Below are 230,686 nucleotides of genomic sequence, written 5' to 3' on the forward strand. Positions count from 1 at the left end.
ACTCGCCGCGAAAGGTTCGCCACTCGCTCATGTGATACGCGACGACGACGAGAATCGCGGCGAGCGTCGCGAGAGGAATCAGCGCGGCGTAACGTCCGAAAAAGAGCGTGATCAGCAGCAGCGTCAGCGCATGCGTGATTCCAGCAATCGGAGTGCGACCGCCGTTCTTGATGTTCGTCGCGGTACGTGCAATGGCACCCGTCGCCGGAATGCCGCCGACCAGCGACGAGGCGATGTTGGCAACGCCCTGCGCAACGAGCTCCATGTTGGATCGATGACGGCCGCCGATCATCCCGTCCGCAACGACCGCCGAGAGCAGCGACTCGATCGCGGCGAGCATTGCGATCGTAAATGCGGGTGCTACGAGCGCAGTGAGCTGCACGAACGAGAGGTGCGGGATCTGGGGGTGTGGAATCGCTGCGTTCAATGCGCCGAAACGCGAGCCGATCGTTTCCACCGGGAGATGCATCGCGCGGACCGCGACCGTTGTGACGACGAGCGCGACGAACGGTCCAGGGATTCTGTGCGAAATTCTCGGCCAGGCGAGAATGATCGCCAGCGATGCGCCGGCAACTACGACGGCCCACGGCGTCGCCACGCTCGCGTGCTCGGCGAATGCAGCCCATTTGGCGAGAAATTCCGCCGGCACCGCACCCATGCGTAGCCCGAATAGATCCTTGATCTGACTCGAGAAGATGATCACGGCGATTCCGCTCGTGAATCCAGTGATCACCGGGTGCGGAATGAACTTGATGGCGCTGCCCAGCTTCGCGAGCCCCATCACGATGAGTAGGACGCCTGCCATCATGGTTGCGACGATGAGGCCGTCGATCCCGTACTTCTGGACGACCCCATACACGATCACGACGAACGCGCCGGTCGGCCCGCCGATTTGCACGCGAGAGCCGCCGAGCGCCGAGATGAGGAGCCCGGCAACAATCGCGGTCCAGAGGCCGCGATCGGGTGTCACTCCGCTTGCGATGGCGAACGCGATCGCCAACGGCAACGCGACGACACCAACGATCAACCCAGCAACAATGTCCCGACCGAACTGCGCGCGATCGTAGGATCGAATCGTCGTCGCGAGTTTCGGGACGAGCATTGCTCGTTAGTCCGCGACCACCGAACTAACCATCGGTGCGGCGAGCACGCGCTCCGCGGCAACGAGAATGGCGTCGACGTCGAGCCTGGATTCGACCAGCGACTGAAGTGCGCACCCTTTGATGAGGCTCACGACGATCGACGTGAGGCTTGCAACGCTAACGTCGGCGAATCGATCTGGATGCGCCTGCAGGGCCGCCTCGACGAAGGGGCGAAATGCTTCCCGATAGCGATCGAGATCGCGCTGCATCCGCGTGCGCACTCCGCGAATGGATGGCCCCTGCGTCCAGAATTCGAGGAACACCCTGTTGCGCCGCGGGTTGCTGAGTACTCGCGCAATTTCCTGCCGAACGAGCGCAACGAGGCGATCGAGCGGGTCGTCAATCGCCAGGATCTCGGGACTCGTATGCAGCGACACGGTCGACTCGAGCACCCAATCGAGCAACGCGAGCACGAGACGTTCCTTCGTCCCGAAGTGAAAGATGACCAACCCGGTGCTCATCTCGCCGATGCGGGCGACGTCGCGGATGGTCGTCGCCTGCAGTCCGTTGCGACTCGCCAACTCGTAGGCAGCACGCACGATCTGCTCTCGACGAAGCGCCTCGGCGATCTTGGTCCCAGGCATGCAGCCTCCGTATTGACCGTTCGTTCAATGGAAACTATGTCACATTGACCGTCCGTTCAATGGCGGTACCGGAGGCGGTGCGACCGTCACCTCGGCTGATGAATCTCGCCGGCGGCTGACGCGACGATGGCCGCATCGACACGATAGAGACGGATGTCGCCGACATGCCTCATTTCGCGCGCACCGGCGCGGATGAGCCGCCCCGCCCGTTCGTCGTCGCCCAATTCCGCGATGAATTCGTATTCCTGCCGAATTCGCGACCAATCGAGCGGATCAAACTCTCGCGTGCCCCATTTCTCATCGGGGTTGTACACGATCGGCGCTTCGAAGTGCGCGAGATACGGCGCCGTCGCTTTCGACGCAAAGAGACCCGGCGCAATCTGATTCAGCTCGATCCCGCGCCAATGGATGAAGTGCCGATACGGATCAGCGCGGCCGTGCCGCTCTCGATCTGATACGAGCGGCAGGACGTGCGCACTCGTTGGAAGGGCAGCGAGAACCCGACGGTAGTTCTCGAGGTCGACGTCGATCTCTCGAAGATTTGCGCGAACCACCGACGCGTGGAGAACCACGCCGACAAACGGTATGAGTAGCGCCAACCGCGGCAGTCGGATCGCGCGGCTGGGACGTGCGCAGAAGGCGAGTAAAACACCGGGTAGGATGAACCGGATATCGGCGTCGTATGCCCCGAGGAACGTGACTGGAAAAATCACGTAGGCGGCGAGAAGGGCGAGTGCCGACAACAGCCACGCGTCTGAGCGCACTGTTGGCCGCGACGTGACTGCCAGAGCGACCGCGGATGCGACGAGTGCGCCGAGTAGGACCGCGCACTGCGCGGCGGAAAAGATGAAGAACGGCGCGAAGAGATGGGCGACTTTCTCCGATGGCGTGCGGAACTCGAGCTTTCCGGTGACACCCGCAAAGTGCGGCCCGCTGATCTTCATCGCTGTCCAGAGTAGCGCAACGCCTGCAAGCACCACGGCGAGAAGTCGAAGGTTCTGCCAGAGTTCCGGCGATGGTGCCGCTGGACCGAGGCGTCGATTCCGAAGCGCGATCGTCGCCATCACGGCGATGTGCATGAAGAGCACGACAAGAATGATCGCAATCGCCGCCAGGTGGACGAGGTACAAGAGAAGCGCAAAGGCGACGAGCGCCGCGCGACTCCACAGCCGCCGACTGCCTCTGGTTTTCCACCACAGCGCGAGCCAGAGGAACGCGAGGCCGACGCCAATGGTGTAGCTGAGAAAGCCGACGACGATGTACCAGTTGCAGGCCAGGAGCAGCCCGACCAACGACCACCCTCGCTGCGCCGGCGCCGTGGTGCGAAGGAGCGCGTAGAGCCCAATCGACGGCATCAGGATGGCCGCGACGGTGAAGATCCGCAGCGTGGCCTCGGGGGACACCATCGCGACCAGTCCCGCGCCCACGAGATCGAGCGCGATGTATCCGGTGGGCCGCCACGAGAAGTGGACGCCCGGCGGCGCCATGCCCGACCAGCTTCGTGCGATGAACACGTAGCGCGCCAGGTGATTGGTGGCATCGACGTACGGGAAGTACTTCGCCGATAGAACAACGGCGACGTTGACGCATGCCGCGATGACGAGCAGCCCCTCTTCGACGCGCAGGCGCCGGCGGGCGAGGTCCCAGACTTTCCTCATGGCGAATGACACCGATGGCAGGTGGCGAGGGTTCGGTCCAGCACCCGAGCACTGACGAGGTCGCCAGGCTATCGCCCGTAGGAGTCGGCGTCAATACGACAATTCAATTATTAGAATATTAGAGATCTATTCTAATATAAATTGTCATATAATTTTACTCTTGACCGGCGCCACTGACCTTTGGCACCCAACCGGGCGGGCGAGCACGCCGACGAAATACCGCCTGCCTCTCGAAACGGATTCTTGGCCGGTGCTCCGGACATCGCTCCGCATCGGTGGCTGACCGACTAGTCGCGCGAGCGAGGCTCCTGACGAGACGCCTGTCGGGCCGTCCACCACTCATCGACGACGCGCTCGAGGTGGCCGTGCGATTCGACCGTCTCCGAGGGTGGGCCGATGTGCTGCCGGCCGTCCACGGTGGAGAACACCCACCGTTGCTCGGTCATCGCTCCTCGCCCAGGGCTCAGGGGAAACGCGAGCCGCTGGCAGCGGATGGGCGTACCGTCCTTCGTGGTAATAACGACGAACGGTTCGTCGCGTGGCTGCGTGGCATCGCTCATTGGGCACCTCGCGTCGAGCGTGGACGCGCGCTCGATATGCTAAATTCGGTCCAGGGACGCGGTTCAGGAAACTTTGCGAATCCTCTGGAGGCGCGAGGCGTAGTATCTGTCAGATCAGCTTGACTCTCATCACGTTGCCGCGGCGGAGTAGCGCGGCTTTCTGGTTGTGATTCTCCCGAGTTTTACCGCGGTGTGGCGCGGCGCTATCTGGGTTCTGGGACTCGCGGCAGTCGTTCCTACTTCTGCCGGAGACGTTCGTGCGCACCCGCATCCGGCCGCGTCATACGCCGACGCCATTGATCGCGCACATAGCCTGATCGCCGCCGACGATAGCGTAGTCGCCCCGGGCGGAGCGAGCATCCTGCTGTCGCACGGACAGCGCACGGCGCGTGTCGTCATCCTCATTCACGGCTTCACCGATTCGCCGCGGCAGTTCGCCGACCTCGCCGATTCGCTGTACGCGAGGGGCGACAACGTGCTCGTACCGCGTCTTCCACATCACGCGCTCCGCGGAAGAAATGTGAGCGAGCTGGCGCGACTCACCGCGTCCGAGCTGGTTCGCACGGCCGACAACGCCGTAGACATTGCGGCGGGTCTTGGCGATTCCGTGATCGTCGCAGGGCTCAGCGTTGGCGGAACCCTCGCCGCGTGGGCGGGCGAACACCGTGCAGAAGTCGAACGCGCCGTTGTCATTGCCCCGCCTTTCGAAGCGACGCACATCCCGTCGATGCTCGAAAAGTCGGTGGTCAACATCGGCGCGCACGTGCCGAACGTCACCCGGCGCGCCGCGGCCGACACTGCGCGCCCGGACCGCGACCCCGGCTTTGCGACGCATGGCCTCGCTCAGGTCCTTCGACTCGGAATGGCGGTTCGGCGCGACGCCGAGCATCCCGCCGTGGGCGACGCGGAGATGCTGTTCCTCGTCAACGCACACGACCACACCGTGAAGACGGCCCCGGTGCTGGACGTCGCCCGCGCCTGGAACAAGCGCGGCGCCCCCGTGGCGGTGTATGAAATTCCCGACTCGCTCGCCCTGCCCCACAACATCGTCGACCCGATGTTCGCCGGGGCCAATGTCACGCCGGTTCTCCCAGTGTTGATCGCGCTGGTTCACGGCGAGCACCCTCCGGCCTGGATCGCCGCTCGCCGCTAGCCGAGTTGCCGTAATCGGTTGGCTGGGCTATCATTAGGGGCTGTCCGGGCGACGCGAATTCATTGCGCTCGACCCACAAAAAACTTCCCCTCCCCCTGCTCCGGCAACCAGCGGGGGGCGGTCACGACCAAAGGGAGGATTGCCAACGCATGACGCGCCAATATGAGGCGGTCTACGTTTTCGACTCCACGCTCGAAGACGCCGCCATCACCGACAAGCTGGGCCGCTTTCACGGCCTCCTCGGAACTCCTGGGGATCTCCAGATCAATCACTGGGGACGTCGCCAGCTCGCGTACCCAATCGGACGCCGCGAATCTGGCTACTACGTCGTCGCTCGTTTCGGAGCTGACGCTGCCGCGCTGCCTGAATACGAGCGCGCCATCAAGCTGGATGACGGCATCGTCCGTCACCTCATCACCCTGTTCGAGCACGAAGTCGGCGCCCCGCCGATGACGGAAGAAGAGCTCGCCATCGCGGCTCGCCGCCGTGAGGCCGACGAAGACGAGGACGAAGAATGACAATGCGCCGCCCCCAGAAAACCTGCCCCTTCTGCGAGACCCGCGTTCGTTTCATCGACTACAAGGATGATCGCACGCTCGGCCGCTTCATCACGGACCACGGCAAGATTCTGCCGAGCCGTTTGAGCGGCGTCTGCGCACGCCACCAGCGCCAGCTGTCCACGGCGATCAAGCGCGCGCGCTATCTCGCAATCATTCCGTACATCCGCGGGATGCAGGCGTAGCGCATGGCCGAACGCGTGTCCCCGGTGTCGACTCCAGTCGCACCAGCGCCGAGTGAACGTGGATGGGGCAAGCTGCTCATCGCGTTGCTGGCGTTTCTTCTCCTTCCCCAGATTCCGCAGTTCCAGGCGCTATTCCCGATCGAGCAGACGACTGATCTGCTCATTCCGGCAATGGCGGCCTGCGCGCTCGTGGGTTGGTGGGCGGGTGGACGCGCGTTTCTCGCCATTGCGTGGGTCGCGATTGCGACGCTGCTCGTCGTGCAGGCAAACACGCCGCCGAGTGCGTTCAACAATTTGGCTCGCGGTTGGAGCCTGTTGCTCGCTGGTTCGTTCGGACTCGTCTGCTTGTTCAGCGCCACCAAACCGCTATTCGCTCGTGCCCTCGCTACACTCGGCATCACGCTGGTGTTGGCGACGGTCATGAGCCTGGTCGGGCCGGTGTCGATCACACAGGCGTCGAAGACGGTGGCCGATGAGTTTGCGCGGCGGAACGCGGAATCGATGTCGATGTTCAACACGGCGATTCAGACCCATCCGAAAGAATGGGCCGATCTCGTGACGAAGGTTCCGGCGCTCGCCGATGTGCCGTCGCAGACGGAGAAGCAGTTGTCGGCAACGGCGGAGCTTGGCGCAATCATCTTTCCATCGATGCTCGCGCTGCAGTCACTCGCCGCGCTCGCTCTCGCGTGGGCCACGTACCACCGGCTCTCGCGCGCGCGTCTCGGTCCGCCGCTGCGTCAGCTACGCGACTTCCGCTTCAACGATCAGCTCGTGTGGGGACTCATCGTAGGCCTCACGATCGTGCTGTTGCCAACGCTCAAAACGCTGCACGGCGTCGGCAAAAATCTTCTCGTCTTTTTTGGTGCGCTCTACGCCGTTCGCGGATTCGGAGTGCTCACCTGGTTCATGGCACCAGGGAGTCTCGGCGTCACGCTCACGGTCAGCTTCGTTCTGCTCTTTGCCCCGGTACTTGGCGCCTTCGCCGCGCTCGCGCTCATGATGCTAGGCGTGGCGGCTCTCGCGTTGGGCTTGGGTGATACGTGGGCAGATTGGCGAAGCCGAGCGCGCTCCACTTCGTAGGTCTCTAATTCGATCGGAGTTCAATCCCATGGAAATCATTCTCCGCCAAGCGGTCGAGAACCTCGGCAAGCCGGGAGACGTGGTGAAGGTAAAGGCTGGCTATGCCCGCAATTATCTTCTCCCGCACGGTTTCGCCTACGAGGCGACGCCGGGCAACCTGAAGCGTATTCAGCAGGAACGCGACCGTCTCGATGCCGCCGAAAACGAGCGTCGTGGCGCGGCGCAGGGCATCGCTGAAAAGCTCGAGCAGGTCTCGCTCACCTTCTCCGCCCGCGTTGGCGAAGAGGGCAAGCTGTTCGGCTCCGTCACGGCCGCCGACATCGCGCAGCAGCTCGAAGCGCAGGGCTTCCACCTCGAGAAGCGCCAGATCGACTTGCACGAGCCGATCAAGGCGCTCGGCGTCTACCGTGTTCCGATCCGCTTGCACGCGGACGTGAAGCCGGAAGTGCGCGTCTGGGTGATCAAGCAGTAATTCTCCTCGTGGACCGGTAGTTCGGTGCACGTGTAAAAGAACGCGAGAACGGCACACCGGATTCTTGACGGTGTGCCGTTCCGTTTCCCTCGATTGGTACCTTGCGGTGCTCGGCCGCTGGCACCTGTTCCCCCGTCGTTCCCAGCGGTTATGCTACAGGTACACATGCCATCGACTACTACGCAGTCCACGAAATCCCTCGCCCACGCCCAACGCGCCGCTCAGGTCGCGCTGGACATGCGCGCCAACGACGTTGTTTTGCTCGACCTCCGCGGTGTGACGGATATGACGGATTTCTTCCTCGTCGCCAGCGGCACGTCTGACACACACGCTCGCGCTATCGGTGAACACATCATGGCCGAGTTGAAGAAAGAAGGATTCCCGGCGAATCACGTCGAAGGACTCGAGCAGGGCCGTTGGGTGCTTCTCGACTTCGTCGATTTCGTCGTGCACATCTTCCATCCGACGCTGCGGAATTTCTACCAGCTCGAGCGTCTGTGGGCCGACGCCGAACAGGTTCCGCTCGACGGCCTTTCCGGCGCAGGTGCATGACGGCCTGGCGGCGCGGGAGCGCGCGATTCGTCGCAAGCCTCGCGCTGATCCTCGCCGCAGGCGTGCCCGCGGCCGCCCAGAACTACTTCGGTCAGAACCAGGTTCAGTACGACCGGTTCAAGTGGGAGATCACCGAGACCGAACACTTCCTCATCTATTCGTATCCTGAGGAGCGCACCGCAACCGTCGTTGCGGCACGCATGGCCGAGCGGGCATACGCTCGGCTGTCGCGGATTCTGGATCACCAATTCCGCGAAAAGAAACCGATCATGCTGTTCGCGTCGCGAACGGACTTCGGCCAGAACAATGTGACCGGCGATCTCGGCGAAGGCACCGCGGGCGTCACGGAAGCGCAGCGGCATCGCATGCTGCTCAACTTCACCGGTGACTATCGCAGCTTTGAGCACGTGCTCACGCACGAGATGGTGCACGCATTTCAGTACGACATCTTCGCGCGCGGCAAAGCCGGCAACGGCCTGGGAACGCTCGCGCAGTACATGCCGCCACTCTGGTTCGCCGAAGGCATGGCTGAGTATCTGTCGCTCGGCCCTGTGTCTACGACGACTACGACGTGGATGCGCGACGCCGCGCTGTTCGGAAAGATTCCGACGATCGAGCAACTGACCAAGGAGCCGGACAAGTACTTCCCGTATCGCTACGGCCACTCGCTGTGGACGTTCGTCGGACAGAAGTGGGGCGACGAAGCGATCGGTCAGGTCATGAACTCGGTGCCGAGCGTTGGCGTCGAGCGCGCGTTCAAACGCGAGCTCGGCGTGTCGTTTCAAGATCTCGGCGACGAGTGGCGCGAGGATCTGCAGACGCGACTACTGCCGGCGATCGGTGGAATGGACCGGCCGCGCAAGTTTGCACAACCACTGCTGACTGAAGAAAAGAGTGGCGGTGAGATCTTTCTCGCACCAGCGCTGTCGAGCGACGGAAAGACCGTCGCGTTTCTATCGAATGGCAGTCTGCTGCGCGGGCAGGTGTTCATTGATCTCTGGCTCGGCGACGCGGAAACCGGAAAGCGGACCGGCCGGCTCGTCCGTAGCACCTTCGATTCCGACTTCGAAGAGCTGAGACTTCTGTACTCGCAGAGCGCGTTCTCGCCTGACGGTCAGACGCTGGCGGTTACGGGGCAACGGCGCGGCAAGGACGTGTTGTATCTGTTCGATGTTCGCGCGCACAAGCAGATCAAGCGCTTTGACCTCGCGCTTGAGACGGTGAGCGGACCGAGTTGGTCGCCCAATGGCGAACAGATCGTGTTCAGCGGAATGAACGGAGGCATCACAGATCTCTACATTGTGAAGGCCGACGGCACCGGGCTTCGCAAGCTGACGAGCGACGGTTTCGGCGACTTCCAGCCGAATTGGTCGCCCGACGGCAAGACGATCGCATTCGCTACCGACCGCGACGGTGCGAGCTTTCCGTTGCTCAAATTCAACCCGTGGCGCATTGCCCTGGTTGATGTAGCGACGGGCGCGACGACAGTTCTGCCGAATCAGGCGGGACTCAATCTCAATCCGCAGTGGGCGCCAGACGGACAGACGCTGGCGTATGTGAGCGATCGCACCGGAACACCGAACATCTTCCTGTACGATCTCGCGACGCGGGAGCACTATCAGCTCACGAACGTCACCGGCGCGGTATCGGCACTGACGGAATTCAGTCCGTCGATCACGTGGGCGAGACAGGCAGATCGCCTCGCGTTCACCTACTACGAAGACGGCAAGTACACGATTTGGTCGCTGAACAATCCGCGTGCGCTGCGACGTTCGCCATACCGTGAGCCGGTGCCGCAGACCGTCGCCGTGGTCGCACCAGTCGCGAGCGACAGTACCGGGCGATCGGTATCGGTGGCGGCGATCCTCGACTCGTTCAACCTTGGCCTGCCGGATACCATGCGCTTTCGCACGTATCCGTATCACGTGCGCTTGCAGGCCGACTACGCAACGCGGCCGAGTGTCGGCTACACGCCAGACGCGCTCGGACGGAGCGTTTTTGGCGGCACGACGCTCGTACTCAGCGACATGCTCGGCAACAACCACGTCGCGATTTCCGGCGAGGTGAATGGCCGGTTGAGCGAGGCGAGAGCCTTCGTGGGCTACACGAATCTGTCGCGTCGTTGGCAATTCTCCACGGGCTTCTCGCAGGGACCCTACTACTTCCTGTCGGCGGACTCGCTGTCGAACACCGCGGAGCCGGGCGTCGCGCTGGAGAATCAGCAGATCACGACATACGTGGCACGGCAGGTCTTCGGCGTGACGGCGTACCCATTCACTCGCTTCACGCGCATGGAGCTCGGCGCGGGCTTCAACAACATCGACCGTAGCCGATGGTTCGTAACCCGGAAAGTGTTCGGGGGCAGTTCGGCGGGCGGGTATGACGTCGACAGCACGCACCGCGACCGGTCGCTCAACTATTTCGACGGTCAGCTGGCGTTGGTGTCGGACAACACGCTGTTCGGAAACACCGGGCCGATCATGGGCCGGCGGTTCCGATTCCAGGTCAGTCCCGTGCTCGGGTCGTACAACTGGATCCAATATCTCGCCGACTACCGGCGGTACGATCCGATTCTGTTCAACTATCTGACCGTCGCTTCGCGCGTCTACACCGATCTGTCGATCGGCACGGACGAAACAGAGTTCCAGAAGTACATCGCTCGCCCGGACTACGTCCGCGGGTATGATCGGAACAACAACTTCTATTTGAGCTGCCCGGTTGTCGGAGCCAATCCGTCGAACTGCAGCGCGGTCCAGCTCTTAGGGAGCCGGGTGGCCGTCGCCAACGTCGAGCTGCGTTTTCCTCTGGTGCGCCGAGTAGAACTCGGCTTCCTTCCTTTCGACCTTCCCCCGCTCGATGGGTTGTTCTTCTACGACATGGGGCTGGCCTGGTCGCAGGGGCAGTCGGTATACGGTTCGCGGCCGTCGACCTTCGACGTATCGAAGCAACGATATCCGCTTCGGAGCTATGGGGCCGGGCTGCGGCTGAACCTCTTCAACTACGCCATTCTGCGGTGGGACTACGCGGTACCCGTTGACCAAGTCGGGCACAAGGGGGTCTGGACCTGGTCACTCTGGCCGTCGTTCTGACGCGAGTTTTTCGCAGCGCGAAATTCTCCGTTTCACCGCTCCGCTCCGCACGTTATTTTCCCGTCGTGCGCCCGCCGTCCGTTAGCCTTCCATGACGTCACCCAACATGCTTCGCGGATTCGATTGGGAGGGCGCGGGAAAAGAGACCGGTGAACGACTCGGAGCGTATCACGCGCTCGTCGTCATCGGTGCCGATCCGGTGTCCACAGGACGAGTTGCCATTGGCATTGCGCGCGCTCAGGCCGCGCACCGCCGCGTGGCCGTAGGCGATCTATTCGCCGAGTCGTGGCCGATCCAGGAGCTCGTCCAGACGGACGATCCGCATGGTCTGGTCGACAGCTTCCTGTACGGCGTATCGCTCAGCCGAATCGCCTACGAGGTTCCGGGCGCCGGCCAACTTTTTGTGATGCCGAGTGGCACCGAGCCGCCGGACTACGAGGAGATCCTTCCGAACCCGCGGTGGTATCGCCTCGCGGCGGGATTCCGTGAGGTAGGAGCCCTGCTCGTTCTCGCGGCGCCGGCCAGCGCACCGCACATCGAGGATCTCGTCGCCGCGACCGACGGCGCGCTGCTCGTTGGAGAGATTGTACCTGCGGCGCTGTCCGCGGCGCGCGTGGTTGGCACCGTCCGCGAGCCCCGTCCGAAAACGCCGGCGCCTGCCCCGCTCGCACCACCGCCATCGGTGACTGTGCCGGCAGCGGAAGGGTGGAGTCGGAAGCGCATTGCCGCGGTGTCTGGGCTCGTGCTCACCGCCGTGCTCGCGGCCATGGCGTTCTGGTTGGCGTATCGCCCGCTCGCGGATTCACGTCGCGGCTCGATCGTTGGGCGACACGACACCACGCGCGGTGCGTCGCCGCTGCTCGCGGGTGCGATCGATTCGACGCGGCGCGATTCGACCGGCGACACGACGGCGATCGTTGCGGCGCCCGCTGTGCCGCCGATCACGAATCCTCACGACTCGGCGACCGCATCGGCGTTCGCGGTGGAATTGATGGCTGCGAATACGCAGGCGGGCGCTATCTTGAAGCTGGAAAAAGATGGTAAGAGTCTGCCGGCGGCGACGTTTGCTCCGGCCATGATTCAGGGAGCGCGGTGGTTCAAGGTTGTCAGCGGCGCGTACGTCAACCGCAACGATGCGGATTCGCTGCTCGCTGATCTGAGACGTCGGCGTTTGCTGCTCGGCGGTGAAAGCGTCGTCCGATTGCCGTTCGCCTTTCTGATCGATTCGGGACTGTCTGCGTCAGCTGCAACCGGCATGGTGGCCGGCTACGCGGCTCACGGCCAACCTGCCTACGCGCTACGCCAACAAAACGGAACCGCCTGGCTGCTCATGGGCGCGTTCGAAACGGCCGAGCAAGCTTCGTTGTACATCGAATCACTTCGCGCATCGAGCATTCCGCCGGTGCTCGTGTACCGTAAAGGGAGAGCGTTCTAGTGCGGCTTACCAAGCTAGAGCTTCAGGGCTTCAAGTCGTTCGCTGATTCCACCGAGATGGTGTTCAATCCCGGTGTTACCGCCATCGTTGGGCCGAATGGCTGCGGAAAGTCCAACGTGTCCGACGCCGTGCGCTGGGTGCTGGGCGAACAGCGCGCGCGCCTGTTGCGCGGCGCGAAGATGGAAGAGGTCATCTTTCAGGGATCGTCGGCGCGACGCGCGGTGAACGTTGCCGAAGTCTCGTTGCACTTCTCGAATGAAGACGGCTCGCTGCCGGTGTCGTTCCAGGAAGTCGTGATCACACGCCGTTTGTCGCGGTCGGGTGAGAGCGAGTACTTCCTCAATCGCACGCCGTGCCGTTTGCGCGACATTTCCGATCTGCTTCGCGGCACCGGGCTTGGCGCGGACACCGGTGTCGTCATCGAAAGCAAGATGATCGACGCGCTGCTGTCCGATCGCCCCGACGACCGTCGCGAGCTGTTCGAAGAAGCGGCAGGAGTTGGTCTGTATCGCGATCGTCGCCGCACGACGGAGCGACGTCTCGAAGAAACGACCGTCGACTTGCAGCGTCTCGACGATCTGATCACCGAAGTGCAGAGCCAGGTGCGGTCGCTGTCGCGCCAGCGCAAGCGCGCCGAGCGCTATTCGGAGCTCACGGCACGTCGCTTCACGCTCGAGATCGCGCTCGCGAAGCGCGAGATGGAAGCGTGGCACGATGAGTTGCAGCGCTTGGGCGATCGCGTGCGCGAGCTTCGCGAGAACGGCCCGAACGCCGAAGAAGCGGTGCGCGCGGCCGAACAGGCGCGCGATGCTGCTCACGGCACTCGTGCCGCCACTGAAGCTCAGCGCACAGAGTTGCTGCGGCTCGTGTCGACACAGCGCGAACAGGTACAGGCGATCCGCAGCGAGATGGCGGTCGCCGAGGAACGTCAGCGGAACGCGCTCGCACGTCGCCAACGCGCTGAACTCGAAGCCAACGAAGGCGAAGCATACGGTAGTCGCGTGACCACGGATCGCGAGCAGGCCGCGCTGGAGCGCGCTCAGTTCGACGAGCAGCTCGTGGCCGCTCGCGCCAAGCTTGCGCAGCGACAGCAGGAAGAAGACGCAACGCGCCAGAGCGTGGCCGCGGCGCGATCGGCCGTCGAAGATGCGGAGCGTCAGCTTCGTGAACTACAGGACCGGGCGCGCCGTGTAGAGATCGACCGTGAACGCGCACGCCGCGAGAGCGACGAGCTGTCGCAGCGCGTCGAGCAGTTGACGCTCGAGCTGGGCCAGCTCGGAGACGCGCTGAGTTCGATCGAGCGTGAGTTGGAGAGCGCAGGCATTGCCGTCGAAGAAGCGCGAATGCGCGCGGCGGCCGCCGCCGAGGCATTGGACGCGGCTCGAGCGGTCGATCGCGAAACACGCGAGCGCGAAGCTGCCGCGCGCGCTGAGCTGTTCCGTGCCGATGAAGTGCATACGTCGCTGCAAGGAAAGGTCAACGCGCTCGACGCTCTCGAACGCGAACGAGTCGGACTGGCTCCGGCCGCCGCTCGTTTGCTCCGTGAACGCGAACAGTTCGGCGAAGGCGGCGTGCTCGGACCGCTGAGCGATTTCATCAGCGCCGATCAAGCGTCCGCATTACTCGTCGAGCGATTCCTCGGCGCCACGGTGCACGCAGTGCTCGTTCGCGATCGGTCAGTGGCGGAAGCTGTTCGATCGTGGCACGCCACGGCGAACCCCGGCCCGCTCCTGCTCCTTCCGCTCGACGCACTTCGCGAGGACAGCAACGGAACAGACGAAGGCGCCGAAGGGCTGTCGCATCGAGTCGATGCCGCTGGCCCTGGACGTCGTTGGGTACGCGCGCTGCTTGGACACGCGCAGCCGGTGGACGACGGTGCGGCCTTCATCGACGCACGCGGTGCGGTGTGGCTTCCGGGAAGCATCTCTGGACCTGGTCCGCTGCGCAGACGTGCCGAGCTCTTTGCGCTTCGCGCCGAGTTGACCGCAACCGAACAGGCTCGCGCCGAAGCAATGGCGGCGGCCGACGCACTTCGTACGGCGGTTCAGGAATCCGAACGCCGTGTGCTGGAAGCATCGGCAACGTTGGAGGCGGCGCAGGTCGACGCGCGTCGTGCAACGGAGCAGCAGGGCGAGCTCACGCGCCGGCGTCAGCGCGCTGAACGCGAAGTGCAGGAAGCCGATGCACTCGCCGAGCGCCTGTCCGAGCGTCGCAACGGACTCACGGAGCAAGTCACCAAGCTCGACGAAGACGGCAAGACTATCGGCGAGTCACTCGCGCTGCGGGCGGAAGCCGCAACGCGCGCACGCGAAGAGATGACGATCGCCGAACGCGCGCAGGAGGAAGCGCGCGAGGCCCGGACGAGCGCGCAGGTCGACGAGGCCCAGACCCAGGCGCGGGTTCAGGTCGCGAACGATCGCGAGAAGCGACTCGAGCAGGAGTTGCACACGGCTGCGGCACGACTGCAGTCGCTCCGCTCCGAACTGTCCGACCTGTCGGAAGCCGATTCAGCGCTGGCCGAGCAAATGGCATCGTGGCAGCTCGATCTCGAGACGCGCGAAGCAACGTTGGCCGACGGCGAAGGTCGATTGGAAGTCGCTGAAGTTGCGGTGCACGAAGCCGACGAAAATCTCACGAACGCGGATCACGCGCTCGACGACATGCGTCGTCAGTCGCAGAGCCACAGCGATGAGTTGCACCACGCCGAACTTCGCCACACGGAACTCGGCGGTCGTCGCACGGCTATTCGCGAGCGACTCGAAGCCGAGTGGCGCCGACCGCTCGACGACATGCTCGCCGAAGCACAGCCGGTGGAGCTCGAAGACGAGGCGCTTCGTACCGAAGGCGAATCCATCCGCCAGGAAATCGAGCGTCTCGGACCGGTGAACGTTCTGGCAATCGAAGAGCATGAGGAAACTGTCAAGCGGCAGGACTTCCTCACGGGGCAGCGTGCGGATCTCGCCGAGGCCAAGCAGTCGCTTCAGCAGGCTATCCGCGAGATCGACGGTACGGCTCGCGAGCTGTTCCTGGCGACCTTCGTCCAGGTGCGCGAGAACTTCCGTCAGATCTTCATGTCGCTCTTTGGTGGTGGCGAGTGCGACCTGCGACTCGAAAATCCCGATGCGCCGCTCGACTGCGACATCGAAATCCACGCGTCGCCGCGTGGCAAGCGCACGCAGCGCATTCACCTGCTCTCGAGCGGAGAGCGGGCGTTGGTCGCGCTGTCGTTGCTCTTCGGAATCTTCCTGACCAAGCCGAGCCCGTTCTGTCTGCTCGACGAAGTCGACGCGCCGCTCGACGACGCGAACGTCGGTCGCTTCGTGCGCATGTTGACGCAATTCAAATCGCGCACGCAGTTCATCGTCATCACGCACAACCCGCGTACGACGACCGAAGCCGCCGATGCAGTGTACGGCGTCACCATGCAGGAACCAGGCGTGTCGTCGCTGGTCAGCGTCCGCATGCGCGGTGCGCCGTCCGTCGACGAGGCGCTGGCTGGACTGGGCGTCGACACGGCGGTCCCTAGCACGGTATGAGTCGGCGGCGCCGCATTGCGGCGTGCATGGCACTCTTCGCCCTGGGCCTCACGGCTCGGGGCGTTGTGGCACAGTCGATCACCCTCCGCGTATCGAGCTTGAGGGCGGATAGCATGCCTCCCGGCCCACTCATGACGGTGACGGGTGTTCAGACCCGCCCTGACCTCGGGCCCTACAACGTCTCAGTCGAGATGTCGACCGAGCCGGCCTTCCAGCGACCCTTCTACATCGGCTCGGCGGACGGCGACAACGGATCGTTCACGACTGATTCTCTCCTGCCCGAACACATCACGATCTATTTTCGCGCACGACTGTTCGATCGGGTTGGAAATGCCGTGGCCGAGGTTCGTCAGCAGCACCCAGTTCTCGGCTGGGTCACGCTTCTCGATCCGCCGCAGCAAAACCTCGTCGTGCTACCAACCAAGAAGCCGCGGTTCATCTGGACGAGCCCTCCAACGACCCTGACCGCCGGTCTGTGGGAGTACGAGCTCAGCGTCATCAACAAGGCGACCGGCGCGCGCGATTTCACCTCTCCACTCATCAGCGACACGTCATACGTCTTTCCCGACTCGCTCGAGTCGAACGCCTCTTACCGCTGGCAGGTGCGTGCACATGCGCGCGGCGGCAGAGGGACGGGCGAGGTCACTGTGATGAGTGCCGGGACGATCGTCATTGGCGGCGACCCGACGTTCACGCTTCTCTATCAGAATTTTCCAAACCCGTTCCGCCGCGGCCAGACAACCTGCTTCTGGTTCGATCTCGCGCGACCTGCCACCGTGAAGCTGACGATCTTCGATCTCAGACTTCGCGAGGTGCGTAACATTATTCCTGGACCAATCGGCGACGGCACTCTACCCATCGGCGCGTATGGCCGCGATCCGACGGCCACGACCGGCTGCGATCCGCGCGTGGTGTGGGATGGCAGAGATGACAACGGGAGATTCGTTCCGCCGGGCGTCTACATCGCCGAATTTCGAGCGAACGGAGCGAGCAGCACCAAGAAGATTCTCTTCCGAGGTCCGTGATGCGCTTCACCACCCTCGGCACGGGAACCATCTCGCTGTCGCCGGGGCGGAGCTGCGCCGGCTACTTTCTCGAGGCGCCTGACCTTCGACTCCTGATCGACTGCGGGAGCGGCGTGACTCGCCGCCTCGCCGAGTTGGGGCTCGAGTGGCAGACGATCACCCACGTCGCGCTCACCCACTTTCACATCGATCATCACGGCGACCTGCCGACGCTGATTTTCGCCTGGAAGTACGGTTTTCTGCCGTCGCGTACTGCGCCAGTCGAGATCATCGGCCCGATCGGGACCGCCGCACTGCTCGAGCGCCTTGCCGCCGCCTACGGCGCCTGGGTCACGGCACCGGGATTTCCCTTCACCGTTCGCGAAATCACGCCAAGCGACGTCGTGGAGCTGCCAGGAGGGGTCCGGCTGCGCTGCCATCCGGTACCGCATACCCCCGAGAGCGTGGCATATTCCATGGAGCGCGGCGCCCATCGGATTGTCTACACGGGCGACACGGGACCTTCGGCCGATTTGGCCGCGTGGGCCCGCGGGTGCGACCTGCTCGTGTGTGAATGTTCGTTGCCGCAGTCGATGGGCATTCCCGAACATCTCACGCCCGAACAGTGCGGCGAGCTCGCGGCGGCGGCCGCGCCGAAACAACTGGCGCTCACGCACTTCTATCCGCCGGTCGAGTACGTGGATGTTCGCGCCATTGTCGGCGCACAGTACGCAGGGCCCGTGACGTTGGCAGTCGACGGGTGGCACTTCGACATCGAGGATTTGTAATGCTGGTTGTCATGGAGAATCACGCGACGAAAGAGCAGATTGATCGCGTCGTGAAGACCATAGAAGAGATGGGCTATTCTGCGCGTCCAATGCCGGGCGAGACGCGGACCACCGTGGGCCTCGTGGGCAACGACGGACGCGTGGACGGCTCGCGCGTCGAGGCGTTGCCTGGCGTTGCCGAAGTGATTCACGTGAGCAAGCCGTACAAGCAGGTGTCGCGCGAATGGCGAAACGAGAACACCATCGTCACGATCGCGCCTGGCGTTTCGTTCGGTGGGCCTGGAATCGTGATCATCGCAGGCCCTTGCTCCGTGGAGTCGGAAGAGCAGATCGTAGCGGCTGCACGCGCTGTTCGTGATGGCGGTGCGACAGCGTTGCGTGGCGGCGCGTTCAAGCCGCGTAGCTCGCCCTATTCCTTCCAGGGACTCGGCAAGCGCGGCCTCGAATTGCTCGCACTCGCGCGACGCGAGACAGGTCTCCCAATCGTGACGGAAGCGCTCGATGAAGAGGGCGCACATCTCGTGGCCGAGTACGCCGACTGCATTCAGATTGGCGCGCGTAACATGCAGAACTATTCCCTGCTTCGCGCGGTGGGACGCATCAAGAAGCCGGTGCTGCTCAAGCGAGGCATGGCGGCGACGATCACCGACCTGCTGATGAGCGCCGAGTACATCCTGGCCGAGGGAAATACGCAGGTCATTCTGTGCGAGCGCGGCATTCGCAGCTTCGATACGACGGCCCGCAATCTCTTCGACCTCACGGCCGTTCCGATCGTCCAGCGGCTTTCGCATCTACCAATGATCGCCGATCCGAGCCATGGAACCGGCCTTCGCGACAAGGTCATTCCGATGGCGCGCGCCGCAGTAGCGGCGGGTGCGGACGGCGTGCTCGTCGAGGTGCATCCTACGCCAGACCGTGCGCTATCCGACGGCGGCCAATCGCTTTACCCGGACCAGTTCGCCCGGTTGGTCACCGAACTTCGGGCGATCTCCGGCGCAATCGGCCGCGAGCTGGTTCCGACGCCCGGAACGGTCGTTGCAGCCAGCGTGTAGCACCTGATATGAGACTCTCGATTCTGGCCGCGGCCGCCGTTCTCGCCGCCGCGAATGTCGCTGTAGCGCAGACCGGCGCTCAGCCCGTTGATGCGACGATCGATCGCGCGGTTGCCGCGTGGGCGAAGATCCGAACCGTGCGCGGCACGTTCGAGCAAACGGTCACGAATTCGATCACGGGGACGAGCGCGATGTCGCGCGGCGACTACGTCCAGGAGCGCCCAAATCGCCTGGCGATTCGGTTCTCACCGCCGGCGTCGGGGGAGATCGTCGCCGACGGCCAGGTCGTCTGGGTCTATCTGCCGGCGAGCACGCCCGGTCAGGTCTTCAAACGCCGCGCAACGGATCGCAGCGCCGTTCCGATCGACCTCACCGGCCAGTTTCTCGATTCGCCCAAAACGAAGTACGACATCACGGCTGCCGCCTCGAAGACCGTGGACCGACATCCGACGCACGGGCTCGTCCTCACGCCAAAGCCGGGGTCGGATGCGCCCTTCACCAAGGCAACGGTGTGGGTCGACGACGATGATTCTCTGATTCGTGAATTTGAAATGATAGAGCCGAGCGGCGTGACACGTCACATCCACTTGCTCACGCTACAGGCCGACTCGCCGATCGATCAGTCGGCGTTCACGTTCACGATCCCGAAGGGGATCAAGGTCGTCGACCAGACGAAGCCCTGACGTTCAGCGAGCTTTCGCTTTCGCCGCACCGCGCGACAACAATTCGCCCTGGGTAGTTGCTCCCGCAACGATCTGTCGCGTGGCGTCGACCATGGGATCATCGCGTAACCGGCGCGCCCATTCGCCGCGCTCACCGAACGAATACCGCGCGATCTCGTAGCCAATCAGTCGATCGAGCAGTCCGCTGGCGGCCTCGTAGGTCGCACTGTCGACCTTGATGCCGCGCGCCTGCATGCGCGCCTTGACCTCGCGCCGCATGTCCGCCGTCACGACGAAGTCGGGCGACGACACTGCGTGCGAGCCCTTGAGCGACAGCGCGTAGTCCGTCAGGGCGTCACGAAACTTCGGCACCTGCGTGCCGAGCATATGCTGAAACGCCGTGTCGCTCGCTGGTTGTGGCGCAACTGGCAGGATGACATCGGGAGTAATCCCACCGCCACCGAGCACCGTTCGTCCAGCGTCAGTCTTGTACGTGGGACGGGAAATCGTGGAATCGGGGGGTGCGTTGGTGCCCGCGGTGTCGCGCAACCGATTGATGCTTCTCCCGCTCGGAGTGAACCAGAGCGCAGTCGTCAACTTGACGGCGCCGCCGTTCGTTAGCGGAAACACGTTCTGCGCGCTTCCCTTTCCGTACGTGGTTGTGCCAAGCAACAGCGCGCGATCGTGATCCTGCAGCGCACCGGCGACAATCTCTGACGCACTCGCCGAGTTGCTGTCGACGAGCACAGCGAGCGGAAGTTTTGGCCAAAGCTGCGCCCGATCGTCGGAAAATGCGCGACTCATCGCCGGCGATCGGCCTTTCATGCTGACGACGCTCTGGCCCGGCTCGAGAAAGAGGTCGGCGACGCCAACACCCTGGTCCAGTAAGCCGCCCGGATCGCCACGCAAGTCGAAGATGAGCGACGTCATTCCCGCGGCGCGAAGTGAATCGATCGCGGCCTTGAGGTCGGCGGCTGATTCCTGACTGAAGATGGTGAGTGCGACGTAACCCACGCCGTTCGGAAAGAGCATTGCGTGCTGCACCGACCGAACGTGAATCTCACGACGCTCGAGTACGAAGTCGATCGGTGTCGTCATTCCCGGCCGCTCGACCGTCACCTTGACCTTCGATCCAGGAATGCCGCGTAGCGCCTTCTGCGCTTCGTCGAGCGCCACGCCACGCATCGGCTTTCCGTCAACCATGAGAATGCGATCGCCTGCCTGCACTCCCGCTTCGAGCGCCGGACCGCCGGGCATGGGCGCGACGATCGTGATCCATCCGTCGCGCACATCCACCTGTGCGCCGACGCCTGCGTAGCGGCCAGACGTGCGCTCCGAAAGTCGGGCCAGCAGCTCCGGCGATAGATACGAACTGTGCGGATCGTGGAGCTCGCCGACCAGTCCATCGATCGTGCGAGTCACGAGTGCGGAGTCGGCGAGTGTGTCGACATACAACCGCGAAATGCGGTCGTACACCTGACCGAACATCTGCGCGTTATTCGATCGCGGACTTCGCGTGCCAACGAGGCCACGTGTCACCAGCCATCCGCCCGAAACGAGCGCACAGCTCAACACCACCGCGGCGAACAGGGCACGTGAACGCATATGGCTATGCAAGGAAAATCTCGGGCCAACGAGCGTGCAGTGCCGCTAGCACGCGACCAAACACAGCCTGCTGATCCCCCGACGCGTCGACGAGCACGATGGGACCACACTCGGGATGTTCGTCCTGCCACTGATGCGCGGAAAAAGCCTCGAAGGCGCGCGAGACGCGCTCATGAAACGCCAACTCCGCGCGCTCCATGCGGTCGTGTCCGCCTCGCGCCATGGCGCGCTTCAAACCTTCGTCGGGCGGTAGCGCGAGCAGCAGCGTGATGTCGGGCACGAGCCCATCGGTCGCCATGGCATTTGCGGCGCGCAGTTCCTTCTCCGGAAGCCCGCGTCCAGCACCTTGGTACGCGTACGTCGACAGGAAGAACCGATCGACCAGCACCATGGTGCCGGAGTCGAGAGCCGGGCGAATCTCGCGCTCCACCAACTGCGCGCGAGACGCCATGAACAAGAACGCCTCAGCGCGCGGCACGATGTCAGACGTTGGATCGAGAAGCACGCGGCGAATCTCATCGCCCACGGGCGTTCCGCCTGGCTCGCGCACCATCATTGCGCGAACACCACCGCGGTGGTGCGCAGCCAACCAATCGGCGACGAGGCGGAGCTGCGTGCTCTTGCCCGCACCCTCCGCTCCCTCGAACACGATCAAGCGGCCGCGCGACATGACGGCTAGCCGAGCGTGATGATCGGACTCGCTGCGCCCTTCTCGATGCCTTCGAGAATCCAGTCGTTCGCGCGGCCCATGACTTTGTCGAAGTTTTCCTGGGCAACGAGCAGACGCTGATAGGTCGATCGACCCTGAATCTGCCCGAGCAGGCCGTCGAGCTGCTTCTCCATGTCCTCGGTGGGACGCTCGCCGCGCTGCATCATCTTCTGCGCGTCCATGCGGAGCTGTTCCATCTTCTGGAGAAGAGCGACAGTGTCTTTGTCTTCGTTGAGCGAATCGCTCGCGCGCTTGACGGCTTGGTACTCGCTGCTCTGCCCAATCAAACGTCCCAATTCCTTCGCCTTGTCCTCGATCATCCAGCCGTCTCCTGTCGTCGGGCGAGCACGAATCGCTCGCGTCCCGTGAGATCCAACTCCACTCGAATGGCGTGAAAGCGGCGCTCGCGACTCACGAGTTCCGCAGCCAGCGAGGCGCGACGCACATCGACCTCGATAGCGAACAGCCCGCCGGGAAGGAGGACGTCCGCGGCTTCGCGCACGAGCCTGGCCGTCGCTCTCAGGCCATCGGTTCCACTGTACAAGGCCACTGCCGGCTCCCAATCGCGCACGCTCGGCGGAAGCGTCGGCGCCTCGCCCAACGCAATGTATGGCGGATTCGATACGACCACACGCGCTCGCACGTCGGCAAGCGGGCCGAGCAGTGAACCGTGCAAGAAATCCACGGGCGAATGCAGATGTGCGCGACAGAGCTCGGCGTTGCGTGTAGCAACGGCCAGCGCGTCGCGCGAGATGTCGGTGCCGTATACGTGGCTGAATCGGCCTTCGGCGCTCAGCGCGAGCGCAATAGCGCCAGAGCCTGTGCCGACGTCGATCGCGACACCACCAGCGACGGCGGCGGTCTCTTCAAGCACGAGCTCGACGAGTTGCTCCGTCTCGGGACGAGGGATGAGCACACGCTCATCGACGTCGAGGGTGAGGAGACGAAAGCACGCGCGGCCAACGGCATAACCAAGCGGCGCGCCGCGCAGGCGTAGCTCTGCCGCCTTGCGCGCACGTGTGACGATGGCCGGATCGATTTCGACGCCGCCGTTCATGAGCGGCCAGAAGCGCGGCGCATCGTGCAGCGCCGCAACGATCTCTCGCGCCTCGAGGAACGGTTCGGCGATGCCGTGAGCGTTGAAGCGTCGCGCGAGTTCCTCGAGCAGCTGATTCACCGTCACGACGGCGTCCAGCCGGTCGGTGGTCACGCGTCGTCTCCGAGCTGATCTTCGACGTTGGCGAGCTTGAGCGCTTCGATCAACGGTCCGATGTTGCCGTCCATGAAGCCCTGCAAATCGTGCGTCGTCCAACCGATGCGATGGTCGGTGACGCGGCTCTGCGGATAATTGTACGTGCGAATCTTTCCGGACCGATCGCCGGTGCCAACCTGCGTTTTCCGCATGCGCGATCGCGCGGCTTCTTGCTCGGAGACCTTGAGGTCGAGCAGTCGGGCACGCAGCACTTCCATCGCCTTGAGCTTGTTCTGCAGCTGGGACTTTTGGTCCTGCTGGCTCACGACAAGTCCCGACGGCATGTGCGTGATACGCACCGCGGAGTCGGTGGTGTTGACGCTCTGGCCACCTGGTCCCGACGAGCGGAAGACGTCGATGCGGATGTCCTTGTCTTCGATCTTGACGTCGACTTCTTCGGCTTCGGGCAGCACGGCAACCGTGGCGGCGGACGTATGGATCCGACCCTGTGCCTCGGTGGCGGGCACGCGTTGGACGCGGTGGACGCCCGACTCCCAGCGCATGGACCCGTAGGGTGCATCACCAGTAAGCTTGAATACAACTTCTTTAATGCCGCCGAGTGTCGCGTCGGAGAGCGACATGATCTCGATGCGCCAGCCGTGGCGTTCGCAGAACCGCGTGTACATGCGGTGCAGGTCGGCCGCGAAGAGCGCCGCTTCGTCGCCGCCGGTGCCGGCGCGGATTTCGACGATGGCAGCGCGGTCGTCGAGCGGATCGCGCGGAAGGAGAGCGGGCGTGATCTTGGCTTCCAACTCCGCGATGGACGACTGGAGTCGTGATTGTTCATCACGGGCTTCGGCGGCCATTTCGGGGTCGTCAACGGAAACGAGCTCGCGCACCTGCACGAGCTCGTCTTCGTATTTCTGCAGTTGGGCCGCCATTTCGACCACCGGCATCAGCCGGCGGTGCTCTCGGCCGAGCTCCGCGAATTCTCTGGGATCGCGGAGCCCGCCCGGGTTGGCAAGCGCTCGCTCGACTTCATCAGCGCGAGCGAGCGCGGCCGCTAACCGGTCGCGGAGCGCCAGAGGCGCCTCAGCCGGCTGTCTGTTTCGGAGCCTGCTTCGCGAACTTCTGGCGGAAGCGCTCCACACGACCAGCGGTATCGAGCAGACGCTGCTTACCCGTGAAGAACGGGTGACACTCCGAGCACACGTCGGTGTGAATCTCGGCGCGCGTCGAACGGGTCAGGAACTTGTTGCCGCAGCCGCAGGTTACCGAAGCGGTGGCGTATTCGGGATGGATATCTGCTTTCACGTGAGCCTCACTTGTCGTGGGAACTGGGCGGCGAGGGGCGATTCGCCTCGGCGTGATCAGTCCCGTTTTTTGAGCCAGCTTGGAAATATAGCCACCTTCCCATCTAAGAGACAAGCGCACAATGGTTTGCGGTTTGACAGGGAGCCCTTCTGCGAGTAACTTCGCGGCGACTTAGTCGCGGCTGGGCTCGTGCCTCCGGCATGCGTCCACTGCCGCTCGTTGTTTCGCCTTTCGCCCCTCGACCGTGACCGCCATCGCCACCACAGCCGACTTTCTGGCAACGGTGCCGCTCTTCAGCGGCCTCGACCGAATCGAGCTCCAGCGCTTCGGCGAACTGACTCGCGAAAAGTTCTACCCCCGCGGCAGCGTCATCCTGTTCGAGAACGACCCCGGTGACTCGCTGTTCGTCGTACGCCAGGGCCGAGTGAAGGTCGTTCTCATCGGTGAGGACGGCCGCGAAGTGATTCTCGGTGTGCTCGGCGTCAGCGAGCACTTCGGAGAGCTTGCCCTGATCGATGATCGACCGCGGTCGGCGCACGTCATCGCGATGGACGATTCGCACCTGCTCGTTCTGCGCCGCGAGGACTTCCGTCGTCGTGTCGAATCGTCGCCGGCGGTTGCGTGGTCGCTCCTCACCGAGCTGTCGCGCCGCCTGCGCCGCGCCGATGAAAAGATCGGCGGCCTGGTACTGCTCGACGTTCCGGGACGTATCGCGCGGTTGTTGTTGGACCTGGCGGAAGAAGCCGATTCGAACACCATCGACAAGCCGCTCACGCATCAGACGATCGCGCAAATGATCGGAGCGAGCCGAGAGACGGTGTCACGTGCGATGAAGGATTTTCAGGATGCGAACTGGGTGATGATCGAGCGGCGGCGCATCACACTTGCCGATCGCAACGCCCTCGAACAGCGCGCGCAAGCGCGTCTGTAGCAATTCCTGATCTCCCATGTGACAAGTGTCACGGGCACCCCGTGACACCTTTCCTTGCCCTGCGTGGTCCCCTTTCCCATCCTTCGCAGCAGGTGGCAGAGGCGCCTGAGTCATGACAATGCGATTGCGATTTTGGGGGACGCGGGGATCGATTCCGTCTCCGGGCTCGGCCACGGTCAAATACGGTGGAAACACGCCGTGCGTCGAGGTGCGGACAGATACCAACTGGCTGGTCATTCTCGACGCTGGCACCGGCATTCGTGAGCTCGGGCGCTCGCTCGTGGCCACAGCCAACGGCGGTGGCATCGCGGCCGACATTTTTCTGACGCACGCGCACTGGGATCACATCCAGGGCATTCCGTTCTTCGCCCCAATCTTTCAGCCGGGCAACCGGTTCACGATTTGGGGCCAAAAGACCCTCGAGACGAGCATCGATCGCGTGATTCGCGATCAGATGTCTCCCGTCGTGTTCCCCGTCACGTTCGAGCAGCTCGACGCGACCGTCGACTTCTGCGAAATCGCCGAGGAGCGTCGAGATGGGAACGGCTATCACGTGACCGCATTCGCGGTCCGGCACCCGGGCGGGGCGCTGGGGTACCGCTTCACAGGGCGTAGCGAAAGCGACGGGTCATTCGTCTACATCTCGGACAACGAATTGAACCCGAGTGCTCCGTACGGCAGTCGGGCCGACTGGAAGGAACGCCTCGTCGACTTCGTGCGCGGTGCAACGGTGCTGGTGCACGACGCGATGTATACGGCCGATGAATACGAGAAGCATCGCGGGTGGGGACATTCCACCTACGAAGATGCGGTCGAGTTGGCGTTGGACGCCGGCGTGAAACAGCTCGTGTTGTTTCACCATCGGCCGGAGCGGTCGGACGATGATGTAGATCGTTGGGTAGCGGCCTGCCAGGCCATCGTCGCGCAGCGCGGCGGAACGCTGACCATCACGGCTGCCGCCGAAGGGATGACGCTGGACATTTAGCGTTTCGAAAAGGCTCTCAGAGAGGAAGACCCATGTTGCGTCAGCTGTCGCGTGCCACCGGAATGCTCGCCATCGCGGCGACATTCGCCCTGCCCGCCGTTGCACTGGCGCAGACCGACAACCGTCCGGTCGTCGTCGTGTTCCGCTTCGACAACAGCTCGATCGGCACCGGACGCGCCGACTTCGACGGGATGGCCACCGGCGTTCAGGATCTGCTCATTACGGATCTAGCATCGAACGCCAAGATCCGACTGGTCGATCGCGCGCATCTCAACGAGATCCTGACCGAGCAGAACCTCACGAAGACCGGCGCGGTGGACGCCACGACGGCCGTGCGACTCGGCAAAATTCTCGGCGCGCAGTACGCCGTGACCGGCGGCTTCATGTCCGACGGCAAGGGCTCCGCCATTCTCACCGCGCGAACGATCGACATCGAGACGACGCAGATCGTCAATCCGCAGAAAGTCACCGGAAAGACGGACGACGTGCTCGGATTGATCACGCAGGTAACGTCGCTCGTGTCTGCGAACATGAACCTCGCGCCCAAGCCTGGCGCAGGCGCTCGCGGCGAGGCCAGCCCGTCGCCGGCCAAGACGCCCGCGCAGAACGGACAGCCTGCGGCCACCGTAAAGAGCGCGACCGCCAACGCAGAGCTCTACTCCAAGCCCTTGGCAAAGCCGGATGCGCTGAAGAAGACGAAGCTCGACGCTCCGACGATGAAGATCTACTCCAATGCACTCGACGAGTTGGACAAGAACAATCCGGCGAAGGCGCGCGAGCTTTTTCTGCAAGTCGCGGCGAAGTACCCGACGTTCGAACCCGCTCAACGCAATCTCGAGAAGCTGCAGACCAAGGCTGGCAACTAGCTCCGCGTGCGTACGCTAGTCGGACACGCCGGGGCCAATACGCCTCGGCGTTTCTTTTGCTCGGGTAGTCTGGGACGTCGCTGATTCAGCGCCGCACAGTCCTTTCAACGAGTCGAGTGAAGCCTCTACTGATCACTGCCGCAGGCCGAACGATCTCCTCTGCCCCGCTCGGGCGGCGCGAGGACGACGTGGAGGTGCGACGTGTTCCGTCGCTCCCAACGCCTGGGTCGCTCGACGCGTCGCGGCCAACGGTGATCATGCTCGATCGCGCGCTCATCGCGAGCGCGGGCGGAGACGTCGGATGGCTGCGCGAACTGGCGCAGATTGCGCCGCTGATCGCCGTTGGCGACGCGGGTGAGTCGGACCCGTCCGAGATCTTTCCGCTGGATCTCGTCACGGGGTTCCTGCCGGCCGATGCATCACCCGGTACCGTCGTCGCTACTCTGCGCGGCGGGTTCCGTCACGCGGCAGCGTTGGTCGCTGAGCGGCGTGCCGTCGCCGAGGAAGACGAGCGCCACCGGGAGTTGACCGAATTGACGAGCGTTGGCGTCGCGCTGTCGACACAACGCGATCTGTTGTCGCTGCTCGAACTGATTCTGAGTCAGGCGCGACGCATGACGTTGAGTGATGCGGGCTCGCTGTATCTCACCGAGCGACCGGACGCTGGTGCGACTGCAACGACGCTTCGGTTCAAGTTGGCGCAGAACTTCACGCTGCCGAACCTGCCGCTGACCGAAGGCACGGTCCCGATCGATCACACGAGTCTTGCGGGATACGCAGCGGCAACGGGCGAACCGCTCGTCATTGCCGATGTGTATCTGCTGCCTGACGACGTATCGTACCGTCAGAATCGAAGCTTCGACGACAAGTTCGGCTATCGCACCAAGTCGATGCTCGTCATCCCGATGAAGACCCATCGCGACGAGATCATCGGGGTGTTGCAGTTGATCAATCGCAAACACACCTCCGACGCTGCGCTCTCGTCGCCAGAGATCGTCGATCGCGAAGTCATCTCGTACGACCAGCGATCGGTCGAGATGGTGAGCGCGCTGGCGTCACAGGCCGCGGTGGCCATCGAGAACAGCCTGTTGTACGGCGACATCGAGCGCCTGTTCGAAGGATTCGTGACGGCCGCCGTCACGGCCATCGAGTCGCGCGATCCGGCAACGTCCGGCCATTCGGGTCGCGTCGCAACGTTGAGCGTTGGACTCGCCGAGACAGTCGATCGTGTGACCGACGGACCGTATCGCGACATACGCTTCTCCCGCGAACAGCTCAGAGAGCTTCGCTACGCCGGCCTCCTGCACGATTTCGGCAAGGTCGGGGTTCGCGAGCAGGTGCTCGTCAAACAGAAGAAGCTCTATGAGCCCGATCTCGAGCTCATTCGCCATCGTTTCGAATACTTGTTGCAGGCGGCGGACCTCAGCTTCGAACGCGAGCGAGTCGCACTACTCCTTGGCGGCGGCCGCGGCGCGCATGACGCAGGCATTGAGCGTCTCCGCGCGGCGCAACTTGCGTCGCGCGACGAGTTGCAGCGTTACCTCGACGCAATCGTAAAGGCGAACGAGCCAACGGTGCTGCCCGAGGGCAGTTTCGACGAACTGCACAAGATCAATCAGCGAACCTACCTCGACTTCGAAGGCGTCGAACGTCCGTTACTCGCTGAGCACGAGTTGCAATACCTGATGATCCGGAAGGGCAACCTCGACGAAATCGAACGACTCGAGATCGAGTCGCACGTGACGCACACGTATCGTTTTCTCGAGCAAATTCCGTGGACGCGCGAGTTGCGAGGGATTCCGGAGATCGCGTACGGGCACCATGAAAAGCTGAACGGCCGCGGCTATCCGCGGGCGGTCACGGGAGAGTCCATCCCGGTGCAGACGCGCATCATGACGATCGCCGACATCTATGACGCGCTCACGGCGACGGACCGTCCATATAAGCCGGCGCTGCCCAAGGAGCGCGCGCTCGACATCCTACAGATGGAGGCGGCCGAGGGAATGCTCGATGAGCATTTACTCAATAGCTTCATTGGCGGGCGAGTCTTTGACCGGCTGCTGACGGACCCGGACGGCCGCGCGGCCCCGTAGTCCGGCACGAAAGCCGAACAATATCCGGCGGAACGGCTGTACGGCGCGCCCTAGTCGCGGTATTCTTTGTCGCGATGCACTACTCCCCCCTCGGCGATCGCGCCGTCACAATCACGCTCGGCGATGTCATCGATGAACCGACACACCGGTTGGTACGCGCGGTGTCGACGGCGCTCGAGCAGGATTCGCCGGCCGGTGTAACCGACCGCGTGGCGGCCTTTGCGAGCGTCACGGTGCACTACGATCCGACGGCCGTCGAGGCGGGCGACGACCCGAATGCATCGCCCTATGCGCGACTCGTTGCAGCGCTGACGCATCGGTTGTCGAACGTCCGCCCGGATGCGCTGCCCGCACCGCGCACAGTGGACATTCCCGTGTGTTATGGCAGCGATCTTGGCCCGGATCTCGGCGACGTCGCATCGCGCCACGGGATGACGTCCGACGACGTCGTGCGAATCCATTCTGGCGCGGAGTACCTCGTCTACATGGTCGGCTTCATGCCGGGATTCGCATACCTCGGGGGATTGCCGAGTGAGATCGCGACTCCGCGGCGTTCATCGCCGCGGACGGCAGTCCCCGCTGGCTCAGTAGGGATCGGCGGCCAACAGACGGGCGTCTATCCGCTCGAGTCGCCGGGTGGTTGGAATCTCATCGGCAAAACGCCGCTCCGGATTTTTGATCTGTCGCGCGAAACGCCAACGTTGCTGGCGACGGGCGATCGCGTGCGCTTCTCTCCAATCTCGCGCGACGAGTTTCGTCGTTGGCCGGCGTCGCAATGACCCTTCGCATAGTGACCGCGGGCCTTCAGACGACCGTCCAGGATCTCGGACGGATCGGGCATCAGCACGAGGGCATACCGGCCGGTGGCGCGATGGATCGCCAGGCACTTCGCGTCGCGAATCTCCTGGTTGGCAACGCAGAGTGCGCGGCCGGCCTTGAGATTTCTCTCATCGGTCCCGGTATTGCGTTCGAACGCGACGCGCTGATCGCGCTCGGTGGCGGCGATCTCGAAGCAACCGTCGACCATACACCCGTCGCGGTGTGGCATCCGATCTGGGTATCGCGCGGCTCAACGTTGCGCTTTGGACGCGTGAAGTCCGGTTGTCGTGCGTACCTCGCCGTCGCAGGCGGACTCGACGTACCGTGCGTGTTTGGAAGCCGAAGCACGTATCTGCGCGGCGGGTTTGGCGGCTTGTCGGGACGTGCGTTGAAGACCGGCGATGTATTGACGGTCGCCGCCGCATCGAACTTGGGCGAACACATCGCGACATCGCTTCGCACGGACAAGCGCGGACCGCTGGTCGCACGGTGGAGCATCGGGAGCACGCTTCGACCGCCGTATAGCGATGACGCCCAGGTGCGGCTGATCGCCGGTGCTCATCTCGATGTCCTCACTCCTGGGGCGCGCGACACCCTGCTTGGCGGAACGTTTCGCGTATCAGCAAGCTCTGATCGGATGGGCTATCGGCTCGAGGGTAAGGCGCTCGAGCTGCGCGAACCGGTTGAACTCCTTTCTGAAGGCGTTGGCTTTGGCACCGTGCAACTCCCGCCGGGTGGCGCGCCAATCGTGCTCATGTCCGACGCGCAGACGACTGGTGGTTATCCACGTCTTGGCAACGTTGCCAGCGTCGATCTGCCGTTGATCGCGCAACTCAAGCCCGGTGACCGGCTGCGTTTTCGTCTCGTGTCGCTCGACGAGGCACAGGCAGAGTACATCGCGTTGGAACACGAGATCGCACAGGCACGCGCCGGAATCGCGCTTCGATATCCCCGAGGAACGTCATGACCAGTCGAGTCGACTTGAATTGCGACATGGGCGAGAGCTTTGGCGCGTATCGCATTGGCGCCGACGACGAGGTGTTTCCGTTCATCACGTCAGCGAACGTGGCGTGCGGATTTCACGGCGGCGATCCCACCGTGATGCGCACGACGCTCGCCAAGGCGCGTGAGCGCGGCGTGGGTGTTGGCGCGCATCCGGGCTTTCCAGATCTGATCGGATTCGGCCGTCGCAACATGGACATCACACCGGAGGACGTGTACGACCTCGTGGTGTATCAGGTCGGCGCGCTGCTCGGGTTCGCGCGCGCAGGTGGCATGGAGTTGCAGCACGTGAAGGCACACGGAGCGCTGTACAACATGGCCGCATCGAAGCGCGAGCTCGCGTCAGCGATTGCACACGCCGTGTGCGACGTCGATCGCGAGCTGGTGCTCTTCGGTTTGCCGGGCAGCCATCTGATCGCTGAAGGCGAGGCGGCGGGGCTCACGACCGCCGGTGAGGCGTTCGCCGATCGCAATTACATGAACGACGGTTCGCTCGTGTCGCGCCGCCGGCCAGATGCGCAGGTACATGACGCCGACGAAGCCGTGCAACGCGCTATTCGTATGGTGCGCGACGGAACCGTTCGCAGCATCGACGGTCAGGAACTGTCAATGCGCGTGGACACCATCTGCATTCACGGCGACGGTCCGCACGCGGCGGAGTTTGCGCAGCGGCTTCGCAGTGCGTTCGAGGACGCGGGCATCGAAGTGCGGCCCATCGGCCGCGCGCAATCGTCGCGCTAGAAGCGGATCTCCTTCCCTTCCTCGGCCGACTTGTAGATCGCCTCGATAACGCGGTGTAACAGGACCTGATCGGTCGGGGCCTCGTACGGCGTCTCGCCGCGCACCACAGCAACAAAGTGCGCAAGCTCGGCGCGATATGATTGGATGAACGCGCTCTCGCGTCCCGCTGCGCCAGTCGGCGACACGTCGGTCGGACGGCCGTTGAGCTCTTTGACGACGCGCAGCGGCGCCAGGCGCGCGCTTCCGCGGGCGGCGAGCGTTTCGAACCAGAGCCGTTCGTCTTTGCCGACGTACGCAGCAGAGACGTCGAACAAAAATGACAGGCTCGCGGCGCACTCGAGGTGCACCAACATCGCTTCCTCGACAGCGCTCGCACCGCGCGGACGATCCATGTGCGCGCTCACGCGCACCGGCTCGGGAAAGTCGGCAAGCCAGAGTGCGAGATCCAGCAGTGGCGCCCCGTGATCGAGGAATACCCCGCCGCCGGACTCCGCGCGTCTGTTGCGCCACCCTTCGGCAGGTCGACGAAAGGTGTACGCGCCAGCGCGAATGCCAATCAGCTTCCCGAGCTCTCCGCCCTCGATGAAGCGCGACAGCGTTTGCACGTCGGTACGGTAGCGATGGTTGTTGCCCACCGTGACCGTTCGATCGGCGCGCGTCGCCGCAGCGAGAATGCGATCGACACCACGTGACGTGAGCGACAGCGGGCGCTCGCACAGCACGTGCTTTTTCGACGCGAGCGCGCTGAGCACGTGCGGCTCATGCAGGTGGTTCGGCGTCGCGATGACGACGGCGTCGAGCTCATCGAGCTCGAGCAGATCTTCGATGTCGGTAAAGACATCAGGGATGTCAAATCGATCAGCAAGGCCGCGCGCCTTGGTCCGATCGTTGTCGCAGATGGCCACCAGCTTTGCATCACGCGCTTTGGCCAACACTGGCAAATGCGCCAGCTGAGAGATGGCGCCGGCCCCGACAACTCCGATTCTCACCGGCTCCTTCATTTCGTGTCTCCGGTAGGCTGCGTGCCGCGCACGTGCCCAAAGTAGTACGTAACTCCGCCGCGAACCTGCGTCGATCTGAATCCACTCAACAGGTCGGCACGCACGCCGCCTTCGACGCCGAGGTGTTTCAGGACCTTGAGCGAGAGACCAGCCGTGACAAACAATCCGGGCGCGATGTTGTCGAGCGCACGCTCGGCGAACGTCCCGTTGATGAGGCTACCATCGGCATTCACGACGTGGGCAGCGAGGCCGATGCCGATGTACGGCTTGATCTCACCGGAGTACGTCGGCGTATACCGTGTTTCAGCGCTGAACGTGACGTCGTAGAGCGAGATTTTCGACGGAACGACGTGCGCGGTTCCCGTGCCAGAGAGATTCGTGTTGATCGAGTCGACGAATTGCTGGATGACGGCATCGCGAAAGCGTGATTCCCAATAGCTCACGCCGAACACGAGATGCCAGCTCTTGGCAATCTCTCCGTAGTCCGCCGAGACCGCGTAGAGTGCCGTGGGCTCGGCCTGTGAGGGCAGAATGCGGCCGATGCTCGCGCCCAAAGAAACGAGCTGCAGCTTATCGAGATTGAGCTGATTGAAGAGGGGCTCTTGCGCCGCAGCGGACTGTACCGCGACGAACAGACCGACAAGCGGCAGCGATCGCCGTAGCCAGTCCGCCCATCTGCGCTCGCGCGTTCGACTGCCGTTAGTTGGCAGGACCAACCGTAGTGCCGGGATAGTAAGTTCGCAGAATCGTTCGAAAGTCTTGGCCGGCGCGGGCGCGTCCGATTGCGCCCCACTGGCACATACCAACGCCATGTCCGTATCCGTTGCCACGAATCGTGAGGCGCGCAAGCGCGCCATCGCCGGACGTCGTCGTTTCGACGGAAAAATAGGTGCTGTTGAGGATCTCGCCACCGGGATTCCGCAATACGAAGCGAATATCGTTCCCTCGCACGACGAAGTTTCCTCGATCGGTCGTGATCGTGGTCGTGCCGACGCGACCCGATGCCGTGCGCGAACCAATCGTCACTTCGCGCGCCGCTCCCGGCGTTCGGTTTGGAACGGAGGTGTAGCTCGCGAGATACTGTGCAATCGCGGCATTGACGGTCGACCCTTCGAGAGTGCGCGTCCAGCGAAAGCGCGGCGACAGGTCGCAATAATATCGATCGGTACCAGGAATTCGATCGCTGACACGCTGCAGATACGGCTCGTCGTTCGACCGCCAGATTTCTGATGCCGCGGCGGTGGCACCACCGCACGTTGAGCTATACGGCGCGTTCACAACGCGACCGGCGTACTTGAGAACGAGCGTTCGAGTCGACTCCACGGCCTCTGAGGCGACCGGCGTCTCGACTTCGACGCCCCCGTAGACCTGATCCAACACGCCGCCCGTCACGTCGTAGGCGCGCGACGCATCGCTAGAGATGTGGATATAGGCGTAGCTCCGCGCCGTCACGGCCTGAGCCTGCACGGCGGCCGAATCGGCCTCTGCCTTCGTGCCGATCTCGAGCGGAACGACACCTCGCACATAGTCGTCGATCTTCACCACGTTGACGACAACGACGCCAGTATCGCCGCCAAATAGCGCGAGATCGCCGCGATAGGGCTTTCCAGCCACGCTCAGTAACGCACCGCCTTCAGAGCGCGCCATCATTGGCGCGTCGCTCCAGATGGTCGGGACGCCGTCGGGGCGAATCGCGCGCACGCGACGGCCCGAACGCTCGATGCGCCACACTTCGTTTCGGGCGGCCCGCGCAACGAGAGACCCGTCGCGCATAGTGAACATCAATCCTCCGGGCGACGACACGCGCGGCGCGGTCGGGCCAGATGCGATCAGCACGCGAATCGTCGCGTCGCCGGCATCGGGAACGTCGGCCTCGCGTCCGTTCCGCGCACGGACTGTAGGCATGCGAACCGGACGCCCGTCGCTGGCAACGGGCGGTCTCGAGTCGTCAGGCGGCGGTGATTGCGGCGGTGATGATTTCGGCGCGTTGCCAGCAACCGGAATGGCGATCACTGTTGGCGTCGGCGCCGGAACCGTTGTCGTGCAGCCGAGTGCAACGCCAGCAACGAGAACGAATCGAGCTCGCCGCATCGCCGCGACGCGCGAGCCAGGAACCCTGCTCACACCGCCTCGGCCATCGCGTCGTCGAGACGCGAAAGGGTGTCGTCAATCACAGAATCGTCGTGCGCCGACGATACGAATGCTGCCTCGAACGCCGACGGCGCGAGATACACCCCGCGTCGCAGAGCAGCGTGAAAGAATCGCTTGAAGCGTTCTGTGTCCGACGTCTTCGCATCGGCAAAGGATCGCACGGGTTCAGCGCGGAAGAAGAATCCCCACATGGACCCAGCAAAATCCGCCGTGAACGGCGCGCCATGGTGCGCCGCGATCTCGCTGACGCCTTGCGCGAGCCGAGCGGTTTGGATGGCGATCTGATCGTGCGTTGCTTTGTCGAGTGCGTGAAGCGTGGCGATTCCTGCGGCCATGGCGAGCGGATTTCCGGAGAGGGTTCCCGCCTGATACACACTACCGGACGGGGCGACCTGCTCCATTAAGTCTCGGCGCCCACCGTACGCGGCTACAGGCAATCCGCCACCAATCACTTTGCCGAGCGTGGTGAGGTCGGCAGTGACCCCAAAGCGCTCGCGCGCGCCGCCAAAGGCAATGCGAAACCCCGTCATCACCTCGTCGAAGATCAGCAGCGCACCGTATTGGTCGGCGAGCGCCCTGAGGCCCGGGAGAAACGCCGGATCAGGCGCAATGAAGCCGCCATTACCAACGACCGGTTCGACGATGATCGCGGCCGTGGGATGCGCGATGAGCAGCGCTTCGACGGCGGCGAGGTCGTTGAACGGCGCGACAACCGTCAGCGCAGCCAGAGCATCGGGAACGCCGGGCGAATTGGGAAGACCGAGCGTCGCGACACCCGAGCCCGCGCGGACGAGAAACGAATCCGCGTGGCCGTGATAGCATCCGTCGAACTTGAGAATGACGTCGCGCTGCGTGACCGCTCGCGCAACGCGTACAGCGCTCATCGTCGCTTCGGTGCCGCTGGAAACGAAGCGCATCATCTCGATGTGCGGCATCCGCTCCGTGATCAACTCGCCGAGTTCGACCTCGAGCGCGGTCGGAATGCCGAAGCTGGTGCCGTCGCGCATTGTCTGCGCGAGTGCACGAAGAACGACCGGCGGCGCGTGCCCCAACGCCAGAGCGCCCCATGACAGCACATAGTCGATGTACTCGTTGCCATCGACGTCCCAGATGCGCGCTCCTTCGCCACGCTGAACGACGAAGGGTTCTCCGCCCACGCCGCGAAAGGCACGGACCGGAGAGCTCACGCCTCCCGGAAAGAGGAAGCGCGCACGTTCCATGATCTCGCTCGACCGCGTCATCAGCGTCCGAAGCTGCCGATTGAACCGAGCACAGGAAGCGCGCGAGCTTCGCGAGCGCGAGGAGCCGGAGTCGAAACGACGTTGACCAGCGACGCCCCGAAGTCCACGTCGTCGATCACTTCTTCGAGGCGAAGGTCGACGAATGTACCAGGCGAAACGTCGCCGCCGTTGCGGATGTACGTCACGCCGTCGATGTCGTCGGCCTGCGCTGCAGTGCGCGCCTGGACGGCCGTGTCGTCGACACGGTCGACGAGCGCCCGCACCACGCGACCGACGCGACTTTCGTAGCGCTCGGCGGTGATCAACCGTTGGACTTCGTTCAGGCGCTCGAGACGCTCGCGCTTCACAGCCTCAGGGACGTCGTCGATCATCTCGGCGGCGCGTGTGCCTTCTTGCGGCGAATACGTGAACGCGCCAACGCGATCGAACTGCGTCTCTTCGAGGAAGCCGAGCAGCGTTTCGAAATCCTCTTCGGTTTCGCCGGGAAAGCCGACGATGCACGTCGTACGAATCGCGACGTCGGGAACGACCGACCGAATTCGGCCAACTTTCTCGCGAATGGTGCGCTGGCGTTCTGGGCGACGCATGCGCGCGAGTACTTCGTCGGACGCGTGCTGAATCGGCATGTCGAGATACGGCAGGATGCGCGGCTCCGTCGCCATCAGCTCGAGCAGCGCCGGCGTGAGCCCAGCCGAGTACAGATACAGCATGCGAATCCACGGAATCGTGGTTTCGCGCGTGAGCGCGCTGAGAACTTCCGGGAGACCGAGCTTGTCGTCGCGACGGTCGCGGCCGTAGTGCGCGAGATCCTGCGCAACGAGGTTGATCTCACGAGCGCCCTGCGCCTCGAGCAACTGAGCTTCGGCGACGATCTCGTTGAGCGCGAAGGAGCGGTGCTTGCCGCGCATGAGCGGGATTGCGCAGAACGCGCAACCGTGATCGCAGCCCTCGCTGATCTTGAGATATCTGACATGCTGCAATCCACCGGCGAACATGCGAATGCCCGGGTGGACGACCGGCACGTCGAGCTCCCCGATCAGTCCTCGCTCCTCGAGCTCCGGAATGAGACGATCCATTTCCGATGAGCCGAGGAAGAGGTCGACCTCGGGGAGCGCTTCGATGAGCTCACCCTTGTGGCGCTGGACCATGCATCCGACGCCGACGACCGCCTTGCAGCTGCCTTCGTCCTTGAGGCGTCCCGCTTCGACGAGCGCGTCGATCGATTCCTTTTTCGCGGCGTCGATGAAGCCGCAGGTGTTGACGACGATGACATCAGCCTCGTCCATGCGCTCCGTGTACTCGGCGCCACGATCGGCGAGCTGGGCAACGTAGCGCTCGCTATCGACGGTGTTCTTGTCGCAACCGAGGGTGATGACGGACACACGGAGTCCGCGCGAGGATTTGGCCGATGGCATCCGGGAAATGTAACCGAGGGTCGCGGTCGTTTTTCAGCAGGCCGAGCCCGCCGGCTCGGGGTGAATCAAAATTTGCCTTGCGGTATAGTACTTTGCGTAATAAAGTACTCCACATGACACACTCCGAGACCGGCGCGATACGCGAAGCCCATATCGAGCGCGGGCTGCCCGCCCTTGCTCCATCCATTGCCATCGCGACGGGGTGGTTCGCACTCGGTCACGGGATCTTTGGCGATGCCCTGTTCCACGATGGCGGGCTCGGGATCGCATTTCCGATCTGGATCGCGACCATCGCGCTCGGCACCATCGGCGTGACTTGGCGAGCGAGGGGACGCGTCCAAGGCGAGACCTTTGGCTGGCTCCTCGCGGCCGTGCTTTTCGCAGCGGCCTGCGCCTGGCGCGCGTCCGAAGAGCTACGGCTGTTCAACGTCGTCGCGACGTTGGCGTCGCTCGGCCTCGCCGGACTGACTATTCACGATTCCCAGCTGAGCATCTTCACATCGCGACTGTCGGCTATCGCGCAGGGGCTCGTGCGATCCGCGCTCGGAGTCGCCGCCGGCATCATCCCGCTCGTCGTGCGCGATTTTGCGGCGATAACTCCACGTGAACGCGGAGCTCGATCGCTTCGCGCGGCAATCCGTGTGATCATCATCGTCGTGCCGCTCGCGCTGGTGTTTGGTTCGCTCCTGAGTGGCGCCGATCCGATCTTTGCGAGCATCGTCGCCCTGCCAACCGTCGATATCGGCAAGCTCGTCTCGCACGTCATACTGACTGGTGTTCTCACCTGGGTGCTCGCTGGGTGGCTCCGGTCGGCGATCCTGCCCAGCGGAGACACGCCACACACAGCGTATCGCCTGCCCTTTCAACTCGGCGTACTCGAGACGACGTCGGCGTTGATGACGCTGAACGTGTTGTTCGCGGTGTACGTTGCCGCGCAAATCGGATGGCTCTTCGGCGGCGAAGCGTTTCTCCGCGCTCGAACCGGACTCACGGCCGCCGAGTACGCGAGACACGGGTTCTTCGAAACAGTGGCAGTCGTCGCGCTCGTCGTGCCTGTGCTGTTGGGCACTCGCGCCGCGGTTCAGCAAAACGGCAGCGCCCTGCGCCGACACGCGACGCTCGCGTTGCCGGTCATCGTACTCGTCGGCGCGATCATCATTTCGGCAATTCAGCGAATGCGATTGTACGTGAACTACTACGGCATGTCGACGGAACGACTGTATGCGTTGGTGTTCATGGCGTGGCTTGGCGTGGTACTCGCGTGGATGGCGATCACCGTGCTCCGCAACCGAGATAGGCTTTTTGTCGGCGGCGCAGTAGCATCGGGGCTGCTGACGCTCGCGGCGCTCAACATGGCGTCACCCGACGTTCTTGTCGCGCGCATGAACATTCAGCGAGCGGCCCAGGCGCCGACGTCGCAACAAGCACTCGACATCGGGTACCTTGCCAGCTTGAGTGGCGACGCCGTCGGGCTCACGACGCGCGTGCTCGTCGATCGCACGTCGACGACTAGCGTCGGCGAGCGATGTGAGGCAGCGCGAGCGGTGATCAAGCGATGGGGGCCACAGTCGCAGAGCGGCGTTCGCATGACGCGAACAGCATCGTGGCGCTGGTGGAACTCGGGCGAGCGTTCGGCGATACGCGCCGTCGCAACGAACCTCCCGGCGCTCCAGGCGATCGCGGACGAAGGTTGTCCGCGACCGCCAACGGAGCCAGTTCAGCGATAGTTGCCGAACTTGAGTTCTACGCCAAAATCGCCCTTTCGCAGGAGCGCCATGGCGTCCTGCAGGTCGTCCTTTGACGGCGACGTGATGCGCACCTGATCGCCCTGAATGGACGCCTGAACCTTTTTCAGCTTCGCGTCCTTGATCGCGGCGGACACCTTCTTCGCCGTGTCGGAGTCGAGCGCCGTCTTGAGCTTCACCTCGCAGCGCACGGTATCGCCGCCGGCCTGCTTGTTCTCGCCAACGTCGAGATTCTTCACCGGCACGCCGCGCTTGATCAGCTTGGCCTGGACGACGTCGAACAGTGCGCGCATCTGGAAATCACTATTCGCGACGAGCTCGATCAGCTCCTCGGCGCGCTTGAATTCGATCGTCGCGTTGGAGCCTTTGAAGTCGTAGCGCTGAGCAATTTCCTTTTGCGCCTGGTTGATGGCGTTGTCGACCTCTTGAAGGTCGACGCCGGTCGTAACGTCGAACGAGCTATTCTGGGCCATTCGTCGCGGCCTTGTCCGCGGGCTTCTTTTTCAGCTTCGAGTCGTAGAACTCGACCATGCGCTTGTACATGTCGAGGAAATCGTCGGCACTCTGCACGCCACCGCCATGGCCGCCGTTCATGTAGTTCACCCACGTCACTTCCTTCCCGAGTCGACGCAGCGCGTAGTACATCTCGCGCGTGTTGTCGGCAGGAACGTTCGAGTCCTGCGCGCCAGTAATCAACATCATCGGCGTCTTGATGCGATCAGCGAACATGATGGCCGACGTCTGCACGTACTTCTGCGGCTGCGCCCACAGCGTGGCGCCAATACGGTCCTGCTGACGCTCGGCCGCCGTAATGTTGCGAACGCCAAGACGCGGGCTGTCGGTGTAGAAGCTGATGATGTCGACTTTGCCCGAGATGTTGATTGCCGCCTTGAACCGATCCGTCTGCGTGACCAGCAGGTTCGTGGCGTAGCCGCCGTAGCTCGTACCATGCACGCCGAGTCGCGCTGAATCAGCCACACCCATTTCGATGAGCTTGTTCGCCGCGCCGGTGACGCCCTTGAGCCACGCCTCGCCCGGATAGCCAATCTCGAAATCCACGGACGGTTTTACGACCACGTAGCCGTTCGCCGAGAGAATGTTCGCGGCGACGTCGAAGGTGTCGTCGAAGAAATCTTCGTAGATGATGAAGACGGTCGGATACGCCCTGCCCTTCTGATAGTCCGCCGGATAGTGCACGACGGCGTACTTCGAGTGACCGTCCGCGTCGAGATACGACATCAACTCCGTAGGTCCGATGCGCTTGGCGGAGAGTTGGGGATTCGACTCGACGAAACGCTTGAGATTTCCGAGATCGCCGTCGGCGGTGTACAGCTCGGCCGGACGATTGCCCTCGGTGACGTTGAGGAAAATCGTATTGCCATCCTTCGCGACGCGCAGGTTGCCGTACGTACGACCATCCTTGATCAATTCGCGACTCTGCTTCGTCGCACGATCGTAGCGCACGATGCCGCGTTCCCACTTGGTGCGCGACGCCGACGTGAAGTACAGCTTCGATCCGTCATCACTCCACGCTGCGATCGCCGCGCGGGGCGCGGTGGTGCTCGAGTCGTTCGTTGCGATCGCGAGATCCTTCGTGTTCGTGTTCAGGTCGTAGACCCACAGGCCTTCGCGATTCGACAGCAGCAGCGCGTCGCCGCGCGGACTGAAACGCGACGCCGTGTACCGATCGGCAGCCGCCGTGTTGCCGCCACGTCCACCGCGGCCGCCTCGTCCACCGGAAGCACTCGAATCGGCCGGAGCGGCCGGCGCGCCTTTGGGTGGCTCCGGTGGGCCAGCGATCATTCGCGTGGCCGAGTCCGCGACGGTGCCGACGTAGACGCGACCGTCGCGCGAGTACGCGTAACGCTTGCCGTCCTCGGCCCACACGACCTGTGCGCCGCGCGTGGACGCCATCACCGTGTGCAACGCACCAGTCGCCGTGGCACGCGCCGAGAGCTTGCTGTCGTTTCCGCCGGCTTCGTAGTCCGTCTTCTTCGTCGCATCTTCGCCGTAGGTGACGAACGATCCATCCTCGGCGAGTGTGTAGTTCGTGATGGCCGCTTCGGGAATCATCTCGTGGTACTGGCCCGTCTTCACGTCGAGTGCCCCGACGCTGCGCCGATTGCCCATGCGCCGGAGATCGTCCCAAGCGAGAAACGGATCCTTGCTATCCTGCACGAAGACGGGTCCGACGGTCATGTTCGTGAACGTGTCCTGCGCCTTTTTCCGCCACTCGGTGGTGTGGACGGCGACGACGAGCTGCGTGCCGGCGCCATTCCAGCGGATGTCACTCGTTTCGGCGACATACTTTCCGGTGGGCATCTTGAGAGTCGTGAGCTTACCCGTCGCGCGATTCCAGACCGCGGGCTCATAGGCGTCGGTGCCCCACACGAGCATCGCGAGCTGAGAGCCGTCTGGCGACCAGCGCATGCCGCGTACGGCGCGCTTGTCGGGAAATATGGCGGTCCGCGTTCCCGTCTTGGCATCGACGGACCAGAGACGCACGAGCGTTGGGTGCACGTAGCTCGGGTCACCGTCGTGGCGAAAGTCGTTGCCGTAGCCGTCGCGACGCACCGATTGGGTGAGCGCGATCCATTTGCCGTCGTCGCTGAGATCAGCGATAGCGTAGCTGTTGATCTCGAGAGCGTCGGTTGGCGTGAAAAAGGGCGATGGCGCCGCGGGCGACGCCTGCTGCGCGGCGGAGGCAGGCGCCTTGGCCTGCGCATAGGCCAGCGGCGCGGCGGCGACGAGAACGACGGCCGCGAGTCGCGGCGCGCGAGCGAAGCGTGATCCGATCATGTGGAACGCCCTCGGGAGGAAGGAGTCGCGCGACCATCGCGGTCGGGACACCAAATTTAAAAGCCGGCTGCTCCATTTTGCGGAGCAACCGGCTTTCGCGCCAGGAGCCTGATCGGGAAGCGCGAGGGCTAACCCAGATAGGATTCCAGCGCGCGAGCACGGCTCACGTGGCGCAGGCGCGAGAGAGCCTTTTCCTTGATTTGGCGCACGCGTTCGCGCGTGATGCCGAGCAGTGCGCCGATTTCTTCGAGCGTCATGGGCTCGCTGCCGTCCAGGCCGAAATACAGACGAAGGATCTTCGACTCGCGCTCCTTGAGGTGCGACAGCGCTTCCTCGATCGACTCGGTGAGCGCCTTTTCGAAGGTCTGCTCGTCGGGCGTTGGGTTGAGCGTGTCGGGGAGGTAGTCGAGGAGCTTGTTGTCCTCACCGGGCGTGAGCGGCGCGTCGAGGGAGAGGTGCGTCTGCGAAATCGCCATGGTCTTGGCGACCTCTTCCTCGGTGATGTCCATGCCATGAGCAATCTCGGCATGGGTGGCGTCGCGTCCGAGTTCCTGAAGCAGCGCGTTGGCGCGTTTGCCGATGCGGTGGAGCGTGCCCGCGCGATTGAGCGGCACGCGCACGATGCGCGACTGCTCGGCGAGCGCCTGCAGAATGGCCTGCCGAATCCACCAGACGGCGTAGGAGATGAACTTGATCCCCTTCGTCTCGTCGAATTTGTGGGCGGCGCGGATGAGACCGAGGTTGCCCTCGTTGATCAGATCGGAGAGCGAGACACCCTGATTCTGATATTTCTTGGCGACAGAGACGACGAAGCGGAGGTTCGACCGAACGAGCTTGTCGAGACACTCCTGGTCGCCCTTTCGAATTTCCTGGGCAAGGCGAACTTCTTCCTCGCGCGGAATCAGCGGGTAGGCGCTGATGTCGCGGAGGTATTGATCGAGTGAACCTTCCTCGTACGACGACTTCTTATTGCCAGTAGTGGCCATGAGGATCCTTGTCACTCATTTACAGCTCCGCGCATTCACGCTGCATTTGCGTCTATTTGATCCGCTCGCCCAGTCGCGCCCACCGGATGTGCGTCAGCCATGCAAAGCTACGGTCGGAACTATCCGGTGAGTAGCTGTAGTAAATCACAAACGGGCGTCCCTTCAGCAGAGAATCCGCGACGAACCCCCAATAGCGACTATCGAGCGAATTGTCTCGATTGTCTCCGAGCACGAAATAGTTCTCTCTTGGGACGACCAACGGACCCCAGTTGTTTCGTGACGGATGATATCCCGTGGCAGCGTTGGCAGTTCGAACAACGTACTCGCGTTGCCAGCGAAAATCTTCTGGTGAGGGATCCATATCAGGCTCGGTGTGCTCGACATATCGCTCGGCCACCGTGGCCCCGTTGCGAATAAGTGTTCCCTCTCGCATTTCGAGTGTGTCGCCGGGCACACCCACGAGCCGCTTCACAAAATTCTTCGTCAGGTCCTCGGGAAATTCGAAGACGATCACGTCGCCGCGCTTTGGTTCGCGGAGACGCGGAAGTCGCTTGTGAGTGAACGGGACCTCGGCGCCGTACACGAGCTTATTCACGAGCAGGAAGTCACCTACCTGCAGCGTGCGCTCCATGCTGCCGCTCGGGATCTTGAACGCCTCGACAAAGAACGTTCGGATCACGCCGAACAGGACGACGGACACGACGAGGATCTTGAACCACTCGGCGAAGAACCGAAGGCTGGAACGCCCCCGGTTCAGCTCGCGGAGTGCATCGAGACGCTGCGCTGGCGTAATCGAGCGCGACGGCACTGCTGCCGTCGCGTCCGCCTGGGCGCCGGATCCTGAACCAGACTCGATGATTGACATATTTCGTTACAGCTCTCCCCCACTGCTCCGACGACAAACGGACGATTCGCCGATTGTGGTAATAACGTGGTTGGGTCCGGTGGGCTAGAAGGGGGAACGGCGGTGAGGCACGTCAGTCCGGCGTACCTAGGTAGTTATCGATCTGCGCACGCTGAAGCGAGCCCGAGAAGTCGAGATATCCAACTTTGGTCTCCGAATAGAACTCGTAGACCTCCCACCCGCCCTCGCGGTGACCGTTCCCTGTCTGTTTTACGCCTCCGAAAGGCAGATGTGCCTCGGCCCCGATCGTTGGCGCGTTGATGTACGTGATGCCATTGTCGAGTTCAGTTAACGCTCGCATGGCGACGTTGACGTCTCGCGTATACACCGAGGACGACAGGCCGTACTTCACGCCGTTGTTGATCGCAAAGGCCTCGTCCGCGGTTTGGAATCGTACTACGGAAAGAACAGGCCCAAAGATCTCTTCCTGCTCGAGTCGCATGCCGGCACGCACGCGCGCAAAGATCGTTGGCTGAAAGAAGAAGCCGTTGTCGACGCCCTTTCCTTCCGGCCGCTGTCCCCCGCACAGAAGATCAGCTCCCTCTTCCTGACCGATGTCGACGTACCGCGCGGTTTTCTCCACGGCCGCCCGATTGATCATCGGACCGACATCGGTACCCGCCTTTCGTCCGTCGCCGAGCTTCATATCGCGAGCCCGCTGAACGAGACGGCTGAGCACTTCGTCGTGAATCCCGTCCTGGAGGAGTAGACGACTCGTTGCCGTGCACCGTTGACCGGTCGTGCCAAAGGCACCCCAAAGCACGCCATCGAGCGCGAGATCGAGATTCGCGTCGTTGAACACCATCATCGCGTTCTTGCCGCCCATCTCGAGCGACAATCGCTTGTGCATTCGTCCGCAAACCTCGCCCACGATTCGTCCCGTCTCCGTCGATCCCGTAAATGAGATGACTGGAATGAGCGGATGGTTCACTATTGCAGCCCCGGCCGATTCGCCGAGCCCGTGAACGAGCTGAATCACTTCGGGCGGGAGCCCGGCCTCGAGCATGATTTCGACGAGCGCGTGGCCGGTATGCGGAACGTCTTCGGCGGGCTTGAAGATGCACGCGTTTCCACAGAGTAGCGCCGGGAACATCTTCCACGTCGGAATGGCCATCGGAAAGTTGAACGGCGTGATGATGCCGGCCACACCGATGGGGCGACGGAAGGACATTGCCCACTTGTTGCGCATCTCGCTGGGCACCGTGTGGCCGAAGAGACGTCGTCCCTCGGTGGCCGCGTAGTACGCCGTATCAATGCCTTCCTGCACGTCGCCGCGCGTTTCGGTGAGCGGCTTGCCCATTTCGCGCGTCATCAAGTCGGCAAGCTCGTCCTTCCGCTTCGACATGATGTCGCCAATGCGACGCAGCACGTCGCCGCGCGCCGGAGCAGGCGTGGCGCGCCACACCTCAAAACCGCGGCGGGCCGACTCGACCGCCTTGTCCACATCCGCGGAGCCGGACATCGGAAAGCGACCGATGGAATCCGACACGTCGGCCGGATTCAAGTTCTCGAAATATTCGCCGCTGATCGGAGGCACCCAATCGCCGCCGATGAAGTTTTTGAAGTTTTTCATTGTTCCAGGGTGCGTGCGCGTTGAGGCCTGCTGGAGGTCACCTTGATTCTAAGCGCGGCGCCAAACGAGTTCAGGCCTCGGGCTTGGCCGGTGGCGGCTGAGTCGTTGGCGCGGGCGTCTGTGTGCCTTGCGGCGGCGTCGTCGGCTGAGGTGCCGGAGTTTGCGGCGTCGGCTCCGGCTTCGGCAGTGGCGGCAGGTCCGCTGGGCAGCTCCAGGTCCGCAAATGACGAGAGTCTGGCTTCCCGTAACCGATGCGCGGCAGCACGTCCATCGTACCGAGCACCAATCCCCAGAGTACGACCAGCAGCGAAAGCGTGTGTGACTTGCCCGCGCGATGACGGAAGGTCCAGACCGAAGCCCAGAGGCCGCTCAGAGTCACCGCGCTCACCGCGCCGAGGTACCCCACGAGACCGAAGCCGCAGCGGGCGTCGTAGGGCCAGACGGTAATCGCGACACCGAGTGCCAGCGCGAGCAATAGGCGCGCGTACACGGCCCACGCGGACGTCGTTCGCGGTTCAGACGGCACCGACGCGGCGGCCGACTGTTTCGGCGCTTTGCCGCCCTTGGCTTGGGCCGTGGGCGGCGGGCCGGCGAGCGCGTCGTCGGAGAGCGAGGCAAGCTGTTTGTCGACCTTGGCGAGCTCCTTTTCCCAATCGCGATCCGCCATCAGCCCGTCGCCTCCCTGGTCAAACCGTAGCGTTCAATCTTCTTGTACAGATTCGACCGCGGCATGTCCAGCGCGCGTGCGGTCTCCGACACGTTCCAGTCGAAGGCGCGCAACTTCGCGACCAGAAAGGCGCGCTCCGCCGCGTGTTTGAACTCCTCGAACGTCTGACAATCGAGCAGCGAGCCCAGCCCGGCCTGTTCCGGGTCGCGCTTTCCGACGAGACGCTCGATGTCCTCGGCAACGATTCGCGGACCCGAGGCCAGAATGAGCAAACGCTCAATCGTGTTTCGGAGCTCGCGAACGTTTCCCGGCCATTCGAGGTGCGACAGCCGCTCCACCGCTTCCGGCGCCACCGCCCGCGGCGCGACGCCTTCGCGGCCCGTGAGCACGCCGACGAAGTGCGCGATGAGGAGTGGAATGTCTTCTCGGCGCTCACGCAGGGGCGGCACGTGGATGGGTACCACGTTCAGCCGATAGAACAGGTCCTCGCGGAAGTGCCCTTCGGCGATCTCCGTCTCGAGATTCTTGTTCGTCGCAGCCAAAACGCGTACGTCGACGGCCACCGGCTTCGATCCGCCAATTCGCGTCACCACGCCGTCCTGAAGAACGCGCAGCACCTTCGCCTGCGCGGCGAGGCTCATATCGCCGACTTCGTCGAGAAAGAGCGTTCCGCCGTTGGCCTGCTCGAACTTTCCGGCGCGATCGGCGATGGCGCCGGTGAACGATCCCTTCATGTGACCGAACAGTTCACTCTCGATCAACTCGCTCGGGATCGCGGCGCAGTTCACTTCGACGAAAGGTCCGTCCGCACGCGTGGACTGCGCGTGTAGCGCCCGCGCCACGAGTTCCTTGCCGGTACCGTTCTCGCCGGTGATGAGCACGCGCGCCGGCGTCTTGCCGACACGATCGATCTTGTCGATCACGGCGCGAATGCCATACGAGCGCCCAACGATCTCGAAACGCGACTGAATCGTTTCGCGCAGCCGTGTGTTCTCGGCGAAGAGATCGAGGTGTTGAAGCGCGTTGCGCAGCGTGACGAGAATGCGATCCGTGTCGAGCGGCTTCTCGAGAATGTCGTACGCGCCGAGTTGAGTCGCTTCGACAGCCGTTTGGATCGTTGCATGGCCGCTGATCATCACGACGATCGCGCTCGGATCGGACTCCTTGATCTTTCTGAGCGCTTCGACGCCGTCGATGCCGGCCATCTTCACGTCGAGAAAGACGAGATCGGGGCGCTGCTTGGCGTACTCGGCCAAGCCATCGACCGCGTTGCCGACCGCACGGACCTCGTAGCCCTCGAACTCGAGCAGTTGTCCGAGCGCCGCGCGAATGCCCTGCTCGTCGTCGATGATGAGAATGCGACGGGCCATGATTATTTCACGTTCTTGTACAGAGTCACCTTGCCGTTGGCAATTCGAATGTCGCTCACGTAGGGCGGCATCGGCAACGGCAGGGCGTCGTTACGCATGCCCGCGGGACGCTTGCCGTGGTCGATCTCCTGAATGAGCCGAGGAATCATCGCCTGCGGAAGGGCTAGCTGGCCAACCTTTGCGCTCTGCACCTCGAATTCACCGAGGCCCGGCTGCAGCATGTGAAAGTTGCCCGACATCTCGACCATTTCGCTGTCACGGAGCATGCTCGCCAACGGTCCGAGCTTGCCTCGCAGCGTCGTGAAGTCGACACGGGCACGAACGGTGAGCCGATCGGCGTCAACCCGAGCGGCGACGCTATCCGCAGATCCGCCGACGCGCGACGTGACTTCGCTCGCGGCGAGCGAAGCAAGGTCGCCGGCGGGCAGCGTCTCGAAGACCGGACCTTTCGGCTGACTCAATCGAGCCAGGGCTGCGCGAGCGCGGTCCGCCCCGGCGGCCGTCGCGGGCTGCCAACGTCCAGAGACCACGGCTGCGTGCGGCTTGAAGCGATCGGGAAGCCACATCGAGCGTGTGAACCACCCGATGCACGCGAGAATCGCGAGAAGAACGAGACAACCAAGGCGAGCGATGCATCCCATGCGTTATCCACTCCGGAGCGCGGCCGAGACGAGCGTCGTGTACGACGGACCGCCGGGGCCAAATGTACTCTGCATTAAATCGATTGAATGAACGATGAAGTCCGTGCGATACTGCGTCCGCTTCGCCGTTCGAGCCAACTCGCGCAAACGGTCTTCAGTCAGCGGCGTCTTGATTCGAGCGAGCGTGAGGTGCGGTCGAAACGGCCGACCATCCACCTCGAACCCCAACGCGTCGAACGCCACTTCGATGTCGTGATGCAACAGCTCGAGCCGCGGCTCCTGCAGCACCCCCATCCATACGATGCGAGCCCGCCGAAAGTTCGGGAACGCTCCAATCTCGCCCAAACTCAATAGCGGCTCGCGGTGGCGAGCCGCCACTCCAGCGAGCGCCGCCTGAATCTCGTCGAGGCGCGACTCGGGCTGTTCGTCGAGGAACTTGAGCGTCAGATGAAGCAGGGGCTCTTTCACCCAAGCCAACTCTGGCGCCGTTTCGCGAAGCGACGCCGTCGCCGCCACGATCTCCGCCCGAACCGCGGGCGGGAAGTTAATCGCCAGAAAGAGGCGCACTCTGAGCCCGAACCAGTTCGTTGAGCGCGCCCGAGCGAAAGCCGCGCGGATCCAGCTCGACGCGGTCGTACCCCGCGCCTTTGACGGCAGCTTCTAGCTGTTCGCGCTTACCGTCCACCGCCCAACGGCCTAGCTCTCCGGCGCCGAGCTCGACTCGCGCCAGGTCGCCGAAGTGGCGAACCCTCAGATCGCCCGTCACGCCGATCTCTCGCAACGCCGCCTCCGCTCTCTCGACGCGGCGGAGGCGGCCAACGGTCACGGGCGTTCCATACGGAATACGCGACGAGAGGCAAGGCGATGACGGCTGCTCCCACGTGGGCAGGCCCATGGCTCGCGACCGCGCGCGAATTTCGTCTTTCGAGAACTCGAATTGGGCGAGCGGCGATACGACGCCGTGCTCATGCGCCGCTTGCGCTCCGGGCCGATGACCGGTGAGATCGTCGGCGTTGGTGCCGTCGGCGACGACGGTGATTCCACGCTCGCGAGCAAGCGGAACGAGGCGCGACCAGAGCTCGGTCTTACAGAAGTAGCAGCGGTTCGACGGATTTGCGGCGTACCGCGGATCGTTCAGCTCGTCGGTATTCACCTCGACCACGTTCAGGCCGATCGTTTCCGCGACCTGTCGTGCGTTCGCCCACTGGCTGTCGGGGTAGGACGCGCTGCGGCCGATGATCGCGAGGACGCGGTCTGCGCCGAGCGCGGCGACGGACACCGCGGCCAGATACGCGGAGTCGACGCCGCCGCTATAGCCGATGGCAATCGTGCCCCGTGCGCGAAGCCAGTCGGCGAGCCGGGCCTCTTTTTCCGAGGCGATGAGATCGGGAGATCCGTGCAGCATCCGGGAAACGTAATGCGTGCCGTCGACATCGACGTCTCAACGACGGTGCGAAGAGTGTGAACCGTGGGCTAGATTGGCCTCCACACCGTAGTCGAGGCTGCCCTGATGTCCGCTCGCGCGTGAACGATTCGATCGTCGACGTAGCCATCATTGGCGCCGGCCCTGCGGGGGCGGCGGCGGCTCGGCTGCTTGCATCGTGGGGACATTCGGTCGTGCTGATGGGTCGCCCGCCGCGACACCCTGCACTCGCCGAGTCGCTGCCGCCAAGTATCGCGAAGCTGTTCGAGCAGATCGGTGTTCGTGAGGCGATGGACGCGGCGAAATTCGTACGCGCCACAGGAAATAGCGTTCAATGGGCCGGCCGCGAGCTTCGCGTCGAGCCATTCGACGTCGGACTGCTCGGCTCTCAAGTCGCGCGCAACGAATTCGACGCGCTCCTCGTGAACGAAGCTCGATCGATCGGCGCGGTGGTGCACGACAACGCAACAGTTCGCGACGTGATTCGCGAGAGCGATCATTGGCGCGTGCTATTCGAACGATCGTCAGGCCTCGAGGAGTGCGTCGCGCACTGGGTGCTCGATGCAAGCGGGCGATCGGGTGTGCTCGCTCGACGCGGTTGGCGTCGCACCGATGGCGTCGCGCGCACAATGGCCATGGTCGGTGTGTGGGAGTCGGCCGCGAATTGGCCGATGGACAAACAGTCGCACACGCTCGTCGAGAGCTACGATGGCGGATGGGCCTGGTCGGTACCGGTGACGAGTCGGCGGCGGTACGTCACCGTCATGATCGATCCCGGACTCACCGTGATTTCCGGTCGCGCACAACTGTCGGCAGCATATAGAGCAGAACTCGCGAAGACGACGGCGGTCGGCGCGCTCGTGAACGGCGCAGGACAGATCGGCGATGTGTGGGGGTGCGATGCGTCGCCGTATTCCGCCGAGCGAGTGAGCGGCGATCACGCATTGCTCCTCGGCGACGCCGCGTCCTTCGTCGACCCCCTTTCGTCGTTCGGCGTGAAGAAGGCGCTCGCGTCGGCCTGGTTGGGTTCGGTGGCTGTTCACACGGCGCTGATTGACGCTCGCGCCGGCGTCGCGGCCGTCGAGCTATTCGCCGAGCGTGAGCGAGCGATGTACGAGCACCTGCAGCGCCAATCAGCCCTGTTGTCCCGCGCAGCGTCGGAGGCGCACGACGGTGGGTTCTGGGCCGGACGATCGGATGCAACGGAGCCAGTCGCGGACGAATTGGATTTCGCTGCGCTGCGGAGCGACGATCGCGTGCTGGCCGCGTTTGCGGCGATCAGGCAACAAGAATCCTTACAATTGAGATCGAGCGACTCGCTCAGATTCACCGAACGCGCGACGGTGCGCGGGAACCGCGTGGTGCTACAAGAGCATCTGGTCACGCCGGAGTTGCCACGCGGTGTTCGGTATTGCCGGAATGTCGATCTCGTGGTGCTGGCGCGACTGGCCAATCGATTCAGTCAGGTGCCCGACCTGTTCGATGCCTACAATCGCGCAGCACCTCCTGCCCCGCTGCCGGATTTTCTTGGTGCGCTATCGACGTTGATCGGTCTCGAAATGCTCACTTTTGCTTGACACCGAGCGTCGCAAGTCGTAAACCGTAGGTGGTTGCCAGGCTCGTTGCCCCTCACCCCGCACGAGACACCAGAGTCATGTCGCGTCGTCTGTTCGCAGGCTCGTCACGCGGTTGGCTGATCGTCCCCCTTCTCTGTCTGTCGACGCACGCAGCGCTGGCGCAGCGTGGCGGTCGCGGAGGAGGCGGCCGCGGTCAGACTGGTCCAGCAGCAAACGCGGATACCACGACAGGATTCGTGATCCGCGATCAGAATACTCTCCTGTACTGTTCCGGATGCCACGTACGCGATAGTCTCGGCGCGTTGGCGCGCATCTCGTACGAACGAAAGACGCCCGAAGGCTGGGAGATGAGCGTGCGCCGCATGGTGGCGCTCAACAACGTGAAGCTCGACCCGGCGGCGGCGCGCACCATCGTTCGATATCTCAGCGACAATCAGGGGCTCGCGCCCGCCGAGTTGCGGCCCGGTCGATTCGAGACCGAGCGTCGTATGATCGAGTATCGGTATACGGCAGATCCGCGCACCGAAGCGACGTGCCGAGCGTGTCACTCGTTTGGACGTGTGCTCACACAGCGGCGTACGCGTACCGAGTGGGAGCTGCTTGTCGCCACGCATCGCAGTCTGTTCCCTGACGTCGACTTCCAAGCATTCCGTCGCGGCGGTCCGGCGGCGAATGACAGCGGGCCAGTTCCGCATCCTATGGATGTCGCCATCAACCATCTGGCGCGCGTTTTTCCGCTGCGAACGCCCGAATGGACCGCGTGGTCGGCAACGATGCGCCAACCGCATCTCGAGGGCACGTGGCTTCTGAGTGGAAGCGAGCCAGGCCGCGGGGCATTCTACGGGCACATGACGGTCACGCGCGGAACGGCGGACGGCGAGTTCGTCACGCAGGCAAGCTATCGCTACGCCGATGGCGGCCAGGTCGTCAAGCGCAACGGTCATTCGATCGTCTACACGGGCTATCAGTGGCGCGGACGCTCGACGGATCCGGCGCTTCGTGCCCGCGACACCGTTGGGCTGCGCGAGGTGATGTTCGTCGAACCGGGTTGGGAGGAGATGTCGGGCCGCTGGTTCACCGGCGGCTATGAGGAAATTGGGATGGACGTTTCGCTCAAGAAGGTCGGGGCGAATCCGGTGGTGACGGGCGTTGCACCGCGAGCGCTGCACGTTGGTGCCCGCGCACAGGACATCACGATCTTCGGCGCAAACCTTCCGCGGACACCGTTGGCAAACACGATCGACTTCGGGCCCGGGATGACCGTGGAGCGTGTCGTTCGCGCCACGCCCGATTCGATCACTGTGCGGGTGAACGTCGATTCGGCGGCAGCGATCGGCAAGCGTGATCTGTTCCTTGCCGGCGCATCAATGCGCGACGCCGCGGTGGTGTTCAATCAGATCAGCCGCATCAAGGTCACGCCGCTCGCTGGACTCGCTCGTGTCGGCGGCAATGTGTTTCCGAAACAACTCCAGCAGTTCGACGCGATCGCCTACTACAACGGCCCTGACGGCAAGCCCGATACCGACGACGACATCGAGATCGGACGCATCAATGCGACGTGGGGGCTGGAGGAGTACGGCGTCACGTACGACGACGACGACGTGAAGTTCGTCGGCAGCGTCGATCAAACCGGCCTGTTCACTCCGAACCTCGACGGTCCGAATCCGGCGCGCAGCTCGAGTCGCAACAACATCGGCGACATCTGGGTGGTCGCGTCGTACCAGCCGGCCGAGAAGGGTGCGCGCCCGCTGAAGGCGAGAGCGCACCTCGTGGTCACGGTTCCCCTGTACGTGAAGTTCGCCCCTTGGAAGGTGCAGCCATGATGTTGTTGCGTCGCGGTGAGTTTCACTCGTTCAACGGCGGAGATGCGCAGTATCTGTATCTCGTGCCGTCGGCAGCCGTCGTGCGGCTGGATGATCTATCGCAAGCCGTTCTCGACGGACTAGCACAAGGCGATCGATCAACGAACGATCTGGCGAGCGCGCTGACGTCGCGCTGGACCATCGAGGACATCAGATCGTCGATCGACGAGCTGCTGGGCGTGCGCGCGATTCAGACGGTCGCTGCACCGCCGCCCAAGCCGATCGCCGAAAAGCCGAAGCGCCGCATTCCGCTGCAGACGCTCGTGCTCAATGTGACGAGCAAGTGCAACCTGTCGTGCGGGTATTGCTACGAGTATGGCGAGGACAAGATCGTCGAGGCCGCGACGAAGCCGCGTTTCATGAACGAGGCGACGGCAAAGCAGAGCGTCGACTTCATGTTCAGCGAGTCGGGCGATTCGCCGAGTGTGAACCTGACGTTCTTTGGTGGCGAGACGCTGCTGAACTTCAAGATGCTTCAGTCGGCGTTGGCCTACGCCAAGGACAAGGGCAAGGCACTCGGCAAGCAGGTGAACGCGAGCCTGACGACGAATGCAACCCTGCTGCGTGATGAAGTCATCGACTGGATGGTCGAGAACGATGTGGGGGTCACGGTGTCGATCGATGGCGCGCGCGAGCAGCAGGACAAGCATCGCGTGTTCTCGAACGGCATGGGCAGCTACGACATCATCGTTCCGCGCATCAAGATGCTGTTGGAGCGACACAAGCGTCGCCCGGTTGGCGCGCGCGTCACGCTCACGGGACAGAACCTCGACGTCGCGTCGATCTACAAGCACCTGTACGAGGAGATTGGCTTCTGGGAGGTCGGTTTCGCGCCGGTGACGACGTCGTGGCAGCGCGAGTACGCGATCGAGAACGAAGGCTTCCAGCAGTTGCTCGGTGGCTTCCAATCGCTCGCGAAGGACTATCTCGCCGACGCCCTCGCCGGAAAGCGGCACGGCTTCTCGAACGTGCGCGATACGCTCGAGGAAGTTCACAAAGGAATGAGCAAGGCGTATCCGTGCGGTGCGGGACTCGGCCTCATGGGCGTTGCGACCGATGGCGACGTCGCGCTCTGCCACCGCTTTGCCGGCTCCGACGAGCACAAGCTCGGCAGCGTCTTCGACGGCGTCGATCACACGCGTCAGGATGACTTCCTCACCAAGCATCACATCGCGAACAAGACGGATTGTGCAACGTGCTGGGCCCGCCCGCTGTGCGCGGGTGGCTGCTATCACGAAGCGCACACGCGGTATGGCTCGACGGTCGAGCCCAATCTGCACTACTGCGAGTGGATCCGCGCCTGGACGAACACCTGTCTTGAAGTGTACGGCACGCTCGCGCAGCAAAAGCCGGAATTCCTGATGCAGTTCGACTGAGGTCCCCGAGACCGATATGCGACATCTCAAATCGATCAATCAGAAGGCCCAGCGCATCGAGTCGATGCTCGAGAACGACGTCGTAGCGCTCCAGCAGGGCGGACCACCAACGGGGCCGCACATTCCACTCGGCTGCTCGTTCGTCTTTTCGCCGGGCTGGGAGGTCGACAGTAGCGGCGGAACGGCGGGACTCTGTCAGCCGGTCGAGCGCGATCTATTCGATTGCCACCTCACCTGCTTCTGGCCGGCGCACGTGCCCGATCTGTACAACTACGCGCCCGACTGGACCGCGAAGTGCGCGTCGGCGCAGAAGGACTGGCGCAAGATCGACCTGATCTTCCCATGATACTTCGCTCAATTCGAATCGCGGCGGCCGCGAGCCTGTGTGCCGCGACGGTCGCAACTGGCCAGGCCGCGAAACAGGCCGGTGACCCGACAGCGCCCGGTGGTAACGGCACGATCTACGTCGGGACCTATGCGCGCAACATCCTCGTGCTCGACGAAGCGACGATGCGCGTGCGCGATACACTGCACACGAACGTCGGCATTCCCGACATCTCGCTGTCGTTCGATCGGAAGCATCTCTACGTCACCGATCCCGGCAACGAAAGGGTCGAGATCATCGACCTCGCAACGAAGCGAACACTCGCGAACTTCACGCTGTCGACCGATAGCATGAAAGTGCGCATGTGGGGCTTCAGCCTCGACCCGAAGGAGCGCTTCGCCGTTCTGCTGGTGAAAGCGTACACCAAAAAGCGCGACCGGTACGAGGTGAGTCACCCGACGCTGCTCCGCTACGACCTGGCGAAGAAGGCGGTAACGGACACGATTCCCTGGCCGCGCGGCGAGGAACGTGAAGGCGCACAGATCATCTTTTCGCCGAACGGCGAATTGATGTACTTCTTCACGCAGGACGACGTGTTGATCTACAACACGACCACGCTCAAGGAAGTCGATCGCTGGGAGATTTCGAAGACGCTGTTCGAGGAAGGACTCGGCCGCATCAACTTCGGCTTTCCGTACGATGTCTACGAAGAGCCCGGGTTCTACACAGGACTGTTTCGCACGACCGATCCCGTGAATCGTCGCTCGCAGATGGGCGTCGCGCGCATGGACCTCGTCAATCGGCAGCTCGAATACTACCCGCTCGGTCCAAGTCAGTCAGTGAGCTTCAGGCTCTCGCCCGATCGCAAGCGTGCATACGGCATTCACAGTGAAGTCGGGAACTATCAGTTCTGGACCTTCGATCTCGAATCGCGCCGCGTGCTGGGTAAAACGGAGTTCGCCGGTCGGCCGCGCATGGGTCTCGTCGTGAGCTCGAATGGAAGTCAGCTGTACATCACGACGGCTGGCAGCACGATCGATCGATACGCGACCGACGGTTTTGGTCACCTCGGCACCGTCAATCTCGGCGCTGACATGACCAACGTGATTCTCGTGCCCCGCTCGCCTGCGCAGAGATAGCCGTTGCCGTTGCTGGACAGAGACCTTCGACGTGCGCTGACGTACACCGCGCCGCATTGGCGCCGACTTGCACTCGTGCTCGCGCTCTCGCTCGTGAGCACGGTGCTGTCGCTGTACATCCCCTACCTCTCGCGACTGCTCATCGACCGAGCGCTGCTCGGCGGCGATTCGCACGCGCTGGTCCGGATCCTTCTGCAGTTCGGGGCGCTCACGCTCGGCAGCTTTGCGCTCAACGTTGTGAGTGGCCTCGTCTATACACGCACGTCGGCCGACATCCTGTTCGAGATGCGCCTCGGGCTCTTTCGACAGCTCCAACGCCTCTCGCCGCGCTTTTACGCCGAGATGCCGGTCGGCCAGATCGCGACGCGACTCAACGCAGATATTGGCGAGATCCAGCGCGTCGCGGCGGAGATCGCACTCGCATGGGTTGGCAACGTGCTGTTTCTCGTCGGCAGCATCGTCATCCTGTTCCGGCTGGATCTAGTCCTCTTCGGCGTGAGCTTCGCGATTCTCCCGGCGGCGCTGTGGGCACTCGTTCGGTATCGGTCCCAGCTCGAAGCCGCGGTGACAGGTGTACGCGACCGCAGCGCCGACGTCGGCAGCTTTCTCATCGAGACGCTGCTCGGCATGAAGGTGATCGTGGCGTTCAACGCACAGCAGCGCGAGGCAGATCGCTTTCGCGCGCGAAACGACGCGTTCATTCGCGCACTGATGTCGATGCGCCGGCTGACGTATCTCTCGGGCGGTGTGCCGGGATTGCTCCTCTCAGCCGGCAGCGGCGCGGTGTTCCTGGTCGGCGGCATGCGCGTGATCGATCATTCGATCACGATGGGCACGCTCGTCGCGTTCATCGCTTACCAGATGCGTCTCGTCTGGCCGATTCAAGCGTTGATGGGGCTGTACGCGAGCCTCGCATCAGCACGCGTGTCACTTCGCCGAGTGAATGAAATTCTCGATGCGCCGCTGGATGTGACGGAGGTTGAGAATCCGGTCGCGATCGCGTCGTCACGCGGTCAGCTCAAGCTCGATGAAGTGACATTCACCTTCGGCCGCGGCGGCTCGGTGCTCGACGGCGTGTCGCTCGACGTGCCCGCCGGCCAGCGCTTGGCCATCGTCGGACGGAGTGGCGAAGGTAAATCGACGATCGCCGATCTGCTCGTGCGCCAGCTCGATCCGGCGAGTGGCTCGGTTTTGCTCGATGGCGTCGACATTCGCACAGCAAGGCTCGAGGACGTTCGGCGCAGTATTCTCGTCGTCGATCAGGAGCCGTTCGTCTTCAACGCGACCATCGCCGAGAATATTCGGTATGCCCGGCCGGACGCGAGCGATGCCGATGTGCGTGCTGCCGCCGACGCAGCGGGACTGGCACCATTGCTCGCCCGACTACCTCAGGGCCTCGAAAACAGCGCGGGCGAACGCGGACGCGGCCTCTCAGCGGGAGAACGCCAGCGCCTCGCCATCGCGCGCGCGTTTCTCGCCGACCCTGCGGTGCTCGTGCTCGACGAAGCGACCGGTGCTCTGGATCCGGCGACGGAAGCGCAGGTGGCCGCGGGCTATGAAGCAGTGATGCGCGGACGCACGACGATCATCATCACTCATCGACTGGAGCTCGCGCGGCGCGCCGATCGTGTCGTGGTCCTCGAGGCCGGCAGGCTCGTCGAAGACGGCACCGCCGACGTGCTGCTCGATCGTGGCGGCTCGTCGTTCGCGGGCCTATTTGCTGGCGGTGCGCTGCAGGAAACGCGCTGACCCGCGTGCGAATCAGTCTCGCTGATGCACCATTCGCAAATCGTACCGGCCAGGGCGTGGTCGTCGCTGTGCTCGACAGCGGCGTTCACGCCGACCATCCACACGTCGGCGGGGTCCGCGGCGGAATGTCGTTTGTCGAAGACGACGGTGCAGATGATTTTCTCGATCGCATTGGCCACGGTACCGCCGTCGCCGCGGCGATTCGCGAAAAGGCACCGGGAGTCGAGTTGATTGCGGCGAAGATCTTCCATCGGCATTTGACGACGAACGTCGACGTTCTCGTTCGGGCGATTCAGTGGTCGGCCGATGAAGGCGCGCAGCTGATCAACCTCAGCCTCGGCACGGCGAATCCAATGCACGCGGATCGACTGTCGGGCGCGGTGGCTTACGCAACTGAGCGCGGGGCGCTCGTCGTCTCGGCGCGTAGGGCGAACGATCTCGATTGGTTTCCGGGCACATTGGCTGGCGTTGCCGGGGTAACCAGCGACGCGGCGATCGACCGCGATGCGATCGATGTCGATCCGCGCGACGGTGGTGTTCCTACATTCTGCGCATCGCCCTACCCGCGACCAATTCCGAACGTGCCGCGGGAGCGGAATCTTTCGGGTGTTTCGTTCGCCGTGGCCAACGTCACCGGATTTCTCGCGCGGGCAATCGAGCACGCCGGCCCCGATGCGCTCAAGGCTTTTTGAGCGGGCGATGCGATTGTCTGTTCGACAGCTACGTACAGGCGACGCGGATGTACGGAAAATCCACCCCTCGTACCTGGCCGTTCATCGTCCCTTCGATCCGCGCGAGTAGCGAGTCTGCGCCGCGCCGTCGGTAGATGACGCGCTGCGGAAAATCGTGCGTCGGATTCGCGAAGATCACGAGGGTGTCGCTCGTGGATTGGGCCTCGAAGTCCGCCGGGGTTTGCCCGGATGGTTCGGCGTGATAGACGGCGTGACCGGCGCGCTGGGAGATACGCAGCTGCTCGAATTCCGCAACGACGCTGTCTCCTCGAACGGTTCGGCCAACACCGAGCATCATTCCCGCGCGCGGCGCCATCCACTGCTCGTCGATCGTGGACGTAGCGGTCTGTCGACGCCAGCAGCCTGTCATCCATTTCAGTTGCTGCACGGCGCTCGTGCCCTCTTTGGGGCTGGGTGGTTTGGCAATGGTCTGGGCATGCGCGCTGGCAGCAAGTGCCAGTATTGGCACAATCGATCGACAAATCGTCACAAAGGCCCTCAGCGGTGGGAATGTCACGTATATTCGTCCAACGGGAGTGGGATGCAAGCTGACGGTCTTTCGCGATCCTGTCTTGTAGAAACGCGAACCTCGTAATGTCCGAGACACTCGACTATCGCGAAACTCCTCCGCCTCAGCACCTCGCGGGCAGCGTCCGCTGCATCTGGCGGCTGCGTGGCGATCAGCCGGCAGTCACCGCGCCGGAGCCAATCGTTCCCGACGGCTGTGTCGAGATCGTACTCAATCTCGGCGACCCATTCTCGCGATACGCGCCGAGTGGCGACGCGAAGCGCCAGACAAGCCGCTTGGTCGCAGGACAGATCACACGCGCCGTCACAATCGAGCCGTCCGGACGTATCGATTTGTGGGGCATTCGATTCCATCCCTGGGCGGCGCCTGCCTTTCTCGGGCTGTCTGGCAACGAATTGAGAGATCGCTTTCTCTCGCTCGACGAGGCGAGCCCGAGCCTCGATCGAGAGTTCGCCGATCTCGCCAACCATCCGACCGATGACGCACAGCTCGACGCGGTCCTCGGAGCGCTGACTCGACAAGCCACACGCGCGCGACGGATCGATGAGCTGCTTCCCTCGCTCGTGACGCTGTCCGAAACATCGAGTGAGTCGATGTCGGTGCGTGGTCTCGCTCGCCGCGCCGGATTGAGCGTCCGTCGCGTGCAGTCGATCTTCCGCGACGGCGTTGGTCTCGCACCCAAGCAGCTGATGCGCATCGCGCGCTTTCAGCGTGCACTAAGTCTCGCTCGCGCAAACGCAAAATTATCGTGGAGTACGATCGCCGCGCGTGCAGGCTACTACGATCAGGCGCATCTGATTCATGAGTCGCAGGACATCGTTGGATGTACACCGACCGCGCTCCTTGGCCGCGACGCAGAGTTGACCGCGGCCTTTCTCGCTGACGCAACGACAGACACTCGGGTGACCACGTGAGTGACGCTTTCGACTACGATCTAGTGTGCATTGGCAGCGGCCCCGCGGGCCAACGCGGCGCCGTGCAGGCCGCGAAGCTCGGCAAACGCGTCGCGATCATCGAGCGGCACCCCTCCGTTGGCGGCATTTGCCTCGCGACCGGAACGATTCCGAGCAAAACCTTTCGGGAAGCCGTGCTCACACTCGCGCTGCCGGCGTCGAGTGACATCTCGGCGAATCGCGCGCTGCAGCGACCAACGGCAACGCAGCTACTCGCGCGCGTCGACGAGGTCATCGAGCGAGAAGGTTCAGTCATTACGAATCAGCTCACTCGTAACGGCGTCGACATTGTGTGCGGCGAAGCTTCGTTCGCCGACCCGCATCGATTGCGGATCGCTGGGCCAGACGGCAAACCATGGCGCGAAATCACGTCGGCCAATGTGCTCATCGCCAGCGGAACCAAGGCTGTCGCTCCAAAAGACGTCCAGTCCGACGGCGAGTGCGTGATCACGAGCGACGAGATTGGCAGTCTGCGTCGCCTTCCCCGCTCGCTCGCCGTGATCGGTGCGGGCGTGATCGGCATCGAATACGCATCGATGTTCGCCGCGCTCGGCGTCGAAGTCACGGTCGTCGATCGTCGCGATCGTCCGCTCGAATTCATCGACGCCGAGATCGTCGATGAGCTCATCCATCAGATGCGCAAACGGAACGTGTCGTTTCGTTTTGGCGAGGCGGTCGAAGCGCTCGAGATCAGCGAAGGACCGCCGCGGCGTGCCGTGCTGCGTCTCGAGTCAGGCAAGCGAATCGTCTCCGACATGGCGCTGTTCTCCGTCGGCCGCACGGGCGCGACCGACAAGCTCTCGCTCGAGAACGCCGGAGTCAAAGCCGATGATCGCGGACGAATTGCCGTCGACGCGGAATTCAGGACGTCAGTGCCGCACATCTTTGCTGCCGGCGACGTCATTGGATATCCCAGTCTCGCCGCAACGTCGAGCGAACAGGGACGGCTCGCCGCCTGCTATGCCCTCGGCGCACCGGCGGCCAAAATGGCCCAGCACTTTCCAATCGGGATCTACGCAGTTCCAGAGATCTCGATGGTTGGGCAGACAGAAAGCGAATTGACCAAAGCGAAAGTCCCGTACGAAGTCGGCATTGCGCGGTATCGCGAAATTGCGCGCGGTCAAATCCTCGGCGACGACAGCGGCTTCTTCAAGATGCTCTTTCACCGCGAAGATCGTCGGCTGCTCGGCGTACACATCCTCGGGACCGGCGCGACCGAGTTGCTCCACATCGGCCAGGCGGTCCTCGGGCTCGGCGGCGGACTCGATTACTTTTTGTCCACTGTGTTCAACTACCCAACGCTGGCCGAGTGCTACAAGGTTGCCGCGCTCAACGCGGCGAACAAGTTGGCGATGTAGCAAATGGCCGACACGATCGCGATCGTTGGCCGAGGACGCCTGGGAACGGCGCTTGCCTCGGCGTTGCGCACGGCGGGTGTACTCGTGGTCGGACCACTCGGTCGCGGCGAGTCGATCTCAGACGCTGACGTCGTCCTGCTCTGCGTTCCCGACGCGCAAATCGCCACCGCGGCCGCGGCGGTCGCACCCGGCCCACTCGTGGGGCATTGCTCCGGCGCGCTGACGCTCGCACCGCTCGCGGGGCATGAGGGTTTTTCGATGCACCCACTGCTGTCCGTCACCAAGGAAACGACGACCTTCGCCGGTGCTGGCTGCGCGGTGAGCGCGTCGACGGAGCGCGCGCGCGCCGCCTGCCTCGAACTCGTGAGTGCGCTCGGTATGCGCGCGTTCGAAGTCGACGACGCGCTCAGGCCACTCTACCACGCCGCTGCTGCCGTTGCAGCCGGAAACGTGGTTGCGGTCGCCAGCCTCGCGGAGCAGTTGATCGGACTCGCCGGGGTCGATCGCGACTACCTTATTCCGCTAGTGCGATCGGCGGTGGAAAACTGGGCGCGCTCGGGACCGTCTGCGCTCACGGGACCGATCGCGCGAGGAGACGAGGCTACGGTGGCGCAACATCGCACGGCAATCACGGAGCATTCACCAGAGTCGCTTCCCGTGTGGGACGCGTTGGCGAACGCAACGCGCGCGCTGTCCGCGCTAAGCCAAACTGCAACGCAATCGAACACCAAATAGATGCAAACGGTCGAGACAATTGCTGCGCTTCGTTCGGCGCTGGCCGAACGGCGGCAGGCAGGCCGGACGATCGGCTTCATTCCCACGATGGGTGCACTGCACGAAGGTCACCTCGCGCTAATTCGCCGCGCGCGTGCCGAAGTCGACGTCGTCGTGGTGTCGATTTTCGTGAATCCCATTCAGTTCAACGACCAACGCGATCTCGCTGCGTATCCGCGCGACCTCGATCGCGACACCTCCGCCGTACACTCGGAGCGCGCCGACGTGTTGTTCGCTCCAACCGTCGAAGAGATGTACCCGGCTGGCTTCCAGACAGAGGTTCGAGTACGCGAGGTGAGCAAGCCGCTCGAAGGTGAATCGCGCGGCGCATCGCACTTTGACGGCGTGGCAACCGTGGTGAGCAAGCTGTTCAACATCGTTCAGCCGACGCGCGCGTATTTCGGACAGAAGGACGCGCAGCAGGTCGTCGTGATTCAGCGTCTGGTTCGCGACCTGGCAATTCCGGTCGAGATCGTGGTATGCCCCACCGTGCGCGAGACCGACGGTTTGGCGATGTCGAGTCGCAATGTACGGCTGGATGCTGCAGCTCGTGCACAGGCGCCGGCGATCAAGCAGGCGCTCGATACAGCGGAGCGCCTGATCGCGTCCGGTGAACGCAACCCATCGGCGGTGGCCGCGGCAGCGAAGCAGCGCCTGGCCGATGCGGGCATCGAGCCGGAGTACTGCGACGTCGTGTCGTCGATTGATCTGCTCCCCGTGCAGTCGATTCAGAACGACGTCCTGATCGCGATCGCGGCTCGCGTCGGCGGCGTTCGGCTCATAGACAACGCTCTCGTCGCGGTGCGCGGCGCCGCGACATGACGCCACGCTTTGGTGTCGCCGACCTGGCCGCGGCCAAGCTGGCTGGCCGGCCTATCGTCATGGCGACGGGCTATGATTTTTCGTCGGCGAGCGCGCTCGATGCCGCCGGCGTGGACATCGTGCTCGTCGGCGACTCGGCGGCGATGACCGTGCTTGGCCTGCCCGCGACTCGCGACGTCACGCTTGATGAAATGCTCATGCTCACGCGTGCCGTCCGACGCGGGCTATCCGGAGCGATGCTCGTTGGCGATCTCCCCTTCGGGACGTATGAGACTTCTGACGAGCAAGCAGTCGCCACCGCACAGAAGTTCGCCGACATCGGGTGCGACGCCGTAAAAATGGAAGGCGCCGACGCCACTGCGTCGCGCGCGCGCGCGGTGATCGCGTCGGGCATGCCAGTGATGGGACACGTCGGGCTTCGACCGCAGCAGCTCGTCGCCGGTCAACCGGGCTACGTCGAGGCGCGATCGGCCGACGATGCCATGACGCTTCTGCGCGACGCAAACGCGCTCGAGGCGGCGGGTTGTTTCTCGATCGTGTTCGAAGCGGTGCCCGCGCCAGTGATGACTGAACTCGCACCGCACATTCGCATTCCAACCATCGGCATCGGCGCGGGCGCGTCGACCGACGGGCAGGTGCTCGTGACGCACGATTTGCTCGGATTGACCGCCGGCCACATTCCGAAATTCGTGAAGCGGTACGCGGAGCTGCGGCGTGATGTCGTCGACGCGGTGAGCCGATATGCGGATGATGTGCGTGCGCGACGCTTTCCCGATGCCGCGCACAGCTACGGCATGCGGAGCGAAGAGGTCGATGCGTTGCGTGCTCGCCTGTCGTCTATCGTGCCGCACACGTAGAACATTCTCGAAAGGGTTCGCTGACCCTTGGTCGCATGGCCAGTGAGGTGCCCCACCGATGTAACTAGTACCAATGCTGGTGGTGCTTCTCGCTTTTCAGATCGCGGCTGGAACTCCCAGTCGTCACGCTGCTGTCTCCGCTCACGACTCGGTGTCAACCGTCAGTCGGTTGCGTCAAGAGGCCAGCGACTTCGTGTGGGTTTGGCGCTTCTATTGGGAGGCGAGCGAAGGTGCGCGCCACGGAATCGAAGGCGGCCTCTTCGATCCCAATCCCGTCGTGACCGGATTGGGGTTGATGCGCGGTGCATCGCAAGATCGCATGAATCGCCTGCACTGTCATCCCGACGGCCGCGAAGGCTTCCCCGTCATGACCAACGTCATTCCGGAGCGACGCCGATCACTGCGGGCCGTTTGTCCGGAATGGTCGGAAGCGTTGTCGAGTATTGGCGACGAGCGCATCTCGATCGACGACGGATTGATCCGGTCGCTCAAGTCGGGAGCACAGCTCGCCCGCGGTGAACTGATCAGCAATCTCGAAAGTGCCGCGCGTGAGCTCCCGGGTGACGCATGGCTCGCCGGGCAGCGCGTTCGCTTCGCCGTAGATCAGCGCGATTGGGACGCCGCACAACGCGCCGCCGATGAGTGTCGCTCGTCGAAATGGTGGTGCTCGGCGCTGGCCGGTTACACGCTCTACAATAGCGGCCAGACAGCCAAGGCAGATTCGGCCTTCGACGTTTCGCTCAAGGCCATGCCCGCCGCCGAACGATGCAGTTGGTCCAATCTCACGTTGCTGCTCGACGAACGAGCACAGGGTGCATACAACTCCGTACCCTGCGAAGCGCGCGACACGCTCAACGCACGCATCTGGTGGCTGGCCGATCCGTTGTACACAGAAGCCGGGAACGAGCGACGCGCCGAGCATTACTCGCGTCTCGTCCTGGCGACGATTCGATCGGCGGTCGAACCTGCCGAGCGATGGAATTGGCGCGAAGGTCAGGGTGGAAACGCGCTGCGCGAAATGATCGTTCGCTATGGCTGGCCGAGCTATTCCTTTTGGGCAGGTCCGGGAATCGACCAGAGCCACTATCGGTACCTCGGCGTTCGCGACGAAGCGATCCAGCGTTTGGGCGTTTTCACGACGATCGAGTATTCGCAGTCGCGGTTCCACACCTTCCCTGATTGGTCGGCCGTCCGCGATCCCTGGCGCGCACAAGCCGGCGCGTGGAATCTGACGGGAACGCCGAAGCCCGATCGACCGAACCTCGGGTGGTGGCCGCAAGAGCACTATGCACGCGACGCCGGCAGCCTCGTGCCGATCGACGATCAACAGACGGCGTTTCTCCGTCGGCACGACGGTCTGGAACTCGCCGTCGCGACAGACCTCTCGCGAACCGGTCTCGCCCGTAACGGCGTTCGCACCGCGCAAGGTTCGCTCGTCGTCACGCCGACTCCGGATTCCATTCGGATCACGACACAAACCGTTTCGCTCGACGGCACCGCCGTGTGGCGAACGCAGATCCCGTCCCGGCCGACGATCGTCGGTCTCGAGGTTCGGGCCACCGAGGAGCGCTCGTCGACGGCGCGGACTCGGTACGGCGTCGAACCGCCGTTGCCGCTGTCCGTGATGGCCAAGGGCGACATCGCCATCTCGGCGCCGATCCTCATGCAGCCGGTTCGATCGGGCGGTCTTCCTGACTCCGATCCCGCGACGGCCCTTTCGCAAATGCTCGGCAGCACCCGTCTTCGCAACATGCAACGCGTGGGCGTCTACTGGGAAACGTACGGGATTCCGAGCGGCGACAGCGTCGATGTCGCGCTCGCCGTGGAGCGGCGCGACTCGCCGAACGCGTTGCGCCGATTGGGACGCGCGCTGCACATGGTTGGCGCGACCAGCAGCACGGTGACCGTGCGCTGGCGCGAACCACAGCCCGGCTTCGTGACCACATCACTCAAGGGTCCGGACCCGATTCAAGGCCGCAACGTCGCGATCGATCTGTCGCGCCTGGTCCCGGACAAATACACGCTGACGGTGAGCGTCACGCGCGCCGGCCAGACCGCGTCCGCCACTCGCGAATTCGAGATCTTGCCGCCGTAAGCACAAAACAACTTGACGACGGCGGCGACAGAGCCGCACGTTCCCCGGCGTGGGTCGTTCGTCTCCTCCTCGCCGGTCCTGGAACCACGCCAACGAATGCCGCGTCGTCGCCGCCATCTCCGAATTGGGATTCTCGCAGCCACCGCGTGTTTCGCCACGACGCTGGTGGCGGCGCGTCGACCAGCGCCATCGTGGAACCCGCGAGCCGCAGCGACCTATCTCGACGCGAGAATGGCCTGGTGGCTTCGCTGGCCGACCGCGACGCGCGATCACGGCACTTCGTGCGTCTCCTGCCACACCGCGCTGCCATACGCACTGGCTCGGCCCGCTCTCCGCGCCACGCTCGGCGAACGTGACCTCCCTGCCCCAGAACGGCGGCTGATTGAGAATGTTGTAAAGCGCGTCTGGCTCTGGAAGGAGGTCGATCCGTTTTATCCAGATCAGACCACAGGGCTTCCGAAAACGAGCGAGTCTCGCGGGACCGAAGCCATTCTCAACGCCCTCATTCTCTCTCGGCGCGACGCCGAGGCCGGCGCGCTGAGCGACGACGCGCGGCAGGCCTTCACGAATCTCTGGTCGTTGCAATTTCGAAACGGCGCGCAGAAGGGCGGCTGGGCATGGCTCAACTTTCACAACGAGCCGTGGGAGGCGAATGGTTCTGCGTATTTCGGCGCAACACTCGCCGCCATCGCCGTTGGCAGTGCACCGGGCGGATACGCGTCTACCGCCGACATTCAAGAACGCGTGGATGCTCTCCGCGGTTATCTGCAGCGCGGCGCTGACAGTGCTCAGCTGTTCAATCGCGTGATGGTGCTCTGGGCCTCCGGTCAGCTATCCGGCGTCGTGACGCCCGCGCAGAAGCAAGCCATTCTGGATGCAACGTTCTCCGCGCAGGGTGAGGACGGCGGCTGGAGCACACCGTCGCTCGGGCCGTTCAAGCGTGGTGATGGCACGCCGGCCGAAGGCAAGAGCGACGGTTACGCGACGGCGCTCGTGCTTCTCGCGTTGGAACGCGCCGGCGTATCGCGCGACGATCCGCACGTTCGATCAGGGATCGCGTGGCTCACCGGGCACCAAGATGCAGCCACCGGCATGTGGGTCGCATCGTCATTGAACAAGACGCGCGACATCTCCACCGACGTCGGTAAATTCATGAGCGACGCTGCTACGGCCTACGCCGTGATGGCGCTGACCCAGACACCGTAGTCGATGGCTCGAGCAGCAAAAGCCGCAAAGCCACGCGAACGTCGAAGTGCAACCAAGGCCGCGCGAGCGACCAACCTCGAATCCGCCGCACCGTCGATAGTCGTGCCGCGGATTCCGGCGTGGCAGCTCTTCGCGCTCATCATCGTGACGGTGCTCGCGTTCGCCGCGGCGTTCCGCGCTCCCTTCCAGTTCGACGACACCGCGAGCATCGATCGCAATCCAACGATCGAACGACTCTGGCCGCCATCCATCCCGCTGCATCCGCCAGCCGGCATCGCGGTTTCCGGCAGGCCCGCCGTGAACTATTCGTTGGCCGCGAACTACGCACTCAACAATCTGCTCGGCGTCGACCAGACGCCGGGTCAGCCGGATCCGTACAAGACGGTCGGGTATCATGCGGTCAACCTGCTGATCCACGTTCTCAACGGACTGCTGCTGCTCGGCATCATCCGGCGCACGATGCGGTTCGGGCGCAGCGTGTCGGCATGGGCCGACTCTGCCGATACGATTGCGTTCGTCGTCACCGCGCTCTGGCTCCTGCATCCGTTGCAAACCGAGGCGGTCGACTACGTCGTCCAACGAACCGAGCTGCTCGTGTCGGGCTGCTATCTCGCGACACTGTACGCATCCATCCGCGCGTGGGACGCCGGCTCGCCTCGTTCGACACGTCTCTGGTACGTTGTCGCGGTCGCGGCATGCCTCGTCGGAATGTGGAGCAAAGAAGTGATGGTCAGCGCGCCGTTCGCCGTGATGCTCTACGATCGCGCCTTCAGGTTCTCCTCATGGAAGGAGGCGTGGCGCCTCGATACCGGACGCGCGCTGTTCTACGCCGCGCTGATCCTCACCTTGATCCCGCTCGCGGTGTCTGTATCAAGCGGCGCAAGAACGGACACCGTCGGATTCAACCTTGGATTGCGTTGGTATGAGTATCTGTACAGCCAAGGTTGGGCCATTGCGCATTATCTCAAACTCGCGTTCTGGCCAGCGGAGCTAACATTCGATTACGGCACGGCACCCGTTCGCGACCTACGCGGCATCCCCGGTCTGCTCGCGCTGACCGCACTTGGTATCGGCACCATCGTCGCATGGATTCGATTCCCGTGGCTTGGTTTCCTTGGGACTCTGTTCTTCATGGCCCTCGCGCCGTCGTCGAGTATCGTCCCTATTCGCACGGAGATCGCAGCCGAGCGACGCATCTACCTCGCGCTTGCACCCGTGCTGGTGACGCTCGTGGTGGGTGTCGAGTGGCTGCGACGGCGCCTGGCGAAAGAAACGTCTGAGCACAGTCAAAGGCTTCTAATCGCGACGCTCGCGGTCGTCGCGGCGATCTACGTATTCGCATCGCGTTGGTCGGCACTACAGATCTCTCAACGCCTCGGAAGCCAAGGTCTGGCCGTTCTCCTGCAGATTGCGTTTGCCGCCGGAGTGACGGCGATTGCCTGGCTCCTCATCACAACTCGCGATCGCCGATGGATCCTCGGCGGCATTTTCGGCCTACTCGTGGTTGTCACGGCCCGGCGCAGCGCGCTGTATGAGAACCCTGAGGGCCTCTGGCGGGACGCCGTGGCGAAAGTACCGTCCAATCCGCGCGCCTACGACAACCTCGCCGCGGTCGTCCTGAAGTCCGATACGTCACGGAGCGGCGAGGCGGCTGGCATTCTTCGCCAGGCAATCGCAATAGACTCGACCTACAGCACCGCGTGGACAAATCTCGCCGAAATCGAAATGGAGCAAGGGCGATTCGCCGAGTCGCGAACGCTCCTCGAGCACGCGCTGACGATCAATGCTGAGGACGTCAACGCCACCGAACGACTCGGCGGCGTGCTGCTCAAGCTCGGCGATCCGCAGCATGCGATTCCACTCCTCGAAAAGGTGGTTGGGTCCTTTCCGACGGACGATGCACTGGCCACACTCGCGCAAGCGTACATCATGGTCGGCCGGGGCGACGACGCGACGTCCGCTCTGCGGCGCGCCGTCGCCCTGAATCCCCGGCGCTTTGATGCCGCCGCCTTCGTCGGCGCGGCCCTCGTCGATCAAGGTCGCCCAGACGAGGCAATAGGATACCTCGAGACCGCCACCCGAGGGCCGGCCAGCGGTGCGCTTTATGGTTTGCTGAGCGTCACCGCGGCACAGGTCGGTCGGGGCGATGAGGCGATGGCCGCCGCGAATCGCGCCGCGACTCTGGCCAACGGCGACGCCAAGATCTTTATTCAGCTCGGGCGCGCGATGATGGCGCTCCAGAATGTTGCGGCCGCCGACGGCTACTTCACTCGCGCCGTGCAACTCGAACCTTCGAACCTCGAAGCGATCACACGACTCGGAATCATCAAGGCTGCGGCGGGGCACGAGCCCGAGGCAGCGCAGCTGTTCCGACGAGCACTCGCAATCGATCCAACCTACGGTCCAGCGAAACAGGCGCTGGAGAAAGTCGGACGCAGCAACTCCCCATGACAACGCCTCGCGACTCCGCGTTTCCCGTCGTTGCTCCTCGGTCCGCCACGGCGGCCTATCGCGCCGATCTCGCCAATCGCGACGACGCGTTCGGCCCGCATGACGGCGCGTGGGTTGCCGTCGCGTCTCTCCTCGAACACGCGGCGCTGTTGCCCGAACCAGATCGCAGCCGCCTTCTGGTCGACGCGATTGAGTTCGCCAGAGAAATCATTGGCGACGAAGAACTCGGACGACTCGGCGATCGAGAGTGGCAGGAGAGCGACCGCACGCCCACGGAAGCGATCATGCTGCTCGCGGGCAACGTCGATCGCGCCGGTGCGCTGAACACCGCTGGCGCTATGCTCGATGCGCTGTTGGCCGCCGACGTTTCGCTGAGCATCGTTCAGCGCGGCCGAGTCGTCGCTCAGCGCGCGCGTGTGTTTCGAAAGATGGGCATGATCGACGAGGCCGCCGAACACTCACGGCATATCGTTCGCCTTGGCCGTCAGTCGAAGAACATCGAGCTACGAGTGCGAGGATGGCTGGGCCTCAGCGCGCTCGCACAAATGCGCGGCAACTATCCAGAGATGTTTCGATTGTCCGACCGCGCGGCGCGTATCGCCGAAACCGCTGGTCTCAGAAAGCTGACCCGCGATGCGCAGGTCGGCATCATGGTTTCGCTTGGTGCAACCGGTCGCTTCGACGATGGTCTGATTTACGGATGGAAAGCGTACAAGGCATCGCTTGGCGATCAAGTCGATGAGGGTGAGGTGCTCCAGAACCTCGGCCAACTTCTCTTCGAAGCGGGACACTTCGCTGAAGCACGCGCCGGATTCGCGGCAGTGGTCACGCGTCCGTTGCCGCCACAGATCATTCTTCCAGCGTTGAGCGGATTAGCGCTCGCCGGTGGCATCACCGCGCAGCCGCACCTCGTCGAGTGGGCGGCGGCCGAGGTCGAGCGCATCGGAAGGTCGAGCGTGCCGCGATATTCGCTGGCATCGGCGCTGCTCGAAACTGCCATCGGATTGCATCACATCGGACGCTTGCAAGATGCGGAGCGTTTGCGCGTTGCGGCAATTCAGATCGCACGAGTGCACGACTTCCACGAAGTAGCATTTCGAGCCGAATCCATGGTGTTGGCGGCGCCGGCAAAACGAGCGGCGACACGCCAGGTGCTGACGAAAGAAGCGGCCATTGTTGCGAGTCACGTCGCGTGGTTGGAACCGACGCAAATGCCGGAGCACGTCGCTTTGGCGGTCGCGTCGTCATAGAGCACTGTGCGGAATCGCTGTACATCATTCGCGAATTGGTGATCGGTCATGAGTAGTGCGGGCGGGTTACAGAGCATCCCGTCGTTCACACCACACACCGTCACGGTGATCGCTTGCGCGATCTCCGTGCAGCAGCGCGCGCGCCTCAGCGACGCGACGCGTGGCCGCGCCAATCTTCGTAGCGTCGACTCCTTCGATCAGTTGCGCCGCACCCTCCGGTCGACGATCGATCATGTCGACGTCATCGTGCTGCCGCCGCACGACGCCACGGGCGCAGACGCATCGGGATTGATTCGCGAACTCGTCGCCGAGCGTCCTCGCATCGCTATCGTCGCGTACTGCCAGGCCGGTTCAGAATACGCCGCGGACATTCGCACGCTCGCCGCAGCCGGAGCCCATCAGTTCGTGTTCAGCGGCATCGATGATAGCGGCGTCGCCTTTCGCGCAGTGCTCGATGCCGCACGCCGCCACTGCGGTGCCGAATGGGTGATGCATCAGTTGTCACCCGTGGTCCCCGCGTCGCTGCATCCAATGGTTGAAGCGGTGCTCGCGGCTCCCGGCGACGTGACCAACGTGCCGACGCTCGCGACCGCACTGCGCGTTCATCGCAAAACGCTATTCAATCGCTGCGAACGCGAGGTGTTCGTCGCCCCGGCGGAGCTGGTGACGTGGACGCGTCTCGCTGTCGTTGCGCACTTACTCGAGACGACCGTATCCAGCATCGAGACGATCGCCATCGAGCTGTCCTATCCGTCGGACACATCGCTACGTAACGCGATGAAGCGGTACACGGGTTACCGCGCGAGCGAGATCCGCGAGCGCGGCGGTGTGGAGGTCGTTGTACGTGCACTCCGCCGCCGGCTCAACGACGGACACCGCGGCCGGGTCACGTTGCACCTCCTGTAACCCACGATCCTAGGCGGCCGAGCCATCGTGCTTGGGTGCATAGACATCCAACCCATGGCTAGGGGCTCAGCGGCCAAGATCGGCGCGATCAGAGAGCATCTTACTGGTCGCGATTTTCAGCGGCGGCGCAACACTGCCACCGCCGAGAGTCGATCGCTGGCCGCGACAATCGTCCTCTCGCCGCGCACGGCCGAGCGACTCATTCGCGCCGTGACGAGCGGCGTCGATCAGTACGTTCTCGTGACGGCAGACGGCAGCCTCTCGCTCCGCGTCCGTCTCGCGATCGATCCGCACCAGTACGAAGAGGAGCGGGTCGGCGGCAAATTCGTCGTCGATTGGTCGCGCGCCACCATTTCCAGCGGCCGCAATCGCGTTTCGATCTCACGAACCGAATTGCGATTACTGGGCGGATTGCTCGAAGGAAATGGGCAACCGGTGTCCCGCGCGCATCTGATCGCCCGCGCGTGGCCACGCGATCAGATCTCGGCGGCAGAACGTGACAACGCTCTGGCGGTGTATGTCTTCACACTGCGCAAGCGCCTCGCGGCAATCGGCCTTGGCGACGCGCTCGAGACGGTGCGCGGACTGGGCTACCGGCTAGCTATCGACTAGCAGCGCCGGCGAGTCGCACTGTCTGCACCACTTTGTCTTTCGGTGGAGCATCGAGCAGGACGCGATCCGTTTCTGCGAGTCCGCGTTTGACGACCACTTCTGTGCTACTCGTGGCGCCGAGTTCGATCATCTGTCGCACGATGCCGCTGCCCGACTCCTTGAAGACATAGGCGAACCCGCCGTCGAGCGTCACTGCGCGCAGCGGAATGGCAAGCACGTTGGGCGCCGTCTGCACACGAATCGTGTTCGCTGTCGTCATGCCCGGCCGAAGCGTCGTATCGGCTTTGGCAATATCGACAACGACCTCGAACACCTTGGCATCTTCGTTGGGGTGTTGCTCGCCGACGTTCGCGACCGACACCACGCGTCCTTGTAGCCGTTTTCCCGGCTCGGCGTCGAGCGAAACTTCGACCGGCTGGCCTACCGCAATGCGATGGATGTCGACTTCGTTCACGTACGTCAGCGACTGCATTTCCGTGAGATCGGGAAGCGTGGCGACGACTGGATCGAAGACATAGTAGTTCGAGCCGACGCCCTTTCTCCGGCCGCCGTACTCGCGAAGGTAGATCACCATCCCTTCACTCGGGGCGTTCACGGTGAACTCGCTGATGGCCTGCTCGACCGCCTCGAGATTGTGCTTCGACCGTTCGAGATTCGCCGCCGATACGCCAAGCTTGGCGACCGCTTGTTGGCGCTTTGTCTCGAGCGTTTTCTTCGACTGCTCGTGCGCGCGCCCCGCGCGTTCGAAATCAATCTGCGCCTGTCGCTTGATCGTCGGTGCCTCGTACTCCGCCTGCGCGCGAAGTAGCCGCTTCTCTTCGAGTGTGTACTCAGCGGTGCGCACGTCTTCGCGCGCCTGCGCGAGCGTCAGCGCCGAATCGAGCACCGCATTCGTGAATTCACCTTCGGCTTTTTGGAGTTCGAGCTTGACTGCCTGTCGCCGACTTTCTGCCGGCGCTCGGTCGAGCTCAGCGACGCGGTCGCCTTCCTTCACGGTCGTGCCTTCGGGAATCAGCCAGGTGATCTTCGTTTGGAAGACCTGCGACTCTTGCGAGCTCGGACCGGTGATCTGAACGAACTTGCTCGCTCGCAACTCACCCGTCGTGGTAACGCTGACGGCGAAGTTGGCGCGTTTCTCCGGGTGAACGACGTGCGCTTCGGTCTCCGACGTCGCGCCCGACCGGCGTTCGATCCAGATGGCGCCCGAGAGGACGACGAGCGCAACGGGAAGCGCAGCAATCCACCAGCGTCCGAGCCGTTTCATCGTAGTTCACCGGTCTTGGGAGCCTGCCTCGCAGATGGCAGAAAACTCATCGCCCACGCGGTGATCTTACGCGGCAGTCGGCCGGGCGCAACCCTAAGGCGGCCTGCCGGCCTCGGGATAGGCAAAGGCTTCTCCCTCGTGCCCATTCTAGTGACTCGGGCAAATCGGGACGGTCATTCAGTCTCGAGTTGGCAGAGGGAAGGTTTCGTGGCAAAGGATTAGACTACTCTAATTCAATCTCCGCTTTCGCAGCTCAAGGGCTCCAAATGGATCGTTGCCGATCATCCGGCCTCGATAGAAATAGGGTGGCGCCGGCCCACGCGCTCTCAAGCATCGCGGCCGACTAGCTCAGAATCGTGCGAGCCACTCGCGGTGTTTCTGGCGATGCATGTTTGTCTCTACGTCGTTGGTCGACGCACAGGCAGACGCCGCCATCGCGCGCTCGACGGCGTCTGCCCCACGCGTCTCACATCAATCGAAGCTCGTCCTACTGCAGTCGAAGAATGACGAGCACGATTTCCAGCAGTAGCCCGAACAGTCTGACCATTTCGGACCAGCCTCCGGACGACCCCTTTAGGGGGCGAACGCCAGCCGAGTGACCGATTTGGGGTCTCGGTGCGTTTCTTATGCGGAGGGTCTTGCGTCGCCTCCGGCGTTTACCCATCCATATCACGCTCCTCGCCCATCTGGGCTAGCTCGTCGCTCCGTTCCCGCGGAGTCTCGAGTGACAAGGGAGATCCACTTCGCGGCGCTTAGGATTCTTCCTAGGCGCCGCGTTGGTTTTGGAAGAGGCATCATCGCCATGCCCCTCCTATTTCCGCTAACTCCAACTTCCGGCGATTGGTCAACTCTCGTAGTGAGTCGTGGTGCAGTTCAGTCATTTCTTCCGAAAGCGGCCTGGATTCGAGACCCGAAACGTGGGCGCGCGGGCTGTTTCCGCTCATGATCAGAGCGAAATGAACACAAAATCGAGCTTCTTGCTGACGGAGCGCGCCGACGTTGTAGTAGAAGTCGTTCTCCCAGTTGTTACCGGTGACGTACCCCGCGTCGCGTAGCCACACTTGTACCGGTGTCGGGTGCGCCGACAACGGCGTCGTGTAGATGAAGCCGAAGGCGTTGAGTTGCGCTGATTTAGCAATCAATTAAGGCCGCACAACGAGGACCCATCGCGCCTCCGCGCTCCCAGCGTGTTTACTAGTATGCCGTCGACGATGTAGAGCGGATCAAGGTACCGTTCTGGCGGCGATCGACTGCGAACCGCGCACGCGAATCGCCGGCGACGGGCTCCGATGGCGCAGCCTCGGGTCCTTTGCGCGGCGACCACGCCCGTCGGGACGATCTCCCGCAGTCGGTTGACGTTCGGCTCGAACCTGAAGTCGGGCCGAGGTTTCCGCTCCGAGTTCGGCTTTTGCCGTCGGCTCGGGCGTCTCTTGGGCGCCATGCGTCGCCGATCGCCCATACCCCTTTAGCCGCTCGTCGCCTCCGTTACGGACACACGGATCCGACTTGGACATCCGCATCTGTCCCTCAATCCCGAGGCAGCACCCGTCGGGGGTAGGTGCCGGGCCGTCGATGACAGCGCGTGACCTCGTGCTCGAGTTGTGCGATGCGCATCAAAGGCGATCGACGGCGACAGAAATCGGCACTCGTCACCGCGGCGACTCCCCTTGCGACGCAAGGGTGAACGGTTTAACCATCCCTTGTGTCACAAGGGTAAGACTCCTTCGCCCACGCCAATGGCCGACGCCGAAATCGATCTGCTCCGCTCGAGTCTCGATCTGCTGGTCCTCAAGGCCCTCTCCTGGGGGCCGATGCACGGCTATGCCATCAGCGAATGGGTCGAGTCCGCGACCGACGCCCTGCTCCTCCTCGAAGAGGGCACGCTATATCCCGCGCTCCACCGCCTCGAGCGACGCGGCTGGATCAATGCGGAATGGGGCATATCGGACAACAATCGGCGCGCGAAGTTCTACAAGTTGACGGCCGCCGGCCGCACGCGATATCGCGCCGAGGCCACCATCTGGCATCGACACGCTGCAGCGATCGCCGTCGCGCTCAAGCGGACGTCGGCGGAGACCGTATGAGCCTCACTCCAGGTTGGCGACGGCTACTTCGGCTGTCCATCGGCAAGCGCTCGGTCGAGCGCGACGTCGACGACGAGCTCGCATTCCATCTCGCGATGCGCAAAGAGAAGCTGCGCGACGCAGGATTGACCGACGAAGCCGCGCACGCGCACGCCCACGAGCGCTTTGGCGACACGACACGTGTACGCGACGAGCTACTCACCATCGATCGGCAATACGCACGGGAGCTGCGCACCATGGAATGGATCGAATCTGTCTGGGCAGACCTTCGCTTCTCGCTGCGCACCATGCGCCGCATGCCCGCGTTCACCACGGTGGCGACGTTGACGCTCGCGCTCGGGATCGGTGCGACGTCAGCCATGTTCACGCTCGTCAACGGTATCCTGCTGCGACCGCTGCCGTACCCGCATGCCGACCGGCTGATCCGACTCATTCAGTCCTATCCCGAGAAGGGCCTGGATACGTGGGGCGTCAGCCAACAAAACCTCGCGCTCTATCACGATCGCTCCACGGATTTCGAGGCGTTCGCCGGCTACCGTGTCAGCAGCATCACGATTCGCGGCGATCGTGGTCCTGAACGGCTAGCTGTCGTCTGGGCGACATCAGAGTTCTTCAAAGTCGTCGGCGTGAATCCGGCGATCGGCCGCGCGTTCACGCAAGAGGAGGACAAGCCCGGTCAAAACAACGTAGTCGTGCTCAGCTACGCGACGTGGCAAACGCGCTTTGGCGGCAACCCGTCGATCGTTGGCACCACGTTGGACGTCGACGGCAAACCAATGACGATCATCGGCGTGATGCCGGCCGGGTTCGCATTTCCGCGGCCAGAAGTAAAGGCCTGGCTGCCGATGGGACTCGATCCCAATCGGCGATATGGATTCTTCAATAGCGGCCTTGGCCTCCTCAAGCCAGGCATCTCGATCGAGCACGCCGAGCGCCAGACGACGGCAATCATGTGGGATTGGGCCCGACAGACGCCGACCGTCAACGGCATAGATCCAAGCAAGACGAAGATGAAGACCATCCTGCGGCCGATGCAGGAAGCCCTCACCGGACGAAGCACCCGGCCGCTGACAGTTCTGCTCGCGGCAGTCTCGCTCATTCTGCTGATCGCCGTCGCGAACGTCGCGACACTATTGTCCAGCCGTGCCGCCGGGCGCAGCCGCGAAATCAGCCTACGCACGGCGCTGGGCGCGACAGGCGGTCGCCTTGTTCGCCAGTTGCTTACGGAGAGCCTCACGCTCGCGCTCCTCGGTGCTATCATTGGCGTCGCTCTGGCATTTGCCGGCCTCCGCGTGTTCACCCATTCGACGCTCGCGGCGCTTCCGCGCATCGACGAGGTCACGATCGACGGACGCGTGCTGGCATTTACGCTGCTGATTTCGGTAGCGAGCGGCGTCCTATTTGGATTGCTTCCGGCGCTGCACGCCGCACGATCGCGCCTCTCGTCCGATCTCACGGCAGGGCAGCGAGAGAGCTCACACCGCGGAACGCGTCGCCTCAACAACGGACTCGTCGTCGTTCAACTGTCGCTCTCTGTTGTGCTGCTCATCGCCGCGGGGCTCGTGCTCAAGAGCTTCCAGCGACTGACGCACGTCGACTTCGGCTTTCGCACCGACGGGGTTACGTCGATCGCACTCCCGCTACCGGCGCGGATCGCCAGTTCTGCGGCTGCGACGAATGCGTTCGTGAACTCCGTGCTGCCACAAGTTCGCGCCGTTCCCGGCGTAGACGCCGCGGCACTCACGGGCTCACTGCCATTCGGCGAGGACAACAACTACGACGGCTATCTCATCGAGGGCAGGCCGATTCCGGCGTCGGGTAACGAAGATCAGATCTATCAGACGCCGGTAAGCCCGGGATACTTCTCGCTCGTCGGAATTCCGCTCTTGTACGGTCGCGACTTCACAGCCGCCGACGACTCGGCGAGCCTTCCCGTCGCGATCGTCGATCAGACGCTTGCGAAGCGCTATTGGTCCGGCGCTGCAGCGTTAGGGCGGCGCATTCGTGTGACGGGTGATACGACGTGGTTTACGATCATCGGCGTTGCGGGGGCGATCCGTGACGGCGACGCGACGAAGGATGTGGAGCCGCACCTCTACAACAGCCTTCCACAAACGGGTGGCAATCCGCTTTCGCTTGCCATTCACACCCGCGGCGATCCGTCGAGTGTGATACCCGCGGTAGAACGCGCGGTCTCACAAATCGATCCCGCGATTCCGTTTGCCAGCGTCAGGTCGTTCTCGTCGATCGTCGACGACTCGTTTGCGACGCGGCGACTGACGAAGATTCTACTCGGCGGATTCGCGCTGTTGGCGATGGTGCTCGCGGGCGTCGGCATCTACGGAGTGATGTCGCTGCATGTCGCGAACCGCACCCGTGAGTTCGGCATCCGAATGGCCATCGGCGCCGAGCCGTCCGCGCTCGTGCGACTCGTGCTGCGCGAGGGAGCGTTGCTCGCGGGGCTCGGGATGGTGCTCGGCGTGGCCGGCGCGCTCGGTGCGACGCGTTGGCTTCAGAGTTTGCTCTATGATGTGAGTGCTACGGATCCCGTCGTGTTCGTGTCGCTGCCTCTGATCCTGGCCGGGATTGCCATCGCGTCCTGTTACGTGCCGGCGCGTCGAGCGGCGAAGGGCGATCCGCTTGCCGTGCTGAGATCGGACTAACGAGACTCGTCCTACGACGGACGATATCGCAACGCTTCAGCGACGTGAACGGCGCCAACAGCGGCGCTGCTTGACAGATCCGCAATCGTCCGCGCCACCCGAAGTACGCGATGATAGCCGCGCGCCGAGAGTTTGAGTGATTCCATCGCACCGGTGAGGAGCGTGCGCGCCTCCTCATCGATGCGGCCGCGCGACAGCAACAATCGTCCCGCCGCGTGCGCGTTACACCCAACGCCGGCAACGCCCGCGTATCGCTGCCGCTGAATCACGCGGCTCGCTTCGACGCGCGCCCGGATTGCCAATGACGATTCTCCGTCGCTCGATCGGTTGAGCGACGCCGGCGCCACCGCGCCGAGCGTCACGTGCATGTCGATCCGATCGGCGAGCGGACCTGAGAGCCGTGATCGATACCGCACGATCTCCGACTCGGCGCAGGTGCACACGCGTGTCGGCTCGCCCGCGTTGCCGCACGGACACGGATTCATCGCCGCAACCAGCGAAAACCGCGCTGGAAAGCTCACGCTCGACGCCGCCCGTGCGATCACGACTCGCCCGTCCTCAAGCGGCTGCCGGAGTGACTCCAGCGCACCGCGAGGAAACTCTAACAGCTCATCGAGAAACAAGACGCCGTGGTGCGCCAAGCTGACTTCGCCCGGCCTGGGCACTCCCCCACCGCCCACGAGTCCCGGAGACGAAATCGAATGGTGCGGTGCGCGGAAGGGGCGCGCGGTGAGGCACGCCGCCGACGACGTGAGCAATCCCGCAACCGAGTGAATCGCCGTGACCTCGAGCGCTTCGTCCTCCGTCAGCGCCGGCAGTATCGACGGCATTCGGCGTGCGAGCATTGTCTTCCCTGCACCGGGAGGCCCAACCAGGAGACACGCGTGCCCGCCGGCGGCAGCGATCTCCAACGCGCGCTTGGCCGTATCCTGTCCGACGACATCGGCGAAATCAGCACTGTCGTCCGTCGGCGCAGTACGCGATGCCGCCTCGGCCGGCGCCAGTGCGCCACACTGCAGTCCTTGTATCAACTCGAACAATGAGCTGGGCCCGGCGAGCGGCACCGAACGAACCAAGGCGGCCTCGCTGACGTTGGCCGGCGGGACGACGAACGCGCGCACGCTCGATCGACCGGCGAGATGTCGCGCCACCGACAGCACGCCACGCACTGCGCGGATCGATCCATCGAGACCGAGTTCTCCGAGGAAGACCAATCCTTCGACCGACTCGGGACGCACGACGCCGAGTGCGGTGAGGAGCGCGACGGCGATTGGCAAATCGAAACCAGTTCCCGCTTTGCGCGTGTCGCCGGGCGACAGGCTAACCGTAATTCGCCGCGGCGGCAGGACGAATCCAGAATTCGCGAGTGCGGCAGACACGCGTTCGCGACTTTCCTTGACCTCTCCGGCAGGCAAACCCACGAGTGTCCAATGCGGAAGTCCTGGGGCGACGTCGACCTCGACGCCCACGTCGTACGCGTCGATCCCGAGTACAGCGGCAGAGCGAATGGCGGCGAGCATCCGTCGATCCTAGTACGTCGCGTTCCCCGTTCGGCATCGGTCCGATGCATGTCGGGTGATATCCCCGCACCAGCCAAGGGTCGGTCATTGATACCGGACCCAGAAGATCCGCAATCACTCGAGGGTATGGCGGCACAGCGGCGGTAGGACGTAAGATTTCTCCGCGCTGCGGCATTAGAAATTTTGGAAACCGTTTGATCATAGCTCGCTCGTCCGCTTCTTCTGCCCCTCGACCCACCCAGTCGATGTCGATCGTACTCGGCCCAGCGGCACAATCGGTAGGCGCGCACAAGCCCGGCAGTAGCGTAGACAGCCCGCATGCCATGCGTGCCGCGATCGATCTCCTGCGTTCGTCCGAACGGGCCGTCGACGTTCTCAACCCCGACGAGCAGCATGCGCTCGAACTGATTTACCGAGCGTATAAGCCGATGGTTCGCGACGTCGTTTATCCGCTTTTGGCCTCCGCCTCAGACGCCGACGACGTCACGCAAACTGTTTTCCTGGGGCTCCCGCGCGCGCTCCGTCGCTATCAACACAACAACTTCGAAGCGTGGCTTCGTCGCGTCGCCGCACACGCGGCACTCATGCGACTACGTTCGGATCGACGAACGGATGAACGGCTCCAGCAGGTCAGTGCGACGTCGTCGTTGAACGATCCGGCCTGGCACGCAGCGATCACCGGTGAGGACGACTCGGAGCTGGACGAGCGATTCGGCATCATGCGCAGCGCCTTCTACGCACTTCCCGAATCGTTGCGTGAGGTCGTGTTCCTGCGCGCCATCGTTGGGTTGACGCACGAGGAAATCGCCGAGTGGCTCGAGATCTCGGTGGGTGCGTCGTACACGCGCTACTGTCGCGGTCTGCAGCAGGTTCGGCGAACGATCGAGGTGTCGCGTGAGTAGGCATCTCCGACCTGAGGACATCGAACGCTTCCTCGATGCCTATGCGGTGCAGGACGCTGCGACCTGTTGCGAGTACGAGCCGCACCTCGCGGATTGCGCCGAGTGCCGCGCAATGGTCGTCGAGCGTCGCAACCTGGAAAACCGCCTGAGATCAGCGTTCGTTCGCCCCGCTCGCGGCGTGAACGATGATGAGATCCAACGTGCGCGAGACCTCTGGTCGACGCGGCACATACCGATTCTGTTGGCGCCGATTCCGCAAACGTCCGCGCCATCGATACGGCAGGGGCGTCGAACGACGGTGCGGTCGCTCTCGGATGCGCGACGCGCTGGCGTCGCGGGAGGCAGCGGTTCGCGACAGTCGCCTGGCGTAGCGCCCCGTGTGTGGAGCGATCTCCGGGATCGTATTCACACTCGTCACGCCACGGCGCTGTTGGCGGTCGCCGTCAGCGCTGGAATCGTCGCAACGCTCGTGCTTCGCCATCCGGTCGAATCGCGAGAACGGGCCGTGGCCCCGTCGGTACCCGCCGTTGGCGCGACGAGTAACGAACACATCGTCGCCATCGCGAGCGTTCCAGTCGGAGTTGCGTTGCAGGCCGCGGCACCGAGGCGACCACGGCAGGCCGCGCGCACAACCACCGGTCCAGTGACGGCACTCGCCGCTCCCGTGGGCACAGCGACCAAGCGCGTTGCCGGAACTCCGCACACCGGCCCCTCCCGCGCGCTGCCGCCTGATTTCGTCATCCACGTCGCCAATCAGCTCCCGCCCGATCTCCGCGTCCGGTTCTTCTCCTGCGTCAATGCAGGGGTTACGGCCCTCCGCCTGTGCGCGCAGACCCTCGCTCGCGCCAGAGAAATTGCGACGACCTTCGAGAGCCCTGCCGTCGAATCAGATCCGCGCATCGCCTCCGATTCCGCCTTCGCCGAAGGCTGGAACGACATCCAGGAGCGAGCGATGCACAACGACGGCCTGCGTCGCGGGCTCGATCGCGTTCGAGCCCGGGCCGAGCGACGCAACTAGTCGGAGCACCCCGGCGCCTGTAAGGATTCCTGCTGCCGAGCATTTAGTACGCAGCAGTACGCGGGATGAGGATGTTATTCCGGCGGCTTGCGACGGCCAATGGGAGACAGCATTAGAGCCGCGACGCAGCGTCACCTGCTCTCACCGAGCGGCTGACGCTGCGTCGTGTTTTTGGCCCCTGGTGACCAATAGTTTGTGTTGACAAAGCTAATTATTTTTCGTACGCTCCGGGTATGCGTCTTCGCCCCGACGTCGCCGCCGTCTTTCGCGACTATCCTCGCATCTATTTCGCCTGCCATCGGCGCCACGTTCGCGACCCCAAGTCCGAACGCGCGGTGAGCGCGCGACAGGTCAGCATCCTCGACCATCTCGACGCCGATCAGCCCATGATGCTGAGCGATCTCGCAAACCACATGGGCGTCACGCCAGCGACGATGTCTCTCGCCATCGGCCGGCTCGTCGAACAGGGCTACGTGACCCGCGTGCTCGACCCGGTCGATCGACGCAAAGTTCAACTCCGCCTTACCGACGCCGGCGTCGGCATTACTGCCGCCAATTCTGTGCTCGAACCAACGCTCGTCGAGGACATGCTCGATCAGCTCAGCGACCGCGATCGTCGTGCTGCACTGCGCGGCCTCGAGCTGCTTGGTCGCGCCGCCGCTGCGGCGCAGCACGCGCGGACCAGCGCGCGTCGTCCACAGCGCAAAGTGTCCTAAGCGCGATACGACTCGCACTCCTTCCCCACTTTCACATGAAATGGGCTCTCCTCGCCATCAGTGTCGTGGCAGCACTCCTCGCAATCGTCGTGATCGTTGGCGCGCTCCAGCCGCGCGACCACGTCGTCACGATGACCGCACGCATCGCCGCGCCGCCCTCGGCGGTATGGGCCACAATCACTGATCCGAGCGCATTTCCCTCATGGCGACGGGACGTCACCAGCGTCGAGATTCTTCCGGCCACTCCGACCGGCCCATCGTGGCGTGAGCGTTCTCGTAACAGCGCTCTGACGATGGTCGTCGACGCCGCCGATCCGCCGCGCCGATTGGTCACCCGTATCGCCGACGTCGGTCTCCCCTTCGGCGGAAAGTGGATCTACGACGTCGCACCCGACAGCGCGAGCGGATCGTTCGTCACGATCACCGAGCAAGGCTCGGTCTACAACCCGGTGTTCCGCTTCGTTTCGAGATTCATGATGGGCCACACCGCGACCATCGACGCCTATCTCCGCGCACTGGGCAAGAAGTTCGGCAATGAACCCACACCAACGGTCGTTGGGCCAACGGGAGCGACACATGGGACTTGAAGCGAAGTGTCGCGCCCGCGTGACCGACGACTCGGGCAAGACGCGCGATGCGGAATCGACGGTGCTGCTCGAGACGGACGAGGTGATCGTTCGGGGTGAAGCACGCATCCGCATTCCGCGCACCGCGATCCAATCGGTCTCTGTTCGCGCCGGCACGCTCACGCTCACTGCGCCGGGCGCGCGCGTCGCTCTCTCGCTCGGCGCTGATGCCGCCGCGAAATGGCAGAAGAAACTCAGTGAGCCGCCAAAGCAGCTCATCGATAAGCTCGACATCAAGCCTGGCACCAAAGTATGGCTATTCGACATCGACGACACGGCGCTCATCGCGCAGGTCGAGGCGCGAGCCGGTACGGTTTCTCGCGGCCGCTCCGCGTCGGAATGCGACGTCGTACTCGTGGACGTAGACACTGAAAAAGAGCTCGACCGCATCGAGCGCGCGATCAATGCGACGCACGACGCCGGCGCAGTCTGGGTGATTCATCGTAAGGGTGCGGCAGGCGTTGCCGACACGACGATCTTTGGTCGCGCGAAGTCGCTCGGACTCGTCTACACCAAAGTTGCGCGCGTATCGGAGCGAGACACCGCTGAGAAGCTCGTGCGGCCGGTGGCGTCGCGTGGGGCAACGCGCCGGGCGCCATAGCGACCAGCCCCGTATCTTTCGGGCGAATGAATGACCGATCGCCAATCCTGCTCTACGATGGAAGCTGCGGCTTCTGCGCGCGAAGCGTGCAGTTCGTGCTCGACCACGAACGCAAACGCCATTTCCTAAATTTCACGCCGCTCGAGAGCGGTCTGGGACACGCGCTTCGTCGTCAACACACGGAACTCGGCGCAATCGATTCGGTGATCTGGTATGAACCCAGTGATCGCCCCGAGACAGGCACCGTATTCGTACGCTCCGCCGCCGTGCTTCGCGTGTTGCGATACCTCGGCGGCAAGTGGGGCGCGCTGGCGATGGTCGGTTCGATCGTACCGCGGCCGCTACGCGACTGGCTGTACGATGTCATCGCTCGGCATCGCAAGAAGATCATTCGCCAAGCGCCGTCGTGCCTCATGCCGACGCCCGACCAACGTGCGCGTTTTCTGAACTAAGCTCAGCGCCCCAGCAGAAAGCGTCGCACGGCACCAACAACTTCGTCTCGATTGCTGACGAAGATCCAGTGGTGCCCGCCGTGAATCTCGAGCACGCCGCCGTGCGCCATCTCCTTCTTGAACTGCAGCCGCGAAGGACGTTCGGCGATTTCGGTTCCGCGAATCATCTGCTGCAGTCCGGCCGCGTGCTCGCGATCGCTGCGCTGCCACGGCTCGAGTTGCGTCACGGTGTCCGTGACCGCGTAAATCGCCAACGCTGGAGCGCGCACCGCCTTGTAGTTCGGATGGTCGACGTCGATCGAGGTATAGGGTAGCGTGACCTCTTCGTTCCAACCGTCATACTTGTATCGCGCTCGAATATCGGCTTCGGGAATGTTCACGCCGCGCGTTGCGTGCACGAATGCCACGTATCCTGCGGCGGTAGCGGTATCTGCCGCTGCGGGCTGCGGCCGAGACGGAATGTCGAGCGCCACCGGAAACGCCTCGTCGAGCAGCGAGTCGGCGAGCACACGATCGTAGGCCGCGTCGAGATACACGAGTTTGGAAACACGATCCGGATGCTCGCCGGCCAACAGCGTCATCTCCTCGCCGGCGATCGAATGCCCAATGAGAATGACCCGTCCGAGATGTAGCCGGTCGAGCGCCGCGAGAATGTCATCGACGAGCCTCGGCGTATCGTAACCGGATTCCGGATGCGACGACTCACCGAAACCTCGGCGCGTAAGCGCGACGACGTGAAACCGATCGGTGAGCGCCGGCGCGAAGTCATCATAGGCGTGCGCTGTATTCCCTAGTCCGGCGAGCAGCACGACCGGCTCGCCCGTGCCACCGAAGTCGAGATAGTGCAGTCGCACGCCCGGCGCCACGTTGACGAAGCCCGACTTGTGGTGCGCCGGATCGACCCATGCATCGGCCTTTGGCTTCTGCCCGCTCGCGACACTCATCGGCGCGAGTAGCGCCGACAGAAGGATCCATCGGGTCACGGGAGAACGCATTCGACTTCTCAAATCAAGGCACCGGACGGGTCGACGTCATCTCCTTCACGAGCCGATACAGGAACTCCTGGCCGTCATAGTAAGATTTGATGAGCACACGCTCATCCTTGCCGTGTGCGCGACCGTCGTTCGGATCGCCGAAGATGCCCGACACGCCGTACCCCGGAATGCCGATCGCGCGAAGATATTTGCTGTCCGTCGCGCCTGTGCCCATGGTCGGAATCACGGCGACCGTGGGACCGAACACGTCGCGCGTGACCTTCTCGATCGGACCCATCACCTCGGACGACAGCGGGGACGGCGCGGCACGCTCCATCGCTGGCGCACGAGAGATCTGTACGCCTGTGTCGTTGGCGGCCTTGAGCAAACCGTCGCGCACCGCCGCAGGATCGTGGCCCGGCGCCATGCGGCAGTTCACATTGGCGGTTGCCGTTTGCGGCAGCGCATTGCGCGCGTGTCCGCCCGACAGCATCGTCGCCACGCAGGTCGTGCGCAGCATCGAGCGGTAGCGCGGATCCTTCGAGATCGTCGCCGACGCGGCGGCGTCATTCTGATTCGCTACGATGGCGCGCATCGCGGCGCCCATTTCCGGCGTTTCGATCGCGGCGGTCTTCGAGAAGTACGCCTTCGTCACCTCGTTGAGCATCACGGGAAACTGATACGTCGCGATCTGCGTGAGCGCCTGAGCAAGCTCGTAGATCGCGTTATCGTCGCGCGGCACCGACGAGTGGCCGCCGCGATTCGCCGTGGACACGGTGAAGTTGGCGGAGACCTTTTCGGCGGCTCCCACGGAGTTGATGAAAGGCTTGCCGTCGCGCAACGCGCCACCGCCGCCTTCGTTCAACGCGTATGCCGCGTCGATCTGCTCTTTGTGATTCGCGATTAGCCAGCGAACGCCGTTGGCTGGACCACCCTCTTCATCCGCCGTCAGCGCAAGAATGATGTCGCGCTCAGGAGTGTAGTTCTCCTTCTTGAAGCGCAGCAGATTGGCGATGAAAATCGACGCCATTGCCTTGTCGTCGCTCGTGCCGCGGCCGTAGTAGTAGCCGTCGCGCTCGATGAACTTGAAGGGATCGATGTCCGGCGACCAATCGGTCTTGAGCGCCTGTACAACGTCGAGGTGCGCGAGGAGAAGAATCGGCTTGGCCGCGCCGCCCTTGCCATGGTAGCGGATGACGACGTTGCCCTTGTCCGGCCGTCCGCCGCCCTGGAAGATGTCAGATGCGGGGAACCCGGCATCGAGAAAGCGCTTGGCAACGGCGTTTGCGGCGGTCGTCGTGTTTCCGACCGAGTCTGCCGTGTTGATCTCGATCAGCTCTTTGTAGATGTCATGCGCCAGCTGCTGGTGGGGCGGCAGCGCTTGCGCTGACAAAAGGGCGGGAACAGCAAGCGTTGCGAGGAGGGCAACCGACAAACGCATCGAAGGCTCCGGATGACAGAGGCGGCCGGGGCGGCCGAGGATGCGTGAAGGTTGTATCGCCGCCGTCTGTTCGGCTAGGCGGCCAAACCGCTCGGCGGAAGCTCTGGCGCCGCGCGAAGCGCTGGCGCCAGAGCGGAGAAACTACGCGCCGATACGCTTGCGAATGTCTCTCGCGCCGGCGGCAGCGCCCATGGCCACTGCACCACCGAACAACAGCGCCGTTCCGCCGCCAACGAGCGGCAATAGCCAGACGACCGGCGTGGCGACGAGCGCGGCGCCCACCCCGGCGGCGACCGGAAAGAGTCCTTTATGCACGGCGTCCACATACCGCAGCTTGTTCTGCGTGAATTGGCGCGCGACGAAATAGCCCCCGAGACCCGCAACTGCGGTGATGGCGAGGCCGACGAGTGTGAGAAGTCCGTGGAACACTGAGCCCTCCGTGTAGCGAATGTCTTACCGTCTGTCACCAATACGTACGCGGGCCACATGAGTTTCGCTCCGCCGCTGGTCCCACCCTTCGCGGTCCGATAGCTTGGTGTTGCCTGAGCCACGAGCTTACGATGGTTACAATGCGCGTCGTCCGCCACGATCGCCACGAGCAAGTGCTCGCCGACTGTCAGACCGCGGTCATCCCGGCGCGCGGTGAGGTCATTCAGCTCGACACGATCGATGCGTCCGGCGAAATGACCAGGCCGAGCACGCTCTGGCGCGTTGTATCGGTGACGGTGCACGTGCCGTCGCTCGCATCGTCTGCGCCGCCGGGCGACCAGGTTCGCGTGCGGAACGTCGAGGTCGCCGTATTGCCCGATGTCGCACTGTTCCCGGACTTCGAAGCCGCGGCCGCTCAGATCCTGTCCGAATCCAAGCTGTAGTGACGTTCATACCCTCCCGCGATGAGTGAATCCGAACCGAGCATGTACAGCGTCACCACGGAGGTGCCGGCGCATTTGCGCGACTGGCAACTTCCTCCGGGGTGGAGCTGGGGCGCCGACGGATTGAACACCGAGCATCGGCACTATCAGGAAGTGATCGATGCGTTGGGGCGCTCGCTGTCGCTCGTGAGTGCGCCCGATCCCGCACATAACGCATGGTTGGAGGCGGAGGCGCGACATCTCGCGCATCGCAACCACCCCGCGATGCCGACCACGTATCACTACTGGGCGTCGTTCTCCGAGAGCCGGCGCGGCCCCGGGTATCTTCGTCGCTGGATCGCGGGTGAAACGGTAGGCGCTCGCTTGCGCCGCATGGGTACCGACGACGTGCCCGGCGTGCTGCGTGTATTCCGCGAGGTCGGCTCCGCGCTGAGCTACCTCCACGACCTCGGCACCGCACACGGAGCGATGTCGCCCGACACGGTATGGACCACGCCGATGGGCCGGCTCTGGATCATCGGCTGGCAATGGGCCATGCCACTGAACGAGATCCCGACGGGGATCTCGCCCGACGTACGCCTCATGCCCATTCCGAAAGAATGGACGACGGGCAAGTGGACGCCAACGCCGCTCAGCGATCAGTGGCAACTCGCTGCGATCTGCTTCGCGATGCTCACAGGCGAGAATCCGCCGTCGGACGAAGTTCCGCCCCTCCAGTTGCTGCGTCCCGACGCGCCACAGGCGGTGCGCATCGTCATCGATCGCGCATTGCATCCGGATCCTGCTCGACGATATCCGTCGCTCGCGGCGATGCTTCGCGCTGTCGACCGTGTGGTCGGCAGTCGCACGATGCTGATGCTCGCCGGCGACGAACCAAACACGCTTCACGTGAGCGAGTCGGCTGAGGTGCGTCTGCGTTGGGCGCTCGCCGACGACTACGAAGTCCTCGCCGCGCTCGGCTCCGGCTCGTTCGGTTCTGTTTGGCGCGTGCGCGACCTCACGCTCGGTCGCGAAGTCGCGCTCAAGCTGCTGCATCCGCACGTCGCGCGCGACGAGCGAACCGTCGGTCGCTTCCGTCGCGAAGCCAAGCTTGCTGCGCAGCTCGCGCATCCGGCCATCGTCCCGATCTTCGACTGGGACAGCCGAGGCGACGTGGCGTGGTACACGATGGAGTTGGCCGAGGGTGGTTCGGTGGCCGATCTCGTGGCGCGCTCTGGACCACGAACGCTCACGGAGATCGCGCCGCAGGTCGACTTCATTCTCAGCGGGCTCGCTGCGGCGCACTCGATCGGTATCGTGCACCGCGATCTCAAGCCCGAGAACGTCCTCATCGATCGGTATCGTCGCTGGCGCCTGGCCGACTTCGGTATTGCGAACGTGACCGGCGAAGAGACGGCAGGCGCGTCGGGCACGCCGGCGTTCGCGCCACCCGAACAGCTGCTCGGCGAAGCGCAGGACGCAGCGGCGGACTGCTTCTCGATTGCCGCGATTGTCGCCTACGCGCTCACGGGCGCCGCGCCGTTTGGCGAACGCGATAGCGCGTCGATTCTCGCCCGCGAGCTGCAGGGCGATGTCGACTTGTCGTCGTATCAACCCGAGATCGCCGACTGGCTCCGTCGAGGGCTCTCGGCGTCACCCGATGATCGGTTCGCCGACGCAGCGCCAATGCAGGCGGCATGGCGCGAAGCGGTTCAGGTCGTCTTCGAGCGCGAACGTCAGATTCCGTGGTGGCGTCGTTGGTTTGGACCAGACGCACCCGATGGCGCCGGCGTCGGCTGGTCGGGAGATTCCCTGTTCACGTCGTAATGCACGTCTGACGGAAAGGGACGATGGCCATCGAGACGATCAACCCGGCAACGGGCGAGCGAGTACAGTCGTATCCCGCGCTTACGGAGCGCGAAGTCGAGAGTAAGCTGGCCGCGGCGCACGCCGCGAGCCTAACGTGGCGTCACACGCCGCTCGACCAGCGCGTCACGGTGCTGCGACGCGCCGCCGATCTGCTCGAGCAGCGAAAGCTCCAGTACGGCCGCCTGATGACGATCGAGATGGGCAAGCCGATCGGCGCGGCCATCGAGGAAGCCGTGAAGTGTGCACGCGGCTGTCGGTTCTACGCCGACAACGCCGCGCGCTTTCTCGCTGACGAACCCGTCGATGTTCCCGGCGAACGAAGCTTCGTCGCCTTTGAGCCGATCGGTGTGGTGCTCGCGGTGATGCCGTGGAATTTTCCTTTCTGGCAGGTGATTCGCTTCGCCGCGCCGGCGATCGCCGCCGGGAACGTCGGCCTGCTCAAGCACGCGTCGAACGTGCCGCAGTGTTCACTCGCCCTGGAGCAGCTCTTTCAGGAAGCGGGCGCGCCGGGCGGCGTGTTTCAGAGTTTGCTCATAGGTTCCGATGCGATCGCGGGCATTCTCGCCGATGACCGTGTCGCCGCGGCAACGCTCACCGGAAGCGAGGGCGCCGGGAGTAGCGTGGCGTCCATCGCCGGAAAGCACATCAAGAAGACGGTCCTCGAGCTCGGCGGCAGCGACGCATTCGTCGTCATGCCGAGCGCCGACCTCGATGCCGCGGTAACCACGGCAGTCACCGCGCGAACGATCAACAACGGCCAATCGTGCATCGCCGCAAAGCGTTTCATCGTCGCTGACGCGATCTATGAAGAGTTCGCGCGTCGGTTCGTCGCGCGCATGGAATCGCTCGTTGTCGGCGATCCGATGGACGAGCGCACGAACGTTGGTCCGCTCGCGACGGCCCAGATTCGCGACGACATCGACGACCAGGTCAAACGTTCGGTCGCATCCGGCGCGCGACTCTTGCTTGGCGGCAAGCGCCGCGAGGGCGCAGGGTTTTTCTACGAACCTACAGTGCTCGGCGATGTGCCCTTCGACGCCGCGGCCTTTCGCGAAGAGACGTTCGGCCCAGTCGCGGCCCTCATGCGCGCCAGCGACGTCGACGACGCGATCAAGATCGCGAACGATTCACGCTTCGGCCTCGGCGCCGCTGCTTGGACGAAGGACGCAGGCGAAATCGACCGCTTCGCCCGCGGTCTTGAAGCCGGCAGCGTGTTCATCAACGGGATGGTCGCATCCGACCCACGCTTCCCGTTCGGCGGCGTCAAAGCGTCTGGCTACGGTCGCGAACTCGCCGCCTTCGGTCTACGAGAGTTCGTGAATATCAAAACAGTCAGAATAAGCGGCTAGCGGACCGGAATGCCTAGGCGGCCGGTTGGTGGCAAACGACCTGACAAATAACACGAATAGGAACGAATCCAACCGTCCCGTTCACACGTCGTACCGCCAACTCAGCAGAGCGAAGCGGCCAAGACAAGGCCTGAGAGCGAGCGATTCGATTCTGTTTTTATTCGTGTCATTCGTGAACAAGGCTGTTTTGCCGCGACCCGAGTAGTCGGATTTCGACGGCCGTCCCCTTCCCGACCTCGCTCTCGACGCTGATCCCTCCCCCCCAGCCTTCAACCAGCTGACGGCTGATCGCGAGACCCAGCCCACTTCCACTCGTCCGCGTGGAGAAGTGCGGCTCAAAGATGCGCGGCATCACGTCGGCGGGAATGCCGTGACCATCGTCGCGCGTCGTGATCAGAACCGGTCGATCGCCGCCGACGTCGTCACCCAACGAGACCGACACGCGGACGGTGCGCGCCTGCGCCAGCCGAGCATTCTCGAGGACGTTGAGTAGTACCTCTTTCAGTTCGTCGCCAAGCGCAAACGCGTAGAGCGGAATGTCGACGCCCTGCTCCTCCCAGATCACGCCACCCTCTGCGCCCATGCGCTCGAGGGAAATCACCTCGCGCACGATCGCCGCGACGTCGAGCGCCGTGGGACGACGCCGCTCCTCAGGGGCCGCGCCGTAACGACTGAAGGCGCGAGCGATCTCGTCGAGGCGGTCGATCTCCGTCAAAATCTGATTGACGTTGTGGTCGAGCACGCGATCGAAGTCGACGCGCTTGTCGTTGCGGGCGCGGCGGAGGTGCTGGACGCCGAGCCGGATTGGCGTCAACGGATTCTTGATCTCGTGCGCCACCTGTCGGGCCATCTCGCCCCAAGCCAGGACGCGTTGGGCTCGCGCCAACTCGGTGACGTCGTCGAGCGTGACCACAACGCCGCCGCGAGCCAAGCGAGTCAGTGTCCCTCGCAATTGCCGCTGGTCCACAGCGAGCTCGAACTCTTCATCACCATCGCTGGCGTTGAGAAAACGCTCGACGACGTCGGCGATCGCTCGTGGCGCCTGCGTCGCGAATGGAGCGCCCGACGTCAGCGCGCCACCCACGAGCGTCTCCGCACTCGGGTTCGCGAGCGACACGTGGCCATTCGGATCCACCGCAACGACGCCGCTCGCAACGTTCCGGAGGACGGCGGCTGTACGGCGCTGCGCTTCCTCGAGGGCCGTGCGGCTAGCATTGAGGTCGGCAGCCATCCTACGGAATGCCGTGAACACCGGATTGAATTCGACCGTCGGCTCGGCCTCGATCTGCGGAGCGCGCTCGCCGCTGGCAATCGCGAGTGCCGCCGCGCGCAGCGTACCGATCGGTCGCGCGAGCTGTCGAGCCGCGATGCCGCTCAGCCAGAGCGCCGCAAGCGCGCCAACGGCCGTCGCGAACAAGACTAGTACGCCGAGGTCGCGACGACGGCGGCCGAGCGCGAGTTCGTCGGCCCGCGCCGGCGCGCCGATCACGATCGTTCTCCGCCCCGGGTCGTTGAACGATCGATATCCAAATAGCATCGACGCGCGATCGACATCCTGCAGTCGCGTATCGGTCGCCTCGCCCTGCAACGTCAGCGTGAGCTCCGAGTCGCGATCGAGGAAGCGGCCAATCGGCGCGATGTCGGTGAGAAGCGAATCGCTCGTCTCCGTCAGCTCGCCTCCATAGAAGAGAAACAACGGCGTGTCGAGTCGATCGCTCTCGGCCGGGAGCCAGAGTGGCCGCTGCGGCGGTGCGAGTGCGCGCAGCGTTTCGCGAACCAGTACCGATCGCGATTGCGTCGCGTCGGTCGCAAGCTGTTCGTACGACCATACCGCGAATGCCGTGGCCGGAATCACGAAGAAAGCGAAGAGCGCCAGCGAGAGTCGAACACGATAGCTGCGACTCCACGACCGGCGACGCGCACGCAGCCATCGTCCACCACCGCCGTCGGCGACGACGCTCACGATCCACAGCAATCCGACGATGCTGACGTTGAGCAGCACGATCAGCGCGCCGCGCTGGATCAGCGCGTTCAGCGGACGCAGTTCGACTTCGATGTGCGCCTGTGCGGCGCCCGTGCCGGTGGCAACAATCCAGTCTCCGTGCAATTCGCTGCCGTCGCGTCGCCAGGAAATCGGCCCGTTCACCGCGGCCGCCGGCGCACCTTCACGAAGCCGCACGGTGTAGGGCGGCTCGCCCTCCGGATCGACGTCGAGACCAATGAGCCGTCCGAACGGATCGGGCTCGAAGAGCCGGCTGCGCGGCGCCATGACAACTGCCGTGACTCCGCCACCAGGCGACGGCGCCGCCATCACCAACTCGAGTGACGTATCCGTCGGGGCTGCCTCGAGCAAAAGGCTCCCTGTCTGTCTCGCGCGTGCGACCAACCGCGAGATGTCTTTCGGAATCGGAATCTGCGCCGTGGCAAACGCGGCGACGGGACCAGAATCATTCGGCCACGCAAAGAGCGCGACGGGATTTCCGGCTGCGGCAACATCGGATGCGACAAAGTGCTGTAGCAGTCCCTGTCGTGACACCGGCGCATCGTCGCTACCGAGCACGAGCCCGAACCGATGCAGCAGCGCGACCCCCACGGAATCGACTTGACTGAGTCCCGCGAGATCACGCACCGCGGCATCGACGCGACCGCGCGACGTGCGCCCCCACACCAGCGTCGTCGCACCAAGCCCGGCCACGATCGACGCGCTGAGGATCATCGACCGGCTGCGCCGACTGAATGCGAGAACTGTAATTGCCGCGACCCAAAGGAACGTATACCACCACGGCCACCGACCTGGCGCTTGCCACACGACTGGCGCGACGATCGCCGCAATCGTCGCCGCAACTGGCGCGACCCACGGCGGAACTCCACGACGAGGACCAAGCAGCGCTGCGCCCGCGGCAGTTCCTGCGAGCAACACCGACACCGCCGCGAGAAAGAGCGGAACCTCCCAAATCAACCAGAGGCGAGAGTCGACACCGTGCACGGGGATCTGCACGCCGCGCGCGAGCTCTCGCAGGAGAAAGGGCCCAAGCCCCGCGACGAGAAGGACGGTTGCGATCGGTACCCACCGCGACGTGCGGTATCCCTGCCGGCGAAACACGGCCAGTACGCCAAGCAGCGCCAGCGCGCTGGTCGTGAGCAAAGCACCTGCGTTCCCGGTGAGCGGTCCACCGCGTGGGGTGAAATACACCGACGGATCGAACAGGCGGGTGAGATTCGAGAACTGATTGAGCGGAACGAGCGCGGTGCACGCGAGTCCGGTAGCGAGCGCCGCTACGCGCTGCGACAACGAGCGCGTTCCTCCCCACACGCCGATGACGAAGCAGCCGAGCGCCAACAGGAATGCGAGACCAGCGCGCGCGCGAATCCGTTCGGTGATGCGCTGCGCAACCTCGCCCTGCACGAGCGGGGTCACGCGTACATCGAACAATCTGAAGTTGTTGATCGCGTAGCGAAGTACTTCCGTGTCGGCCGTCGAATCGCTCGCTGGTGCGAACTGAAAGCCGCTCAGCCCCATTTCTCCCGCGACTCGGCGCGCCAACGGCCAAGTCAATCGATCGGCCGGCGGAACAGCATCGATGAGGGCCACCGACGCGACAACACGATCGGCGCGTCGTTGCACGATCTGAAGCGCCAGGTAAAACGGTACGTCCGTCGGCGTTGCGATGACGCTCGCGCCAAGGCGCGACAGGTCGAGCTGCGGACGAATGACGCCAGACCAGGCGAGTACACTGTCGCCCTGAAAGAGCGCCACACCGCTCTCGTCGCGAGCCAAGGTCCCTTGCTGTAACGCCTCGAAAGCGAGGCTACGTTCGCGCGGCGCGTCGAGCGCGCCCTGCCCCGCTGCGAGCGCCCAGCCAGTCGCGGCGTCGAGCGCGTGACCGAGCGCGGTGAGACCACGCAGCGCGGTCTCGCGTCGCCATCCCGACCAGTCGTGTGAAATTCGCCAGAGATCGCGCTGCGCCGGGATCGCCATTGCGGCCGACGCGGCGAGAAGCACCGCGCACGCGCGCGCCCACCAACGAGGAGCGCCCTTCGTCCGGGCGGCTGCGATGAGCGCCGCAACGGTAGCGATGGCGAACGGGACCAGATACTCTACGCTCGGCGCGTGGAGCCACTGGCTCGCCGCGATGAGTGCGACGCCCGCCGCAACTGCCCACCACGTCCACCGCCCGGGTCCCGGATCGGGTTGGCGCGCGCCTTGAACAGATTGCTCAGACGAAATGAGTCAACCTCCCGCCGGCACGCCACGACCGCGCTGCCTCAAAGAAATGCGGCCCCAGGATGTCGCGACTCTCATGAGGCGCGACCCGCGGCTGATCATTCCCGTAGGCACGTGCGAGCAGCACGGCCCGCACCTGCCCATGGGCGGCGATACGGTCATCGTGGAGCGACTGTCGCGCGATCTGTCTGCGGAGTTTGGCGTGCTGCTCGCTCCCACGGTCGAGTACGGCGTCAACGCCGAAACCGAACGATCCTTTCCCGGTAACGCGTCGCTCCGAAAGAAAACGCTGCACCGAATGCTGAACGACCTGTTGAACACCTGGGAAGAGTCGGGGATGCAGGAGTTCATTCTGCTCACCGCCCACGAGCATGACCCTCATTTGGAAGCATTGTCGACGGTCATTACGAACGGCGCCCGGGTGCGGGTCGTGGACATTTTCGGATTGAACTTCGAGGATCTATTGGAAGGACAGTCCGAACCCATGCATGGTGACGAAGTAGACACTTCACTGCTTCTGTACATCGCCCCCGAGCTGGTGAACATGGAACTGGCTCAGGATTATATGATGTCCCGTGACGAGCTGCGACGTTACCGCCGCGGCTGGTTGCGGGTCCCTGGTGAGGGCCCCGGCTCGATCGGCCGACCGTCGCTCTCCACCGCCGAAAAGGGCCGAGCATTGTACGAGCGGATGTATACCAGGATCCGCGACCGCGTTTTCAAGGCCCCGCCGCCCGCCGACTCGTGAACCCCCCAGTTTGCCCGGGGTAGAATACCACACCATGCGTCTCCGTATTGCGGTCTCGCTCCTGGCCCTCGCGGCCTCTCCATTGATTGCCCAGGGCCGGGCCATCGACGAGGGGACCTTCACGGTCAACAAAACCGGGTCGCCAACGACCACGGAAAGCTTCCGCATCATCCGTCGCGACGACGGCCAGATCACCGCGACCAGCCATCAGGTGGCGGGGACCCAGCAAACGCGTACGACGCTGACCACCGACTCGTCGGGCACCCCGATGAAGTACGAAATGCGGGTCACCGACAAAGGCGCCAACATTTTCAGCGTGACGGCTCAGGCTCGCGCCGGCCGTCTTGCCACGGTGTCGACCACGCAGGCGGGCGACGAATCGATGCGTGAGTACCCGATGACCGCTGGCCGGAGCCTGATCCTCGAACCTGGCCTGCTCCATCAGCTGTACTTCGTGACGCTCGTCAAGCGACCGGGCAGCTTCCAGGCGATCGAGCCCCGGGCGGCTCACGGGTCCCCGGTCACCCTGACCGCAAAGGGTCTCGAGCCTGTCGACGTGGGCGGCAAGTCGGTTACGGGTACGCACTACACCCTCGCGTCCGGTCCCGCCCGGTACGAGTTCTGGATCGACACCCAGGGCCGCCTGCTTCGCGTCGAGGTGCCAGCCCAAGGAGTCGTGGCCACACGAGAGGACGCACCCCGATAAATTTCGGGTCTGGAGTTGGGGGTCGAAGGGGGATGCGGCGCTTTGCGCTGCTCCATGGGCGCGACATTGCCGCCCACATCCGCCTGGACCCTCGACCCTGAACTCTCGACCCTCCCCGATTTCGTTTGAAACCGCGCCGCCGCACGGTGCGTATGTCGCGCAGACCCCAATCCACAGGATTTTCCCATCATGCGTTCGTTGAGGCTCGTCGCGCTCCTGGCGATCCCCGCGCAAGCCGCGTTTGGCCAGCAGCAGCCCTCGGCTACGGTTCGCGGTAACACCCTGACCCTCGAAGAAGCCATCGCTACGGCGCGGCAGAACAATCCGCAGCTCGTTCAGACACAGAACAACGTGCGCAACCTGGATGCCCAGGTTCGATCGACCTACGGTGCGCTCCTGCCCAGCGCCAGTGCGGGCGTAGGCACGACCTTCAATCAGGGCGGCACGCAGTACTTCAACGGCGTGGCCATTCCGGGTGGAAGCTCCGACTCCTATCAGTCGGGCTACAACATCTCGCTCCGCTATGCCATTGGAGCGCAAGCCGTCTACGCCCCGCGCGCTGCGCGGGCGAGTCGCGATGCCGGCCAGGCGGACGTGGCGAACACCGACGAATTCGTGCGCGCCACAGTGACGCAGCAATACATCGCGGTTGGCCAGAACGAAGCACAGGCGGCGGTGCTCGATTCGCTCGTGCAGACCGCACAAGGCCAACTCGATCTCGTCAACGCCAAGCTCAAGGTCGGCGCCGGCACGATCATCGACGTTCGCACCGCCGAAGTTGCATTGGGCCAGGCACAGGTGAATGCGCTGACCGCGCACAACAACGCACAGGTCGCAAAGCTCCGTCTCTATCAGTCGCTCGGCATTCCCGCGAACCTCAACGCGAACCTGTCGACGACCTTCTCGCTCGCTGAGCCGAGCCTCAAGCTCGAAGAGCTCCTGAGCCTCGCACAGCGCGTGAATCCCGATCTCGGAGCCAAGCGGTCGCGCGAGTATGCAAGCAGAATGAATGTCCGCGTCGCGCAGGCGAACTATCTCCCGTCGCTGAGCCTCAGCACGGGTTGGGGCGCCAACGCGTTCGGCTACACCAATTCCGAAATCCTCGCGTCGAGAGCACAGCTCAACGCGGCGCAGAGCTACAGCAGCTGCGTGTCGTACGACTCGCTGCGTTCGGGCGCTGGCCTTCCGAAGCTTGGCTGCGGGTCGCCCACGCTGAGCGAGGCGCAGCTCGCCGCGGCGCGCGCTGGAAACCAGCCGTTCAAGTTCAGCAAGGCACCGTTCAGCCTCAACGCGTCGGTGTCGCTGCCGATTTTCAACGGCTTCGCACGTGAGCAGAACGTCGAACAGGCGCGCGTACAGCATGACAACGCCACGTACGACGTTCGCGCCCGCACGCTGCAGATCACCACGGACGTCACCCAGGCGTACCTCAACCTCGTGACGTCGGCAAAGACGGTCGAACTCCAGACCCAGATTGCTGCCAAGGCAGCGGAAGACCTGGCGCTGAACGAAGCCAGCTATCGCGTTGGCGCGAAGACGTTCCTGGACGTCACGACCGCCCGTGCGACGTATGAGAAAACGCAGATCGATCGCGTGAACGCGATTTATCAATACCACTTCAATTTCGCCGCGCTCGAAAACGCGGTGGGACGTCCCCTCCGCTGAGGCTGAGTCATACAAATGGGTAAGAAAGCAAAGTGGGCGATCGGCATCATTGCGGTCGTCGCGATCGGATCAGTCCTCGGCATGAGCGCATCCAAACGCGGCAACAAGGCCGTCGAGGTGCGTATGGAGGCAGTCCAGAAGCGCGATCTCATCGCCTCGGTCACGGCTAGCGGACAGGTTCGCCCACAGACGAAAGTCGACGTCGCCTCTGACGTGAGCGGCAAGATCATCAAGCTGTCGGTGAAGGAAGGCCAGATGGTCAAGGCCGGCGATTTCCTTCTGCAGATCGATCCGTCGCAGCCGCAAGCGAACGTGGATCGCGCGCTCGCCGCTGTCGCGTCGGGTAAGGCGCAGCTCGCCCAGGCGGTCGCGAACCTCGATCAGGCGCAGCGCAACTACGACCGCTCGGCGTCGATGAAGAAGTCGAATCCCACCTTCGTCACCGACGAAGCAGTCGAGCAGCTCCGCACGGCCGTCGAAGTCAACAAGGCTGTCGTGGAGTCGAGCAAGCACTCCGTGGATCAGGCTACGGCGTCGCTCAACGATGCGAAGAGCGCGCTCGAGAAGACGACCATCTACGCCCCGATGACCGGACGCGTGACGCGCCTGGCCGTGGAGCAGGGTGAAACGGCCGTCCCGGGCACGTTCAACAAGGACGCGGCGACGCTGCTCACAATCAGCGACATGTCTGTCCTCGAGACGCGCGTGAAGGTCGACGAGACCGACGTCGCGCGCATCAAGGTCGGCGATTCGGCGCAGGTTCAGATCGACGCGTTCCAGGATACGACGTTCGTCGGCCGGGTGACCAAGATCTCGAACAGCTCGGTCAAGGCGGCAACGGCGACCACCGATCAGGCGGTCGACTACGAAGTGACGATCCAGCTCCTGAATGCCCCGGTCGACACCCGTCCTGACTTCTCCGCCACGGCCAAGGTCGTCACGGACAAGCGGAACAGCGTCCTGTCGGTGCCGATCATCGCGCTGACGGTCCGAGAGAACCAGGCCGTGCAGAGCGGCGACACCGCCGTCGGGCTCGGCAAAGCCAAGCCGTCAAAGGATATCGGGAAAAAAGACGTCGAAGGCGTATTTGTGGTAGGAACCGACAACAAAGTGACCTTCCGGGCCGTAAAAGTAGGTATCGCCGGCGAGAAACACTTTGAGGTCTTGAGTGGTCTCAAGGACGGCGACAAGATTGTCGCAGGCACCTACCAGGCCATTCGCGAACTGAAGGACGGCGCGCTGGTGCGCGAGCCCAAGGTCGACGCGAAGAAGCCCACCCCGGGGACCAAGTCGTGAGTCAAAACACCGTAGAAGCCCCGCTCGGCCTGACGGCTGAGCGGCAGGCCGTTGTAGCAAAGCCAGGGTCGGCGCCCGATCCGAAGTGGGTCATCGTGACGCGCGGCATCAAGCGCGAATACGACATGGGCGGCGAAATTGTCCGCGCACTGCGCGGCGTCGACATCGCCATCGCGCGCAACGAATACGTCGCCATCATGGGACCGTCGGGCTCCGGCAAGTCGACGCTCATGAACATCATTGGCTGCCTCGATACGCCCAACGCCGGCGAATACTGGCTCAGTGGCCAGGAAGTCTCGAAGATGACGGACGATGCGCTTGCACGCGTCCGCAACAAGGAAATTGGTTTCGTCTTCCAGACGTTCAACCTCCTGCCCCGCGCCACGGCGTTGCACAACGTCGAACTGCCGCTCGTGTACGCCGGTGTCAGTGGCGATGAGCGAAAGCGTCGCGCCAAGCAGGCGCTGGAAAAGGTGCAGCTCGACCACCGCATGGATCACCGTCCGAACGAGCTCTCCGGCGGTCAGCGCCAGCGCGTCGCCATTGCGCGCGCCCTGGTGAACGATCCCGCAATGCTTCTCGCCGACGAACCGACGGGTAACCTCGATTCACAGACGTCGGAAGAAATCATGCGCGTGTTCGAGAACCTGGCGACCACCGGCCAGACGGTCGTCATGGTCACCCACGAGCCCGACATCGCCGCGCACGCGCGCCGCGTTGTCGTCCTCCGCGACGGCCTGATCTCGACCGACGAGCGCCGCGAGGCCTTCGCCTCACGCCTCGGCATTTAAGGTTGTAACCCGAGGCTCGCTCCTCTCGTAGGACTGAGAGCGAGCCCCAAGGTACGTCGAAGCGGCGCGCGCAAGCGCGCCGCTTCCGTTTGAGGACGGACTCCATCCTCAGACCTCAATCCTGTCTCCTCCCCATGTCTTTCCTGCAGTCTGTTCTCCTCGCGTTCGAGACCATCCGTGTGCAGAAGCTCAAGAGCTTCTTCACGGTGCTCGGCGTGACGATCGGCGTGACGTTTCTGATTGCGGTTGTCTCGATCGTGGGCGGCATGGGCCGCTACATGAAGGATGACCTGATCGGAAAGATCATTCCGGTGAATTCATTCCAGCTTCGGCAGCGCCCCAACATTCAGATGGGCGACGTGACCGATGACGAGCGCCGCGAATGGCGCCGCCGCCCGCGCATCGAATACGCCGACGTGACGCCGGTGATGGCCGCTCTCTCGCCGGACGTGATCGCGGCTACCGAGAGCAGCGACAACCTCAACGTCGAGTCGATCTATTCCAAGCCGCGTCGAACGCAGTGTTCGACCGTGTCGGATGGCTGGTTCACGATCAAGAAGATGGGCGTCTCCAAGGGCCGCCTCATCAGCCCACAGGAATACACACTGGGCGCACCGGTGGTCGTGATTGGCCAGGACGTTGCCGATCACTTCTTCCCCGCCCTCGAGCCGGTGGGGCGCGAGCTGAAGATTCAGGGCATTCCGTACAACGTCATCGGCGTCGCCGAAAAACAGGGCAGCGTCTTCGGCATTTCGATGGACAAGTTCGTCATCGCGCCTGACCGGTCGCCGCTGAATCGTTGGGTGAATCCGCACGGTGTCGTCGATCAGGTGACGGTGCAGGCGCAGAGCGACAACAGCCTTCGCGAAGCAATGGAAGCGACACGCGCGGTCATGCGCGCGCGTCACCATCTCCACCCGTCGCAGCCGGACGACTTCGCGCTCGAAACGTCGGACTCGGCGCTCGAGTTCTGGAACAAGATTCAGAGTTATCTGATCGTCGCGGGCATTGCCCTGCCAACGGTCGGCCTCGTGGTTGGCGCGATCGTCATCATGAACATCATGCTCGTCGCGGTCGCCGAGCGCACGCGTGAAATCGGCATTCGTAAGTCGATTGGCGCGCGTCGCCAAGACATCCTGAACCAGTTCATGGTCGAATCGGCAACGCTCTCTACGTTGGGCGCAGCCCTCGGCGTTCTCCTGGGCATTGGCTTCGCGAAGCTGATCGCGCTCGTCTCGCCGCTTCCCGCGGCGGTCGAGGTCTGGTCGATCTTCGTCGGGGTCGGCGTCGGCGCAGGCGTTGGCATCATCGCCGGGATCTATCCGGCGAGCCGCGCCGCACTGCTCGATCCGATCGCCGCCATGCGGCAGGAAACCTGATGTCGAAATTCACCATCTGGCTTTCCGGCCTCCTGGAAGGCATCGCCATCGCGCTCGAGTCGATCAAGTCAAATCGTGTCCGCGCCGCACTCACCATTCTTGGTGTCGCGGTCGGTGTGTTTGTGGTCGTCGTCATCTCCGCGGCAATCCACGGCATCAACGCGAGCGTGGCCAAGGACTTCGAGTCGGCGGGCCCCACGACATTCTTCGTCAGCCGCTATCCGATCACCTTCGAAGCGTGCGACGGCAGCGACGATACGTGCAAGTGGCGCCACAATCCGCGGCTCTCGTACGCCGATAACAAAGTGCTCAACATGCTCCCGTCGGTTCGTGCCGCGGGTGCGCAGTTGCAGATGAGCAAGGAAGTTCGGTATCGCGATCGCGTGTTGAGCGGCACACAGGTCATCGGCTACACGTCGAACTGGACGATCATCGACGGCGCCGGCGATCTCTACCCCGGACGCAGCTTTACCGAGGCCGAAGAACTGAACGGCGATCACGTCATCATCATCAACGACGAGATGGCGAAGAAGTTGTTTGGTGAATCGGATCCACTCGACAAGCAGATCACCGTTGCTGGATCGCCGTTCAAAGTCATCGGGATCTATCACTACCAGGCGAGTTTCCTCGCCGGCGGCAACCGCCCGCGCGCCATCGTGCCATTTCAGGCGGCGGTTCGCTCGCTCAAGGCGTCGTATGCCGACGTCGGCATTGCGATCATCCCGCGCGCCGGCGTAACGCGCGATGAGGCCGAAGACGATGTCATCGCGACGATGCGTGCGCGACACGCACTTCGCCCGTCGGCGCCGAACGATTTCGCGCTCATCACGCAGGACCAGCTGCTCGACACGTACAACAAGATCTTCGGCATGTTCTTCCTCGTGATGATCGTGCTGTCGGCGGTTGGCTTGATCGTCGGCGGTGTTGGCGTGGTCGCGATCATGATGATCTCGGTGACCGAGCGTACGCGAGAAATCGGCGTACGAAAGGCACTCGGCGCGACGCGCGGTACGATTCTCTGGCAGTTCCTAGTCGAGGCGGTGACGCTCACCGGTATCGGCGCGGTGTTCGGTCTGATCTTCGGCGCGATCGTGTCGGTAATTATTCGCAATGCGACACCAATTCAGGCCTCGATTCCGCCACTCGCCATTGTGGCCGCGCTCGGCGCGAGCGCGATTACCGGCGTGATGTTCGGAATGCTCCCCGCCATGCGCGCCGCCAAGCTCGACCCCGTAGACGCACTCAGATACGAATAGGCAATCGCGGTTCTAGGAAGGTCCCGGCAGTTCCCCACCCCCGCTTCCCTCTCCCGCTTCCGCCTTGCCTTTCATTGAAGCTGTCCGCCTCGCGCTGATTCAGATCCGCGTGCAGAAGCTGAAAAGCTTCTTCACGCTCCTCGGCGTGATGATCGGCGTGATGTTCCTCATCGCCGTCGTCTCGATCGTCGAGGGGCTTGGCCGGTACATGGAGAACGACTTCGCGGGCCGAATGCTCGGCGCGAATACGTTCACACTCCGCCGGTATCCGTGGTTCGGCAACAACGTCACGCGCGAAGAGTGGATGGAGTGGCAGCGTCGCCCGCGCTTTTACGCCGCCGACGTCTCGCTCGTGAAGTCGGTACTGCCGAACGGAACCCACTGGGCGATCGAAAGCCAGTCGTCCGCCATGGCGTCGACGTCGTTTGCGCGGCCGCGACGCGTCGAGATTCACGCGGTGGACGGCGACTACTTCACGATCAAGAAGTACGATCTGAGCGCCGGGCGAATGATCGCGCCGCAGGAATATGAGCTTGGCACGCCGGTGCTCGTCGTGGGCGATGAAGTTGCCAAATTCTTCTTTCCAAACTTGAATGCGATTGGCCGCGAACTGCGGCTCGGCGGTATTCCGTATCAGATCATCGGCGTCATCGAACACCAGGGTACGATGTTCGGCCAATCGCTCGACGAGCTCGCGATTGCCCCGTTCAATTCGCCCTTGCATCGTTTGACCAACGCACGTGGAGACATCGGCGGGCTGCTCGTGCAGTCGCCCACGGCGATGATGATGGATGATGTGATGGAGATGGTGCGCGAGACGCTGCGCGCCAATCGCCACCTCCGCCCCGGCGTTCAGGATAATTTCGTGATGGAAACGTCGGCATCGGCGCTCGCGTTCTTCGAGCGCATCAAGAGCACGATGACGATCATCGGTGCTGCGCTTCCCGGCATCAGCCTGATCGTCGGCGGCATGGTGATCATGAATATCATGCTCGTCTCCGTCGCTGAACGCACGCACGAAATTGGGATCCGCAAATCGCTCGGGGCGCGACGCAAGGACATCCTGCGTCAGTTCCTGATCGAATCCGCGACGCTGAGCACCGTCGGCGCGATGATCGGCATTCTGTGCGGGCTGCTTGCGGCAAAGATCATCTCACTGAACACACCGCTGCCAGCTGCCGTCGCTCCCTGGTCGCTCGTCGCCGCGACGCTGCTCGGCACCGTGGTTGGTATCGTGTCCGGCGTATACCCGGCGCGCCGTGCATCGCTGCTCGATCCCATCGAAGCGCTTCGACACGAAACATGAGACCCTTCGCCTGGCTGATTCGCGTGCTCGAAGGTGTGAGCATTGCGTTCGATTCGATTCGCTCGAACAAGGGTCGCGCTGCGCTGACGATTCTCGGCGTGGCAGTTGGCGTGTTCGTTGTCGTTGCACTCTCGTCCGTGGTACGCGGCGTAAACGAGTCGTTCGCGCGAGACGTGGCTGCCGCCGGACCGAACTCGTTCTTCGTTTATCGTCGGCCGATGAGCGGCTTTCAGAGCTGCGACCCGAGTGATCCCAACTCGTGTCCCGAACGACGAAATCCGCCCATCACGCCTGAAGAGGCAATCGGCATCGGTCGTCTGTCGTCGATCCTCGCGGTGACGCAGCACGTCGCGAACGGTGCCACGTTCAAATACCGCGATCGCTCGCTCAGCGCCGGCATCGAGTACTACTCGCCGAGTTGGACCGAAGTCGACGGCGGGGACATTTTCCCCGGCCGCAGCTTTACCTACGCCGAGTCACAGGGCGCAGCGCGCGTCGTTGTCGTTAACGACAAGCTCGCAGAAACACTGTTCGGCGAATCCGATCCGCTCGACAAGATCATCTCGATCAACGGCCAGCAGTTCACCGTGATCGGGCTGTACCACTACACGGCGAGCCCCATGGGCACACCGACGTCGGCGGGTGGCGGCGATTCGCCCAAGGCAATCGTGCCGATCGAAACCGGCCGTCGGCACATGAACCTCTACGTCCGCGGACTGAACCTCATCGTCAAACCTCGCGAAGGAGTGAGGGCGGACGAAGCAGTCGACGACGTCACTGCGTTCCTGCGCGGGTATCGCGGACTGCGCCCGAGCGATCGAATGAACTTCGCCGTCGTAACGCAGGACAAGCTGCTCGATACATACAATCAGCTCTTCGGAACGTTCTTCGTCGTCGGCATTGCCCTGTCGTCCGTCGGATTGCTCGTGGGCGGCATCGGTGTAATCGCGATCATGATGATTTCGGTAACCGAGCGAACGCGTGAGATCGGTGTGCGAAAGGCGCTCGGTGCCACGCGCGGTACCATCCTGTGGCAGTTCCTCGTCGAAGCAGTCACGCTCACGGGCTGCGGCGCCGCCGTAGGACTCGTTCTCGGTATCGCGACATCCATCGGCGTGCGAACGGCGTGGCCGGCTATCCCCGCGTCCACGCCTGTATCCGCCGTACTGTCGGCGCTCGGCGCGAGTGCGGTCACCGGCGTAGTCTTCGGCATGCTGCCGGCCGTCCGCGCGGCGAGATTGGATCCAGTCGTAGCGCTCCGACACGAGTAGGGAGCGGCCTCCCGCTCCCCCTCCCTGCTCCCGATATATTCGGGGCTATGGAAACAGTGGACCTGCTCGCGATCGTCGCCCATCCGGACGACGCTGAGCTCACCTGTGGCGGCGTGTTGGCCAAAGCCGCGAAAGCCGGCCGCCGCGTCGGAATTCTAGATCTCACGCAAGGCGAACTCGGCACCAAGGGCTCGGCGCAGATTCGCGCGGCCGAGGCGCAGCGCGCGAGCAAAGTGCTCGGCGTCGCGGTTCGCGAGAATCTCGGATTATCCGACGCGAATATCGTCAACGACCTCGCAGCGCGCGAAAAGCTCGTCGGCGCGATTCGTCGTTTGCGTCCGCGCGTCGTCATTGCACCGGCGCTCGAGGGCAGACATCCCGATCACATCGCATCGGCGCAGCTCGTGCGCGACGCATCGTTCCTGTCTGGCCTGGCGAAGTACGCACCGGGTTCGGGCGAGAAACATCGTCCGGTCAAGATCATTCACTGCCTCGCATACCGGCAGGATTTTGTTCGGCCCAGCTTCGTCGTCGACATCTCCGCGGAGTTCGAGCAAAAGCTCGAGGCCATTCGCTGCTACGCTTCGCAATTCCAAGGCGTCACGCAGGCGGGTGAAGTCTATCCGAATGGCGAGCCGCTCGAGGATGCCGTTCGACATCACGCGGCCTATTACGGTTCACTCATTCGCCGGCAGTACGCCGAACCATTCTTCACGACGGAGATGGTGGCGGTCGACGACGTCCTCTCGCTCGAGGTATCGACGTTTTGAGCGACCCGAATAGTGGCGTCACCTACGGCTCGTATCTCTCGCTGGAGCAGCTGCTGTCGCTCCAGCATCCGCGCTCACAACCCGAGCACGCCGACGAGTTGCTGTTCATCGTCGTACACCAAGCGAGTGAGCTGTGGTTCAAGGCGATCCTCCACGATATCGACGGTCTGATCACGGCCCTCGAGAACGGCGAGGCAGGCCCGGCGCTCTGGCGACTTCAGCGCGTCAATGCACTCATGCGAATCGTGTCGGCGCAGCTCTCGTCGCTCGAGACGCTGCCCCCGCAGCACTTCGCTCAGTTTCGGGGGTATCTGGGGACGTCGAGCGGATCGCAGAGCGTGCAATTCCGCGCCATCGAAGCCGCTTCAGGTCTGCGCGACGAGCACTTCATGCGCGCGCTCGAGGAGCACGGAGAGGTCCCCGAGGTGGTGCGCCGGGTTCTCCAGCGTCCCACGCTTCAGGAGCTGTTCCTCAAGCTCCTGGACACGAATAGCGTCAAGATCGACGACCTGTACCTTGGCCCGGGGCCGACTGTCCTGTTCTTTCTGGCCGAGGCGTTGTTGGAATACGAGCAGCTATTTGGACAGTGGCGATTCAACCACGTCCAACTCGTCGAGCGGGTGATTGGACCGTCGACGGGAGGCACCGGCGGTACGCTCGGCTCTCGATACCTGATGAAGACGATCGACCAGAAATTCTTCCCCGAACTCTGGGCCGTGCGAAGCAAGCTCTTCGGGTCGCGGTAGCCTGCGGCGAACGGCCGGAAAACGCTGTATATTGTTGCTATGCCAGAACCTATCTACCTCGATCACGCTGCGACGACGCCCGTTCGAGCCGAGGTTCTCGAGGCGATGCTGCCGTTCTACGGTCCGCGTTTCGGGAATCCGTCCAGCGTACATCGCTGGGGGCGCGAAGCTCGTACGGCGCTCGATGAGGCCCGCGAGCGCGTTGCCCACTGTCTCGGCGCGTCGCCTGACGAAATTTGTTTCACGTCCGGCGGAACAGAGTCCGATAACCTCGCGATTCTGGGCGCCTGGCGCGCTCGGAAGGATGCCAACCGCAACGCGGTGGTGACGACGCCGATCGAGCACAAGGCGGTGCTCGCCTCGGTGCACCAGGCGGCGCACGAGGGCGCGACCGAGCGGTTCTGCGCGATGACGGCCGAAGGAATCGTCGACGTATCTTCGTTCCCCGAGACGATCGGGCACGATACGGCGATCGCCACCATCATGTGGGTGAACAACGAGATCGGCACGATTCAGCCGATCGAGGAGCTCGTCCAGGCAACAAAGGCGCGTGGCGCGCTGTTCCACACCGACGCCGTTCAGGCGTTCGGCAAGGTTTCGATCGACGCGAAGACGACTCCGTTCGACTACCTTAGCATCTCGGGTCACAAGGTCGGTGCGCCCAAGGGCATTGGCGCGATGTTCATTCGTCGCGGCATGACGGTCGAGCCGATGCTGCATGGTGGCTCGCAGGATCGCGGGCGTCGCCCGGGTACAGAGAACGTTGCGTACGCAGTCGGCTTCGCGCTCGCCGCCGAGCTGACGCTGGCGGAGCGTGAGACAGAGTGCGCACGGCTCGAGCGTCTGCGGTCGCGGCTCGAAGCTGCGATTCTCGCCAAGATTCCCGACGCGATGATTCACGGCCGCAGCGCCGCGCGGCGCGCGCCGCACATCCTCAGCGTCTCCGTGCCTGGTACGGACAGTGAGTCTATGCTCATGGCGCTCGACCTGCGCGGCATCGGTTGCTCGGCGGGTTCAGCGTGTCAGTCGGGCAGCATCAGCCCGTCGCATGTGTTGAGCGCGATTGGCGTCGAGCCAGATCTCGCGTCGTCGGCCATTCGTATGAGCCTTGGCAGTCTGACGACCGATGCGTGCATCGATCGCGTCGCCGACGTGTTTCCAGCTCTCGTCAACAAGGCGCGTGGCATGGCGCCCACGGCGGGCTGACGCGATGAAGGAGCGAGTGCTGGTCGCCATGTCCGGCGGCGTGGACTCGTCCGTCGCCGCGGCGATGCTCGTCGAGCAGGGCTACGACGTCGTCGGCGCGACGATGAAGCTGTTCTGCCATGGCGATGACCTGCCCGACCGGCCGTGCTGCTCGCTCGACTCCGTGAACGATGCGCGTCGCGTCTGTCAGCAGCTCGGCGTTCCGCATTATGTGCTGAATCTCGAGAGCGCCTTCGGCCGCGACGTCGTTGACGATTTCGTGAACGAGTATGCGAATGGCCGCACACCGATTCCGTGCGTCCGCTGCAATACGTTCACGAAGTTCCGCGACCTTCTCGTGAAGGCCGATGCGATCGACGCGAAGTGGATTGCAACCGGACACTATGCGCGCACGGAGAACGGCGAATTGTTGCGCGGCCTCGATCACTCCAAGGATCAGTCGTACTTCCTGTGGGGCATCGATCGATCCGTGCTGCGCCGCATGATTCTGCCCGTCGGTTCGCAGACCAAGCCGGAGACGCGCGCGGTCGCGCACCAGCTCGGACTCGAGCTCATCGCCGAGAAGGTGGAGAGCCAGGATATTTGCTTTGTACCCGACGGCGATCACACGAAGATCATTCGCCAGCGACTCGGCGCAGACGCACCGTCGCTCTCGCGCGGTCCATTCGTACTCTCTGATGGCACGGTCGTCGGCACGCACGACGGGTTCGCGCGTTTCACGATCGGTCAGCGTCGCGGCCTTCCCGGTGGATTCCACGAGCCGATGTTCGTCGTCGCGATTCGCCCGAGCGATCGCGCGGTCGTGATTGGTCCGCGCCCAGAGTTGCTCGGACGCGGCGTGATCGCGCGCTCTGTGAACTGGCTCGTCGATGCGCCGTCGGTTGGTGCGCACATCTCGGTACAGATTCGCCATCGCTCGGCGCCGGCCGCGGCCGAAATTGTGCGCCTCGACGGTACGGAGATCGAGCTCGCGCTCGACGAGCCGGTCGCGGCGATCGCGCCGGGACAGTCGCTCGTGCTCTACGACGGCGATCGTGTGCTGGGCGGCGGATTGATCGAGAGCGGGAGACGTTCGCTCCCGCTCATGACGTCCGCAGCGTAGCGAACGCGCCCACCAGAGCGTCAGCGCTGCGGCAGTAGCACAGTCCGCGACTCCGTCGCCGTCTCGATGCGCGCACGCGAATACGGGACGCCGAAGTACCGATCGTTCGCCCACAGCGGGAAAAGATCGCGGTAATGCGGGTTGTCCGGGTCACCGCTCTGGCCCGGCGTGTTGATCCCAACGGCCGTTTCCCAGTCGACGAGATCCATCACGATCCGGAACGACGCCCCCGACGTCTGATTGTCGCCGCCGCCCGTCGCGCCCGTCGTGTTGGCGTCGCCACCGCGCGGCGCCGGGCCGATGTCCAGCTTCGCGCGCGTGCTCGCATCGACGACGGCGCTCAGCGGATGCGAAATAGTAACATGGTGATAATTATTCTGTCCCCATTGCCACGCCGCCTGTTCCGGACCAAACCGTCGCGCCATCTCGGCCACCGCCTCGACCAAGCTGCGAGCGAGAATCGAATCTCGGCCCGCGACGGGATTCGCTCCGAACGCGCCGGTGGGTGAGACGAGCAAGTCGATCAACTTCTTCGTGCCGAGGTTGCGTAGGTACTGGCGAGCATTCGCCGGGATCACGGTGCTTGCGGTGTTCGTCGCCAGGTGGCGGTACCACGCCTCGTAAATCCCCGCCGCGACCGACGACTTGTCGAGGACGTAGTCCCACTCGAGCAGCGCGCGGCGTGCGTGCTCAACGTCGTCCGATTTGGCCGGCAGATCGCGCAGCAACGGCACGAGCTGACGCGCGGGAATCGACAGGTAATCCGTCTGCAATCGCATCATGTCGGCGATCGACACCTTCCGGCCCGAACCGAGCACTTCGGAAATGCGCGCCCAGCGATACGGATCCGCCCACGCAAAGCCGATGGCGTCCATGTGCGTGTAGCCCGGCGGCGTGAGGTCGTTATTCGCCGTTGCGATGAAGCCTTCGGGCGGATTGTACGAGTGCGGCTTCTCCTTGATCGGGAGATAGCCAGCCCACTCGTAGCGTCCGTCGCCAGGCACGGGCACGAGACCGCTGAAGTTCTTGCGAATCGGTGCGATGCCAACCGCCTGCCACCCGATGTTCCCCGCCTTGTCGGCCCAGATCATGTTCTCGCCGGGGATGTTGCTGTAGCTGCACGCGTCGCGGAACTGCTCCCAGGTCGTCGCCTGGTCCATGCGCAGGCTCGCCATGTACGGCGCGCCGCCCGCGTCCAGCCACGCGGCACGCACCGCGTATGCGACGTGCTTTAGAGTGTCCTCATAAACCACCGGCCCGTGTCTCGTGTACGCCAGCTCAGCGGTAACCGGCGCCTGCCCCTTCACCGGGATCGTTTCGCGAATGACACGCATCGGCGTCCACGCGCCCTGATACCAGTACTGGCGATGGTTCTTGGGGTTGGTCTTGTAGACGTAGAGGTCTTCGCCGTCGGTCGCGAAAATCGTCAGCCCCCACGCGCCGACCTCGTTGTGCCCGATCGAGATACCGGGAATCTCCGGCTCGCCGCCACCGATCACGTTCCAGCCTGGCGCAACGAGATGCACCCAGTAGCGAAGCGACGGCGACGATTGCGCGCGATGCGGATCGTTCGCCAGCATCGGGCGGCCGCTCTCGGTGAGTCGTCCGCTCACGACCCAATTGTTGCTGCCGATGTCGCGCCGTCCGTTGTCGCGTAGATCCATCGCGAGCGAATCAGCGACGGACGCCAGCCGCTGAAACGATACGCCGTCGTTGCGATACGCCGTCACAACATCGGTCGGTTGAAAGCGCACGTTCGAGTGAAACGCTTGGTACTTCGCGAGAATCGGCGCCGAGAGTAGCGAGGCGTCGATCACCGGATCGAGCTTCATGTCCGGATCGCCTGGATGGAACCAGGAGAATTCTTTAACAACTGCTTGACCAACTGCCGCCACGGCGCGGCCGTGGTTCAACTCCTCTTCGACATTGCCGAGCAATCCTTGATGACGCGAGATGACGACCTCGGGCGTCCAGCGGCCCGGCGTCGTGCCGAGGAGGCGGAACTCCATCGGCAAGAGCTTGGGATCGCGCTCCGTTTCGCCGATGTACGCATTCACACCATCGACGAACGCACCGACAATCGCCGCTCCGCGCGGGTGGTACGTCGCCAGTTCCTTCGCGAGGTCGCCGCGGTACTTGAAGAGCCTCGTCCCGATGTCACGCTCCAACTCGCGTTTGCCGAGGAGTTCAGACACGGTTCCGGTGGCCTGTCGTCGCCACACCTCGAGCTGAAACAGGCGATCTCGGGCCGCGGAGTAGCCCTGCGCGAAAAAGAGGTCGTGCTCGTTCTTCGCGTAGATGTGAGAGACGCCGTTTTTGTCCTTCAGGATCTCGACCGGCTCGCGCAGCCCGGGAGTACGCAGGGTGTCGCCGCCGAGGACCGCGGCGAGCAGCAGGACGGGAAGGAGTGGCATGGGACTACCTTACCGCCGCGCGCCCCGACCCGCTACCCGACCAATCAGTACTTCAAGCCACTTGCCTCGGCGAATTCCTTCATCGCCTTTTCCTGTTCTTCAGTGAGCTTGTCCGGTACGCTCACTTCGATCTCGACGATCAAGTCACCCGGGCGATCGTCTTTCTTGATGCCCTGACCAGGCACGCGAAAGCGCTTTCCAGTCGGCGTGCCCGGCGGAATTTTGATCGCGACCTTCTTCGCATCGAGCGTGGTGACGCTGATCTTCGATCCGAGCGTCGCCTGCGCGATGTTGATCTTGACGGGCGCGATGAGATCGAGACCTTCGCGTTTGAAGAAGCGATCGGGCTCCACCTGAAACGTGATGAGCAGATCGCCGGGTGGACCGTTCCGAAGTCCACGCGCGCCCTGGCCTTTCAGTCGGATCTTCGTTCCTGTGTCGACGCCTGCCGGCGCCGTGATCATCATCTTTTTTCGCACACGCACTTCGCCAGAACCACTGCACGTGGGACAGCGCTCACTCGGCACCGTGCCCTTGCCGAGGCACATCGGGCACGGACGCTGAACGGCGAAACCGCCCTGACCGAACGAAATGGTGCCGCGACCGCTGCACTCCGGACAGGTGGTGATCTTGGCACCCGGTGCGGTCCCGCTGCCATGACAGGTCGCGCACTCCTCGTTCACCTCGAGCTCGATCGGCACCTTGCCGCCAAGCGCCGCCGTCCGAAACGGAACGGTGAGCTGCGCCTCGACGTCGGCACCGCGCTCGGGACCACGCGCGCGACTACCTCCCGTCTTGGCATTGCTGCCACCGAACATCGAACTGAAGATGTCGCCGAGGCCACCGAGGCCCCCGATGTCAAACTCTTCGAAGTTGATGTTCTGACCACCCGGACCGCCGGGCGCACCCGCACCAGGGGCTCCGCCCGGGCGACGCGGTCCAGCGTTCCCGCCGCTGAAGCCACCGAATGCACCGAGGCGTCGCATCTGGTCGTACTGCTTTCGCTTCTCGGCATCGCCTAAAACCTGATACGCCTCCGAGATTTCTTTAAACGTCTCGGCGGCTTTCGGGTCGTTCGGATTCTTATCCGGGTGATGCTTCGCGGCGAGCTTGCGGTACTTCTTCTTGATCTCGTCCTGCGTCGCGGACGCGGGAACGCCAAGGACCGCGTAGTAGTCCTTTGTCTGAGCCATATCTATGAGTACGTGCTCAGCCGTTCCACTGCTTCACAACTACGCGAGCTGGGCGCAGCAACTGCCCGTTGAACAAGTACCCAACCTGATAGACGCGGGCGACCACATGGTCGTCCTCGGCCGATAGCGCCGGTTCCGTTGCGACGGCCTCGTGCACCTTCGGGTCGAAGGTCTGGTTCAGAGGATTGATCGCCTCGAGCCCAGCGCTCGCGAGCACCTTCATGGTCTTTTTCTCGACCATTTCGGCGCCCTGTACGACAGTGCCTGCGTCGACCGTCGCCGGGTCGACGTGCGCGAACCGGGACAGGTCGTCGAGCCCGTCGAGCAGTTGCTTGACGAGATCCGCCTGGGCTTTGGTGTGAGCCTCGGCGCGCTCGCGACTAGAGCGCTTGCGATAGTTGTCGTACTCGGCAGCCAGGCGAAGGTACTTCTCCTGCTGCTCGTTCAGCTTGCGCTGCAGGTCCGTCAGGGCGCCTGATTCAGCGCCAGCGTCGGCAACCTGGTAGTCGTCCTCGGCGGCCGGTCCGCCGGCGTTCGAAAAGGCATTCTCGGACTCGGGCTGCCCGCGGGCAGGGTCGAATCCGCTGTCGTCACGTGGATGCATGATCTTCCAATTTTCGCTGGATACGGAAGGGGGTGCAACGGGTGTGCCCTACAAGTGTGCCATTCTGGCAAAGTGCCAGACGCCCCCAATAGCTGTTCTTCCTCGTCGCTGACCGGCTAGTGCCCAGCGCCAAGCGTCTGCCGAAGCATTTCCAATGTCCACTGGGCCGACCGCTCCCTGACCTCGTCGCGATCGCCCCAGAGGCGAAATAGACGCGCTTTCACATCGCCTCGGACGCTCACGGCGATCCAGACTGTGCCGACCGGCTTCTCCGGCGTTCCGCCCGAGGGACCAGCCACACCGGTGATCGCGAGTCCAATGTCCGAGCCGGCAAAGCGGCGCGCCCCCTCGGCCATCTGGCGAACGACCTCTTCGCTTACTGCGCCGTACGCACGAAGTGCCGCCTCGGTTACGCCCAACCCGTCGCGCTTTAGATCGTTGTGATAGGCAATCACGCCGCCACGAACCACGTCGCTCGACCCAGGCACCGCAGTGAGCCGGCCGCCCAGTAGTCCGCCACTACAGCTCTCGGCAACGCCAATGGTGAGCTTTCGGTCGCGGCACATCTGGAGCACAACCGCCGCGAGATCGTCGCTACCCTCACCGTAGATCGATTCGCCGACGCTTTTTCTCAGCTGCGTGGCGCCCAGCGTCAGCGTCGCCTCGGCGACATCGGGCGTGACGTCGCGAACAGTGAGCCTGAGATCCACGCCCGCAATGGACGGCAGATATGCGAGCGAAGGACCACTCGGCGCACCGCCTCCCGCTTCGATCTGGTCGGCAAGTAGCGATTCGGCAACACCGGTGGTGCGGAGAGTGCGCGACCGAACGACGGTGTCGCCCGAAAGTCGCGACGCGAGCAGCGGGAGCAGCGTGTCGCCGAGCATCCCGCGCATCTCGCGAGGGACGCCGGGCAGCATCGCGACCCAACGTCCGCGTCCGTCCTCCAACCAGATGCCGGGCGCGGAGCCATGATTATTCTTTAATTTCGTCGCGCCGTCAGGGATCATGGCCTGCTGACGATTCGTCGCTGGCAGCGGGCGATTGAAGCGAGTGCGCCAACGCTCTTCCATCCACGCGAGATGTTCGTCGTCGAGATGCATTCCGCGTCCGAACAGATCAGCGATCGACTGCTTCGTCATGTCGTCGGACGTCGGACCGAGGCCGCCGGTGGTGATCACGGCGCCCGTCCGATCGAGCGCTTCGCCAACGACGGTCGCAATGTTCGCGGGATCGTCGCCGGTGGTCGATCGACGAACGATGTGCATGCCGATCGAACTCAACTCACGCGCGAGGTGCGCGGCGTTCGTATCGATCGTGAAACCGAGCAGAAGTTCATCACCAATCGTGACGACTTCGATCGACGTGTTACTCACGTGAGGCAGGCGGCGTGGGGCGTGCGGCGTACGGTGTGAATGACCGGCAGCGTACGGCGTACCGCGTGCCACTGCGCGAAGGCGTCACTTGGATGGCGACGTGGCGAACACGCCACGGAACGTGTTGAGATAGATCACTAGCGAAACCACTGTGAGCAGCACCGCGCCAATCATCATCAGTGTGCCGACTGTTCCGTTGAACAGCGCGAAGCCATTCCACGCCGAATTACTCCAACCTTTGGTCGCGGCGAGCGTGGACGCGAAGAACCAGAAGTAGGCGCTTCCCTGCCACACTGATTGAAACGCGGTTTTCCACTTGGCGGGGCCAATCGCCGCGATCACAGTGCCGCGATGCTTGGCGTACTGGCGGAACACGGTCATGAACACCTCGCGTCCGAGAACGATCGCGAGAATCCACGCCGACAGTCCGACGGCGCCAAAGGGCGTGATGAACGGTTTGGTTTTGGCCAGCTCGTACATCGGAATGAAGGTTCCGAAGAGTAGGAGCTTGTCGGCGAGCGGATCGAGGAGGCGGCCCAGATCGGTTTCCTGCTGTCTCGACCGCGCGATCACACCGTCGACGTAATCGGTGATCGCTGCGACGGAGAACAGCACGAAAGCGAAGAGCCGCAGCTTCCATGAATCCACGAACGGCAGCGCCGCGATGAACGGCGTCGCGGCGATGCGTCCAACAGTGAGTGCGTTCGGGAGGTTCATCTTGTAGCCGTCTTGTAGCCGTCGACTGGCTACTCCATCATGCGAGCGACTTGAGCACCAGTTTGCTCACGCCCTTCAGCGTGTCGAACACACCGTCGCCAGATACGGCGACAGCCTCGAAGTACTGCGCGCGCTCGATCCACTCGCCTGTTGGCAACTGCTCGACGAGGCTCTCGCCCGCGTGATACGGATCCGGCGTGGGACGCATCTTGGCCGGCTCGGACACTTCCCAACCAGGATTCAACGCACTTTGCAGATCTCTGATCGGCGACGCGTTGGGCAAATCCCGTTTGTTGTACTGAATCACGAACGGCATCTTCGTGAGATCGTACCCGTACTCGGCCATGTTGTCGTACAAGTTCTGCATGGCTTCCTGATTTGCTTCCATGCGTTCGATCTGTGAATCACCTACGAAGACGATGCCGTCGACTCCCTTGAGAATCAGCTTTCGGCTCGCGTTGTAGTATACCTGGCCGGGAACCGTATAGAGATGGAAGCGGGTCTTGAAACCGCGGATCGTGCCCAGATCGACCGGGAGAAAATCGAAGAAGAGGGTGCGCTCGGTTTCGGTCGCGAGCGAAATCAGCTTGCCGCGCGTCTCGGGCTGAACCTTGCCGTAGATAATCTCGAGGTTGGTGGTCTTGCCACCCAGCCCCGGGCCGTAGTACACGATCTTGCAGTTGATCTCGCGTGACGCGTAGTTGATCATCGACATGGCTGTCTTCTCCTATTGAAACAGCTTGTCGATCTCGTCGTCGGCGCCGGCGAGAATGTTGGGCGCCGACGCATTGGCCGATCGCGAAAAGACCTGCTCGAAGAGCTGCGTGAGATGACCCACGGTTGACCGCATCTTGAGGCGTACGAGTCCGAGAGTGGTTCGGTTGTCGAAGAGCACCACGAGAATGACCCGCCGAGCCACGTCGGCCAGGTACATCGACTCCTTCTCGCCCTGGTGGAAGAGCGAGCTGAAATCATTCTCACCAATCAGCTTCGCCAGCTGGTCGTTCGCGCTGAAATCCGCCGCGGCGAGGGTAGAAAAGGCAGTCGGATCGAAATTCGGGCGTTCTCCGACCGTAGCCACCAGTTGGCCCGTACGGTCGACGAGGAGCGCACAACGCGCATCGCAGTCGGTGAGAAACTGCTCCAAGGCCGTGGTAATGGCCCCGAAGTCATCTTCGGTGAAGGACCAGCTTGCAGCGCCAACGGGCATCGCGAACCGCCTAAACGAGGTGTGAATGCATGTGGCGAAGGATGCGCTCACCCCGGCGACGAAGCCCCGGGTGACGTTCCCAGCCCACGTAGTCCGTGAGAATCCGCGCTGTATCGAGCCCAGGCCGGCCGCTCAGGTATCCCAGCGCCGCGAGCCGCTTCACCGGATGCTTGCTGAACAGTTCCCGGCGCGACCGCTGGATTTGGACGCTCCAGGCCACCATTCCGAAAAATAGTCCGCCGAGGAAGCCGACGGTGAGTGCCTTCGTGTGTTGGCGGCTGCTCACATTGCCCTCCGCGCGGTTAGCGCCTGTGCGATTGTCACACCATCTGCGTACTCTAGATCACCACCTACAGGGAGTCCGCGCGCAATGCGCGAAACGGTGACTCCCCTGGGCGTCAACTGCCCTTGGACGTACAGCGCCGTTGCCTCTCCTTCGAGGCTCGGATTCGTCGCCAGTATGACTTCTCGAACGTTCGAATTGTCGGCGCCTGTCATGCGGCCGAGGAGCGAGTCGATGGTCAGGTCGTCGGGACCAACGCCGTCGAGTGGCGACAGACGTCCGCCCAACACGTGGTACACGCCACGGAATTCACCCGAACGCTCGATCGCCCCGATGTCCGACGCCTGTTCCACGACACAGATCGTCGTCGCGTCTCGCCGCGGGTCTCGGCAAATGACGCAGAGGTCCTCTTCGGTGAGGTTAAAACATTGCGGACAGGGGCGAACCTTATCACCAAGCGTCATGAGCGCCGCGGCGAGGCGGCGCGTCTGATCGGTCGGTTGTCGAAGCAAATGGTACGTCAGACGGAGCGCCGTCTTCCGACCGATGCCGGGAAGACGTGACAGCTCGGTCGCGAGATCATCGATCGCGGACATGCGTTGTTCTACCCCGTAACCAGCCAGGGATCACGTTCGCGATGCGCCGTCGGAGCGGTCATCCAAACGGAAGCTTGAATGGCAGCGAGAGGCCGCCCGTCACCTTGCCCATCTGCTCCTGTGCTGCCGCAGACGCCTTGGTTTGCGCGTCGGACACGGCCACGGTCACGAGATCTTCGAGCATCTCGATGTCGGCGGGATTCACGACGCTCGGATCGAGCTTGAGCTTTTTCAGCTGACCGGTGCCCGTGACTTCGGCGACCACCATTCCGCCGCCGGCTGATCCAGTCACCGTCATCTGCTGCAATTCGTCCTGCACCTGCTTGAAACGACCCTGCATCTCCTGGGCTTGTGCCAGGATCTTCATGAAATCGGGCATGTCGGAATTGGTCTCTGGATAGCCAAAGCTACCCGGCGCGGCAGAGTCGAAGCAAGCGACTCGCCGGCGGGGCAGCGTGTGATTCGTCAGTCGGCGACGTCGAGATCGAGGGCGTCGATTGCGGCGCCGAGCACAGGATCGCGCTTGCGGAGCGCAGCCAATCGCTCGGCGCGAACCATCTCATCTGTGAGACGCTTGGGCGGCTGCGCCGGCGCCTTGTCGTCGCGCCGAAGATCGACGCGCTCAACACCAGCGAACCACGTTTTGAGCCCGGCGACGATGTCGCCGCGTCCCGCGGTGATCGAGTGGACGAAGATGTCGTTCGGCTCGTCGAGCTCGATCGTGACCGTTCCCGTGGCGTTCACCGCAACCGGTGACGCGTGGCCGAGTGCGCTGGCGAGCATCGGCTTGCCGTCTTCGCGCACTCGTTCGACGAGCGCGTCCCATCGCTCGACGACTCGATTGAGATCGAGCCGCTCGCTGGCCACAGACGGCGCGGGCGACGATGTCACTAAACGCGGGCTGGTCGCGGCTGGCGACGCTGGAGGCGCCGACTGAACGGGTGCTTGAGGTTTTGGCGGAGCGACCGGCGCTGGCGGCGCGACGCGAGCAACGGGTGCGGGCGACGGAGCCGCCGTCATCCCGGAGCCCGCACCGTCACCGCGAGGGACGGGGCGCGGCTCCGGACGCGGGAAAGGGCTGGGGCCACCCCCGCCGCCGGTGCTACCACTCGGAGAACCTCCGCCCATGGAGCGAAGTACATCCTCGAGCTCGACCGCGCGGTCGAGCAGCGCGAAGCGGATGAGCATCGTCTCGACGAGCAGCTGCTGCTGCCCGCTTTTTCGGAAGCGTGGTTCGAGCTCGGAGATCGCCTGCAGCATTCGAAGCAGGTCGGCGCCGGCGAGCTTGTCGCGCCGCTGGATGAGCGCCTCGCGTGCGCGTTCGGAAACTTCGGTTGCAGCGCCGCCGAGCACGATTGCTAACTGCGCGCGGAGCATGTCCGCGAGGCCGGTGAGCAATCCACCGAAATCGACGCCGGCTTCGCCAAGTCTCGCCACCGCGGGAAATACGTCCGCGGCACGACGCTCGGCGATTATGTCGAGGAGAGCGATGAACTCGTCTTCGGGCACGAGGCCAAGCGCGTCGCGGACGCGTTCGGCCGTCACGCGTCCGTCGCCCATCGACAAGACTTGGTCGGTGAGACTCAACGCGTCGCGCATGGAACCGTCTGCCGCGCGAGAGATCGCGGCAAGGGCTTCGGGCTCAGCCGTGATCTGCTCTTCCGCGAGCACGTGCGTGAGTCGCTCGCGAATCTCCGCGGGGCCGATGCGCTTGAAGTCGAACCGCTGCAGGCGGCTCAGCACGGGAGCGGCTGCTTGGGCAATCTTCTGCGGCTCCGTCGTGGCGAAGACGAAGACGACGCGCGGAGGTGGCTCCTCGAGAATCTTGAGCAACGCGTTCCACGCTTCACGCGTGAGCATGTGCGCTTCGTCGACGATGTAGACCTTGTACTGGTCCGCGCCCGACGGCGCGTACATCGCGCGTTCGCGCAGTTCGCGTGCGTCATCGACACCGCGATTCGACGCTGCGTCGATTTCGACGACGTCGAGGCTGGCTGAGCCGCTCCAGATTCGTCGGCAGGATGCGCATTCGCCGCAGGGCTCGCCATCGAGTTCCGGCTCACCGCGTCGTTCGCAGTTGAGCGCCATCGCGAGGACGCGCGCCAAGGTCGTTTTGCCGACGCCGCGCGGGCCGCAGAGCAGATAGCCGTGCGCTACGCGTCCGCGCGCAATCGCCCCCTTGAGGGTCGCCGACACGTGCGACTGCACGGCGACGTCAGCGAAGCGCTTGGGGCGGTATTTGCGAGCGAGCGCGAGGGACATTGGACGCGGGCGAGAGGCGTGCGGTGCAGCGGGCGGCGTAAGGCGTGCGGCGTGCGGCGTGCGGCGAACCGCGAATGGCGAGGTCTCAGAATGTACCGTGCGCGCCAGCACTACACAAAACGCCCACAGACGAAAAACGCGGGGACGGCGCTGTGTTCAGCGCGTCACCCGCGTAATACCCCAGGCCTGACGAAGCGATATCAGACACCTCGTACCGCTGCTACCTTCGGGGTCCTGACGGAGTTGGAAGGCTGACACCCTCCGGGACCTGGGGCACCGAGTAATTTAGCGACCGATACCGCCCTTTCAACCCACTTCACGCTCATCGCTACCCGCACCCGCATGAACGTTCGCGTCGTCGTCAACGACTTGATGCAAAAGAACTACGTCTACCGTCGCATCGAGCCGGTCGGACGGAACTTTGACGAAGGCTTCGAACCCGAGCTCACGCCGCGCGAGCTCCTCGCACTCGGCGTCTTCGGCGGCCGGTACATGACCGACTGCCGAAAGGAGTTTCCGAAGTCGTGGTTCACGAAGGCAAAGCTCTGTCACGAACGACACGACCCCGCGCTCAACTATTTCGGCGTGAACGCGTCACAGCCGCTCAAGGTCTGGCGGAAAAAAGGTTGGATCTATCACGAAGATCCGCGCGGCTGGTTCCAGTGGTACTGCCGGTACTACATGGGCCGACGGTCGATGGACGACGAACGGCAAATCAAACGCTGGCGCGCCATCCGCAGGCACGTCGCGCAGATCAAAGCGAACTGCCCGCGACGTGCACTCGATTGTCGGCCAAAGCAGCGTCAGGCGTTACTGCACTGGGCGTACGATTCGCGAAAGCTCTAAGGTTCGGCGTCGGCTGCTGGGAACGACTCGGACACGAATTTGACGAATCAGAACGAATCGAATCGGCGACGTTCAGAATACCGCTGCGCGCGATTGACTCGACCGCGCATCGGTTCGATTGATTGTCGATTCGTCAGATTCGTGTCAAAAGCAGTTCAAAAACGAAGCGCCTAGTTCCAGACGAGCCCGCGAATCTGATCGAGATTCACATTGCCGCCCGATAGCACGACGGCGACACGCGACTTGGGCGGGAGCTTGATGAGTCCGTGCAGCAGCGCTCCGACCGGAGCCGCCGCGGCGCCTTCGACGACGAGCTTGCAGCGCTCCATCACCCACATCATCGACTCGAAGATCTCCTTGTCCGGCAACGTGACGATCTCGTCGACGAAGCGCTGGACAACCGAGAAGTTCAGCTCACCCGCGCGACGCACGCGCAAACCGTCTATGATCGTGTTGCACTCGATCGTCTCCAGCTTGCCGGCCTGAAGGCTCCGCTGCATGGCCGGACCGTCGGACGACTCCACGCCGATGACCTTGGCGTTCGGGTTGTGGCTCTTCACCGCCATCGACACACCGGCGATCAAACCGCCTCCGCCGATGGGAACGATCACCGCATCGACCTCGGGCCAGTCCTGCACGATCTCGAGACCCAGCGTGCCCTGCCCCGCGATCAGCTGCTCGTCGTCGAACGGATGCACATACGTCAGGCCTTCGTCGCGAACGAGTTCTTTCGCTTTCTCGTTAGCCTCGTCCCAGATCGAGCCGTGCAGCACGACCTCTGCGCCATATCCCTTGGTTGCGGCGATCTTGGCTGGAGTGGCGTTCTTCGCCATGCAGACCACCGCGCGCACGCCGTGGATCTGCGCGGCCAGTGCGACGCCCTGCGCGTGATTGCCAGCGGAGGAGCACACCACGCCGCGGCTCTTCTGCTCCTCGGACATGAGGGCGAGCTTGTTCAGCGGGCCTCGGATCTTGTACGAGCCGACGCGTTGGAACATCTCTGCCTTGAGACGTACTTCGTGTCCGGTCAGCTCACTGAGCTGTCGCGACGTCAGCAGCGGCGTATGCTTGATGTGCGGCGCGATGCGCGCTCGAACGGTGCGATAATCGTCGAGAGTCAGCGTAAACATGTCGGTTGTGTGAGGGTCGTTCGGAAAGTACTGGGCCGGTTGCCCGCCCGGCCAGGGCAGCGCAGTTTAGAGTGACACGTGGCACCAATCGCTAAGCCGAGGGAGGGTTCAATGCGCTCCAAGTTGCCTCTCGCAGTTGCTTCTGCATCAGTTGCGGCATTCGTCGCGCTCACCGCCGCCGCCAAGCCCGCGCACGCGCCGTCGGCGAACCGGGTTGCCAGCGGAATCAGTCCGAAGTTGCAGTCGATCGGCGCTCTGGCGATTGGACCAGGCGGAATTCTCTACGCCGCCGATCCGCAGGCCGCCACCATCTTCGCCATCGATCTCTCGAAGCAGAAGAGCGGCACGCCGGGAACGAAGGACATCGACGCGCTCGATCAGCAGATTGCCGCGACGCTCGGCACCGTGGCGAGCGAGATCTCCGTCGTCGATCTCAAGGTCGATCCGAAAAGCCACAACTCGTATCTGTCGGTCATGCGCGGCCAGGGCGCGAATGCGGCGCCTGCGCTCGTTCGCGTCGACGGCGCTGGGAAACTCGACGTCATCTCGTTCGACGGCGCCCCCTTCCAGAGCGTCGGACTTCCGAACGCGCCCGATGCCAATCCAGAGAATGGGCGCAGCAATCGCAGCCAATCGATCACGAACATCGCGTTCAACGGTGGCCGTGTGTACATCGCGGGCCTGTCGAACGAAGAGTTCGCGTCCAAGCTTTGGGCAGTCGCGTATCCGTTCGTGTCGGCCGATCGTGGCACGAGCGTCGAGATCTTCCACGGGTCGCACGGCCGGCTCGAAACGCGGTCGCCCGTCTACACGTTCATTCCGTACACGGCGAACGGCGAAGCCGACCTGATCGCAGCATACCTCTGCACGCCGCTCGTGCGCTTCCCGGTGTCCTCGCTCACGCCAGGCGCGAAAGTGCGCGGCACCACCATCGCCGAGCTCGGCGCGGGCAACCGACCGATCGACATGGTGTTGTACAAGAAAGACGGCAATGAGTATTTGCTCATGTCGAACACCAGCCGCGGCGTGATGAAGATTCCGACCAAGGACTTCGCCACGCAGAACGCGATCACCACGCCCATTCAGGGAACCGCCGGGATCGCGTACGAGACCGTAAAATCGATGACGGGCATTCAGCAGCTTGATCTCCTCGACGCAGACCACTCGATCGTTGTCGCCAAGGCGGCATCCGGCGCACTCAATCTCCAAGCGATTGCGCTTCCGTAAGCTCTTTCTGTGCGGGCTCGCGACTACGGGGCTGTTCGCCTGCGGTCGCGAGCCCGTCGTGCGTCGGGCAGCGAGCTATTCAATGGCGCTCGACACGACGCGAGGCGGCGACGCGGCGCGCATTCTGGTTTCCGGCGTAGACGCCGCGAACCTCAAGGCTCTCCGCTCCACCACGCGCACGAACGACGACTGGACGCGGATTCTCCTCGTCAGCATAGTCGGCTCCGACGTTCCGATCGCTGGGCACTACACCACCGACGGCTCCATGGTCGTGTTTCAGCCAAGCTTTCCGTTCGATCGCGGGCGCGCCTACACGATTCGCTTCGACCCCCGCGCGCTCCCCGCGCCGCAACAGGACACCGCGATCACGACCGTGGCCGGGTTGCCGCGAGAACGCAACGGCACCGCGACGTTCGTCACACGCGTGGTTCCAACGGCCGACACGCTGCCGGAGAATCTTCTCCGGATGTACGTCGAATTCTCCGGGCCAATGTCGCGTCAGCCAGGCGTTTCATTCATACATCTGCTCGACGACGCCGGCGTCGAACTCAAGAACGTCTTTCTTCCACTCGACGCCGACTTCTGGAATCCCGAGCACACGCGGTACACGATCTTCCTTGATCCGGGTCGTGTGAAGCGCGGCATCAAGCCCAACGAGCAGATGGGCCGTGCGCTACGTCCGGGACATCCGTACGCACTCGTCATCGACTCGGCGTGGAATGACGCGAAGGGCCAGCCGCTCGCACATCCCTTCCGTCGCGAATTCTGGGCGGGGCCGCCGGTGCAAACAGGAATCGCGCTCACGGACTGGAAGCTCGATCTCCCGCGCTCCGGCTCGCGCGATCCGTTGGTCGTGTGGTTCCCGCGTCCCCTCGACCATGGGCTGCTTCAGCGCGCACTTGGCGTCCGCACACCGAGCGGCGAGCGCGTGGCCGGAGACATTTCGCTCGGGCCGAAGGAGATGCAGTGGCGCTTCACACCGCAGGCGGCGTGGAAGGCCGGCGCCTACGACGTCGTCGTGCTCTCCATTCTCGAAGACCTCGCCGGAAATCGCGTGGGTCGTGCCTTCGAGGTTGACGAGTTCAAGAAAGTCGACGCGTCGGCGGCAACCGAAGTACACAAGATCCCGATTCGGATTCGCTAGTCGGCCTGTTCGATCGCTTCGCGAAGGACACGGCCGGCGCGCTCCGCGTCGGGCGCACTCACATCCAGGTGCGTCACGAGGCGTACGCGCGTGGGACTCCACTCAGACACGAGCACGCCCTGCGCCTTGGCGCGCGCCGCGACCGCAGGCGTCGAGCGACCGGGCGGCAGATCGATCATTACAATATTCGTATCGGGTGCAACGACCGTGGCGCCGCCAGCGCCGTTGAGCGCCTGAGCGAGATGACGGGCGTTCGCGTGATCATCCGCCAAGCGGTCGACGTGGTGGTCGAGCGCGTGGAGAACGGCAGCCGCGAGAATGCCCGACTGTCGCATGGCACCGCCGAACAACTTGCGAGCAGTCCACGCCGTCTCAATCGCGGCATGCGTTCCAGCCAGCGCCGCACCCACCGGCGCACCCAGCCCTTTGGAGAACGCGACCATCACCGTCTCGGCACAGCTCGCGATCTCTGCCGGAGTAAGGCCAGACGCGACGCTCGCATTCCAGATACGCGCGCCGTCCATGTGCACTGGAAGTCCTCGCTCTTGCGCGACCGCGCGAATCGCCGCGAGTTCGCTCATCGGCGTGACCACTCCGCCAGCACCGTTGTGCGTGTTCTCGACGCAGACGAGACTCGCCGCCGGGAAGTACCGCGACACGGGACGCATGGCCGCGCGCAGATCCGCCGCCGTCATCACGAGACCCGTTGGGTGGACGGGCAGCACCTGCGCGCCACTCAGCGCGCCCACGCCGGCGATCTCGCTGTGCACGAGGTGCGCGTCGACGTCGACCAAAACCTCGGTGCCGCGCGGAGCGTGCAGCCAAACGGCTGCTTGATTCGCCATCACTCCGCTTGGAAAGAACAGCGCGGCCTCCTTCCCTAGCAGCGCGGCGACTCGCTCTTCGAGTCGCCGCATCGTTGGGTCGCCGTCGCGCTCATCGTCGCCGACTTCGGCCGAAGCCATCGCCGCGCGCATGGCGGGCGTTGGCTTCGTGACCGTATCACTTCGCAAATCGATCGTCATGCGGGGAAATATGGCCGCGGCCACATTCCCCGCGCTATTACGGCTTCCGGACGACGGGAACTTTGACTTCGGTCTTCTTGGTCCCGACGACCGGCTTGTCGACGACGATCGTGTCCTTCTTCGTCCCGATGACCGGGGTGCTGATCGTGTCGGTCTTGGTCGTGACGGTCGGCATGTGCAGCGTGTCCTGCGTCGTCGTGACGTCCACGTCCGACGGTCGCTTGATGACGACGTCTCCATTCTCCGTGCGCTTGCACGCGCCGAGCGTCGCCAACGTGGCGATGGCAATCAACAGGGTCTTTTTATGCATGGGTGGCTCTCCTGGCCTCGAGTTATGTCGAGCCCAAGGGCAACTGGCGGGCCACAAGCGAAGCGAGGCGTCAGATAACCGCGGCCCACGTCGCAAATTGTGGCCTTTTCCGCGCTTTAGTCGGTGAAGACCTCGCGCTGAAGCCTGCGCACGCGCCGAAGCTCGGATACCTGACCGACTTCGCCGCCCAGAATGAAGATCAGGGCGGCATAGTAGAACCACACGACCATGATGACCAACGCCGTGAGCGCGCCCTTGTAGAGCGACGTGGCGCTGAACGTGTTCGCGTACGAGAACACGATGCGCGCGATCTCGAACGCGACGCTGGTGAACGACGCCGCCATGAACGCGGTCTTCGCGCGAACACGCCGAATCGGGAGGTACTTGTACAGCGCGAAGAACATCAACCCGATGAACAGAAAGGCCAGCAATCGACCAATCGAGTATTCGACGCGACCCATCACGTCGCGTCGCAGCCCCAGTGCCACCAGAACACGCGCGCTGCTGTGCGTTGCCAGCATCACGTACGAGCTGACGGTCACATTTGCCACGAACAGCAGGGTCGCGACGACCGTGATCTTCACGTCGAAGATCTTGCCGGCGATGATCCCGCGCTCGTTCTCGATATCGAATACGCTGGCGAGTACCGTTCGCAGCGAGCCGAAGAGCCGCGTCGAGAACCAGATGAAGCCCACGGCTCCGTAGATCGTCACCGTGCCGCGCTGATGGATCAGATCGAGCAGAATCTTGTCGATCTGCGAGTTCGGCGAGTGGCCGTGCTCAGGCAGCAGCCGATCGATGAACTGATAGAGCATCAGATCGGAATCGACGCCACGCCCCCGGACGACGAAGGGCAGCAACCATGCGGCGCCCGCGGCGAGCAGGAGGATGAACGGAAACGCCGCGAGCATCAGGTTGAATGCAATGCCGCCGGCGAGAAACAATACGTTGTCTTCGCCGCTGTTGTCCCACACACGTTTCGCGTAGTCGCGAAACGCCCACCACAGACTAACGAGTCGCGGCCGGGGCTCGGCGCGCGAACGCAGAGTCCCAGATGGCTCGACGCTACTCGTCGCCAACGACGCCATCGCTGATTGCCGTACGATCGCGGGCCACTGCCGCGCCGGCATTGTACGCTGCCTTCGTTTCGGCGATGCGATTCTCGAGCTCGCCACGGGCTTCGCGAGCCGCCGCGCGGCCGGCATCCATGGCGCGATGCACCTGGCGCTTCTTCAGATCGATCGCTTCGCGCGCCGAGTCGATCTGCTCTTCGACGCGACGGCGTGCATCGTTGAACGTGTCGGTGACGTTGTGGGTCACGTCAGTCACTGCATCTTCCGCAGCCTGACGAACGCGATTCGCGCGGCTCTTGATACCGCGGCGCGTGTCAGCACCCGATCGAGGCGCGAGCAGCAGCGCGACTCCGGCGCCGAGCGCGGCCCCGATGAGAAAGGGCATGATGCTAGGCGATGATTCGCGCTCGATGACTACGTAGGGCTCGTTTTCGTCGAAGCTGTACCGTGACATTGGCGATTCCTCGATGCGTTAGCGCTTCTTCGTGGGCTGCTTTTTCACCGCGCCGGGTCCGTTCTGCCGTGGGGCAGCGACACCCGGATCAATCGATTCATCGACATCGACGAGCAACGCCGCCGGAGCCTCGTCGTCGCCGGCACCATTGATCAGTGCCAGCAAATCGCGCCGCACTTCCTCGTGGTTGACGCCGAGCACCTTCGCGGTTCGCTCCGCGTCGCCGCCGTTAGCGGCAAAGGTACGAAGAACGAGCTGCTTTCGCGCATCGGAAATCGTTGCACCGACAGAAATGGTTACGGTCGACTGAACCTCCGCGGCTCCGCGCAGATGGCGCGGCATCACGTCGTTGAGCGCAATTTTGTCGCCGCGCGCCATGATCACTGAACGCTCGACTGCATTCTTGAGCTCGCGAACGTTCCCTGGCCAATGATATGAGAGAATCCAATCCCATGCGGCAGTATCGAAGTCACTGATCTGCTTGCCATTCTGTCCGGCGTACCGGGCCAGGAATTCCGTGGCGAGCAGCTGCACGTCCTGCGACCGTTCACGGAGCGGCGGAAGGTCGATCTGAACGACCGCCAATCGATAGTAGAGATCTTCGCGAAGCTCGCCGTCTGCCAGTGCCTTTTGCAGATCTTTGTTCGTTGCCGCAACGATGCGGATGTCGACCTGGATTTCCTTCTTGCCGCCGAGCCGGCGAACCATACGCGATTCGAGCGCACGAAGAAGCTTCACCTGGATGTCCGGCGACATCTCGGCAACTTCGTCGAGGAAGATCGTACCACTGCTCGCCATCTCGAACGCGCCAGGCTTTTCGTTCGTCGAGCCGGTGAACGCGCCTTTTTCGTGACCGAACAGTTCGTTCTCGAGAATTTCCTTGGGCAGCGCCGCGCAGTTGAGCGCGAAGAACGGTCCCTTGGCGCGATCGCTCTTCGAGTGCACCGCGCGTGCGACGAGTTCTTTACCGGTACCGGATTCGCCGAGGATCAACACACTCGCATTCGACGGCGCAACGGCATCGATGACCTGATACACCTCGCGCATCGAGTCCGACTGGCCGGTGAGCTCGCCATAGTGCGTGAGCCCTTCGAGCTTGGACGTGAGCTCGCGATTCTTCTGCTGCACCGCGTACTTCTCGATCGCCTTTGGAATGAGCGCTTTGAGGCGATTCAGTTTTTCGGCGTTGAGTGGCTTTTCGATGTAGTCGTATGCGCCCTGCTGCATCGCCTGCACAGCCGAGTCGACGGTCGCCTGACCGGTAATGATGATGCACTCGGTCGGGATCTCCTTCGCTTGCAATTCGCGCAGGAGGCTCAGTCCGTCGAGCTTGGGCATTTTGAGGTCGGCGAGCACGACGCCGAACCGATCTTCAGACAATCGCTCTAGGGCCTTTTGCCCATCGGGAGCGATCTCCACGGTATAGCCCTCGTCGGACAAGATGGCGCTCAGGCCAGAGGTAATAGCCTGTTCGTCATCGGCGATCAGAACTTTCGCATTTGCTTGCTTCATACGCCTCGTCGCGCCTCCCTCGATCAGCGAGGAAAGCTGATGGAAATGGCGGAGCCGCTGGCGCTCCCAGCGTCTTCCGCCTGAACTCGAATCCCCAACTCAGCGGCCATCGCGACGACGTCTTCGTCGCAGGAAATGGCCACGCCATCACAACTCTCGATCCGTATCGTCGGCTGCGAGTCATTCGCGACCGGCTCGCACCGAACCCGACTGGACGCGTCGGTCGCCGCAAGCAAGCAGCGTCCGATTGCCGCCTTGACCACGTTCGCTTCGGCCGACGTCGCACCGAGATCCTCGAACCGGCCACTGATCTCCAACACTTTCCCATTCGCTCGCGCGACCGGCGCAAGCAACGCGTTCATTCGTCGCAGTACCAGCGCCAACTCTACCGGCGATCGACCCGCGCGCGCCAAGCCGAGGAGCGCATCCGACATCGCGATCACATCGTCCAACTGCTCCGACGCCGCTGTCGCAAACGTGGCGACCGCCGAGGCCGCAACATCAGGCTTCGCCGATCGCGACCGCACCACTTCCAGATTCACCGACGCTCCGTTCAGCGCACCCTTCAGCTCGTGCGCGGCTCGACCGCAGATCTCCTGCAGCGTGTCGAGCCAGAGAGCATCGGCGTCAACTCGGGCTGATTTAATCGCTCAACTCCGCATCGTCTGGCGCGGCCGCGACCGCCACGGCCTCACTCGGATCGAGACGGTGAATCGGCGTCGCTTTCACGAAACGCGAAACGATGCTGGCCGTCTTGCCGATCGCCAACTGATTGAACAAGAACGTGAACTTCTCGTCGTACGCTGCGCCGAGCGCTGCCTTGGTCGCATCGGGCAGATCCCAGAGCTGCTTCTTGAACGGCCCGAGGGCCTTTTTGCGAGTCTTATAGAAGAACTGCTCGTCGGAGTCTGTCGACTTTCGCTCGTCCTTCGCATTCACGCTGAGCCATTCATAGATCGTCGATCGCAACGCCGCCGGCATGTGATCGAACAGCATGTTCTGGAAGTTCGTCGCGAGGTGAATCTCCGCGGTCTCACGCTTTGGGAAATTGTGGAACGCGCTATCGGGCAGCGTCGATGCGCCGTGCTGCACCGCACCGGCGAGTCCGTATTCGTCGCGCGCCACATTCGAGAGAGTTTGCAGGGTGTCGAGGTCCAGCTTGACGTCGGCAATCGAGCCGTCGGCAAGAACGACACCGCCGTGTGACGTACCCGACTGCACGCTGATCTTCGACAATCCGGCCATTCCCGCGGGCAAGTTGCGGTTGAAGCCGTCCATATACGCGCGCAGTTCGCCAACTGTACTGTTCTCGGTTCCGACTTCGCCAATCTCGCCGCCGACCGAAATCGTGACGCCCTTGGGTTCGCTGTCTCGCACGGTGCGAAGAATGTCGATCCCGACTTCGTAGTTCAGCTTCTGCTGCTCATCGAGCGTGGGCTTGTGAATGTCGACGAGCGTCGAGGTATCGATGTCGATGTTGTAGAACCCAGCCGCGACTGCTTCACGCACGAGCTGCTTGACCGCATCGACTTCCGTTGCCGGATCGACCGCGTACTTCTTGACGCTCACCTGAAAGTGGTCGCCCTGAATGAACACCGGTCCGCGGAATCCCTCGCGCAGCGCGGCAGCCAACATCACCGCCACGTATTCCGACGGACGCTGATCCGTATATGCAATCTCCGAGCGAGCGATCTCGAGTATGAACGCGCCGGCTTCCAGCTTGTTCGCCGTGCGGAAGATCGAACGAGCCGTGTCGTACGACGCACCGCGCACGTTGATCGCTGGAACGGTGAAGCCATGCGTCTCGCCTCGCCCGCGCGCCATGTACAGATCTTCAATCGAAGCCGCTCGAACGCCAACAGCCTGACCAAGCTCCCAAATGAGCCAGCGGGCGTGGTCCCTCTCGCCCCCGTCGCCAAACACCGCCGCGCGGACCAAACGGTCCATCGCCGGTGAGGCCAACGCTGCGTCGCGAGACACGGAAACTTTTCCGTCGCGGACAGTTACGTCCGCGCCGAAGAGCGCGTTCAGGGATTCGATTTTGTCCATAGAAGGCGGTACGATGGAGTTGGATGTCGTTGGGTCTGCTGTTAACGATACACCGTCGGAATCCCGGCCCCAACTAAGCCTGCGCACGCACGCCAGACACGAAACAGAGCGCCTCACCCGGACGTTGCCGGGTTTATGGCGCCCTACACGCTGAACCTGCTGTCCGGCTTAGGTAGCATGTTCCATTCCTGTCGGGCTTGCTCTGCGTCTGGCCGGCCCAGCATAGCGTAGGTGAACTGCTTTCCGAGCTCGACACCCGGCTGATCGAGCGGGTTCACGCCGTACATCTCGCCGGCGTAGATCGTCGCGATCTCGAGCAGCATGAACAGGGCGCCCACGGTCCTGGCGTCCACACGATCGACGTGAATCGTCATATTGGGCCGACCGCGCCGCGCGAGTGCCCCCGCCGTCGCCTGCTGCTCGATCGAAAGAAGCTCGCCGAGGTGGTGGCCACCGAGGTATCCGAGCTCCCTCACGTTCTGATGCAGCTTTGGGATGACAACCGTCGGCCCACCCTCGGCGACCGAGATGAAGGTGACCGTTTTGTCCGGCGGACCCTCCATGAAGAGCTGGACTTTGCTGTGCTGATCCGTGGCGCCCAGCGCGCCGAAGGGCGTGGGTCCGACGCCCGGGTCACCCGGCGTTCGATGCTTGCCGAGGCTTTCGGCCCAGAGCTGAACGAACCAGTCGGCCATGTCGCGAAGCGGATCGGAATACGGCATCAGCACCTGGATGTGCCGACCCAGCTTCGTATCAGCAAGAAACTGCAGTGTGGCGAAGATCCCGGCCGGGTTCTTCGCCAACTCGTCGGTGTTGCATCGCTCGGCAATCTCACGCGCACCGGCGAGGAGGCCCGCCGTGTCCATGCCCACGAGAGCTGCCGGAAGCACGCCGACTGGAGTGAGCACGCTGAATCGCCCGCCAACGGCCGGCGGAATGTCGAGCGCGGGAATGCCGTCGCTGTTGGCAATCTCTCGCAACGCGCCCTTCGTGGGATCGGTGACAAATACCAAATGCCTCGTCACGTCCGACACCTTCTCGCTCAGTCGGCCGCGAACCACCAGGTACTGCGCCATGGTCTCCGCCGTGCCGCCGGACTTCGACGTGACGACGAATAGCGTGCGATCAAGCGCCAGCCGATCGAGGAGCGCGGCGATTGTGTGCGGGTCGACGTTGTCGAGGACATGCATGCGCGGCACGCCGCGACGCTCCTCTTTCGTCAGCGTATTCCACGCGGGCGCCAGCAGCGCCGTGCGAAGCGCGATTGGCCCGAGCGCCGATCCACCGATTCCGAGAACGACGATTTCATCGAACTGGCCGCGTACCTTTGCCGCGAAGTCAGTCGACTGTCGGTGCAACGCTTCATCGGTGGGCAGCGACAGGAATCCGAGTTCGCCCGCGTCGCGCCGACGCACGAGTCCGGCGTACGCACCACGAAAGGCTTCGGGGGCCGCCGCCCAATCCGACCGCGAAACACCGCCGTCGATGATATCGCCCATCATGTTCGAGTAGTCGATGCGCAGCGTCATGGTCGTCCGTGGTTAGTCGATGCGAACGGTGAGTCCGTCGAACGCCGGCGACACGCCCGGCGGCAGCTCGGCCTCGAGGGCGGCGTGAGAATTGTCGTGACTGAGATGCGTGAGGTACGTGCGCTCGGCGCCGATCTCCGCGGCGGCCGCCAGCGCTTCGGGAATACTGAGATGCGTTGGATGCTGCGTACGAAACAGCGCGTTGATCACGAGCACGCGCGCGCCACGCAACAACTGCACCGCCTCGGGCGGAATCGCTTTCGCATCGGTCACGTACGCCAGCGGTCCGAGTCGATACCCCAACACCTCGGCGGTACCATGCGGTACGCTTACCGGCATGATGTCGATGTCGCCAACGGTGAACGACGTTCCCGCCTTCACCACGTGCGCACTGACCTCGGGCTTCGACGTCCCAGGCAGCGGGCGAATCCTATCGTCGAGGATGTATTTGAACTTCTGTCCGAGCGCGGCAACCGTCTCCGCGGATCCGTAAATCGGCAGCGGTGACGTTCGACGAATCGTGATGGCGCGCAAGTCATCGATACCGTGCGTGTGATCCGCGTGGTCGTGCGTGAACAGCACCGCATCGACGCGATCGATCTTCGCCGCAATGAGCTGCAGCCGCAGTTCGGGCGGCGTGTCGATCAACACTCGCGTTCCGCCGTCCGACTCGACCACCGCGCCGACCCGCGTGCGCTTATCGCGCGGATCGGTTGATCGGCACACGGCGCAACTGCAGCCGAGCTGCGGTACGCCAAAGCTGGTGCCTGTGCCGAGGAAGGTCAGTTTCATCGTGTTCACGCCGCGCTCGTGGCGCGACTAGACCGTTTCGACTTTCATCAAGTTGGTTGTACCCGGGACGTCGAATGGAACGCCTGCCGTAACGACGACGCGATCCCCCGTTTGGGCCAGCCCGCGACGACGAACCGCCTCGAGGCCAATCCGCACCATTTCATCGTACGTGCTGCAGTGCGGAACGAGTTCTGGGATCACTCCCCACACGAGCGCGAGCTGCCGGAAGGTCTTGCTCGTATCGGTCAGCACCAGAAGCGGAACACTCGGCCGATGCGCTGCGACGACGCGCGCACTGAAGCCGCTCTTCGTGAACACGATCAACGCGGGCGCGTCGAGCATGCTCACGGCCGCGCTGCTGGCCGCTGCGATCGCGAACTCGGTCGAGACGGCTTCGTCGCCGGAGCGCCGATCGTCGCGTCGCCAATGCTGCGGCTTATTCTCGATCTCGGTGATGATGCGCGACATGGCTTCCACCGCCAGTCGCGGGTACTGGCCGGCAGCCGTTTCGGCCGACAGCATCACGGCGTCGGTCCCATCGAGAATCGCGTTCGCCACGTCGCTCGCTTCGGCGCGCGTGGGTCGCGGATGCGTGATCATCGATTCCAGCATCTGCGTCGCCGTGATCACCGGGCGTCCGAGACGATTGCACAGCGCGATGAGCCGCTTCTGCGCATAGGGAACCTCTTCAAACGGAAGCTCCACGCCGAGATCACCGCGCGCGACCATCACGCCGTCGGACGCACGCACGATACTCTCCATGTTCTCCAAGGCCGAGTCCTTCTCGATCTTGGCGACGATGAGCATCGACTTCGGAAGCATGGTGCGGAGCTGGCCGATATCGGCCGCGCGTCGCACGAAGCTCAACGCGAGGTATTCCAGATCCTGCTTGATCGCGAATTCGATGTCTTCGCAATCTTTTTCTGTGATCGATGGTGCCGACACGCTCACGCCGGGAAGGTTGATTCCCTTGTGGCTCGTGAGTGGACCGCCGTGGAGCACACGCGCCGTAACGCGTGGTTTGGTGACGTCGAGCACCACGAGTTCGAGGAGTCCGTCGTTGATCAGAATGCGATCGCCGACGTGCACGTCCTCAGCCAGCATCTCGTAGGTGACCGGAATTTCACCCGCTCCCACCGACGACTCTGGCACGAGTATGACGTCGCTGCCGTCGTCGAGATGCAACGGCTTCGGCAGATCGCCAACGCGAATGCGGGGCCCCTGAAGATCGCCAAGAATGGCGATTGGGCGGCCCATTTCCTTGGCGACGTCGCGAACCATTGCGATCGTCGCGGCGTGTTGCTCGTGGGTGCCGTGCGAAAAGTTGATTCGGGCGACGTTCAGGCCTGCTTCGACGAGTCCGCGAAACGCGTCACGCGTTGAACTGGCAGGCCCCAACGTACAAACGATCTTGGTTTGACAGTAGCGCAAAAGAGTCCGTGTAAGAGTCGTTCGAATGCGAGCTACGATTGCAGCGCAATCAGCTCGCGACTAGCTCCTTTCCGAGTGCTTTGGTCTTTTTCTGAAGGCCGGCCAACAACGTCTCGAACGACTTCTGGAAGCTCGCGAGTCCGTCGACCAGCAGTTTGTCAGTGACGTCGCGCATCGAGATGCCGTTCTGCTCGAGCGACTGAATCTCTTTCCGCGCGGTATCGAGGCCGGTGTCGACAGTACGCTTCACGATTCCGTGATCGCGGAATGCTTCGACGGTTGCCGGCGGCATGGTGTTCACGGTGTCGGGGCCAATGAGCTCCTCGACGTACATGACATCGCGGTACGCGGGGTTCTTCGTGCTCGTGCTCGCCCAGAGCGGACGCTGAACCGTGGCACCGCGCGCCGCGAGTGCCTTCCAGCGTGCGCTCGACGTTTCGGTCTCGAAGAGATGATACGCTTCCTTCGCGTTCGCGATCGCGGCCTTGCCCTTGAGTGCTTCGAGCTCCGCCTGCTTGTTCGGCGCCGCCTTGATCGCGGCATCGAGTCGTTTATCGATCTCTGAATCGACCCGGCTCACGAAGAAGCTGGCCACCGAATGCAGCTGCGAGATTTCCTTCCCCGCCGCAAGTCGATCTTCGAGGCCCGCCATGTAGGCGTCGCTCACGGCATGGTACGCTTCGATCGAAAAGAGCAACGTGATGTTGACGTTGATTCCGTTCGCGATGAGCTGGCGAACAGCCGTCGCGCCCTCGACGGTGCCGGGAACCTTGATCATGACATTCGAACGATCGACTGTCGCCCAGAGTCTCGACGCTTCCGAGATCGTGGCCGTTGCATCGTTCGCTGCGCCCGGTGACACCTCGATCGACACAAAGCCGTCGGCGCCCTTGGTCTGCTCGTGCACACCTTTGAAGGCGTCGCACGCGCTACGCACGTCGGTCGTGGCGATCAACTCGAACAGCTCCATCGCCGTCAGATCACCCGGCGCCGACTTGATCTGATCGTCGTATACCGTGCCCTCGGCGAGAGCCTTCTCGAAGATCGTCGGGTTCGATGTCATCCCGGTGAGCGCGTCGTCGCGAATGCGGCGCGCGAGATCACCGTTACGCAGCATCGTGCGATCGATGTAATCGAGCCAGATCGATTGGCCAGCTTCGTTGAGAAGCTGGAGAGGATTCTTGGTCATTGCGTGCTCCTAGCGCAGCGAAGGATCGCCATCCGCGGACAGCGATCCTTGGTCGCTACGCACCGTCAGGGTGTCGCTCGAAATCTACTTCCCGGAATACACGATCTTGTAGATGCGCCCGCCACTATCGTCGACGATGTACAGCGCGCCGTCCGGCGCCTGCGCGATACCCGTCGGACGATGATTGCCCGTCGTACCGTTCGTCGCGTTGGAGAAACCGTCGGCGAACACTTCGTATGGTCCAGCTGCCTTGAGTCCGTTCAGCGGCTGAAAGACAACGTTGTAGCCACCAGCCGGCTCGGGCGACCGATTCCACGAACCGTGGAACGCGATGAATGCACCGTTCTTGTACTTGGCCGGGAACGCCGAGCCCGTGTAGAAGAACAGCGCGTTTGGCGCCCAGTGTCCCGGGAACACAGCAACTGGCTCCTTCTTCTGCGCGCACTGCGCGACCTTCTTGCCGTCGCCGCCGTACTCGGGCGCGAGAACGAGGTGCTTCTCTTCCACTGAGTAATAGCAGTATGGCCAGCCGAAGTCGTCGCCTTCGTTGACCTGCAGCAACTCTTCCGCCGGATTCTCGGCGTTGTACTTCGCGTCGAACGACCAGTTGCCGCTCGGGCCGCCGAGGTTGTCGCGACCGTGCTGCGTCGTCCAGAGCTTGCCGTCGATCGGGCTGATCGTGATGCCGACCGCGTTACGAATACCCTTGGCGAAGTGAACGGCCGTCGCGAACGCCTGCCCTTTCTTGCGCGCGTCGAACTTCCAGATGCCGGCGCGCGTATCGAGTTCCGTGCATGGATTCACGCCCGGCGATTCTTTCTCGCGATCCTTCACCTGACAGGAGTTCGTCGCCGAACCGACGTTCACGTAGAGAATACCATCGCGCGTAATCACGAAGTTGCGCGTGATGTGACCGACGCCCGACGGAAGGCCGGTCACGATGGTATCGGCCGGACCACTCGGGGTGAGCTCGCCCGCCTTGAGCGGAAAGCGAAGAATGGCCGTGGTGCGTCCGGTATTTCCGCCGCCACGCTGGCCAGGCGGCAAAGCCGGAAGTGCTTCGGTGTAGAGATAGCCGTCGAACAGCGCGACGTGCGCCGATGTAAACCCGGTCGCAAACTTTTCGATGACGTCGGCGCGGCCGCTGTGATTCAGTTCGCGGAGCGCGAGCACGCCGCCGGCGCCTCGGCCCTGCGATGCGAGAAACACATCGCCGTTCGGCGCGACCACTGGCTGACGCGCGCCCCGGAGCGTGTCCGCAAAGATCGACGCGCAAAAGCCCGGTTCGAGCTTGAGGCCGACGTTGTCCGGAGCGCACTTGCTCGCCGCCGCGGCCTGCGCCGACGCGAGCATCGGAATCGAGAGAACTGCAACCGTCGCCAACACTAGATCACGCCGCATATATCACCCGTGAAGGTCAGTTAGCACTTCGAACGCGCCCACCAGCTTTGCCAGCGCGGGCCATCATTTGAATTCTAGCGTCCTCGAGAAGAAAGGCAGCACGCTCGTCGCGAGCCGCGCTGCTACCCGATTCGTATGGTCGCCGTCGTACGTCTCGAACGTGTGACGAACGCCCGCTCGCGTGAACGCGCTGTCCATTGCCGCCTGTGAAGCGACCGATACGAGTTGGTCGCTGGTCCCGACGTCGAACATCAGCCCACGCAGCTTCTTCAACTTCTCGGCGTAGGTCGGGATCATGGCCAGCGGAGCGTGCGCCTGCCACTTCGCATAGATGCTGTCGACCGCCTGCAGCCGGCCATCGCGCGGCGCAAACGGCAGCGTGAGAAACATCGGACCCGCGCTCTCGTTTGGGCTGAACGCCGCCGTCATCGCGAGATAGACCTTTGGCAGAAACGGCAGCGTCGCTACCTCGGTCGTGGTGTTCACCTTCGCGAGCGACGTCCACAATTCCGATCGACCTGGATCACGCGAGAAGTTCGTGCAACACCCACTCATCGCGTATACCGCGCCATACACATCCCCGGCGTGACGCATCCCAACCGCGAACGCGCCGTAGCCGCCCATGGAATGGCCCGCCAGCCCGCGACTCTCCGGACGCGCGATCGTGCGGTACTTCCCGTCGACGTACGCCACGAGTTCCTTCGCAACGAAATCGTCCCAATTCCCCGTCGACGCGGAATTCGTATAGAAGCTTCCGTCGAACAGATTCCGTCCATTCGGCATCACGACGATCATCTCGCGCACGGTCCCGTTGCGCACGAGCGAATCCATGGCCGGCTTCACTGGACCTAGTGTCACCCACGTTCGCTCGGTCCCGCCAAAGCCGTGCAACAGGTACACGACCGGATAGCGCTTCTCCGGCGACGACGCGTAACTCGCCGGGAGATACACGAGCAAACCGCGATTGGGTGAATCGCCATACCGGTTGTTCGCCAGCGCCTTGGACCGAAGCGTATCGGGAACGAGCTGTCCGGCCGCCGACTGCTGCGCAGCAACGCGCGCGATCGGCGCGATGCAGCCCGCAACAATCAGTGCGGCGCGAACGAGACCGACGGCGCTCACTTTCATCTCGGCACAACGCGATCGACGTCGGCGAGGATATAGGCAATCACCGCCATGGTCGCGACGCACTTCGCCAGATCCTGACGGTCGATCACCGTCATCATGTCCGCGCTGGTGTGGTGATACCAGAAGTACTTGGTGTCGTCGACATCGAGCGCGAGACCGGGAACACCCTGCTGCAGAATCGGACCGACGTCCGCTTCCCCATCGCCCTTCTCGACTCGCGATGCGCCGATACGTTCGAGCAACGCGCCCACAGGCTTCATGAACGCCAACCCTGCGTCCGATCCCTGAAACCGAACACCGTTGGGGCGGAACACACCGTTGTCGCACTCCATTGCCGCACTGTGCTTCGTGAGTTCGTTGGCGTGTGCATCGCGATACGCGCGACCGCCGCGGCCACCGTTCTCTTCGTTGGTCCACATCACCACGCGCACCGTACGCTTTGGCTTGAGACCGAGTTCCTTCATCAGGCGCACGGCTTCCCACGCGGCAACGCTACAACCGCCATCGTCCATTGCGCCCTGGCCAACGTCCCACGAGTCGATATGTCCGCCGAGCACCACGACCTCGTCGGGCTTTTCGCTGCCGCGCAGTTCGGCCACGACATTGCGCGACGGAGCGTCGGGCAGCTGGTGCGCTTCCATCTTGATCGTCACGGTGATTTTCTCGCCGCGATCCTGCATACGATGCAGCATCTCTGCGTCTTCCACGCTGAGCGCAGCCGCGGGGATCTTTGTGACGGTGGTATCGTAGCGCGTGGAGCCCGTATGAGGACTCTGAATCGAGAACGACGCGACAGAGCGAATCAACGTCGCCACTGCTCCGACCTTCGCTGCGGCCGCCGGCGCGCCGCCACGATACGCGACTGCGTTCCGGTAGCCGTCCATGGCCGGCACGTTCTGCGGGAACGGATAGTCGAACAGCACGATCTTGCCCTTCGCCTCGGCCGCATGCTTTTGAAGATCCTCAAAGCTGTTCACGACGAGCACGGGCGCAGTGATGCCGGCCGGCGGCGTTCCGACGCTCATTCCCAGGCCAAGCATGTGCAGCGGCGCCGAGCGCGGCGATACCAGCGTGACCGATTCCTGACCACGTACCCAATGCGGCACCATTGCTGGCTCGCCGCGAACGTTCGCCAATCCGTCGGTGCGCATTCGTGCGAGAATCCAATCGATGGCGTCCTCGAGCGCCTTCGATCCGCTGATCCTGTTGCCGTACCGGTCAGTCACCTCGGCCAGGCGAGAGTACGCCATCGTGTCGCGGAGAGCGGCGTCGATCAGCCGGTTTGCGTCAGCGCGCTGCCGGTCGGTAATCGTCGACTGTGCGTGAAGCGTCGAACCAGCGAGTACGGTGGCGGCAGCAAGCGAAAGCAGACGGCGAGTCATAGGACGTCCGAGCGAAGCGAGGGTGAATGGCGAGCGCCTCAATATACGGTCATTCGAGGCGTTCCAACCATTCGTGGCGGGCCTCTGTCTCACCCTCCGATGGCTCACTCCACCGCCACGCCACCAGGAGCTCGTATGTATCGCCGCGTTACAATATCCGCTGCCCTCGCCGCATGCACCGCCGCGACGCTTCACGCTCAGAGCGTGAGAACCGGACAGTTCATGGACAACTGCAACCGGAATCGCGACGACTACGCGCAGGTCTGCCAGACGCGCGATTTCACCATGGCGGCCGCGAAGGCCCTGTCCGTCGACGGACGCGCCAACGGCGGCGTGACCGTACATGGCTGGGACAAGAACGAAATCCAGGTCGTGGCCATGATCCAGGCGCACGCCGAAACGGCGTCGGAGGCCGAGGCGATTGCCAAGGAAGTCGTGATTTCCAGCAACGCGGGTGATATCCGCGCGTCGGGACCCACGACCGGACGCCGCGAGTCTTGGTCCGTGAGCTACGAAGTCTGGGTCCCGCGACACACCGACCTGTCGCTCAACGCCAGCAACGGCGGCCTGTCAGTCGACGGAGTCGACGCACGACTCGAGCTCGAGACGGTCAACGGGGGACTCACTCTCACCGACGTCGAGGGCGACGTTCGCGGTCGCACGGTCAACGGCGGCATCACCGCAGAGCTGAGTGGCGATCGGTGGCGCGGCGCTGGTCTCGACCTTCGTACCTCGAACGGCGGCGTCCGCATGTACATCCCAACGTCGTACTCCGCGGTGCTGCAGACGGGCACGCAGAACGGCGGCATGGACATCGGCTTCCCGATCACCGTGCAGGGATCGTTCAGCCGACAGATCTCGACGCAACTCGGCGCCGGCGGTTCAACGATTCGTGTGATGACGACGAACGGCGGCGTGTCGATCCGTCGCCGGTAGTTCGCTACTGAACCAGTCGCCGAGAGAATCGGCGAAGACGACTGACGAACGGCGGCTGCGGCGCCTCTGCTACGATTGGGGGGCGCCGCGTTGCCATCAGGCGCTGATAGGCCGAGCGCGCGGTCGCGCTGTCACCCATTTGCAACGCAAGATCGATCTGCAGTTGGAGACCCGTCGATCGGTACCGCGGCCAGCCGCGCATGTACGACCGGCGGCGCAGAGCGGCCAGCGCATGGGCCGGATCACCCAGCGCTTGATAATGCCGAGCGACGATCAGATTCGCGTAGCGTGTCGCGTCGCTCACCGCCGGACCGCTGAGCATTAGAGAATCCAAATGTGCCAGACGATCGCGAGCTCCTGCTCCGCGCTCGGCCACCGCGAGCGATACGTCGAGTAGTTCGGCGCACGTCATTGGACTCGCGCCCACAGGCACCGGGAATCGGCCCGCGACACCGGCGCGCAGCGCCCGCACCGCCGTTCGCGTTGCGGCGGTATCGTGCGCCGCGAGGCGCCATTGACCCACGACGCACACGTCAGCCAGCCGGACCGCGCTGTCGGCGAGCGTCAAAGGCGTGCTCGCCGAGATGAGCGTTTCCAAACGCGCTGCCGCCGCGGCCGCCGCCGCTCGGTCGGTGTTGGCGTATAGCCCGTCCAGGACGCGAAGGCGAAGCTGCGGATGCAGCCCCGGCTGCCGGCGTCCAAGCTCTTCGGTGATTGCGTAGGCGCGCGGCAGGTCAGCGTTGTTGAGCGCGCGGCTGTGATTCGCCAACGCGAGATCAATCTCTTCGGCGTCGCTGAGCGGACGCTTACGGAGGATGGCGAGCGCGCGGTCCCCGTCGTCGATCGAGACGCCATCGACCTGACTGGTCATCGCGATACTGCGCAGCGCTGCACTCGGCGCATCGTCGAACGCGCGCCGAACGCGTGCCAGTTCTCGCGCGTCCTTCAGGGCCTGCGCCACGCGCCAGCGTACGAAAACGCTCATCGAGTCTTCGGAGTCGCGGCCGGCGGCGAGAAAGGACCGAAGCCCTGTCGTATCCCCATTGCGCGCCAGGAGCAGCGTCAACATGCGACGCGACGGAGCGAACGATGGATCGAGTCGAAGCGCGCGCTGGAATGCGTCAGCCGCACGCGCCGAGCCATCGTGCAGCCCGATCATTTCGGCGTCGTAGTAGAAGCTCTCGCCTAGAGCGTGCCAGCCTTCGGCGCGATCCGGAGCAACCCGAACCGCTTGCTCCCACGCGGCGAGCGATTCGCCGGCGGATGACGGTTCCGGATATCGAGGTCCAGCGAACGCGCGCAGGTATTCGCGGTCGCCAACCGGAAGTTCGCGCTGCCGCGCCCAGGCAACCGCCAGTCCGCGATCGTGCTGCTCGGCCGCGTTCACATGATCGGCCGACATTGCCAAACCCAGCGCGGCGCGCGCAAAGGTCGGCTCATGGGCCATCGCTTGCTCATACGCGCGCATCGCACCGTAGTAGTCGTCGCGGCGGTACGCCGCGCGTCCGGCGAGATACGCCCGCAGGGCTTGTGGAGCGACCGGCACCTGCGGAAATGCGCCAACGCGTTCGCCGGCTTCGGTGAGGATCAATCCGTTGACGACTCGATCGGTCAACACCATCAGGCTGTCTGGCGACCCACCCACATCGACTTGGGCCTTCACCCGGCTCGTCGCGGCGTCGACGAGCGACGCGTGGATCTTTACCCCGGCCCCGCCGTTCGCGGACGCGACCGATCCCATCACGATTTCTCCGGCGTCGAAGCCGCGCGCGATTCGCGCTGCCGCTTCGACCGAAACGGAGCTCTCCGGCCCGTACCCAGCCGTCTTCCACGCCTGCAACACACGCGCTGGATCGGTTGCGCGCTTCGCGTCGGGCTCAGTCAGTCGCGCAGCAAGGAGATCGAGCAGACCTTCGCGCAGGTAGGCACTCGCCGGTTCGGACGCTGCCACACTGAACGGAGCGATCATGATCGTCGTCGCGCGCGTTACCGAGCGATCGTTCGCCTCACGTGATGCGGCAACGCGCGTGGCAAATGCGGCGAATGCCAAGGCCGCGGCAGCGGACACCCACGCCACATTTCGCCAACGTCGCGCACGACGCTGCGAGCGGCTGTGATCCGCTGGCAGCAAGTCGATCGGAATCGGTGCAGGCTGAACCGAGACCGGCTCTGGCGTCGCGTCGGCTGGCAACGCGTCGGGAACGACATCCGACACGCGAGCCTTGGCCTGCGCAGTCCGCCGCAATTCCGCAACGAGCTCCACCACCGCGCGATCCGGCGGGAGGTCGAGCTCTTCACGCAGACGTGTCTTGTAGCTTCGCGACCGTTGCAGGGCCGTCGCATGGTCGCCTACCGCGATCAGCGCTCGCATGTACCGCGCGATGACGGCACCATCGAGCGGATCGTGATCGGCCGATCGCTCCAACCACCGGAGTTCGCTCGGCGAGTCGTTTGCGCGAGCCGCTTCGTCCGCGAGCGCCGCGATGGCAGATGACAACTGCCGCGCATACCGATCGCGCTCGCTCGAAACCCAGAAGTCGAACTCGGGATTGCCATTCAGATGGAAGCCGTCGAGAAACGGCCCGCGATACATTGCCACGGCGTCGGCAAAGCGGCGGTCGGCAATGGCAGTTTGGAAATCGCTTACATCTGAGCCTACTAGCGTTGGATCCAATCGCAGATCCGCGCCGCCGACAAAGATTCGTTCACCGCCGAGCGCTTTGCGGATGTGATACAGAGATTGCGTCAGCGCGTGGCGCGATTTATCCGGATCTCCTTCCGACCAGAGGAGCCCGAGCAGCTTGTCCCGCGACATCCCACGTTCGCCAACGACCGACAGGATCGTGAGAATCGCGAGCAAGCGACGCTGTCCGGCCGCTCCAGTCAGGAGCTCGCCGTTTCGCGTGAGATGAACGTTTCCGAGCGTGTGAAGCCTTAAAGTCACTGGGCCGGCGGGCGGTCTGATATCCATCTGATAGGGCCAGTCTATAAATGGTTGACCGGGCCCCAGGAATGCAACAATCCAGGGGTGGTCTTAGCGTCGAATGACCCTGCCCCCACGTACCAATGTCCGCTGTCGTACCCCTTACCTTCCCCGTTGGTCACATCGAGCCGGACGCCTCCGAGGCGCGCTCGACGGCTCGGGTACTGGTCTCCGTCGTCATTCCCACCCTGAACGAGGGGACGCAGATCGCCCGCGCTGTTGCGGATCTAAGCTGGGCGGATGAGGTCATCGTCGTAGACGGAGGCTCGACCGATGAGACCGTGAGCGTGGCTCAGGCCGCCGGAGCACAGGTTTTGGTGGTCCCGGGCGTGACCATCGCGGGCCAGCGGAATGCGGGAATCGAGGCGGCGCGGAACGGCTGGATCCTGGCTCTCGACGCCGACGAGCGAGTTACGCCTCAACTTCGGGCCGAGCTGGGTCAGGTCGTGAGCGGGGCCAGTCCGACGCACGCCGCCTACCGAATGAAGTTCCGGAACCACTACCTCGGCCGCGAGCTCAAGCACGGACCTTGGGGCCGGGATTGGCACATCCGACTGTTCACGCGCGATCGCCGGTACGTATGCAACCGCGTGCATGAGCATCTCGAGGCCATTTCGGACGTCGGAACGCTGACCGGTCCCATCCTTCACTATCCCTACCGCGACCTCACGCACCACGTGACCAAGGTCGTGAAGTACGCTCGCTGGGGCGCCGACGACCTTCACGCGCGCGGCCGAACCGCCGGCCTGTGGGAGCTCACAGCCCGCCCCACCTGGCGATTCATCCGCGACTACATTGTCTTCTCAGGCTGGCGTGATGGTTCCGTCGGCTTCGTGGCGTCGGCGGTCAGCTCCTTCGCGGCTTTCCTCAAGTACGCCTTCCTCTTCGCACGGAGTCAGTCGCCCAAGGCATGAAGCTCCCGATCCTGATGTACCATAAGATCGATGAGCTTCCGTCCGGCGTCAGAACTCCTGGGAATTTCGTGAGCCCGGCCCTCTTCGCCGAGCACATGGATGCGCTCCTCGCGTGGGGATATCAGGCGATCACGTTCGACCAGTGGCTCGACCACCGAGCGAACGCCAAGAACGTCATCCCGCCAAAGCCAATCATCATCACCTTCGACGACGGATACACGTGCTTCGACGAGCACGCGTGGCCGGTTCTCAAGGCGAGAAAGATGAACGCCACCGTGTTTCTCGTCGCCGGTCAGATTGGCGGAACGAACGCGTGGGAGCGCGACGAGGTCACCTTCCCTCTCCTCGGCGCTGAGCGAATCCGCGACCTCCAGGCGGAAGGTGTCCACTTTGGTTCGCACACCGTCGAACATCGTCCGCTCGCCCGCATTCCAAGCGATCAGGCGCTCCTCGAGCTGACGCGCTCGCGGCAGAGCCTCGGCGAACTGCTCGGGCACGACGTGGACGTCATCGCCTACCCATTCAGCAATCAGAGCAGCGAGGTGCGACGGCTCGCCAAGCAGGCAGGCTATCGCTGCGCGGTACGCGGCAAGGGACGGATGAACTGGCAGAGTACCGATCCGTTCGGTCTCCGCCGAATCAAAGTCGAGCCGGGAACGAATGCGAAAGAACTCGGACGTCGCCTCGTGCGCGAGCGATACTTCCGTCTGTTCTAGCACACACCCTGCTTTTCTCAGCAATCCATAGAAGGTGAGAGTGGGGATGTCGATTGTCGATTCGAGATCGCGGTTCACCAGATTTGCGCTCGTGACGATTGCTGCGATCGCGGCGTGCACGTCCGGATCGCATGAGCGGCAAGCGGGCGGCCTCCTCGATACATCGGTCGCAAAGACGAGCGCGATCATCGACGCTGCCGGCCCCGGCGTTCAAGTGACGCGCACGGACTCTCGCAGCATGACCAAGGCGACGGAATACCGCCTCACGCCAATCAATTTCTCGCGGTTCATGGCGGCGGCTGATAGCGTCGCATCGCGACAGGCGCGCGACCCGTCGATGCGCGAGTACCTCAGCGTGAACATCACCGACGCGGGATCGACCGAAGCGGACGCCGGTCTCAAATGGCTCGCGGCAAATCCGGCTGTCGTGACCGCGATCAACGCTGGCGGCATGTCGGTGCGCGACTATTTCGTGGCCTCGATTGCCATCGCGTCGGCTGAACGCTTCATCAATGATCCTGCCGCGGCGCCGCCGACGCCGACGCTCGCCGAAAATGCGACGTTCCTCCGGGGACATCGCGGCGAGTTGGAGAAGCTCGCGGCGCTTCGTGAGGGCCACCCAGTCATCGTTTCGAAACCGTAACCGAGCCGCGCCAGCACGACGCACGACTCGGCTGATCCCGCCTTCCGGCGGGCGCGGGCGCGGGGTAACGTCCCTCGGTACTCAATTTCGGGACACTCATGCGTCTGATTTCGCGTCCGCATTTCCGCCAGCGCATCGCCTTCGTTACGCTTGCGCTCGCCGCCACGTTCAGCGCGCCGCTTGCTCTCGCGGCGCAGCGACCCATTCCAACCCCAGCGTCGATCCTCGGCTTCGAGCCGGGCGCCGACCGTCATCTGCCGAGTTGGAAGCAGATCACGGACTACTTCGCCGCGCTCGACAAAGCGAGTCCGCGCGTCAGCGTGCGAACGCTCGGCAAGACGACACTCGGCCGGCCGTTCATCGTCGCCTTCATCTCCGACTCGAGTACGCTCGCCAACCTCGACCACTATCGTCAGATCCAGCGAAAGCTCATGGATCCGCGACTGCAGGCGGCGGGTGAGCGCGACAAGCTCATCGACCAGGGTAAGAACGTCATTCTCGTCACGTCGGCAATTCACTCGACGGAGTCCGGCGGCTTCACCACGCCGATCGTTCTCGCCGATCGGTTGGCGCGCGCGCAGGATCGCGAAGCAAAAGAGATCCTCGCCAACACCATCATCATGCTCGTGCCGTCGCAGAATCCCGACGGCGTCGACATCGTTGGCGACTACTATCGATCCACGCTTGGAACGCCGGCAGAGGGTCGTGCTCCGCCGGATCTCTACCATAAGTATGTCGGCCACGACGACAACCGCGATTGGTATTCGTTCACGCAGGTCGAGACGCGCTACACGGTCGATTCACTGTACACGCCGTGGGATCCGCAGATCGTCAACGACATCCATCAGCAGGGGGCGAACGAAGGCCGCATCTTCATTCCGCCGTACATGGATCCGATCGAGCCGAACATCGATCCGATTCTCACGGCGGCAACGAACGGCCTCGGAATGGCGATGGTGTGGCGTATGACGAACGACGGCTTCACCGGCGTCGCGAGCAACGCGTCGTACGATCAGTGGTCGCCGGCGCGACAGTACTCATTGTATCATCGCGGCGCGCGCTTGCTCACGGAAACAGCGAGTGCGCAGTTGGCCACGCCGGTCGACATTCCGTTCGATCGACTCGGCACCGGCCGCGGTTACGACGCGCGCGTGGTGTCGTGGAATTTTCCGTCGCTCTGGCCGGGCGGCAAATGGACGTACGGCGACATCGTCCGATATCAGACCGCCGCGAGCTGGGCGCTCTTTCTCGATGCGGCGGAGAATCGTCGCGCATGGCTCGAGGGCTACGCCAAGCAAGGTGACCGGGCACTCGGCAGCCTGCCGGCGTGGGGAACCGACAAGTGGCCGTCGGCAATTGTGATTCCGAAAACGCAGCCTGACACGCAGGCGCTCAAGCGCACGATTTGGACGCTGCAACACGGCCAGGTCGAGATTCGCGAGAGCACCGCGCCGGTGACGATCGAGAACAAGACCTATCCAACGGGCAGCTATGTCATTCTCACGAAGCAGCCGTTCGGCGCGTACGCCAAGGCGCTGCTGGAGCGACAGGCCTATCCCGATCTATTCGAATATCCGGGTGGGCCGCCGAAGCGTCCGTACGACGTGACGGCTCACACCGTGCCCCTGCTGTTTGGTATCGACGTCGCCCATGTGACCGGCGCCGCACCCGCGACGGGCAACGCGATCAAGGAGATCCCGGAGCCGACCTACACGTCGGTGCTCAGCGGCAAATCGGCGAAGCGCATTGCACTGTTCCGCCTGAGCACCAACGAATCGATGGATCACGGTTGGACGCACTGGATCTTCGACACTTACAAGATTCCTTATACGATCATCACCGAAAAGGACGTCGTCGCCGGCGGGTTGAACGAGAAGTTCGACGCGATCGTCTTTTCCGAAGGTGGAGTCGGTGGCGGCGGCGGACGTGGCGGCCGAGGTGGTGCAGGCGCCGGTGATCTGTTCACGGCGTTGGAGAGTTTTGTGAACGGCGGCGGCAATGTGCTCGCGTTCAATACGGCGTCTACGGCGATGATCGACGGGCTCAAGCTGCCGGTGAAGAACGTGCTCGCGGGTGTTCGCAATACGGATTTCTACGCGCCGGGCTCGATCCTCGGCGTGGAGATCAAGCGCGATCATCCAGTCGCGCGCGGATTCACCGCGACGACGCCTGCGGTGTGGTTCGAGAACGGGCCGGCATTCGAGATCTCTGATCCCGAGCAGGCGACGGCTGTCGCGACATATCCGGCCGCGGGCAATCCCCTGCTCTCGGGTTGGCTGCTCGGCGGCGCAAAGCTCAACGGCAAAGCTGCTCTCGTCGACGTGAGGCGCGGCAAGGGGCACGTGGTGCTGTATGGCTTCCGTCCGCAGTACCGCGGACAGGCGATGTCGACGTACCCGCTCATTTGGAGCGCCATCCTCGAGTAGCAACGCGCGGCGTATGGCGAGCGGTGGACGACGTACCTTGACATTCTAGGTACGTCGCAGCATGATGGTCCTAGACATTCTAGGTACGCCCATCATGCCCGCCGCTCGCAGCCCGCTCCTGCAAGGCACGCTCGACCTCCTCGTCCTCAAGACACTGTCTTGGGGACCGCGCCACGGCTACGCCATCGCGCGCTGGATCGAGGACACCACCGACGATGCCCTCCGCATCGAAGAGGGCTCGCTCTACCCTGCCCTCTATCGCATGGAGCGACGCGGCTGGATCGACGCCGCGTGGGACAAATCCGAAATCGGCCAGCGCATCAAGGTCTACTCGCTGACCACCAAGGGACGCGCGCAGCTTCGCGCCGAATCGGCGCAGTGGGCACACTTCACGAGCGCTGTCGCCAAGGTCATGGGCCCCGCGTGATTCCCGATCGCCTTCCATTGGCCCGGCGGCTCCGACGACTCGTCTGGCCCGTTCCGATCGAGACCGAGATCGGCGACGAGCTCGACGCGCACATCGAGCTGCAGACCCGCCGCTATATGGAAAGTGGAATGAACGAGACCGAAGCACGCGCGGCCGCTCGCGCGCGTTTCGGCGACGTCGAACGGGTGCGCGGCGAATGCCGAGTCATTCGAACCGATATGGAGAGCGACATGCGACGCGCCGAAATCCGCCAGGAAGTACGCATGGACGTTGAGTTCGCACTGCGCACGCTGCGCCGAAGCCCGTTGTTCGCCTTTGTCGCAGTGCTCACGATGGCGCTCGCGATCGGAGCCAACACCGCGATCTTCAGCGTGCTCGATGCAGTGCTCCTGAACGACCTGCCGTATCGCTACGCCAACCGGATCGAGATGATCTGGAACAGCAACGCGGAATCCGCGGCATCGCGCACCGCTGTCGCGCCGCCAGAGTACTTCGATCTCAAGGAACAGCTACGCGCGCATGATGCGGTCGCGGCAATCTCGCGTCAGCCGTCGGCGCTCATTGGCGACGGTGGCGAACCTGAGCGTCTCATCGCCTACGTCGTCACCCCCAACCTTTTCGACCTCCTCGGCGCAGCGCCCGCACTCGGGCGCGCATTTGGCGGCGACGACGGAACGCCCGGTGCGCCGCGCGTGATCGTCCTCAGCCATGCGCTCTGGACGCGACGCTTCGGCGCCGACCGCAACGTCATTGGACGCACTGTGAGTGTTGGCGGCCTTCAACGAACCATCGTCGGCGTCATGCCTCGAGGCATTCGCTTTCCCGACGCGCCGCTCGACTTTCTCCGTGAGCCGGCCGACCTCTGGATTCCGTCGACATTAGAGACCTCTCGGAACGCCGGCCGTGGCGACCAGTTCCTCGGGGTCGTGGTGCGGCGCAGTCCGGGAGTCACTGACGCGCAGTCGCGCGCCGACATCGACGCCGTGTCGGCGCGTTTTCGAGTGAATTTCCCGAAACGCTACGCGGTGGAAGCGTCGAAACATTGGCGGCTCGTGTCGCTGCCACTCCGTGAACAAATGGTCGGGTCGGTGCGAACGGGATTGTTCGTCATCGCTGGCGCCGTTGGGCTCGTACTTCTCATCGCGTGCGTGAATGTGGCGAACCTGCTGCTTGCGCGCGGCGCAACGCGACAGCGTGAGCTCGCGATTCGCCTTGCACTCGGTGCAGCGCGAGGGCGCGTCGTACGCCAGCTACTAACGGAGAGCGTCGTTCTCTCCGCCGCCGGTGGTGCGCTCGGCGTGCTACTCGCGTGGGTGGGCATTCGCGTTTTAGTACAACTCGACGCCGGGCAGCTGCCACGAATCGCCGACGCGCACCTCGACGCGAGAGTGATGCTTTTTTCTGTTGCGCTCTCTGTGCTCACCGGACTGCTGGTTGGCATCGTGCCCGCGCTGCAGCAATCGGCGGGCAATCTTCGCGGCACATTGAGCGAGGGGAATCGCGGCGCGAACGATGGCGTTGGTCGGCATCGTCTACGCGTCACGCTGGTCGTTGCGCAGGTAGCAATGGCTCTGATCGTTCTCGTTTCCGCCGGATTGCTCGGGCGCAGTTTCATCGCGCTCGGCCAAGTGAATCCAGGCTTCTCACCCGACAGCGTGCTGGCGGTGCAGCTCACGCTACCGCGCGCCAAGTACGACAGCCTGTCGAAAGTCGCGACGTTCTATCAACAGATTGTTGCGTCCACCGCAGCGTTGCCAGGCGTCACAGAAGTCAGCGCTGGATACCCCGTGCCGATGAGCGGCGACGGATGGAGTGGATCGTACAGAGCGGAAGGCGAGCCCAGCGGTCCGAACGACCCATTTCCGCACGCCGAATACGGTGTGGTGTTGCCGGGATACTTCCACGTTCTACGGATTCCCCTTCTCGCCGGACGCGATTTCTCGGAGGCCGATTCCAAGAACGCGCCGTCCGTCGTCATCGTCGACGAAACACTCGCGCGACAGCACTGGCCAAAGGAGAGCGCGATCAACAAGCGCATCAATCCGAACCGCAACGACGGCGAATGGGCGACTGTCGTTGGTGTTGTGCGACACGTTCGCAACGCCGGCCCGCAGTCCGAGGGAGAGGGACAGATCTATCTCCCGTACATGCAGGAGCCCCAATCGACGCTGTCGATCGTCGCGCGCAGTCACGGATCAGCAGCTGGGCTCGCTCAACCACTACGCGCCGTCGTCCGATCTGCAGACTCAGAACTGCCCATCTCTCGAATTCAGCCGCTCAGCGACCTCGCGGCGCGCACGCTGGCCAAACAGCGTTTCAACGCGATGCTCGTCGCCGTCTTCGCGCTCACCGCACTCCTTTTGGCGAGCATTGGCCTGTACGGCGTCATGTCGTACCTCGTGTCACAGCGGACTCGAGAGATTGGAATTCGAATGGCCCTCGGCGGCGAGCCCTCGGAAATCCGCACGATGGTCCTTCGCGAGGGAATTGTGATCTCGGCGCTGGGCCTCGCGATTGGCAGCGTCGTCGCGCTGATCGCCACGCGCGCGCTTCGGGGATTACTGTTCGGAATTGCGACGACCGATCCTGCCACGTATGCCGGAATTGCAGCGCTTCTCATGGTGGTTGGCATACTCGCCACCTATGGTCCCGCGAGGCGCGCTACGCGGGTCGATCCGCTGGTTGCACTCCGACAGTAAGTTCGTCAAAAGTCGGACTGGACACCCTGTGCGCCGTAGCGCAGGTTCGTCGGGAACTTTCGAGCCGACGCGGGTACGATCGTCATAAGGTCGGACCTCCCCGGTTCGCGCGCACGAAGGAAAGACCCCTCCGCAGCAAGGCCCCCTCCTTCTTTCGTAGTCTCTCCATGTTGTCTCGCAGGATTCTCCCCATCGTGGGACGCTCGCTCGTCGTCCTCGCCGCGGCCGTTACGACCGCCGGCCTGGCCAACTGCGCCACCTTCGCGCACGACGAGTCGCTGGACGGAACTATCGCGTCGAGGGCTTTTGGCTCGCGCGCGCGAGCGACGCTCGACGCGATCATGTCGGGGGCAACCGGCACCTACATCGGCCGCCTGCTCGCGGATCGCGATTCGGTCATCGAACGCTGGCCGGACCATGTGTCCGAGCCGCTCAAGGTCTGGATCGACTCGTCGTCCACGGTGAGTGGAGAACAAGCCGGCTTTCCCGCGGCGGTGCGCGCCGCGATCGCCGATTGGTCGACCACGGGGATTCCGATTCGCTTCGCGTACGTGGGGTCCGCGCGCGACGCCGACATCCGCGTCAAATGGACGGACTATCTCGACCGCAAAACGGGCTCGACCACTTGGCGTACCGATCGCGGCGGCTTCCTTACGCGCGGTGACATCACGCTGGCCACGCACATGGGCGACGGCCGAGCGCTCGATAGTCATGGCATGAAGGCAATCGCGCTCCACGAAATGGGACACGCCCTCGGACTGGCGCACAGCCTCGATGTCCACGACATCATGGCGTCGCTGGTCCGCGTCGACGCGTTGAGTGCCCCCGATCGCGAGACAATCAGATTATTGTATTCATTACCCGCGGGACACATCCGCTGAACGGCGTTCTCCCTACACTCGGCAATCGTCCTATGCGCCCCTCCCTCCGGTTTCTGGTTCCCCTCGTCGTGCTGATCGCGGCCTGTGACACCCAGGCCAAGGACCGGGCACGTACGCTGGCGCATGTCGATTCGCTCCGCACCGACTCCATTGTCGCGATCAAGAACGATCTGCTCAACGAGGTCATGGCCTCCACGCAGTTCGTCAACGATCTGAACGCCGAAGTTGCGAAGATCAAATCGCGGAAGCCCGCCAAGCTCACCGCCAAGCTGACGCGCGAGTCGGATCTCGGGGCCGTGAAGGAAGAGCGCGCCGCGGTCTACGCGCGCATCAAGGAGCTGGTCGCGCGCCTCGACTCGAGCGAGAAGCGCGTTGCGTCGCTCCGCACGCGTGCCGCCAGCCTCTCCAAGCATGACTCGACCATCGTCGCCCAGGTCGAGACATATGAGCGAACGATCGCCGAGCTGCGTCAGACGGTCGAAACGCAGAAGGCTGAGTATGAGGCAACGATCCAGAAGCAGACCGTCCAGATTGCGCAGCTCACGTCGCGCGTCGACACGGTGACCAAGGACAACGTCCGCCTCGCCGGCGAAAAGCTGGCGCTCACCGATACCGTCACGGCGCTGACCACGGAAAAGAACGTCGCGTTCTATGTCATCGGTACCAAGGACGAGCTGATCCATCAGGGCGTGCTCGTCGAAGAGGGGCACAAGCGCTTCGTTATCGTTGGCGGACGTACCGTGTCTCTCGCGCGCGATATCGACACGACCAAGTTCACGAAGATCGATCGCCTGCGCGATCGCGTCATCAACTTCCCCGCTGGCGACTACACCATCTTCACGCGTCAGAATCCGACCTTCGCGTCGCCATTCGCCGCGCGTGACGGCAAGATGTCCGGTGGCATTCGCATCGATCAGCCGGAACAGTTCTGGGAGCCGTCGCGCTTCCTGATCATCCTCAAGTCCTGAGCGCGCACCACACCCGCGCTCCTGAGTAAGACCGTCACTCCTGCACCGCCGCTCCCGATAGACCCGGTCGTTCCGCTTCTGCGGACGACATTGGAGTCGTCGAGAGCGGCGGTTTTGCAGGCGCCCCCAGGAGCCGGCAAAACCACGCGCGTTCCTCTCGCCCTCGCTGGCGCGCCGTGGCTCGGCGATCGCACGATCGTGATGCTCGAGCCACGACGGCTCGCCACGCGCGCGGCAGCGCATCGCCTCGCGGAGCTCCTGGGCGAAGACGTCGGCGAAACGGTGGGCTATCGCATGCGCGGCGACTCGCGCGTCGGGCCACTTACGCGCATCGAGGTCGTCACCGAAGGCGTGCTCACACGTCGTCTGCAACGTGATCCCACGCTCGACGACGTCGGGCTCGTCATCTTCGACGAGTTTCACGAACGCAGTCTCGACGCGGATCTCGGTCTCGCACTCACGCTACAGACACAAGCGCTCGTCCGCGACGATCTGCGCGTGCTCGTAATGTCCGCAACACTCGACGGTGGGCCTGTCGCCGAGTTGCTCGGCGGTGCTCCGATCATCACGAGCGAGGGTCGCGCCTTTCCGGTCGAGACTCGCTACGCTGAGCCGCGCGCGGGAATGCGCCTGGAGGCGAACGTGTCGTCGGCCGTCGCCGCGATCGTGGGCGATGAGCCAGGCGACGTTCTCGTTTTCCTCCCGGGCGCCGCGGAGATTCATCGCGTTCGCGCGATGCTCGAAGAACGGGCGCTGGACCGAACCGTGGTGCTGCCACTGTTCGGAGCGATCTCGCAAGAAGAGCAGGATCGAGCGCTGCGTCCTGACCCGAATGGCCGACGGCGAATCATTCTCGCGACGTCGATCGCCGAAACGAGTCTGACGATCGACGGCATACGCATCGTCGTCGACAGCGGCGTCGCCCGCGTTCCGCGTTTCTCGCCGCGCACGGGCATGACGCGCCTCGAGACTGTTCGCGTGTCCCGGAGTTCGGCGGATCAACGACGAGGGCGCGCGGGTCGCCTTGGTCCGGGCATTTGCGTCCGACTCTGGCCGGAGCATGAGAATTCTCATCTCCCGGCAAACGCGCCGCCCGAAATCAGCAACGCCGATCTCGCTCCGCTCGCGCTCGACTTGGCGGCTGCGGGAATTACAGATCCGCAGGAGTTGAAGTGGCTCGATCCACCCGGGGCCGCGCCCTTTGCGCAAGCAAGGGAGCTGCTCCGCGAGCTGGACGCGATCGATGCCGCCGGCCACGTGACCGATCATGGTCGTGAAATGCGAACGCTGCCGGTGCATCCGCGGCTCGCACACATGCTCGTTCGTTCGCGCAACATGGGCGCCGTGCAACTCGCCTGCGAGCTCGCCGCCTTGTTGTCCGAGCGGGACATTCTGCGCGGCGTTGGCGGGCCAATCGACGCGGATGTCGGTCTTCGCCTGGAGCTGATTCGCCGCGAGCACTCGTCTGCCGCAAACTCTGCTGGCATCGACGTCGATCGCGATGGCCTGCGACGCGTTCGGAGCGAAGCCGATCGTCTCGCACGTCAGCTGCGAGCGGCGCGCGACGAGAGTATCTCGCTCGCCGCCGCGGGAGCCCTGCTCGCTCTCGCGTATCCCGATCGCGTCGCCCAGCGACGCTCGGGCCAACGCGCGCGCTTCGTGCTGCGAAATGGGCGCGGCGGCGAATTGCTCGGCGCACAGTCGCTTGCGGCATCGCCGTACATCGTCGCCGCGGAGCTCGACGATCAACGGCCAGAGAGCCGCGTCTTTCTCGCGGCGCCCGTTTCGCTCGACGACATTCGCAGCTCGTTCGCCGATCAGATCACGAACGACGACGTCATCGAATTCGACGAATCGTCATCGAGCGTCCAGGCACGACGACGCGAGACGCTGGGCGCAATTGTCTTGCGCGACGTCGGCCTCGCAGACCCGGATCGGCGGCTCGTACGCGAAGCGATGGTCGGTGCGATTCGCCGCCGCGGAGTCGCGGCGCTGCCCTGGTCAGACACAGCGCTTCGGTTTCGCGAACGAATCGCCTTCGTCGCTCTGCATTCCGACGGCTGGCCAGACGTCTCCGACTCTGCCCTGCTCGAGCGGCTCGATGATTGGCTGGGCGACGCACTCGATGGCGTGCGACGCTGGACTGACCTCACGCGCATCGATTTCGTCGCGGCGATCGGCAATTTGCTGGACTGGCGTCAACGCCGGGAGCTGGACTCGCTCGCGCCAACTCATCTCGACGTCCCAAGCGGCTCGAGTATTCGTGTCGACTATTCGGACCCCACATCTCCTGTGCTGGCGGTTCGGATCCAGGAGGTTTTCGGCCTCACCGATTCGCCGCGGCTCGTTGGCGGCCGAGTGCCGGTGACCATGCATCTCTTGTCGCCGGCGCAGCGTCCCGTGCAGGTGACGCGCGATCTCGCCGGTTTCTGGCGCACCAGTTATTTCGACGTACGTAAGGATTTGCGCGGACGGTATCCGAAACACGACTGGCCGGAAAACCCGCTCGTCGCAACGGCAACCCGTCGCACCAAGCGACCTCCAACGTCAGGGTGACGCGTCTCGCCGTGTGAATGCGAGATCTCTCACGCGATTCACGGTCAGGGCAAACCCAGTGACTCGGCCCGTCGCATCACGCACCACGCGCATCAGAATCTGATCGCGGTTCATGAGCAGATCGTCGGCGAGCGGGACAAAGCGAAGGTCGTCGGCGTGCGGGCGCGACAGCACCAGAACGCCCTCGCGCGCGGCGGTAGTGATCGCCATGTCGAGCTCCGCGCTGTAGTAGCTGCCGGCCAGCTGCGCGAGCTGATCGTTCCGCTGCCGCGCGCCAGATGAATCACCCGGGGCTTGCGACGCACCGAACGCCATGAGGCTCGGCTGCGACGACGGACCTTCGGCTACGTGCGTCCTCTCGTCGGCGAGGCCGAGGAACACACGACTAATCTGCTCCGTGAGCGTTGCCGGCGCTTCGGATGTATTGCAGAGCGTCATTACCGTGAGATGCTCGCTCGGCACGCGCATCATCGAACTGCGATAGCCGCCGTACGCTCCGCTGTGTGAGAACGTCTTCAAGCCACGGAAGTCGCCAATGCTGAGACCAAACCCATAGCGAATTTCCTGACCGTCGTTCAGGCGTCCGGCTGCCTCGAGCAACGCAATGCCGGCCTTGCCGCCGACGCGGCCACTTTCGAAGTTCGCGTCCCATTTTGCGAGATCTTCTATCGTGGAATACGCGCCACCGTCGCCGACGATGTCGAACTGCGGTTGGCTCAGGCGATAGCCCTGCGCATCCGGCGCGTAGCCAACGGCGCGCTGGCGAATCAGCGCCGTGTGGTCATCACGGAATTCCGTATGCGCCATTCCAAGCGGATTGAAAATTCGCTCGGCCGCAAAGTCGCGCAGCGATTCACCCGACGCACGCTTCACCACAATCGCGAGCAGCGCGTAGCCGGTGTTGCTGTACAGGAATTCGTCGCCGGGCGTGAAGTTGAGACTGCGCTGCCGGCCAACGAGCGCCAGCAACTGCTGCTCGGTCAACGGGCCATCACTCGGCCAGCCAGACACGGCGAGCAGGGTGAAGTAGTCGCGCAATCCGCTCGTGTGGTTGAGCAGGTGTCGCAGTGTGATCGGCGTGCCGAACGACGGCACTTCGGGAATCCACTTCCGCACCGAATCGTCGAGCGACAGGCGATGGTCGCGCGCCAGCAGGACAATCGCCATCGCCGTGAACTGCTTGGAGAGCGATGCGACGTAGAAGGGCGTCTCCGACGCGTTTGGTATCTCGTGCTCGAGGTCGGCCATGCCGTACCCTTTAGCGAGCACCAAGGAGCCGTTCAGGCGGACTCCGACAGCACAGCCCGGCTTTCGCCTCGAGGCAAAGGGCGACAGCAGCGAATCCACCCAGCGCGCGGCCGAGTCGACCGCAACGCGCTGAGCCATCGCAGGAGTGGTCGACAGGAGCAGAAGCAGCGAAGCACGTCGAAGCATCAAGCAACCCCCTCTACCCGAAACATTCACGCGTTTCTCGTCCTGTCCAGACGTAGACGAGCTCGCCTTTGAGCGACCCGTACATTGGCGCCGCCCTTGCAAGGTGACCTGGCGTACCCCCGGAAAACGAACCTGGGTCCGTCACGTTAGAGATCTTTGTTTCCAGCGCGGGCTGTGTGCCAGCGCCGACGGTCGAGGCCACTGGTCCACTATCCAAACGGCTGCCCGGTCCGCAGAGTTTCCGGGTGGGCACACGAGCGCACAAAAACGGAGCGCGCAGAACTATGGATCGGCAGGATCGTGACGAGACCGCAGCGCACAGCGGCGAGCCCTACGCGAGTGAGCGTGAGCAGCTCGTGCCCATGAGCACTCTCGAATCCTGGACCGTCTCCGAAGGCGAGCCAGACATTCGCGGGTGGGAGGTGCGCACGATTGGAGGAAGACGCCTGGGTGCGGTCGGAGACTTATTGATCGACGACACTGCGGGTGAAGTCGTCTTCCTCGACATCGATCTCTCCGCGAGCGACCGCCGGACTTTCGTTCCGGTGCGCGTCGTTCTCATCGATCGCACGCGAGAGCTCATCCTCATGGACTCCGCCGACCTACCCGATGCCGATGCGGCTCGCGGGGATCGTTCGCGCTATCCGGGACGACGCGCCGCGGACGTCGGAACGGTTCGCTACCCAATGAGAGATCGCGAGGTACTGCGCGATCGTCCGCATTCGCCTGACGATGCCCCGCTTCGCTCGGCGGCGCCCAATTCCGAACGGCGACGCGCCGAACGTCGGCGCATCGATCGCATGAGCACCGAGTTCTAGACGCGTTAAGCGCGCAGCAGACTCGCGAGCTCCGACCGCCCGCGCACGATCAACTCGGACACGGCGCGTCCGCACAGTGCGCCGATCACGTTCCCCGTTCCAGAATACGCTCCGATTGCCCACACTCCCGGCCGGACCTCTTCGAGAATCGGCAGGCCGCTCTGCGTATACGCCACGGTCGCTGCCCAGCGATGCGTGATCGGCGCCGTCGATCCAATCTGCTCGCGTAGCAAGCGTTCTAGCGCGTCTTGCACAGCGGGCGTCGGAGAAATGTCCGTCGTCCACTCGGCTTCGCCGCCGACGTCGCGACCGCCGCCGAGCACGATGCTGCCGTCGCGGAGCTGCTGCCAATAGTCGAGGCCCCAGCGCGAATAGATCGGACGTGGAAGATCCACGTTCGGGTCGGGCGCTGTCGCGAGCATTTGCAGGCGGGCGCTTCGAACGCGCGATGCCAGCTCCGGGACCACGACATCGAGCTTGCCGTCGACGGCGACGACAATGTGCTTGGCTCGCACGCTGCCGTGTGGCGTCACAAGCAGACCGTCGCCCACGGACACGACCGGCGACCGTCCGAACAGCTGAGCGCCGCGCGATAGCACCGCCGACGCCAGCGCCTGACACCGCGCGCCTGGATCGAAGGCGGCATCGGCCGGGAACAGCAGTCCGCGTCCCTCAGGGCCATCATACCAGTCCACAGGCAACGCGTTATGCCGCATGGCCTCGTACTGATGACGGCAGTCGTCCAGCTCTTCCGTCGACGCGGCAATACGAAGCGACCCCGTGCGCCGAACAGCGGCCGGCGCCTCGGCGGCAATGCGATCGATCTGCTTTAGCGTTTGCTCATAGAGCGCCGTCGCGACTGGGGCACCGAGCCGAGCGACGGCGTCGTGGTGAAACATGGCCAGGCCGCCGAGTAGAAATCCGCCGTTCCCGCCCGCGGCGCCGGCGGCGATCGAGACCGCGTCGACGCCCACCACGCGTTTGCCCCGGTCGAGCAAATCCTGGATACACGTCAGACCCGATCCCCCAAGGCCGACCACGCAAACATCGGCCTCCCTCTGCGAAGTGAGCTCGGGCAGTTGCAACGCATCGGGGTCGTCCCAGATCGGACGGTTCGTCACGGACATGCGAGAAATCTATTGACCTGTGTCGTTTCGCGTCTGTACGGCTTGTGTGATGATGTGCCACGCGTGAAACCCACCCAATGGAGCGCACGTACGAGGCCACGCCGCCCCGTCCAACCCCCACCGGTGGATCGCATGAATGCACTACTCCGGGACGTTCGCTACGGAATCCGCTCCCTGCTCAAGAGTCCGGGCCTCACGATCGTCGCGATACTCGCGCTGACGCTCGGCATTGGGCTCACGACCACGATGTTCAGCATCGTGTACGGGGCGCTGATGAAGGGACTTCCCTACCCGGATGGCGACCAAATCATGGTCGTCCAACGATCCAATCCCACTCGGGGCATTCGGCGACAGTCGCTGCCGATTCAGGAATTCTTCGACTACAAGCAACAGCAGCGCAGCTTCACCGATATCGGCGGCTTTACGTCGGGCAGCATGTATTTGAGCGGCGAAGAAAAGGCCGAGCGATTCGACGGATCCTGGATGACCGCGAACTCCTTCGACATTCTCGGAGTCCGGCCCGTTCTCGGCCGCAATTTTCGCGCGGGCGAAGATACGCCCACAGGTGAGAAAGTACTCATCCTCGCGTATTCGACGTGGCGCGAGCGGTACAACGGCGATCGCAACGTGATCGGCAAGGTCGTTCGAATGAATGGCCAGCCGTTCACCGTAATCGGCGTGATGCCTGATGGTTTCGCTTTCCCGAACAACGACAAGCTGTGGGTTCCGCTGCAGACCGATCCGCTTGCCACGGAACGTGGACAGGGCCAGTACCTTCGAACGTTCGGCCGGCTCAAGCCTGGCGTGTCCATGGATCAGGCGAACGTCGATCTTGCGACGATCGGCAAGCGCCTTGCGACGACGTATCCGCAGACGAACGAGGGCTTCGCCGGGAACACCTCCAAGTTCACCGACGATTACATCGGCAAGGAACCGCGACAACTACTCTTTACCATGCTCGGCGCGGTGTTCTTCGTACTGCTCATCGCCTGTGCGAACGTCGCCAACCTGCTGCTCGACCGCGCGGCGCATCGCACCAAGGAAGTCGGCATTCGCACGGCGCTCGGCGCATCGCGCTCGGCGGTCATTCGCCAATTTCTCGCGGAGTCGCTGATCCTGTCGGTCATCGCAACGGCGCTTGGTATTGCGGTCGCATACGGCGGCGTGCAGCTGTTCAATCGCGCCATCGCGACGACCTCGATTCCGTTCTTCATCGATATTCGGCTGCACCCGCCGGTGCTGCTGTTCACGATCGTCATCGCAATCATCACAACGTTTTTCGCTGGCGCCATTCCGGCATATCAGTCGTCGCGCGCCGACATCAATGAAATCTTGAAGGACGAGACGCGCGGTGCGTCGGGCTTTCGTGTTGGCCGCATCAGTAAAGCGCTGGTAGTGTTCGAGATTGCGCTGTCGTGCGGCCTGCTCGTCGCCGCGGGGCTGATGATCAAGAGCGTGACCAAGATGAACACGATGGACAAGGGGTTCGTCTCGGCGAACGTGTTCACCGCGCGCGTCGGATTCCCTGCGGCGTACACCGATACCGCATCCGAATGGCGCTTCTTCGATCAACTCGTCGAGCGCGTGTCGACGCTGCCCGGCGTTCAATCGGCCGCGCTCAGTGTTGGCCTGCCGGGCGCGCGACAGGGCTACTCGGGCACCAACTTCGCCGTCGAAGGCCAGACGTATCTGAAGGACAAGGACTATCCCAATTCACGACTGCTCGCGATAACGCCAAAGTTTTTCGCGACGCTCAGCACACCGCTCGCGTCGGGCCGAGTCTTTACCGAGGCCGATCGCGTCGGCGCGCTGCCAGTTGTGTTGATCAACCGCGCCTTCGCGGCAAAGTATTTCAAGAACGCTGATCCGATTGGCCGGCGCGTTCGACTCGGTGATGAAAAGAGCACGGCACCGTGGTCAACGATCGTTGGCGTGGTGGGCGACATGTTCAGCGGCGATCAGGAAGAACCGATGCCGCCGGCGATGTTTCAACCGTTCGCGCAGGCACGCAGCGCGTTCGTGTACATCTCAGCGCGTACGAATGGCGCACCGATGTCGATCACGCCGGCCGTGCGCGAGGCGGTCGCGTCACTCAATCCCGACATTCCGCTCTATTGGGCGTCGTCGCTCGACGATGCGACCGCGCAGTCGCTGTGGTTCATCCGCGTGTTCGGAACGATGTTCATGATCTTCGGCTTTGTCGCGCTGTTCCTGGCGTCGGTCGGGCTGTATGCCGTGATGTCGTTTTCGGTGAGCCGACGTACGCGCGAGGTCGGCATTCGCATGGCGCTGGGCGCTCGTGGTGGCGACGTCGTGCGCATGATCTTCGGGCAGGGGCTGCTCCAACTGGGCGTCGGCATCGGCGTTGGCCTGGCACTGGCACTTGGGATCTCGACGCTCATGAAGGTCGTGCTGTTCCAGGTTCAGCCGCGCGATCCAGTGATTTTTGGCGGCGTTGCCGCGGTGCTGATCGCTGTGGGGCTGTTCGCGTGCCTCGTTCCGGCGCGGCGGGCGACCCTAGTGGACCCATTGGTCGCGTTGCGGAGTGACTGAGATTGTATCGCGATCGTACCAAAGCGCCCGTGACCATCGAGTGGATGGGAGCGTCAAATGATGGCAAGCGGGCGAAACTACTGGTTGACCGATCGCCGCTCGAACCGTATCTTGAAGACATGACACGCGCCGCCAATCTCAATTTGAATTGCAATAATAATCGGAACTCATCCCGGAGCTCTGGCTAGCACGCGTCGGTACTGAAGTCACGCGGCCCGCCAGAGAAACGGCGGGCCTTTTTGTTGAATGGTAGTCGCGGGTGCAGGAACTGATGGGGCGTAGGTCAATTGGCAGACCACCCGACTGTTAATCGGGATGTTGTTGGTTCGAGTCCAACCGCCCCAGTCTGATTCGCAGAGTGCAACGCTGAACGCGTGCTCGGTCATCAATGGCCTGCACGCGTTTCGCGTTTGTTGTTGGACGCGGAGCTCCACATGAAACTGTTGCTCGTCGACGGCTCGAATATTCTCCTGCGCTGCGCGTTCGGCGGCGACATTCCGCCAGAGCGAGCCACTCCAGCGGCGATCGGCATGATCCAGCGCGCCGCACAGGAACTCCAGGCGACGCATTTGGTCGTTGCTCTCGACCACACCGATGCACCGTCCTGGCGAAAGCTCGAGTACCCCGAATACAAGGCACACCGCACGACGCAGACTGCGGAGTGGCTGATCCACGGCGCCGCAGAGATGTCACGTCGCGGCTGGAACGTGCAGATGCTACCTGGTTTCGAAGCTGACGACATCATTGCCACGCTGGCGTTACGTGCGGTGCAACGGGGGCCAGTTGTCGTGCTCTCGAACGATTCCGACATGCTGGCGCTCACCGCGGCAAACATCGACGTCGCCCGTCCTCTCACGGGCGGCGGGTTCCAATTGTTCGACGCGGCCGCCGTTTGCGAGAAGTACCAGATTCCAACGGCGAATGTGTTGTATGACTTCAAAGCGATGTGCGGCGAGACCGGGGACAACATTCCTGGCGTCCCAGGCATCGGCCCGAAGCGCGCTCGCTCGCTGTTGAAGAAGTTCGGCGACATCGAGGCGATCATCCACGCGGGATCCGGCGGCTACGACAAGTACTCGTCGCTGGTCGCCGAACATGCCGCGCTTGCTCGGCGAGCCCTACACCTGGTATCGCTACGCGTCGACGCGCCGGTACCGCCGATCGCGCCGGCGAGCTGCGCGTTGTCTCTTTGATGAAGATGACGTTCGACGAGATGGTTCGATCGATGATCGGTTCCCTCTAGCACGAGACTATCGCGTGAAACGCTGCGCCTGGGTCGGCCCGGATGATCCCCTCATGCTCGACTATCACGACCGCGAATGGGGCGTTCCAGTCCACGACGATCGCACGCACTTCGAGTTCATCATCCTCGAAGGCGCCCAAGCCGGACTGAGTTGGTCGACGATCCTCAAGAAGCGTGAGGGTTATCGAAAGGCGTTCAGCGACTTCGATCCTGCCGTTGTCGCGCGCTACACCGAAAAGCGAATGCTCAAGCTCATGGACGATCCGGGCATCGTTCGCAATCGACTCAAGATCGCGTCGGCCACGCGGAACGCGCGCGCCTTTCTCGCCGTGCAGAAAGAATTCGGCAGCTTCGACGCATACGTCTGGGACTTCGTTGGAGGCGCGCCGAAAGACAATCGACTCAAAGCGGGACAGCGCGTCCCCGCGACGACGCCAGAGTCCGACGCACTGAGCAAAGATCTCAAGAAGCGCGACTTCAACTTCGTTGGCTCCACGGTCATCTACGCGTACATGCAGGCCGTCGGACTCGTCAACGATCATCTCACCGAATGCTTCCGGCACGGCGAGATCCAGCGTCAGGCATCGGCGCACAAGAAGCGCCGCTGATCTCTGCCCTCGGCGCTCGAGTGCGCCGAGGTGGGCACCTGAGTTGCACGCCCCGGGGTCGCGTCATCGATGAACAGTCGTGACGCACCCACCGACCTCGGGAGCACTCACATGAAACGACGATCCTTCATCGCCGCCGCGGCGGCCGCGCCTGTCGGAATGATGTTCGCGCAGGGGGGCTCTACCGGTCAGTATCTCGACCTTCCGAAAGACGTCGGACCGGCGCTCGAAGAATTTCGCAAATCAATTCCGAGCAACTTCGACCAGGACTACGTCCAGCACGCCGTCATTCCCTTCTTTCTCAGCAGCCTGTTCGAGGCGGAGCGACCAATGCTCCCGATGATCGACCTCACGCTGTCGAAAGAGAACGCGCTCCCGTTCGATCTCTGGGGACTCATCTACAAAGATTGGAAGCCGACGCCTGAAGAGGGCGTCACGGTCTTTCTCACGGGACTCGAGAAGCGCGGCGAACACAACCTGCGCAAGCGGATCTACTTTTCAGCAGTCACGCCCGACCTGTATCACGCCAAGTATCAACCCAAGGTCGTGTCGTTCTTCGATCGGCTCATGGATCCGCAGTTCGCGAGCAAGCCGTTCATGCGGCACTACCTGGACTACTACTTCGACCTCTACTGGGATCTACACGTCGGCGTGAAGGGCGACGCGATTCCGGCCGAGGTGCGGCAGATCGGCGAGAGCTTCAACACGGTGTTGGCGTATCGCAACCCGATGGAGCCGATCGTCTATGAGCATTATATGAAAGTCCGCGCGAACCTCGATTTCCTGAAAAAGTGGATCGCCGATCGCGTAGACGACGTCGCCTCTGGGCGCGTGAAAGATCCCGATCGGACGTTCGTCCACTACTGGCTCAAGAATGCTGGCGACGGCGCGAACTTCGGCCGCAAGGACATCGTGTTCGAGGCGTTCCACAACTTCGTCGCGCTCAGCCAGTGGGGAAATTCGATCTTCGGGATCATGTCGCGACTGAGCACCGACGCGGGCGACGCTGATATACGCGCCGCCTTCACGAAGACGATGAGCATGGCGAACAACTCGACACCCGCTGCCGGGTCGCCGTACACGCCGCTCGATCTCCTCACCATGGAGCTGTTCCGCACGATCTCGCCGAACGGCGGCAGCCTGTCGGCCGTGGTCGACGCGCGCGATTCGATGTACGGGCAATCGCCTTTCGCCAAGCTCCGTGCGAAGTACGAGCGTCATTCATACGCCGCCACGCCGCACACCGAGACGAGCTTCGACGCACGCCAGTGGAAGAATCCAAAGGCGTTCGACCCGGATCGGTACAAGACAGTGCCGACGAGCGCCGACGTCAGCGACGCGAAGTGCCAGGCGATCGGCTTGCCCAAGTGTCCGTTCGACCACACGACGTTCAAAGTGGCCGATGGGCGCAACGTCAACATTACGAACAGTGGCTTCGGCACCGTCTTCGGAGTCGTCGACGGGAAAGCGATGCCGGTGTGCGACCACGCGGGCTTCGCGCCTTTCGGGTTCGGCTATCGGCGCTGTCCGGGAGAACAGCTCACCATCCTGGTCTTCGAAGACTTTTTGCGCAAAGTCTGGAAGGACAAAATTCAGTTCGCGAGTCTCACACTGGCCAATCCGCAGAAAGTACCGATTGGCCCGACGGCGGTAATCGACGACAAGATCGGATTTACGCGTGCATGACAAAAGCGGCGCCCTTTCGGGCGCCGCTTCATGTATTTAGCTCAAAGCTGCTTACGGCTTGGTCGCCGGCGTAAAGCGGAAGTCGTACTCGAGCTTGATCGTATCGTTCACGCTCAGTACGACGGGCACGCTCGGCTGATCCAATAAGAAATCTTTGAACGTGAAGGCCGTCGTTGCCAGTCCGACGATGTCGTTGCCGTCAGAGCGTGCGGTGACCTTCCACGTGGTTGGACGCGTAGTGCCGTGCACGGTGAGGTCAGCCACGAGATCGAACGCCTGCGGCGTGGTGCTCGGCTTGGAGACCAGGCCCTTGAACGACGTCGGCACCAGTTCCACGGTCGGGAACTTGGCCGTCTCGAGCGTCCGGCGCTGTACGTAGCCGTCGCGACGATCCTTGTCGCTCTTCAGCGCGGTGAGCGTGACGATGATCTTGGAGCTATCCCGCACAACGTTGCCGTTCGGATCGACGAGAAGCGATCCAGTGATGTCCTTGACCATGCCGACTGCGTCGTTGGGCAGTTCGACACCCACCAACTGCTCGCGGACGCGGTAACGCGCTTCGTTGCCCGTTGGCGCGACGACAAAGCGAATATGGGCCGCTGGCTTGGCTGCTACTGCTGCTTTCGACTGCGCTCCGGCATTGGCCGCGAGAACCACGGCGGCCGCGAGGCCGCCCCAAATCCGTCCACCCATCACTATGATTTCCTGGCGCCGTTGCGCCCTTCGCGAGAGTGAGTTCGACCACGTGAACGGACTGCCAAGGCCGCGTTCGCCCGAGCCCGCTCCCCCATCGAAAATACGTCTAAAACTACCCTGACGTTGAACGTCCGTTCCGGGCGGGCAGACCCGTCAGGTCGCCTTTAATCGCCCCTCGAGGAACCCCAGGACGGCGAGTATCGCCGGGATCAGGGCCAGCACTACGGCCGTCGACATGGCTAGCCATCGCTGTTGCAGACGGACGCCTAGCGACGGGACGACCGCACTCGCCAGGACGGCGACGCCGATCAGTGTCGCGTCGATGAAGAGTCCGAGGATGACGCCTGACGCGGTGCTCCAAAGAAGGATGGAAGTTCGCACCGGGAGGTCGTTCGTCAGGGCTTGATCTGGATCGGCGAGCCGTTCGGCACCGCGCGCCAGATCTCCTCGATCTCGGCGTTGGTGACGGCGATGCAGCCTTCCGTCCAATCGTACTCACTGTGCTTCGCGCCGAGGTCCGCGTAGGCGGGAGGCAGCCCGTGAATCATCACGTCGCCGCCGGCAGCCACACCGCGCGAGCGAGCGTTCGCCGCATGTGCCGCATCCGGATACGAGATGTGCAGCGCCATGTGGTACTTGCTGTTCGGATTCTTGAAGTCGATGCGAAAGACGCCTTCTGGAGTCCGATTGTCGCCGATCTGGCGCTTGTCGCCGACAGGCTGCTTTCCGAGCGCAATCCGGTAAATGCCCACCGGAAAGCCCGCTTGGTACAGCGTGAGCCGACGTCGCTGTTTTTCGACCACGATGCTGTCCGCGATCACCGTTCCGCGAATGCGGACGACCGGGGTTCGCTCAACGGTCGGGCTGGCAACGGCCGATCGCGCCGCGGACGTGTCACGCGGAGCAGACAGCATGAGCGCGGCGGCACTGAGCAACGGAAGCAGCATAGGAATCGCGATACTACATCGAGTAGCCAGGACGGGGGATTCCGTCAGGATGGCTCTTCGATGCGACGACGCTCAATATACCGACGGTGTCGCAACCCGTTCCAGAGGGAATTCGCGCGCAAGCGAGCGCGGCTTCATCGGCGACTCCCTTCCCAGTATTCGATATTTCGATCATGGCGTTACTCTCCCGATATCTCCGCGGCTATTGGCCTCTAGTCGCGCTCGCTCTGTTCCTGGCGACGATCAATCAGGTCTTTTCGCTCCTCGACCCGCTGATCTTCCGCCACATCATCGACGATTACGCCACCAAGCACGACCAGTACACCAACGGACAGTTTGTGCGCGGGGTCACGCTGCTGCTCGCCATGGCTGTCGGTGTCGCGTTCGTCTCCCGTGTAGCGAAGAACTTCCAGGACTATTTCGTCAATGTCGTAACGCAAAGGCTGGGCGCGCAGCTTTACTCGGACGGAATTCGGCATTCCCTCTCCCTACCCTTCCAGGTATTCGAGGACCAGCGGAGCGGCGAAACGCTCGGGAAGCTGCAAAAAGTTCGGGCCGATACAGAAAAGTTCATCTCGGCGTTCGTGAACATGGTGTTCACCACGCTCGTCGGCGTGATCTTCGTCATGATCTACGCCTTCAAGGTCCACTGGTCGATCGCGCCGGCGTTCCTGCTCACCATTCCGCTGCTCGGCGGACTGAGCTCCGTACTCAGCCGGCGCATCAAGGCGATTCAGAAAATCATCGTCGCCGAGACCACCGCGCTCGCGGGCGCGACCACGGAGTCGCTGCGCAACATCGAGCTCGTCAAAAGCCTCGGCCTGTCTGAGCAGGAGGTGCTTCGCCTCAACGCGACCACCGACAAGATCCTCAAGCTCGAGCTCAAGAAGGTCCGATACATCCGCAGCCTGAGCTTCATCCAGGGGACGTGCGTCAACTTCGTCCGCACGTCCATCCTGTTTCTCATGCTGTACCTGATCTTCGACAAGCAGATCACGGTCGGCCAGTTCTTCTCACTACTCATCTACTCGTTCTTCATCTTCGGCCCGCTGCAGGAACTCGGCAACGTCATCAACATTTACCGCGAAACCGAAGCGTCGCTCAACACCTACGAGGAAATTCTAAACATCCCCGTGGACCCGAAGCCGGCGAACCCCGTTCCGGTGAGCGACCTGCGCGTTCTCGAGTTCAGCGACGTCACCTTCACGCACCAAACAGCATCAGCGCCTGCGCTGGCCGACGTCTCCTTCCGCGTCGATCGCGGCGAAACGGTCGCATTCGTCGGGCCCTCGGGCTCCGGCAAGACGACGCTCGTCAAGCTGCTCGTGGGACTGTACCAGCCCAAGACGGGCCGAGTGCTGTACAACGATGTCGAAAGTGGGCACGTCGATCTCGATCGCTTTCGCGAACGCATTGGCCTCGTGACGCAAGACGCACAGCTATTCTCTGGATCGATCCGCGAGAACCTGCTCTTCGTCCGCCCGAATGCGAGCGACGAGGAGTGCGTCGAAGTCCTTCAGAAGGCGGCCGCCGAGAGTTTACTGCGCCGCGCCGACAAGGGACTCAACACGGTGATCGGCGAAGGCGGAATGAAGATCTCTGGCGGCGAGAAACAGCGTTTGTCGATCGCCCGTGCGCTGCTCCGCCAGCCACATCTTCTCGTGTTCGACGAAGCGACGTCAGCGCTCGACTCGCTCACCGAGGAGGAAATCAGCCGCACGATGCGCGACATCTCGGCCACCGCAGACGTGATCACGGTGCTCATCGCACACCGGCTGTCGACGGTGATGCACGCCGATCGTATTCACGTGCTCGAGCGCGGCCGCATCGTGGAAGTCGGTCGCCACGAAGAGCTGCTCGCGCTCAAGGGTCTTTACTACGCAATGTGGCGCCAGCAGGTCGGCGAGCGCCGTCCCGTCAGTCGCGTCGACGCAAAGTCCCCGCGGGAGCTAGCCGCCGCGGGAGACTGAGTAGCCGCTACTTCTTGAGCCGATCGAGATACGCCTTCCGGAACTTGGCCACTTTCGGGGCGATCACGATCTGACAGTACCCTTGATCAGGATTCTGTGTGTAGTAATCCTGATGGTACTTCTCGGCCGGATAGTACGTCGTGAGCGGAACTACCTGCGTGACGATGGGATCGTCCCACACCTTCTCGCGGGTCAGCTCCTCGATCACCTGCTCGGCAGTCTGTTTTTGCTCGGGCGTGTGATACAGCACGACGGACCGGTACTGTGTTCCGACATCCGCTCCCTGTCTGTTGAGCGTCGTGGGATCATGAATCGTGAAAAACACGCCGAGCAGGTCGCGGTACGATAGAACCGACGGGTCGAAGGTGACCTGAACGACTTCGGCATGCCCCGTCATTCCTGAACACACGTCCTTGTAGGACGGATTGGCGGTTTTGCCGCCGGAATACCCCGACTCGACTTTCTCGACGCCCTTCAGCTCGCGGAAGATGGTATCGATGCACCAGAAACAGCCGCCGCCGAGCGTTGCAACTTCAGTAGTGTGTGTCGTCATTGAGCCTCCTGATTTCAAGGTAATGACCCTGGGGAGTGCCTCCGCTTGCCATCGCGCCCACGAACGCGCATCCTGACGCATGGCAGAACGACTCACACAAACGGTCGACATCGAAACGCCCGAGCTCGTGGTGTTGTCCTACACCATCGCCGGGCTCGGCTCACGCGTCTACGCGGCATTGATCGACCTGGTGATTACGGTCGTCGCGATGATCGGGGTCTTCGTCGGATTGGTGTTGCTCACGCGACATTCGATTGCCGACTCGAGCACGCGTACCACGCCGTCGAGCGCGTGGGCACTCGCTGTCTTGATGATCATGCAGTTCGTCGTGCTCTGGGGCTACTACCTGCTCTTCGAGGGATTGGCGGACGGACAGACTCCCGGGAAACGGCTGCTGCGATTGCGCGCAGTGCGCGACGGCGGCTACTCGGTTGGATTCTCCGCGTCGGCGGTGCGAAATCTCATGCGCATCATCGATCTCCAACCGGCGTTTACATACCTGATCGGCATCGGCAGTATCGCGATGACGAAATCGGGCAAACGTCTCGGCGACATTGTCGCGGGCACGATCGTCGTTCGCGAAGCACTCATCAAACAGCCGGTGCGAGTCGAACAGCGCCAAGAGGACATCGCCACAGCGCCGGCTACCGCGCAGCTCAGCGAAGTAGAGTTTCAACTTCTCGCACGATGGGCTGAGCGGCGCAACAGTCTCGAACCTGAACGCCGGCGGCAACTCGTGGCGCAGGTGGCGAATCGTCTGCGGCACGCGCTCCCCGAGAACGACGGCTCGAGTGAGAGCGCCGCGCTCCTGCGGCTCCTCACCACCGAACGTCGGGCTCGCGATCAAGGCGCCGCTGCGCGAGGCGCCACAGGAGCCAGTCGCGAGCGTTACGCCATCGTGACGACGAGCTCGCCGCGGTGGATGGCGTTTGCCTCAAAGCTCGCCGATGCGCAACGCCGCGGGCTCCGCGCGCTCGGCGAAGCCGGTGTGCGCGACTTCGTCGCTGAGTACCGCGCGCTGTCCGTCGACCTCGCGCGACTGAGAACCGCCGTCGGCGGCGAATCGACGGATGAACTGTTCTACCTCGGACGTCTGGTTGCTGGCGCGCACAACCTTTTGTACAAGGAAGAACGCGCGGGAATCTCAGGCGTGCTGCGATTCATCGCGGTCGACGTCCCAACTGAAGTGCGTCGCTCGGTCGGCCCGATCGCACTCGCGGCCGCGTTCATGTTCGGCCCTGCGATCGTTGCGTATACCGCGGTGGTTCGGAATCCGGCCGTGGCACCCGTGTTCATTCCGACCCAGATGCTCGATCGCGCAGAGGATGGTGTTCGGCGCGCGCGCGACAACGAAGGCTACATTCCCGACCCGGAAGTCCTTCGCCCGGTGATGGCGAGCCGCATCATCGCCAATAACGTGCAGGTGACGTTCGGAGCCTTTGCTTTTGGAATCACGGCGGGACTTGGGACGCTCGTACTCCTGCTCTTCAATGGAGTCTCACTGGGCGGCGTGTTTGGACTCTATCAGTCCAAGCACATTCTGTCGCTCTTGGTGGCGTTCGTTGCGCCGCATGGGGTGCTCGAGCTCAGCGCCATTTGCATTTCTGGCGGCGCCGGACTCCTCATAGCCGCCGCGCTAATCCTGCCCGGTCAACGAACACGTCGTCGCGCGCTGGCGGAAAACGGTCGGCGCGCCATGCACTTGCTGGCCGCATCGACGCTGTTTCTGATCGTCGCCGGATCGCTCGAAGGACTCGTGTCGCCGATTCCCTACTGGCCGCTGGAACTCAAGCTGATCGTCTCGGCAACGACGCTGGTGCTGATGGTGGCGTACCTACGTGGTGGGGTCCACACTGCAAGACCAGTCAAGCTGACGCCGACTCAAGACGAGAACATCCTCGCACTTAAAGTCCAATAAACGTTCTTGCGAATCTCTAGTGCCTAGCGCCCAGCGCCTATCTCTTAGATCCCGCCTTTCGCTTTGATCTCCAGGTACCTGTTCACCACAGCCGTCGCCATTCGCGATGGCGCGACGTCGAGCACCGTTACACCGGTGTGTCGCATTCGCGCGAGCGCTTCCTCTCGCTCGCGCACGAGCTCCTCCGCCGCCGCGCTCCGGTAGAGCGCTAGCGATCCGCTGGCGTCGCCGCGTGCGGCGGCAATGAGCGCCTCGTTCTGAATGGCCACGATGACCATCGCATGTCGCTGCGCCGCACGCCCAGCGTACGCCGCGAACTGCTTTGCCGCGCGCACATCGATGACGTCGGTGAAGAACACGACCAATGCCCGACGCCGTTGACGCGTTGCCAACATCCGGAATGCCGAGGCATAGTCCGGCTCTGTCAGTGTTGCATCGAGGCCGCTGAGCGTGGAGCGAAGCGATCTCAGGGCACCAGTGCCACGCGACGGCGGCACCAGCGCGCGAATGCGATCGTCGAAGGCAATGAGGCCAACGCGGTCGCCGCTCGTCACCGCGACGTCGCACAGCAGCATCACCGACGACAAGACGTGCTCAAAGCGCGAAAAGCGTCCGGCCAACTGCGTCATCGCGCGTCCGCAATCGACGAGCGAGATGACCGTCTGCGCGCGCTCGATGGTCTGCTCGCGCGTGATCAGCCGCGAATGGCGAGCGCTGGCCTTCCAGTCGACCATACGCGGGTCGTCGCCCGGCACGTAGTCTCGCAATCCGGCAAATGAATTTCCCTCGCCGCGACGTTTCAATGCTCGAACACCGGCGTCGCTCAGACGATGCTGCATTGCGAGCAGCCGGAAGCGTCGCACGTTCGTCAGCGACGGAACGACTTTCACGACCGCTACCTCGGAACGCGGGCGCGACAAACGCGCCACCAGTCCGAGCGGCGTGACGCACCGAAGCGCAACGTCGCCCAGGCGATGCGCACCACGAGCATCGCCCGTCACCGGTATCGTCAGCGTTCGCTCATCGCGCCCATTCAGTTCCACGACTTCGAGCGAAGCGGGAGTCGAGAGCCCCGACGGGAACTGATCGAACAGCTGTACGCGACTCCCCCACGACCAGTCGGTGCGCAACGTGTACGTGAAGTCGCTACTGTCGCCCAGTCCGAGCGAATCAGGCGCGCTCCGCTCAACCGTGATACGGCGCGCCGGCGGCAGGCGGAAGTAGTCGAACGCCACGAGACACACGAGTGCGATCGACGCGCCGATCGCCGCTGCTCGACCGATCGTGCCCGGGATGAACCAGAGTACACCTAGCGCCAGCACGACGGCCGCGAGGCGTTCGGTTGGAAAGATCGCCCAGAGAGGGCGTCGCGCACGAAGACGCTCACGTGCGGCGTCGAGCACACTCACGCCGGGGCGACCGTTCGCGCGAGGACGCCCGCCAGCACATCGTCGGTCGTGCGCCCTTCCACTTCCAACTCTGGCGCGAGCAGCACACGATGCCGAAGCACCGACAGCGCGCGTGCCTTCACATCATCCGGAGTCGCATAGTCCCGGCCGTCGAGCACCGCGCCGGCGCGCGCCGCACGCATCAGCGCGACGCTCGCTCGTGGTGAGGCGCCCAGCACAAGCGACGGATCTTCGCGACTGCCGCGGGTGATCGCGGCAATGTACTCGCGCACCTCCGGCGCTACGCGCACTTGGTCGACGAGCGCGCGACACTCGCGCGCTTCGTCCGAAGTGATGACTGCCTCGACGATCGCGCCAGATCCGCCACGTTCAGGATCGAAGCCAGACTCGTGGAGTGCGAGCATCGCGAGCTCCGCGCCCGCTGCGGGATAGCCGACAACGATCTTGAGGAGAAACCGGTCGAGCTGGGCTTCGGGCAGCGGGAACGTTCCTTCGTGCTCCACTGGATTCTGCGTAGCGAGCACCGTGAACAGCGTATCGAGCGGCCGTCCCACACCGTCGGCAGTGACCTGTCGCTCGGACATCGCCTCGAGCAACGCAGCTTGCGTCTTTGCCGGCGCACGATTGATCTCATCGGCAAGCAGGAGATCAGTGAACACAGGTCCGGGCTGGAATTCGAAGCCGCGCACGGGATCGCGATAGAGCGCAACGCCGGTCACGTCGGCCGGCATGAGATCAGGCGTGAACTGAATTCGAGTGAACCGCACGGCCATCGCGCTCGCGATGGTGCGCACGAGCAGAGTCTTCGCCGTGCCAGGCACGCCTTCGATCAATACATGGCCGCGTGCGAGGAATGCCACGAGCACGTCTTCGATCGCGTCATCCTGGCCAACGACGCGCGTTGCGACCGCGTCGCGTACGCGCCGAATGATTGTTGCGCCTTCTTGAATTGAGATACTCATGAGCCAGGTGAGGGGGACGTCGTGATCTGTCGCTCGATTTCGTTCAACGCTTCGCCAATCGCGACCAGCTCGCTCGGCGACACCGATGCCTCGAGCCCGCGACGAATCTTGGAGACTGCCGGCTTCAGTGACGGATGTCGCTGTTCGACGGCAGAAAGAAAGACATCGTCGGCCGCGCCAGGCGACGCCGGCACCGTTCGGCCGGCGCGTCGTCGCACACCGCCGACGAGGCGTGCCGTCGCCGTGCGCGTCGCACGAACGTCGGCATAGGCGTGGCCAAGGGCATCGGCATGTTCGAGTGGTGAGCGCCGCACGATCCGCTCCGGATCCTCCGGTGGAATCGCCCTCGGCGCGCGTGCGAGCACGAGGAGCAGGCCGGCGATCAGCGCTTGGATGAGAAACCGCCCCGACGACGTCCCACTCACGTATTCTCTGATTGCCGTGATACTGCCACCGTGCGTTCCGAAGCCGTGATGGAATTCGTCGAACACCATTCGCGGCGACATTCCGCCCGTGGGACGAACGAACTCGAACATGCGAGCGACGACGATGTCGGCGCCCATTCCGCACAATCGCACGGCGTCATTGCCGAACACCCCGGGCGAACTGACGACCGCAACCCGTCCGGCGCCGAGTGGAAATCCAACGGCGACGGCGAAGGCGCTGTCGATTCTATCGTGTGTTGTGGCAAGCGTCGTCACCGGGCCTGGCGCAGGTCGTCGCCAACGGATTTGACTGACCTCGGGCGGCAGCGCAAGCAGCGTCCGGTCGCGGAACGACGCCGGTCGCGTGCAGTTGGTGTCGCCGTAGTTCGAGAGAAATCGCCCCAGCCGCCCGAGTGCGAGACCAAGCGAATCTGCAATCTCTTCGCCGCCATCGATCGCGAAAACCAATCCGCCGCCACGACGAACGTTCGTGAGCAGTCGGTGCACCTCGTGCGCGCCCAACGGTTCACCAGGATCCAGCACCACCTGCACCGTTGGCGCGCCGGACGGAGGCGACGACGAATCGAGCGGAACCAGCCGTCGCTCCGTTCGCCAACCCATACGCTGCGCCAGCTCGAACGCCATTCGCACGCCACTCGGACCAGTCGAGTAGCTGGTCCGCGCACCGTCATCTTTCGTTGGCGCTTCGGGAGTCAGCAGCGCCACGAGCACGACGACGCCGGCGAGAATTGCCAGCAGCGTTTTCGCTCCGAACCGCCGTGATGGATTTTCGGTCACGCGACCGCCGCGACTCGGACAGCTCGCTCTGCAGCGGAAGCCAGGCGAGTAAAGTCCGCCTCGGTCGCGACGCCGTGACCGTAGATCACTCGATCGAAGTCGCTGGCAAACTCGCGAAAGTCGCGGACCGAAGGCGCGCCGCGGCGTTTGAGTTCACGAACGTAGTCGCCACTCGTTTTCGATTCGTGTCGCATGAGCATGCCGTCGCGCGCCAGTGCGTCCAACACCGCGGCATACAGTGCGTGACATGCATCAACGAAGGAGCCGGCAGCCGCCAGCTCTCGTGCCGTAGACCATTGGTCAGGCCGACCCTGTCCTATTCGCGCCCCCGGACGATGGGCTTTGCGCGCCGCGTCTGCCCGACGCCCGACCGCGATGCGCCCCACGATGACGACGCCAATCGCGATCATCGCAGCGATGACGAGAATCCGCGCGTTGGGCGAGCCGCGAATCAGGTTGAGCAGTTCGGCAATTCTCTCCAGGACGTATTGAAAGAATCGGCCGAGCAGCGACTGTCGAGCCGGAGCGAAGATCCGCTGTCGGGCGATCGCCGCAACCGTATCATGAATCTCTCGGTTCGACCAACGACCGACGGTTTCTTGCAACGCGAAATGCATGCGTGCGATCAGACGCCGGGCTCGCGAACCGTATCGAGCGGCGATCCGCCGGCCATGTATTCGATGTCAAAACCTTCCTTACGAATTCGTACATCGTAGTAGAGCAACGTCTGCACGATCGCCAGGAACGGATAGACGAGCACCGAAACCGCCGTGGAAACGGCGAACAAAACGACCCGACTCGGAATCGCGCCCGACACGAGCCCCGAGCCAAGGCTGATCGCAAAGACAATCGCGCCGGCCAGTAAGAGAGTACTCAGCACGTGGCGCTTCATGCCCACGGACAACTCCGACGAGCGAGACAGCGCGCCTCCTGGCCCGGCATTCTCGATGACGATGACTTGCTGCGTCGCAAAGAAGCGCGCGAGCGGATACAGTGCGGGGAGCAGGAACAACATCGCGCCGAGCACGAACGCCACCGCCGTGATCAAACCAGTGACGATCAACGCGGGGATTTTGGGAGCGACCACGCGAAACGCCGCCATGACGTCCGCCGGGCGATCGAAATACACATCAGAGGCAATGATCATCGCGACCGCAGACGCCGTCGCGTAGACGAGTATGCTGAATAGCCCGCTCAGCAGGAGCATCCCCCAATTGATATCGGCGAGCGCAGCAGTTGGTGACGTGTCGATGGCGAGTGTGACCCGAATGAGAAGCCACGGGACGTAGCACACCGCGCTCGCGACGATGAACGGAACAGGATTCCGCCGAAAGACCTGAAACGCCGCGTCGACGAGTTCGGTCGCCGAGCGGGGACGCAAGCCAAGTTCGGTCATTGGTCTCCCTGAGTGGAATAGCGCAGTTCATAAAATGCGAACGCCACGGAAGTCCAGCTAGAGCCGGACCGCCGTGGCGTTCTCAGTTTTAATGCGCTTTAATGCGCTATGCAGCCATTCCGTCGCGCAGCACGTCAGCCGTGTCGCTCTCACGCAACCGCTTGAGCGCACGATCGCGAAGCTGGCGAACACGTTCGCGGGTGACGCCTAGCTCGCGGGCGATCTCCTGCAACGTCATCGGGCGACTTCCTTCGAGACCGAAGTAGAGCATCAACACGCGACGGTCGCGCGGACTCAGAACTTCGAGCGCCCGCGTGATCGCTTCTCGGCGCGAATCGCTCTCCACGCCGCCCGGCAACACGTCCTCGTCCTCACCGCGGTCGAGTACGAGCGTTTCGCCGAGCGTGCGGCCGACATCTCCACCACCCGTGACCGACGGTTCGTCGAGCGAACGCACTGGCTGGAGCAGCGCAACCAACCCGCGTGTCACGTCGAGCGACAGATCCGCCACCGAGGCAATCTCCTCCTCGTACGGCTCACGCGACAGCTTCTGGCGCAGAAGCTCCTGCGCGCGGGAAACACGCGACAGATCGGCCGCGCGATTCAGCGGAACCTGGACGGTGCGACCCTGCCGCTGAACGGCCGAGTGAAGCGCCTGCCGGATCCACCATACCGCGTAGCTGATGAAGTTCACGCCGACCTCGGGATCGTACTTGTCGGCGGCGCGAACCAATCCGGCGTTCGCCTCGCTGACCAAGTCACCGAGTGGGACGCCGCGATTCTGATATTGTTTTGCGACGGAGAACGCGAAGCGCAAATTCGCCCGGATGAGTTCCGAGCGCGCGTCTTCACGCGCGGCGTCGTTGGCAGCACGCCGCATCGTTCTCGCGAGATCCTTCTGCTGCTGAGCCGTGAGTACCGGCTCGCCGCGGAGTTCCGCGATGTAGAGGTCGAGTAGATCGCGATCGTCGTTTGTCGTGTACATCGCTCACCTCCGGCGCGGGGGGCGCCAGAACGGATGTTGTGGCAGTTATAAAACCATCTAATTCATCGAGCGTAGTTCGTACGCGCCCCGCTCGAATCAGGCTTGCTTCGCTATCACCGGCGTGGGCCGGGCTGTTGCGACGTCAACCGGAGCGACTGCCATTCGTCGCTTGAGCTCGTCCATATATGCTTCGAACACCGCCGGCCGCGTTCGGTAATACACGAACTGCCCGTCCCGACGCGATTCCACCAAACCGGCGCTCGCCAGTTCCTTCAGGTGGTGCGAAATCGTCGCTTGTCGAACGGGAAAGCATCCGCACAGCCGACGACATCCTACCTCAGACTGCTGTGCGATGTGTTCGAGAATCTCGAACCGTCGCGGGTCGGCCAGCGCCTTAGCGATCCGTTGAAACTGCTCCGATTCCACGAGCTACCGAAGGTCCTTGTGACGATGATGGATAGATAAGCATCTAATTGTACGACGCAAGCCCTGCATTGTTCCCCTGCCGGACCGTCGCCGTCCATCGGCTAACTTTCGGTCTAAGACCTGCCTTATTCGGCCCCAGAGCGATCGAGCATCCATGACGAGTATCGTACCCCGCCGAGACAGTACAGACGCCGACGAACAGACGTCTACCCCAGCCGCCAGCCTGGTTCCAACTCGGCGGCTAACTGAGCTTCCGGCTTACGTTTTCGCCTGGTTGGACGAGCTCAAGGCCGAGGCGCGCGCTCGCGGCGCCGATCTGATCGATCTCGGGATGGGAAACCCGGATCAGCCCACCCCCGCGCCGATCATTCAGGCAATCACCAACGCGTTCGCCGACCCGCGGACGCACGGGTATCCGCCCTTCCGTGGTACCGAGCAGTTCCGACGGTCGGCCGCGGCATTCATGGATCGACGCTTTGGCGTTTCGGCCAACCCAGCTGACGAGATCCTCTGCCTCAGCGGAGCCAAGGAAGGCCTGGCGCACGCCATCATGGCGTTCACCGACGAGACGACCACGTCGCTCGTGCCCGACATCTACTATCCGGTGCACGGGCGAACCAGCGGTCTGATCGGAGGGCGCACGCACTTCCTGCCGCTCCGCCCGGAGCGTGGCTTTCTGCCCGACCTTCGCGCCATCCCCGCCGACGTGCTTCGCAAGGCGCGGATTCTCGTGCTCAACTACCCGCACAATCCAACCGGCGCGGTGGCCCCGCTGGATCTGTTCGAGGAAGCGGTAGCGCTCTGCCGCAAGCACGGAATGCTGCTGATCTCGGACCTTGCCTATAGCGAACTGACCTTCGACGGCTCGGTCGCGCCAAGCGCGCTGCAGGTTGCCGGTGCGAAAGACGTGACGATCGAGTTTCACTCGTTCTCCAAGACGTTCAACATGGCGGGCTCGCGCATCGGGTTCGCAGTTGGCGGCGCGGATCTCATTGATTCGCTCTACGCGGTCCGAACGAACCTCGGCTACGGAACGCCGTCGGCGATCCAGGCCGGCGCCGCCTACGCGCTCGATCACGCCAAGGAGCTACAAGCACCATTGGTGAAGCGCTATCGCGAGCGCGGCGAGGCCGTGGTGAAGGGCTTTCGGTCGCTCGGATGGACGGCACAAGCGCCACGCGCCACGATGTTCGTGTGGCTGCCGGTTCCCACTGGCTTCGACTCCAAGCAGTGGACGAAGCACCTCATCGACAAGGCCGGGGTCGTGGTGAGCCCAGGGAGCGCGTTCGGTCCGGGAGGCGATGGCTTTTTCCGCGTGTCACTGATTGCTGAAGTCGCGGTGCTCGACGCGGCAATCGAGCGACTCCGCGCGGCGAACATTCGCTTCGATCGCCCAGCCTGATCGCCTGGCTCGACTACTGCACTTTGCGAGACCAACCATTCGGAGGTCCGCATGTCAGACGATCGCAGCTTCAAGGATGAAGACACGTCACTCGATCCCGAGGACGTCAATAGTGGTCCGAGCGCAGCAGCGCGTGCCGCGGCGAACGCACCCCTTCCCGACCCGAACGACGAAATCCCGGTGCCCGGGGCGATGTCGCCGGCGGAAATAGATGAGCGTGCGCAGGTAGTCGAGAAGCTCCGCGATGAGGCAGGCACTCGCCGACGCGACGACGACCAGGGAATGCGCTAGCCGTTCGCAGGGCTCTCTCTCGTCAGGGCCCTGGTGCGATCGCCCGCCGCGCCAGCCATACGCCGGCGCAGGCGGCGACCGCGGCGCCGAGCGCCAGTCGCCCCAACGGGAAACGGCCCAGCCAGTCATTCTAGTTTCCTCATGAGGCCCGCGCCGGAAAGCTCCGGCTGACCGGGCTCGCAGCCCCCGTCATCCCACCTCCGATCAGCACGCTTCGCGGTTGCCGCGTTACCGGGCACGGCCGTGAACGTCTTGCTGTTTAGGCACGCCCTGCTAATAATTGCTTCAGCCGCGCGCTGCGACACAGGACCCGTGCACCAGACTTTTCGGGGGTCGGACTATGGGTGTACAGCAGCAAGCCACCGCGAAGGTGACCGAATACTCGTACGTCCCGCCGACAGTTGCGGCGGCGGCGACACGCTATCAGACGTTCCGCGTCATCGAGGCGGAACATCTCGCGCTCATGGCGCGTCACGATCTCGCGCGCGACTGGACGCCGGAGATTCGTCAGATCGTGTTCAATGCGGGCGACCACGTTCGGCATGCGCGCGATGCGCGTCAGCTCTTCCGCGCTGAAGTGCGGGAGTTCGTCATTGCGCTCCGCGGCGCGCACGAGCCGTTATCGGCTGTGCTGCGTCACACGAGAACGATGCTACAGCTCCTCGAGACCTCGGGCGCCCTCAAAGAAGACGGAGGGTGGCTGGAGGCCGAGGTGCTGGAATGGGCGATCGAGGAGTACGAAAACGTCGCGTGAACCGCGGCGTGGTTCGTCGCTAAACGCGAGCGCGCCACTCCGCGGTCGACTCGGGGACGAGCCGTGCGCCCCACTGACCGACTTCGAGGATGTAGTAGTCCCGGCGATTCGCATCGCGCGGATCGATGACCTCGTAGTACGTCGGTTGCGGCTCGACCTTGACGGTGAGACCGTTGCATTCGCCGCCGACGCATTTGACTTGTATCATGAGCGCATCCTCTCGGCGAGCCGCGGGCTCGTCGACTGTGCTGTGGACCGTGGTCCGCCAGTGAGAAACCGGGGCCCGCTCGTGCAGGCCTTTTCAACCGTGTCGGCAATGCTCGGAGGGAGATGCACCGCGCCGCGGGCATGCGCCTCCATCACGAGTCGCAGTGCGCGCCGCTGGCGATCGAATGCGGAGAGCAGCTGCGCGCCAACATCGGGGGACGACAATACGCCATGCGCCAATCGCTGGAGCGACGCTTGTTCTCCCGCGTCCGACGCCTGAGCCATGCACGCTTCGAGATTCCATCGCGCGCGATGACCGTCACACAATCCCGCTCGCCCGGTCCGCGGACCGTCCTGGGTGCATGCCGCGCACAACGCGATGTCACGCAGCAGCTCTGCACTCGGAACGAAGGACATCGGGTCTTCCTCAAGTACTTGTCTCAATTCAGTCAACAGATCAGGGTCGCGCGTCGTCGCGCAAACCAGTTGGAGTCGTCGGCGTGCATGCGGTTCGAGGCTCATCGCACTCTCCGCGCGCTGGCTCGGCGCGACCGTGGGGCGGCCAGGCTCCGGGTGCCTGGATCCATCACCACGGTCGTCCGTGCCAATCGATGGCGAATTAGTCGCCCGTTGTTACCCGAGCAGGGTCTGCCCGTCAAACTTGTACGTGACACTCTGCTTGTTCCGTCACACGCTGCGCCTACGTCATGAGCGTCCCGCCGAACGCGAACGTCCTCGATAGTCTCGACCGCCACTGGGCGGTGAAGGTCGTCACTCCGGAAGACCGCGCGGCCGCGATTCAATACGGCATGGGCGTGCTGACGCGATTGTGCGCCGGAGACGACGTCGATCGCTCTGTGCCGCCGCCCGAATTCGTCGTGCCTCTCGCCGGCGCGTACGTCATCGCCGCGAGTGACTGGCTCGACTTCGAAGGTGCTGCATCGCCCTCCGCGATCCTCTCGGCCGAGCAAGAAGCGCAGCGCACCGCGCATATCGAAGTCGGCGCCGATCGCGCGTTCATCCTGACGGCCGCACTCCCCGTGGAGCACGACGAACGCGTTGCGACGCTGTACCGAACGCTCTTGCTCGGCGGACTGGCCGAGCTTGGACACAAGCAGGCCGAATTCCGAGCATGGCTGCGCGCGAACGAGGACTTCCTCTTTGCGCGCACCGAGCGCGATGCGCGATGGGACCTCGTGTTGCTGCGTCGCGTGGTCGAACTGTGGACGCACGTGCTGCGTGGCTCCGGACCCTCGGGTCTCGAACACGCGATGGAGATCGTTGCGTCGATCCGCGAAGACCGCTCCGTTCGCGAGCCCGAGTTCTTCACGACAGTCGATACCGCCGACGAACCGCGGATGCGCTTCTACACGTTCACGCTGTTCCATCTCACCGAGGCCGCGACGGAGCTGCTGCTCTTCCGCTTGCACGGTGAACCCGAGCGAGTCGATGCGCGACTGTACAGCCACTTCACACTCGCGCGCGACGCCGCCGGTGGCGATCCGCGTCTCGATGCGAGCTTTGACTGGTTGTACGAGGCAGCGCGTCGCGTCGTAGCGCAGCGAACCTCGCAACTCGAGTTGCTCCCCGAAGCGAGCGGTTGAGTTAGAACCAGCGTTCACCGAGTCGTCCGTCGCGCACTGCCGACGAGCATTCGTCGGCCATCCGGTGATTTCGCTACGACAACCGCTACACGCGTCTGTGGACGCGTTTTGGGCCGAAGGGGTAGTACGCGAAGCTCCGGGAGCGCCGAAGGCGCTGCGACGTCATCAGCCAACTCGAACCACTCGACTTCACCGCCTCGGCGCGTGCAGCGCACGTAGTATCCGTCGGAACCCGACGACCAGAAGCCGTCCCAACATTCTCCCTCGTTGAGATCGGCCAAAAGGGCCGTTCTCGGCGCGTCTTCGAGAGGCTCGGGCGGGCAAGCGCAGCTGACGAGATGCATTGAGAAAATGCGAAGCGGTTTCTGCATGCTTCGGCGACACGCTCGCCGGAAGGGACGGCAACCTAGAAAACCCTGATTCAAATTGCAATAGGAAAGTTTTCCATAAGTCGTTGTCATTGCTGTGGATAGCTCATGTGGAGTACTGTCGACAACTTTCTAAGTCACTCGTAGTACGGCGGTAAGGTCCTGTGAGCATCTGTGGATAACGGTTGTGGACAGATGTGCAGGACTTTTTCGGAGCGTGAGAATTCGTGATCACATTTTGTGCAGCGGAGCCCGCCAGTTTTCGAGCGGTTTTTTGGCGGGATTTGGTGGCGATTTTCGCGCGCGAAGTAACCGATTTTCGCTCGTTTCTCGTGTCGACTTTATGTCGACAAATCACCGCCTATCCACACGCTCGTGTGGACAGCGTGTTGATAGCATCGCAGTTGCACTTGGCGGACGGATGCGCGTTGCGGAGACGCGATGCTCGCTCACCTGCCATACGATGCGGAGATTCTGATGCGGCCACTGTGGACCGGAGCACTGTCCTTTGGACTCGTGAACATTCCTGTCCGTCTGCAGTCGGCGGTTCAGAGCAAGGAGCGCGTCAGCTTCCGTCTCCTTCACAAAACCGATCTCTCCCCTATCCGCTACGAGCGCGTGTGTGAGAAGGAGGGCGATCCAGTCGACTGGGACGACATCGTCAAAGGCTACGAGTACTCGAAAGGAAAATTCATCGCCCTGACGGACAACGATTTCAAATCCGCGGCGATCGAATCGTCCAAGACAATCGAGATTCTCGACTTCGTAAAGGCAGACGAGCTCGATCCGCGTTACTTCGAGACGCCGTACTACCTGGTGCCCGCAAAGGGCGGCGAAAAGGCCTATGCGCTGCTGCGCGAAGCGATCAAGCGCGCCGGCGTCGTAGGTATTGGAAAGATCACGATGCGCACGAACACGCTTCATCTCGCGGGCATCAAGACGGTTGGCAACGCGATCGTACTCGAGATCATGCGCTTCGCCAACGAGCTCGTGGACGTCGACGAAGTGGAGTTTCCCAGCAATGCTGGACTCCGCCCACAGGAACTGCAGATGGCCGAACAGCTGATCGAGAATCTGTCGGGCACGTTCGACCCGTCGAAGTACGTCGACGACTATCGCGCCAACCTCATGAAGATCATTCGCGCGAAAATGAAGGGAAAGAAGGTCGAGACGGCGAAGCCCGCCGAGCGCGAGAGCACGCAGGTCATCGATCTCATGGCGCGACTGCAGGAAAGCCTGGACGCAGCGAAAGGAACGCGTAGTACGCACCATCCTGCGCACGCCGCCAAGAAGACGCGCGCGAAGACGACTCGGACAAAACGCGCCGCGCGCAAAACGGCATGAAGTCGTTCGCTCCGATGCTGGCGACCGTCGGTACCGAACTACCCAAGGGAAAGGACTGGGTGTTCGAACCGAAGTACGACGGTATTCGGATTCTCGCCTTCGTCGACGGAAAGCACGTCGCGCTGGTGAGCCGTAACGGGATCAATAAGACGCGCCAGTTTCCCGAGGTTGCAGACGGGCTTCGAGCATTGTACGAGCGCGTGAAGCGACCATTTGTGCTCGACGGCGAAATCGTCGCCACGCGTCGCGACCTACCTGCGCGCTTTCAAGCGCTTCAAGGGCGTATGCACGTCACGAACGAAGACGCCATCGAAGGTCACCGTACCGCCACGCCCGTGGCACTCATGGTGTTCGATCTGTTGCTCGACGGAACGAAGACGCTCGTCGGCGAGCCATGGACGACGCGACGGAAACAACTCACTGCGCTCTTTCGCGGCGCGAGTCGCATTCGCACGCTGCGACTTGGCGACGCCGCGACGAACGGAGCGGCGATGCTGCGAAAGGCGCATCGGAAAGGTTGGGAAGGTGTGATCGCAAAACGCGCCGACGCTCACTACGACGCGGGACATCGTTCGCGATCATGGCTCAAGCTCAAGATCGAGCGACGCCAGGAGTTCGTCGTCGGCGGTTGGACTGAGCCGCGCAACTCGCGGGAACACATTGGCGCGTTGCTCCTTGGCTACTACGACGACGATGGATCGCTGATCTACGCCGGTCACACGGGCACTGGCTTCTCGCGACAATCGCTCGCCGATATGTACAAGCGACTCGCGCGCGTCGAACGAAAGAGCTCACCCTTCGAAACGACGCCGCGTACAAATGAAGCAGCGCACTGGACACGACCATCCGTCGTGGTAGAGATCAAGTTCAATGAATGGACGTCGGACGGTCGCTTGCGTCAGCCGGTGTTCGTGGGCGTTCGAACCGACAAGGCGGCGAAAGACGTGATTCGCGAACCCGAAGGGCGCATCGCATGACGGCGAAACGTGCTCCGTCATCCGCGCGCGTCATGCGTGAACTCGCTGCGATCGAGGAGGATAGCGGCGCCGGCACACTCGAGCTTCTAACGGGAACGCTCGATGTGTCGAGCCTCGACAAGGTCTTCTTTCCGTCAACCAAGCATACGAAGGGCGACATCATGCGTTTCTACGCGTCGGTGTCGCGCGTGCTGCTACCGGCGATCGCCGATCGCCCGCTGGTCATGAAGCGCTTCCCGAATGGTGTGCGCGGTGAAGCGTTCTATCAGCAACGAGCGCCAGCACATACGCCCGATTCCGTTCGCGTCGAAAAGGTGCGAGACAAGGGTTTGACGACGCAGACCAAGTTGATCGGCGGCGACCTTGCCACCCTTCTTTATCTGGTGCAACTCGGCGCGATTTCGGTGGACCCATGGCATTCGCGCCAGCAATCGATACAATTCGCGGACTATGCGATCATCGATTTGGACCCGGGACCACGTGCTTCGTTCGGCCGGGTCGTCGAAGTCGCGCAGGCGGTGAAGAGCGTGCTCGATCAACTTCGCCTGCACGCGGTGCCAAAGACGTCGGGAGCGAGCGGCTTGCATATCGTGCTACCGTTGCCACCGCATGTTCCAAACGAAGGTGCGCGAACCATCGCGCAACTCGTCGCCACACACGTGTCGGAGCAATATCCAAAGCTTGCCACGGTGGTGCGCCGCGTTGGCGCGCGCAGTCGTGGCGCCATCTACGTCGACTACCTGCAGAACATTCGCGGAAAGACCGTTGCCGGTGTGTATTCCGTTCGTGCACAGCCTCGCCCGACCGTTTCGACGCCGCTCACCTGGAGTGAAGTCGACGACGATCTAGATCCGGCGGACTTCACGATCGATACCGTGCCCGATCGCATTCGCGACGTCGGTGATCTGTGGGCAAAGGGAATGCGTCGTCCCAATTCTTTGAAGGGGCTCACCGATCATGAGTAGGCCACGCGCGCTGTCGCGACGGAGCGAGACCGATCCCCTCTCGCGCTTTCTCGCCTATCTGCGCGAGATCGAACTCGCGCTAGCGAGCCGAGAGCCCATGCGTATCACGGCACTGCTGCGGAAGCGAACGGCAACGCATCTTCCGCGCGAAGTGCGTGAGGAATTGCTCATGGTGTCGCGAGCATCGCGCGACAGCTTTCGGGCGCCAATGCAGTTCTTGCGCTTTCAGCACCGCATGACCGAACTCGCCGAGGGCGACGAGTCGCTCCCGACGGCGCAGACGGAACTTCGATTTGATGTGCCTGCGGAGAACGGCGCCATTCGCCGCCGCGCGCTCGATGAGCGCAGACCGGCGGCGTCTGACCCTACCGATGCGGCGCGCGACCCGGACTAGGAATTCGCCGTGGCGTCGACCGAGGCCTTGAGGCTCTCGTTCAACGATGCGTCGCCACCAATGACCGCACGCCACGACAGCTCCTGCCCGTTGCGACGGCCCTTTTCCGTCACCTTCAGTCCATCTGGAGCAATCGTGATCGTATAGACTTTTCCGTCGATTTCCAACTCACGCTTGATCGATTTGTCGAGTTTGGCGGTCATCAAATCTCCTCGGTTCGTGGGTCGACGCGGGAAACTACTACGGCTTGGCGCGAAGCTCCATATACGTACTGTTTAGTGGGCGTTCAGTAGTAAACCCAAAACGCTCATACAGCCAGGGCGCATTCCGCGTGAAAAGCGCGATTCGCCGCAGCCCCTGCAGATCAGGATGCCCAACGATGGTCTCGACCATCCAGGAGCCGATCCCCCTCCCACGGAAGTCGTCGGCGACGATCACATCGGTGAGGTAGCCATACGTCGCCAGGTCGGTGACGACGCGAGCGAAGCCAACTTGCTCGGTCGCCTGCTCGCCGCCGAACACACTTACGCATATGGAATTCTCAATGGCGCGCTCGAGCTGCAGGCGCGTCATGGAGCCGCCCCAGTGCGACGCGCGCAGCAGCGCCAACACGGCGTCGACGTCGATCCGCCCGCGATCGGTACTGAGCACGCAGCCGTTCCGGCCGCCCTCGACAAGTCGGTCGTCCATCGGCCGGAATATATCGGGTCCAGTCACTCGCTCCGGAGTGACTCCACCGGGTCGATGCGTGTCGCGCGAAGCGCCGGCCACAGCGCGGAGACCAGCGCGACGACGAACAGGACCGCGCCCATCGCCGCGAAGAGCGTCGCGTCGTACTGATCCTCAGGAAACGAGAACGCGCGAAGCCATCCAACGGTTTGTCGCGTACAGACGAGGCCAAGTGCGATCCCGCCAAGCGCGATCGCGTTGCCTTCGCGAAGCACCGCATGCAACACATCACGCGAGCCGGCGCCGAGCGCGATACGAACACCGATCTCACGCGTTCGCTCGACGACGGAATGTGAAATGATCCCGTAGATCCCGAGCGCGGCGAGTCCTAACGCCAGCAGCGCAAAGACGAGAAAGGTCGTAGCAACGAAGTCATGGCGCTGTCGATCGCGGAGCAGCCCGAGCTTTTCATCCATCGATTGCGCAGTGAGAAGTCGATATTGAGGACTCGACTTGAACTGCCGGCGAAGTTCGATCGGGAGACGCGTGGGATCGGATTCCGATCGAACCGTGACGTCGACCGTGTATCCGGCTCCGTCGACGACGACGCTGTCGCGCTCCGACGGTCGATAATAGAGCGCACCAAGGCCGCGATAGGCTAGCAATGGGAGAATGCCGCTGCGGCTGAGCGCGGAACGCTGCATCATTTTAGCAACGCCAACGACGGTGGCCCACGGCGCACTCGACGTGTCATCACCGAGTTTGATTGTTCGGCCCACCGCGCTGCCGCCCGGCCAGAGAAAGCGGGCGGTGGCCTGGTCGACGATGACTTCAGGCTTACCGGCGCCACCTTCCGTGAAATCGTGCCCCTCGACGATTGGAATTCCGAACGTGCGGAGGTACGACGGCGTGACGATGCCGTAGCCGAACAATGGAGCGGGAATCTGTTTGCTCACCCCACCGGCGAGTGTGATCGTCACCGTGTGATGGCGCGCGGCTCCAGGAAACGCGACCGCTGCCTGCGTCACCCCGGGAATGCGCCGCGCGAGGGCGGCGATGTCGTTCTGTGCGTCGACGTATCTGATGGCCCTGGGCCGAGCCGGCTCCGCACGAAGCACCGCCGCCGCCAGCGGCCTCACGTCGTAGCCCATCCGAATCGCGCGATACCTGAGTGCCGTGTGCACGACGATCGCAGCACCGCAGAGCAAGGCAAGCGACAATCCCATCTCGACGATGACCATCGCGCCGTACTGTCGGCGACTCCGTCGGTGTGCGCCGGTGCCCGCACCGGACTTGAGCAACTCGTTCGGATCGACGCGCGACACGCGAATCGCCGGAAGCAGTCCTACGAGGAACACACAGAACACGCCTGCGACAACGGCGACGACGAACACGCGCCAACTCGTTTGCGGCGCAATCACGTACTCGGCGACGCTTGGCGGAATTCGCGAGCTGAGGAAATGCGTTCCCCAGACGGTAAGCAGAACACCGAGCGCGAGTCCAGCCGCCGCGAGCAGAGCGCTCTCCAATACGAGATGGCCAATGATGTCGCGACGCGATGCGCCGAGCGCAGCACGCAATGCAAGTTCTCTGCTGCGGGCGATGCCGCGCGCGAGTTGAAGGTTCGCGAGATTGGCGCACGCAATGAGCAACACCGCCACAACCGCTGCGATCAACGCATAGTGAAAGCGATCGAAGCTGAACTGCGCCGTTGTGACCGAGTACAGCTGAAAGCGCACTGAGTTCTTCGGCTCGCCGGCAAGGCTGGCCAGCCGTGAGGCAAGCACCGACAGCTCCTGCTCGGCGCTCGCGTGCTGCGCGCCATCGCGAAGGCGGACGATGTTGATCGGCAGGTTACTCAAGCCAACGTTCGGTGGTGGGAGTAGCCAGAGCGCCTCGGTCGTGTTTGGAAATCCCGATGCGCGTCCGAGCACGCCAATGACAGGATGCTTGACCCCGTTGACCTCGACCGACGCACCGATGGGCGACTCACCATCGGGGAACAGCGTTCCGGCGAGGCGTTCGCCAATGATGATTGGCTGATCACCTGATATAGCGTCCGCGTCGGTGAACACGCGCCCGGCGAGAGCGTGAACGCCGAGCAGTGCGAAGAAGTTCGGCGCAACGGTGGCGTACGAGACCTGCGCAAACCGCTCGCGGTATTCGACGGACGCGTCGGCACCGTACGCAACGCCGCGATAACTCACGCCTTCATAGTTGTGAAAGCCAGAGCGTAGGAGCGAAGCGCGTGTGGCGTTGTCGACTTTATGGTGCGTGTCGCCCCACATCACGAGCCCGAATATTTGCCCTGGGCTTCGCATGTCGACCTTCGGACGCACCAGTGCGTCGATCACGCTGTACATCGTCGTGTTCAGCGCGATGGCCAGCGCGAGCGAGAGCACAGCGATGAGCGTGAAGCCCCGGCGCCGAAGCAGCGACCGGGCGGCAATACGGATGTCTCGTGAGGAAAGTCGCATCAAGAACGAGACGACCCCGGCCGTACCCGGGCAACGCTACCCGATTATCAGGCTTCGGTGTCGGCGTCGCCCGGCAGCAGCTCGCGGGCCTTTTCGAGAGTACTCTCAGGCACCATGATGTCCGCGCCTTCGCTGATCGGCCCTTGGAAGCCGCTGCCCCACATACCCACCTGATAGCCGCGGACGAGCACCGGAATCTCCTCTGACTCCAGAAGCGCGCGCATGGTATCGACTTCCAGGCCCGAATACACCGTCATGAGCACCACCCATTGCTCGGCCATCGTTAGGCCTCCAACGCGAGAGACCGAGCGTGCACTTCTTCCGCCGTCAACCCGAAGATTGGCGGCGTCGGCACGTTGCGCAGTCCGAGAATGAAGTACAGCTGGCCGCGATGATGCGATTCGTGCTCGAGCATGGCCCGCAGCCATTTCCACACCGTGATCGGCGTATCGGCGGGCGTTCGAGTTTTCTCATTGAGACGCGCGTCGGTCAGCTCGGCGAAAAGCGCGCGTGATTCGGCGTGCAGTCGGTCGTAGTACGCAACGGTGGCGTCCAGTCCGTCGGCCAAGTCGCGCGAGTGGCCCGGGTACTTCGCCGGCCGCCCATGGGCGTTCTCGGCATACATGAAACGCTCGATGCCGGCGAGGTGGCGAATCAGCTCGCCGGGGGTCAGCCGACCGGGAGCAGCGTGCCATTCGAGATCTTCCTCGCGGACGCGCACGACGATGCGGCGCGTTCGTTCATGGACGCGATCGAGATATTCGAGAAAAGGGGCAACACGAGTGATTTCCATCGTTCACTCCGAGAGCGATCAACGTTCGAGCGAGAGTACGGCACCGCTATTGGTAAAGCCGAATCGCTCGTACAACGGACGACTGCGGGCAGTGGGCCAGAGAAATACCGCGTCGACGTCGAGCCGCCGGCATTCGTCGAGCAGAACGCGCATCAGCCCCGATCCGGCACCGAGATTTCGTTGTTCCGGCCGCACGAAGAAGTTACTCACGTAGCCGTGCAGCTCCGGCTCCTCGCTCGGATTCGGGAGTTTTTCCACGGTCTGCAGCCACACATTCCCAACGAGATCGCCGCCTGCTTCGGCCACCCAGACCCGCCAGGGCGATTTCGCGGTCAGTCGCGCGGTCATCCAGCGTTCGCACCGTTCGAGAAACGCCAGTTCCGGCTCCGTGGTCTGAGCGAGTGGTCCGCGGAACTCCAACCGGAGGCGCGCAAGAGCGGGCGCGTCTGCCGGGCTAGCACGGCGAAACTGGACGGATTGGGGTAGATGCATAGGCCTCGCGAACGTCGTGATCCCCGGTATGATTCATTGTAGCGCGACCCGCCGTTGGTCGCGCTTCTCCAAACCTTCTATCGCCTACGAGGACCACATGGTCTCCCCCGCTCGCATTGCTCTTCTCGCGACTTTCGCCTTTTCCGCGACGGTTGCCGCTCAAGCGCCAGCCGGCCAGGCTGCACCGCCGGCCCCGCCGACGCCCGCAGCTGGAGAAGCTGCGCCGGATTTCACCGCGCAGGCAACTGATTCCACCGGCAAGGCCATGACGGTGTCGCTCGCCGGTTTGCGCGGCAAGGTCGTCGTGCTGGCGTTCTACCCGCTCGATCGCTCCACGGGCTGCACGGCCGAGATGAAGAAGTTCCGCGACGAGTACAAGACGCTGTTCGGCGACGGCGTTGTGGTTCTGCCGACGTCGATCGATACGTTGGCGTCGCACGCGAGCTGGGCGAAGGACGAGCACTTCCCCTTCGCAATGATCGCCGATCCGAAGAGTGATCTGGCAACCAAGTATGGCTCGCAGGGCGGCGCGCGTCCGTACTTCCGCCGCACCGTGTTCGTGATCGGAAAGGATGGCAAGATTGCCTACGCCGACCCGCGCTTCAACGCGTTGGCACAGGACGGCTACGACAAGCTCACCGCCGCGATCAAGACCGCGAAGGGCGGCTGATGCGTTCGATGCGACTCGCGAGCCGCGCCGTCATCATCGCCGGCGCGCTCGCGTCGCTGGCGCCCTGCGCGAACGTCGCGCAGGGCCAGCAATCGGCGACGCCGCAGTTGATCGTGTTCATCACGGTCGATCAGATGCGCGCCGACTATTTCGAGCGGTTCCTGCCGCAGCTCACCGGTGGACTCGGCCGCCTATATCGTGGCGGCGCGGTGTTCACGGATGCTCATCAGGACCATGCGATCACGGAGACGGCGCCGGGACATTCGGTGACGTTGTCCGGCCGATTTCCCTCGCATACGGGAATCGTTGCAAACATCTATGGCGTGAATGATCCGCAGTCGCCGATCGTCGGTGGCGGTGGAACGGGCGCGTCGCCCTTCCGCTTTCGCGGCTCGACGCTGATCGACTGGCTGCGCGTGAAAGACGAGCGCTCGCGCGCGCTGTCCGTGTCGCGAAAGGATCGCGGAGCAATTCTGCCAATCGGGCGCGCGCGTCAAAGCGCGTTCTGGTTCGTCGACGGACGCTTCACCACGAGCCGGTACTACGCGGATACGCTGCCGACGTGGGTTCAGCGCTTCAATGCGCGAAAGATTCCGCAGACGTACACCGGCAAGCTGTGGGAACCGATGCTCGCGCTCAGTGCGTATCCGGAGCCCGACAGCGTACCGATGGAGAACTTCGGTTCAGGCGTGACCTTCCCACACGCCTTCCCGACTGACTCGGCGCAAACGGCTAAGCTGTTCACCGAATACCCGCAGATGGATTCGTTGACGGCGCAGCTCGCGCTCGCGGGACTCTCGGCGATGAATCTCGGCCGCGGACCGCAGACCGATCTGCTCGCAGTGTCGTTCTCGACGACCGACGCAGTCGGGCACCGGTTTGGTCCAGACTCGCGAGAGCTGCACGACCAGATCGTTCGCCTCGACAAGTATCTCGGAATCTTCATCGACTCGTTGTATCGCGTGCGTGACTCATCGCGAATCGTTTTCGCGCTGACCGCCGACCACGGCGTTGCGCCCTATCCGGAGCTTCGCGCACAGCGCGAACACGTCACCGCTGAACGCGTCAATGTTGGGCCGGCGATCGGCGAAGCAATCGAACGGTTGCGTGCGGCCCACGCCGACACGAATGCGATCGACTTCGAAGAAGGAATGATCACAGTCGATCGGGCGGCAATGGTGCGCGCCGGCATGAAGCCAGACGACGAATTGGCAAAGCTCGCGGCGGCGCTCAGACGCGTGACCGGCGTGGCGCGCGTGGACTTTGTGCGAGATCTCGCGCGCGCCGACACAGTCCGCGACGCAGTCGCGCGACGCTGGCTGCACATGCTACCGTCGGACACACAGGCCGAGCTCGTTTTGTCGATCGCGCCGTACGCGTACTACTCCACGGTGGAGATGGCGACGCACGGCACGCCCAACGACTACGACTCGCACGTTCCTGAAATCTTTTACGGGCCGTGGTTCACGCCAGGCAAGTACACGAAGCCTGCGCTCGTCGCGGACATGGCGCCCACACTCGGCGCGGTAGCGGGCGTCTCACCGATCGAACCGGTGGACGGCCGCACACACGTAGAAGCCATTCGTAAACCGACGCCGTAGCGCGACTCCTTACGTTGCCTCACGATCGCGGCGAGCCATGACGCGCTTGCCGCGAATCGTCGTGCCGCGAAGGGCTTCGATGATGCCCTCTGCGGCATCGTCGGGAACCTCGACGAGTGAGAAGCGGTCGGCAATCTCGATCGCGCCAATATCGCGTGAGTCGATTCCCGCCTCATTCGCGATTGCACCAACCAGATCACCGGGGCGAACACCCGCTTTGCGACCGAGTGCGACGTAGAGTCGCGCCACGTCGCGCGTGCCGCGGCGAGCGTCCCGTGGCGGACGCGCCTCGCGAGAATCGCGTTCGCCACGCTCAGGCCGCGCGTCGCGATTGAACTTTTCTTTCCGGCCTGGGCGTTCGTCGCGGTTCCCGCGTTCGAACCGACCACCGCCCTCGCGTGCGTTACGCGCCGGACGGCGCGTGTCGGCGATGACGACGTTCGGAATTTCTTCTTCCGGAGTCGACGACTCTTCGCCACTGTCGTCGGCCAACTTGATGGCTGCGGCGGCGATGTCGAGGACGTCGTACTCGTCGGCGAGCGACTCGATCACGACGCGATACGAGTCGAGATCTCCGGCCACGAGCAGTTCCTCGAGCGACGTGCGTGTGAGCTCAAGACGGCGCGCGCGAAGATCGTGCACCGTCGGCACCGACTCGATCTTGATCTTGCGCTTCGTGACCTGCTCGATGTTGCGCAGCAGCCGATGTTCGCGCGCCTCGGCAAGCGTGATCGCGACGCCTTCTCGTCCGGCGCGACCCGTTCGTCCAACGCGGTGAACGTACGCATCCGGCGACGACGGAACGTCGAAGTTCACGACATGCGATACATGCTCGATGTCGAGACCGCGTGCGGCCACGTCGGTTGCCACGAGCAATTCAGACGCGCCGTCGCGGAAGCGGCGCATGACGCGATCGCGCTGTTCCTGCGACAATCCGCCGTGCAACGCTTCCGCGCGATACCCGCGACCGCCGAGCGTTTCGGTGAGCTCGTCGACTTCGGTGCGCGTGCGGCAGAAAACGATGGCCGAGGTCGGAGCTTCCATGTCGAGCACGCGGGCGAGCGCGGCGACCTTGTGGCGTCGCTGAACGACGAAAGCGATCTCACGAACGCGCGGCGCTTCGCCCGGGGCAACGACTTCGCGCGCGATCGTGACGAGAACAGGCTCGCGCAGGTGGCGACTGGCGATGGCGCGAATAGGTGCAGCCATCGTCGCCGAGAAAAGCGCAGTCTGTCGCTCACTGGGAACGGCTTCGAGAATGGCCTCGAGATCGTCGGCGAAGCCCATGTCGAGCATCTCATCGGCCTCGTCGAGCACGACCATCTTGACCGTGTCGAGCACGAGGGTTCGGCGGCGGATGTGGTCGAGAGCGCGTCCCGGCGTGGCAACCACGACGTCGACGCCCCGCTTCAGAGCGCGGAGCTGCTGCTGCATCGGCTGCCCGCCATAGATGGGCAGGACGCGAACACCCAGCTGGCGACCGTAGCGGTGGACCGCCTCGGCGACCTGCATGGCCAGTTCGCGCGTTGGCACCAGGATGAGGCCGCGGACAGCGCGGGCATCCTCCTCAGAGCCGCCAATGCGGTGCAGGAGCGGCAGCGCGAAGGCAGCGGTCTTGCCGGTCCCGGTGGCGGCTTGGCCGAGCACGTCGTGGCCGGCAATGAGCGGCGGAATGGCCTCGCGCTGGATGTCGGTGGGTTCTTCGTATCCGAGCGATGAGACAGCCGCCACGAGGGCTTCGTCTAGGCCGAGCGCCAAAAACGCGCTCTCCCCCGCCGATTTCATGTTCTCTGTTGTGTCCTGGGTCATCGGCGAGCGCTCCGTATCGAGAAATTTGTCGCAACTACACATCTTAGCGCGGCCACCAAGCTGATCGTTCCTCCGAGTGTCCGGCTCTTGCACCTAGGTCCCAAGTTCACTCGACCTGAGGGTTGGTTACCAATGAGCATTCGTTATTTGATCGCCGCGGCGTTCGCGGCAGGTGCGCTTGCGACGCCGTTGCACGCACAGGGAACGCCAGACAAGAAGCCGGACGACCTGAACAAGGCAGCGCACGACGTCAGCACTGCCGCGAAAAAAGCCGCCAAGGACACCAAGGCCGAGGCGAAGCGAGATGCGAGCAAGACGCATGCGGCGCTGACCAAGACGGGAAAGGATGCCAAAGCCGAGGCCAAGCGGGCGACGGATCCGAACTCCAAGCCCAAGCCGAAATCGAAGTCCGCGTCGAAGTCCAAGTCGAAGAGCACGCCGAAGGACACGACGAGCAAGCCGTAGCGGCGGCGAATCGATGGGCGTTGCGACGGGATGTGTCAGTCGTCACACTATTCCTTGGAGTTTGTGAAGGAGATCGACTCTGTCCACCACGCCGCACGAGCCTCTCGAGGCTTGCACACACGAACGCCGTCCGGGAACGACGGTGTGTCTTCGCTGCCGTCATGCCGCGCGTACCGCGGCGCGGGAGCGATTTAATCGATTGATGCTCCGCGGCAGCGCGGTCGCAATCGTGATCGCGACGTTCATTGCCGCGGGCGCGGTCGGGGCGTCGGCCATCCGCGGAGCGCGCCCCCAGCGTGGCGCGGCAAAGCCGCAGCCGGTCCGCCCCGACTCAGCGACCTACGTCGCCGTCGATTCGGCGGTGCACGATAGCGCGACGGCGGCGGGAGTCGTTTCCCAGGTTGCTCCGGTCGTGGCGTCGCCTGCACCGCAGGTCGTGTCTCCGACCGTGGCTCCTCAGACTCCGGCGGTCGCGCAGCCGGTGGCGAAGCCTCCCGCGGCGAAGGTGCCGGTCCAACACCCCGGGCTCACGCCTGTCGTGCCGGCCGGCCAGTCCGACCTCGCGGGTGGCGTCACGGCCGTGCGTGGAGATACGGACGTCATCGTGGCGTTCGATACGCCGGAAGCGCGCACGCGTCGCCCCGAGAAGTTCGAGCAGTTCGTTCGGACCACGCTGCCGCTGGTCTACGGGTCGGCGGTGCGGAACGTCTTGGACAAGATTCCGGATGGAACGATCGCCGGACAGGGCGAACTCCTGACCGAACTACCGAAACGCGGTGTACGCATTCCGCTCGACGGCGCGTGGACGATTCGCCTGTTCCCGGAAACGCGTCAAGGTCAGGATGGCCCGCTGGTGATTCGCTATCGCGTCACCGTGGTCCCCACCACCGAATAGAGCGTCCCGAATCACTTGAGCGATTCAGTAATCGCTCAAGCGTCTCACAACGCGACGTTCGACAATCGCGCAATGAGTGACCGACTGTCCGTATCGACGACGAGCGTGGAGCGCTGCGCCGGACGAACGAAGCCTTCGTCGCGCGCGTGGTCGAGAAACCGAATGAGCGGCGTGTAGTAGTCGCGCACGTTCAGCACGCCGTACGGTTTTGCGTGCAGACCCAACTGGCCCCACGTCCAGATCTCGAACAGCTCTTCGAGCGTTCCGATCCCGCCAGGCAGCGCCACGAAACCGTCGGCGAGCTCGGCCATCTTGGCCTTCCGTTCGTGCATCGATTCGACGACGTGCAGCTCGGTGAGCCCGCGATGCGCAATTTCGCGGTCGACCAACGAGCGAGGCATGACGCCGACGACCGAGCCGCCGGCCGCGAGTACGGCGTCGGCAAATGCGCCCATGAGTCCCACGCTCGCACCGCCGTAGACCAGCCGAATGCCGTGCTGCGCGGCTTCGGTCGCGAACTCACGGGCTGCCGCGAGATATTCGTCGGAAGCGCCGAACGACGACCCACAGAAAACACAGATCGATTTGAGCATAGAGCGTCAACGCTAGACGACGCGCTCGGATAGAACCAGGGCCAACCATCGGGCGCCGGTGAGCGTAAATGATGCATCGTCGTTTTTCCACCCGTTTCGACGCTGCGTCATGGCCAAACAGATCGCTCGGCAGTCTCCGTCGTACACTGCGGCCTTGCCGCTTCCGCCAACACAACGCTTTCTCCCGCTACTCCTGCTGCTGTTCGTGGGAAGCGGTTGCGCCGCGCTGATCTACGAGATCGTGTGGTTTCAGCTGATCGAACTCGTGATCGGTTCGTCGGCGATTTCGCTCGGCGTGCTGCTCGGGACGTTCATGGGTGGAATGTGTTTGGGCAGCCTACTGTTGCCACGCTTCGTGTCGACGGAGCAGCATCCACTCCGCGTCTATGCGCTATTGGAAGCGGGAATCGGAGTGCTCGGGTTGATCGTGCTCGTCGTGGTTCCGCTCGTGGGGGGCGCGTATACGGCGACGTCGGCGCACGGGTTCTTCGGCATCTTGCTGCGCGGACTCGTGTGCGCGATTTGCCTCCTGCCGCCAACGTTGCTGATGGGCGCAACGCTTCCCGCGATTGCTCGCTGGGTCGAGACCACGCCAAAGGGTGTGTCGTGGCTCGGGTTCTTTTACGGCAGCAACATCGCCGGTGCCGTGTTCGGTTGTCTGCTCGCGGGCTTCTACCTGCTGCGAGTGCACGACATGACGACGACGACCATCGTCGCTGTCGCGATCAACTTTGGCGTAGCGGCAATGGGTTTCGCGCTCTCGAAGCGCGCACCGCATCGCCCCGCAGTTCAGGCCGAGCCCGACGGAAGCATCGCTGCGCGGGAGATACCGGGCACGAACGCTGTGTACGTCGCGATTGCACTGTCCGGCCTTACTGCGCTTGGCGCCGAGGTCGTGTGGACGCGAACACTGTCGCTCATGCTGGGCGCGTCGGTGTACACCTTCTCGATCATTCTCGCGGTCTTCCTGATTGGACTCGGCTTTGGCAGTAGCGCCGGTTCGTTCATGGCGCGTGCATGGCGGCCGCGAGTCGCACTGGGTTGGACTCAGTTGCTGATCGTTGCTGGAGTCGCGTGGGCGGCGTGGATGATGGCCGATTCACTGCCCTACTGGCCAATCAATCCTTCGCTGTCGCGAAGTCCGTGGATCACGTTTCAAATCGATCTGATCCGATCGCTGACGGCGGTTTTCCCAGCGGCGTTCCTATGGGGCGCGAGCTTTCCGCTGGCAATCGCCGCGGTCGTCGGACCCGGACAGGACGCGGGCCGCTCAGTTGGACGCGTGTACGCGGCGAATACGGTCGGCGCCATCGTAGGATCGGTACTGTTCAGCGTCGTGGCCATTCCCGTGCTCGGAACGCAGCGCGCGGAACAGCTCCTCATCGCGATCGCAATCGTCTCGGCATTGATAGTCTTCGCGTCGCTGCGGTCGGCGACGAACGCCGGACCGGTCGCGAAGGGCGAGCGCAGCATGGCCCTCACTCAATTCGAGTGGGGCACGCTCGGCGCCGGGCTCGTGGCCGCGGTAGTGCTTGCGTTCTGGGTGCCAAAGATTCCTGATGGACTCGTAGCATACGGTCGGTTTCTCCCGACGTATACGACGGAGCCGAAATATCTGTACGTCGGCGAAGGCATGAACTCGTCGATCGCGGTTTCAGAGATGTCGAATGGCGTGCGCAACTTCCACGTCGCTGGCAAAGTTGAAGCGTCCAGCGAGCCGCAGGACATGCGACTCCAGCGCATGCTCGGCCACATCTCGGCGCTGCTCGATACCAATCCAAAGTCCGTGCTCGTCGTCGGCTTTGGCGCGGGCGTGACGGCGGGATCGTTCGTGCTGCATCCGGGAATCAAACGCATCGTGATCTGCGAGATCGAGCCGCTGATCCCGAAGGTGGTTTCGACGTACTTCACGAAGGAGAACTACAACGTCGTCAATGATCCGCGTGTACAGATCGTGTACGACGACGCGCGCCATTTCATTCTCACGACGAAGGAGAAGTTCGACGTCATCACGTCGGATCCGATTCATCCGTGGGTCAAGGGCGCCGCGACGCTGTACACCAAGGAATACTTCGAGCTCGTGAAGAAGCATCTCAATCCTGGTGGCGTCGTGACGCAATGGGTGCCGTTGTACGAGAGCGTGCCGAACGTCGTAAAGAGCGAAGTGGCGACGTTCTTCGACGTCTTTGCCGACGGCACCGTGTGGAGCAATGACATTCAGGGAAAGGGGTACGACGTCGTGCTCGCCGGTCACGCCTCGCCGCAGACGATCGACATTGACGCACTGCAGGCGCGCATCTCGGCCCCGGAAAACGCGCGCGTCGCACAATCACTCAGCGAGGTGGGATTCAATTCGGCGATCTCGCTGCTCGGCACCTACGGCGGCCAGGCGCGCGACCTGGGGCCCTGGCTGGCTGACGCAGAGATCAATCGCGATTCGAATTTGCGCCTGCAGTATCTCGCCGGCATGAGCCTCAACGAATATGAGAACGCGAGTATCTATGATCAGATGCTCAGATATCGGAAATTCCCCGAGAACTTGTTCGTAGGGACGCCGGCGCTGCGCGAAGTGCTTCGTCAGGGGCTGAACGGCCCGTCGGGTCCGTGATGACGCAAAGCAGCAGCGGTTTGGTGGCGCTCACGCACGTACCATCGCCAAAGCTCGAGGGCGGAGAGCGAACCTACGTCGGGCATGAGCCGATCGACGCGCAACTCGCTCTCCAACAGCACGCTGCGTACTGCAACGCACTCCGCGAGTGCGGCGCTGAGGTGGTGACGCTCGACCTGTATCGCGACTATCCGGACTGCGTGTTCGTGGAGGACACTGCAATCGTGCTCGACGAGGTGGCGGTGTTGATGTCGATGGGCGCGCCATCGCGTCGTGGTGAGGCGGCCGGCATCGAAGGCGCGTTGCGCGACTTTCGGAATGTCGAACGAGTGGAGTTGCCCGGAACGATCGACGGCGGCGATATCGTGCGGTCGGGACGCTCGCTGTACGTCGGCGCATCGCCACGGACGAATGCCGCGGGCATCAACGCGCTGCGTGACGTCGTGCGCCCGTACGGTTACTCCGTGACCGCGGTTCCCGTTCGCGAGTGTCTACATCTCAAAACGGCGTGCAGCTCCCTGCCCGACGGTCGCTTCCTCGTGAACTCCAAGTGGATCGACGCGTCGCCGCTACCGTCGGGTTTGACGGTGGAGGTTCCAGAGAACGAACAATGGGCTGGCGATGTACTCGTGATCGATTCCACCATCATCGCATCCGACGCCTTTCCGGAAACCATCCGGCTGCTCGGCAATCATGCCGCGCGCGTCATACCAGTTTCGGTATCAGAGTTTGCGAAGGCCGAAGGCGGCGTGACGTGCATGAGCCTGGTGTTCAACCGAAGCTCGGCGTCGGCTACTTCCCCTTAGGGCGCTTCGGGCGCGTGAGCTTCTCGCCCATGAGCCCAATGAAAATACCAAGCGGGACGTTGAGCGCGGCCATGAGTATGGCCAGCGCCAATCCAGTCCATTCCCAGGGACGCGGCGCATTCCAAAGATTGATCGCGATTGCCGCCGCGGCCGCGATGATGCCGAGCACAAAGCCGAAGCGGCCTGCGGCGTTCTGTCGTGCCTTGATGCGCGGATCGTCTTCGGGCGCTTGTCTGGGAATGTCCACGATCGAGAAAGCTAATGTCCGGAAGTGCGTGCGACTCGCACCCTACGCGAGCGCGGCCATGCCGAGTTTCGACACGATCGCAGCTACCACAGCCGGCCAAGGTTGATCACCGAGCCGACGTACACCGCGTGTGGCTGTGGACCGGAGATCGGAATGATGATGCCAGCGTCGAAGGCAAGCCAGTTCTTGGCGAGGTACGTGGGGCCAGCAAGCAGCGCGACGATCGACGACTGACCTTCGGGGCCGGACGTCGCGGGATAGCCGTAGAGTTCCCCGACCCAACCGAGTTGGCCAATGGCCGGGCCGCCGAACGACGCCGTCCAGAGCGTCGCATTCTTGGGCGCGTTTGAACCGTCACCACTGCGGCGCGTGTACCCCGCATTGAGATCCATCGCCACAGGGCCGAGGTCGTGGCTCGAGATGAGCAGCAGCGTGAAGTCTGTCGTTCCCGTCCCGGCTCCGTTCGCCTGCGAACCTGTTGGCAACTTGAGCATCGGCTGCACAGCGAAATCGCCTAGGACAGGCGCACCGTCGAGCAGACGCCACTTCATGTCGATGCCTGCGTCGCCGATGCCGGTGCCAAAGCCCGAGGGCCGCGAACCCGATCCGAATACGCTGAACTGAACACGCGGAGCGAGGCCGAGCTTGAGGACCGTTGGCGCGATGAGCGACAACGATCCCCCCAACTGATCGCGCTCGATTCCCGTTTCGATCTCGAAGTACCCGCGCGCGACCGTTCCGGCGTGCGTCGCAACCGTAGGCCGCTCGGGCTGCACGTCGCGCGGATTCGTCGAGTCCGGTTGCTGCGCGGCCGAGGGGCTGGCGATCGCGAGCAGGGCGCTAGCGATCGCTGCGATGAATTCGCGCTTCATGTAGTTGACGGCGGCGGCGACGACCAGGGATTTCCCGCGGAGCGCTCGTACGCGCCGACGTCGGCGTAGTACCGGCGCGCCATGTCCGCCGACGCGGGATTCGTATACACCTCGGCCACGGGATTCTCGATCACGTTCGCAACGATGTCGGCGACCTGCTCGACCGTTTGCACATGCGATCCCGAATACGACGTCGTACCAGGCGCTGCTCCAATCGCGTTGCTCGCGAAGTCGGTGGCAACCATTCCTGGCATGACGAGCGTGACGAAGACGTTGGGATTCTTCGCCTGCAGTTCGACGCGGAGGTTCGCCGTCAATGCGTTCAGTGCCGCCTTCGCCGCGTTATAGGCCGAACGATGCGTCGCCATTGGAACGCGACCGAGAAACGACGACACGTTGATGATCTGACCATGACCGCGCTCGAGAAAATGCTCGGCGGCGACCTGCATACCGTAGATCGCGGTCTTCACGTTCACGTTGATCATCTCGTCGATGTCGCGATCGGAGAGATCGAGCACCGAACGTGTGATGCCGCGGCCTGCGTTGTTGATCCAGACGTCGAAGCTGCCGAATGCGCTGATCGCCGCGTCGCGCAGTGCTTCGACTTCCGCGCGTTCGGTGACATCGGTCTGCACCGGGATGGCGCGTTCGGCACCGGCCAACTCCGCATCGGCCGCAACGGTTTGCAGTTCTTGCGGGCGACGAGCGGCGAGAACGAGCCGATGTCCCTCGGCGCCGAGCCGGCGCGCGATCCCTGCTCCGATGCCGGCGCTGGCGCCGGTGATCACTATGGTTTTGCGCTGAGTCATGCGGTACACTAAGGAGTTGAGACCGTATTGGTCCGTAAGCCCGTTGGGCTCAGGAGATTACACGACATGACGACGATGACGACGAGAGTCGCGCTGACCAGCGCCGCGACCCTGTTTATGACCACTGGCCTTGCGCATGCTGCCGGCGCGCAGGATCGCCTGAAATCTATGCCAGGCTATGAACAGTACACGCGCATGGCACCGCTCATTCGATCGGCGGTCGGCGGCGCCCCAGCTGGTTTTGGACGTGGCGGCGGAAATGGCGCCACGTGGGCGGCGGACGGCAAATCGTTCGAGTTCGAGAACGCGGGCAAACGCCTTCGGTACGACGTCGCAACGAAGCAAGTGAGCGACGCGCCGGCGTCTGCCCAGCAACAGGGCGGCGGCCGCGGCGGACGAGGCGGCGGTGGAGGACAGCCAGCGCGTGGCCGACAGTTCGAGTTCGCGATCGCACCCGCCGGAAATCATCGCGCGATCTACAAGGATCGGAACCTGTTCGTCGGCGATTCTAGCGGCGCGAACGCGGTTCAGCTCACGACCGACGGCAGTGTTCAGGGGCGGATCAAGTACGGCACGGCGAGCTGGGTGTACGGCGAGGAGCTCGGACAGCGGACGGCCATGTGGTGGTCGCCGGACGGGACGAAGCTCGCGTACTATCGGTTCGACGAAAGCAAGGTGCCGGACTTCTATCTGGCCACGAGCCTGACCCAGGTGCAGGACAGCCTCGACGTCGAAGCGTATCCAAAGCCGGGCGTGCCGAATCCTGTCGTCGATCTGTTCGTGTATGACGTGAGCACGAAGAAGACCACACGCGTAGATGTCCGCGACGGCAAGCCGTTCGAGAACGACGCCGTTGGCTACTACGTGTACGGCGTGTCGTGGTCACCCGACGGCCACGAGCTGATGTTCAATCGCACGAATCGCCGCCAGAACACGCTCGACCTCACCGCATGCGATCCCTCGAGCGGCAAGTGTCGCGCGGTGATCCACGAAGTGTGGCCGACCGGTTGGATCGAGAACTCGCCGTTCATGCGGTATCTCGCCGACGGCAAGCGTTTCATCTGGGAGTCGGAGCGCAACGGTTTCAAGAACTATTATCTGTACGATCTCACCGGCAAGCTGATCACGACGCTGACGAACAATCAGTTCGAGGCAGCGTCGGTGGTGAAAGTCGACGAAGCGGCGAACACGCTGTACTACATCGCGCGCGACGGCGACAATTACATGAAGCTCCAGCTCCATCGTGTCGGGCTGGATGGAAAGAACGACAAGCGGCTGACGGATCCGGCGTTCACGCACACCGTTTCGCTCGCGCCCGACGGTAAATCCTTCGTCGACATCGCCGAGACGCACGACCAGGCGCAGGTGACTCGGCTCGTCGACGCGAATGGCAAGGTCGTGTCGGAGCTCGCAAAGACGGATCTCGCGCGCTTCAACGAGCTCGGTCTGAAGAAGGTCGAGATGTACACGTATCTCGCCGCCGATGGAAAGTCGCAGTTGCACGGAATGATTCACTTCCCGTCGAACTTCGACGCGACCAAGAAGTATCCGGTGCTCGTCACGGTGTATGGCGGACCCGCGTCGGCGAGCAATACGTCGAGCGAGCGGTTTCAGACGCCGAATCCGCTGACCGAATACGGCTTCATCGTACTCAATCTCGATTCGCGCGCCACGCCGGGCATGGGCAAGAAGCAGCTCGACGACATCTACCTCAAGCTTGGCCAGACCGAGATGGATGATATGGCCGAGGGTGTGAAGGCGCTCTGGGGTCGCGCGTACATCGACAAGAATCGCGTTGGCATTTTCGGTACGTCGTACGGCGGCTACACGTCGGCGATGGAAATTGTGCGTCATCCCGAAGTGTTCGCGGCTGCGTCGTCGTCGTCACCGCCGACCGACTGGCGCAACTACGACACGATCTACACCGAGCGGTACATGTGGATACCGCAGGAGAACAAGGACGGCTACGACAAGGGTTCGGCGATGACGTACGCCGACAAGCTGCGCGGCCGCCTGATGCTCTATTACGGCACGATGGACAACAACGTCCATCCGTCGAACATGATGCAGTTCATCGCCGCGCTGCAGCGCGCGGGTAAGAGCTTCGACGTGCAGGTTGGTCCGGATCAGGGACACTCGGGACTCAATCAGCAGCGCATGATGGAATTCTTCATCGAGAACCTGGTCCTCACGCCCGTCACGCCAAAGGCGTAAACAGCTCTCTCACTCCGCGCACATGTTCTCTGGCGAGCAGGTTGCCGAGCTTCTCGACGAAATGCAGATCACGCATGTCGTCACCGTTCCCGACAGCACGATTGGCGTGTGGCAGGATGCCATCGAGCGCCGGGGACGGACGCGACTCGTACGCGTGTGCCGCGAAGGTGAAGCGTGGGAAGTCGCCGCCGGATTGCACTTCGGCGGCGCCACGCCGCTCGTGATGATTCAGTGCACGGGACTGTTCGAGTCGGGCGACGCGATTCGCAACGTTTTACACGACTGGAAGCTTCCGATCTTCAGCATCATTGGATATCGGAGTTATCTCAATCAGGACACGCTTCCCGGCGATACCTGTCTCGTGTTCACCGAACCGGTGTTGGATACGTGGAAGGTGAACTATCGACTGATCACCAATCCGTCGCAGATCGGTGAGATCGCTGAGCACTATTCGGCGTGTCGCGGCGCGAACAAACCGGGAGCGATCCTCGTGGCGGAGGGCAAAGCGTGATCGCGCAGCGCATGCAACCCAAGGAGGCCCTCGCCGCCGTTCACGCCTGCCGCGCCGAGGCCGATGTCGTCATCACGACGATGGCGACGGCGCGCGATTGGATGACGATGCCGCAGCAGCCGCTCGACATCGTCTTCGTTCCATCGGCGATGAGCCACGCGACCTCGCTGGGACTCGGCGTGGCGCTCGCGCAGCCGGAGCGACGGGTCATCGTCTGCAATGGCGATGGGTCGATGCTGATGAATCTCGGGTCGCTGGTCTCCATCGCCGGCTCGGGAGCGACCAACCTGATCGTGCTCGTGTTCGACAACGGGGTGTACGAAGTCACGGGCGCTCAACCGACGGCTGGGTCGAACACCGTCGACTTTGCGGCGATCGCGCGCGGCGCAGGATTCACATCAGTGTTCGAATTCAGCGCGCTCGGGGAGTGGCAGCAGCAGATCGGCACGGTACTCGGCGCGCCCGGACCGGTGTTCGCCTGGCTGCGCGTCGAGCCGACGCCGGGAATCCCGGGTCCGCGCTCGCCCGGACCAGCAGCCGAGCGAGCGCAGCGTTTGCGCGAGGCGCTAGGCCGTCATCCGGCGTAGCAGTACGTACACCCGGTTTCCTGCGAGCGGTTGACGGCGTAGACGCCCGACGGCACGAGTACGACGCCGGGCAGAAGATTCGCCGTCCACTCTTTCTTCGCGACGTCGGCGGTTACGCCGGCTTTGGGGGCGAGCATCCCACTGGCCACGGTGAGCGCCATGTTGCACGCGCAAATGATCACTCCGCGCGTGGCAATCGCCTGTTCGTAGGTGAGGTTGGGGTGCAGCGGAATGTTGTCGTGGAAGATGTTCCGCGTGGCGAAGGCGTTCGTCTTCGGATCCTTGACGTTCAGTAGCTCTCCGATCTTGTACTTCGTCCACATTTTGTCGTTGAGCGTGAGCGGCATCGAGAAATGCCGAAATACGATGACGGCCGTGAGGTCACTGTCGGCGAGCTTCTGAGCTTCCTTGGTCGAATCGATGAAGTTGAGGCCGAATGCGACGCCAAAGCCGTCGTTGGCACTGGTGGCGTCGAAGACCTGGCGATGCTTGCCCTTGATCTTGGTGAGCCATTCATCGCCTAGCGCGGGTGCGGCGAAAGGGGCAATCTCTGCGCTGGCGTTCGACCATCTGCCGACGACCAGGGCGGCAGCACCTGCGGCGATCCCACTGAGAAAACCGCGGCGAGGAGTGCGGGTACCAGAAGCTCGTTCCAACATGACGTCCTCCGACTGTAAAAGACGGACAGGACAACGGGGATGGCTCAGATCTACCTGGAAATCCGGACGCCGGAAGAGGGAGGCGTTTCCCACCTGGTTTCCGATCCCCTCCCGCTCTCGCGTGGAGGCGTGCGGAGGGGTAAACTCAGCGATGTCGCAGAGGACGCGTTTCCCCGCTCCCCGCGTCCCTTTCCCGCCGCTTCAGCCCATTCAGATAGGAGACAGGATGTCCCGCTCGACAGGTTCGATGCGCCGATGGAGTATGGCGTTGCTCGCCGCCGGCGCACTGTCGCAACTGGCCGTCGTCCCGGCCGCGCAGGCGCAAGCCGCGCAGAAGATGGATGCAGAGTACACCGCGCAGATCAAGAAGGCTCTGTCCGATCCGCGCATCTCGACCGAGCTGGTCGATCATCTTCCCGCGTCCGCGACGGTGCCGACGCCCCTCAAGTTCCTCGGCCACATCGTCGGCGCGCCAGGCATCCTGGATCACGCGGCTGATATCCACCGCTATCTGGAAGCGGTCGCGAAGGCGAACCCCAAGCGCGCCAAGTTCTGGAAGATTGGCAAGACGGAAGAAGGCCGCGACATGGTCATGCTCGCGATCGCCGACGAAGCCACCATCGCCAATCTCGACAAGTACAAAGGCTATTTGAATTCTCTAACTGACCCGCGCAAGACGACCGAGGCGCAGGCCAAGCAGATCATCAAGACGGCCAAGCCGGCGTACTGGATCACGAGCGGCATGCACTCGCCCGAGTCGGGCGGCCCGGAAATGTTGATGGAATTGGCATATCGCCTCGTCGTCGAGGAGACGCCGTTCATTCAGGGCATTCGCAACAACGTCATCACGCTGATCACGCCGGTGATCGAAGTCGACGGCCGCGAGAAGTACGTCGACAACCACTACTTCAACGAGAAGTGGAACAAGGAACACAGCGCGGCGGGCGGCGCTGGCGGTCGTGGCGGCGGTCCGTTGTCGCTCATGTACTGGGGCAAGTACGTCCAGCACGACAACAACCGCGACGGCATGGGTCAGTATCTCGACCTGACGAAGAACACGACGAAGACGTTCCTCGACTGGACGCCGACCGTGTTGCACGACTTGCACGAGGCGCAGACGTATCTCTATTCGTCGACCGGCACGGGCCCGTACAACGACGCGCTCGATCCGATCGTCGTTGACGAATGGTGGATGCTCGCGAAGAACGACGTCATGGAAATGACGAAGCGCGGCGTCCCGGGCGTGTGGACCTACGGGTTCTACGACGGCTGGGTGCCGAACTACATGTTCTTCATCGCGCACACGCACAACGCGATCGGCCGTTTCTACGAAGTGCAGAGCTACTGCTCCGGCGCTTGCGAGTGGTACCCGGTTCAGCCGGGCCGCACGACGACGAGCAAGGAGTGGTTCCGTCCGAATCCGCCGCTCGACTCGATCATGTGGAGCCCGCGCGCGAACACGAACATCCAGGAATCGGCGATCCTGTTCTCGCTCTCACGCATGGGCAAGGACAAGGAGCTGTACCTCGACAACTACTGGACGAAGAACAAGCGTGCCGTCGCCAAGGCCAAGAGCGGCGTCGCAGCGTGGGTCATTCCGGCGAATCAGCACGCGCGTCAGAATGCGGCTGAAGCTGTGAACGAGCTCAAGACCCAGGGTCTCGAGTTCCACACCGCGAACTCGTCGTTCAAGGCCGGCAACGTGCAGGTCAACGCGGGCGACTACATCATCCGCGGCGACCAGCCGTATCGCACGATCGCCGACATGTACTTCTCGCTCCAGAACTTCTCGCCGACGAACCCGTCGCCGTACGACGACACCGGCTGGACGTTCCCGTTGATGCGCAACATCACAGTCACGGAAGTGGCTGATCAGAGCATCCTCAAGGAGCCGATGACGGCGGTGAAGAAAGACGTCACCGCGTCGGGCGGCATCACGGGCACGGGCAACACGATCGTCGTCGAGAACAACAGCGACAATTCGCTGGTCACCTTCCGCTTCAAGAACGCGAGCGTGAAGATGGCTGCGGCCGAAGACGCCTTCACCGCCGACGGCCACAACTTCTCGGCGGGCGCGATCATCGTCGCTGGCGGCAATCGCGCACAGCTCGATGCGTCGATCAAGTCGCTCGGCCTCACGGCCTACGCCGTATCGGCACCGACGGTGAAGTCGCACGACCTCGACATTCCGCGCATCGGCTACATCCACAGCTGGACGCGCACGCAGGATGAAGGCTGGGTTCGCGCCGCGCTCGACACGTACGGCGTGCCCTATCAGTATTTCGGTGAGAATTCGCTCGCCAAGATGGGCGACCTCCGCACCAAGTTCGATGTCCTCATCTATCCGCACGGCGGCAGCGGCGTTGGTGCCGGTGGCGGTCGCGGTGGTGCAGCAGCCAGCACCCCGGTCCCGTACAAGAGCACGAAGGAATTCCCGTCACTCGGCTTCCCCGATTCCACCGATGATGTTCGCGGCGCGCTCGGCGAAGACGGCATGAAGGCCCTGTACGCGTTCATTCAGGCCGGCGGTACGGTGATCACCGAAGGCAACACGTCGCAGATTCTGCCCGAGATGAACCTCACGCCTGGCGTGAAGTCCGAGCCGTCGAACGGCCTGTTTGCTCGAGGCACGATCCTCCGCGCGATGATTGCCGACGCGAAGAGCCCGCTCGTCTATGGCTACAATCGCTCGGAAGTCCCGGTGTACTTCAGCTCTGCGCCGATCCTGAACGCCGGTGCTGGTGCTGGAACTGCGGTCGCCGCGAACGCGGCTGGTCGCGGCGGTAGCTCGGTGGTGCAGAACACGACGCCAATGGCGAACCCGCTCAAGCTGTCGGGCTGGGATCCGGATCACACCGGAACGCCGTTCGGTCTCGCGACGAGTATCAGCAACGACTTCAACGTCGCGCAGTCCGGCGGCGCTGGTGGTCGCGGCGGACGTGGTGGTGGCGCTGGCGGCGGCTTCGGCGGCGGATTCGGTGGACCGCAGGGTCCGGCGACGGTCGCTGGTCTCTCGGCTGATCCGAACTCGTCGACGCGCGTCGTCGTGCAGTTCCCCGAGAAGTCAGACGACATGCTGCTGTCCGGAACGCTCGAACACGGCGAATTGCTGTCGAAGCGCGCTGGCCTCGTGGACGAGAAGATCGGCAACGGTCACCTCGTCATGTTTGCCTTCCGCCCGTACTGGCGTTGGCAGACCCAGGGCACGTTCGCGATGGGCTTCAATGCCCTCATGAACTGGAATGACCTGGATGCTGGTAAGAACTAGGCACTAGGCGCTAGTTGCTGGGCGCTAGAGATAAGGAAGCGGCCCGCGCGAAAGCGCGGGCCGCTTTGTTTGATACATCGAAACGTTCGACTTGTCCTTGTGTCGCAGATTGTGACAGAGCGCTGGCGCTCGACGCTACTACCAGTAGTCCCCTACCGAACCGTGGCCGACGTCGTCTCGCGCGTCGCATCGATCACGCGGTGCTCCACCCAGCGCGCAAGCTGCGTATCGAGAAGCAGCGGCTCTCCGGTGTAAACGATCGGCATACCCGCGAGATCAGCGGGCAGCTTCTTGAGGCTCACATCGCCGGACGATACGAGAATCGGCACGACGATGACATCCTTGCGCGTCGCCGCCTGTTGCAGGCTGATAATCTCTCGCGCCCGCTTGACTGCTTCTCCGCGAACCGCTGCTGGCGCGTCATCGCGCACGAGTTCGATCGATACGCTCGCGAAGCCCGTCGCACGCTGCACCGAGTCCGCGACTGGGCGAAGGTTGGCCATCCACGCCGCGTAATCTTCCGCCGAGTTTGGACCATGACCAAAGAGGAAGAGCGCGCGGCCAGCCGGCGACGGCTCGAGTTTCTTGGCGCGCGCGGCGAGCACGCCCGCAAGCTCCGTTGCATCGTCGAGCGCCGGCGTCACGACCATCGGAACGTTCGTCACACGCTCGATGCCCGCCATGTGCAGGTGATGCATCATCTCGGTGTCGAGCTCATTGAGCTGGCCGGCAAGGTAGCGAATCTGGTCGTAGTGCCCGCTATGGCTCGAAACGAGCGCCGGCACGACGACGATCTTCCTCGCACCCGCGCGCTGCAGATCGGCGACAACCGTCTGAAAGCGGTTGGTCGACGCTCCGTCGCCCATGAGGAAACTCACACCCACCGGCCCACGGACCACGCCGCCGCGACGCACAGCGCTCGCCAGCGAATCGACGCGCGAGTTCCATGGCTTGTCAGCGCCGTGCGCCACGATCAACACGCCAACGGAGGGATCGACCGTCGCTGGCGATTGTGCGCTCATCGGCGCCGACAGCACGAAGGAAGTAACTGCCGCGCGCGCGAGCCAACTGAGTGTCCGCATAATCCGTGTTGCAAGTGATTGGTGAATGGTCGTCATCGGCCCGTCCACGACAGGCCAACCGATAGCTGACGGCCGGTGAAGCCCGGCCAGTCCGTGCCCTGCTTTGCGTCGAACAGATTGTCCGCGCCAACGGAAAGCTCCGCCGACGTTCCGCCCACGGCGATCGCCCGCGCCACGCGCGCGTTCACCTGGGTGAACGACTTCCTCGTCGCGCTCACTCGGCCCTGATCGTCGCGCGCTGACGGCGTCTCACCCGTGAACAGGCCCGTCAACGCCACGCGAAATCGATTCCATGTTTCAGCGCGAACGGTTGCTCGACCCGAATGCGCGGCGCGGCCGAGGATTGGACCGCCGAGGCTGATGTCGTGCGTATGGAGATACGAGTAGCCGAGGTCCACGTCGGCGCGCGCAATGCGACGGCTCAGTTCGAGCTCCGCACCTGCGGTCGTGGCAAGTCCGACATTGTCATACGTATAGGTGCCGCTCGCATCGGGGCCGATCGTCTCGATGAGATCACGGATGCGATTATGGAAGACGCTGGCGCGAAGATCGGTACGCTGCCCCGTCCACTCGGCTTCGGCCGATGTGTTCACCGAATGCTCGGGGCGAAGGGCGGCGTTGCCGTCGACCGCATATCCCGCTGCTGCGTTCACGAAACGCAGATACAACTCTTTGAAGTCTGGCGACCGAAAGCCGCCGGCAACCGATGCGCGCACTGTGAGCGGCTTATCAGCGCCAAGCGGGTGCAACATGGCGGCGACGCGGGGAGTGACGCTCGTGCCCCACTGTTCGCTCCATGCAGCGCGTGCTCCTGGCACGATCGCGATTCCATCGGCCATCCATGTGGTCTGCGCGAAGAGCGCCGCGGCATCGGTCTCGCGAGCGCCAGGAACGCGATCGGCCGAGATCGACTCGTGGCGCAACTCGGTGCCAGCGTCGACGACGAAGTTGCGCACCAGACCGGAGTAGTTCAGCGTGCCAGTGAGCAAACGCTGAATGTCGCGCGCGCCGCTGTCGCTCGCCGGATGCGACGCGGTTGCCGCACGCGACAGATGCTCGAAACCGGAGTAGGCGATCGTCGGAGTGAGTCGCGACGCGCCGGACGTCCACGTCGCGCCAAGGTGCGCGGCGGTCTGCGTGTTGTCGCCAAAGTTGAACAACTGGCCTGTGCGATAGCGCTGCGCTTCGATCACACCGAGTCCGCCTGCGTCGAACTGCAGCGTGGGCGACGCGTTGTATTGAAGGCGCGGCGCGAAGTCCCAACGATCGGCGTAGGCACCGGCGTCGTTGGTAAGGCCTGGCGCGAGATCGACGTGGTTGTGACTGACATCGAGGCCGAAGGGCGTCGACTGGGTCGCCTGTCCGCCGAGGTGCGTCGTGAGATCGAGCCGGCTGTGCGACCCAGCGATCGCCGACGCCTCCGCCACCATCGCATGCGACGTACGCGCGCCGGCACCGGGCCGACGCGTGATGATGTTGATCACACCGCCCATCGCATCGGTGCCGTAGAGAACAGACTGCGGACCCTTCACGACTTCGATGCGCTCGACGATAGACGCCGGCAGTCGCGACAGATCGAACGTGCCGCCGACGCGACCGGTGAGCGGTTGGCCGTCGAGCAGCACGAGCACGCGCTGATCGCCGAGTCCCTGAATCAGGACCTGTGAGCCGGCAGGCGAACCCGCGGCGGCCTGAAGTCCGAGTTGCTGCGTGAGAACGCTGGCGACATCGCTCGCCGCCGCGTCGTGGATGTCCGCGCGCGAAATCACGGCGGTCGAGATGACGGCGTCGCTACGATGTTCGTTCCGCCGTGTGGCCGTGACGATGACGGGATCGAACGTCCGCACGGAATCGCGCAACGACCGCGCCGTGTCACTCTGAGCGAGGATAGGCGCGGCGGCAAGCGACAGCGCGACAACGAAACCAGCGCTTCGCATCTGCATCAGTTGCGGAGGAGCGCCGAGCGAATCGTGATGTGGCGCGGGGCGCCGGCGACGTCGTAGTACCCGATGACCTGCACCTTGTAGATCGACGAGCCGCGCTTCACGAGATAGACGTTGAACGTCGGCCAGATCTGGTGATCGTTGCCCGTGAGGTTGTAGCGATACCACTTGTGTGGCGTGAAGACGTCGGCCGCGAAGGTCGTCGCGGCGGGAATGTCAGTCGCAGCGACCGTCTCGAACGTGCCCGACTCGGCGTCGGCGGTGAGCGTCATGATCGCAGCGTCGGTGGCCGACTCGTGCTCGCAGAGGCAGTACGCAGTGACGCCGCCCGTGGTGTTGAGCGCGGCGGTAGTCGCGTTGAAGCTGATGTCCCACGCGGTGGCGCTGGTCGTGTCAGCGCCTGTGACCGTACGCGGCGTCGCGCCGAGCGCGATGAAGGCCGTGGCAGTGGAGGCGTCGACGGTCAGCGACGCGGTCTGTGACGCGGTGGGTCCGGTGAGATCGCTCGAGCTGGAGCAGGCAGCACCGAGCGCAAGAATGCAGAGGGCAAGCCGGGGGCTGGCGAGCCTTGAAGCGAAGAGTCGCATGAGTCGTTCAGGGATTGTTGATCCGGCGTTATCGCCGGGGATTTGAATTAGTCGATGTCGGTAATGCCGTTCTCGATCGCATAGCGCACGAGCGCCGCGACCGACGACGTCGACAGCTTTTTCGCGAGATGCTCGCGATGGGTGTTCACGGTGCGAAGCGCCACGCCCAGCGCGGACGCGATCTCTTTGCTCGTCATACCAGCAGCGATCCGGGCGAGCACTTCTCGCTCGCGGGTCGTCAGCGGAATGGAAGGCGTTTGCGCGCGTTCCATTCGACTCACGAGCACGTGTGATCGCAGCGACGGAACGCCGGCGAGTGATCGTTCATGTGTTGGGAGCGGGATGTTGATCAGACAGGCTCGAGCGTCGACGTATTCGCCGACACGAGCCAACCTAGATAGGAATCCCGATAAAAACAATCGGGATTGCTGCCGATCACTCCCGCGGAGAAAAAACCGCGGATCCTACTTGGGCATGCGACCTACGCGCCGCCCCAGAATCATCTTCACCAGGTGCTTGTCGCCGCTCGCCGTGAGCGCGGAACCGACGCCGAGGTTGAACTCCCAGGCTGGCCCCAAATCCAAATTAACAGCTGCGTACAGGGAATGCTCCTGGGCCGCGATCGGTTCGAGCCGATTGATCGGTCCTGTCGCGCCATAGTACTCGAGCGCAAGGTTCACCCGCTTGGTTACGTCGAAACCCACGTTTACGTTCGGACTAAACACGAATGGCGTGGAGGCGGTGGGGCCGCGCAGCGATTTCTCCAGCGTTGGATTGAGCGATACGTACCACCGGCCCATTTCCTTGTCGATGATCGGCCGAAGCTCGTACGTCCACGTGTCTGCCGAAAAACGCGCGCGTGCGTAGCCGAACTCCTGAGAAATGCTTACGCCGACCGGCCAGCCCCAGCTCTCCGGAACCATGAACCGCGGACGGATGTGCGTACCGACCCACTGGAGTCGCTGACCGGCCGGAACCGCCATAAACCAATAGAACCCGAGCTCCGACCAATCCGTGACGCCGTGCGTGATCTCGATCGTTTCGTGCAGCGCGTGGTATGTCGGGAGTTCGCCCTCGAGCGACGTAAATCGACGACCCGCCGTCGTGTAGTTGCTATGCAGCTCGAACATCGTGACCCCACGCGGCACGGTCGCTGCCCCATAGACCTGTATCTCGTAGTTCTCCTGCGCCGCGAGTGGCATTGCGACGAGCGCGAAAACGAGGCTCGAGAGAACGTGGCGCGCGAGAGACATTGGCGAGGCGTCAGGGGAGGCGATGCGTACGAGAACTTACGAAATTTCCGCCGGCAATGTTGGAATCTGCGCGATAATTGATTGACGCATCGCGACTCGCGTCGTATATCCGCGGCGAACCAACCTTCGAGGCCAACGTCGTGCTCCGGACCCTCTGGCGAGCAACCTGTTTCATCTCCGTAGCCGTCCGCCTCTCCGCCCAGGCGCCCGTCGACTCGGGGCTGGCGCGCTACATCAACGCCATTCGAGCGATCGACAACCACGCGCATCCCATGCGTCCCGTCGTTGCCGGGGCACTGGCTGATTCGGAGTTCGACGCGCTCCCCCTCGACGGCATTCCGCCCTTCGACCCACCCAATCGTCTCAAGCCCGACGATCCAATCTGGCGCGCCGCTCAGAGCGCCCTCTTTCACATTTCCCCCAGCGCGGCTGGTGCCGCCTACCACACGTCGCTCAAGACGGCCGTAGCCAACGCCCAGCGCGACAAGGGTCAGAACTTCCCGACGTGGGTACTCGATCAGACCGGCATCGAGATCATGATGTCGAACCGCGTCGTGATGGGAGCCGGGCTGGCCGCACCACGCTTTCGATGGATTGCCTTTGTCGACCCGCTTCTGCTTCCGCTCGACACGCGCGACGAGGCGGCGCGAACGCCGGACACGAAGTCGCTGTATCCGCGTGAAGCGAAGCTTCTCAAACGATATCTAGGCGACCTCAAGGTCGCCGCCCTCCCCGCCACGCTCGACGACTACGTGCGCACCGTGGTGAATGCGACGCTCGCGCGCGAAAAGGCCAACGGTGCCGTCGGCATCAAGTTCGAGGCAGCGTACCTGCGGCCTCTCGACTTCGACGATCCTGACGTTGGTGCCGCGCAACGCACCTACGCGAAGTACGTTCGCAGCGGAACGCCGACGCGTGCCGAGTACAAGAATTTGCAGGACTATCTCTTTCGTGCGATTGCGCGCGAGGCGGGTCGTCAGAAGCTCGCGATTCAAATTCACGTGCTCGAGACATTCGGCGGATTCTACTCGCCGCGCGGCAGCGCGCCGCATTTGCTCGAACCAGCATTCAATGATTCGACGCTGCGCGCGACGAAGTTCATCATCGTGCACGGCGGTTGGCCGCATGTTGGCGAGACGCAGGGGCTAATGAGCAAGCCGAACGTCTACGCCGACATCTCGATGCTCGACGACATTCTATCGCCAACGGTGCTCGCCGGCGTGCTTCGTCAATGGCTCGGCGAGTGGCCCGACAAAGTGCTGTTCGGAAGCGACGCCTTCGACGGCGGCGCCGAGCAGGGGTGGGAGCAGGTCGCGTGGGTCGGCTCGACGACCGCGCGACGCGCGCTGGCGATCGCGCTCACCGGCATGATGCGCGACGGCGAGATCAGTCGTGACCGGGCGCAGGCACTCGCGCGCATGGTGATGAGAGAGAATGCGGCCGCGCTATACGGCCTCAATCTCTCCGCGCCATCGACACACACAACGCCGTAAGACGACGACTGGCCGCTAGAACAGAATGTCGGTGGCCAGTGAGATCGTCGTACCCGTTTGCCCGGCGGTGTAGTAACCGAAGAACGAACCGGTCGGCGACCTCACGACGTGGATGTAGTGCAGATTCAGCCGCCACGCGCGTGTGCCGTACGGGTAGTAGTCGACGCCGCCGGACAATTCCCAGGGGTGTCGCTTGAAGGCGTCGAATACGTACCCAGTCGTCACGTACGCACCGAGCGTTTTCGGGATGACCATGCGCATCGCTTGCGTCATGAACCCGCGGTCCCATACTGAGTTCAGCGGCACGGGCGCCGTCGCGAGAAAGCCGCCGAGCGAGCGAAGGTAGCCCTCGGCGACGAAGGAATTGCCGCGGTACTTCACGCCCGCGTCGAACGACAGGTATTGATAGGTGAGCCTCTCGACGGTCACCGTGTCGACGAAGGCGCCGAGCTCGAATGGATTCAGGCCGTCCGACAATCTGATCTGAGTTGCGTTCGGCGGTTGGCCAAGGGGCGCGCCTCGCCCCTCGCGACTCCGCATTACAGACGTCCCGAACTGCGTCGCGACTTTTTCATGAAACTCGAAATCCGCGAGGCCGTTGCGCGCACCGAACTCTCCGGTGGTCGGCTGCCATCGGAGATCCGCACTGTACCCAAGTGTGGGAATGTCGTTGGCCTGCGTCACGCCCAGCTCGCTGATGTTGTTCGACAGTGAGACCGTGTACGCCAATCGATGCGGCAGCTGACCCGTGATGAATGCTCCCGATGAGAATCCGCCACGGAAGAATTCCTCGGCCATCTGCCGGTCAGTTGCCGCCCAGTAGGGCCACGATCCCTGGACCGAACGTGCGGTGAGGTTTGGCGCGAGCCCGACGCCGATGATGAACGCGTCCGAAGCGCGATACTGCAGGTTGCCGAAAAGCAGCGTTTGCTGCGTCGTGGGGAGCGACCAGAGCGAGATGTTGTAGCGGAATTTCTCGTCGTAAAAGAAGCCGGTGAGCCAGACGAACGTGCGATGCCAGTTCAGGTCGTTTCTCGGATTTGCCGCACGCTTTCGTCCGAGATGATCGGTGAACGAATCCCCGACGGCATACTGATTCATGTATCGAAACAGGCCGTAGACGCTGATGTTGAGCGAGCCGCGCTTCGTGCTGATCAGCGTGAAGCCGGCTCCCGGTGCGAACTCACCGTTGAACGTGTTCGCGAATCGGTTCGACGTGTCGGGCTTTGCGGGAAGCGGATCCGCTTCCTGCGCGGCCACGCTGATCGGGGCGATCGTGAGCGCGCCGATCAGCGCGACGTAGTGAGCCAAACCAATGGCGCGACGGACACGACTCATCACAGGCTCCGCGAAATGTTAGGCGGATGATTCCTCGTCGGCGCTGGGTCCGACCATGCGACCTTCTGCCTATGAGAGACATCTTCGCGTTGCGAACACGTCCGTGTGCTGACGGCTCGACTACTTCTTCTGGTACTTGGACTTGTCCAACCCCGTGAGCTTGACCGGATCCAGCAGATCCTTGATCTGTGCCTCCGTGAGCACGTGCTTCTCACGAATGATCTGCATGATGCCCTTGCCACTTTTTTCTGCCTCGGCCGCGAGTTCAGTCGCCTTGTCGTAGCCGATGATCGGATTGAGCGCCGTAACGATGCCGATGGTCGTTTCCATGTAGTGCGCGAGCACTTTCTCATTCACGGTGATGCCATCGATGCACTTGGTGCGGAACAGCTGCGACGTGTTGTAGAGGAGGCTCTGCGATTCCATGAGCGCGAGTCCCTCGACGGGTTCATAGGCGTTGAGCTGGAGCTGTCCGCTGTGGGCAGCCAATGTCACGACGAGATCATTCCCCATCACGCGGAAGGTGACGAGGTTCATCACCTCGGGCACCACGGGGTTCACTTTTCCCGGCATGATTGAGGAACCCGGCTGTATCGCTGGGAGATCGATCTCCGACAGACCGGCGCGCGGCCCGGACGCCAGCAGAATGAGATCGCCCGAGATTTTCGAGAGCTTGATCGCAAGGCTCTTCAGCGCCGAGGAGTAGATCACGAATCCTTGTTGGTCCCAGGTGGCGGCCAACATGTCGCCCGCTGGAACGATCGGCTTTCCTGTGAGCTTGGCCAACTCCTTGGCAACGTCCTCGGGATAGCCCTTCGGCACGTTGATACCGGTGCCGATGGCGGTAGCGCCCATGTTGACGGTGTAGAGGCTCTTTTCCGCCTGTCGGATGTTCTGAATTTCCCCTTCCAGTGACGATGCAAATGCGTGGAATTCCTGTCCGACTGTCATCGGCACAGCATCCTGCATCTCGGTGCGGCCCATCTTCACGACCTCGAGATACGCGTCACCCTTCATGCGAAACGACGCCACGAGCTTTTCGAGCTCGTCGACGAGTTTGTCGTCGCGGAGGACTAGTGCAACCTTGATCGCCGTCGGATAGGAATCGTTCGTCGACTGCGACATGTTCAGATCGTCGTGCGGCTCGAGGTACTGGTATTCACCCTTCTTGTGGCCGGTCAGCTCCAATCCGATGTTGGCCAGGACCTCGTTGGCGTTCATGTTGGTCGATGTGCCGGCGCCGCCTTGGTACCAATCGACCATGAATTGATCATGGTACTTCCCGGCAAGCACGGCCTGGCTCGCTTTTTCGATCGCGGCAAGGCGATCCGGTTTCATCGCACCGACCTCGGTGTTGGCTCTCGCGGCCGCGAGCTTGACCATTGCCCACGCCTCGACGAACCCCGGATAGTGATTGATCGCTACGCCGGAAAGTTTGAAATTCTCTAACGCTCGCAGCGTCTGAATGCCGTAGTACGCGTCGCCGGGGACCTGTTTCTCGCCGAGCAGATCCTTCTCCACCCGCGGCGGCACCAGGCTTCCGTTTGCGGTTTGCTGAGCCCACGCCCGAGCGACCGGAAGCGTCGCCATGAGCCCGAGCCCAATCACCGGTGCGTGCCACCAGCGTCGCGGCAAGACGGAACGGAACTGCGGCGCGAATCGTTGTGTCGTCATCATGCTATTCTCCCGCGTGGCCGAGACGGCTCGACGGTCATCTCGTGAATTACATAAACTGGAATGAGCGATTTACAACTGCAGCTGCAGCCGGTATTGGAAGAACTGCGTCGTGCCCGTCGTCCCGAATCGCGTGAGCCTGCCAGAGCCGTACTCGACTTGCACCCGCACGTTGTTCGACAGGTACCAGTTCACGCCCGGCGTGACGCGCCAGAACGTTCCGCCCTTCAGGGTACCGCTGTTCAGGTCGATGTTCGACAACCGGAACAGCCACTCGACGGCGCCGGTACCGCCGTCGAAAACGGACCGTTTGGGACTCACGGCGGTGAACACGCTCCCGGGCGCGATGTACCGACGCATCTCGCCGGTCATCACCCAAGTCACGAACGCGTCGCCACCGCTGAAGACGGGGTTGTCCGACTCCGGCGACGTTGCTCGCTGCAGGTAGTATTCGGTGCCGTACAGCCAGGGCCCTGTGCGACCGTAAAGCTCAATCCCTCCGAACTGGACGGAGGTCGCTGGAAACTTGCCCGTGTTGATGAAGAGCGGCGCTTCGAACGCCTCGGGCTTCGACTTCAGCTGCAGCGTGTCGTGGGTCGGGCTGCCGAACTGAAACGCCAGTGCAGCGTGAAAGAGACTGCCTGCGGTGTCGGCTGTCGTGTTCACGTAGCCGATACGCCCCGCCACCTGCTTGGAGAAATAGGAAAACGATTCGCCCTTCGATAGCCAGTCAGTGAACCCACCGAGATTCCAAATCAGGTGGTACTTCGGCACGTAGCCTTGCCATCGGATGCCGTCTGCTAGCAGCGGAATGGCGGCATCCGAGAAGGTGAAGCGTTCCATCGTCCAGCCGTCGTAACCGCTCATGACGCGGTTCAGACTCGGCCCCTCTTTGGTCCGTCCGACCCAGAAGTTGCTGTAGATCTCCGGAACAGCGATCAGGAATCCGCTTTGGCGAATGAACCATTTGTGAAGGGCCCAGTCGTACATGATCCCGGTGGACCAGTTGACACTTCGCTTCGTCGCCAGCTCTCCCGAAATGAGGAATCGCGAATCGCGGATCCTGCCGACGAGTGGCAGTTCGCCTGAATCACTCGTCGCCGCCGTTCGAGCGCTGCTCGACGCGGAGACGCTGCGGCGTGCCGACGGCAAGCGCGAGTCAGCCGGGTCGTCCGGCGCCGGGTCCGGCGCCGGAGCGCCCATCTTCGTGACTTGTATGCGACTGTTGGCGTTCTGACTGAACGACGCCATCTCCGGGAGGATGGCCCCGCCGACGCGGAAGGTGGTCCACGGTGTCTGCAGCTCGTTGACGTGGAGCATTTTCCACCGATGCGTCGCGCGATCCGCTGTCTTCCCGGACGCCGGAATGATGGCGCTGTCCTGCTGTGCGGCCGCCACGCTCGGCAGCAGCAGCGACAGCATCACCGCTGTGAGCGCTAGTCGCCATCGCAGCACTCTCAGTACTCGTCGAAGTAGCGCTGAATCGTCGCGAGATCCGTCGTCTTCAGCAACGCGAGACGAAGGAGCACGCGCGCTTTCTGCGGGTTCTTGGAAAGCGAGGCGACTAGGTGCAGGCTGTCATCCTTCACTTCGACGTTGCGACCAACCTCTCCGGTAGCGACGCGCGTCGAGCGAACACCGACCACGCCCTTCTTCACTTGACCCTCCAGGGCCTTGAGTGCGCTGCCCGTCATGTTGCCGTTGCCGACACCCGCGATGACCAGCCCCTTCGCACCAGCACCCCCGGCCGCATTGATCAACACGCCGTCCATGTTTTCCGTCGCCATGATGACGTCGACGCGCGGAAGAACGGTGTTCTTGTCGACCGAGAATTCCGAGTTCACGGTATTCTTACCGACCGGCCCACGGAACCACTCGATCTCGCCGTAATTCACGGTGCCAAGAAGTCCGGAGAGCGGCGACATGAAGGTCTGCACCGCCGTCGTGCTCGTCTTGGTGAGCGACGACGCCCCGTGAATCCAATCATTCACGACGACCATCACGCCATGGCCCGGCGCGTCCTTATTGGCGGCAACGGCAACGGCGTTGAAGAAATTCAGCGGACCGTCGGCCGACAGAGCCGTCGACGGACGCATCGAGGCCGTCAAGACAACCGGCTTCTTGGACTTGATCACCAGATTCAGGAAGTACGCGGTCTCTTCGATCGTATCGGTACCGTGCGTGATGACCACGCCCGCCACGTCCGGCATCGCGAGAAGCTCGTTGACCCGCGTGGCAAGTTTGATCCACACCGTGTCGTTCATGTCCTGCGAACCGATATTGGAGATCTGTTCGCCTTTTAGCCGCGCCAGCTTCTTCGCCTCGGGAACCGCTGCGAGCAACTCCTGCACGCCGACCTGCCCGCTCGAGTAGCCAGCCGTCACGTTGCTCTTGGCCGCGCCGGCGATGGTACCGCCGGTGGCGAGAACGACGACTGTGGGGAGCGACATCGTATCGACGGCAAGTGTTCCACCGGCGCTTCCGCCTTGGGCTTGCATACTTGTCGCGGTGACCAGCAAGAATGCTGCGGCGATCAGTTCTCTGTTTTTCATATGCAGTCCTCGGCGAGACATCACATTCAAGGGTGTGCCAACGGAGCTAGCCACCCGAATCCGTGAGCGCAGTAGGATTCAGGATTTCATCGATCTGTTCGTCGATCAGGATGTGCCCTCTCGAACGCGCTCGAGATAGCCGAGGACATCCGTTCGGTCGTTCGTTCCGCTTCGCCGTGTCGCTCGACGCAGCTGCTGTGAACGCGCCAAGCCATCAGTGGCCGCCGAGGGTGGGCTCGGGTCTCTCGCACGCTTGCGGAGGGTGGCGATTACTCGCAGAACGTAGGCGAGCGCTCTGGCCCCAGCACGTGGCCATTGGTCTCACACGCACGCGGCAATAGGTACGGCAACGCGTCGCGAGACGGCGCGGCAACGTCGCGTTCTCTTGGTATAGACCAACGTCCAATGCTGGCGCTCAGGCGCGCCCGATACCGTTCGCCGTTCAGAGAACGCTCAATACGCTCGGGCGACGATCACCCGCCGCGTGACCACGATAGCCTCAGTCGGTCGTACGATGCGACGCGGCATTGTGGCCCCAACTCCGTGGCGCCGCAGGACGTCAACATGATGCCGCGCTTGACCCGCCTCCTCGGTCTGACCTTCTCCGCCCTTAGTGTCTTCGCCGGGATGGCCACGGCGCAGAGTGGTGCGGACTTCAACGACAGCCACTTTCACCTCACCAACTATATCCAACGCGGGCCAGACGCATCCGCGTTTCTGAAAATCATGGGCGCGCGCGTCGGCCGTTCGACGCTATTTGGCATTCCGCTTCAACAGACGTGGGCGTACGGCAACTCTGGTACGTACGCGCCGACGTACTATCTCGAGACGGACGCGGCGCTGTACTACTACTCGTTCACCGACGCGTTCATCGCGATGCAGTACCGAGCACTACCAAAGGACGTTCAGGCGCGCTTCGACCCAATGATCACCGGATTCAATCCGGCGGACATGTACGCGGCCGACCACATTCGCCGCGTGCTGACGGTCTTTCCGGGCGTGTTCTCCGGCATTGGCGAATTCTCGATCCATAAGGAATTCGTCTCCTCGAAGGTGGCGGGCGAGGTCGCAAGCCTCACGAACCCGGCGCTCGATAGCATTCTCAAGTTCGCGGGCGAAGCCGGGCTCGTCGTACTGATACACAACGACATCGATCGCCCGTTTGCAAAAGCCGGCGAAGAACCGATCTATCTCACGCAGATGAAGGCGCTGCTCAAGCGCCACCCGCAGACGACGATCATCTGGGCGCACATGGGGCTCGGCCGCGTCGTCCATCCGGCGCAGCATCAAGGAACCGGCGGCGCCGAGCGGCCGGATCGCGATCCGAAACAAGTCGAGATCGTCGAAAGCATCCTCGCCGATCCTGCTTACAAGAATGTGTATTTCGATATCTCGTGGGACGAGGTCGCGAAATACATCGTGGCCACACCGCAGACGGTCAAGGCGGCGGCCGACGTAATCAACAGGTTCCCCGATCGATTCCTATTCGGTACGGACGTGGTCGCGCCGACCGATCCGAAGATGTACTTCGCCATATTCGAGATGTACGCGCCGCTCTGGAAGGCACTGACGCCTGAGGCCAGCGAGAAGGTCCGCAAAGGCAACTATGCGCGCCTCTTCGACGAAGGACGGCGCAGGGTGAGGGCATGGGAGGCCTCTCACGGAGCCGGTCGCTAAAGCACGAGGCTGATTGGACGCCAACAAGCGATACAACATTCTCTTATTGCGGCCGTGGACCAACTGCCAATGTCCGGCGCCGTGGCACGGTAGTACAGTCCCTTCTCACGCTCATCTGCGCATCGCTGGCACGTCCGCCTTACAGACGACACGGGCAGCCTCAGTCGCAGACCGCAAGCGCGGTCAGAATGCACCGGGTTTCTTCGACCACTGGAGACGGCGCGCCGGAGTGGACAGCGCGCGAGGCAAGAATGACTAAACACACTATGTTTGGCGCGTGGATGGCGAGCGTGGCGCTCGCCGTGACTGTCGGTCACGCGGATGCGCAGGGTCAGGGTCGCGCCACGCAGAAGAAGGACACGCTTCCAACCATCGAGATCTACGGATTCGCCCAGGGCGATCTCGGACACGATTTCAAGACGAACGATCAGAACTGGTTCGATGTGAACCGCCCATCGAAGCTGCCGTCGTTCCAGGACGAGTTCGGAGGTTTCCAACGCACCTGGCTCAGTCCGCGCCAATCGCGCTTCGGCGTGAAGGCCACCACTCCGACGCAGTTCGGCGACGTCCACGTGCGGTTCGAGTTCGACTTCTTCGGCGTCGGCGTCGACGCCGGCCAGACGACGATTCGTCTTCGCTACGCCTACGGCCAGTGGGGTCGCTTCGGCGCTGGTCAGTTGCCGAGTCAGTTCATGGACAACGATGTGTTTCCCAACGTCCTCGACTACTGGGGACCGAACGGGATGCTGTTCTTCCGTAACACGCAAGTGTTCTGGCAGGTGGTCGCCGATTCGACCAACGAGCTGACATTCGCACTCGAGCGCCCCGGCGCGAGCGGCGATGCGGGGCGCTTCTCCGATCGCATCGAGCTCCAAAATGTTCTCGCCCGTTTTCCCGCTCCAGACATCACCGCCGGCTACCGGCGCAACTTTGGGAAATGGGGACACGCGAAGCTGTCGGGCATCGTCCGCTGGATGCGCTGGGACGACGTGCTACCGGACACGTTCAATCTCTCCGGCGGCGCGACAGGCTGGGGTGTGGCCCTCGGCGGCAACCTCAACGTGACCGAGCGCGACGTGTTACGGTTGCAAGCCAACGGCGGTCGCGGCATCGAGAACTATTACAACGATGCGCCGATCGATGTCGGGCCCGTGTTCAACTTCAGCGATCGCTTCCGCCCGGTACTTGGTCGTGCGCTGCCCATTTGGGGCATGATGGCGTACTACGAACACACCTGGGATAAGGAAAAGCGGTGGGTGAACACGATCGGATACTCGCGCGTCAACGTCGATAACAGCAACGCGCAACTGCCCGAGGCGTTTCGCATCGGGCAGTATGGCGGACTTACGCTACTCCACTATCCCACGAAGAACGTGATGCTCGGTGCGGAATTCCAGTGGGGATATCGCCACAACTTCGAGGGCGACTGGCGGTTCAACGACTACCGCATTCAAACATCGTTCAAATACAGCTACGGACATTCGTTCGGCGGAGGAAAGTAGGATCCACGCGGGATCGTCAGCGGCGACTACGACCGAGTCATCGGTCGTAGACCGCCGATTGTCCACGGAGTGACGTCGACAGACGATTGTCGCCCAGGATGCCCGTAAAGGTCCGCCCACAATCCGATGTCGCGAGTTCGACGAAGGTGAGGGTATCGTGCGCGGCGGTGAACGTTCCTCGGCAGATCACCTTGCGTGTTTCTGTGGGTGCCGAACCGATGTCGTCGCTGAGTCGAAATTCGACGATCTCTACGAAGGCGTTGTTCGACCCAATCGCGAACGCGCCAGACACGACCTCGACCGCCAGTGGCGGACCAATGGTATCGAGGACGATCGTGGGCAGCTCGCGGCCGTTGACGGTCTGGAGGAAGAAGGTACCGACACGAGTGCCCGGGGTGACGATCACGTCGTTGTTGCTGTCGTCGCATGCTGCGAGACAGAGCGAGCCGAGTAAGAGCGTAAGCGCTGCGATGCGCATTGTGTCTCCATGAGGCGAACGAAAGCGCGCGCGAGCCGATCCCCGCGAACCGTTCGCCGGGGTAGTCGGGCTGCGCGGGGACAGCGCACGAAGCCGACGGACGAACGCGTTCCACCGCCAGCGGCGTGCTTCATCATGAGAAAGGAAATTCCGCGCCGCGCATCGATTCGCACGCCCGTTGGCCATGACTCGGCCGAGCAAACCCATGAACAACATCCGCCCGCACTATCGGTGTATGAGATCGCTCATTCAACAACCTTCTTACTATCCTGGCGCAAGGAGGGGCTAAGGTACGTGCTTTGCGCGGGTGACCGCCCAACACAACAGCAGACGCGAGCACACAGGGGTGCGCGGACGAGGCGCGTCTTCACTACCGAGGATTCCCGCGTTCCGCTTCTCTCGAGTACAGCTACCCAACGCAGTTCGGAGGATCGCGCAATGACCAAGAGCATTCGCATAACCCGCCTTACGGCCGCGATCGTATTTCTGGCGGTCTGCTCACCGATGCCCGTTCACGCACAGCAAACGCGTACGGCCGCCGGCCGACTCGCCGATCCTGCGTCTGCCGCGGCAGCGGTGAACGCGGCATTCGCGAAGTACAAGAGCCTGCAGGAGGGAAAGAACGCCGACTACATCCCGGCGCTCGCCAAGGTCGACCCCAATCTGTACGGCATCGTTCTCGTCACAGTCGACGGAAAGGTCTACACGGCGGGTGACATAAAGACCGAGGTCTCGATTCAATCGATCTCAAAAGTCTTCACGATGGCGCGGGTCGTTCAGGACTCCGGTCCGATGGCGATTCAGAAAAATATGGGCGTCGACGCGACGGGTCAGGCGTTCAACTCCATCGTTGCGATCGAGCAGCACAAGGGAAGCGAGATGAATCCGCTCGTCAACGCCGGCGCGATCACCGCAACGAGCATGGTCGGCGGCGGAACTCCGGACGCGATCTGGGCAAAGATCCTCGGTACCTACGAAGACTTTGCCGGACGTAAACTCGCCGTGCTGAACGATGTCTACCAATCCGAAGCAGCGACCAATCAGCGCAATCGTGCGATCGGCATGTTGATGTACGCCTACGGACACATCAAGGGCGATCCGTTGCAAGCGACCGATCTATACACGCGTCAGTGCTCTGTCGGCGTCAACGCGCTCGACCTTGCAACGATGGCGGCGACGCTCGCCAACGGCGGCAAGAATCCGGTGACGGGTAAGCAGGCGGTTTCGGTCGAGAACGTTCCGCCGATTCTCTCCGTGATGGCAACCGCTGGCTTGTATGATGACTCTGGCAAGTGGCTGTACGCGACGGGCCTGCCGGGCAAGAGCGGCGTAGGCGGCGGTCTGATCGCGGTATCGCCGGGCAAGTTTGGCATCGCCGTCATTTCGCCACCGCTCGATTCCGCTGGCAACAGCGTGCGCGGACAGAAGGCGATTACTGATATTTCCGCTGCACTCGACGGCAACCCGCTCATGGCAATGCCGCGCAGCAAGCCCTGATCGGCAAATCCGACGGGTACAATGACAAAGGGGCGAGCGGACGATTCGTCCGCTCGCCCCTCGTTTCGATGCTCCAGTCAGAAGTTCACTTCGAAGCTCGAGTACATCACAACGCCCTTTCCGCCAACGGGGTATGGCAACGACAGTCCGCCGACGGGCGAGTGTCGCAGCCAAAGCAGCTCGTTGTTCCATCGTACGCCACGACTGGGAAACGGAAACAGGTTTGCGCCAAAGCGTGCGTCCCACGGATCGCCGTACTGTCCGACGACCTTGGAGTGCGACGCGTAGAGTTGAAGTCGCTTCTGGATCGCCATCGCCGACGCCTGCACCTGGAAGCCGTGGTCCCATAGCGTGCGAAGCCCTGCAGTGCCGGGGCCGACGAAGTCGTCGACGCCGCGCCAGTAATGTTCACCCTCGAGCGCGAAGCCGCGGTACTTGAGCCCAGCGTCCGCCGAGCCCATTCGATAGCGCGCATCGGTCACGCGGATGCCCGGCCCAAAAAGGTCCGGTGTGAAGATGATGCTGCCGTCCGACAGGCGGATTTGCACGTTCTCGAACTGATCGGTGTTCAACTGGCCCTGAAAGTTCTCGTTGCTCCGTGTGTAATGAGCTCCGATTCGGGTCGCCAGCTTTCTATGATTCTCATAGTCGCCAAACCCGCCTTGCGGCCCGTACTCGCCGGTCGTCGGCATCCACACGAGTACGCTCGAAACCGTGTTGAGTCGCTTGTCCAACTGTCCGGCGTCGACACCAAGCTGGCTCAGATTGTTGCCGAGCATGATCTGATAGGCGAAGCGTTGGATGTTGCCGCTGGCCCAAATCCCCATCGTGTATGACGGCCGGAAAAACTCGTCGGCAATCAGGCGGTTATCCACCGTGAGCCACAGAGGGAAGTTGCCTTCCGTCGCGCGCACTCCGGGTAGCGCGTTGATACCGCCGCCAAGCGCAAACTGCTTGCTGAAGTTGTATGTCAGGTTGCCGCCCACGACGACTTGAGCACCGAGCCCCTGGTTTGTATTCGAGGTCCACGTATAGGCGAAGTAGCGAAACTTCGGATCGAGGAACCAGCCGAGGAACTGGAGGTTCACCTTCTGGAATTGGATGTCCTGGCGAAGACGAACGTCGCGCTGGATGCCAAAACCGTCGGTGTACTTCTCGTCCAGGCCCAGCTGATCCAGGTACCGAACGTACGCGTAGAGCTTGAAGTTGACGTCGCCGTATTCGGTATTGGCGATTTTGAATCCCTTGAGCGGCGTGTAGCTGCCGAATAGAGAATCGTTCCTCGCGCGCGTAGTGTCTTTGAGAGCAACCTGTGCACAGATGACTGGGGCGAGGGCTGCTCCGGCAAGCGTGACGACAATGCACCGGCGTAGCAGTGTTGCTAGATCTCTCATGGGCACTCCGCTGCGAGCGAACGCGTACCCGCTGACTACGCCATCGTTGCGAGCACGGCACGAACCGCGAACGCTGGCGACTTCGAGCGCGCGCGGCGATTGGACGTTTGACGTAGAGTCTCCCCCCGTACGCGGTTGACCGGCGAGCGGAACGACTGGCATCGGATGCCCAGCGGCGCTAACGTCTCGTTCGCCTCAGTGCACCCAAACCGAAACGATCACGATGCGATTTGTCGCGCCAACACGGTCGCTGGCCCTAGTCCTTTCCCTGCTTTCGGCCGCGGCTTTGCCAGCACAGAGCCGACCGAGCGTCGCCGACAGCTCGCATTTCCGCCCACTCGACCTCGCGGGACCAAACGAGTATCGCTCGGGCTCCGGACGCCCCGGACCGAAATACTGGCAGCAGCGCGTCGATTACCGCATTCGGGCGACACTCGACCCCGAGAAGAACGAAATCCGCGGCAGCGAGACGATTCACTACGTGAACCACTCGCCCGATTCCCTGCCCTACCTCTGGCTGTACGTCGAGCAGAACATCTGCGAGCCGAACAGCGTGACCAACGTCCTCAATCAACCGCCGCTCGTCTTCCTCGGCACGAGCTTCGATTTTTCCTGCCAGGGCTTCAACAGCGCGCCCAGGATGGAGTCGCTGAAGATTGCGGGACGTGACGCGAAGCGAACGAGATTCGGCACGACGATGCGCGTCGATCTGGAGACTCCGCTCGCACCCGGCGCGTCGCTCGACCTCGAGGCGGTGTGGCATTTCAATGTGCCGCAGCAGGGTGCTGGGCGCATGGGACACGACGGTCCGTTGTACGAAATCGCGCAGTGGTATCCGCGCATGGCAGTGTACGACGACGTGAAGGGATGGAATCACGAGCCGTACATCGGCGCCGGAGAGTTCTACCTCGAGTACGGCAATTTCGACGTGACACTCACCGTCCCGTTCGGCCACATCGTGGCAGCGACGGGTGAGTTGTCAAATCCGGAGCAGGTGCTGACAGCGACGCAGCGGCAGAGACTGGCGCTGGCGCGAAAGTCCGATACGACGATCGCAATCATTCGCGCGGACGAAGTCGGGAAACTCGGCCTGATCCGCCCGGCCACCGCCGGCGCGAAGCCGGCAACGCTCGCGTGGCACTACACGGCGAAAAACGTTCGCGACTTCGCCTTTGCCGCGGGCCCGGAGTTTCGCTGGGACGCCAGCGGCTATTCTGGAATCCTCATCGAGTCGTTGTATCGGCCGAAAGCCGATAAATGGCCGGAGGTCAACCGGATGGGTCGCGAGGCGATCAAATACTACAGCGAGCAGTGGTTCAAATACCCGTACTCACACGCAACGACGATCGAAGGGCCTATCGAAGGCATGGAATATCCCATGCTCACCTTCACGCCGAACAGCCCGACGCGTGAAGACCAGCAATGGGTCATCGCACACGAATTCGGTCACGAGTGGTTCCCGATGGTCGTCGGGTCGAACGAACGCCTCTATCCGTGGATGGATGAGGGCTTCAACACGTTCATCGATCTGGCGAACGCGGCGAAGTATTTCGCCGGCACACCATACGGCGACACCATCGAAGTGCATCCGCTGCACCTGAACGCGGAGCATGCTCTCGCCGGGAACGAACAGCCGCTCATCACCAAGCCGGTCGAAGTGCGCGATCTCTTCTGGGGCGGTTACCAGAAGCCAGCGCTCATGATGCAGATGCTACGGTATGAAGTGCTCGGCAAGGATCGCTTCGACGCTGCGTTCCGCGAGTACATCCGCACCTGGGCGTACAAGCATCCGACGCCGGCTGATTTCTTCCGACTGATGCGCGATCAGTCAGGAATGGAGCTCGACTGGTTCTGGCGAGACTGGATCTTCACGACCGCTCGGCTCGATCAGGCAGTCGATTCTGTGTCACGCGGTAGCGACGGCGTGACGAGCGTGGTGCTCAGCAATCGCGGCACCATGGTGATGCCGGCCGAGTTGGCCATCACCTTTGACGACGGCGCCATATCGACGGTGAAGCTCCCGGTCGAGATGTGGAACCTCGGCGACCGATTCACCTACCGAATCCCAGGTACCAAGGGCGTTCGCGCGGTCGACGTCGATCCGCGGCGCGCCCTGCCTGACATCAACCGCGCGAATAATCGGTGGACGCGCGGCCCCTGACGGCCAGCGCGTCGACGATGCCGCGAATGCGCTGAGGATCGAGCTCGCAGCGCGCGTGCACCTCGTGCACGCCGCTGTGCTGCACGAGTTTCGCGACATTCTCGCCGCGAACCGTGCCGCCGGGCATGATTGAAATCCGCCCGTCGGCCTGCTCCATCAGAGCCTTGATCGTATCCGCGCCTTCCAGCGCCGCGCCGGGCCCGCCACCGGTGAGAACGCGCGACACGCCGGAATCGATCAGCGCATCGAGCGCCAAGGCCGGATCGGTGGCGTGGTCGAAGGCGCGATGCACCGTGACCGGCGTTCCCTCGGCGCGTTTGACGAGCTCGCGTGTGTGGCGGGCGTCGATCGTGCCGTCTTCGTTGATCAGGCCAATCACCACGACGTCGGCGCCAAGCTCGCGGACGGTGTCCATGTCGCGGCGCATCGACTCGATTTCGTGCCTGTTGAACACGAACGAACCGCCGCGTGGCCTAACCATCATTGCTACGGGAATCCGAACGCGCCGCTTCACCTCGGCGATGAGCTCGCGGTTCGGCGTCGTGCCACCAACGTCGAGCGCATCGCACAGTTCGAGGCGATCGGCGCCACCCTGCTCTGCTGCGAGCGCCTCCTCGATTGACCCGACGCACGCTTCGACCAGCACCTTCACTGTGCCGGCCGTCGTTCGAGCGTTGGGTTCTGGTTGTACTGCTGCGACTGCCCCTTGGGAATGCTGATCCACTTCCATTCGTGGCTCGCAAGGATGCGCGACAGCAGGATGATTTGCCCGACGTGCATCGATACGTGAGTGACGGAGCGCGCGAGCGCGGCATGCACGGTAAGCTCGTGATTCCGGATCGTCACGATGCGCTCGAGATCATCGTCGGTCAGCCTTCCGACCTCCGATTCGACCACGCCCCAACCGGTCTTCCAGGCGTCATCGACCTCGGCCCGGGTAAACCGACCTTCGGCGAATTCGTCGTCGCGATTCCGCCAGGGCTTCTCTCCGTCGGCAGTCAAGAAGTCGGTGAAGCGGGACACCAGGTTACCGCCCATATGCCGCACGATCATGGCAATCGAGTTGCCATTCGGGGCTACGACGCGATTGAGCGCCTCGTCCGACACCTGCGCCATCGCTTTCTCGCCGCTCAGGCGATACCGCTCGTACTCGCCGATAAAGTCTTTGACGAACATGATGGCCTCCCCCTCGATGTGGGTGCTCCTCTATCTTCACCCCTTCCTGATGTTTCGCGCAACACGTACTCGGCCCCCACCATGCGGTTTCACGATC

207 protein-coding genes, 1 tRNA gene and 1 other RNA gene (2 of these 209 only partly in view) are annotated in these 230,686 nt (G+C 63.3%); 109 read left to right on the forward strand and 100 right to left on the reverse strand.

The window, feature by feature from the left end:
• From AC6H4Z_RS15860 to AC6H4Z_RS15875, 4 genes are all read right to left on the reverse strand, one after another.
• Positions 1 to 1,102, reverse strand: the 5' portion of a protein-coding gene (locus AC6H4Z_RS15860) for a SulP family inorganic anion transporter (RefSeq protein WP_497542931.1). Its footprint begins 530 nt before the window's first position; only the first 1,102 of its 1,632 coding nucleotides appear in the window; it begins with the start codon at positions 1,100 to 1,102; the stop codon falls past the left edge of the window.
• Between the two features lie 6 nt (positions 1,103 to 1,108).
• Entirely contained in the window at positions 1,109 to 1,726 is a 618-nt protein-coding gene (locus tag AC6H4Z_RS15865; protein WP_497542932.1) for a TetR/AcrR family transcriptional regulator, read from the reverse strand.
• Between the two features lie 86 nt (positions 1,727 to 1,812).
• Positions 1,813 to 3,384 carry a hypothetical protein gene (locus AC6H4Z_RS15870; protein ID WP_497542933.1) on the reverse strand — a complete coding sequence of 524 codons (1,572 nt, stop codon included), beginning with the start codon at positions 3,382 to 3,384 and terminating at the stop codon, positions 1,813 to 1,815.
• A 287-nt stretch (positions 3,385 to 3,671) separates the two neighbouring features.
• Positions 3,672 to 3,944, reverse strand: a complete 273-nt coding sequence (locus AC6H4Z_RS15875; protein WP_497542934.1) for a hypothetical protein — start codon at positions 3,942 to 3,944, stop codon at positions 3,672 to 3,674.
• 166 nt (positions 3,945 to 4,110) lie between these two features.
• Between AC6H4Z_RS15875 and AC6H4Z_RS15880 the strand changes: the two genes are divergently transcribed.
• The 13 genes from AC6H4Z_RS15880 (at position 4,111) to AC6H4Z_RS15940 (ending at position 19,530) form a co-directional block, all read left to right on the forward strand.
• Entirely contained in the window at positions 4,111 to 5,097 is a 987-nt protein-coding gene (locus AC6H4Z_RS15880) for an alpha/beta hydrolase (RefSeq protein WP_497542935.1), read from the forward strand.
• A gap of 149 nt (positions 5,098 to 5,246) precedes the next feature.
• Positions 5,247 to 5,615: a 30S ribosomal protein S6 gene (rpsF, locus tag AC6H4Z_RS15885; RefSeq protein WP_497542936.1), complete on the forward strand. Its 369-nt coding sequence runs from the start codon at positions 5,247 to 5,249 to the stop codon at positions 5,613 to 5,615.
• Positions 5,612 to 5,839, forward strand: a complete 228-nt coding sequence (gene rpsR, locus AC6H4Z_RS15890; RefSeq protein WP_497542937.1) for a 30S ribosomal protein S18 — start codon at positions 5,612 to 5,614, stop codon at positions 5,837 to 5,839. Before rpsF ends, rpsR begins: the two co-directional genes overlap by 4 nt.
• 3 nt (positions 5,840 to 5,842) lie before the next feature.
• Entirely contained in the window at positions 5,843 to 6,919 is a 1,077-nt protein-coding gene (locus tag AC6H4Z_RS15895; RefSeq protein WP_497542938.1) for a DUF2232 domain-containing protein, read from the forward strand.
• 28 nt (positions 6,920 to 6,947) lie between these two features.
• Positions 6,948 to 7,391, forward strand: a complete 444-nt coding sequence (rplI, locus tag AC6H4Z_RS15900; RefSeq protein WP_497542939.1) for a 50S ribosomal protein L9 — start codon at positions 6,948 to 6,950, stop codon at positions 7,389 to 7,391.
• Positions 7,392 to 7,556: 165 nt separating this feature from the next.
• The gene (gene rsfS, locus AC6H4Z_RS15905; protein ID WP_497542940.1) at positions 7,557 to 7,943 is read left to right on the forward strand and encodes a ribosome silencing factor; all 387 of its coding nucleotides are present in this window, start codon (positions 7,557 to 7,559) and stop codon (positions 7,941 to 7,943) included.
• Entirely contained in the window at positions 7,940 to 11,032 is a 3,093-nt protein-coding gene (locus AC6H4Z_RS15910) for a hypothetical protein (protein ID WP_497542941.1), read from the forward strand. The genes rsfS and AC6H4Z_RS15910 overlap by 4 nt, the downstream gene beginning before the upstream one ends.
• 91 nt (positions 11,033 to 11,123) lie before the next feature.
• Entirely contained in the window at positions 11,124 to 12,467 is a 1,344-nt protein-coding gene (locus tag AC6H4Z_RS15915; protein WP_497542942.1) for a P-loop NTPase family protein, read from the forward strand.
• Entirely contained in the window at positions 12,467 to 16,003 is a 3,537-nt protein-coding gene (smc, locus tag AC6H4Z_RS15920; RefSeq protein ID WP_497542943.1) for a chromosome segregation protein SMC, read from the forward strand. The genes AC6H4Z_RS15915 and smc overlap by 1 nt, the downstream gene beginning before the upstream one ends.
• Positions 16,004 to 16,116: 113 nt before the next feature.
• Positions 16,117 to 17,028, forward strand: a complete 912-nt coding sequence (locus AC6H4Z_RS15925; RefSeq protein WP_497542944.1) for a hypothetical protein — start codon at positions 16,117 to 16,119, stop codon at positions 17,026 to 17,028.
• Entirely contained in the window at positions 17,028 to 17,795 is a 768-nt protein-coding gene (locus AC6H4Z_RS15930) for an MBL fold metallo-hydrolase (protein WP_497542945.1), read from the forward strand. Before AC6H4Z_RS15925 ends, AC6H4Z_RS15930 begins: the two co-directional genes overlap by 1 nt.
• Positions 17,795 to 18,847, forward strand: a complete 1,053-nt coding sequence (aroF, locus tag AC6H4Z_RS15935; protein ID WP_497542946.1) for a 3-deoxy-7-phosphoheptulonate synthase — start codon at positions 17,795 to 17,797, stop codon at positions 18,845 to 18,847. The genes AC6H4Z_RS15930 and aroF overlap by 1 nt, the downstream gene beginning before the upstream one ends.
• A gap of 8 nt (positions 18,848 to 18,855) precedes the next feature.
• Positions 18,856 to 19,530 (forward strand): LolA family protein, encoded by a 675-nt coding sequence (locus tag AC6H4Z_RS15940; protein WP_497542947.1) that lies wholly within the window; start codon positions 18,856 to 18,858, stop codon positions 19,528 to 19,530.
• Positions 19,531 to 19,533: 3 nt separating this feature from the next.
• Here AC6H4Z_RS15940 and AC6H4Z_RS15945 read toward each other — a convergent pair whose 3' ends face one another.
• From AC6H4Z_RS15945 to rpmE, 6 genes are read right to left on the reverse strand one after another with little or no spacing between them, the layout of a single operon-like run.
• Positions 19,534 to 21,114 (reverse strand): S41 family peptidase, encoded by a 1,581-nt coding sequence (locus AC6H4Z_RS15945; RefSeq protein ID WP_497542948.1) that lies wholly within the window; start codon positions 21,112 to 21,114, stop codon positions 19,534 to 19,536.
• 4 nt (positions 21,115 to 21,118) lie between these two features.
• Positions 21,119 to 21,784: a dTMP kinase gene (tmk, locus tag AC6H4Z_RS15950; protein ID WP_497542949.1), complete on the reverse strand. Its 666-nt coding sequence runs from the start codon at positions 21,782 to 21,784 to the stop codon at positions 21,119 to 21,121.
• 5 nt (positions 21,785 to 21,789) lie between these two features.
• A complete protein-coding gene (locus AC6H4Z_RS15955) occupies positions 21,790 to 22,143 on the reverse strand; it encodes a YlbF/YmcA family competence regulator (RefSeq protein WP_497542950.1) in 354 nt (117 codons plus the stop codon).
• On the reverse strand, positions 22,140 to 23,033 hold the full coding sequence (gene prmC / locus AC6H4Z_RS15960; protein ID WP_497542951.1) for a peptide chain release factor N(5)-glutamine methyltransferase: 894 nt from the start codon (positions 23,031 to 23,033) through the stop codon (positions 22,140 to 22,142). The genes AC6H4Z_RS15955 and prmC overlap by 4 nt, the downstream gene beginning before the upstream one ends.
• Entirely contained in the window at positions 23,030 to 24,100 is a 1,071-nt protein-coding gene (gene prfA / locus AC6H4Z_RS15965) for a peptide chain release factor 1 (RefSeq protein WP_497547055.1), read from the reverse strand. The genes prmC and prfA overlap by 4 nt, the downstream gene beginning before the upstream one ends.
• 7 nt (positions 24,101 to 24,107) lie before the next feature.
• Complete coding sequence (gene rpmE, locus AC6H4Z_RS15970; RefSeq protein ID WP_497542952.1) at positions 24,108 to 24,329, reverse strand: 50S ribosomal protein L31; 222 nt, start codon at positions 24,327 to 24,329, stop codon at positions 24,108 to 24,110.
• Between the two features lie 244 nt (positions 24,330 to 24,573).
• On the opposite strand from rpmE, the gene AC6H4Z_RS15975 reads away from it, so the two are divergent.
• The 7 genes from AC6H4Z_RS15975 to AC6H4Z_RS16005 all read left to right on the forward strand — a co-directional run bounded on the left by AC6H4Z_RS15975 (position 24,574) and on the right by AC6H4Z_RS16005 (position 31,766).
• Positions 24,574 to 25,260: a Crp/Fnr family transcriptional regulator gene (locus AC6H4Z_RS15975; protein ID WP_497542953.1), complete on the forward strand. Its 687-nt coding sequence runs from the start codon at positions 24,574 to 24,576 to the stop codon at positions 25,258 to 25,260.
• 118 nt (positions 25,261 to 25,378) lie between these two features.
• Entirely contained in the window at positions 25,379 to 26,245 is an 867-nt protein-coding gene (locus AC6H4Z_RS15980; RefSeq protein ID WP_497542954.1) for an MBL fold metallo-hydrolase, read from the forward strand.
• 32 nt (positions 26,246 to 26,277) lie between these two features.
• On the forward strand, positions 26,278 to 27,111 hold the full coding sequence (locus AC6H4Z_RS15985; RefSeq protein ID WP_497542955.1) for a CsgG/HfaB family protein: 834 nt from the start codon (positions 26,278 to 26,280) through the stop codon (positions 27,109 to 27,111).
• 116 nt (positions 27,112 to 27,227) lie between these two features.
• On the forward strand, positions 27,228 to 29,204 hold the full coding sequence (locus tag AC6H4Z_RS15990) for an HD domain-containing phosphohydrolase (protein ID WP_497542956.1): 1,977 nt from the start codon (positions 27,228 to 27,230) through the stop codon (positions 29,202 to 29,204).
• Between the two features lie 74 nt (positions 29,205 to 29,278).
• Positions 29,279 to 29,983 (forward strand): 5-oxoprolinase subunit PxpB, encoded by a 705-nt coding sequence (pxpB, locus tag AC6H4Z_RS15995; protein WP_497542957.1) that lies wholly within the window; start codon positions 29,279 to 29,281, stop codon positions 29,981 to 29,983.
• Positions 29,980 to 30,990, forward strand: coding sequence for a 5-oxoprolinase subunit C family protein (locus tag AC6H4Z_RS16000; protein WP_497542958.1), 1,011 nt, complete (start codon positions 29,980 to 29,982; stop codon positions 30,988 to 30,990). The genes pxpB and AC6H4Z_RS16000 overlap by 4 nt, the downstream gene beginning before the upstream one ends.
• A complete protein-coding gene (locus tag AC6H4Z_RS16005) occupies positions 30,987 to 31,766 on the forward strand; it encodes a LamB/YcsF family protein (protein WP_497542959.1) in 780 nt (259 codons plus the stop codon). The genes AC6H4Z_RS16000 and AC6H4Z_RS16005 overlap by 4 nt, the downstream gene beginning before the upstream one ends.
• Here the strand turns inward: AC6H4Z_RS16005 and AC6H4Z_RS16010 are convergent.
• The 5 genes from AC6H4Z_RS16010 to rimO are packed head-to-tail and all read right to left on the reverse strand — an operon-like array spanning position 31,763 to position 37,541.
• On the reverse strand, positions 31,763 to 32,767 hold the full coding sequence (locus AC6H4Z_RS16010; RefSeq protein ID WP_497542960.1) for a Gfo/Idh/MocA family protein: 1,005 nt from the start codon (positions 32,765 to 32,767) through the stop codon (positions 31,763 to 31,765). The genes AC6H4Z_RS16005 and AC6H4Z_RS16010 overlap by 4 nt on opposite strands.
• Positions 32,764 to 33,483: a hypothetical protein gene (locus AC6H4Z_RS16015; RefSeq protein WP_497542961.1), complete on the reverse strand. Its 720-nt coding sequence runs from the start codon at positions 33,481 to 33,483 to the stop codon at positions 32,764 to 32,766. The genes AC6H4Z_RS16010 and AC6H4Z_RS16015 overlap by 4 nt, the downstream gene beginning before the upstream one ends.
• Positions 33,467 to 34,891: a SpoIID/LytB domain-containing protein gene (locus AC6H4Z_RS16020; protein ID WP_497542962.1), complete on the reverse strand. Its 1,425-nt coding sequence runs from the start codon at positions 34,889 to 34,891 to the stop codon at positions 33,467 to 33,469. Before AC6H4Z_RS16020 ends, AC6H4Z_RS16015 begins: the two co-directional genes overlap by 17 nt.
• A complete protein-coding gene (gene hemL, locus AC6H4Z_RS16025) occupies positions 34,888 to 36,159 on the reverse strand; it encodes a glutamate-1-semialdehyde 2,1-aminomutase (protein WP_497542963.1) in 1,272 nt (423 codons plus the stop codon). Before hemL ends, AC6H4Z_RS16020 begins: the two co-directional genes overlap by 4 nt.
• On the reverse strand, positions 36,159 to 37,541 hold the full coding sequence (rimO, locus tag AC6H4Z_RS16030; protein ID WP_497542964.1) for a 30S ribosomal protein S12 methylthiotransferase RimO: 1,383 nt from the start codon (positions 37,539 to 37,541) through the stop codon (positions 36,159 to 36,161). The genes hemL and rimO overlap by 1 nt, the downstream gene beginning before the upstream one ends.
• 146 nt (positions 37,542 to 37,687) lie before the next feature.
• Here rimO and AC6H4Z_RS16035 point away from each other — a divergent pair, with 146 nt between their 5' ends.
• Positions 37,688 to 39,301: a DUF4153 domain-containing protein gene (locus tag AC6H4Z_RS16035; RefSeq protein WP_497542965.1), complete on the forward strand. Its 1,614-nt coding sequence runs from the start codon at positions 37,688 to 37,690 to the stop codon at positions 39,299 to 39,301.
• On the opposite strand, the gene AC6H4Z_RS16040 is transcribed toward AC6H4Z_RS16035, so the two are convergent.
• The 10 genes from AC6H4Z_RS16040 to larE form a co-directional block, all read right to left on the reverse strand.
• A complete protein-coding gene (locus tag AC6H4Z_RS16040) occupies positions 39,292 to 39,792 on the reverse strand; it encodes a YajQ family cyclic di-GMP-binding protein (RefSeq protein WP_497542966.1) in 501 nt (166 codons plus the stop codon). The two genes, AC6H4Z_RS16035 and AC6H4Z_RS16040, sit on opposite strands and share 10 nt — an antisense overlap.
• Positions 39,779 to 42,118 (reverse strand): S9 family peptidase, encoded by a 2,340-nt coding sequence (locus AC6H4Z_RS16045; RefSeq protein ID WP_497542967.1) that lies wholly within the window; start codon positions 42,116 to 42,118, stop codon positions 39,779 to 39,781. Before AC6H4Z_RS16045 ends, AC6H4Z_RS16040 begins: the two co-directional genes overlap by 14 nt.
• 128 nt (positions 42,119 to 42,246) lie before the next feature.
• Complete coding sequence (locus AC6H4Z_RS16050; protein WP_497542968.1) at positions 42,247 to 43,104, reverse strand: sigma-70 family RNA polymerase sigma factor; 858 nt, start codon at positions 43,102 to 43,104, stop codon at positions 42,247 to 42,249.
• 52 nt (positions 43,105 to 43,156) lie between these two features.
• Positions 43,157 to 43,969 (reverse strand): signal peptidase I, encoded by an 813-nt coding sequence (gene lepB, locus AC6H4Z_RS16055; RefSeq protein ID WP_497542969.1) that lies wholly within the window; start codon positions 43,967 to 43,969, stop codon positions 43,157 to 43,159.
• A 112-nt stretch (positions 43,970 to 44,081) separates the two neighbouring features.
• Entirely contained in the window at positions 44,082 to 45,581 is a 1,500-nt protein-coding gene (locus tag AC6H4Z_RS16060; protein ID WP_497542970.1) for an aldehyde dehydrogenase family protein, read from the reverse strand.
• A gap of 70 nt (positions 45,582 to 45,651) precedes the next feature.
• Entirely contained in the window at positions 45,652 to 46,248 is a 597-nt protein-coding gene (locus tag AC6H4Z_RS16065) for a hypothetical protein (RefSeq protein ID WP_497542971.1), read from the reverse strand.
• Positions 46,248 to 47,618 carry a sigma-54-dependent transcriptional regulator gene (locus AC6H4Z_RS16070; protein ID WP_497542972.1) on the reverse strand — a complete coding sequence of 457 codons (1,371 nt, stop codon included), beginning with the start codon at positions 47,616 to 47,618 and terminating at the stop codon, positions 46,248 to 46,250. The genes AC6H4Z_RS16065 and AC6H4Z_RS16070 overlap by 1 nt, the downstream gene beginning before the upstream one ends.
• A 2-nt stretch (positions 47,619 to 47,620) precedes the next feature.
• Positions 47,621 to 48,259 (reverse strand): hypothetical protein, encoded by a 639-nt coding sequence (locus tag AC6H4Z_RS16075; protein WP_497542973.1) that lies wholly within the window; start codon positions 48,257 to 48,259, stop codon positions 47,621 to 47,623.
• Between the two features lie 3 nt (positions 48,260 to 48,262).
• Positions 48,263 to 48,826: an RNA 2',3'-cyclic phosphodiesterase gene (thpR, locus tag AC6H4Z_RS16080; RefSeq protein WP_497542974.1), complete on the reverse strand. Its 564-nt coding sequence runs from the start codon at positions 48,824 to 48,826 to the stop codon at positions 48,263 to 48,265.
• Positions 48,804 to 49,664 carry an ATP-dependent sacrificial sulfur transferase LarE gene (larE, locus tag AC6H4Z_RS16085; protein WP_497542975.1) on the reverse strand — a complete coding sequence of 287 codons (861 nt, stop codon included), beginning with the start codon at positions 49,662 to 49,664 and terminating at the stop codon, positions 48,804 to 48,806. The genes thpR and larE overlap by 23 nt, the downstream gene beginning before the upstream one ends.
• A 119-nt stretch (positions 49,665 to 49,783) precedes the next feature.
• Here larE and AC6H4Z_RS16090 point away from each other — a divergent pair, with 119 nt between their 5' ends.
• From AC6H4Z_RS16090 to AC6H4Z_RS16120, 7 genes are all read left to right on the forward strand, one after another.
• The gene (locus tag AC6H4Z_RS16090) at positions 49,784 to 51,259 is read left to right on the forward strand and encodes an NAD(P)/FAD-dependent oxidoreductase (protein ID WP_497542976.1); all 1,476 of its coding nucleotides are present in this window, start codon (positions 49,784 to 49,786) and stop codon (positions 51,257 to 51,259) included.
• Between the two features lie 77 nt (positions 51,260 to 51,336).
• Positions 51,337 to 53,082, forward strand: a complete 1,746-nt coding sequence (peaA, locus tag AC6H4Z_RS16095; RefSeq protein ID WP_497542977.1) for a quinohemoprotein amine dehydrogenase subunit alpha — start codon at positions 51,337 to 51,339, stop codon at positions 53,080 to 53,082.
• Positions 53,079 to 54,497 carry a quinohemoprotein amine dehydrogenase maturation protein gene (gene peaB, locus AC6H4Z_RS16100; protein WP_497542978.1) on the forward strand — a complete coding sequence of 473 codons (1,419 nt, stop codon included), beginning with the start codon at positions 53,079 to 53,081 and terminating at the stop codon, positions 54,495 to 54,497. Before peaA ends, peaB begins: the two co-directional genes overlap by 4 nt.
• Positions 54,498 to 54,513: 16 nt before the next feature.
• Positions 54,514 to 54,843 (forward strand): quinohemoprotein amine dehydrogenase subunit gamma, encoded by a 330-nt coding sequence (gene qhpC, locus AC6H4Z_RS16105; RefSeq protein ID WP_497542979.1) that lies wholly within the window; start codon positions 54,514 to 54,516, stop codon positions 54,841 to 54,843.
• The gene (locus AC6H4Z_RS16110; protein WP_497542980.1) at positions 54,840 to 55,961 is read left to right on the forward strand and encodes a hypothetical protein; all 1,122 of its coding nucleotides are present in this window, start codon (positions 54,840 to 54,842) and stop codon (positions 55,959 to 55,961) included. The genes qhpC and AC6H4Z_RS16110 overlap by 4 nt, the downstream gene beginning before the upstream one ends.
• 3 nt (positions 55,962 to 55,964) lie before the next feature.
• Positions 55,965 to 57,710, forward strand: a complete 1,746-nt coding sequence (locus AC6H4Z_RS16115) for an ABC transporter ATP-binding protein (RefSeq protein WP_497542981.1) — start codon at positions 55,965 to 55,967, stop codon at positions 57,708 to 57,710.
• A gap of 5 nt (positions 57,711 to 57,715) precedes the next feature.
• A complete protein-coding gene (locus AC6H4Z_RS16120) occupies positions 57,716 to 58,402 on the forward strand; it encodes a S8 family serine peptidase (RefSeq protein WP_497542982.1) in 687 nt (228 codons plus the stop codon).
• 28 nt (positions 58,403 to 58,430) lie between these two features.
• Here AC6H4Z_RS16120 and AC6H4Z_RS16125 read toward each other — a convergent pair whose 3' ends face one another.
• Complete coding sequence (locus tag AC6H4Z_RS16125) at positions 58,431 to 58,829, reverse strand: DUF6265 family protein (RefSeq protein ID WP_497542983.1); 399 nt, start codon at positions 58,827 to 58,829, stop codon at positions 58,431 to 58,433.
• Positions 58,830 to 59,035: 206 nt separating this feature from the next.
• Here AC6H4Z_RS16125 and AC6H4Z_RS16130 point away from each other — a divergent pair, with 206 nt between their 5' ends.
• The 11 genes from AC6H4Z_RS16130 to AC6H4Z_RS16180 all read left to right on the forward strand — a co-directional run bounded on the left by AC6H4Z_RS16130 (position 59,036) and on the right by AC6H4Z_RS16180 (position 72,254).
• Complete coding sequence (locus AC6H4Z_RS16130) at positions 59,036 to 59,884, forward strand: DUF6597 domain-containing transcriptional factor (protein ID WP_497542984.1); 849 nt, start codon at positions 59,036 to 59,038, stop codon at positions 59,882 to 59,884.
• Complete coding sequence (gene sthA, locus AC6H4Z_RS16135) at positions 59,881 to 61,281, forward strand: Si-specific NAD(P)(+) transhydrogenase (RefSeq protein WP_497542985.1); 1,401 nt, start codon at positions 59,881 to 59,883, stop codon at positions 61,279 to 61,281. The genes AC6H4Z_RS16130 and sthA overlap by 4 nt, the downstream gene beginning before the upstream one ends.
• Before the next feature lie 3 nt (positions 61,282 to 61,284).
• Complete coding sequence (locus AC6H4Z_RS16140) at positions 61,285 to 62,016, forward strand: DUF2520 domain-containing protein (RefSeq protein WP_497542986.1); 732 nt, start codon at positions 61,285 to 61,287, stop codon at positions 62,014 to 62,016.
• A complete protein-coding gene (gene panC, locus AC6H4Z_RS16145) occupies positions 62,017 to 62,877 on the forward strand; it encodes a pantoate--beta-alanine ligase (protein ID WP_497542987.1) in 861 nt (286 codons plus the stop codon).
• Positions 62,874 to 63,734 carry a 3-methyl-2-oxobutanoate hydroxymethyltransferase gene (panB, locus tag AC6H4Z_RS16150; protein WP_497542988.1) on the forward strand — a complete coding sequence of 287 codons (861 nt, stop codon included), beginning with the start codon at positions 62,874 to 62,876 and terminating at the stop codon, positions 63,732 to 63,734. The genes panC and panB overlap by 4 nt, the downstream gene beginning before the upstream one ends.
• A gap of 151 nt (positions 63,735 to 63,885) precedes the next feature.
• The gene (locus tag AC6H4Z_RS16155) at positions 63,886 to 65,829 is read left to right on the forward strand and encodes a hypothetical protein (RefSeq protein WP_497542989.1); all 1,944 of its coding nucleotides are present in this window, start codon (positions 63,886 to 63,888) and stop codon (positions 65,827 to 65,829) included.
• 96 nt (positions 65,830 to 65,925) lie between these two features.
• Positions 65,926 to 67,035, forward strand: a complete 1,110-nt coding sequence (locus AC6H4Z_RS16160; RefSeq protein ID WP_497542990.1) for a hypothetical protein — start codon at positions 65,926 to 65,928, stop codon at positions 67,033 to 67,035.
• Positions 67,036 to 67,038: 3 nt separating this feature from the next.
• Complete coding sequence (locus tag AC6H4Z_RS16165; protein ID WP_497542991.1) at positions 67,039 to 69,486, forward strand: tetratricopeptide repeat protein; 2,448 nt, start codon at positions 67,039 to 67,041, stop codon at positions 69,484 to 69,486.
• Positions 69,483 to 70,736 carry a tetratricopeptide repeat protein gene (locus AC6H4Z_RS16170; RefSeq protein WP_497542992.1) on the forward strand — a complete coding sequence of 418 codons (1,254 nt, stop codon included), beginning with the start codon at positions 69,483 to 69,485 and terminating at the stop codon, positions 70,734 to 70,736. Before AC6H4Z_RS16165 ends, AC6H4Z_RS16170 begins: the two co-directional genes overlap by 4 nt.
• 48 nt (positions 70,737 to 70,784) lie before the next feature.
• Positions 70,785 to 71,642, forward strand: a complete 858-nt coding sequence (locus AC6H4Z_RS16175) for an AraC family transcriptional regulator (protein ID WP_497542993.1) — start codon at positions 70,785 to 70,787, stop codon at positions 71,640 to 71,642.
• A 54-nt stretch (positions 71,643 to 71,696) separates the two neighbouring features.
• Entirely contained in the window at positions 71,697 to 72,254 is a 558-nt protein-coding gene (locus tag AC6H4Z_RS16180; protein ID WP_497542994.1) for a winged helix-turn-helix transcriptional regulator, read from the forward strand.
• Here AC6H4Z_RS16180 and AC6H4Z_RS16185 read toward each other — a convergent pair.
• The gene (locus tag AC6H4Z_RS16185; protein WP_497542995.1) at positions 72,244 to 73,518 is read right to left on the reverse strand and encodes an efflux RND transporter periplasmic adaptor subunit; all 1,275 of its coding nucleotides are present in this window, start codon (positions 73,516 to 73,518) and stop codon (positions 72,244 to 72,246) included. The genes AC6H4Z_RS16180 and AC6H4Z_RS16185 overlap by 11 nt on opposite strands.
• Positions 73,519 to 73,906: 388 nt before the next feature.
• On the opposite strand from AC6H4Z_RS16185, the gene AC6H4Z_RS16190 reads away from it, so the two are divergent.
• The 3 genes from AC6H4Z_RS16190 to AC6H4Z_RS16200 all read left to right on the forward strand — a co-directional run bounded on the left by AC6H4Z_RS16190 (position 73,907) and on the right by AC6H4Z_RS16200 (position 78,265).
• Positions 73,907 to 74,047: a hypothetical protein gene (locus AC6H4Z_RS16190; RefSeq protein WP_497542996.1), complete on the forward strand. Its 141-nt coding sequence runs from the start codon at positions 73,907 to 73,909 to the stop codon at positions 74,045 to 74,047.
• Between the two features lie 1,207 nt (positions 74,048 to 75,254).
• Complete coding sequence (locus AC6H4Z_RS16195) at positions 75,255 to 75,602, forward strand: PadR family transcriptional regulator (RefSeq protein ID WP_497542997.1); 348 nt, start codon at positions 75,255 to 75,257, stop codon at positions 75,600 to 75,602.
• Positions 75,599 to 78,265, forward strand: coding sequence for an ABC transporter permease (locus AC6H4Z_RS16200; protein ID WP_497542998.1), 2,667 nt, complete (start codon positions 75,599 to 75,601; stop codon positions 78,263 to 78,265). The genes AC6H4Z_RS16195 and AC6H4Z_RS16200 overlap by 4 nt, the downstream gene beginning before the upstream one ends.
• An 11-nt stretch (positions 78,266 to 78,276) precedes the next feature.
• On the opposite strand, the gene AC6H4Z_RS16205 is transcribed toward AC6H4Z_RS16200, so the two are convergent.
• Positions 78,277 to 79,785, reverse strand: coding sequence for a YifB family Mg chelatase-like AAA ATPase (locus tag AC6H4Z_RS16205; protein ID WP_497542999.1), 1,509 nt, complete (start codon positions 79,783 to 79,785; stop codon positions 78,277 to 78,279).
• A 245-nt stretch (positions 79,786 to 80,030) separates the two neighbouring features.
• On the opposite strand from AC6H4Z_RS16205, the gene AC6H4Z_RS16210 reads away from it, so the two are divergent.
• The 6 genes from AC6H4Z_RS16210 (at position 80,031) to AC6H4Z_RS16235 (ending at position 84,100) form a co-directional block, all read left to right on the forward strand.
• Positions 80,031 to 80,687: an RNA polymerase sigma factor gene (locus AC6H4Z_RS16210; RefSeq protein ID WP_497543000.1), complete on the forward strand. Its 657-nt coding sequence runs from the start codon at positions 80,031 to 80,033 to the stop codon at positions 80,685 to 80,687.
• Positions 80,680 to 81,705, forward strand: coding sequence for a hypothetical protein (locus AC6H4Z_RS16215; RefSeq protein WP_497543001.1), 1,026 nt, complete (start codon positions 80,680 to 80,682; stop codon positions 81,703 to 81,705). The genes AC6H4Z_RS16210 and AC6H4Z_RS16215 overlap by 8 nt, the downstream gene beginning before the upstream one ends.
• A 233-nt stretch (positions 81,706 to 81,938) precedes the next feature.
• On the forward strand, positions 81,939 to 82,421 hold the full coding sequence (locus AC6H4Z_RS16220; RefSeq protein WP_497543002.1) for a MarR family winged helix-turn-helix transcriptional regulator: 483 nt from the start codon (positions 81,939 to 81,941) through the stop codon (positions 82,419 to 82,421).
• Positions 82,422 to 82,456: 35 nt separating this feature from the next.
• Positions 82,457 to 83,008: an SRPBCC family protein gene (locus tag AC6H4Z_RS16225; protein ID WP_497543003.1), complete on the forward strand. Its 552-nt coding sequence runs from the start codon at positions 82,457 to 82,459 to the stop codon at positions 83,006 to 83,008.
• The gene (locus tag AC6H4Z_RS16230; RefSeq protein WP_497543004.1) at positions 82,998 to 83,648 is read left to right on the forward strand and encodes a hypothetical protein; all 651 of its coding nucleotides are present in this window, start codon (positions 82,998 to 83,000) and stop codon (positions 83,646 to 83,648) included. The genes AC6H4Z_RS16225 and AC6H4Z_RS16230 overlap by 11 nt, the downstream gene beginning before the upstream one ends.
• A gap of 26 nt (positions 83,649 to 83,674) precedes the next feature.
• The gene (locus tag AC6H4Z_RS16235) at positions 83,675 to 84,100 is read left to right on the forward strand and encodes a thiol-disulfide oxidoreductase DCC family protein (RefSeq protein WP_497543005.1); all 426 of its coding nucleotides are present in this window, start codon (positions 83,675 to 83,677) and stop codon (positions 84,098 to 84,100) included.
• 2 nt (positions 84,101 to 84,102) lie between these two features.
• Here AC6H4Z_RS16235 and AC6H4Z_RS16240 read toward each other — a convergent pair whose 3' ends face one another.
• From AC6H4Z_RS16240 to AC6H4Z_RS16250, 3 genes are all read right to left on the reverse strand, one after another.
• The gene (locus AC6H4Z_RS16240) at positions 84,103 to 85,095 is read right to left on the reverse strand and encodes an alpha/beta fold hydrolase (protein ID WP_497543006.1); all 993 of its coding nucleotides are present in this window, start codon (positions 85,093 to 85,095) and stop codon (positions 84,103 to 84,105) included.
• A gap of 13 nt (positions 85,096 to 85,108) precedes the next feature.
• Positions 85,109 to 86,515: a M20/M25/M40 family metallo-hydrolase gene (locus AC6H4Z_RS16245; RefSeq protein ID WP_497543007.1), complete on the reverse strand. Its 1,407-nt coding sequence runs from the start codon at positions 86,513 to 86,515 to the stop codon at positions 85,109 to 85,111.
• A 141-nt stretch (positions 86,516 to 86,656) separates the two neighbouring features.
• Positions 86,657 to 86,944, reverse strand: coding sequence for a hypothetical protein (locus tag AC6H4Z_RS16250; protein WP_497543008.1), 288 nt, complete (start codon positions 86,942 to 86,944; stop codon positions 86,657 to 86,659).
• 131 nt (positions 86,945 to 87,075) lie between these two features.
• Here AC6H4Z_RS16250 and AC6H4Z_RS16255 point away from each other — a divergent pair, with 131 nt between their 5' ends.
• Genes AC6H4Z_RS16255 through AC6H4Z_RS16265 form a run of 3 tightly spaced genes read left to right on the forward strand, consistent with a single transcriptional unit; the run spans position 87,076 to position 90,584 of the window.
• Entirely contained in the window at positions 87,076 to 87,387 is a 312-nt protein-coding gene (locus tag AC6H4Z_RS16255; protein ID WP_497543009.1) for a hypothetical protein, read from the forward strand.
• A 21-nt stretch (positions 87,388 to 87,408) separates the two neighbouring features.
• Positions 87,409 to 89,193: a protein kinase domain-containing protein gene (locus tag AC6H4Z_RS16260; protein ID WP_497543010.1), complete on the forward strand. Its 1,785-nt coding sequence runs from the start codon at positions 87,409 to 87,411 to the stop codon at positions 89,191 to 89,193.
• Positions 89,194 to 89,216: 23 nt separating this feature from the next.
• Complete coding sequence (locus AC6H4Z_RS16265; RefSeq protein WP_497543011.1) at positions 89,217 to 90,584, forward strand: NAD-dependent succinate-semialdehyde dehydrogenase; 1,368 nt, start codon at positions 89,217 to 89,219, stop codon at positions 90,582 to 90,584.
• 166 nt (positions 90,585 to 90,750) lie between these two features.
• Here AC6H4Z_RS16265 and AC6H4Z_RS16270 read toward each other — a convergent pair whose 3' ends face one another.
• Entirely contained in the window at positions 90,751 to 94,587 is a 3,837-nt protein-coding gene (locus AC6H4Z_RS16270) for an ATP-binding protein (RefSeq protein ID WP_497543012.1), read from the reverse strand.
• Positions 94,588 to 94,858: 271 nt separating this feature from the next.
• On the opposite strand from AC6H4Z_RS16270, the gene AC6H4Z_RS16275 reads away from it, so the two are divergent.
• The 13 genes from AC6H4Z_RS16275 to mnmA all read left to right on the forward strand — a co-directional run bounded on the left by AC6H4Z_RS16275 (position 94,859) and on the right by mnmA (position 109,051).
• On the forward strand, positions 94,859 to 95,557 hold the full coding sequence (locus AC6H4Z_RS16275) for a creatininase family protein (RefSeq protein ID WP_497547056.1): 699 nt from the start codon (positions 94,859 to 94,861) through the stop codon (positions 95,555 to 95,557).
• A 34-nt stretch (positions 95,558 to 95,591) separates the two neighbouring features.
• Entirely contained in the window at positions 95,592 to 96,263 is a 672-nt protein-coding gene (locus AC6H4Z_RS16280; RefSeq protein ID WP_497543013.1) for a DUF6134 family protein, read from the forward strand.
• Between the two features lie 189 nt (positions 96,264 to 96,452).
• Positions 96,453 to 97,928, forward strand: a complete 1,476-nt coding sequence (locus AC6H4Z_RS16285) for a TolC family protein (RefSeq protein ID WP_497543014.1) — start codon at positions 96,453 to 96,455, stop codon at positions 97,926 to 97,928.
• Between the two features lie 15 nt (positions 97,929 to 97,943).
• Positions 97,944 to 99,224, forward strand: a complete 1,281-nt coding sequence (locus AC6H4Z_RS16290; protein WP_497543015.1) for an efflux RND transporter periplasmic adaptor subunit — start codon at positions 97,944 to 97,946, stop codon at positions 99,222 to 99,224.
• Positions 99,225 to 99,349: 125 nt separating this feature from the next.
• Positions 99,350 to 100,015, forward strand: coding sequence for an ABC transporter ATP-binding protein (locus AC6H4Z_RS16295; RefSeq protein WP_497547057.1), 666 nt, complete (start codon positions 99,350 to 99,352; stop codon positions 100,013 to 100,015).
• 134 nt (positions 100,016 to 100,149) lie between these two features.
• The gene (locus tag AC6H4Z_RS16300; protein ID WP_497543016.1) at positions 100,150 to 101,394 is read left to right on the forward strand and encodes an ABC transporter permease; all 1,245 of its coding nucleotides are present in this window, start codon (positions 100,150 to 100,152) and stop codon (positions 101,392 to 101,394) included.
• Positions 101,394 to 102,650 (forward strand): ABC transporter permease, encoded by a 1,257-nt coding sequence (locus tag AC6H4Z_RS16305; RefSeq protein ID WP_497543017.1) that lies wholly within the window; start codon positions 101,394 to 101,396, stop codon positions 102,648 to 102,650. The genes AC6H4Z_RS16300 and AC6H4Z_RS16305 overlap by 1 nt, the downstream gene beginning before the upstream one ends.
• A 64-nt stretch (positions 102,651 to 102,714) precedes the next feature.
• Positions 102,715 to 103,956, forward strand: a complete 1,242-nt coding sequence (locus tag AC6H4Z_RS16310) for an ABC transporter permease (protein ID WP_497543018.1) — start codon at positions 102,715 to 102,717, stop codon at positions 103,954 to 103,956.
• Complete coding sequence (locus AC6H4Z_RS16315; protein WP_497543019.1) at positions 103,953 to 105,227, forward strand: ABC transporter permease; 1,275 nt, start codon at positions 103,953 to 103,955, stop codon at positions 105,225 to 105,227. The genes AC6H4Z_RS16310 and AC6H4Z_RS16315 overlap by 4 nt, the downstream gene beginning before the upstream one ends.
• Positions 105,228 to 105,274: 47 nt before the next feature.
• Positions 105,275 to 105,997 carry a bacillithiol biosynthesis deacetylase BshB1 gene (bshB1, locus tag AC6H4Z_RS16320; protein WP_497543020.1) on the forward strand — a complete coding sequence of 241 codons (723 nt, stop codon included), beginning with the start codon at positions 105,275 to 105,277 and terminating at the stop codon, positions 105,995 to 105,997.
• Positions 105,994 to 106,743 (forward strand): tryptophan 2,3-dioxygenase family protein, encoded by a 750-nt coding sequence (locus tag AC6H4Z_RS16325; RefSeq protein ID WP_497543021.1) that lies wholly within the window; start codon positions 105,994 to 105,996, stop codon positions 106,741 to 106,743. The genes bshB1 and AC6H4Z_RS16325 overlap by 4 nt, the downstream gene beginning before the upstream one ends.
• A gap of 39 nt (positions 106,744 to 106,782) precedes the next feature.
• Entirely contained in the window at positions 106,783 to 107,949 is a 1,167-nt protein-coding gene (locus tag AC6H4Z_RS16330) for a cysteine desulfurase family protein (protein ID WP_497543022.1), read from the forward strand.
• 4 nt (positions 107,950 to 107,953) lie between these two features.
• The gene (gene mnmA, locus AC6H4Z_RS16335) at positions 107,954 to 109,051 is read left to right on the forward strand and encodes a tRNA 2-thiouridine(34) synthase MnmA (RefSeq protein WP_497543023.1); all 1,098 of its coding nucleotides are present in this window, start codon (positions 107,954 to 107,956) and stop codon (positions 109,049 to 109,051) included.
• Between the two features lie 20 nt (positions 109,052 to 109,071).
• On the opposite strand, the gene AC6H4Z_RS16340 is transcribed toward mnmA, so the two are convergent.
• The 12 genes from AC6H4Z_RS16340 to ffs form a co-directional block, all read right to left on the reverse strand.
• Positions 109,072 to 111,465, reverse strand: a complete 2,394-nt coding sequence (locus AC6H4Z_RS16340) for a penicillin acylase family protein (RefSeq protein WP_497543024.1) — start codon at positions 111,463 to 111,465, stop codon at positions 109,072 to 109,074.
• A 44-nt stretch (positions 111,466 to 111,509) separates the two neighbouring features.
• Complete coding sequence (dnaJ, locus tag AC6H4Z_RS16345) at positions 111,510 to 112,658, reverse strand: molecular chaperone DnaJ (RefSeq protein WP_497543025.1); 1,149 nt, start codon at positions 112,656 to 112,658, stop codon at positions 111,510 to 111,512.
• A gap of 16 nt (positions 112,659 to 112,674) precedes the next feature.
• Complete coding sequence (locus tag AC6H4Z_RS16350; RefSeq protein ID WP_497543026.1) at positions 112,675 to 113,262, reverse strand: nucleotide exchange factor GrpE; 588 nt, start codon at positions 113,260 to 113,262, stop codon at positions 112,675 to 112,677.
• A gap of 116 nt (positions 113,263 to 113,378) precedes the next feature.
• Positions 113,379 to 114,638, reverse strand: coding sequence for a competence/damage-inducible protein A (locus AC6H4Z_RS16355; RefSeq protein WP_497543027.1), 1,260 nt, complete (start codon positions 114,636 to 114,638; stop codon positions 113,379 to 113,381).
• An 84-nt stretch (positions 114,639 to 114,722) separates the two neighbouring features.
• On the reverse strand, positions 114,723 to 115,355 hold the full coding sequence (locus AC6H4Z_RS16360; protein ID WP_497543028.1) for a CDP-alcohol phosphatidyltransferase family protein: 633 nt from the start codon (positions 115,353 to 115,355) through the stop codon (positions 114,723 to 114,725).
• Between the two features lie 37 nt (positions 115,356 to 115,392).
• Complete coding sequence (locus tag AC6H4Z_RS16365) at positions 115,393 to 116,070, reverse strand: GTP-binding protein (protein WP_497543029.1); 678 nt, start codon at positions 116,068 to 116,070, stop codon at positions 115,393 to 115,395.
• Positions 116,071 to 116,082: 12 nt separating this feature from the next.
• A complete protein-coding gene (locus tag AC6H4Z_RS16370) occupies positions 116,083 to 116,565 on the reverse strand; it encodes a roadblock/LC7 domain-containing protein (RefSeq protein WP_497543030.1) in 483 nt (160 codons plus the stop codon).
• Positions 116,566 to 116,575: 10 nt separating this feature from the next.
• Positions 116,576 to 116,851 carry a hypothetical protein gene (locus AC6H4Z_RS16375; protein ID WP_497543031.1) on the reverse strand — a complete coding sequence of 92 codons (276 nt, stop codon included), beginning with the start codon at positions 116,849 to 116,851 and terminating at the stop codon, positions 116,576 to 116,578.
• Positions 116,848 to 117,444, reverse strand: a complete 597-nt coding sequence (gene recR, locus AC6H4Z_RS16380; RefSeq protein ID WP_497543032.1) for a recombination mediator RecR — start codon at positions 117,442 to 117,444, stop codon at positions 116,848 to 116,850. Before recR ends, AC6H4Z_RS16375 begins: the two co-directional genes overlap by 4 nt.
• 58 nt (positions 117,445 to 117,502) lie before the next feature.
• Positions 117,503 to 117,823 carry a YbaB/EbfC family nucleoid-associated protein gene (locus AC6H4Z_RS16385; RefSeq protein WP_497543033.1) on the reverse strand — a complete coding sequence of 107 codons (321 nt, stop codon included), beginning with the start codon at positions 117,821 to 117,823 and terminating at the stop codon, positions 117,503 to 117,505.
• Positions 117,824 to 117,909: 86 nt separating this feature from the next.
• Positions 117,910 to 119,706, reverse strand: a complete 1,797-nt coding sequence (gene dnaX / locus AC6H4Z_RS16390; RefSeq protein WP_497543034.1) for a DNA polymerase III subunit gamma/tau — start codon at positions 119,704 to 119,706, stop codon at positions 117,910 to 117,912.
• Positions 119,707 to 119,882: 176 nt separating this feature from the next.
• An RNA gene (gene ffs, locus AC6H4Z_RS16395) (signal recognition particle sRNA small type) lies at positions 119,883 to 119,979 on the reverse strand.
• A gap of 69 nt (positions 119,980 to 120,048) precedes the next feature.
• Between ffs and AC6H4Z_RS16400 the strand changes: the two genes are divergently transcribed.
• Positions 120,049 to 120,552 (forward strand): hypothetical protein, encoded by a 504-nt coding sequence (locus AC6H4Z_RS16400; RefSeq protein ID WP_497543035.1) that lies wholly within the window; start codon positions 120,049 to 120,051, stop codon positions 120,550 to 120,552.
• A gap of 170 nt (positions 120,553 to 120,722) precedes the next feature.
• Here the strand turns inward: AC6H4Z_RS16400 and ilvA are convergent, their stop codons facing one another.
• Complete coding sequence (gene ilvA / locus AC6H4Z_RS16405; protein ID WP_497543036.1) at positions 120,723 to 121,682, reverse strand: threonine ammonia-lyase; 960 nt, start codon at positions 121,680 to 121,682, stop codon at positions 120,723 to 120,725.
• 111 nt (positions 121,683 to 121,793) lie between these two features.
• On the opposite strand from ilvA, the gene AC6H4Z_RS16410 reads away from it, so the two are divergent.
• On the forward strand, positions 121,794 to 122,909 hold the full coding sequence (locus AC6H4Z_RS16410; protein ID WP_497543037.1) for a hypothetical protein: 1,116 nt from the start codon (positions 121,794 to 121,796) through the stop codon (positions 122,907 to 122,909).
• 82 nt (positions 122,910 to 122,991) lie between these two features.
• Positions 122,992 to 124,053, forward strand: a complete 1,062-nt coding sequence (locus tag AC6H4Z_RS16415) for an Ig-like domain-containing domain (protein WP_497543038.1) — start codon at positions 122,992 to 122,994, stop codon at positions 124,051 to 124,053.
• On the opposite strand, the gene AC6H4Z_RS16420 is transcribed toward AC6H4Z_RS16415, so the two are convergent.
• From AC6H4Z_RS16420 to AC6H4Z_RS16485, 14 genes are all read right to left on the reverse strand, one after another.
• The gene (locus tag AC6H4Z_RS16420; protein WP_497543039.1) at positions 124,050 to 125,078 is read right to left on the reverse strand and encodes a threonine aldolase family protein; all 1,029 of its coding nucleotides are present in this window, start codon (positions 125,076 to 125,078) and stop codon (positions 124,050 to 124,052) included. The two genes, AC6H4Z_RS16415 and AC6H4Z_RS16420, sit on opposite strands and share 4 nt — an antisense overlap.
• Positions 125,079 to 125,115: 37 nt before the next feature.
• Positions 125,116 to 125,388: a hypothetical protein gene (locus tag AC6H4Z_RS16425; protein ID WP_497543040.1), complete on the reverse strand. Its 273-nt coding sequence runs from the start codon at positions 125,386 to 125,388 to the stop codon at positions 125,116 to 125,118.
• A gap of 116 nt (positions 125,389 to 125,504) precedes the next feature.
• Positions 125,505 to 126,476: a YihY/virulence factor BrkB family protein gene (locus AC6H4Z_RS16430; protein ID WP_497543041.1), complete on the reverse strand. Its 972-nt coding sequence runs from the start codon at positions 126,474 to 126,476 to the stop codon at positions 125,505 to 125,507.
• Positions 126,454 to 126,846 carry a YtxH domain-containing protein gene (locus AC6H4Z_RS16435; protein ID WP_497543042.1) on the reverse strand — a complete coding sequence of 131 codons (393 nt, stop codon included), beginning with the start codon at positions 126,844 to 126,846 and terminating at the stop codon, positions 126,454 to 126,456. Before AC6H4Z_RS16435 ends, AC6H4Z_RS16430 begins: the two co-directional genes overlap by 23 nt.
• A gap of 87 nt (positions 126,847 to 126,933) precedes the next feature.
• Positions 126,934 to 128,427 (reverse strand): sigma-54-dependent transcriptional regulator, encoded by a 1,494-nt coding sequence (locus AC6H4Z_RS16440; RefSeq protein ID WP_497543043.1) that lies wholly within the window; start codon positions 128,425 to 128,427, stop codon positions 126,934 to 126,936.
• Between the two features lie 23 nt (positions 128,428 to 128,450).
• Entirely contained in the window at positions 128,451 to 128,969 is a 519-nt protein-coding gene (locus tag AC6H4Z_RS16445) for a hypothetical protein (RefSeq protein WP_497543044.1), read from the reverse strand.
• Between the two features lie 100 nt (positions 128,970 to 129,069).
• The gene (locus AC6H4Z_RS16450) at positions 129,070 to 130,476 is read right to left on the reverse strand and encodes a class II fructose-bisphosphate aldolase (protein ID WP_497543045.1); all 1,407 of its coding nucleotides are present in this window, start codon (positions 130,474 to 130,476) and stop codon (positions 129,070 to 129,072) included.
• A gap of 143 nt (positions 130,477 to 130,619) precedes the next feature.
• A complete protein-coding gene (locus AC6H4Z_RS16455) occupies positions 130,620 to 132,005 on the reverse strand; it encodes a glucose-6-phosphate isomerase (protein WP_497543046.1) in 1,386 nt (461 codons plus the stop codon).
• Between the two features lie 12 nt (positions 132,006 to 132,017).
• Positions 132,018 to 132,797: an MBL fold metallo-hydrolase gene (locus AC6H4Z_RS16460; RefSeq protein ID WP_497547058.1), complete on the reverse strand. Its 780-nt coding sequence runs from the start codon at positions 132,795 to 132,797 to the stop codon at positions 132,018 to 132,020.
• A gap of 27 nt (positions 132,798 to 132,824) precedes the next feature.
• The gene (gene pyk / locus AC6H4Z_RS16465) at positions 132,825 to 134,228 is read right to left on the reverse strand and encodes a pyruvate kinase (protein WP_497543047.1); all 1,404 of its coding nucleotides are present in this window, start codon (positions 134,226 to 134,228) and stop codon (positions 132,825 to 132,827) included.
• A gap of 49 nt (positions 134,229 to 134,277) precedes the next feature.
• The gene (gene tal, locus AC6H4Z_RS16470; RefSeq protein WP_497543048.1) at positions 134,278 to 135,417 is read right to left on the reverse strand and encodes a transaldolase; all 1,140 of its coding nucleotides are present in this window, start codon (positions 135,415 to 135,417) and stop codon (positions 134,278 to 134,280) included.
• Positions 135,418 to 135,501: 84 nt separating this feature from the next.
• On the reverse strand, positions 135,502 to 136,818 hold the full coding sequence (locus AC6H4Z_RS16475; protein ID WP_497543049.1) for a PQQ-dependent sugar dehydrogenase: 1,317 nt from the start codon (positions 136,816 to 136,818) through the stop codon (positions 135,502 to 135,504).
• Positions 136,819 to 136,881: 63 nt separating this feature from the next.
• Positions 136,882 to 137,940 carry an alpha/beta hydrolase gene (locus AC6H4Z_RS16480; protein WP_497543050.1) on the reverse strand — a complete coding sequence of 353 codons (1,059 nt, stop codon included), beginning with the start codon at positions 137,938 to 137,940 and terminating at the stop codon, positions 136,882 to 136,884.
• 2 nt (positions 137,941 to 137,942) lie between these two features.
• The gene (locus AC6H4Z_RS16485; protein ID WP_497543051.1) at positions 137,943 to 139,328 is read right to left on the reverse strand and encodes a M20/M25/M40 family metallo-hydrolase; all 1,386 of its coding nucleotides are present in this window, start codon (positions 139,326 to 139,328) and stop codon (positions 137,943 to 137,945) included.
• Positions 139,329 to 139,463: 135 nt separating this feature from the next.
• On the opposite strand from AC6H4Z_RS16485, the gene AC6H4Z_RS16490 reads away from it, so the two are divergent.
• Complete coding sequence (locus tag AC6H4Z_RS16490; protein WP_497543052.1) at positions 139,464 to 140,264, forward strand: DUF4097 family beta strand repeat-containing protein; 801 nt, start codon at positions 139,464 to 139,466, stop codon at positions 140,262 to 140,264.
• A gap of 4 nt (positions 140,265 to 140,268) precedes the next feature.
• On the opposite strand, the gene AC6H4Z_RS16495 is transcribed toward AC6H4Z_RS16490, so the two are convergent.
• Positions 140,269 to 143,208, reverse strand: a complete 2,940-nt coding sequence (locus AC6H4Z_RS16495) for an AfsR/SARP family transcriptional regulator (protein WP_497543053.1) — start codon at positions 143,206 to 143,208, stop codon at positions 140,269 to 140,271.
• Between the two features lie 122 nt (positions 143,209 to 143,330).
• On the opposite strand from AC6H4Z_RS16495, the gene AC6H4Z_RS16500 reads away from it, so the two are divergent.
• The 9 genes from AC6H4Z_RS16500 (at position 143,331) to hrpB (ending at position 155,477) form a co-directional block, all read left to right on the forward strand.
• Positions 143,331 to 144,161: a glycosyltransferase family 2 protein gene (locus tag AC6H4Z_RS16500; RefSeq protein ID WP_497543054.1), complete on the forward strand. Its 831-nt coding sequence runs from the start codon at positions 143,331 to 143,333 to the stop codon at positions 144,159 to 144,161.
• On the forward strand, positions 144,158 to 144,877 hold the full coding sequence (locus AC6H4Z_RS16505) for a polysaccharide deacetylase family protein (RefSeq protein ID WP_497543055.1): 720 nt from the start codon (positions 144,158 to 144,160) through the stop codon (positions 144,875 to 144,877). Before AC6H4Z_RS16500 ends, AC6H4Z_RS16505 begins: the two co-directional genes overlap by 4 nt.
• 91 nt (positions 144,878 to 144,968) lie before the next feature.
• Positions 144,969 to 145,520, forward strand: coding sequence for a hypothetical protein (locus AC6H4Z_RS16510; protein WP_497543056.1), 552 nt, complete (start codon positions 144,969 to 144,971; stop codon positions 145,518 to 145,520).
• 98 nt (positions 145,521 to 145,618) lie between these two features.
• Positions 145,619 to 147,946 (forward strand): M14 family zinc carboxypeptidase, encoded by a 2,328-nt coding sequence (locus AC6H4Z_RS16515; RefSeq protein ID WP_497543057.1) that lies wholly within the window; start codon positions 145,619 to 145,621, stop codon positions 147,944 to 147,946.
• Between the two features lie 94 nt (positions 147,947 to 148,040).
• Positions 148,041 to 148,373, forward strand: coding sequence for a PadR family transcriptional regulator (locus tag AC6H4Z_RS16520; RefSeq protein ID WP_497543058.1), 333 nt, complete (start codon positions 148,041 to 148,043; stop codon positions 148,371 to 148,373).
• Positions 148,370 to 151,072, forward strand: coding sequence for an ABC transporter permease (locus AC6H4Z_RS16525; protein WP_497543059.1), 2,703 nt, complete (start codon positions 148,370 to 148,372; stop codon positions 151,070 to 151,072). Before AC6H4Z_RS16520 ends, AC6H4Z_RS16525 begins: the two co-directional genes overlap by 4 nt.
• Positions 151,073 to 151,266: 194 nt before the next feature.
• Positions 151,267 to 151,953 carry a matrixin family metalloprotease gene (locus AC6H4Z_RS16530; protein ID WP_497543060.1) on the forward strand — a complete coding sequence of 229 codons (687 nt, stop codon included), beginning with the start codon at positions 151,267 to 151,269 and terminating at the stop codon, positions 151,951 to 151,953.
• A gap of 32 nt (positions 151,954 to 151,985) precedes the next feature.
• Positions 151,986 to 152,921: a Cbp1 family collagen-binding glycoprotein adhesin gene (locus AC6H4Z_RS16535; RefSeq protein WP_497543061.1), complete on the forward strand. Its 936-nt coding sequence runs from the start codon at positions 151,986 to 151,988 to the stop codon at positions 152,919 to 152,921.
• Positions 152,922 to 152,978: 57 nt separating this feature from the next.
• Positions 152,979 to 155,477 (forward strand): ATP-dependent helicase HrpB, encoded by a 2,499-nt coding sequence (gene hrpB, locus AC6H4Z_RS16540; RefSeq protein ID WP_497547059.1) that lies wholly within the window; start codon positions 152,979 to 152,981, stop codon positions 155,475 to 155,477.
• On the opposite strand, the gene AC6H4Z_RS16545 is transcribed toward hrpB, so the two are convergent.
• A complete protein-coding gene (locus tag AC6H4Z_RS16545) occupies positions 155,469 to 156,911 on the reverse strand; it encodes a serine hydrolase domain-containing protein (protein WP_497543062.1) in 1,443 nt (480 codons plus the stop codon). The genes hrpB and AC6H4Z_RS16545 overlap by 9 nt on opposite strands.
• Positions 156,912 to 157,273: 362 nt before the next feature.
• On the opposite strand from AC6H4Z_RS16545, the gene AC6H4Z_RS16550 reads away from it, so the two are divergent.
• Complete coding sequence (locus AC6H4Z_RS16550; protein ID WP_497543063.1) at positions 157,274 to 157,729, forward strand: PRC-barrel domain-containing protein; 456 nt, start codon at positions 157,274 to 157,276, stop codon at positions 157,727 to 157,729.
• 5 nt (positions 157,730 to 157,734) lie between these two features.
• Here AC6H4Z_RS16550 and AC6H4Z_RS16555 read toward each other — a convergent pair whose 3' ends face one another.
• Positions 157,735 to 158,856: an NAD(P)/FAD-dependent oxidoreductase gene (locus AC6H4Z_RS16555; RefSeq protein WP_497543064.1), complete on the reverse strand. Its 1,122-nt coding sequence runs from the start codon at positions 158,854 to 158,856 to the stop codon at positions 157,735 to 157,737.
• 132 nt (positions 158,857 to 158,988) lie between these two features.
• Here AC6H4Z_RS16555 and AC6H4Z_RS16560 point away from each other — a divergent pair, with 132 nt between their 5' ends.
• From AC6H4Z_RS16560 to AC6H4Z_RS16580, 5 genes are all read left to right on the forward strand, one after another.
• Complete coding sequence (locus tag AC6H4Z_RS16560) at positions 158,989 to 161,409, forward strand: ABC transporter permease (RefSeq protein WP_497543065.1); 2,421 nt, start codon at positions 158,989 to 158,991, stop codon at positions 161,407 to 161,409.
• A gap of 272 nt (positions 161,410 to 161,681) precedes the next feature.
• Positions 161,682 to 161,754: transfer RNA gene (locus AC6H4Z_RS16565), tRNA-Asn, on the forward strand.
• 89 nt (positions 161,755 to 161,843) lie between these two features.
• Entirely contained in the window at positions 161,844 to 162,602 is a 759-nt protein-coding gene (locus AC6H4Z_RS16570) for a 5'-3' exonuclease (protein ID WP_497543066.1), read from the forward strand.
• A 64-nt stretch (positions 162,603 to 162,666) separates the two neighbouring features.
• Positions 162,667 to 163,260: a DNA-3-methyladenine glycosylase I gene (locus AC6H4Z_RS16575; RefSeq protein WP_497543067.1), complete on the forward strand. Its 594-nt coding sequence runs from the start codon at positions 162,667 to 162,669 to the stop codon at positions 163,258 to 163,260.
• A gap of 111 nt (positions 163,261 to 163,371) precedes the next feature.
• Positions 163,372 to 164,946 carry a hypothetical protein gene (locus tag AC6H4Z_RS16580; RefSeq protein WP_497543068.1) on the forward strand — a complete coding sequence of 525 codons (1,575 nt, stop codon included), beginning with the start codon at positions 163,372 to 163,374 and terminating at the stop codon, positions 164,944 to 164,946.
• A 51-nt stretch (positions 164,947 to 164,997) separates the two neighbouring features.
• Here the strand turns inward: AC6H4Z_RS16580 and AC6H4Z_RS16585 are convergent, their stop codons facing one another.
• From AC6H4Z_RS16585 to AC6H4Z_RS16595, 3 genes are all read right to left on the reverse strand, one after another.
• Positions 164,998 to 165,639 carry a YceI family protein gene (locus AC6H4Z_RS16585; protein WP_497543069.1) on the reverse strand — a complete coding sequence of 214 codons (642 nt, stop codon included), beginning with the start codon at positions 165,637 to 165,639 and terminating at the stop codon, positions 164,998 to 165,000.
• A 156-nt stretch (positions 165,640 to 165,795) separates the two neighbouring features.
• On the reverse strand, positions 165,796 to 166,023 hold the full coding sequence (locus AC6H4Z_RS16590; RefSeq protein ID WP_497543070.1) for a hypothetical protein: 228 nt from the start codon (positions 166,021 to 166,023) through the stop codon (positions 165,796 to 165,798).
• Positions 166,024 to 166,037: 14 nt separating this feature from the next.
• Entirely contained in the window at positions 166,038 to 166,589 is a 552-nt protein-coding gene (locus AC6H4Z_RS16595) for a L,D-transpeptidase family protein (protein WP_497543071.1), read from the reverse strand.
• Between the two features lie 173 nt (positions 166,590 to 166,762).
• On the opposite strand from AC6H4Z_RS16595, the gene AC6H4Z_RS16600 reads away from it, so the two are divergent.
• Complete coding sequence (locus tag AC6H4Z_RS16600) at positions 166,763 to 168,559, forward strand: ABC transporter ATP-binding protein (RefSeq protein ID WP_497543072.1); 1,797 nt, start codon at positions 166,763 to 166,765, stop codon at positions 168,557 to 168,559.
• A 7-nt stretch (positions 168,560 to 168,566) separates the two neighbouring features.
• Here the strand turns inward: AC6H4Z_RS16600 and msrA are convergent, their stop codons facing one another.
• Positions 168,567 to 169,112, reverse strand: a complete 546-nt coding sequence (msrA, locus tag AC6H4Z_RS16605) for a peptide-methionine (S)-S-oxide reductase MsrA (RefSeq protein ID WP_497543073.1) — start codon at positions 169,110 to 169,112, stop codon at positions 168,567 to 168,569.
• 79 nt (positions 169,113 to 169,191) lie between these two features.
• On the opposite strand from msrA, the gene AC6H4Z_RS16610 reads away from it, so the two are divergent.
• The gene (locus tag AC6H4Z_RS16610) at positions 169,192 to 171,030 is read left to right on the forward strand and encodes a stage II sporulation protein M (protein WP_497543074.1); all 1,839 of its coding nucleotides are present in this window, start codon (positions 169,192 to 169,194) and stop codon (positions 171,028 to 171,030) included.
• Positions 171,031 to 171,074: 44 nt separating this feature from the next.
• Here the strand turns inward: AC6H4Z_RS16610 and AC6H4Z_RS16615 are convergent, their stop codons facing one another.
• The 7 genes from AC6H4Z_RS16615 to AC6H4Z_RS16645 all read right to left on the reverse strand — a co-directional run bounded on the left by AC6H4Z_RS16615 (position 171,075) and on the right by AC6H4Z_RS16645 (position 177,431).
• A complete protein-coding gene (locus tag AC6H4Z_RS16615) occupies positions 171,075 to 172,439 on the reverse strand; it encodes a DUF58 domain-containing protein (RefSeq protein WP_497543075.1) in 1,365 nt (454 codons plus the stop codon).
• Entirely contained in the window at positions 172,436 to 173,401 is a 966-nt protein-coding gene (locus AC6H4Z_RS16620) for an AAA family ATPase (protein WP_497543076.1), read from the reverse strand. Before AC6H4Z_RS16620 ends, AC6H4Z_RS16615 begins: the two co-directional genes overlap by 4 nt.
• The gene (locus AC6H4Z_RS16625; protein WP_497543077.1) at positions 173,398 to 174,624 is read right to left on the reverse strand and encodes a DUF4350 domain-containing protein; all 1,227 of its coding nucleotides are present in this window, start codon (positions 174,622 to 174,624) and stop codon (positions 173,398 to 173,400) included. The genes AC6H4Z_RS16620 and AC6H4Z_RS16625 overlap by 4 nt, the downstream gene beginning before the upstream one ends.
• Complete coding sequence (locus AC6H4Z_RS16630; protein WP_497543078.1) at positions 174,621 to 175,241, reverse strand: DUF4129 domain-containing protein; 621 nt, start codon at positions 175,239 to 175,241, stop codon at positions 174,621 to 174,623. Before AC6H4Z_RS16630 ends, AC6H4Z_RS16625 begins: the two co-directional genes overlap by 4 nt.
• A gap of 8 nt (positions 175,242 to 175,249) precedes the next feature.
• Positions 175,250 to 176,020 carry a hypothetical protein gene (locus AC6H4Z_RS16635; RefSeq protein ID WP_497543079.1) on the reverse strand — a complete coding sequence of 257 codons (771 nt, stop codon included), beginning with the start codon at positions 176,018 to 176,020 and terminating at the stop codon, positions 175,250 to 175,252.
• A 106-nt stretch (positions 176,021 to 176,126) separates the two neighbouring features.
• Positions 176,127 to 177,005 carry a sigma-70 family RNA polymerase sigma factor gene (locus tag AC6H4Z_RS16640; protein WP_497543080.1) on the reverse strand — a complete coding sequence of 293 codons (879 nt, stop codon included), beginning with the start codon at positions 177,003 to 177,005 and terminating at the stop codon, positions 176,127 to 176,129.
• A gap of 96 nt (positions 177,006 to 177,101) precedes the next feature.
• A complete protein-coding gene (locus AC6H4Z_RS16645; protein WP_497543081.1) occupies positions 177,102 to 177,431 on the reverse strand; it encodes an ArsR/SmtB family transcription factor in 330 nt (109 codons plus the stop codon).
• 154 nt (positions 177,432 to 177,585) lie between these two features.
• Here AC6H4Z_RS16645 and AC6H4Z_RS16650 point away from each other — a divergent pair, with 154 nt between their 5' ends.
• The 3 genes from AC6H4Z_RS16650 to AC6H4Z_RS16660 all read left to right on the forward strand — a co-directional run bounded on the left by AC6H4Z_RS16650 (position 177,586) and on the right by AC6H4Z_RS16660 (position 179,878).
• Positions 177,586 to 178,833, forward strand: coding sequence for an aminotransferase class I/II-fold pyridoxal phosphate-dependent enzyme (locus AC6H4Z_RS16650; RefSeq protein WP_497543082.1), 1,248 nt, complete (start codon positions 177,586 to 177,588; stop codon positions 178,831 to 178,833).
• 51 nt (positions 178,834 to 178,884) lie between these two features.
• Complete coding sequence (locus AC6H4Z_RS16655) at positions 178,885 to 179,124, forward strand: hypothetical protein (protein WP_497543083.1); 240 nt, start codon at positions 178,885 to 178,887, stop codon at positions 179,122 to 179,124.
• Positions 179,125 to 179,464: 340 nt separating this feature from the next.
• A complete protein-coding gene (locus AC6H4Z_RS16660; protein WP_497543084.1) occupies positions 179,465 to 179,878 on the forward strand; it encodes a hypothetical protein in 414 nt (137 codons plus the stop codon).
• Between the two features lie 19 nt (positions 179,879 to 179,897).
• On the opposite strand, the gene AC6H4Z_RS16665 is transcribed toward AC6H4Z_RS16660, so the two are convergent.
• The gene (locus AC6H4Z_RS16665; protein WP_497543085.1) at positions 179,898 to 180,086 is read right to left on the reverse strand and encodes a hypothetical protein; all 189 of its coding nucleotides are present in this window, start codon (positions 180,084 to 180,086) and stop codon (positions 179,898 to 179,900) included.
• Positions 180,083 to 180,502: a hypothetical protein gene (locus AC6H4Z_RS16670; RefSeq protein ID WP_497543086.1), complete on the reverse strand. Its 420-nt coding sequence runs from the start codon at positions 180,500 to 180,502 to the stop codon at positions 180,083 to 180,085. Before AC6H4Z_RS16670 ends, AC6H4Z_RS16665 begins: the two co-directional genes overlap by 4 nt.
• Positions 180,503 to 180,792: 290 nt before the next feature.
• Between AC6H4Z_RS16670 and AC6H4Z_RS16675 the strand changes: the two genes are divergently transcribed.
• The 5 genes from AC6H4Z_RS16675 (at position 180,793) to AC6H4Z_RS16695 (ending at position 185,737) form a co-directional block, all read left to right on the forward strand.
• On the forward strand, positions 180,793 to 181,689 hold the full coding sequence (locus AC6H4Z_RS16675) for a hypothetical protein (RefSeq protein WP_497543087.1): 897 nt from the start codon (positions 180,793 to 180,795) through the stop codon (positions 181,687 to 181,689).
• 809 nt (positions 181,690 to 182,498) lie between these two features.
• Complete coding sequence (gene ku, locus AC6H4Z_RS16680; RefSeq protein ID WP_497543088.1) at positions 182,499 to 183,401, forward strand: non-homologous end joining protein Ku; 903 nt, start codon at positions 182,499 to 182,501, stop codon at positions 183,399 to 183,401.
• Entirely contained in the window at positions 183,398 to 184,378 is a 981-nt protein-coding gene (gene ligD, locus AC6H4Z_RS16685) for a non-homologous end-joining DNA ligase (protein WP_497543089.1), read from the forward strand. Before ku ends, ligD (AC6H4Z_RS16685) begins: the two co-directional genes overlap by 4 nt.
• A complete protein-coding gene (gene ligD / locus AC6H4Z_RS16690) occupies positions 184,375 to 185,343 on the forward strand; it encodes a non-homologous end-joining DNA ligase (protein WP_497543090.1) in 969 nt (322 codons plus the stop codon). Before ligD (AC6H4Z_RS16685) ends, ligD (AC6H4Z_RS16690) begins: the two co-directional genes overlap by 4 nt.
• The gene (locus AC6H4Z_RS16695; RefSeq protein ID WP_497543091.1) at positions 185,336 to 185,737 is read left to right on the forward strand and encodes a hypothetical protein; all 402 of its coding nucleotides are present in this window, start codon (positions 185,336 to 185,338) and stop codon (positions 185,735 to 185,737) included. The genes ligD (AC6H4Z_RS16690) and AC6H4Z_RS16695 overlap by 8 nt, the downstream gene beginning before the upstream one ends.
• Here AC6H4Z_RS16695 and AC6H4Z_RS16700 read toward each other — a convergent pair.
• The 6 genes from AC6H4Z_RS16700 to AC6H4Z_RS16725 are packed head-to-tail and all read right to left on the reverse strand — an operon-like array spanning position 185,734 to position 190,168.
• Positions 185,734 to 185,940 (reverse strand): hypothetical protein, encoded by a 207-nt coding sequence (locus AC6H4Z_RS16700; protein ID WP_497543092.1) that lies wholly within the window; start codon positions 185,938 to 185,940, stop codon positions 185,734 to 185,736. The genes AC6H4Z_RS16695 and AC6H4Z_RS16700 overlap by 4 nt on opposite strands.
• A gap of 37 nt (positions 185,941 to 185,977) precedes the next feature.
• Positions 185,978 to 186,427 (reverse strand): GNAT family N-acetyltransferase, encoded by a 450-nt coding sequence (locus tag AC6H4Z_RS16705; protein WP_497543093.1) that lies wholly within the window; start codon positions 186,425 to 186,427, stop codon positions 185,978 to 185,980.
• A gap of 23 nt (positions 186,428 to 186,450) precedes the next feature.
• On the reverse strand, positions 186,451 to 188,883 hold the full coding sequence (locus AC6H4Z_RS16710; RefSeq protein WP_497543094.1) for an ABC transporter permease: 2,433 nt from the start codon (positions 188,881 to 188,883) through the stop codon (positions 186,451 to 186,453).
• 47 nt (positions 188,884 to 188,930) lie between these two features.
• Positions 188,931 to 189,164 carry a putative signal transducing protein gene (locus AC6H4Z_RS16715; RefSeq protein WP_497543095.1) on the reverse strand — a complete coding sequence of 78 codons (234 nt, stop codon included), beginning with the start codon at positions 189,162 to 189,164 and terminating at the stop codon, positions 188,931 to 188,933.
• 2 nt (positions 189,165 to 189,166) lie between these two features.
• A complete protein-coding gene (locus tag AC6H4Z_RS16720) occupies positions 189,167 to 189,676 on the reverse strand; it encodes a DinB family protein (protein ID WP_497543096.1) in 510 nt (169 codons plus the stop codon).
• 18 nt (positions 189,677 to 189,694) lie between these two features.
• Complete coding sequence (locus tag AC6H4Z_RS16725; RefSeq protein WP_497543097.1) at positions 189,695 to 190,168, reverse strand: GNAT family N-acetyltransferase; 474 nt, start codon at positions 190,166 to 190,168, stop codon at positions 189,695 to 189,697.
• Positions 190,169 to 190,265: 97 nt separating this feature from the next.
• On the opposite strand from AC6H4Z_RS16725, the gene AC6H4Z_RS16730 reads away from it, so the two are divergent.
• On the forward strand, positions 190,266 to 190,838 hold the full coding sequence (locus AC6H4Z_RS16730; RefSeq protein ID WP_497543098.1) for a peroxiredoxin family protein: 573 nt from the start codon (positions 190,266 to 190,268) through the stop codon (positions 190,836 to 190,838).
• A complete protein-coding gene (locus AC6H4Z_RS16735; RefSeq protein WP_497543099.1) occupies positions 190,838 to 192,439 on the forward strand; it encodes an alkaline phosphatase family protein in 1,602 nt (533 codons plus the stop codon). Before AC6H4Z_RS16730 ends, AC6H4Z_RS16735 begins: the two co-directional genes overlap by 1 nt.
• A 9-nt stretch (positions 192,440 to 192,448) precedes the next feature.
• Here the strand turns inward: AC6H4Z_RS16735 and AC6H4Z_RS16740 are convergent, their stop codons facing one another.
• Positions 192,449 to 194,248 (reverse strand): DEAD/DEAH box helicase, encoded by a 1,800-nt coding sequence (locus AC6H4Z_RS16740; protein ID WP_497543100.1) that lies wholly within the window; start codon positions 194,246 to 194,248, stop codon positions 192,449 to 192,451.
• 132 nt (positions 194,249 to 194,380) lie between these two features.
• On the opposite strand from AC6H4Z_RS16740, the gene AC6H4Z_RS16745 reads away from it, so the two are divergent.
• Together AC6H4Z_RS16745 and AC6H4Z_RS16750 are read left to right on the forward strand one after the other, a co-directional pair.
• The gene (locus AC6H4Z_RS16745; protein WP_497543101.1) at positions 194,381 to 194,713 is read left to right on the forward strand and encodes a hypothetical protein; all 333 of its coding nucleotides are present in this window, start codon (positions 194,381 to 194,383) and stop codon (positions 194,711 to 194,713) included.
• A gap of 202 nt (positions 194,714 to 194,915) precedes the next feature.
• Positions 194,916 to 195,608, forward strand: coding sequence for a hypothetical protein (locus tag AC6H4Z_RS16750; protein ID WP_497543102.1), 693 nt, complete (start codon positions 194,916 to 194,918; stop codon positions 195,606 to 195,608).
• A gap of 44 nt (positions 195,609 to 195,652) precedes the next feature.
• Here AC6H4Z_RS16750 and AC6H4Z_RS16755 read toward each other — a convergent pair whose 3' ends face one another.
• On the reverse strand, positions 195,653 to 196,201 hold the full coding sequence (locus tag AC6H4Z_RS16755) for an LOG family protein (protein ID WP_497543103.1): 549 nt from the start codon (positions 196,199 to 196,201) through the stop codon (positions 195,653 to 195,655).
• 109 nt (positions 196,202 to 196,310) lie between these two features.
• Between AC6H4Z_RS16755 and AC6H4Z_RS16760 the strand changes: the two genes are divergently transcribed.
• Positions 196,311 to 198,809, forward strand: a complete 2,499-nt coding sequence (locus tag AC6H4Z_RS16760) for a fused MFS/spermidine synthase (RefSeq protein ID WP_497543104.1) — start codon at positions 196,311 to 196,313, stop codon at positions 198,807 to 198,809.
• Entirely contained in the window at positions 198,809 to 199,615 is an 807-nt protein-coding gene (locus AC6H4Z_RS16765) for a dimethylarginine dimethylaminohydrolase family protein (protein WP_497543105.1), read from the forward strand. The genes AC6H4Z_RS16760 and AC6H4Z_RS16765 overlap by 1 nt, the downstream gene beginning before the upstream one ends.
• Here AC6H4Z_RS16765 and AC6H4Z_RS16770 read toward each other — a convergent pair.
• From AC6H4Z_RS16770 to AC6H4Z_RS16780, 3 genes are all read right to left on the reverse strand, one after another.
• Entirely contained in the window at positions 199,602 to 199,862 is a 261-nt protein-coding gene (locus tag AC6H4Z_RS16770; protein WP_497543106.1) for a hypothetical protein, read from the reverse strand. The genes AC6H4Z_RS16765 and AC6H4Z_RS16770 overlap by 14 nt on opposite strands.
• Before the next feature lie 83 nt (positions 199,863 to 199,945).
• Positions 199,946 to 200,734: a transporter family protein gene (locus tag AC6H4Z_RS16775; protein WP_497543107.1), complete on the reverse strand. Its 789-nt coding sequence runs from the start codon at positions 200,732 to 200,734 to the stop codon at positions 199,946 to 199,948.
• Positions 200,731 to 201,543 carry an SDR family oxidoreductase gene (locus AC6H4Z_RS16780; protein ID WP_497543108.1) on the reverse strand — a complete coding sequence of 271 codons (813 nt, stop codon included), beginning with the start codon at positions 201,541 to 201,543 and terminating at the stop codon, positions 200,731 to 200,733. Before AC6H4Z_RS16780 ends, AC6H4Z_RS16775 begins: the two co-directional genes overlap by 4 nt.
• Positions 201,544 to 201,609: 66 nt before the next feature.
• On the opposite strand from AC6H4Z_RS16780, the gene AC6H4Z_RS16785 reads away from it, so the two are divergent.
• From AC6H4Z_RS16785 to AC6H4Z_RS16795, 3 genes are read left to right on the forward strand one after another with little or no spacing between them, the layout of a single operon-like run.
• Positions 201,610 to 203,757: a S9 family peptidase gene (locus tag AC6H4Z_RS16785; RefSeq protein WP_497543109.1), complete on the forward strand. Its 2,148-nt coding sequence runs from the start codon at positions 201,610 to 201,612 to the stop codon at positions 203,755 to 203,757.
• A 22-nt stretch (positions 203,758 to 203,779) separates the two neighbouring features.
• Positions 203,780 to 204,268, forward strand: a complete 489-nt coding sequence (locus tag AC6H4Z_RS16790) for a thiamine pyrophosphate-binding protein (RefSeq protein WP_497543110.1) — start codon at positions 203,780 to 203,782, stop codon at positions 204,266 to 204,268.
• Positions 204,265 to 204,855, forward strand: a complete 591-nt coding sequence (locus AC6H4Z_RS16795; RefSeq protein ID WP_497543111.1) for a thiamine pyrophosphate-dependent enzyme — start codon at positions 204,265 to 204,267, stop codon at positions 204,853 to 204,855. The genes AC6H4Z_RS16790 and AC6H4Z_RS16795 overlap by 4 nt, the downstream gene beginning before the upstream one ends.
• Here the strand turns inward: AC6H4Z_RS16795 and AC6H4Z_RS16800 are convergent.
• Positions 204,843 to 205,514, reverse strand: coding sequence for a twin-arginine translocation signal domain-containing protein (locus AC6H4Z_RS16800; protein ID WP_497543112.1), 672 nt, complete (start codon positions 205,512 to 205,514; stop codon positions 204,843 to 204,845). The genes AC6H4Z_RS16795 and AC6H4Z_RS16800 overlap by 13 nt on opposite strands.
• Positions 205,515 to 205,740: 226 nt before the next feature.
• Here AC6H4Z_RS16800 and AC6H4Z_RS16805 point away from each other — a divergent pair, with 226 nt between their 5' ends.
• The gene (locus AC6H4Z_RS16805; RefSeq protein WP_497543113.1) at positions 205,741 to 208,782 is read left to right on the forward strand and encodes a M14 family zinc carboxypeptidase; all 3,042 of its coding nucleotides are present in this window, start codon (positions 205,741 to 205,743) and stop codon (positions 208,780 to 208,782) included.
• 152 nt (positions 208,783 to 208,934) lie between these two features.
• Here the strand turns inward: AC6H4Z_RS16805 and AC6H4Z_RS16810 are convergent, their stop codons facing one another.
• From AC6H4Z_RS16810 to AC6H4Z_RS16830, 5 genes are all read right to left on the reverse strand, one after another.
• Positions 208,935 to 209,864 (reverse strand): sirohydrochlorin chelatase, encoded by a 930-nt coding sequence (locus tag AC6H4Z_RS16810; RefSeq protein ID WP_497543114.1) that lies wholly within the window; start codon positions 209,862 to 209,864, stop codon positions 208,935 to 208,937.
• Between the two features lie 32 nt (positions 209,865 to 209,896).
• Complete coding sequence (locus AC6H4Z_RS16815; protein ID WP_497543115.1) at positions 209,897 to 211,807, reverse strand: TonB-dependent receptor plug domain-containing protein; 1,911 nt, start codon at positions 211,805 to 211,807, stop codon at positions 209,897 to 209,899.
• Positions 211,807 to 212,394: an HmuY family protein gene (locus tag AC6H4Z_RS16820; protein WP_497543116.1), complete on the reverse strand. Its 588-nt coding sequence runs from the start codon at positions 212,392 to 212,394 to the stop codon at positions 211,807 to 211,809. Before AC6H4Z_RS16820 ends, AC6H4Z_RS16815 begins: the two co-directional genes overlap by 1 nt.
• Positions 212,395 to 212,441: 47 nt before the next feature.
• Entirely contained in the window at positions 212,442 to 212,786 is a 345-nt protein-coding gene (locus tag AC6H4Z_RS16825) for a response regulator transcription factor (RefSeq protein WP_497543117.1), read from the reverse strand.
• Between the two features lie 72 nt (positions 212,787 to 212,858).
• Complete coding sequence (locus tag AC6H4Z_RS16830) at positions 212,859 to 213,647, reverse strand: hypothetical protein (RefSeq protein ID WP_497543118.1); 789 nt, start codon at positions 213,645 to 213,647, stop codon at positions 212,859 to 212,861.
• A 77-nt stretch (positions 213,648 to 213,724) separates the two neighbouring features.
• On the opposite strand from AC6H4Z_RS16830, the gene AC6H4Z_RS16835 reads away from it, so the two are divergent.
• Positions 213,725 to 215,140 (forward strand): amidohydrolase family protein, encoded by a 1,416-nt coding sequence (locus AC6H4Z_RS16835; protein WP_497543119.1) that lies wholly within the window; start codon positions 213,725 to 213,727, stop codon positions 215,138 to 215,140.
• Between the two features lie 15 nt (positions 215,141 to 215,155).
• Here the strand turns inward: AC6H4Z_RS16835 and AC6H4Z_RS16840 are convergent, their stop codons facing one another.
• From AC6H4Z_RS16840 to AC6H4Z_RS16855, 4 genes are all read right to left on the reverse strand, one after another.
• Positions 215,156 to 216,478 carry a hypothetical protein gene (locus tag AC6H4Z_RS16840; RefSeq protein WP_497543120.1) on the reverse strand — a complete coding sequence of 441 codons (1,323 nt, stop codon included), beginning with the start codon at positions 216,476 to 216,478 and terminating at the stop codon, positions 215,156 to 215,158.
• A gap of 120 nt (positions 216,479 to 216,598) precedes the next feature.
• The gene (locus tag AC6H4Z_RS16845; RefSeq protein WP_497543121.1) at positions 216,599 to 218,152 is read right to left on the reverse strand and encodes an aspartate ammonia-lyase; all 1,554 of its coding nucleotides are present in this window, start codon (positions 218,150 to 218,152) and stop codon (positions 216,599 to 216,601) included.
• Positions 218,153 to 218,224: 72 nt separating this feature from the next.
• Positions 218,225 to 219,607, reverse strand: a complete 1,383-nt coding sequence (locus AC6H4Z_RS16850) for a porin (RefSeq protein ID WP_497543122.1) — start codon at positions 219,605 to 219,607, stop codon at positions 218,225 to 218,227.
• 2 nt (positions 219,608 to 219,609) lie between these two features.
• Positions 219,610 to 220,650: a type II asparaginase gene (locus tag AC6H4Z_RS16855; protein WP_497547060.1), complete on the reverse strand. Its 1,041-nt coding sequence runs from the start codon at positions 220,648 to 220,650 to the stop codon at positions 219,610 to 219,612.
• Positions 220,651 to 221,271: 621 nt separating this feature from the next.
• On the opposite strand from AC6H4Z_RS16855, the gene AC6H4Z_RS16860 reads away from it, so the two are divergent.
• Together AC6H4Z_RS16860 and AC6H4Z_RS16865 are read left to right on the forward strand one after the other, a co-directional pair.
• The gene (locus tag AC6H4Z_RS16860; protein WP_497543123.1) at positions 221,272 to 222,381 is read left to right on the forward strand and encodes an amidohydrolase family protein; all 1,110 of its coding nucleotides are present in this window, start codon (positions 221,272 to 221,274) and stop codon (positions 222,379 to 222,381) included.
• A 251-nt stretch (positions 222,382 to 222,632) separates the two neighbouring features.
• Positions 222,633 to 223,883: a DcaP family trimeric outer membrane transporter gene (locus AC6H4Z_RS16865; RefSeq protein WP_497543124.1), complete on the forward strand. Its 1,251-nt coding sequence runs from the start codon at positions 222,633 to 222,635 to the stop codon at positions 223,881 to 223,883.
• Positions 223,884 to 223,920: 37 nt separating this feature from the next.
• Here the strand turns inward: AC6H4Z_RS16865 and AC6H4Z_RS16870 are convergent, their stop codons facing one another.
• On the reverse strand, positions 223,921 to 224,361 hold the full coding sequence (locus tag AC6H4Z_RS16870; RefSeq protein WP_497543125.1) for a hypothetical protein: 441 nt from the start codon (positions 224,359 to 224,361) through the stop codon (positions 223,921 to 223,923).
• A gap of 438 nt (positions 224,362 to 224,799) precedes the next feature.
• On the opposite strand from AC6H4Z_RS16870, the gene glsA reads away from it, so the two are divergent.
• Positions 224,800 to 225,858: a glutaminase A gene (gene glsA / locus AC6H4Z_RS16875; protein WP_497543126.1), complete on the forward strand. Its 1,059-nt coding sequence runs from the start codon at positions 224,800 to 224,802 to the stop codon at positions 225,856 to 225,858.
• Positions 225,859 to 225,935: 77 nt separating this feature from the next.
• On the opposite strand, the gene AC6H4Z_RS16880 is transcribed toward glsA, so the two are convergent.
• Positions 225,936 to 227,252, reverse strand: a complete 1,317-nt coding sequence (locus AC6H4Z_RS16880; protein WP_497543127.1) for a hypothetical protein — start codon at positions 227,250 to 227,252, stop codon at positions 225,936 to 225,938.
• Positions 227,253 to 227,475: 223 nt separating this feature from the next.
• Here AC6H4Z_RS16880 and AC6H4Z_RS16885 point away from each other — a divergent pair, with 223 nt between their 5' ends.
• Positions 227,476 to 229,413 (forward strand): M1 family metallopeptidase, encoded by a 1,938-nt coding sequence (locus AC6H4Z_RS16885; protein WP_497543128.1) that lies wholly within the window; start codon positions 227,476 to 227,478, stop codon positions 229,411 to 229,413.
• Here AC6H4Z_RS16885 and AC6H4Z_RS16890 read toward each other — a convergent pair.
• Both AC6H4Z_RS16890 and AC6H4Z_RS16895 read right to left on the reverse strand, forming a co-directional pair.
• On the reverse strand, positions 229,376 to 230,143 hold the full coding sequence (locus tag AC6H4Z_RS16890; protein ID WP_497543129.1) for a copper homeostasis protein CutC: 768 nt from the start codon (positions 230,141 to 230,143) through the stop codon (positions 229,376 to 229,378). The genes AC6H4Z_RS16885 and AC6H4Z_RS16890 overlap by 38 nt on opposite strands.
• A complete protein-coding gene (locus tag AC6H4Z_RS16895) occupies positions 230,062 to 230,589 on the reverse strand; it encodes a DUF1572 family protein (protein ID WP_497543130.1) in 528 nt (175 codons plus the stop codon). The genes AC6H4Z_RS16890 and AC6H4Z_RS16895 overlap by 82 nt, the downstream gene beginning before the upstream one ends.
• Positions 230,590 to 230,670: 81 nt before the next feature.
• Between AC6H4Z_RS16895 and argJ the strand changes: the two genes are divergently transcribed.
• Positions 230,671 to 230,686, forward strand: partial view of a bifunctional glutamate N-acetyltransferase/amino-acid acetyltransferase ArgJ gene (gene argJ, locus AC6H4Z_RS16900; RefSeq protein ID WP_497543131.1) — the 5' end (the start) only. 1,151 nt of this gene lie beyond the right edge of the window; 16 of the gene's 1,167 nt are visible here — the first part of the coding sequence; it begins with the start codon at positions 230,671 to 230,673; the stop codon falls past the right edge of the window.

This window comes from Leucogemmata humicola (assembly GCF_055379415.1).

Bases quoted from the DNA above. Each gene is read 5' to 3' on its own strand.
- AC6H4Z_RS15865 (WP_497542932.1), bottom strand. From the start codon at position 1,726: ATGCCTGGGACCAAGATCGCCGAGGCGCTTCGTCGAGAGCAGATCGTG.
- AC6H4Z_RS15870 (WP_497542933.1), bottom strand. From the start codon at position 3,384: ATGAGGAAAGTCTGGGACCTCGCCCGCCGGCGCCTGCGCGTCGAAGAG.
- AC6H4Z_RS15875 (WP_497542934.1), bottom strand. From the start codon at position 3,944: ATGAGCGATGCCACGCAGCCACGCGACGAACCGTTCGTCGTTATTACC.
- rpsF (WP_497542936.1), top strand. From the start codon at position 5,247: ATGACGCGCCAATATGAGGCGGTCTACGTTTTCGACTCCACGCTCGAA.
- rpsR (WP_497542937.1), top strand. From the start codon at position 5,612: ATGACAATGCGCCGCCCCCAGAAAACCTGCCCCTTCTGCGAGACCCGC.
- AC6H4Z_RS15895 (WP_497542938.1), top strand. From the start codon at position 5,843: ATGGCCGAACGCGTGTCCCCGGTGTCGACTCCAGTCGCACCAGCGCCG.
- rplI (WP_497542939.1), top strand. From the start codon at position 6,948: ATGGAAATCATTCTCCGCCAAGCGGTCGAGAACCTCGGCAAGCCGGGA.
- rsfS (WP_497542940.1), top strand. From the start codon at position 7,557: ATGCCATCGACTACTACGCAGTCCACGAAATCCCTCGCCCACGCCCAA.
- AC6H4Z_RS15910 (WP_497542941.1), top strand. From the start codon at position 7,940: ATGACGGCCTGGCGGCGCGGGAGCGCGCGATTCGTCGCAAGCCTCGCG.
- AC6H4Z_RS15915 (WP_497542942.1), top strand. From the start codon at position 11,124: ATGACGTCACCCAACATGCTTCGCGGATTCGATTGGGAGGGCGCGGGA.
- AC6H4Z_RS15925 (WP_497542944.1), top strand. From the start codon at position 16,117: ATGCCTCCCGGCCCACTCATGACGGTGACGGGTGTTCAGACCCGCCCT.
- AC6H4Z_RS15930 (WP_497542945.1), top strand. From the start codon at position 17,028: ATGCGCTTCACCACCCTCGGCACGGGAACCATCTCGCTGTCGCCGGGG.
- aroF (WP_497542946.1), top strand. From the start codon at position 17,795: ATGCTGGTTGTCATGGAGAATCACGCGACGAAAGAGCAGATTGATCGC.
- AC6H4Z_RS15940 (WP_497542947.1), top strand. From the start codon at position 18,856: ATGAGACTCTCGATTCTGGCCGCGGCCGCCGTTCTCGCCGCCGCGAAT.
- AC6H4Z_RS15945 (WP_497542948.1), bottom strand. From the start codon at position 21,114: ATGCGTTCACGTGCCCTGTTCGCCGCGGTGGTGTTGAGCTGTGCGCTC.
- tmk (WP_497542949.1), bottom strand. From the start codon at position 21,784: ATGTCGCGCGGCCGCTTGATCGTGTTCGAGGGAGCGGAGGGTGCGGGC.
- AC6H4Z_RS15955 (WP_497542950.1), bottom strand. From the start codon at position 22,143: ATGATCGAGGACAAGGCGAAGGAATTGGGACGTTTGATTGGGCAGAGC.
- AC6H4Z_RS15980 (WP_497542954.1), top strand. From the start codon at position 25,379: ATGCGATTGCGATTTTGGGGGACGCGGGGATCGATTCCGTCTCCGGGC.
- AC6H4Z_RS15985 (WP_497542955.1), top strand. From the start codon at position 26,278: ATGTTGCGTCAGCTGTCGCGTGCCACCGGAATGCTCGCCATCGCGGCG.
- pxpB (WP_497542957.1), top strand. From the start codon at position 29,279: ATGCACTACTCCCCCCTCGGCGATCGCGCCGTCACAATCACGCTCGGC.
- AC6H4Z_RS16000 (WP_497542958.1), top strand. From the start codon at position 29,980: ATGACCCTTCGCATAGTGACCGCGGGCCTTCAGACGACCGTCCAGGAT.
- AC6H4Z_RS16005 (WP_497542959.1), top strand. From the start codon at position 30,987: ATGACCAGTCGAGTCGACTTGAATTGCGACATGGGCGAGAGCTTTGGC.
- AC6H4Z_RS16010 (WP_497542960.1), bottom strand. From the start codon at position 32,767: ATGAAGGAGCCGGTGAGAATCGGAGTTGTCGGGGCCGGCGCCATCTCT.
- hemL (WP_497542963.1), bottom strand. From the start codon at position 36,159: ATGACGCGGTCGAGCGAGATCATGGAACGTGCGCGCTTCCTCTTTCCG.
- AC6H4Z_RS16035 (WP_497542965.1), top strand. From the start codon at position 37,688: ATGACACACTCCGAGACCGGCGCGATACGCGAAGCCCATATCGAGCGC.
- AC6H4Z_RS16040 (WP_497542966.1), bottom strand. From the start codon at position 39,792: ATGGCCCAGAATAGCTCGTTCGACGTTACGACCGGCGTCGACCTTCAA.
- AC6H4Z_RS16045 (WP_497542967.1), bottom strand. From the start codon at position 42,118: ATGATCGGATCACGCTTCGCTCGCGCGCCGCGACTCGCGGCCGTCGTT.
- AC6H4Z_RS16050 (WP_497542968.1), bottom strand. From the start codon at position 43,104: ATGGCCACTACTGGCAATAAGAAGTCGTCGTACGAGGAAGGTTCACTC.
- lepB (WP_497542969.1), bottom strand. From the start codon at position 43,969: ATGTCAATCATCGAGTCTGGTTCAGGATCCGGCGCCCAGGCGGACGCG.
- AC6H4Z_RS16060 (WP_497542970.1), bottom strand. From the start codon at position 45,581: ATGAAAAACTTCAAAAACTTCATCGGCGGCGATTGGGTGCCTCCGATC.
- AC6H4Z_RS16065 (WP_497542971.1), bottom strand. From the start codon at position 46,248: ATGGCGGATCGCGATTGGGAAAAGGAGCTCGCCAAGGTCGACAAACAG.
- AC6H4Z_RS16070 (WP_497542972.1), bottom strand. From the start codon at position 47,618: ATGGCCCGTCGCATTCTCATCATCGACGACGAGCAGGGCATTCGCGCG.
- AC6H4Z_RS16075 (WP_497542973.1), bottom strand. From the start codon at position 48,259: ATGGGATGCATCGCTCGCCTTGGTTGTCTCGTTCTTCTCGCGATTCTC.
- larE (WP_497542975.1), bottom strand. From the start codon at position 49,664: ATGCTGCACGGATCTCCCGATCTCATCGCCTCGGAAAAAGAGGCCCGG.
- peaA (WP_497542977.1), top strand. From the start codon at position 51,337: ATGTCGCGTCGTCTGTTCGCAGGCTCGTCACGCGGTTGGCTGATCGTC.
- peaB (WP_497542978.1), top strand. From the start codon at position 53,079: ATGATGTTGTTGCGTCGCGGTGAGTTTCACTCGTTCAACGGCGGAGAT.
- qhpC (WP_497542979.1), top strand. From the start codon at position 54,514: ATGCGACATCTCAAATCGATCAATCAGAAGGCCCAGCGCATCGAGTCG.
- AC6H4Z_RS16110 (WP_497542980.1), top strand. From the start codon at position 54,840: ATGATACTTCGCTCAATTCGAATCGCGGCGGCCGCGAGCCTGTGTGCC.
- AC6H4Z_RS16130 (WP_497542984.1), top strand. From the start codon at position 59,036: ATGTCCGAGACACTCGACTATCGCGAAACTCCTCCGCCTCAGCACCTC.
- AC6H4Z_RS16140 (WP_497542986.1), top strand. From the start codon at position 61,285: ATGGCCGACACGATCGCGATCGTTGGCCGAGGACGCCTGGGAACGGCG.
- panC (WP_497542987.1), top strand. From the start codon at position 62,017: ATGCAAACGGTCGAGACAATTGCTGCGCTTCGTTCGGCGCTGGCCGAA.
- panB (WP_497542988.1), top strand. From the start codon at position 62,874: ATGACGCCACGCTTTGGTGTCGCCGACCTGGCCGCGGCCAAGCTGGCT.
- AC6H4Z_RS16160 (WP_497542990.1), top strand. From the start codon at position 65,926: ATGCCGCGTCGTCGCCGCCATCTCCGAATTGGGATTCTCGCAGCCACC.
- AC6H4Z_RS16165 (WP_497542991.1), top strand. From the start codon at position 67,039: ATGGCTCGAGCAGCAAAAGCCGCAAAGCCACGCGAACGTCGAAGTGCA.
- AC6H4Z_RS16170 (WP_497542992.1), top strand. From the start codon at position 69,483: ATGACAACGCCTCGCGACTCCGCGTTTCCCGTCGTTGCTCCTCGGTCC.
- AC6H4Z_RS16175 (WP_497542993.1), top strand. From the start codon at position 70,785: ATGAGTAGTGCGGGCGGGTTACAGAGCATCCCGTCGTTCACACCACAC.
- AC6H4Z_RS16180 (WP_497542994.1), top strand. From the start codon at position 71,697: ATGGCTAGGGGCTCAGCGGCCAAGATCGGCGCGATCAGAGAGCATCTT.
- AC6H4Z_RS16185 (WP_497542995.1), bottom strand. From the start codon at position 73,518: ATGAAACGGCTCGGACGCTGGTGGATTGCTGCGCTTCCCGTTGCGCTC.
- AC6H4Z_RS16190 (WP_497542996.1), top strand. From the start codon at position 73,907: ATGTTTGTCTCTACGTCGTTGGTCGACGCACAGGCAGACGCCGCCATC.
- AC6H4Z_RS16195 (WP_497542997.1), top strand. From the start codon at position 75,255: ATGGCCGACGCCGAAATCGATCTGCTCCGCTCGAGTCTCGATCTGCTG.
- AC6H4Z_RS16200 (WP_497542998.1), top strand. From the start codon at position 75,599: ATGAGCCTCACTCCAGGTTGGCGACGGCTACTTCGGCTGTCCATCGGC.
- AC6H4Z_RS16205 (WP_497542999.1), bottom strand. From the start codon at position 79,785: ATGCTCGCCGCCATTCGCTCTGCCGCTGTACTCGGGATCGACGCGTAC.
- AC6H4Z_RS16210 (WP_497543000.1), top strand. From the start codon at position 80,031: ATGTCGATCGTACTCGGCCCAGCGGCACAATCGGTAGGCGCGCACAAG.
- AC6H4Z_RS16220 (WP_497543002.1), top strand. From the start codon at position 81,939: ATGCGTCTTCGCCCCGACGTCGCCGCCGTCTTTCGCGACTATCCTCGC.
- AC6H4Z_RS16225 (WP_497543003.1), top strand. From the start codon at position 82,457: ATGAAATGGGCTCTCCTCGCCATCAGTGTCGTGGCAGCACTCCTCGCA.
- AC6H4Z_RS16230 (WP_497543004.1), top strand. From the start codon at position 82,998: ATGGGACTTGAAGCGAAGTGTCGCGCCCGCGTGACCGACGACTCGGGC.
- AC6H4Z_RS16235 (WP_497543005.1), top strand. From the start codon at position 83,675: ATGAATGACCGATCGCCAATCCTGCTCTACGATGGAAGCTGCGGCTTC.
- AC6H4Z_RS16240 (WP_497543006.1), bottom strand. From the start codon at position 85,095: ATGCGTTCTCCCGTGACCCGATGGATCCTTCTGTCGGCGCTACTCGCG.
- AC6H4Z_RS16245 (WP_497543007.1), bottom strand. From the start codon at position 86,515: ATGCGTTTGTCGGTTGCCCTCCTCGCAACGCTTGCTGTTCCCGCCCTT.
- AC6H4Z_RS16255 (WP_497543009.1), top strand. From the start codon at position 87,076: ATGGTTACAATGCGCGTCGTCCGCCACGATCGCCACGAGCAAGTGCTC.
- AC6H4Z_RS16260 (WP_497543010.1), top strand. From the start codon at position 87,409: ATGAGTGAATCCGAACCGAGCATGTACAGCGTCACCACGGAGGTGCCG.
- AC6H4Z_RS16265 (WP_497543011.1), top strand. From the start codon at position 89,217: ATGGCCATCGAGACGATCAACCCGGCAACGGGCGAGCGAGTACAGTCG.
- AC6H4Z_RS16275 (WP_497547056.1), top strand. From the start codon at position 94,859: ATGCGGCCCCAGGATGTCGCGACTCTCATGAGGCGCGACCCGCGGCTG.
- AC6H4Z_RS16280 (WP_497543013.1), top strand. From the start codon at position 95,592: ATGCGTCTCCGTATTGCGGTCTCGCTCCTGGCCCTCGCGGCCTCTCCA.
- AC6H4Z_RS16285 (WP_497543014.1), top strand. From the start codon at position 96,453: ATGCGTTCGTTGAGGCTCGTCGCGCTCCTGGCGATCCCCGCGCAAGCC.
- AC6H4Z_RS16290 (WP_497543015.1), top strand. From the start codon at position 97,944: ATGGGTAAGAAAGCAAAGTGGGCGATCGGCATCATTGCGGTCGTCGCG.
- AC6H4Z_RS16295 (WP_497547057.1), top strand. From the start codon at position 99,350: ATGGGCGGCGAAATTGTCCGCGCACTGCGCGGCGTCGACATCGCCATC.
- AC6H4Z_RS16300 (WP_497543016.1), top strand. From the start codon at position 100,150: ATGTCTTTCCTGCAGTCTGTTCTCCTCGCGTTCGAGACCATCCGTGTG.
- AC6H4Z_RS16305 (WP_497543017.1), top strand. From the start codon at position 101,394: ATGTCGAAATTCACCATCTGGCTTTCCGGCCTCCTGGAAGGCATCGCC.
- AC6H4Z_RS16315 (WP_497543019.1), top strand. From the start codon at position 103,953: ATGAGACCCTTCGCCTGGCTGATTCGCGTGCTCGAAGGTGTGAGCATT.
- bshB1 (WP_497543020.1), top strand. From the start codon at position 105,275: ATGGAAACAGTGGACCTGCTCGCGATCGTCGCCCATCCGGACGACGCT.
- AC6H4Z_RS16330 (WP_497543022.1), top strand. From the start codon at position 106,783: ATGCCAGAACCTATCTACCTCGATCACGCTGCGACGACGCCCGTTCGA.
- mnmA (WP_497543023.1), top strand. From the start codon at position 107,954: ATGAAGGAGCGAGTGCTGGTCGCCATGTCCGGCGGCGTGGACTCGTCC.
- AC6H4Z_RS16340 (WP_497543024.1), bottom strand. From the start codon at position 111,465: ATGCCACTCCTTCCCGTCCTGCTGCTCGCCGCGGTCCTCGGCGGCGAC.
- dnaJ (WP_497543025.1), bottom strand. From the start codon at position 112,658: ATGGCTCAGACAAAGGACTACTACGCGGTCCTTGGCGTTCCCGCGTCC.
- AC6H4Z_RS16350 (WP_497543026.1), bottom strand. From the start codon at position 113,262: ATGCATCCACGTGACGACAGCGGATTCGACCCTGCCCGCGGGCAGCCC.
- AC6H4Z_RS16360 (WP_497543028.1), bottom strand. From the start codon at position 115,355: ATGAACCTCCCGAACGCACTCACTGTTGGACGCATCGCCGCGACGCCG.
- AC6H4Z_RS16365 (WP_497543029.1), bottom strand. From the start codon at position 116,070: ATGTCGATGATCAACTACGCGTCACGCGAGATCAACTGCAAGATCGTG.
- AC6H4Z_RS16370 (WP_497543030.1), bottom strand. From the start codon at position 116,565: ATGCCCGTTGGCGCTGCAAGCTGGTCCTTCACCGAAGATGACTTCGGG.
- recR (WP_497543032.1), bottom strand. From the start codon at position 117,444: ATGTCCGCGATCGATGATCTCGCGACCGAGCTGTCACGTCTTCCCGGC.
- AC6H4Z_RS16385 (WP_497543033.1), bottom strand. From the start codon at position 117,823: ATGCCCGATTTCATGAAGATCCTGGCACAAGCCCAGGAGATGCAGGGT.
- dnaX (WP_497543034.1), bottom strand. From the start codon at position 119,706: ATGTCCCTCGCGCTCGCTCGCAAATACCGCCCCAAGCGCTTCGCTGAC.
- AC6H4Z_RS16400 (WP_497543035.1), top strand. From the start codon at position 120,049: ATGAACGTTCGCGTCGTCGTCAACGACTTGATGCAAAAGAACTACGTC.
- ilvA (WP_497543036.1), bottom strand. From the start codon at position 121,682: ATGTTTACGCTGACTCTCGACGATTATCGCACCGTTCGAGCGCGCATC.
- AC6H4Z_RS16410 (WP_497543037.1), top strand. From the start codon at position 121,794: ATGCGCTCCAAGTTGCCTCTCGCAGTTGCTTCTGCATCAGTTGCGGCA.
- AC6H4Z_RS16415 (WP_497543038.1), top strand. From the start codon at position 122,992: ATGGCGCTCGACACGACGCGAGGCGGCGACGCGGCGCGCATTCTGGTT.
- AC6H4Z_RS16420 (WP_497543039.1), bottom strand. From the start codon at position 125,078: ATGACGATCGATTTGCGAAGTGATACGGTCACGAAGCCAACGCCCGCC.
- AC6H4Z_RS16425 (WP_497543040.1), bottom strand. From the start codon at position 125,388: ATGCATAAAAAGACCCTGTTGATTGCCATCGCCACGTTGGCGACGCTC.
- AC6H4Z_RS16430 (WP_497543041.1), bottom strand. From the start codon at position 126,476: ATGGCGTCGTTGGCGACGAGTAGCGTCGAGCCATCTGGGACTCTGCGT.
- AC6H4Z_RS16435 (WP_497543042.1), bottom strand. From the start codon at position 126,846: ATGCCCTTTCTCATCGGGGCCGCGCTCGGCGCCGGAGTCGCGCTGCTG.
- AC6H4Z_RS16440 (WP_497543043.1), bottom strand. From the start codon at position 128,427: ATGAAGCAAGCAAATGCGAAAGTTCTGATCGCCGATGACGAACAGGCT.
- AC6H4Z_RS16450 (WP_497543045.1), bottom strand. From the start codon at position 130,476: ATGGACAAAATCGAATCCCTGAACGCGCTCTTCGGCGCGGACGTAACT.
- AC6H4Z_RS16455 (WP_497543046.1), bottom strand. From the start codon at position 132,005: ATGACGCTGCGCATCGACTACTCGAACATGATGGGCGATATCATCGAC.
- AC6H4Z_RS16460 (WP_497547058.1), bottom strand. From the start codon at position 132,797: ATGAAACTGACCTTCCTCGGCACAGGCACCAGCTTTGGCGTACCGCAG.
- tal (WP_497543048.1), bottom strand. From the start codon at position 135,417: ATGACCAAGAATCCTCTCCAGCTTCTCAACGAAGCTGGCCAATCGATC.
- AC6H4Z_RS16475 (WP_497543049.1), bottom strand. From the start codon at position 136,818: ATGCGGCGTGATCTAGTGTTGGCGACGGTTGCAGTTCTCTCGATTCCG.
- AC6H4Z_RS16485 (WP_497543051.1), bottom strand. From the start codon at position 139,328: ATGACTCGCCGTCTGCTTTCGCTTGCTGCCGCCACCGTACTCGCTGGT.
- AC6H4Z_RS16490 (WP_497543052.1), top strand. From the start codon at position 139,464: ATGTATCGCCGCGTTACAATATCCGCTGCCCTCGCCGCATGCACCGCC.
- AC6H4Z_RS16500 (WP_497543054.1), top strand. From the start codon at position 143,331: ATGTCCGCTGTCGTACCCCTTACCTTCCCCGTTGGTCACATCGAGCCG.
- AC6H4Z_RS16505 (WP_497543055.1), top strand. From the start codon at position 144,158: ATGAAGCTCCCGATCCTGATGTACCATAAGATCGATGAGCTTCCGTCC.
- AC6H4Z_RS16515 (WP_497543057.1), top strand. From the start codon at position 145,619: ATGCGTCTGATTTCGCGTCCGCATTTCCGCCAGCGCATCGCCTTCGTT.
- AC6H4Z_RS16520 (WP_497543058.1), top strand. From the start codon at position 148,041: ATGCCCGCCGCTCGCAGCCCGCTCCTGCAAGGCACGCTCGACCTCCTC.
- AC6H4Z_RS16535 (WP_497543061.1), top strand. From the start codon at position 151,986: ATGCGCCCCTCCCTCCGGTTTCTGGTTCCCCTCGTCGTGCTGATCGCG.
- AC6H4Z_RS16545 (WP_497543062.1), bottom strand. From the start codon at position 156,911: ATGCTTCGACGTGCTTCGCTGCTTCTGCTCCTGTCGACCACTCCTGCG.
- AC6H4Z_RS16550 (WP_497543063.1), top strand. From the start codon at position 157,274: ATGAGCACTCTCGAATCCTGGACCGTCTCCGAAGGCGAGCCAGACATT.
- AC6H4Z_RS16555 (WP_497543064.1), bottom strand. From the start codon at position 158,856: ATGTCCGTGACGAACCGTCCGATCTGGGACGACCCCGATGCGTTGCAA.
- AC6H4Z_RS16560 (WP_497543065.1), top strand. From the start codon at position 158,989: ATGAATGCACTACTCCGGGACGTTCGCTACGGAATCCGCTCCCTGCTC.
- AC6H4Z_RS16570 (WP_497543066.1), top strand. From the start codon at position 161,844: ATGAAACTGTTGCTCGTCGACGGCTCGAATATTCTCCTGCGCTGCGCG.
- AC6H4Z_RS16580 (WP_497543068.1), top strand. From the start codon at position 163,372: ATGAAACGACGATCCTTCATCGCCGCCGCGGCGGCCGCGCCTGTCGGA.
- AC6H4Z_RS16585 (WP_497543069.1), bottom strand. From the start codon at position 165,639: ATGGGTGGACGGATTTGGGGCGGCCTCGCGGCCGCCGTGGTTCTCGCG.
- AC6H4Z_RS16595 (WP_497543071.1), bottom strand. From the start codon at position 166,589: ATGCTGCTTCCGTTGCTCAGTGCCGCCGCGCTCATGCTGTCTGCTCCG.
- AC6H4Z_RS16600 (WP_497543072.1), top strand. From the start codon at position 166,763: ATGGCGTTACTCTCCCGATATCTCCGCGGCTATTGGCCTCTAGTCGCG.
- msrA (WP_497543073.1), bottom strand. From the start codon at position 169,112: ATGACGACACACACTACTGAAGTTGCAACGCTCGGCGGCGGCTGTTTC.
- AC6H4Z_RS16610 (WP_497543074.1), top strand. From the start codon at position 169,192: ATGGCAGAACGACTCACACAAACGGTCGACATCGAAACGCCCGAGCTC.
- AC6H4Z_RS16620 (WP_497543076.1), bottom strand. From the start codon at position 173,401: ATGAGTATCTCAATTCAAGAAGGCGCAACAATCATTCGGCGCGTACGC.
- AC6H4Z_RS16630 (WP_497543078.1), bottom strand. From the start codon at position 175,241: ATGCATTTCGCGTTGCAAGAAACCGTCGGTCGTTGGTCGAACCGAGAG.
- AC6H4Z_RS16635 (WP_497543079.1), bottom strand. From the start codon at position 176,020: ATGACCGAACTTGGCTTGCGTCCCCGCTCGGCGACCGAACTCGTCGAC.
- AC6H4Z_RS16640 (WP_497543080.1), bottom strand. From the start codon at position 177,005: ATGTACACGACAAACGACGATCGCGATCTACTCGACCTCTACATCGCG.
- AC6H4Z_RS16650 (WP_497543082.1), top strand. From the start codon at position 177,586: ATGACGAGTATCGTACCCCGCCGAGACAGTACAGACGCCGACGAACAG.
- AC6H4Z_RS16655 (WP_497543083.1), top strand. From the start codon at position 178,885: ATGTCAGACGATCGCAGCTTCAAGGATGAAGACACGTCACTCGATCCC.
- AC6H4Z_RS16660 (WP_497543084.1), top strand. From the start codon at position 179,465: ATGGGTGTACAGCAGCAAGCCACCGCGAAGGTGACCGAATACTCGTAC.
- AC6H4Z_RS16665 (WP_497543085.1), bottom strand. From the start codon at position 180,086: ATGATACAAGTCAAATGCGTCGGCGGCGAATGCAACGGTCTCACCGTC.
- AC6H4Z_RS16670 (WP_497543086.1), bottom strand. From the start codon at position 180,502: ATGTCCTTCGTTCCGAGTGCAGAGCTGCTGCGTGACATCGCGTTGTGC.
- AC6H4Z_RS16675 (WP_497543087.1), top strand. From the start codon at position 180,793: ATGAGCGTCCCGCCGAACGCGAACGTCCTCGATAGTCTCGACCGCCAC.
- ku (WP_497543088.1), top strand. From the start codon at position 182,499: ATGCTCGCTCACCTGCCATACGATGCGGAGATTCTGATGCGGCCACTG.
- ligD (WP_497543089.1), top strand. From the start codon at position 183,398: ATGAAGTCGTTCGCTCCGATGCTGGCGACCGTCGGTACCGAACTACCC.
- ligD (WP_497543090.1), top strand. From the start codon at position 184,375: ATGACGGCGAAACGTGCTCCGTCATCCGCGCGCGTCATGCGTGAACTC.
- AC6H4Z_RS16695 (WP_497543091.1), top strand. From the start codon at position 185,336: ATGAGTAGGCCACGCGCGCTGTCGCGACGGAGCGAGACCGATCCCCTC.
- AC6H4Z_RS16700 (WP_497543092.1), bottom strand. From the start codon at position 185,940: ATGACCGCCAAACTCGACAAATCGATCAAGCGTGAGTTGGAAATCGAC.
- AC6H4Z_RS16705 (WP_497543093.1), bottom strand. From the start codon at position 186,427: ATGGACGACCGACTTGTCGAGGGCGGCCGGAACGGCTGCGTGCTCAGT.
- AC6H4Z_RS16710 (WP_497543094.1), bottom strand. From the start codon at position 188,883: ATGCGACTTTCCTCACGAGACATCCGTATTGCCGCCCGGTCGCTGCTT.
- AC6H4Z_RS16715 (WP_497543095.1), bottom strand. From the start codon at position 189,164: ATGGCCGAGCAATGGGTGGTGCTCATGACGGTGTATTCGGGCCTGGAA.
- AC6H4Z_RS16720 (WP_497543096.1), bottom strand. From the start codon at position 189,676: ATGGAAATCACTCGTGTTGCCCCTTTTCTCGAATATCTCGATCGCGTC.
- AC6H4Z_RS16725 (WP_497543097.1), bottom strand. From the start codon at position 190,168: ATGCATCTACCCCAATCCGTCCAGTTTCGCCGTGCTAGCCCGGCAGAC.
- AC6H4Z_RS16730 (WP_497543098.1), top strand. From the start codon at position 190,266: ATGGTCTCCCCCGCTCGCATTGCTCTTCTCGCGACTTTCGCCTTTTCC.
- AC6H4Z_RS16735 (WP_497543099.1), top strand. From the start codon at position 190,838: ATGCGTTCGATGCGACTCGCGAGCCGCGCCGTCATCATCGCCGGCGCG.
- AC6H4Z_RS16740 (WP_497543100.1), bottom strand. From the start codon at position 194,248: ATGACCCAGGACACAACAGAGAACATGAAATCGGCGGGGGAGAGCGCG.
- AC6H4Z_RS16745 (WP_497543101.1), top strand. From the start codon at position 194,381: ATGAGCATTCGTTATTTGATCGCCGCGGCGTTCGCGGCAGGTGCGCTT.
- AC6H4Z_RS16750 (WP_497543102.1), top strand. From the start codon at position 194,916: ATGCTCCGCGGCAGCGCGGTCGCAATCGTGATCGCGACGTTCATTGCC.
- AC6H4Z_RS16755 (WP_497543103.1), bottom strand. From the start codon at position 196,201: ATGCTCAAATCGATCTGTGTTTTCTGTGGGTCGTCGTTCGGCGCTTCC.
- AC6H4Z_RS16760 (WP_497543104.1), top strand. From the start codon at position 196,311: ATGGCCAAACAGATCGCTCGGCAGTCTCCGTCGTACACTGCGGCCTTG.
- AC6H4Z_RS16765 (WP_497543105.1), top strand. From the start codon at position 198,809: ATGACGCAAAGCAGCAGCGGTTTGGTGGCGCTCACGCACGTACCATCG.
- AC6H4Z_RS16775 (WP_497543107.1), bottom strand. From the start codon at position 200,734: ATGAAGCGCGAATTCATCGCAGCGATCGCTAGCGCCCTGCTCGCGATC.
- AC6H4Z_RS16780 (WP_497543108.1), bottom strand. From the start codon at position 201,543: ATGACTCAGCGCAAAACCATAGTGATCACCGGCGCCAGCGCCGGCATC.
- AC6H4Z_RS16785 (WP_497543109.1), top strand. From the start codon at position 201,610: ATGACGACGATGACGACGAGAGTCGCGCTGACCAGCGCCGCGACCCTG.
- AC6H4Z_RS16790 (WP_497543110.1), top strand. From the start codon at position 203,780: ATGTTCTCTGGCGAGCAGGTTGCCGAGCTTCTCGACGAAATGCAGATC.
- AC6H4Z_RS16800 (WP_497543112.1), bottom strand. From the start codon at position 205,514: ATGTTGGAACGAGCTTCTGGTACCCGCACTCCTCGCCGCGGTTTTCTC.
- AC6H4Z_RS16805 (WP_497543113.1), top strand. From the start codon at position 205,741: ATGTCCCGCTCGACAGGTTCGATGCGCCGATGGAGTATGGCGTTGCTC.
- AC6H4Z_RS16810 (WP_497543114.1), bottom strand. From the start codon at position 209,864: ATGCGGACACTCAGTTGGCTCGCGCGCGCGGCAGTTACTTCCTTCGTG.
- AC6H4Z_RS16815 (WP_497543115.1), bottom strand. From the start codon at position 211,807: ATGCAGATGCGAAGCGCTGGTTTCGTTGTCGCGCTGTCGCTTGCCGCC.
- AC6H4Z_RS16820 (WP_497543116.1), bottom strand. From the start codon at position 212,394: ATGCGACTCTTCGCTTCAAGGCTCGCCAGCCCCCGGCTTGCCCTCTGC.
- AC6H4Z_RS16830 (WP_497543118.1), bottom strand. From the start codon at position 213,647: ATGTCTCTCGCGCGCCACGTTCTCTCGAGCCTCGTTTTCGCGCTCGTC.
- AC6H4Z_RS16840 (WP_497543120.1), bottom strand. From the start codon at position 216,478: ATGAGTCGTGTCCGTCGCGCCATTGGTTTGGCTCACTACGTCGCGCTG.
- AC6H4Z_RS16845 (WP_497543121.1), bottom strand. From the start codon at position 218,152: ATGACGACACAACGATTCGCGCCGCAGTTCCGTTCCGTCTTGCCGCGA.
- AC6H4Z_RS16855 (WP_497547060.1), bottom strand. From the start codon at position 220,650: ATGCAAGCCCAAGGCGGAAGCGCCGGTGGAACACTTGCCGTCGATACG.
- AC6H4Z_RS16860 (WP_497543123.1), top strand. From the start codon at position 221,272: ATGCCGCGCTTGACCCGCCTCCTCGGTCTGACCTTCTCCGCCCTTAGT.
- AC6H4Z_RS16865 (WP_497543124.1), top strand. From the start codon at position 222,633: ATGACTAAACACACTATGTTTGGCGCGTGGATGGCGAGCGTGGCGCTC.
- AC6H4Z_RS16870 (WP_497543125.1), bottom strand. From the start codon at position 224,361: ATGCGCATCGCAGCGCTTACGCTCTTACTCGGCTCGCTCTGTCTCGCA.
- glsA (WP_497543126.1), top strand. From the start codon at position 224,800: ATGACCAAGAGCATTCGCATAACCCGCCTTACGGCCGCGATCGTATTT.
- AC6H4Z_RS16880 (WP_497543127.1), bottom strand. From the start codon at position 227,252: ATGAGAGATCTAGCAACACTGCTACGCCGGTGCATTGTCGTCACGCTT.
- AC6H4Z_RS16885 (WP_497543128.1), top strand. From the start codon at position 227,476: ATGCGATTTGTCGCGCCAACACGGTCGCTGGCCCTAGTCCTTTCCCTG.
- AC6H4Z_RS16890 (WP_497543129.1), bottom strand. From the start codon at position 230,143: ATGGAAGTGGATCAGCATTCCCAAGGGGCAGTCGCAGCAGTACAACCA.
- AC6H4Z_RS16895 (WP_497543130.1), bottom strand. From the start codon at position 230,589: ATGTTCGTCAAAGACTTTATCGGCGAGTACGAGCGGTATCGCCTGAGC.